The sequence below is a fragment of the Nocardioides proteolyticus genome (assembly GCF_051280635.3).
GTDB lineage: Bacteria > Actinomycetota > Actinomycetes > Propionibacteriales > Nocardioidaceae > Nocardioides.
The window spans coordinates 1-224,651 of record NZ_JBNBPO030000002.1; the positions used below are offsets into that span (position 1 = coordinate 1).

A 224,651-nucleotide genomic window follows, 5' to 3' on the forward strand; every position below is an offset into this window, starting at 1 on the left:
TGCGCCTGAACGCGGCGTGGGACGTGGAGACCACCACGACCGTCGTCGCCCTGCGGTCCCTGGCGCGCCGTGCCCGCACGCTCGCTGACGAAGCAGCCGATCACGAGAAGGCCATCCTGGCCATCGTGCGCTCCTGGCGCCCCGACCTCCTCGCCCAATCCGGCGTCGGACCGATCGTGGCCGCGACCGTGCTGTGCGCCTGGTCCCACCCCGGCCGGATCCACTCCGAGGCCGCCTTCGCCATGCTCGCCGGCGTTGCGCCGATCCCGGCCAACAGCGGTCAGGTCACCACACGTCACCGGCTCAACCGCTACGGCGACAGGCAACTCAACCGAGCGCTGCACACGATCGTGCTCTCACGTATCCGCTACGACGACGCCACTCGCCGCTACATGGCGCGCCGCACCAGCGAGGGCAAGACCAGCCGCGAGATCAAACGCTGCCTCAAGCGTTACATCGCCCGCGACCTCTACCGCCTACTCGAATCAGGACCAATCAGGGATTGACGATCCATAGGAGCGTCCGCTCCGGCAGGTCTGGCCCGGCCGGCGCCGCTGTGCCAGGGTGACTGCCATGTCGGACGCCACTGACGTAGACGTCGTCGTGATCGGCCTCGGTCCCGGCGGGGAGCACCTCGCCGCATCGCTGGCCCGGGCCGGGCTCGACGTGGTGGGCGTCGACCGGCGCCTGGTCGGCGGCGAATGCCCCTACTACGGCTGCGTGCCGACCAAGATGATGATCCGCGCCGCCGGCGCGCTGGCCGAGGCGCGGCGGGTCGGCGAGCTCGGTGGCACCGCCGACGTCCGGCCGGACTGGGCGCCGGTCGCCGACCGGATCCGCGACGAGGCCACCGACGACTGGGACGACCGGGTCGCGGTCGAGCGGCTCGAGCGGGCCGGTGCGCGGTTCGTCCGCGGCCACGGGCGGCTGCTCGGTGCGGGCCGGGTCCTGGTCGACACCGACGACGGACCCGTCGACCTCGCTGCCCGGCGAGGCGTGGTGATCAACACGGGCACCGACCCGGCGGTCCCGCCGATCGAGGGGCTCCACGGCACGCCGTTCTGGACCAACCGCGACGCGGTGCGCGTGCGCGAGCTGCCGCGGCGGCTCGTCGTGCTGGGTGGTGGCGCGATCGGCTGCGAGATGGCGCAGGCGTTCGCCCGGTTCGGGGTGGCGGTCACCGTGGTCGAGGCAGGGGAGCGGATCCTCGGCCCCGAGGAGCCGGAGGCGAGCGACGTCGTCCGGGCCGCACTCGAGGCCGACGGGATCGAGGTGCGGGCGGGGGTCGCCGCCGAGAAGGTCGCTCACGACGGTGGCTTCCGGGTCGGTCTCGCCGACGGCGAGACGCTGGAGGCCGAGTCGCTGCTGGTCGCGACCGGGCGCCGCAGCAAGATCGACGAGCTCGGGCTCGAGACCGTGGGACTGGATCCGGACGGCCGGTTCGTGGACGTCGACGAGCGGATGCGTGCCGCTGAGGGCCTGTGGGCCGTCGGTGACATCACCGGGAAGGGCGCGTTCACCCACATGTCGATGTACCAGGCCGAGGTCGCGCTCCGCGACATCACCGGCCAGGACGGTCCCTGGGCCGACTACCGCGCGGTCTCGCGGGTCACCTTCACCGACCCGGAGGTCGGCGTCGTCGGCATGACCGAGCAGCAGGCGCGGGACGCCGGCCTCTCCGTCGGCACCGGAGTGGCCAGCGTGCCCGAGTCCAGCCGCGGCTGGATCCACAAGGCCGGCAACGAGGGACTGGTCAAGGTGGTCGCCGACCTCGAGCGCGGCGTACTGGTCGGGGCGACCACGGTCGGCCCCGCAGGCGGCGAGATGATCGGCATGCTCGTCACGGCCGTGCACGCCGAGGTGCCGCTGCCGACGCTCCGAGGGATGCACTTCGCCTATCCCACCTTCCACCGCGCGGTGGAGAGCGCTCTGCACGACCTGCCCTGACAGCGGCGGCGGTCCGGCTCCAGAGCGGTTCAGTCCGGCGGCGCCGACGGGTAGGTTGACTGCCAGCTTGCTGGATGCCTATCTCGGAGGTTCACGTGAGTCACCCCCCTGCCGACCCCTCCGGACCGCCGGACCGCCGCTACACGCCCGAGGAGCTCGAGGAGTTCGCGCGCCGGCAGCTCCACGCCGCTCGCAGCGGCGCACCGGTCGACCCGCTGAGCGACCCGATCCCCGCCGGCGGCCAGCACGCGGCCCCGGCCGGCCCGGTGGCGGAGCACACGGTCGTCCGCCGCCCGGCCCACCTCCCGCCGCCACCCGCGGCGCCGCCGACCGTGCCGCTGCCGGTGGGCCCGCCGCCGCCCGCGCCGCCCGCGCCGCCATCCCCACCGGCCGAGCCGCGCCGGTTCATGACCGCCACCGACTTCCTCGACCGCCGGGACGGCGAGCAGCAGCCCGGTCCGGCGACCTGGGGCTGGCGCGGGCGGGTGCGCCGATGGACGGGCGGCGTGGTCAAGCCGCGGATGGGTGCGAAGGAGCAGGCCTACGAGGCCGACCGCCGCCAGATCCAGAAGGACTTCGACGGTCCCCGCACGATCGCGTTCGTGAACCCGAAGGGCGGCGCCGCGAAGACGACCGGGGTGCTCGCCGCAGGCTTCACCTTCGGCACCGTCCGCGGCGGCGGGGTGGTGGCCTGGGACAACAACGAGACCCGCGGCACGCTCGGCATCCGCGGCGCCCGGAGCAGCCACCGCAACACCACGCGCGAGCTGCTCGAGGACCTCGGCCGGTTCAAGGACGTCTACCACTCGCGGATCGGCGACCTCGGCGCCTTCGTGCGCTCCCAGGGCGATGCGCACTTCGACGTGCTCGCCTCCGACGAGCGGCCGGACGTCACGGGCATGATCCACGCCGACGACTTCCAGGAGGTGCACGCGCTGCTGGAGCGGTTCTACCGGATCATCCTGGTCGACACCGGCAACAACATGCGTGCGGAGAACTGGCTGGCCGCCGCGGAGGCCGCCGACCTGCTCGTGGTGACCAGCACCGTGCGGGAGGACACCGGCTACAGCGGGCTGTGGATGCTCGACGCGCTGCAGGACGCCGGCTACGCCAACCTCAAGTACAAGACGATCACCGTCCTCTCCGATCCCAGCCCCAAGGTCGACGAGCGGCTCGCGGCCGACCTCGTCTCCGTCTACGAGCAGCGCACCCGCGGCGTCCACCGCGTGCCGTACGACGCCGCGCTGGTCTCCGGGTCGGTGGTGCCCTACGCCGAGCTCTCCGAGGCGACGCAGCGCTCCTGGCTGCGGGCCTGCGCCGGCATGGCCTCGGCCCTCTGACGGCCGTCACGACCCGGTTTGCCGCGCTGACGGCGGGTACCGCCTGGGCACACCGAGAGAAGGAGTGATCCCTCCATGGGTACTGACGACAAGATGAAGAACACCGCTCAGGAGAAGCTGGGCGAGGCCAAGGAGGCCTTCGGCAAGGCCAGCGACGACAAGGACCTCGAGGCCGAGGGCAAGAGCGACCAGACCAAGGGCGGGCTCAAGCAGGCCGGCGAGAAGGTGAAGGACGCCTTCAAGTGAGCCGCTCGGCCCGCTGAGGCCGACGCCGGCGAACGCCGGTCGCACCACCCGAAGGGGCCCGCTCGCGGGCCCCTTCGCCATCGGCCCGTAGGGGACCGGCCGGTCGGGGTACCGCAGCGGGCATGACCTCCTTCGGCTACACCCTGATGACGGAGCAGAGCGGTCCCCGCGAGCTGGTCGGCTACGCCGTCGACGCAGAGCGTGCGGGGTTCGACTTCGCCGTGTCCAGCGACCACTACTCACCGTGGCTCACCAGCCAGGGGCACGCGCCGTACGCGTGGACCGTGCTCGGTGCGGTCGCCCAGGCCACGAGCCGGCTGGGCCTGATGACCTACGTCACCTGCCCGACGATGCGCTACCACCCCGCAGTCGTCGCCCAGAAGGCCGCGACGCTGGCAGTGCTGTCCGAGGACCGGTTCGCCCTCGGGGTCGGCTCCGGGGAGAGCCTCAACGAGCACGTCGTCGGAGAGGGCTGGCCAGGGGTGGAGACCAGGCACGCGATGCTCGCGGAGGCGATCGAGGTCATCCGCCGGCTGCACACCGGCGAGCTCGTCGACCACGCGGGCGAGTTCTTCCAGGTCGACTCCGCCCGGATCTGGGACCTGCCGGACCGGCCCGTCGAGATCGGCGTCGCGGTGGCCGGGGGCCGGGCGACGGCCGCGCTCGCCCCGCTCGCCGACCACCTGATCGCCGTCGAGCCGAAGGCTGAGCTCGTCGAGGAGTGGAACGGCACGGAGGGGGCGCCCAAGGTCGGCACCGAGGCCCGTGCGGTCGGCCAGATCCCGATCTGCTGGGCGCCCTCCGCCGAGGAGGCGACCGAGCTGGCGCACGAGCAGTTCCGGTGGTTCGCCGGCGGGTGGTCGGTCAACGCCGACCTGCCGACGCCGGCCGGGTTCGCCGCGGCGACGCAGTTCGTCCGGCCCGACGACGTGGCCGGCTCCATCCCCTGCGGGCCCGACCTGGACCGGATCGTGGAGGCGGTGTCGGCCTACTGGAAGGCCGGCTTCACCGACATCGCGCTGGTGCAGGTGGGTGACCGGTTCCAGCAGCAGTTCCTCGACGAGGTCGCCGAGCCGCTGCTCGACCGGCTCCGGGCCGCGTCGGCCTGAGCCGGATCGTTCGGAGATATCCGTCTCGCGCCGCCGCGCCGGTTGGTCCACGCCGCCTGCGGACCGGTAGGGTCGTCGCGAGACATCCTTTAACGAGCCGTCCCGTGAGGCGGAGAAGGAGGGTCAGCAGCCTTGCCTGCCCAGCACGCCCCTGACGGCCGCGTCGTTCTCGACGCCGGCGACATCAACCGGGCCGTCACCCGCATCTCGCACGAGATCCTCGAGCGCAACAAGGGCGCCGAGGATCTTCTGCTGCTCGGCCTCCAGACGCGGGGCGTTCCCCTCGCCGAGCGGATCGCCGCCCACATCGCCAAGGTCGAGGGCACCACGGTCGAGACCGGGTCCCTCGACGTGACGATGTATCGCGACGACCTCCGGTCGCACCCAACCCGGAGCCCGCACCGGACGTCGGTGCCGGCGGGCGGGGTGGACGGCAAGACCGTGGTGCTCGTCGACGACGTGCTCTACTCCGGCCGGACGGTCCGCGCGGCCCTCGACGCACTCTCCGACCTCGGCCGGCCCGCCGCGGTGCGGCTCGCGGTGCTGGTCGACCGCGGCCACCGGGAGCTCCCGATCCGTGCCGACCACGTCGGCAAGAACCTGCCGACGGCGCGCAGCGAGCGGGTCAGTCTCCACCTGGTCGAGACCGACGGCGAGGACGAGGTCCGCATCGTCGCCGCTGGGGACGCCGCATGAGCCGCCACCTGCTGAGCATCGACGACCTCGACGTCGCCCGGATCGAGCAGATCTTCACGACCGCGGCGGAGATGCACGACGTGCAGCGGCGCGAGGTCAAGAAGCTCCCCGCCCTGCGCGGCCGCACCGTGATCAACCTCTTCTTCGAGGACTCCACCCGCACCCGCTCCAGCTTCGAGATCGCCGGCAAGTGGCTCTCGGCCGACGTGATCAACCTGTCCGCCAAGGGCAGCAGCGCCAGCAAGGGCGAGTCGCTGCGCGACACGGTGCTGACCGTGACCGCGATGGGCGTCGACGGCCTGGTCGTCCGGCACTCGGCGAGCGGTGCGGCCGAGCAGATCAGCCGCTGGGTCGACGTCCCGGTGATCAACGCCGGCGACGGGACCCACGAGCACCCCACCCAGGCGCTGCTCGACGCCTACACCCTCACCCGGCGGCTCGGCTCGCTCGACGGCCGCCACGTCGTCCTGGTGGGCGACCTCACCCACAGCCGGGTGTTCCGCAGCAACGTCAAGAGCCTGGTGAAGCTCGGTGCCGCGGTGACCGTGGTCGCGCCGCCGACCCTGATGCCGGCCGGCGTGGGGGAGTGGTCCAAGCAGGACGGCTTCGCGACGTCGTACGACCTCGACGAGGTGCTGCCCGACGCCGACGCGGTGATGATGCTGCGCGTCCAGCGCGAGCGGATGAGCGGCGGCTTCTTCCCCACCGCCCGCGAGTACACCGTCGGCTACGGGCTGACCCGTGACCGGCTGCGGCTGCTCGCGCCCGGCACGCCGATCCTCCACCCCGGACCGATGAACCGCGGCCTGGAGATCTCCGCCGACGCCGCCGACGCCATCGACTCGGTCGTGCTCGACCAGGTCTCCGCCGGCGTCGCCGTGCGGATGTCCGTGCTCTACCACCTGCTCGCCGGAGAGCAGGAGCAGGCCGAAGGAGGCCCCGCATGAGTGTCCTGATCAAGGGCGCCTCGCTGCTCGGCGAGCAGACCGCCGACGTGTACGTCGCCGACGGGGTGGTGCGCGAGATCGGCTCGGTCACCACCGCGGCGGACCGGGTCGTCGACGCCGACGGGCTGGTGCTGCTGCCCGGCCTGGTCGACCTGCACACCCACCTCCGCGAGCCCGGGCGGGAGGACGCCGAGACGGTGCTGACCGGCTCGCGCGCCGCAGCCGTCGGCGGCTTCACCGCCGTCCTCGCGATGGCCAACACCAACCCGGTCACCGACACCGCCGAGGCCGCGGAGCGGGTGCTCGACCTGGGCCGCCAGGCGGCACTGGTCGACGTGCAGCCGGTGGGTGCGGTGACCAAGGGCCTCGCGGGCGAGGAGCTGGCCGAGCTCGGCCTGATGGCTCGGAGCCGGGCGAAGGTGCGGGTCTTCTCCGACGACGGCCGCTGCGTCGCCGACGCCCGCGTGATGCGGCGCGCCCTGGAGTACGTCAAGGCGTTCGGCGGCGTCGTCAGCCAGCACAGCCAGGATCCCGCGCTCGCAGGTCCCACCGCGTGCTGCCACGAGGGCGAGCTCTCCGGACGGCTCGGGCTGCCCGGCTGGCCCGGTGTCGCCGAGGAGGTCGTCGTCGCCCGCGACGTGATGCTGGCCCGCCACACCGGCAGCCGGGTCCACGTCGCCCACGTCTCGACCGCGGGCTCGGTGGAGGTGATCCGCTGGGCGAAGGCGCAGGGGATCGACGTCACCGCCGAGGTCACGCCGCACCACCTGCTGCTGACCACCGACCTGCTGGCCGGCTACGACCCGACCTACAAGGTGAACCCGCCGCTGCGGCCGGCCGAGGACGTCGACGCGCTGCGCACGGCGCTCGCTGACGGGACCATCGACGCCGTCGCGACCGACCACGCGCCGCACGCCCGTCACGACAAGGAGCACGCGTTCGTCGACGCCGCCTTCGGCATGCTCGGGCTCGAGACCGCGCTCCCGGTGGTGTCCACCGTGCTGGTGCAGAGCGGCCAGCTGGACTGGGCCGACGTGGCCCGGGTGATGAGCGAGCAGCCCGCCCGGATCGCCGGCCTGGCCTCGGCGCACGGCCGCCCGATCGCGGTCGGCGAGCCGGCCAACCTCACTCTCGTCGACCCGGAGGCGACCGTGGTCGTCGACCGCGCGGCCAGCGTCTCGCTGAGCCGCAACAACCCCTGGCACGACCGCAAGCTGACCGGACTCGTCGTCGCCACGCTGCTGCGCGGCACTCTCACGTTCCACGACGGGACCGTGCTGGAAGGAGACCGCGCATGACCACACCCGCACTGCTCGTCCTCGAGGACGGCCGGACCTTCCGCGGGGAGGCGTTCGGGGCCGAGGGCGAGACCTTCGGCGAGGCGGTCTTCAACACCGGGATGACCGGCTACCAGGAGACGCTGACCGACCCGTCGTACCACCGCCAGGTCGTGGTGATGACCGCGCCGCACGTCGGCAACACCGGTGTCAACGACGAGGACCCGGAGTCCCGGAGGATCTGGGTCGCCGGGTACGTCGTGCGCGACCCGGCCCGGGTGCCGAGCAACTGGCGCTCCGCGCGCAGCCTCGACGACGAGCTCCGTGAGCAGGGCGTGGTCGGCATCAGCGGCATCGACACCCGCGCGCTGACCCGCCACCTGCGGGAGCGGGGCGCGATGCGGGTCGGCATCTCGACGACCGAGACCGACCCGGACGCGCTCCTGGAGCGGGTCCGTGCGTCGGGGGAGATGGCGGGATCCGAGCTCGCCAGCGAGGTGTCCACCGACGAGCGCTACGTCGTGCCCGCCCAGGGCGAGCGGCGGTTCACCGTGGCCGCGCTCGACCTCGGCATCAAGACGATGACGCCGCAGCGGATGGCCGAGCGAGGCATCGAGGTGCACGTGCTGCCGGCGACGGCCACCCTCGACGACGTCCTCGCCGTCGAGCCGGACGGGCTGTTCTACTCCAACGGGCCCGGCGACCCGGCCGCCACCAAGGAGCAGATCGGGCTCCTCCAGGGAGCGCTGGAGCAGGGCGTGCCCTACTTCGGGATCTGCTTCGGCAACCAGCTGTTCGGCCGGGCGCTCGGGTTCGACACCTACAAGCTGAAGTACGGCCACCGGGGCATCAACCAGCCGGTGATGGACCGCACGACCGGCAAGGTCGAGGTCACCGCCCACAACCACGGCTTCGCGGTGGACGCGCCCCTGGACCGGCCCACCGAGACGCCCTACGGAGTGGCGAGCGTCAGCCACGTCTGCCTCAACGACGACGTCGTGGAGGGCCTGGAGCTGCGCTCGCCCGAGGGTGACCTCCTCAGCTTCTCCGTCCAGTACCACCCGGAGGCCGCCGCGGGCCCGCACGACGCGGCGTACCTCTTCGACCGCTTCTGCGAGCTGATGAGGTCCCGCGACGGTCGCCGCACGAACCCGACCACCTCGGCGGAGGAGAACTGATGCCCAAGCGCGAAGACATCGAGTCGGTCCTGGTGATCGGCTCCGGGCCGATCATCATCGGGCAGGCCGCCGAGTTCGACTACTCCGGCACCCAAGCCTGCCGCGTGCTCAAGGAGGAGGGGCTGCGGGTCATCCTGGTCAACTCCAACCCGGCCACGATCATGACCGACCCCGAGTTCGCCGACGCGACCTACGTCGAGCCGATCACGCCGGAGTACGTCGAGAAGGTGATCGCCAAGGAGCGGCCGGACGCGCTGCTGGCGACCCTCGGCGGCCAGACCGCGCTGAACACGGCGATCTCCCTGCACGAGAACGGCGTCCTGGAGAAGTACGACGTCGAGATCATCGGCGCCAGCATCGACGCGATCCACCGCGGTGAGAACCGCGAGATGTTCAACGCGATCGTCGAGAAGGTCGGGGGAGAGGTCTCCCGCAGCGTCATCTGCCACTCCATGGACGACTGCTTCGGCGCCGTGGAGCAGCTCGGCTACCCGATCGTGGTGCGGCCCTCGTTCACCATGGGCGGCACCGGCTCGGGCATCGCCTACGACGAGGACGACCTGCGCCGCATCGCCGGCGCCGGCCTCGCCGCCAGCCCCACCACCGAGGTGCTCCTCGAGGAGTCGATCCTCGGCTGGAAGGAGTACGAGCTGGAGGTGATGCGCGACAAGGCGGACAACGTCGTCATCGTCTGCTCGATCGAGAACTTCGACCCGATGGGCGTCCACACCGGCGACTCCATCACCGTGGCGCCCGCGATGACGCTGACCGACCGGGAGTACCAGCGGCTCCGCGACCTGGCGATCGGCATCATCCGGGAGGTCGGCGTCGACACCGGCGGCTGCAACATCCAGTACGCCGTCAACCCCGCCGACGGTCGGGTGATCGTGATCGAGATGAACCCGCGGGTGTCGCGGTCCTCGGCGCTGGCCTCGAAGGCCACCGGCTTCCCGATCGCGAAGATCGCGGCGAAGGTCGCCATCGGCTACACGCTCGACGAGATCCCCAACGACATCACCGAGGAGACCCCGGCGAGCTTCGAGCCGACCCTCGACTACGTCGTGGTGAAGGTGCCGCGGTTCGCGTTCGAGAAGTTCCCGACCGCCGACCCGCTGCTCACCACGCACATGAAGTCCGTCGGCGAGGCGATGGCGATCGGCCGCAACTTCACCGAGGCGCTGCAGAAGGCGATGCGCTCGCAGGAGTCGAAGGCGGCGCCCTTCACCTGGGCCGGTGAGCCCGGCGCGCTCGACGACCTGCTCGAGGCGTCCCGCACGCCGCACGACGGCCGCCTCCAGAAGGTGGTGCAGGCGATCCGCGCCGGCGCCACGCAGGAGCAGGTCCACGAGGCGACCAGCATCGATCCCTGGTTCGTCGACCAGCTCTTCCTCCTCGACGAGGTGGCCCAGAAGCTCGGGGCCGCGGAGGCGCTCGACGAGACGGCGCTGCGGCTGGCCAAGCGCCACGGGTTCTCCGACGCCCAGATCGCCGGGATCCGCGGCATCACCGAGGCCGAGGTCCGCAGCATCCGCCACGTGCTGGGCGTGCGACCGGTCTACAAGACCGTCGACACCTGCGCGGCGGAGTTCGCCGCGCGGACGCCGTACCACTACTCCTCCTACGAGGAGGAGACCGAGGTGCAGCCGCGCGCCGAGGGCAAGAAGGCGGTGATCATCCTCGGCTCGGGTCCCAACCGGATCGGGCAGGGCATCGAGTTCGACTACTCGTGCGTGCACGCGTCGCTGGCCCTGAGCGAGGCCGGCTACGAGACGGTCATGGTCAACTGCAACCCGGAGACCGTCTCCACCGACTACGACACCTCCGACCGGCTCTACTTCGAGCCGCTGACCCTCGAGGACGTGCTCGAGGTGTACGCCGCCGAGGTGGCCGCCGGCCCGGTCGCCGGCGTGATCTGCCAGCTGGGCGGGCAGACGCCGCTGGGACTGGCCCAGGGCCTCGAGGACGCCGGCGTGCCGATCGTCGGCACCAGCCCGGCGGCCATCGACCTGGCCGAGGAGCGTGGCGCCTTCGGCCGCGTGCTCGGTGAGGCCGGCCTGACGGCGCCGAAGCACGGCACGGCCGTCTCCTACGACGAGGCGCTTGCGATCGCCCACGAGATCGGCTACCCGGTGCTGGTGCGGCCGTCCTACGTGCTCGGCGGGCGCGGCATGCAGATCGTCTACAGCGACGAGTCGCTGCGCGGCTACATCGAGGCCGCCACCGAGATCAGCCCGGACCGCCCGGTGCTGGTCGACCGGTTCATCGACGACGCGGTCGAGATCGACGTCGACGCCCTGTACGACGGCGAGGAGCTCTTCCTCGGCGGCGTCATGGAGCACATCGAGGAGGCCGGCATCCACTCCGGCGACTCGTCCTGCGCGCTGCCGCCGATCACCCTCGGCGCCTCCGAGATCACCCGGATCCGGGAGGCGACCGAGGCGATCGCCCGTGGCGTCGGCGTGCGCGGCCTGATCAACATCCAGTTCGCGCTCGGCTCCGACGTGCTCTACGTGCTCGAGGCCAACCCGCGCGCCAGCCGCACCGCGCCCTTCGTCTCCAAGGCCACCGGCACCCCGCTGGCGAAGGCGGCGGCCCGGATCATGCTCGGGGAGTCGGTCGCGGACCTCCGCGCCGCCGGCCTGCTGCCGGCCGAGGGGGACGGCGGCACGCTGCCGGCCGACGCCCCGATCGCGGTCAAGGAGGCGGTGCTGCCGTTCAACCGGTTCCGCACCAGGGATGGACAGTTCGTCGACACCGTCCTCGGGCCCGAGATGAAGTCGACCGGCGAGGTGATGGGATTCGACGCCCACTTCGGCACCGCCTTCGCCAAGTCGCAGGCCGCCGCCTACGGGCCGCTGCCGACGTCGGGCAAGGTCTTCATCTCGATCGCCAATCGCGACAAGCGCACGATGGTCTTCCCGGCGCGGGTGCTGGTCGACTACGGCTTCGAGATCCTGGCGACCCAGGGCACCGCCGAGGTGCTGCGGCGCAACGGCATCGAGGCCACGGTGGTGCGCAAGCACTTCGAGGGCCCCGGGCCCCACGGTGAGAAGACGACCGTGCAGATGATCCTGGACGGCGAGATCGACCTGATCGTCAACACCCCCCACGGCGCCACCGGCGGCGGTGACTCCCGGGTCGACGGCTACGAGATCCGCTCCGCGGCGGTGCTCACCGGCACGCCCTGCATCACCACCGTGCAAGGGCTCGCCGCCGCGGTGCAGGGCATCGCGGCGCAGCGGGCGGGCGAGATCGGCGTGCGGTCGCTGCAGGAGTGGGCGGCCAGGTGAGGGGACCCCGCGTCTACGACCGGGTCTTCGACCACGTCCTGACCCGGGTGGACCCCGAGCGCGCCCATCACCTGACCTACGACGGGCTGCGGGTCGCGGGCGGGCTGCTCGGACGGACGCCCATCCCCGGACCGCCCGTCCGGGCGATGGGGCTGACCTTCCCCAACCGCCTGGGGCTCGCCGCCGGGTTCGACAAGACCGCCCACGTCTTCGACCGGATGGGCGCCTTCGGGTTCGGGCACGTCGAGATCGGCACGGTGACCGCCCGCGCGCAGCCGGGCAATCCGCGGCCCCGGCTGTTCCGGCTCCCCGCCGACCGGGCGATCGTGAACCGGATGGGGTTCAACAACGACGGCGCCGCGGCGGTGGCCGAGCGGCTCCGCCGGCGCCGGTCACGGGGAGGTGCGGAGCGCTCGGCCGGCGCGGTGGTGCTCGGCGTCAACATCGGCAAGTCGAAGGTGGTGCCCGACGACGACCAGCGCGCGGTGCAGGCGGACTACGAGACGTCCACCCGCCTGCTCGCCCCGCATGCCGACTACCTCGTCGTCAACGTGAGCTCCCCGAACACGCCGGGCCTGCGCAACCTCCAGGCGGTCGAGAAGCTGGCGCCCCTCCTGCGCCACGTACGTCGCGCCGCCGACGTCGCCACCGACCGAGCCGGCCGGGACCCGGTGCCGCTGCTGGTCAAGATCGCTCCCGACCTCTCCGACGACGACGTGCTGGCCGTCGCCGACATGGCGCTCGACCTGGGCCTGGCGGGGATTCTCGCGACCAACACGACGATCGGCCGCGAGGGGCTCCGTACCCCCGACGCCGAGGTCGCCGCGGTCGGCGCGGGCGGGCTGTCGGGTGCCCCGCTGCGCGAGCGGGCCGTCGAGGTCGTCGGCCTGCTCCGCAGCCGGGTCGGCGACCGGCTCACGCTGATCGGTGTCGGCGGGATCAGCACTCCTGAGGACGCCCGCGCGCGGATCGCGGCGGGCGCCGACCTCGTCCAGGCCTACACCGGTCTGGTGTACGGCGGCCCGCTGTGGCCGCGCCGCATCGTGAAGGGAATGGCGCCATGACCGAGCGGTCCTTCGGCTCCCGGTTCTGCGCGGCGGTCGCCGAGCGCGGCCAGCTCTGTGTCGGCATCGACCCGCACGCCGCGCTCCTCCGCGACTGGGGGTACGACGACGACGTGGCGGGCCTGGAGCGGTTCGCCCTCGGCGCGGTGGAGGCCGTGGCGCCGTACTGCAGCGTGGTGAAGCCGCAGTCGGCCTTCTACGAGCGGTTCGGCAGCCGCGGCGTCGCCGTGCTGGAGCGGGTGATCGACGAGTCCCGGGCCGCCGGCGCCCTGGTGCTGCTCGACGTGAAGCGGGGCGACATCGGCTCCACGTCGCAGGCCTACGCCGAGGCATACCTGGACCCGTCGTCACCGCTCGCGGCGGACGCCATCACCGTCAGCCCCTACCTGGGCTTCGGCTCGCTGCTGCCGTTCGTGGACGTGGCGCGGCGCCACCACGCCGGGCTCTTCGTGCTGGCCGCGACCTCGAACAAGGAGGGGCCGGAGGTGCAGGAGGCGGTGACCGGCGCCGACTTCGGTGGCCGGACCGTCGCCGCCGCGATGCTCGACCACCTCCGCGAGCTCAACGCCGGAGCCACGCCCCTGGGGTCGTTCGGGCCCGTCGTCGGGGCGACCATCGACGGCAGCGGTCTCGACCTCGAGCTCAACGGTCCGATCCTCGCGCCCGGCTACGGCGAGCAGGGCGGCACGACCGGCGACCTGCTCCGCATCTTCGGCACCAGCGCCCGCCACGTCCTGGCGAGCTCGTCGCGCGGGGTGCTACGGCTGGGCCCGGACCCGTCCGCGATGCGCGACTCCGTGCGCCGTGCCAACGACGAGCTCCGCGAGGCGCTGGGGTGAGCCGCCGGTGGCCCGAGCGGAGGACGCTCGTGGCGGCACTGCTCGTCGCCGTGCTGGTGGGCGCCGCGGTGGTGCTCCTGCTGCCGAGCGACGACGAGTCCGCACTGCCCGACTCCGACGTCCAGGTGGCGGAGGGCTTCGAGGACTACTGCGCCGAGGTGGTCGACCGCCGCGACGAGATCGGCGAGGCGGTCGCCGCGGGCCCCACGACGGGGCTGATCCGCGCGCTGCCCAGCTTCCGGGCGCTCGCGGAGAAGGCACCCGACGACATCCGCGACGAGTGGGCGGTCGTGATCTCCCGCGTCGAGGAGCTGGCCGAGGCGTTCGAGAAGGCCGGTGCCGACCCCGCGACGTACGACCGGGAGGACCCGCCCGACGACGTGTCGCCGGAGGACCGGCAGGCGATCGAGGCGGCCGCGGTCCGGCTCGGTTCCCGAGAGACCAGCGAGGCCCTGGCCGGTGTCGACCAGCAGGCCCGCGACGTCTGCAAGACGCCACTCTCGCTGTAGCGCCACCGCCCGGCTCCGGCCCGCATTGCCGCCTCCGAGCCGGAATGGCTAGATTGACCGGCGGCCCCCGCACCCGTTCTGACGACAGAAGGACCCCACTCGTGGCCCTGCCCCCACTGACCCCCGAACAGCGCCAGGCCGCCCTGGAGAAGGCGGCGGCGGCTCGTCGTGAGCGGGCCGAGGTCAAGAACCGGCTGAAGAACTCGGGAGCCTCGATCAGCGAGATCCTCCAGCAGGGCCAGGTCAACGAGGTCGTGGGGAAGATGAAGGTCATCGACCTGCTGCAGGCCGTCCCCGGCCTCGGCAAGGTGCGCGCGCGGCAGACGATGGAGCGGCTCGGGATCGCCGAGTCCCGGCGCGTGCGCGGGCTCGGCGCGAAGCAGATCGCCGCGCTGGAGCGCGAGTTCGCCTCCAGTGACTGAGGGCAACCGCCGGCTGGTGGTGCTGGCGGGTCCGACCGCCGTCGGCAAGGGGACGGTGGCCGCCGAGATGCGCGCGCGGCATCCCGAGGTGTGGATGTCGGTGTCCGCGACCACGCGCTCGCCCCGCCCCGGCGAGGTCGACGGTGTGCACTACCACTTCGTCGACGACGCGGCGTTCGACCGGATGGTCGCCGACGGCGAGCTGCTGGAGTGGGCGGTGGTGCACGGCGTGCACCGCTACGGCACGCCCCGCGGACCGGTGGAGGAGGCTCTCGCGGCGGGACGACCGGCGCTGCTGGAGATCGATCTCCAGGGGGCCCGGCAGGTGCGCGAGACGATGCCCGAGGCGTTGTTCGTCTTCCTCAAGCCGCCGTCGTGGGAGGAGCTGGTACGGCGCCTGGTCGGCCGCGGCACCGAGTCCGAGGCCGAGCGCGAGCGCCGCCTGGAGACGGCGCGCCGGGAGCTGGCCGCGGAGCCGGAGTTCGACGTCACGATCGTCAACCGTGAAGTTCACGCTGCGGTCGAGGAGTTGGTAGCCTTGATGGTTGATCCATCCCACCAACCGTGAGGCTGCCCCACGTGTCTGCCCCCAACATCGCCGCCGAGGGTGTCACCAACCCCCCGATCGACGACCTGCTGTCAAAGACCGACAGCAAGTACAAGCTCGTCCTCTACAGCGCCAAGCGCGCCCGGCAGATCAACGCCTACTACTCGCAGCTCGGTGAGGGCCTCCTGGAGTACGTCGGCCCGCTCGTGGACACCCACGTGCAGGAGAAGCCGCTCTCGATCGCGCTCCGCGAGATCAACGACGACCTGCTGACCTGCGAGGACATCGACCCGGCGGAGCTCGCCGCCGAGCAGGCGGCCGTTGCTGCCGCGCCGGCCGCCGAGACCCCGGCCGCCGACGCCGAGTGAGCTGACCCGTCCGGTGTCGACCCCGCGCGTGGTCCTCGGGGTCTCCGGCGGCATCGCGGCCTACAAGGCGTGCGAGCTGCTGCGGAGGTTCAAGGAGTCCGGTCACGGCGCCGACTTCGACGTGACCGTCGTGCCGACGGCGTCCGCCCTGGAGTTCGTCGGTGCGCCGACCTGGGCGGCGCTGTCGGGGAGGCCCGTCTCCAGCGAGGTCTGGACCGACGTGCACGCCGTCCCGCACGTGCACATCGGCCAGACCGCCGACCTCGTCGTCGTCGCCCCGGCCACGGCCGACCTGATGGCCAAGGCGGCCCACGGGCTCGCCGACGACCTGCTCACCAACACCCTGCTCACCGCGCGCTGCCCGGTGGTGATGGCTCCGGCCATGCACACCGAGATGTGGGAGCACCCGGCGACGGTGGCCAACGTCGCGACGCTCCGGTCCCGCGGCGTCGTCGTGATCGAGCCCGCCGAGGGCCGGCTCACCGGCGCCGACACCGGCAAGGGACGGCTCCCGGACCCCGAGGAGATCTTCGAGATCGCCCGCGACGTCCTGGCTCGCTCGGCCTCCGGCTCCGGACGCGCCGTGGCGGACCTGACCGGCCGTCACGTCGTGGTCTCGGCCGGCGGCACCCGGGAGCGGCTGGACCCGGTGCGGTTCCTCGGCAACCGGTCCTCCGGGCGCCAGGGCTACGCGCTGGCCCGGGCGGCGGCCGCGCGCGGCGCCGAGGTGACGCTGGTCGCGGCCAACGTGCAGCTGCCCGACCCGGCCGGCGCCAAGGTGGTTCGGGTGGAGACCACGGCGGAGCTGCGCGACGCGGTGCTCTCCGCGGCGGCCGCTGCCGACGCGGTGGTGATGGCTGCCGCCCCGGCCGACTTCCGGCCCGCCTCGGAGTCGGGGGTCAAGATCAAGAAGGCCGACGACGGCTCCGCGCCGACCATCGCGCTGCAGCAGAATCCCGACATCCTCAAGGAGCTGGCGGCCAACCGTCCCCGCCCCGACACCGTGGTCGTCGGCTTCGCGGCCGAGACCGGCGACGAGACCGGCTCCGTCCTCGACCTGGCCCGCGCCAAGCTCGCCCGCAAGGGGTGCGACCTGCTCGTCGTCAACGACGTCAGCGGTGGGGCGGTGTTCGGGAGCCGGGACAACGAGGCCGTCATCCTCGGCTCCGACGGTTCGGCCGTCGACGTGCCGCGCGGCTCCAAGGGCGCGCTCGCACACCTCATCTGGGACCAGGTGGTCTCCCGGATGTGAAGTCCGGTGAGACAGGTCAGCATGACCTGTCGCGCGCCGTATCGTTGGACCGCCAAACGCCCGAGAACCAGGAGTCCCCCATACCATGACCGGACGTCTCTTCACGTCGGAGTCGGTGACCGAGGGTCACCCCGACAAGATCGCCGACCAGATCAGCGACAGCATCATCGATGCGATCTTCGACCAGGACCCCGACAGCCGGGTGGCCTGCGAGACCTTCGTGACGACCGGCCTCGTCGTCGTCGGTGGTGAGATCACCACCAAGGCCCAGATCGACTTCCAGCAGGTGGTCCGTGACCGCATCCGCGAGATCGGCTACGACCACTCCGACAAGGGCTTCGACGCCACCACCTGCGCGGTGATGGTCACCCTCGACAAGCAGTCGCCCGACATCGCCCAGGGCGTCGACACCGCCGAGGAGGTCCGCGTGGCGGGCTCGGGCGACGACATCGACAAGCAGGGCGCCGGCGACCAGGGCCTGATGTTCGGCTTCGCCTGCGACGAGACGCCCGAGCTCATGCCGCTGCCGATCACCATCGCGCACCGCCTGGCCGAGCGGCTGACCGAGGTCCGCAAGAACGGCCCGCTGGAGTACCTCCGCGCCGACGGCAAGACCCAGGTCACCATCGAGTACGACGAGGACGGGACGCCGGTCCGCGTCGCCGCGATCGTCGTCTCGTCGCAGCACGAGGACGGCATCGACCTCGACGCCAAGCTGGCGCCCGAGATCAAGAAGCACGTGATCGACGAGGTCCTCGCCCAGTACGACATCGACTCCTCCGACTACGAGGTGCACATCAACCCGACCGGCAAGTTCGTGATCGGCGGCCCGATGGGCGACGCCGGCCTCACCGGTCGCAAGATCATCGTCGACACCTACGGCGGCTACGCCCGCCACGGCGGCGGCGCCTTCTCCGGCAAGGACCCGTCGAAGGTCGACCGCTCCGCCGCCTACGCGATGCGGTGGGTCGCCAAGAACATCGTCGCGGCCGGGCTCGCCAAGAAGGCCGAGGTCCAGGTGGCCTACGCGATCGGCGTCGCGAAGCCGGTCGGCTTCTACGTCGACACCTACGGCACCGAGACGGTCCCGGTGGAGAAGATCCGCGAGGCCGTGCTCGAGGTCTTCGACCTCCGCCCGGCGGCGATCGTGCGCGACCTCGACCTGAAGCGGCCGATCTACGCGCAGACGGCGGCCTACGGACACTTCGGTCGCGACGGCCTCCCGTGGGAGAGCACCGACAAGGCCGAGGCGCTGAAGGCGGCCGCCGGCGCCTGAGCCGGCTGACTGACCTGCCACGACGGGCCCTTTCCGACCACGCGGTCGAAAAGGGCCCGTCGTGTCTTTACCTGTGGGATCCTTCGGCGTCGCCCCGGGGAGGGGGCCGCAGTGAGGGAGCAGGAACGTGTCGCTGTCGCGTGGGCTGGGTGCCCTGGTCGTAGGTGTGCTCGTGGTCGGCGGACTGACGACCGCGACCCCGGAGGTGGCGCTCGCCGAGCCGCAGACAGACCCGGTCGAGGAGTACCGCGACGACGCCGGCGTCCCGCTGACGGTGCACCGCGACGGCGCCGGCCGCGTGGACTTCGTCGGCTCCCGCGCCGAGGGTGCCTTCCCCGTCGGTCGCTCGGCGCGACCCGGACGTGCCGCCCGAGCGCAGTGGGACCGCGTGGCACCGGTCTTCGAGGCCGAGCGCACCGATGTGCGCCCCGGCCCCAGCCGGCCCTCGGTCGACGGCGGCGCCGTGGTGCGGCTCGACCAGTACGTCGACGACGTACCGGTCCTCGGGGGCGAGGTGGTGCTCGGACTGGACGCGCGCGGCGCCCTCAGCTCCGCCACGGCGGACCTCTCGACGGCCTCCGCCGCCGACCCGGCGACGTACGACGTCGCGAAGGCGCGCCGCAACGCGGAGGCCGTCGTCGGCAAGGTCCATCCGGCGGCGGGGCCCCTGGCCGTGACCGACGAGGGCACCTGGCTCTACGACCCGTCGCTGCTGCCCGGGCCGGCCGTCGGCACGCGGACCGTCTACCGCTTCGAGGTGGGCGACGGCCTGTCCGTGCGCGAGCTGGTGCTGGTGGACGCCGCCACCGGCCGGGTCCTGCTGCACTTCAACCAGGTGGCGGCCATCGACCGCCGGGTCTGCGACGACGGGAACCGCTATCACTCCACTGCCTGCACTGCCGCGTCCGGGCGGGTTGCCCGGGTGGAGGGAGGCGCGCCCTCTGGACGGGCGGACGTCGACGCGGCCTACGACCTGGTGGGAGCGACGTCCGAGTTCTACGGGGCGCTCGGCGTCGACCTGACCGAGCTGCTCGGACAGGGCGACACCGCCGGGGCCGCCAAGGTGCTGCGCGCCTCGGTGCGGGTGTGCGACCACCCCGACAGCGACTTCCCGTGCCCGATGGACAACGCCTTCTGGTTCGGCGACGGGGTCTACTTCGGCGATGGCTGGGCCGGCGCCGACGACGTGACGGCCCACGAGCTGACCCACGGCGTCATCGAGAGGACGTCGAACCTCTTCTACTTCCACGAGTCCGGCGCGATCAACGAGTCGCTCGCCGACGTGATGGGCGAGATCCTCGACCATCGCCACGCGTCGGCCGACGACAGCCCGTCCGACTGGCGCCTCGGGGAGGACCTGCCGGTGGGCACGCTGCGCAGCATGTCCGACCCGGCTGCCTGGCCGTACCGGCAGCCGGACCGGGTGACCAGCCCGCTGTGGGACGCGGACGAGTCGCCCGCCAGCCTCTACAGCGACAACGGCGGCGTCCACACCAACAGCGGTGTCGGCAACAAGACCGCCCACCTGATCTCCCAGGGCGGCTCGTTCAACGGCCGCACCGTGACCGGGATCGACGCCGGGGACCCGAGCCTCACGAAGACGGCGGTGCTGCACCTGTACGCGATCCAGCACCTCTCCTCCGGCAGCCAGTACGCCGACCTCGGGCGGGTCCTCGTGCAGGGCTGTCAGGCGCTGGTCGCGGCCGACCGGGCCGGCTTCACCGCGGCGGACTGCACGGAGGTGCAGCGCGCCACCGAGGCGACCGAGCTCTCCATGCCGCCCGCGGTGGCCGGTGCCGAGCGTCCCGACGAGGTGCCGGCGGCATGTCCGGACGGCAGCCTCAAGCGGACGCTCGCCCGGCCCGCCGCCGACGAGTTCAAGCTGGGCTCGCTGTGGTCCGGAGCGCCGAACCTGCAGCTGGGCGTACCGGCCAATGCCCGGGACGCCGACGGGTCGCTGTACGCGCTGAACCCGGACCCGTTCAACTGGGGCGACCCGCCGTCGAGCAACCTCGTCATGGAGAACGGCGTGACGGTGCCCACGGGTCAGCGGACTTACCTCCACTTCAGCCACTGGCACCTCTTCGAGTGGGCACCGGGCTCGCCGGCGCACTACTTCGACGGCGGCCTCGCACGCATCCAGGTCGCCGACGGCTCCGGCTACGCGTACGCCGCCCACGATCCCGAGGCCTGGCAGAACGGGCCCTCGGACAAGCTGCTCCTCGGCAACCGGACGGCGACGGTCACCGGCTACGGCGGCGACAGCAACGGCTGGCGCTCGGCACGGGTCGACCTGTCGCGGCTGGCCGGCAACAAGGTCCGCGCCGTCTGGACGGTGGCGGGCGACAGCGACGGAGCGTTGCTCGGCTGGTTCGTCGACCAGGTCGAGGTCTACACCTGCGACCCGGCCGAGGGCGCCCCGGCGTCGCCGACCGTCACCGGCACGCCGCGGGTGGGACGGCCGCTCGCGGTCCAGCCGGGGGAGTGGGCCGACGAGGACCTGGGCTACCAGTGGTACCGGAACGGCGCGCCGATCGCCGGTGCCACCTCGGCCAGCTACACGCCGGTCGCCGCGGACCTCGGCAAGCGGCTCGGCGCGGCCGTGACCGGACGGCGGGCCGGGACGACGGAGACGCTCGTCGCGGCCGCGCGGGGCACGGTCGCCCGCGGGCTGCTCTCGTCGGCACGTCCCTCGGCGACGGGCACGCCGCGGGTGGGGAAGCGGCTCGCCGCCGCCCGCGGCTCGTGGTCGCCCAGCGGAGTCACCTTCCGGTACCGCTGGCTGCGCGACGGACGCAGCATCCGCGGCGCCACCGGACGCTCCTACCGGATCACCCGGTCCGACCGCGGTCACCGCCTGCAGGTGAAGGTCGTCGGCTCGAAGCCCGGCTACGCGACCGTGGTCCGGTCCTCGTCCCGGACCGCCCGGGTCCGCTGACCGCGCAGCGGGCCCGTAGGGCAGCGAGCCGCGTCGGGCCCCGCTGGTAGAACTGCGCCCATGACCCCGTCGGACGAGCCTGCGCTGGAGCTGCCGGGCCTCGTCCGCGACCGGGTGGCCGAGGGGCGCGCGAAGGCCGCGGCCACGCGCGCCCGCAAGGCGGCCGAGGCCGAGGTGGCGGCGGTGGACCCGGTCGCCCGGGTGGTGCTGGACCTGCCGCTGGCCCACCTCGACCGGGTCTTCGACTACGCCGTCCCGGCGGCGATGGCCGACGGTGCGGTGCCCGGGGCGCGGGTGAAGGTCCGGTTCGCCGGCCAGGACGTCGACGGGTTCGTGGTGAAGCGCACGTCGGCGACCGAGCACGAGGGGCGGCTGGTCCCGCTGCGGAGGCTGGTCAGCCCGGAGCCGGTGCTCAGCCCGGCGGTGGCCGCGCTGTGCCGCCTGGTGGCCGAGCGCTACGCGGGCGTCTCCGCCGACGTCCGGCGGCTCGCCGTGCCACCGCGGCACGCCGCCACCGAGCGCGAGGAGTCCCCGCCGGAGCCGCCGCTGCCACCGGTGCCCGGCAGCGACGAGGCGTGGACTGCCTACCCGGCGGCTGCCGCGTTCCTGGCCCACCTCCGCCGCGGAGAGGCGCCCCGAGCCGTGTGGGGTGCCGGCCCGGGAGAGGACTGGCCGCGACTCCTCGCCCAGCTCGCAGGTGCGGCCCTGGCCGCGGGACGCGGCACCATCCTGTGCCTGCCCGACCACCGCGACGTCGCCCGCGTCGACGCCGCGCTGCTCGACCTGCTGGGCGAGGGCCACCACGTCGCGCTGACCGCCGAGCCAGGGCCGGCGGCGCGCTACCGCGACTTCCTCGCCGTCAGTCGCGGCACTCGGCGGGTGGTGGTCGGCACGCGGTCCGCCGCGTTCGCACCCGTCCGGGACCTCGGTCTGGTGGTGGTCTGGGACGACGGCGACGACCTCCACGCCGAGCCGCGGGCGCCGTACCCCCACACCCGCGAGGTGCTCCTGCTGAGGGCGGAGGCAGAGGGCACGGCGGCCGTGGTGGGCGGCTTCGCCCGCTCCGTCGAGGCCGACCACTTGCTGCGGTCCGGCTGGGCGCGGGAGCTCGCCCTTCCGCGCGAGGAGCTGCGCCGCCGGGCGCGGGTGGCGGTCACCGGTGCCACCGAGCACGAGCTGCAGCGCGACCCGCACGCCGCCACGGCCCGCGTCCCGCGGGAGGCGTACGACGCGCTCCGCCGGGGCCTCGAGCACGGCCCCGTGCTCGTGCAGACGCCGCGGGCGGGCTACGCGCTCCGGCTGGCGTGCGAGCGCTGCCGCACGCCCGCCCGCTGCCGCGCCTGCACCGGACCGCTGCAGCTGAGCGCGCCGACCGCGCCACCGCGCTGCCGGTGGTGCGCCACCGAGGCGCCCGGCTGGACCTGCCCCGAGTGCGGCTCGGCCGGTCTCCGCGCCCCCGTCCTCGGCGACGCCCGCACCGCCGACGAGCTCGGCCGGGCGTTCCCGAGCACGCCCGTCGTGACCTCGTCCGGTGACCGGATCCGCGCCTCGGTGGGCGCCGAGCCGCGGATCGTGGTGGCCACGCCCGGGGCCGAGCCGGTCGCCGACGGCGGCTACGCGGTCGTCGTACTGCTCGACACGTGGTGGGCGCTGATGCGCGACAGCATGCGTGCCGCGGAGGAGGCGCTGCGCCGCTGGTGCAACGCGGTGGGCCTGGTGGCCCCGGGCGGCCGGGCCGTCGCGGTGGGGGATCCGGGCGCCCCGGCGCTGCAGGCACTGGTGCGCTGGGACCCCGGGGGCTTCGCGGCGCGGGAGGCCGACGACCGCCGCGAGGCGCGCCTGCCGCCTGCCGCCCGGGTGGCGACGCTGTCCGGCCCGCCCGGGGCGCTCGATGACCTCCGCGCCCTGCTGGACGTCCCGCAGCCGGCGGAGGTGCTCGGTCCGATCACGCTCTCCGACGACGAGGAGCGCCTCGTCGTGCGGGTGCCGCGCACCCAGGGCGTCGCGCTGGCACGCGCGCTGGCCGAGGCCCAGCGCCTCCGCTCGGCCCGCAAGCTGGAGCCGGTCCGGGTGCAGGTCGATCCGCCGGAATTGTGACCTCACTAGACTTCCCAGGTGGCCATCCGACCCATCCGACTCTTCGGCGACCCGATCCTGCGCAAGGCGGCGATCGAGGTCGTCGACTTCGACACCGAGCTGCGCCAGCTGGTCGCCGACCTGACCGACACCATGCTCGAGGCCCCCGGCGCCGGCCTCGCCGCACCGCAGATCGGCGTCGGCCTGCGGGTCTTCACCTGGAACGTCGACGGGGAGGTCGGCCACCTGGTGAACCCGCGGCTGAGCCTGTCGGACGAGGTCCAGGACGGTCCCGAGGGCTGCCTCTCGCTGCCCGAGCTCACCTACGACTGCCGGAGGGCGCTCTCCGTGGTCGCCCACGGCTTCAACATGTACGGCGACCCGGTGACCGTTGAGGGGTCGGAGCTGCTGGCCCGGGCGATCCAGCACGAGACCGACCACCTGGACGGCATCCTCTTCATCGACCGGCTCGACGACGCCGCGCGCAAGGCGGCGATGCGGGAGATCCGGGAGTCGGACTGGTTCGGGCTGGAGAAGCCGACGATCAAGGTGTCGCCGCACGCGACCGGGGGGTTCGGCCGGTGAGGGTCGTCTTCGCGGGCACGCCGGAGGCCGCCCTGCCGGCGCTCGACGCGATCGCCGACTCCGGGCACGAGCTGGTCGGTGTGGTGACCCGACCGGACGCGCCGTCGGGTCGCGGACGGCGGCTCACGCCCAGCCCGGTTGCGGCGAGGGCCGAGGAGCTGGGCGTCCCGGTGCTCAAGCCGAGGCACCCGAGGGAGCCGGAGTTCCAGGCCGCGCTGCGCGAGCTGGCGCCGGACTGCTGCCCGGTCGTCGCCTACGGAGCGCTGATCCCGCGGAGCGCGCTCGACATCCCCCGGCACGGCTGGGTCAACCTGCACTTCTCGGTGCTGCCGGCCTGGCGCGGCGCCGCTCCCGTGCAGCACGCCGTCTGGGCCGGCGACGAGGTCACTGGCGCCACCACCTTCCGGATCGTCGAGGCGCTGGACGCCGGACCCACCTTCGGCGTGATGACCGAGCGGGTGCGGCCGACCGACACCGCCGGCGACCTGCTCGCACGCCTCGCCGAGGGGGGCGCCGGCCTACTCGTCGCCACGCTCGACGGGATCGACGACGGGTCGCTCGAGGCGCGCGACCAGCCCGCCGAGGGCGTCAGCCTGGCGCCGAAGATCACCGTGGAGGACGCCCGGGTCGACTGGACGGAGCCGGCGGTGGCCGTCGACCGGCGGATCCGCGCCTGCACCCCCGCCCCGGGGGCCTGGACGACCCTCGACGGCGAGCGGGTCAAGCTCGGACCGGTCGAGCCGGTGCCCGAGGCGCCAGCGGGCCTGCGGCCCGGTGCGGTCGTGGCGGGGAAGAACCAGGTGCTGGTCGGCACGGCCACGGCGCCGGTGCGGCTCGGCAGGGTCAAGGCGTTCGGCAAGAAGGAGATGGCGGCGGCCGACTGGGCGCGCGGCGTCCGGCTGCCCGACACCGCGAGCTTCGAGTGACCGCCGCGTGAGCAGGCGACCCGACGCCGCCCGGCTGGCCGCCTTCGAGGTGCTCAAGGCCGTCCGGGTCGAGGGCGCCTACACCAACCTCGTCCTGCCGGCCGTGCTCGCGCGGCACGGTCTCAGCGGTCGCGACGCCGCGTTCGTCACCGAGCTCGCCTCGGGCACGATCCGCCGGCAGGGCACCTACGACGCCATCCTCGCCGCCTGCAGCGCGCGACCGTTGGCGAAGGTGCAGGCGAAGGTGCTCGACGTCCTGCGCCTGGGCGCACACCAGCTGCTCGCGATGCGTGTGCCGAGCCACGCGGCCATCGACACCGCGGTGCAGATCGTCCGCTCCGAGGTCGGTCCCGGGGCCTCCGGCTTCGCGAACGCGGTCCTGCGCAAGGTCGCGTCCCGGTCGCTCGAGGAGTGGCTGGGCGAGGTCGCGCCCGATGACCTGGCGGTGGCGCACAGCCATCCGGCGTGGGTCGTCACCGAGCTGCGGCGCGCCCTCCTGTCCGCAGAGGACGAGCTGCCCGCGCTGCTCGCCGCCGACAACGTGCCCCCGAGGGTGACGCTGGTGGCCCGTCCCGGGAGGGCGACCCGCGACGAGCTGCCGGGGCAGCCGACGCCGTACTCGCCCTTCGGGGTGGTGCTCAAGGGCGGCGACCCGGGAGCGGTCCCCGCCGTGGCCGAGGGCCGGGCGGGAGTGCAGGACGAGGGGTCGCAGCTGGTCGCGCTCGCCGCCGCCACCGCCGACGTCGAAGGCCGTGACGAACGGTGGCTGGACCTCTGTGCCGGACCCGGTGGCAAGGCGTCGCTGCTGGCCGCCCTCGCCGCGGAGCGAGGGGCCGGGCTGGTCGGCACCGAGATCCACCACCATCGTGCCCGGCTCGTCGCCCGCGCCGCCGGCGGAGCCGGGTCGGCCGGGCTGCTGGGGGTGCTGAACGCCGACGGCAGGCGGGCGCCCTTCGCCGACGGCAGCATCGACCGGGTCCTGCTCGACGCGCCCTGCACCGGGCTCGGCGCGCTCCGGCGCCGACCGGAGGCCCGCTGGCGACGCAGCGAGGCCGACCTCGCGGACCTCGTGGTCCTCCAGCGGGCGCTCGCGGACGAGGCCGTGCGACTGCTGCGGCCCGGGGGAGTGCTGCTGTACGCGACGTGCTCACCGGTCCTCGCCGAGACCGCCGAGGTCGTCGACGCGGTGCTGGCCGCCCACGCCGACCTGGCCGTCGACGACGTGCGGCCGCTGCTGCCGGGGGTCGCCGGCGCCGACGGCCCCCTGCCCGGCACCGCCCAGCTGTGGCCGCACCGGCACGGCACCGACGCGATGTTCCTCGCGCTGCTGCGCAGGACCGGCTGACCGCGCCTCTTAGGCGCGCGCCGGCACGTCGGCCTGCGTCTGCTCGAGGTAGCGGTGGATCGTGTCGCGGCTCTTGGTCAGGCAGGCGATCCGCGATTCCAGCCCCACCAGCTCGGCGCTGAGCAGCTCGGCGACCTCACGCGGACAGGTCGGCTGCTCCCGGGCGCAGGCCTCCTCGGCTTCGATGAGCACCTTCACCAGCCGGGTCGGGATGCCGGCCTGGACCAGGCCGGCGACCCGCTCGACCCGCTCGACGTGCTCCTCGGTGTAGGTCCGGTAGCCGTTGTCGGCACGCCGTGCGCTCAGCAGGCCCTGCTGCTCGTAGTAGCGGATCAGCCGGGCCGCGACTCCTGTGCGCCGGGCGAGCTCACCGATCTTCATGTCTGCTGCCTCACATCGACCTTGACATTGACATCAGTGTCAGACTTTACCGTCGGTGACATGACGACGACAACGACATCCGTTCCGCCGGCCGGACCGGCGGTCCCCGAAGACCTGCCCTGGCCGGCGCTGCTCGTCCTCGGCTCCGCCACCTTAGTCATGGTCACCGGCGAGATGCTGCCCACCGCCGTGCTTCCCCAGATGAGCGCCGGCCTCGACGTCGCGGAGTCCGCGGCAGGCCTGCTCGTCAGCATCTGGGCGGCCGTCGTGGTGGTGACGAGCTTTCCGCTGGTGCGGTTCACCCGTCGCATCGCGCGCCCGACCGTCGTGGCGGGCAGCCTGCTCGCCTTCGCCGCCTCCGCCGCGGTGACCGCAGTCGCGCCGTCCTACGAGGTCGCGCTGGCTGCCCGGGTGTTGGGCGCAGCGTCGGTCGGACTGCTCTGGGCCACGGTCAACGCCCACGTCGCCGACCTGGTGCCCGACCACCTCCTGGGGCGGGCCACGGCCGTGGTGCTGGGCGGCGCGACGCTCGGCATGGTGCTCGGCACACCGGTGGGGCGGTTCGTCGCCGACCTGGCTGGGTGGCGCGCGTCGTTCTGGGTCCTCGCGGTGGCGAGCCTGGCCGGCGCGGCGCTGGTCCGCTCGGTCGTCCCGGACGCGCCGGCCCGCGACCTGGTGGCCGACTCGGCCGCCGCCGCCGGCCGGCGGTCGGTCCGGCCGATGGCCGTCGTGACCGTGCTGGTCGGCGTGGTCCTGGTCGGCCACTACGGCACCTACACCTTCATCACCCGGCTGGCGGAGCGCCCGGCCGGCGTCGTGCCCGGCGGCATGGGCGGCCTGCTGCTCCTCTTCGGCCTCGCCTCCGCCGTCGGTGTGGCGATCGCCGGCCGGGTGTCCGGCCGGACCCGCGGCGCCCTGGCCCTCGCGACGCTCGCTACCGCGGGCGGCGTGCTCGCGCTGGCCGTCGCCGAGCGCAGCCCGTGGGCCGGCGTGCTCGTCGTGGTGCTCTGGGGCGCGGCCTCCGGCGCTCTGCCGCCGCTCGCCCAGACCTCGATCCTGCGGCTCGCCGGTCCCGAGCACCGGGCGCTCGCCGGCGCGCTGATCCCCGTCGTCTTCAACGGCGGCATCGCGGTGGGGGCCGCGCTCGCCTCCGGGTTGGTCGCCCGCAGCGGCGTCGACGCCCTCACCGTCCCGGCCGCCGCGCTCGTCGCCCTCGCGGCGGTCGGGCTCGTCGCCGCCGGTGGCGCCCGCCCTGCCACTAGCCTCAGAGCATGGCGAGCAAGGCTCCGGCGGTCGAGGTGGAGGTCGACGACCGGGTGATCCGGGTGAGCAACCCGGACCGGGTGTACTTCCCCGAGATCGGCGCCACCAAGCTCGACCTCGTCGACTACTACCTCTCCGTCGGCGACGGCATCGTCAACGCGCTCTGGGAGCGGCCGTGCATGCTGCACCGCTTCCCGAAGGGGCTCGCGGGGGAGAAGGTGCACCAGAAGCGGCTCCCGGCCGGCGCGCCGCCCTGGGTGGAGACCGTGGAGCTGTTCTTCCCGCGCTGGAAGCGGACCGCCGACGAGCTCTGCGTGACCGAGCTCGGCGCGGTGATCTGGGCGGTGCAGATGTCGACGGTCGAGTTCCACCCGTGGAACAGCCGCCGCGGCGCCACGGAGCAGCCGGACGAGTGGCGGATCGACCTCGATCCGGGCCCGGAGGCGTCGTACGACACCGTGCGCAAGGTGGCCCACGTCGCCCACGAGGTCCTCGACGAGCTCGGCGCCGTCGGCTATCCCAAGACCAGCGGCAGCAAGGGCCTCCACGTCTACGTGCGGATCCGCCCCGATCACGACCACAAGACCGTACGCCGCGGCGCGCTCGCCTTCGCGCTGGAGGTGGAGCGGCGCGCCCCGGAACTGGTCACCACCACGTGGTGGAAGAAGGACCGCGACCCGCACTGCGTCTTCGTCGACTACAACCAGAACGCCCGCGACCACACGATCGCCGCCGCCTACTCGGTGCGTGGGCTGCCGGACGCGCGAGTGTCCACGCCGGTCCGCTGGGACGAGATCGACGCGGCCGACCCTCGTGACTTCACGATCCGCACGGTCCCGGCGCGGTACGCCGAGCTCGGCGACCTGCACCACGACATCGACCAGCACGTCTTCGACATCGCGCCCCTCCTGGAGTGGGCCGAGCGTGACGGCCTGGAGTGACGGCCAGGAGTGACGGTCAGGCGCTGAGCGGTGCCCGGGCGATCGCGGCGCGCAGCTCCTCGGCGTGAGCGTGGAGGATGACCGCGGCGATGCCGTTGCCGCACGCGTCCTCGCGGTCGGCCTCGCGGTCCCACTGGTCGGCGAGCTGGGTCGCGCCGGCGAGCGGGTCGGACACGGTGGCTGGACGGGTGCGCTGGCCCTCGGCCCGCTTGCGCGCCTCGCTGTTCATCATCGGCATGTCGTCCCCCTTTGCGGTGCTGTCACCACGAATCGGCACTGGGGAGGCGGATCGGAGCACTTCCGTCGCTGCGTCGGCCGTCACGTCGCTGCATGCCGACCGCCGTCGGGGGTATCAGAGGCGGGTGACGTCGAGCGCCCGAGCCATTCGCGAGGTCGCCCGCGACGACTTCGGCCACCCGTCGCTGCTCCCTGGCCAGGAGGAGGCGATGCGCGCGCTGGTCGACGGCCACGACGTGCTGCTGATCTCACCCACCGGGTCGGGCAAGTCGCTGGTCTACCAGGTCGCGGGCGCCATGATCGACGGCTGCACGGTCGTGGTCTCGCCGCTGCTGGCCCTCCAGCAGGACCAGATCGACAGCATCGCGAACGGTCCGAGCGGCCTGCGGGCGGCGCGGCTGAGCTCGGCGGAGGGAGAGCGCGAGCGGTCGTCCGTGCTCGACGCAGCAGCCGCCGCGGAGGTGGACTTCCTGTTCCTCGCCCCTGAGCAGCTCGCCAACCCCGACGTCCGGCGGCGGGTCGCCGATGCGCGTCCCGGCCTGGTGGCGGTGGACGAGGCGCACTGCGTGTCGGCGTGGGGGCACGACTTCCGTCCCGACTACTTCCGGCTGGGTGAGCTGGTCGGCGAGCTGGGCGGTGAGCGCGGGGAGCCACGGATCGTGGCGATGACGGCGACCGCGGCGCCACCGGTCCGTGACGACATCGTGGACCGGCTGCGGATGCGCGACCCGCGGACCGTCGTCTCCGGGTTCGCCCGCGACAACCTCGCGCTCGGCGTCATCCGTGTCGAGAGCGAGGACGACCAGCGCGCCACGGTGCTGGAGCGGGTGGCGGAGCTGGAGGGCGCGGGGATCGTCTACTGCCGCACCCGCCCCGCAGCGGAGGAGTACGCCGACCTGCTGGGCCGGCAGGGGCGTCGTACGGCGGTCTATCACGCGGGTCTGAGCCATCGCCGGCGCGAGGCCGCGCACGAGGCGTTCATGGCCGACGAGGTCGACACGGTCGTCGCCACCTCGGCGTTCGGGATGGGCATCGACAAGCCCGACGTCCGGTTCGTCGTGCACGTCCAGGTGCCGGAGTCGCCCGACACCTACTACCAGGAGGTCGGCCGGGCCGGCCGGGACGGCGAGCCGGCCACCGGCCTGCTGGTCTACCGGCCCGAGGACCTGGCGCTCGGCCGGTTCTTCTCGGCGGGGGTGCCCCGCCAGGCCGACGTACGCCGCGTGGTGGCGGCCGTGCGCGACCTGGCGCGGGTGGAGCCGGCCGAGGTCGCGCGCGCCGCCGAGGTGGGGCGGCGCAAGGCGGGCCGGATCCTGAACCTCCTCGACCTGGTCCGCGAGGTGCACGGCAACCTCGGTGCGGAGGAGAGCGCGGACGCCGTACGTGAGCTCGCCGAGGCGCACCGCAGGCTGGAGCGCTCCCGGGTCGACATGATGCGTGCCTACGCCGAGACCGACCGTTGCCGGGCGGAGTTCCTGGTCGGCTACTTCGGGGAGCAGGTCGACCGGTGCGAGGTGTGTGACAACTGCCGGTCCGGCGTCGCGCCCGAACTCGCCGACCAGGGCGACGCGGCCTTCCCGGTGCAGGCGCACGTGGCGCACGAGGAGTTCGGGCCGGGCGTCGTGACCGACGTCGAGGACGACCGGATCACCGTCCTGTTCGAGGATGTCGGCTATCGCACACTCGCGCTGGAGGTGGTGGAGCAGGAGGGGCTGCTCCGCCGGACCGACCACTAGAGTGGCCGCCCGTGGGCCACATCCAGATCACGCCGAGCATCCTCAACGCCGACTTCGCCAGGCTCGGTGAGGAGGTCGCGCGGATCCCCGGCGCCGACTGGGTGCACGTCGACGTGATGGACAACCACTTCGTGCCCAACCTGACCTTCGGCCCGGCGATGGTGGAGGCGCTCGCGCGGGCAAGCTCGGTGCCGCTGGACGCCCACCTGATGATCGAGGACGCCGACCGCCACGCGCCCGCCTACGTCGAGGCCGGCTGCGGCTCGGTCACCTTCCACGTCGAGGCCGCCAAGGCGCCCGTCCGCCTGGCGCGCGAGATCCGCGCCGCGGGCGCCCGCGCGTCGATGGCGCTCAAGCCAGCGACGCCGATCGAGCCCTACGAGGACATGCTCGGCGAGCTCGACATGGTGCTGATCATGACGGTGGAGCCCGGGTTCGGAGGCCAGAAGTTCCTCGACCTGTGCCTCCCGAAGATCCGCCGGGCCCGCCAGCTCATGGACAAGCACGGCGTCGAGACCTGGCTCCAGGTCGACGGCGGCGTCTCCCTGGAGACCATCGAGCGGTGCGCCGAGGCAGGGGCCGACGTCTTCGTCGCCGGTTCGGCCGTCTACTCCGCCGACGATCCCGACCGGATGGTCCAGGCGCTGCGGGAGCGGGCCGCCGCCGCCCAAGGGTGACCGAAGCCGTCACGCCCCGGCGTTGAGAACCTCGCGCAGCGTGCATTCGACGTGCCACACCAGGGGCAGCTCGAGCGCGCGCCCGGGCGGGAGCCACCGGTGGTCCACGTGCTCCGCGCGCTGGAGCCGGACGGGCACGTCGTCGTCCTCCAGCAGGTCGAGCCGGTAGGTGATGGTGTGGAATACCAGGTCCCGACCCTCGGTGTCGCGGTTGCGGAACCGGGAGACCTCGTCACCCGCTGACGCGCGAAGGCCGGTCTCCTCCCGGCACTCGCGCACGGCAGCCTCGGCCGGCGCCTCGCCCGCCTTCACCGTACCGCCCGGGATGTCCCACCGCCCGCCGAGGTACCTGCCCGGTCGACGCAGCAGGAAGAGGCAGTCCCCGTCGCGCTGGACCAGGCCGTGCGCCACGTAGCGGTCCTGGGCGTCCGGCGGGTCGGTCACCGGACCGCCACTCGACCTGCGGTTGCCATGGCCCCAACCTAGGGGACGCGCTCGAAGCGGCGCCCGGCTCGCCGTGACGCACGCCCGGACATGCCTCTGGCCCCACCTGGCGGTGGGGTGTGGGGCGTGGTCCCTAGCCGGGGCAGGGTGGGCCGGTCTGGATCGGCCAAGGCCGGGAGTCATGGTCCGGCGGCGGGCCATGAACGGCCTGGTCGATGTGGACGGGTGGGTCGAGGGTCCTGGTGCCGGTGTGGTCGACGAGGAAGTGCCGCCCGTTGGGGGTGATCCACAGGTAGGTGCCGGGTTGGACGATGACGTAGCGCCAGGTGGAGAACGTCTTCGCCCGATGGTGTGCCCGACAGGCGGGGACGAGGTTGCACGGACACGTCACCCCGCCCTGGCTGTGGGGGAGGGCGTGGTCGAGGTCGCAGCGCGACGCCCTGCGGCCGCACCACGGGAACGCACAGTGGTGGTCGCGCAGCTGCACTTGTTGGCGGTGGCGGTCGGGGATCTCGTAGGAGTCCACCGGGACATGTCCGGCGAGGTCGATCACCGGCCGCACGACCACCGTCGTCCCAGAAATGCCGAGCCACTCCTTGATCTGTGCGACGGTGATGGGGCGTTGCTGGTCCTCCCACCGCCCCACCGGCGCAACCTGCTCATCCGAGCTCCCGGTGATGGCGGCATCCGAGACGTGGACGTTGAGCACGGCCTTCCGGCCGCGGGATGCGGTGGTGACCTCGCCGGTGGACTCGTCGACGGTCTCGAGGTCGAGGGTGAGGTCGTTGCGGGCGAGGTCGCCGACGGCGACCGCCCGCCGCACATCGAGCGTCCCGTCGTGGCCGAGCTTGCCCAACAACACCGCGCGGCGGTTGACGGCGGTGTCCAGGTCGGCACCATCAGCGGCGTCGAGGATCCCGTCGACGTGGACCACGCCGTCGGTGACGTGGTCGAGGTGGACGTCGAACCGCCGGGAGTCGGCGGACTCCTCACGGCGGGCCGCTGCAGCGTCGGGGTCGTAGAGGGTGATGGCTTCGTCGATGTGGTGCTCGACCTCCCGCCAGGAACAGGACCGGATGTGCGGGGCGAGCTTCCGGTCGACGTGTGCAGCGGCCTCGGGGCTGAGGTCGTGGGTGAGGTCGGTGACCCGTTCGGCCTTCCACGGCGCACAGCGGCCGGTGAGGACGGCGGCGTAGATGTGCTTGAGTCGCCACGCACATCCGATGACCCGGCCGACGTAGGCGCGGCCACCATCGGGGGTGCGTTCCAGGGTCGCGATCAGCTCCATCAGCGCGAACTCCGAGACCAGTGGTGCTCCCGGGCCGGCGATCGGGATCCCGGTGTCGACATAGTCCTCGATGAGCGTGGCGGCGCCTTCCTCGCAGTCGACGATGTTCTGGTCGGCCCAGGCCACGATGGCGACCCATTCCTGGATCATCAGCGACCGGCGAGCACGGACGCCACCGGCGATGTGGGCGAGCAGCTCCGCGGTCGAGCAGCCGTCGTACTGCCCTCCCGCGTCGGTGCCCATCCGCCGTTCCATGACACCCATCAAAGCACCAGCCACCGACACAACCCCGAGCCCGAAACCCGCCTGGGGACAGGCGATTCCCCGTCCGGCGATGTGGACGGAAAGTGGCGCGCACCGGCCCCACGGCCCGGCCATCGCGACCTACGAAACCCGCCCCGTCACCTACGCAAGGCGACCCGGCAACGCGACCCAGCCCCAACGCGAAGCCTCCCCCCGTAAAAGCTCTTACGGCCCCGGACCACCTACGAAACCGCAGCCGGCGGGCGAGTCACCCGAACGCAACCCGAGGCCACGATCTCCCGTACCCTTCCCGCGTGCCCACCCCGACGGTCGCCTCCCTCCACGTCGCGAAGGGACGGCGGCTGCCGATGCAGGCCAAGGAGTCGGTCGAGGTCGAGACGGGCAAGGGGATCGTCGGTGACCGCTACCACGGCACGAAGCACCGCCACGTCACTGTGCAGAGCCGGGAGGACCTCGACCGGGCCGCGGCGGCGTACGGCAGCGAGGTGCCGTCGCACCTCACCCGGCGCAACATCACGGTCGGCCACGGGTCGGTCCCGCGCGACCCGGGCAGCAGGATCCTGATCGGGGCGGTGCTCCTGGAGGCGGTGCGGGTCGCGGCGCCGTGCAAGCTGCTTGACGACACCATCGGCGCCGGCGCACAGGAGGCGCTGCGGCGCCGCGGGGGAACGGTGTTCCGGGTGCTCGAGGGCGGGACGGTCCGGGTCGGCGACGAGGTCCGCCCCGCCTGAGCAGACCGGAGAGCGTCAGGCGCTCTCGAGCGCTGCGTCGAGGGTGATCTCGTCGACGCCGGCGAGTGCCTTGCTGATCGGGCAGCCGGCCTTGGCCTTGTCGGCGCACTCCTTGAAGGTGGCGTCGTCGATGCCCTCCACCTCGCCGCGCACCGTGAGCTTGATGCCGGTGATCCGGTTGCCGCCGGCCGGGTCGGGGCCGAGCGTGACGTCGGCGGTGACATCGAAGGCAACGGGCGTGCCGCCGGCGTCGGCGACGATCTTCGACAGCGCCATCGAGTAGCACGAGGAGTGGGCCGCGGCGACCAGCTCCTCGGGGCTGGTCGTGCCCTCGGCCTCGTCCGCGGCACGCTTCGGGAAGGAGACGTCGAAGGTGCCGACGCCGGACGAGCTCAGCTCGACCTGGCCGGAGCCGTCCGTCAGGCCGCCGTTCCAGGCGGTGCGTGCGGTGCGTGTGGGCATGTCATTCCTCTCGTCGGGGGTGCGGACGGGACCCACGCTAGGCCGTCAGGCAAGCGTGACCACGCAGTCGGCGAGCACCGGGGAGCCGTCCCGGTCGCCGCCGTCGACGGTCGCGGTGGCGACCACCCGGCCGTCCTCCTGCCAGCCCGCGACGCGGATGGTCTCGCCGGGGAAGACCACGCCGGCGAACCGGGCCGCGAACCCACCCACCCTGGTCGCGTCGGCGCCCAGCAGTCCGTCGGCCAGCTCCCGCAGCACGATCCCGTAGGAGCACAGCCCGTGCAGGATCGGCGCCGGGAAGCCTGCCGCCTTGGCGAAGTCGGGGTCAGCGTGCAGCGGGTTGCGGTCGCCGCAGAGCCGGTAGAGCAGGGCCTGCTGCGGCGTCACCGTGTACGACGACAGGTGGTCGGGCGCGCGGTCGGGCACCGCGACGGGCTCGGCCGAGCCCCGGTCACCGCCCCAGCCGCCCTCGCCCCTGACGAAGATCGACGACCGCACCCGCCAGAGCTCCTCGCCGGACCCGTCGGTGCCGGCGGTCGCCACGCCCTCCTGCCAGATGACCGCGGCCTTGCCCTTGTCCCACACGTCGGTGAGCGTGGTGCGGATCGTCGCCGTGCCGGAGGTGGGCAGCGGCCCGCTGACGGAGATGGACTGGGAGCCGTGCACCACCTGGGCGAGGTTGATGTCGCAGCCCGGCAGGTCGAGCGGCGGCGGGTCGGTCTCGTGGAACGTCGGTGCGACGACGCCGAACGACGGCAGCACCTGGAGCCCCGGCCCGTCGAGCGTGTAGCGCAGCGCGGCGGGGGAGAGGTGGTCGCCCTCGCGGGCGCCCGCGCCGATGCCGAGGTGGTAGAGCAGCACGTCGGACTCCGACCAGCTGAACGTGCGGGCGCCGAGGTCGGCGCCGATCGCGACGGACGGGTCGATGGGCATCAGGCGGACTCCTTCTCGATGTCCTCGGCGGCGAGGTAGCCGAAGGTGAGGGCGGGACCGATGGTGGCGCCGGGGCCGGCGTAGGTGTGGCCCATCACGGCGGCGGAGGTGTTGCCGGCGGCGTACAGACCGGGGATCACCGAGCCGTCGGGACGCAGCACGCGCGCCCGGTCGTCGGTGACCAGGCCGCCCTTCGTGCCGAGGTCGCCCGGCACGATCTTGACGGCGTAGAACGGGGCCTGGTCGATGACGTGCAGCGACGGGTTCGGCTTGACCGTCGGGTCGGAGTAGTACTTGTCGTAGGCCGACTCGCCCCGGTGGAAGTCCTCGTCGACGCCCTTCGCCGCGAACCCGTTGAACCGGGCGATCGTCTCCTCCAGCGCGTCGGCAGGGACGCCGATCTCGTCAGCGAGCGCGCGGAGCGTGGGCGCCTTCTTGACCGTGCCGTTCTTGAACCAGCGGCCGGGGAAGGGCTGGCGCGGCATCAGGCCGGCGAACACGTAGCGGTTGCGGTAGCGCTGGTCGATGATCATCCAGCTCGGCACGTGGCCGACGCCGGTCGCCTCGCCCTCGTAGATGGCGTGCGTGGCCTCGACGTAGGGGAGTGCCTCGTTCATGAACCGGCGCCCCGCCTGGTTGACGATCACCGAGCCGGGCAGGTTGCGCTCCGCGAGGCAGAACCACGGACCGCTCGGCAGCGGGATCGTGGGGCCCCACCAGGCGTCGTCCATGAGCGCCACCTCGGCGCCGGCCGCGACCCCGGCCAGGATGCCGCCGCCGGTGTTGAACTGCGAGCCCGTGGTCCACTCCACCGAGGTGGGCTGCGGCTGGTACTTCTCCCGCATCTCGAGGTTGCGCTCGAACCCGCCGCTGCCGAGGACCACGCCGCGCCGAGCCCGCACCACGTGCTGGGTGCCGTCCCGCAGCACACGTACGCCGACCACCCGGCCGTTCTCGATGACCAGGTCCTCGAGCTCGGTCTCGTAGTGCACCGGTACGCCGGCGTCGATGAGGCCCTTGCGGAGGCCGATCGCGATGGCGTTGCCCATCGCGTACATCTTGCGCCCCCGCAGCATCGCGGCCATCCGCCGCACGAGGACCAGCAGCATCGTCACCGGCCCGCCGAGCGTGCGCATGCCGAGGCTGATCTTCCGGAAGTCCTTCTGCGTGACGATCATGTTCGCCGGCGCCTTGGTGTACTGCGGGTGCAGGCGCTCCAGCTCCTCGCCCAGGAACCGCGCGTCGATCGGCACCGGCTCCACGCTGCGCCCGGCGGCACGCCCGCCGGGCGCCTCCGGGTGGTAGTCGGCGTACTGCGGCACCCAGCGGAACCGCAGCGGCGTGTTGTCGCGCAGGAAGTCCATCACCTCGGGGCCGCGACGCAGGTAGGTCTCGCGGTTGGCGCGCGGCGCGCTGTCGCCGACGATCGCGTCGAGGTAGCGGAGCGCCTGGTCTGCGTCGCCGGGCTCGACCTGTCCCGCCGCCGCAAGGGCGTAGTTGCCGGGGATCCACACCCCGCCGCCGCTGCGTGCCGTGGAGCCGCCGAAGTAGGCGCTCTTCTCGATCAGCACGGTGTCGAGCCCCTTGCGACCCGCGGCGAGCGCGGCGCTCATCCCGGCGCCGCCGGCACCGACCACCACGACGTCGACCTCGGCGGGCAGGTCGGCAGGCACAGAGGAACCCGTCATGACGGCAAACTGTAACAGGTTCTACTTTGTCCCGGGCGCGCGTGCGCGGGCCCCACCACCCGTCGGCCACACTGGGCCGATGCCCCGGCTGCACGCCCTCGAGCTGGTCCCCGACGAGGCGGGCCAGGCCCTGGTCCGTCGCGACTGGCAGGCGTTGCGCGACGCCGGACTGCCCTCCCAGCTCGACCACCCCGGCTCGACCAACGCGCCGCACGTGACGGTGGTGTCGGCGCCGGAGCTGCCGTCCGAGGCGCTCGACGTCGCGCGGGCCCGCCTGGGCGCGCTGCTTCCGGTGCGCGCCCGCGCGGCCGGCCTGCTGCTCCTCGGTGGGCGGCGGCTGACCGTCGCGCGAGCCGTCGACATCGACGACGACGTGGTGCGGCGGGTGCTGGCGGTCCGCGTCCAGGTGCCCGACCGGCAGCACGCCGGGTGGCTGCCGCACGTGACGCTCGCCCGGCGGGTCGAGCGGGACGACGCCCAGCGTGCGGTCGACGCCCTCGGCCATGCCGACGTCGAGCTGGTGCTCGACCGCCTGCGGCTCTGGGACCCCGATCGCGGCACGACCCGGACCATCGCCGGGGGCGCCTGACCCCGTCGTGGCGCGAAACTGTAACAGGTTCTAGTATTGCCCCGTGACCTCTCCAGACGCCGTCGCGGCGGCGGTGGAGCGCCTGGCGCTCGCGCAGCAGACCCGGGTGCCGTGCGCCGCGGTCCGCGACCTGATCGGCACCGATGACCTCGCGGCGGCGTACGCCGTCCAGCAGGGCCTCGTGCGACGCCGGCTCGCCGCGGGCGCCAGCGTCGTCGGCCGCAAGATCGGGGCGACGTCGGAGGCCGTGCAGCGCCAGCTCGGCGTGGACCAGCCCGACTTCGGCTACCTGCTGAGCGACATGGGACGGACCGGCGCCGACGAGACGGGCGCCATCGTGATCTCCATGGCGACGCTCGTGCAGCCGCGGGTGGAGGCGGAGGTCGCCTTCGTGCTGGGCGCCGACCTCGCGCCGGCGACCGAGGACGAGCTCACCCTCGCCGCGGTGCGGGCCGCCGTCGACGTCGCGCTGCCGGCGCTCGAGATCGTCGACTCCCGCATCGCCGACTGGGACATCGGCTTCACCGACACCGTCGCCGACAACGCGTCGAGCGGCCTCTACGTCGTCGGGGACGCGGGGCGCACCCTCGACGAGGTGGAGCCGCGCGAGGTCACGATGTCCCTCACCATCAACGGCGAGGAGCGGTCCTCCGGCACCGGAGCCGCCTGCCTCGGCGACCCGCTCGAGGCGCTGCGCTGGCTGGCGGTGCAGGCGTGGCGCTTCGGCGACCCGCTCCGCGCGGGCCACCTCATCCTGTCCGGGGCCCTGGGCCCGTTCGTGCCGTTCGGTCCGGGTGACCGGGTGGAGGCGTCCATCAGCGGCTTCCCGCCGCTGGTGGCTGAGTTCGAGGAGTGAAGGCATGGACAAGCTCACCGCAGCGGTGGTCGGACCCGGCAACATCGGCACCGACCTGCTCTTCAAGCTGCTCCGCAGCGACGTCATCGAGCCGCGCTGGATGATCGGGGTCGACCCGTCCAGCGAGGGGCTCCGGATCGCCGCCGACAAGGGGCTCGAAGTCAGCCACGAGGGAGTCGACTGGCTGCTCAAGCAGGACGCGAAGCCGGACCTGCTCTTCGAGGCGACGTCGGCTTACGTGCACAAGGAGTACGCGCCCCGCTACGCCGAGGCCGGCATCCGGGCCGTGGACCTGACACCGGCGGCGGTCGGCCCGGCGGTGATCCCGCCCGTCAACGGGACCGACCACGTCGACGCGCTCAACGTCAACATGATCACCTGCGGCGGGCAGGCCACGATCCCGATGGTCAACGCGGTCTCGCGCGTCACCCCCGTCTCCTACGCCGAGATCGTCGCCTCGGTCTCCAGCGTGAGCGCCGGCCCCGGCACCCGCGCCAACATCGACGAGTTCACCCGGACCACGGCCGCCGGCGTGCAGGAGATCGGCGGCGCCGAGCGCGGCAAGGCGATCATCATCCTCAACCCCGCCGAGCCGCCGATGATCATGCGCGACACCATCTTCTGCGCCGTCGACCCCGACGCCGACACCGACGCGATCGCCGACTCGGTGCACCGGATGGAGCGGGCGGTGCAGCAGTACGTCCCGGGCTACCGGCTGCTGCAGGAGCCGCAGTTCGACGGCCCGTCGGACTTCACGAAGGGGATGCGCAGGGTCTCCATCTTCGTCGAGGTGGAGGGCGCCGGCGACTACCTGCCGCCGTACTCCGGCAACCTCGACATCATGACGGCCGCCGCCGCGCAGGTCGGCGAGAACATCGCCCGTTCGATCCTGGCTGGGAGCAACTGAGATGACCGACGTCAACGCCCTGGAGCGCACCTGGTCCGGCACCCACGGCGACGAGCCGTGGGGCGCGCTGGACCTCCGGCTCACCGACACCTGCCTGCGCGACGGCTCGCACCACAAGCGGCACCAGTTCACCGCGCAGGAGGTCGAGGACATCGTCCGTGCCCTCGACGAGTCGGGGATCCCGGTGATCGAGGTGACCCACGGCGACGGGCTCGGCGGCAGCAGCTTCAACTACGGCTTCTCCCGGACGCCGGAGCAGGAGCTGATCCGGATCGCGGCCGAGACGGCGAAGCGCGCGAAGATCGCCTTCCTGATGCTGCCCGGGGTCGGCACCAAGGACGACATCCGCGCGGCCCAGGACAACGGCGGCCAGATCTGCCGGATCGCCACCCACTGCACGGAGGCCGACGTCTCCATCCAGCACTTCGGGCTGGCCCGCGAGCTCGGGCTGGAGACCGTCGGGTTCCTGATGATGAGCCACACCCAGCCGCCCGAGGTGCTCGCCAAGCAGGCGCGGATCATGGTCGACGCCGGCTGCCAGTGCGTCTACGTCGTCGACTCCGCCGGCGCGCTGATCATGGAGCAGACCGCCGACCGGGTCTCGGCGGTCGTGGCGGAGATCGGCGGCCAGGCCGACGTGGGCTTCCACGGCCACGAGAACCTGGGGCTCGGCGTCGCCAACACGGTGATCGCGGCCCGCGCGGGCGCCACCCAGATCGACGGCTCGGTGCGCCGGTTCGGCGCCGGGGCCGGCAACACGCCGCTGGAGGCGTTCATCGGGGTCTGCGACAAGCTGGGCTGGACCACCGGCGTCGACTTCCTCAAGATCGTCGACGCCTCGGAGGACGTGATCAAGCCGGCGATGCCGGAGGAGTGCCAGCTCGACCGGATGACGCTGATGATGGGCTACGCCGGCGTCTACTCCTCCTTCCTCAAGCACGCCGGCAACGCCGCCGAGCGCTACGGGGTGTCGGGCGCGCAGATCCTGCTCGAGGCCGGGCGGCGCAAGCTGATCGGCGGCCAGGAGGACCAGCTCATCGACATCGCGCTCCAGCTGCGGGCCGAGGCGGCGCGCGAGGCGGGCGAGCCCGTCAGCGCGTAGCGCTTGCACAAACTAGAACGTGTTCTAGTATTGACCCATCACTCCCTCCGAACAGGAGCTCCGCATGAACCAGGACTTCGCCCCCGAGGTGCAGGCCGTCCTCGACGGCGTCCGTGACCTGCTCCCGACCATCCGCGAGCGGGCCGAGGAGGCCGAGCGCCTGCGGGTGATCCCGGACGCGTCGATCAAGGAGCTCGAGGAGACCGGGTTCTTCCGGCTCCTGCAGCCCCAGCGGTACGGCGGCCTCGAGGCCGACCCGGTCGCGTTCTACACCGCCGTGCGCGACATCGCCTCGGCCGACGGCTCCACCGGCTGGGTCTCCAGCGTGGTGGGCGTCCACCCGTGGCAGGTCGCGCTGTTCGCCGACGAGGCGCAGCAGGCCGTCTGGGGCGAGGACGCCAGCGTGCGGCTCTCCTCGTCGTACTCGCCGACGGGCAAGGCCACCGTCACCGACGGCGGCTTCACCCTCAACGGCAAGTGGAGCTTCTCCTCCGGCTGCGACCACTGCTCGTGGGTGCTGCTGGGCGGTCTGGTCTTCAACGAGGAGGGCCAGGTCGTCGACTTCCGGACGTTCATGGTGCCGCGGGAGAAGTACCAGATCGTCGACGTGTGGAACGTGGTCGGCCTGCGCGGCACCGGCTCCAACGACATCATCGTCGAGGACGTCTTCGTGCCCGAGGCGTTCACCCTGTCGATGGGCGAGACCGGCATGTGCCGCGGCCCCGGGCAGGCGGTCAACACCGGCGACCTCTACAAGCTGCCCTTCCACTCGATCTTCACCAGCACCATCGCGACGCCCATCATCGGGATGGCGAAGGGCGCCTACGCCGAGCACGTGGAGATGCAGCAGAAGCGGGTCCGGGCGGCCTATCTCGGCGAGAAGGCGTCGCTCGACCCGTTCGCGGCCGTGCGCATCGCCCGTGCGTCCTCCGAGATCGACGCCGCTTGGGCGCTGCTGATGAGCAACATCCGCGAGGAGCAGGCCCACGTCGCCCGCGGCGAGCAGATCCCGCTCGAGCTGCGGCTGCGGGTGCGCCGCGACCAGGTGCTCGGCAGCGTCCGGGCGATCGAGGCGATCGACTCGCTGTTCGAGGCCTCGGGCGGCCGCGCGCTCGCGGAGGGCACCTACCTCCAGCGCGCCTGGCGTGACGCCCACGCCGGGCGGGTGCACGCCGCCAACGACCCCGAGCGCGCCCTGCAGATGTACGGCGCCCAGCAGTTCGGGCACAAGATCGACCCCGGGATGTACTGACGGTGGCCGACTACTCCAAGAAGGGCACCCGCCGCTCCGTCCCGGTCAAGACCGAGGCGGCCGGCGAGATCACCCTCAACCTCTACGACAGCGCGCTGGTCGAGGACGCCGGCCGGCCGGCTCCCGACGCCGCCCGGCTGCCGCTGGTCATGCTCCACGGCGGCGGCCCGGGTGCCTCCGCCTGGTCCAACTTCGGGCCGGCGCTGCCGGGCTTCGCCGCGGAGTACCGCACGATCCTGGTCGACCAGCCCGGCTTCGGCGGCTCCGACAAGCCGCCCGTGGTGGGCAACTACTACCGCTTCTCGGCCGAGGCGGTGGTCTCCCTGCTCGACGAGCTGGGCATCGAGAAGGTGCACCTGCTCGGCAACAGCCTCGGCGGCGGCACGGCGATGCGGCTCGCGCTCAGCCATCCCGACCGGGTCGGCCGGCTGGTGCTGATGGGGCCGGGCGGCCTGTCCCTGAACCTGTTCCACGCCGACCCGACCGAGGGCGTGCAGCGGCTGATGGACTTCGGTGCCAACCCCAGCCGCGAGACGCTGCGGGCCTTCATCTCGACCATGGTCGTCGACCAGACGCTGGTGACCGACGAGCTGGTCGAGGAGCGGTTCGCCGACGCCACCGCCCCCGGCGCGCAGGACGCGATGCGGTCGATGGGCATGTCGTTCTGGAACCCCGAGACCGCCGAGGACGGCATGCTGTGGCGCGAGGCGCACCGCCTGCGCAAGCACACGCTGCTGACCTGGGGCCGCGAGGACCGGGTCAACCCGCTCGACGGCGCGTTCACCGCGCTCAAGCTCATCCCCAAGGCGCAGCTGCACGTCTTCCCCAACTGCGGTCACTGGGCCCAGATCGAGGCGGCCGAGGAGTTCCGCGACGTCACGGTCGGCTTCCTCGGCCGCCACCAGGAGCGTTCGTCATGACGATCGACATCAAGTCCATGGGCTACATCCGGGTCGCCAGCACCGACCTGGACGCCTGGCGGACCTTCGCCGGCAAGGTGCTGGGCCTGGCGGAGGGGCGGGGCCCCGACCCGACGCACCAGTACTGGCGGATCGACGAGGTCTCGGCCCGCGTCGTGGTCTTCCCTGCCGACGTCGACCAGCTCGACTGCTCCGGGTGGGAGGTCGCCGACCACCAGGCCCTGCAGGCCGCGCGCGAGCACCTCCAGAAGGCCGGCGTGGAGTTCGAGGAGGGCACCCGCGAGGAGCTCGACGAGCGCCGCGTGCAGGAGCTGGTGCGCTTCCGCGACCCGTGGGACAACGTCTTCGAGCTCTACCACGGCATCACCTACGAGGCACGGCCGCTCGTGACGCCGTACGCCGCCAGGTTCGTCACCGGCGACCAGGGCATGGGCCACATCGTGCTGCCGGTCCTCGACGACGTGGAGGCGCTGCGGTTCTACACCGAGGTCCTCGGCTTCCGGCTGCGCGACTCGATGAGCATGCCGGGGGAGTTCGTCGGCAAGGAGCCCGGCAGCAAGGTGTGGCTGCGCTTCCTCGGCGTCAACCCGCGCCACCACTCGCTGGCGTTCCTGCCGATGCCGAACCCGAGCAAGTGCGTCCACGTGATGTTCGAGGTCGACGAGCTCGACCACGTCGGCCGCGCCCTCGAGCGGGTGCGCAAGCACGGCGCGCACCTGTCCGCGACCCTCGGCAGGCACATGAACGACGAGATGATCTCCTTCTACGTCAAGTCGCCCGGCGGGTTCGACGTCGAGTTCGGCACCGAGGGGTTGACCGTCGACGACAGCAAGTGGGTCGCGCGCGAGTCCACCGCCGTCTCCTACTGGGGACACGACTTCGGCGGCGGCGCGGCCTGACCGCCGTCACCAGACAGGGGATCGCTACCGTGGGTGCTGTGCCGGCAGAGAAGGACCCCTCGCGCAGGGACGAGCTCCCGGGCGTCATCCCCGACGCGCGCGAGACCTGGCCGCACCCCACGCTGATCGAGTCCTGGCTGGGCGACGCCGACGTCGACTTCGAGTTCCGCCCGGGCGAGGAGGTCGCGGTCCACGACGACCCCGAGGCCCGGGCCGCCGCGCGCCGCTTCCGTGACGTGCTCGGCTGCTTCGCGTCGGGCATCACGGTCGTCACGACCACCGGCGTCGACGGCGAGCCGGTCGGCATGACGTGCCAGTCGTTCTCCAGCGTCTCCCTCGACCCGCCGCTGGTACTCTTCATCCCGGCCCGCAGCTCGCGGGCGTGGCCGCTGATCCAGCGGTCAGGGCGGTTCTGCGTCAACGTGCTCGCCGCCGACCAGGAGCACGTCTCGGCGCAGATGGCCACCAAGGGCGCCGACAAGTTCGCCGGCATCCCCTGGCAGCCGGCCGCCGCGACCGGGTCGCCGGTCATCGACGGCTCGCTCGCCCACCTCGACTGCACCATCCACGCCGTCTACGAGGGCGGCGACCACTACGTCGTGATCGGGCGGGTCCAGCACCTCGAGACCCACGCCGACGATGCGGCCGTCACCGAGCCGCTGCTCTACTTCAAGGGCCGCTACCGCACCACCGCCGACTGACGGGTCGGTCGCTCGTGACCTGAGGCTCCGGCCGGCGTTGACCCCGTAGTCGAGTGATGGGGGTCACGAGATGAGGTGGAGGCCGGCGTCCCGCTGGGTCGCGGTGGTCGCAGGTGGGTTGCTCGTGCTCGGTCTCCTCCTCGCGGTGCCCGTCACCGGCGGCGCGACCGCCAGCGAGCGGTCCGCCCGGGTCGTGCCGGCGCGCACGGCCACCGTCGCGACGGCCGCCGACGCCGACGAGGTCCTCGCCTACTGGACCCGGCGCCGGATGGCGGCCGCGCTGCCGCTCGGGCTGGACGCGGCGGGTGATCTGCTCGTCCCCAGGACGGGCGCGGCCCCGCGCACCAGCGCCAGAGCGACGACGTCGACCCCGCGCAGTGCGGGCAAGCTGTTCTTCACGACCCCGGGAGGGGACGCGGTGTGCTCCGCGGCGGCCGTCAACACCGCCCAGAAGAACGTGATCATCACGGCCGCCCACTGCGCGCACACCGGCCCCGGCGGACTGCTGAGCCCCTCGCGCTACTTCACCAACTTCCTCTTCGTGCCGCGCTACCGCAACGGCTCCGCCCCCGACGGCCGCTGGGTCGGCGCCCGCGCCGTGACCCACAGCCAGTGGGTCAGGAACGGCGACCTCGCCTACGACCAGGCGCTGATCGAGGTGCTGCCCCGCAACGGGCGACGCCTGGTCGACGTCGTCGGCGGCAACGGGCTGGCCTGGAACCACCCCCCGCGCCAGACCGACGTCCGGGTGTGGGGCTGGCCCGCGGAGTCGCCGTACAGCGGGGAGTACGCGCACCGCTGCGCCGGGTCGACGTCGTCGTTCGCGGGCAGCGGGGACGCCAAGATCGCGTGCGCCATGAACGGCGGAGCCAGCGGCGGCCCGTGGTACCTGGGCATGCTCTACCGCGACGTCGGCTTCATCTGGGCCATCACCTCCCGGCGCACGACGTCCGGCACGAAGTACCTGATCGCCTACCCGCTCACCGGTGCGATCCGGAACCTCCTCGCCGCGACCCGGGACAGCAGCGCCCTCGCCGCCACCCCTGCGCCGGCCCGACCGGCCATGGCCCACACCACCGGCTCCGCGCCGGCGCCGACGTCCGGGCGGCTGGCCGCGCGGGCGGGAGGCATCCGGTTCCGCGCGGTGCGCCGGCACGAGGGACGCGGCCAAGTCGTGCGCCTGCGGGCCCGCACCACGCGCGACACCAGGATCGTGCTCCGGGTGAAGCTGTCCCGGAGGGCGTCGTGGCAGGTCGTCGACGTCAAGCGGACCAACAGCGACGGGATCGTCGAGTTCCGCCACCGACCGCGCAGGGCGGGCCTGCGCTGGTACCACGTCCGCACCCAGCGGGCGTCCAGCGACCCGGTGCGGGTCCGCGTGCACTGGTGCCCGCTGCCCTACCAGCGCTCGCGCGCCGTCGTCGACGCCATCGACTGCACCAACCCGGCACGCTGAGGCCGGCTCAGAGCGGGACGGCGGCCCGGTGCCGGTGCGGTGCCCCGAACAGCTGCCCGAGGGCGTGCGCGCGCTTGAACACCAGGTGGGCGTCGTGCTCCCAGGTGATCGCGATGCCGCCGTGCAGCTGGATGCACTCGCCGGCCAGGTGCGCCGCCGCCTCGAGGGCGTACGACGCCGCCGACCGGGTCAGCAGCTCGACCTGCGAGGCGTCGGCGCCGGCGTCGGCTCGGGCGTCGGGTCCGGCCCTGCGCTCGGCGATCGCGTACGACGCGGCCCAGCTGGCGGAGCGCGCCAGCTCCGTGCGGCACAGCATCTCCGCCATCCGGTGCTTCAGCGCCTGGAACGACCCGATCGGCCGGCCGAACTGCACCCGCTCCAAGCTGTAGGCCACCGTCATCCGGAGCGCCCGGTCGCAGAGCCCGACCGCGAGCGCCGAGACGGCGGCGGCCCCGACGAGCTCGGCGCGGGCGAGGGCGGCGCGCCCGTCGCCGACCGGGGTCACGCTCGCACCGCCCAGGTCCACCCGCGCCAGGCGGATGCTCTGGTCCATCGACTCGACCCAACGCGGCTCGACCGAGTCGAGGTCGACCTCCACCAGGTCGTCGCCCTGGACGGCCAGCAGGATCGCGACGCGGTCGCCGTCGAGCACGGGCCCGGAGTCGCGCGCGAGGGTCGCGATCTCGCCCGCCGCGATGCGGGGGAGCAGACGCTGCTTCATCTCCTCGTCGCCGCCGGCGAGCAGGGCCTCGGTCGCGACGGTCGTGGCCAGCAGGGGAGAGGGCGCGAGCGAGCGGCCGAGCTCCTCCAGGACCACCGCGGTCTCGAAGAAGGTCGCGCCGACGCCGTCGTACTCCTCGGGGACGGCGAGCGCCGCGACGCCGATCTGCTCGCAGAGCGTGGCCCACAGGGACTCGTCGTGCCCGGCCGGCGAGGTGGAGGCGGCCCGCACGGCCGCCGAGTCGGCGCGCTTGTCGAGCAGGCCGCGGACCGTGGCGGCGAGCTCGGCCTGCTCCTCGCTGAGCGCGAAGTCCATCACTGCGCCCCGGTGAGCGTGTCCAGGATCCGCGCGCGGTGGAACGCGGGCGTCCCCCAGGCGCCGACCAGCGCCCGGATCTTCGTCAGCCAGATGCTGAGGTCGAACTCCTGGGTGTAGCCGATCGCGCCGTGCACCTGCAGGCCGGTGCGGGAGGACAGGTAGGCGGCGTCGGCCGCCATCACCTTCGCCGCGGACACCGCACGGGGTGTCGGGTCGAGGGCGGCGCCGAAGACCAGCGGGCGGGCGAAGTCGAGGGCGATCCGCACGTCGGCGAGCCGGTGCTTGATCGCCTGGTAGGAGCCGATCTCGCGGCCGAACTGCCGACGCTGCTTCGCGTAGCCGACCGAGTCGGCGAGCACCCGCTCGCCCGCGCCGAGGAGCTGCGCGGCCGTGGCCAGGGCCGCCATGTCGAGCGCACCGGCGAGGTCCGTCGCGGCCAGCGCCTCGCCGACCTCCGCGGTGAACAGACGCCGGGTGCGGTCGACCGACGCCCGCTGCCGCTCGCCGGCGGTCGCGGACCACAGGGTCTCCCCGTCGGCGCTGACCACCACCGAGGCGACGTCGGCGTCCAGCGCGTACGGCGCCACGGGCGCCGCTGCTGCGGTCCCGACCGCGCCCTCGGCGACCCGGCCCAGCAGGTCGGCGTCCGCCAGCGCCACGGGCAGGTAGGCCGCGCTCTCCACCCAGGGCCCGGGGACGGCGTGCCGGCCGAGCACCTCGAGCGCGACGACCAGCTCGACGGGGGTGGCGCCCATCCCGCCGGCGTCCTCGTCGACCAGGAGCGCGTTGACGCCCTGCTCGGCGATGCGCCGCCAGAGCTTCAGGCCGGGCGCGGTGTCGCCGTCGGCCCACGCGCGCGCGACGCCGACCGGGTCGCTGCCGGCGACCAACGCGTCGAGCGCCGCGGCGAAGTCGCTCTGGTCGGACGTGAGCTCGAACCTCATCGGCGCTCTCCCCTCGACTCGCGGGGAAGACCGAGGATCCGCTCCGCCACGATGTTGCGCTGGATCTCGTTGGTGCCGGCGTAGATGGGGCCCGACAGCGCGAAGGTGTAGCCGTCGAGCCACCGCGACTCCAGCTCGGCGTCGGGGCCGAGCAGGTCGAGCGCGGTCTCGTGCAGCGCGACGTCGAGCTCGCTCCACCACACCTTGTTGACCGACCCGGCCGCGCCGACGTCGCCGCCGGCCGCGAGCCGGGTCACCGTCCCCCAGGTGTAGAGCCGGTAGGCCTCGGCCTTGAGCCACGCGTCGACGACGGCGTCCGCGGCGCGGGGGTCCGGGCGCTCGCCGTACAGCGCGACGAGCCGGTCGGCCGCCGCGGTGAACCGGCCGGGGGAGCGCAGCGACAGGCCGCGCTCGTTGCCGGCGGTGCTCATCGCCACCCGCCAGCCGTCGCCGGGCGCTCCGAGCACGTCGGCATCGGGCACGAAGACCTCGTCGAAGAACACCTCGGCGAAGCCGGCCTCGCCGTCGAGCTGGGCGATCGGCCGCACGGTGACGCCGTCGGCGTCGAGCGGGAAGAGGAAGTAGGTCAGGCCGTGGTGGCGCGCCGCCTCCGGGTCCGAGCGGAACAGCCCGAAGCCCCAGTGGGCGAACGCCGCTCGCGACGACCAGGTCTTCTGGCCGTTGAGCACCCAGCCGCCGCGGTCGTCGTCGCGCCGTGCGGTCGACTTCAGGGACGCCAGGTCGGAGCCGGCCTCGGGCTCGCTCCAGCACTGCGCCCAGATCCGCTCGCCGGTGGCCATCGACGGGAGGAACCGGTCCTGCTGCTCCTTGGTGCCGTGCTCGAAGATGATCGGAGCGAGCAGGAAGATGCCGTTCTGGGACACGCGGCCCGGAGCGCCGGCGCGGTAGTACTCCTCCTCGAACACCACCCACTCCACGAGCGAGGCGTCGCGGCCGTGGTAGTCCCGCGGCCAGGACACCACCGACCAGCGGTCCGCGGCGAGCCGGGCCTCCCACTCCTGGTGGGCCGCCCAGCCCTCGGCGGTGTCCATCGACGGCAGCGGCTCGGCCGGCACGTTCGCGGACAGCCACTCCCGGGCCTCGGCCTGGAAGGCCAGCTCGGACTCACTCAGCTCCAGATCCACTACCTGTTCCTCAGCTCGTTCTTGAGCACCTTGCCCCCGAGGTTGCGGGGCAGGGCATCGACCATCTCGACCTGGCGCGGCACCTTGAAGTTCGCCAGGCGCTCCCTGGCGAACGCCACGACGTCGGCCTCGGAGAGCTCGGCGCCGGTGGCGCGGACCACGAACGCCTTCCCGACCTCGCCCATCCGCTCGTCGGGCACGCCGACGACAGCGGCGTCGACCACGCCGTCCATCCGCAGCAGGGTCTGCTCCACCTCGGCGGGATAGACGTTGAAGCCGCCGGAGATGTACATGTCCTTGAGCCGGTCGGTGATCCGCAGGTTGCCCTGGTCGTCGAGGGTGCCCACGTCGCCGGTGTGCAGCCAACCGTCCTCGTCGATCGCCTCGGCGGTGGCCTGCGGGTCGTCGAGGTACCCCTGCATCACGAAGTCGCCACGCACCAGCAGCTCGCCCGCTCCGTGCTCGTCGGGGTCCAGGATCCGGGTCTCCATCCCCGGGATCGCGCGTCCGCACGTGCTCGCGACCAGCTCGGGCGGATCGCCGTGACGAGCCATCGTCACCACGACCGCCTCGGTCATCCCGAAGGCGGTGACGACGGTGTCGAAACCGAGGTCGGCGAGCATCCGCTCCACGAGCACCACCGGGACGACGGCCGCTCCGGTGACGGCCAGCCGCAGCGACCCGAGGTCGTGGTCGGCGCGCTGGGGAGCCGCGAGGAGCGACTGGTAGATCGTCGGTGCGCCGGGGAGGACCGAGATCGCCTCGTCCTGGATGAGGCGCAGGACGCGGTCGACGTCGAAGGTGGCCACCGGGTAGAGCGTCGCGCCCGTGGTGAGGCCGGTGACGATGCCGACCTTGTAGCCGAAGGAGTGGAAGAACGGGCTGATCACCAGGTAGCGGTCGTCGGCGGTGACGCCGCCGATCTCGCCCCAGATCCGCGAGACGTTCACCGTCTGCCGGTGGGCGGTCATCGCACCCTTCGGGCGTCCGGTGGTGCCGGAGGTGAAGAGGATGTCGGCGATGTCGTCGGGGGAGACCGCGTCGGCGCGGGCCTCGACGGCGGCCTCGTCGACCGCGGCGCCACGCTCCACCAGTGCCGGCAGGTCCGCGATGTCGATGATCTCGCGGACCTGGGCCAGCGGCGAGGCGGCCCGCAGGTCCGCGACTTGGGTGCGCCCGAGGAAGCCGTCCGCGACCACGACGACCGCGGCGCCGGAGCGGTCCACGATGTCGGCGGCCTCGTGGCCGGTGTAGCGGGAGTTGAGCGGCACCAGGGTGCCGCCGGCGTACGTCGCGGCCAGGGCCGCCACCACCCAGTCCAGGCTGTTGGGAGCCCAGAGCGCCACCCGCCCGCCGGGCTCGAGCCCGGCCGCGACGTAGCCGCGGGCCGTGCGGCGCACGGCGTTCAGGAGGCCGGCGTAGCTCAGGGTGCGGCCGGCCTCGGTGTCGACGTACGCCGCCTTGTCGGCGAACCGCTCCGCGGCCTCCCGCAACGCTGCGGGGATGGTGTCGCTCACCGCGCGCTCTCCTTCTCGACGGGCCTACCAAGCATTTGCTTGGTATGGCACTGTACACCTGTCGCCGCCGACCAGGAGAGCACGCCATGACCCACCGCGTCGTCCACATCGCCACCGGCAACGTCGGCCGGATCGCCCTGGCGCAGCTGATCGAGGATCCCCGGTTCGAGCTGGTCGGGCTGGTCGTCGCCAGCCCGGACAAGGTCGGGCGGGACGCCGGTGAGCTGGCCGGCCTCGACGTGACGACCGGGGTCACGGCGACCGACGACCTCGCCGCGGCGCTGGCCGCCGGCCCGGACTGCGCGGTCTACTGCGCGCTCGCGGAGACCCGGTTCTTCGAGGCGCTGGACGACCTGCGGACGATCCTGGCCGCCGGCGTCAACGTCGTCGCGTCCTCGCCGGTGCCGATGGTCTATCCCTGGGGCCTGCTGCCCGACAGCATGATCGAGCCGTTCGAGGAGCTCTGCCGCGAGCACGGCGTGAGCCTGTTCGCCACCGGGGTGGACCCCGGGTGGGCCAACGACCTGCTGCCCTTCGCGATCGCGAGCACCTGCCAGTCCGTGGAGCAGGTGCGCTGCTACGAGATCGCCGACTACGCGACGTACGACGGCGGGCCGGTCATGTTCGACGTGATGGGCTTCGGCCGGCCGGTCGGCGACCTGCCGATGCTCTTCCAGCCCGGCATGCTGGCATCGGCCTGGGGCGTGACCATCCGGCAGCTCGCGGCCGGCTTCGGCCTCGAGCTCGACGACATCACCGAGTGGTTCGAGCAGGAGCCTGCACCCGAGGCGTTCGACGTCGCCGTCGGCACCATCCCGAAGGGCGGCGTCGCGGCGGTGCGGTTCACCATCACGGGCATGGTGGGCGACAGGCCGGTGATCGTCGTCGACCACACCACCCGGTTGCGGGGCGACCTCCGGCCGGACTGGCCGCAGCCGGCCCAGGCCGGCGGGTCCTACCGCGTCGAGATCCAGGGCGAGCCGTCGTACGTCGTCGACGTGAGCCCGTCCAGCCGCAAGGGCGACCACAACTACGCCGCGATCGCGGCCGGCGCGGGTCGCATCGTCAACGCCATCCCGGACGTGGTGGCGGCGGCGCCGGGCATCCGCACCACGCTCGACCTGCCGTTCAACACAGCGAAGGGTGTCTTCGCCACGACGCTGGGTCGGCGGGCGAACGGATAGAACGTGTTCCAGTTTTCGGATAGGTTGCGGCCATGGGACGTGTAGCAGGCAAGGTCGCGCTGGTCACCGGCGGCGCGCGGGGGATCGGCGCCGCGAGCGCCCGGATGCTCGTCGCGGAAGGGGCGCGCGTGCTGCTGGCCGACGTGCTCGACGACGACGGCAAGGCACTGGCCGACGAGCTCGGCGACGCCGCGCGCTACGTGCACCTCGACGTCACCCGCGAGGAGGAGTGGCGGGCGGCCGTCGAGGCGGCCACGACCGAGTTCGGCAGGCTCGACGTGCTCTTCAACAACGCCGGCATCGCCAACGGCGGCCAGCTGCAGCGGTTCGACATGGCGAAGTGGCAGCAGATCATCGACGTCAACCTCACCGGCCCGTTCCTCGGCATGCGGACCTGTGCCGACGCGATGATCGCCGCCGGCGGCGGGTCGATCATCAACACCTCCTCCATCGAGGGGCTGCGCGGCACACCGTGGGCCCACGGGTACGTCGCCTCCAAGTGGGGGCTGCGCGGGCTGACCAAGTCGGTCGCGATGGAGCTCGCCCCCCACAACATCCGGGTCAACTCCATCCACCCCGGGCTGATCCGCACGCCGATCACCGAGGGCATCCCCGACGACATGATCCCGATCCCGCTGGGCCGGGTGGGCCAGCCCGACGACGTCGCCTCGTTCGTGGTCTTCCTGGCCAGCGACGAGTCGTCCTTCGCCACCGGGTCGGAGTTCGTGATGGACGGCGGCACGGTCAACCAGATCCCGCACAAGGCCTAGGCTGACCTACCAAGCATTTGCTTGGTAGGCTGGCGTCGTGGACCTGACCGAGAGCGCCGAGGACCGCGCCTTCCGCGCCGAGATCCGCGAGTGGCTCGGCGACCACCTGGTCGGCGAGTGGGCCGCGCTGAAGGGCCTCGGCGGCCCCGGCCGCGAGCACGAGGCCCACGACGAGCGGCTCGCCTGGAACCGGCACCTCGCCGAGCACGGCTGGACCGCCCTCGGCTGGCCCGAGGAGCACGGGGGGCGGGGGCTGTCGCTGTGGCAGCAGGTGATCTTCCACGAGGAGTACGCGCGCGCCGACGCCCCGGCCGGCGTCAACCACCTCGGCGAGCAGCTGCTGGGCCCGACCCTGATCGCGTTCGGCACGGAAGCGCAGCAGAAGCGGTTCCTGCCGGAGATCGCGGCCGTCCGTGAGCTGTGGGCGCAGGGCTACTCCGAGCCGGGGGCCGGCTCCGACCTCGCCAACGTGCAGACCCGGGCCCGGCTCGACGAGGCGTCCGGCGAGTGGGTCGTGGACGGGCAGAAGGTGTGGACGTCGCTGGCCCACCTCTCCGACTGGTGCTTCGTCGTCGCCCGCACCGAGCCGGGCTCCCAGCGCCACCACGGCCTCTCCTTCCTCCTCGTGCCGCTGGCGCAGGAGGGCGTCGAGATCCGGCCGATCGAGCAGCTCACCAGCGGCTCGGAGTTCAACGAGGTCTTCTTCACCGGCGCCCGGACGCCCGCCGGCCTGGTGGTGGGCGAGCCCGGCCAGGGCTGGTCCGTCGCGATGGGCCTGCTCGGCTTCGAGCGCGGCGTCTCCACCCTGGGCCAGACGGTCGGGTTCGCGCGGGAGCTGGCCAGCGTGGTCGCCCGCGCGAAGGACAACGGCAGCATCGACGACCCGATCGTCCGCGACCGGCTGGCGCGGCTGAAGACCGAGCTCGCCGTGATCCGCAGCTTCGCGCTGCGCTCGCTCGCCCTCGTGGAGGGCGGGCAGGACTCCGCGGCCGGCGGGGGAGCGGGCTCGATCTTCAAGCTGGCCTGGGCGACCTGGCACCGCAGGCTCGGCGAGGTCGCGATGGACGTGGCCGGCCCCGCCGGCCTGCTCGCACGGGAGTCGTCCGCGCCGTCGTACGACCTCGACGAGCAGCAGCGGCTCTTCCTCTTCTCCCGCGCCGACACCATCTACGGCGGCAGCGACGAGATCCAGAAGAACATCCTCGCCGAGCGGGTGCTCGGCCTACCGAAGGAGCCCCGCGGATGACCGCGACCCGCCCGGAGCAGCCCACCCCCGACTACGTCCCGGGCCACGACCTGCTGGCCGGCAAGGTGGTGGTGGTGACGGCGGCCGCCGGTGCCGGCATCGGCGCCGCGGTCGTCCGCCGCGCGCTGGAGGAGGGCGCCCGGGCGGTGGTGTTCAGCGACACCCACGAGCGCCGGCTCAAGGAGGCCGAGGAGGCGCTGGCGGGGGAGTTCGGCGCCGACCGCGTGCGGCAGCTGGTCTGCGACGTGACCAAGGAGGAGCAGGTCACGGCACTGCTGGATGCCGCCGACGAGCTGGGCGGGGTCGACGTGATGGTCAACAACGCCGGGCTCGGCGGGACCGCGAGCATCCTCGAGATGACCGACGACGAGTGGGCCCGGGTCCTCGACATCACCCTCACCGGGACGTTCCGCGCCACCCGCGCCGTCGGCCGCCGGTTCGTCGAGGCGGGCAAGAAGGGTGTGATCGTCAACAACGCCTCGGTCATCGGGTGGCGGGCGCAGGAGGGCCAGGCCCACTACGCCGCGGCCAAGGCCGGCGTGATGGCCCTGACCCGGTGCGCTGCCCTCGACCTCGCGCCCCACGGCATCCGGGTCAACGCGGTGGCGCCCAGCCTCGCGATGCACCCCTTCCTCGAGAAGGTGACGTCGGCGGAGCTGCTGGCCGAGCTCAAGCAGCGCGAGGCGTTCGGCCGGGCCGCCGCCCCCTGGGAGGTCGCGAACGTGATGGTCTTCCTGGCGAGCGACTACTCGTCGTACCTCACCGGCGAGGTGATCTCCGTGAGCAGCCAGCATGCCTGACCCGGCAGCGAGCGCGACCCAGAGCGGCCCGACCACCCGACGGGAGGAGCTGCTCGCGATCGCCGCGCGCCTCTTCGCCGAGAAGGGCTTCCGCAACACCACCGTCCGCGACATCGCAGACGCGGCCGGCATCCTCTCCGGCAGCCTCTACCACCACTTCGACTCCAAGGAGTCGATGGTCGACCAGATCCTGTCCACCTTCCAGGAGGAGCTCTTCGGGCAGTACGACGAGATCCTCGCCAGCCCCGACGACGCGCGCACCAAGCTCGAGCGGGCCGTCCGGGTGTCGTTCGAGGCGATCGACAAGCACCCGCACGAGGTCGCGATCTACCAGAACGACGCCGACCACCTGGGGAGCTTCGAGCGGTTCGGCTACCTCGCCGACCGCAACGTCCAGTCGCGCCAGGTGTGGCTCACCCTGATCGAGGAGGGCATCCGCACCGGCGTGCTCCGCGCGGACCTCGACGTCACGCTCACCTACCGCTTCATCCGCGACACCGTGTGGGTCGCCGTCCGGTGGTACCGCCCCGGCGGCGGCCTCACCCACACCGACATCGCCGACCAGTACGTCCGGATCCTGCTCGACGGGATCGCCAACGAGAGGAACACCCATGCCTGAGGCCTACATCGTCGACGCGGTCCGGACCGCCGTGGGCAAGCGCGGCGGCGCGCTCGCCGGCGTGCACTCCGCCGACCTCGGCGCCCACACGCTCGCCGCCCTGGTGGAGCGCACCGGTGTCGACCCGGGCGCCGTCGACGACGTGATCCTCGGCTGCTGCGACACCATCGGCTCGCAGGCCGGCGACGTCGCGCGCACCGCCTGGCTGGTCGCCGGGCTTCCCGACCACGTCCCGGGCGTGACGATCGACCGCCAGTGCGGCTCCTCGCAGCAGGCGGTGCACTTCGCGGCCCAGGGCGTCATGTCGGGCACCCAGGACCTCGTCGTGGCCGGTGGCGTGCAGAACATGAGCGCGATCCCGATCTCCGCCGCCATGATCGTCGGCCAGCAGTACGGCTTCTCCACCCCGTTCGCCGAGTCGCCCGGCTGGCTGAAGAGGTACGGCGACCAGGAAGTCAGCCAGTTCCGGTCCGCCGAGATGATCGCGGAGAAGTGGGACATCTCCCGGCAGGACATGGAGGCCTACGCCCTGGCGTCGCACGAGCGGGCTCGCGCGGCCATCGCCGAGGGCCGGTTCGACCGCGAGATCGTGCCGATGGTGCTGGAGGACGGTTCCACCTTCGACACCGACCAGTGCCCTCGGGAGACGTCCCTGGAGAAGATGGCCGGGCTCGAGCCGCTCGCCCCCGGCGGCCGGATCACGGCCGCCGTCGCCTCCCAGATCTGCGACGCGTCCTCGGCGATGCTGATCGCCTCCGAGGCGGCGGTGGAGCGGCACCGGCTCACGCCCCGCGCCCGCGTCGTACACCTCTCGGTGCGCGGGGACGACCCGGTGTGGATGCTGACCGGCCCGATCGGCGCGACGAAGGCGGCGCTCGCGAAGACGGGCATGTCGATCGACGACATCGACCTGTTCGAGTGCAACGAGGCGTTCGCGTCGGTGGTGCTGGCCTGGATGAAGGAGACCGGGGCGCCGCACGAGAAGGTCAACGTCAACGGCGGCGGGATCGCGCTCGGGCACCCCATCGGCGCGACCGGGACCCGGCTGATGACCACGCTGCTCAACGAGCTCGAGCGGACCGGCGGGCGCTACGGGCTGCAGACGATGTGCGAGGGCGGTGGCCAGGCCAACGTCACGATCATCGAGCGACTGGGCTGACGCGACTCGATCAGCCGGCTCAGCCGGTGTGCCGGGTCCGCCGCTGGGCGGCGAACACGAACCGGCGGATCACGTCGCCGTGGACCGACGGGTCGTCGAAGGCGAGCGCGACACCGGTGCTGCCGCCGGCGAACGCGACGTGGCGGACGACGACCGCGGGGTGCGCGAGGGCGAGACCGTCGATCTTGATGGTCGAGTCGACCTCGCTGCCCACCGGCGGCAGCTGACCCCGCACGATGCCGAGGAGGCCGCCCTCGCTGAGGTCGACGACGACGCCTGGGGACTCGTGGTGCACGGGCTCGGCCGGCGCGTCCGTCGTACCGCCGTCGGGACCGGCGGTCTCGTCGGTGGCCGGCGGCTCGGCGACCCAGGCGATGCTGAGCGGCACCGACACCGGGGCGCGGAAGTAGGCGCGGTCCTGCAGGCGGGTCGCGGGACCCGCAGGGCGGACCAGCCACACCTGGCCGTAGTCGCGACGGGACGGGCGGGTCGTGACGGCGCACTCCATCCGCCCCAGCGGATAGGTCCAGGCGATCGTGGCGTCGAGGTGGTGCACCAGCGGGTCCAGGTCCGGCGGGCAGGACACCACGAGCAGCTGGGCGCCCTCGTCGGTCTCCAGGTCGAGCACCTTGGTCTCCCGCACCACGGCGTCCCCGACCGTCGGATGCAGCCTGAGCTCGACCGTCTGCAGCACCTGGGGGTGGCTCTCGGGCGCGCGTTGGTGCCGGGCGGATGCGGGCATGCCGATCTCGTCGGCAGCGCGGGCGCCGATCTGAGCGCGGCGGCTGCGTCCGATCAGAGGCAGGTCCACCAGATGCCCACGGCGCCCGGGAGCAGGCCCAGCAGCAGCCAGGGTGAGAGCGGTCGGCGGCCGTTGAGCACCAGGGTCCCCGCGATCCCGCCCACCATGAACGCGGAGGCGATCAGGTTCAGTGCCACCTTGGCGTCCAGCCGGTCGTCGTGGACGTGGTCGGCAGCGATCACGAAGCCCACCGAGAGGTGGAGGATGGTCGTGATCACCAGTGCCGAGACGATCCGGCGCTGGACCCGCTGCAGACGCTCGAGGTCCCGCGGGTCCGGCGCCTTGCGCGGGGCCGTCGGGTCCATCAGGTGCCGCCGCCGGGTGACCGCGGGAGGGTTGCTCGGAGTCGGCGGCTGGTTCACCTCTCCAGGTTAACCAGTGGCACACCGCGGCGGGGCCGCGCATCCTTGGCTGTCATGGAGATCACCCCCTTCGGCCCCGACGACGTGGCCGACCTGTCCGCTTGGGCCGAGCTGGTCAACACCATCAGCAGGCACGACTCGCCGTGGGAGCGGCTCGAGACGGCCTCGTCGGGTGCCGCACGGTTCCGGCACGGCTGGGACGGCGAGCCGGACACGCCGTACCTCGCGCGGCGGGGCGAGGACGTCGTCGGCTGGGGCGCCATCGGCACCAGCGGGCGCGACAACCTGCACCTCGCGTGGCTGCGGGTCGCCGTCCACCCCGACCACCGGCGTCAGGGGATCGGCACGGCCCTGCTCGAGACACTGCTCGAGGAGGCGCGGCGTCGCGGACGGACCAGCGTGGGAGCCGAGGGCTGGGAGTCCGACGCGGCCGACGCCTTCGCGAAGCGGCATGGCTTCGACCGCAAGCTGTCGAGCATCAACCGCCGGCAGTTCCTCTCCGACGTCGACTGGCCCGGTGTGGACGAGAGGTACGCCGCCGCCCTGCCCCACGCCGCGGACTACGCCCTCGAGCGCTGGACGGCCCCGACTCCGGACGACCGCCTCGACGACCTGGCCGAGATGGCGTCCGCGATCAACGACGCCCCGCTCGACGACCTCGAATACGAGGACGAGGTCTTCACCGCCGAGCGGATGAAGGCGTACGAGACGGCCGTGGCCGGGCACGACGAGCGCCTCTACCGCGTCGTCGCCCGCCACGTTCCCTCCGACGCGCTGGTGGCACAGTCGGTGGTGGCGGTGCGCTCCGACGACCCCACCTGGGGGGAGCAGCACGACACCTCCGTCGTGCGGGCCCACCGCGGTCACCGCCTCGGTCTCCTGGTGAAGGTCGAGATGCTCCGCTGGCTGCGCGAGGCCGAGCCCCAGCTGGCCACCGTGAACACCTGGAACGCCGAGTCCAACGACCACATGATCGGGGTGAACGAGATCCTCGGCTATCGCGTCATGGGACGCGAGTGGGCCTACCAGCGGTCGCTCTGACGCGGGGGCGGCTGTGCGGAGAGCTAGGCTGCGGTCGACTGCCGCGGGGCTGCGGTTTTCGGGCTCTTGTGACGTTTCCGTGGGTGGTTGATCGCGCCTGAACGGCCACACGCCGCTCCAGGCCTAGGTTTCTGGCTTGTCGAAGGTCAGTCACCAAAGAGCGAGGAACGGCGTGCGGTCAGCAAGCCTATGGCGCGCCCTGTTGGGCGTCGAGAACACCGTCATCGAAGAGATCGAGTTCGACGAGGAAGCCGAGATCGTCGTGGCCCATGTCCGGCCCCGGCGCGCGTCCCGGGGTCGCTGCGGGGCGTGCGGGGCTCGGGCTCCGTGGTACGACCGCGGCGAGGGTCGTCGCCGTTGGCGGGGCCTGGACCTGGGTGCGGTCGAGGTGTTCCTCGAGGCTGACGCGCCGCGGGTGAACTGCCCGGTCCACGGGCCGACGGTGCGGCAGGTGCCGTGGGCCCGGCACGCTGCCGGCCATACGCTGGCCTTCGACCAGCAGGTTGCCTGGCTGGCCACCCAGTGCTCCAAGAGCGCGATTACCGAGCTGATGCGGATCGCGTGGCGCACGGTCGGGTCGATCATCACCCGGGTGTGGGCCGATACCGGCGGCCAGGTCGACGCCTTCGCAGGGTGCGGCGGATCGGGATCGACGAGATCTCCTACAAGCGCAACTACAAGTACCTGACCATCGTGGTCGATCACGACACCGGCCGACTGGTCTGGGCCGGCGTCGGCCGCGACAAGGCCACCGTGCGGTCCTTCTTCGACGCCCTCGGCGACGAGCGCTGCGCCCAGATCACCCACGTCTCCGCTGACGGTGCGGACTGGATCGGGCAGGTCGTCGCCGAACGCTGCCCCAACGCCGTGCGATGCGCGGACCCGTTCCACGTCGTGAAGTGGGCCAGCGCGGCACTCGATGAGGTCCGCCGGCAGGCTTGGAACGCCGCCCGGGCCGACACCAGGACCCTGCGCGCCCGCAGAGCTGCCGGTCGCACGAACCGTTCCGAGGGCCATGCGAAGGCGTTGAAGAACTCCCGGTTCGCCCTGTGGAAGAACCCCGAGAACCTCACCACCCGCCAAGCCGCGAAGCTGGCGTGGATCGCGAAGGCCGAGCCGACCCTGTACCGCGCCTACCTGCTCAAGGAAGCGCTCCGGCTGGTGTTCCAGCTGCCCTACGGGGAAGCAGTCGTGGCGCTCGACGCCTGGATCGACTGGGCGCGCCGGTGCCGGATCGAACGGTTCGTGAAGCTGCAGCGCACGATCGTGACCTACCGGACCGAGATCCTCGCCTCGATCGAGCACGGCCTGTCCAACGGCCTCATCGAATCGGTCAACACCAAGATCCGACTCATCACCCGCATGGCCTTCGGCTTCGCCAGCCCCGCCGCCCTCATCGCCCTCGCGATGCTGAACCTCGGCGGCCACCGACCCGTCCTACCCGGCCGATGACCCACGGATCAGTCAGAAGGGCCGGTTTTCGTAGGTGGTGCCGGTCCGAAAGGGCTTTTTACGGCGGCAAGCTTCGCGATCCGTCGGGTTGCGTTGCCGGCCTCCGTCTCGTAGGGCGGGGTCCCCAGTTTGTGCCACTTTCCGTCCACAGCGTCGGATGGGGAATCGCCTGTCCCCAGGCGGGTTTCCGGCTCGGGGTTGTGTCGGTGGCTGGTGCTTGGATGGGTGTCATGGAGCTCGGGAACGACAGCGACGCGGAGGGGCAGTTCGACGGCTGCTCGACCGTCGAGCTGCTGGCCCACGCGGCGGGTGAGGTCCGGGCCCGACGCGCCTCGCTGATCCGGGAGTGGCAGGTGATCACCGCCTGGGCCGACCAGAACATCGTCGACTGCGAGGAAGGTGCCGCGACCCTCATCGAGGGGTACGTGGACACCGGGGTCCCGATCGCCGGCCCGGGCGCACCACTGGTGTCGGAGTTCGCGTTGATGGAGCTGATCGCCACCCTCGAGCGGACCCCGGACGGTGGCCGCGCCTACGTCGGCCGGGTCATCGGGTGTGCGTGGCGACTCAAGCGGATCTACGCCGCCGTGCTGGCCGGGCGCTGTTTGCCGTGGAAGGCCGAGCGGGTCGCCGACCTCACCCACGACCTCAGCCTCGAGGCCGCTGCGCACGTCGACCGCAAGCTCGCCCCGCACATCCGGTCCTGCTCGTGGCGGGAGGTCGAGCACCACATCGACGAAGCCATGACCCTCTACGACCCCGACGCCGCCGAGGCCCGGCGTGAGGCGTCGTCGGACTCCCGGCGGTTCGACGTCCACCTCGACCATCTCACCGACGGCGTCGTGCACGTCGACGGGATCCTCGACGCCGCGGATGGTGCCGACCTCGACACCGCCGTCAACCGCCGCGCCGTGCTGCTCGCGAAGCTCGGCCACGACGGGTCCCTCGACGTGCGGCGGGCGGTCGCGGTCGGCGACCTCGCCCGTGCGGACCTGACCCTCGACCTCGAGACCGTCGACGAGTCCACCGGCGAGATCACCACCGCATCCCGCGGCCGGAAGGCCGTCCTCAACGTGCACGTCTCGGATGCCGCCATCACCAGCGCTACTGGCGAGACTGCTGCTCCGGTGGGGCGGTGGGAGGACCAGCAACGCCCGATCTCGGTCGCGCAGATCAAGGAGTGGCTGTCCGCGGCCGGGACGACGGTGGTCGTGCGGCCGGTGATCGACCTCGCCGGGCACATCCCGGTGGACTCCTACGAGATCCCCGACCGTCACCGCCAGCAGGTCGAGCTGCGCGACCACCATTGTGCGTTCCCGTGGTGTGGCCGCCGCGCAAGTCGCTGCGACCTCGACCACGCCCTCCCGTACAACCAGGGCGGGGTGACGTGTCCGTGCAACCTCGTCCCCGCCTGCCGGGCCCATCATCGGGCGAAGACGTTCTCCACCTGGCGCTACGTGATCGTCCAGCCGGGGACCTATCTGTGGATCACTCCGAACGGGCGGCACTTCCTGGTCGACCACACCGGCACCCGCACCCTCGACCCACCCGTCGCCGTCGACCAGGCCGTGCACGGCCCACCGCCCGACCACGACGCCCGGACCTGGCCCATCCAGACCGGCCCACCCTGCCCCGGCTAGGCACCACGCCCCGCACCCCGCCCTCGGCGGGGCTGTGGGTGCGCCGGTCGAGACGGATCCGCCTCCCCGCCTGAGGTCGTACGGCGCCCGCGCTGGGACCCCCGTGGGGCGGACGCCGGTCGCGACTCCGGACGGACTCGGCAGGGCCGCGGACTTCCTAGCGTTCCGTACCATGAGCAGACTCCACCCGACCGCCCAGCGGGCTGCCCCACCGGTGCCGCCGTTCGCGCCCCCGCGTCTGCCGCATGGCGTGGTCCATGCCTCCGTGCTCGCCGCCCTGCTCGCGGTGCTCGCAGCGGTGACCTTCGTCGTACGCGAGGACGTGTTCACCGCGGCGGCCGCTGCTGCGACGGTCGTCGCTGGAGCCGGCTGTCCGCCACATAGCCGACGCGGGCGTGCTCACCCTGGTCGGCGCCGTGGTCATCGTCGCGGTCGGGTGCTGGCTCCGGGAGCGGCGCGCGTTCCACCGCCTCACAGGGGCGGGCGTCGGGGTGGTCGGTGCCTACGCGGTGAGCGAGCTGGTCAAGCTCCTGGTCCAGGAGGAGAGGCCGTGCCGGGCGCTGGACGTCTCGACGGTTCTCGCCTGCCCAGGGACAGGGGACTGGTCGTGGCCGTCCAACCACGCGACGGTGGCCGCGGCGCTGGCGGTCGCGTGCTTCTTCGCCGTACCCCGGCTCGTGTGGCTCGTGGCGCCGTTGGCTGCGTTGGTCGCTGCCGCCCGAGTCGCCGCCGGAGTCCACTACGCCCACGATGTCCTCGCCGGGCTGGCCCTCGGTGTCGTGGGGGTCACGGTCGCCGTCGTGGCCCTGCACCGGGCGCGGGGCCACGCCGGTCAGCCGTAGCGGTGGCTCTTCGCCGCGTGGCCCTTCTCGCGGGTGCAGGTCCGGCCGCCCATGTTGCGGTGACCGCAGAGCTCGTCGTCGGCGCCGGGCTCCGGCGGGGGAGCCACGGCGGGTCTCGGCTTCACCGGCTGCGCGCGGCTGGCCGGCGTCGTGGCGTTCTTCGCCGCCCGGGCCTGGTCCTGGGCGTAGCGCGCCTCGCGCATCGCGCGCAGCGCGTCCATCTTGCTCATCGGCTCTTCACCCGGCAGACCCTAGTGACGGCAGCCGACACTTCCTCGCAGGCCCGCCGCGTCACACGACGTACGACGCCGCTCGGCGGAGCTCCTCCGCGGCGCGGGTGACGATCCGGTCGACCAGCTCCTCGCAGGTGGGGAGGTCGTCGATCACGCCGACGACCTGGCCGCTCGCGAGCACGCCGGCGGACGTGTCGCCCTCGACGAGGCCGGCGCGCAGCATGGTGGGGGTGTTGGCGGCCAGCGCCATCTGGCCGAGCGTGCGTCCTTGCTGCCTCTTCATCTCGCGCCCGTCCTTGAGCATCTCGGTCCACGACATGCCGGAGGACCTCTTGAACTCGAGGGTGCGGCGCAGCGTCGGTCCCATCCGTCGGACTGCGGAGGTGTTCTCGAGCTCCTCGACGAGGTCCGTGCGAAGCATGCGGTGCGGCATGCCGTCGACCTTGGCGGTCACGACTGTGTCGGTGAGGCCGCGCTCGAGGTAGAGCTGCTTGACGGCGTCGGGGACCGCCGAGTCCTTGGTGAGCAGGAAGCGGGTGCCCATCCCGACGCCGGCGGCGCCGTACGACAGCGCGGCCGCCAGGCCGCGACCGTCGAAGAACCCGCCGGCGGCGACGACCGGGATGTCGACGGCGTCGAGCACGGTGGGCAGGAGCAGCGTGGTCGGGATCGGCCCGGTGTGGCCGCCGCCCTCGCCGCCTTGCACCATCACCGCGTCGGCGCCCCAGGACGCGACCTTCTTCGCGTGCTTCGCCGCGCCGATCGACGGCATCACGACGATGTCGTGCTCCTTGAGCTTGGCGATCAGCTCGGGCTTCGGCGCCAGCGCGAAGGACGCCAGCCTGACATCGTGGTCGATCAGCAGCTGGCAGCGGTCCGCGGCGTCGCCCGCGTCGGCCCGCATGTTGACGCCGAACGGGCGGTCGGTGCGGCTCTTCACCTCGACGATCGCCTTCTCCAGCTCGGCGAAGGTCATGGTCGCGGAGGCGAGGATCCCGAGCCCGCCGGCGTTCGCCGTCCCGGAGACCAGGCGGGGGCCGGAGACCCATCCCATCCCGGTCTGCACGACCGGGTGGCGCACGCCCACGAGGTCGGTGAGCGGCGTCCGGATCAGCTGCTCGATCACTTCGTGGCCGCCTCGGCGCCCGGCACCTCGCGGAACCGCAGGCCCTTGGGGTCGAGCATCTCCCGGATGATGATCAGCTCCTCGTAGGACGGGGTCCGCGACGTCGGCACGTCCGACGGGACGTCGAGTGCGAACCCGGTCGCCTCCACGACCTCGTCGACGGTCACACCGGGGTGCACCGAGAGGAGCCGGACCGTGTCGTCCGGCCCTCGCACGTCGAGGACGGCGAGGTTGGTGACGATCCGGTGGATGTCGTTGTACTTCGCGGCCGCGGCGCCGGCCGCCCGGGCCCGTGCTGGACCGACGCCGGAGACAATGTCGACCTGCTCGACGAAGACGCGTGGGGAGTGCTTCGGCACCCAGTACGACGTGCGGTTGTTGACCGTGTTGCCCGGCGCGCCCCGCGACCCCAGCAGCTGCCGCTTCGGCTGCGCGAAGTCGCCGATGGCGGAGATGTTCTGGTTGCCGTGGCGGTCCACCTGGGTGGCGCCCATCATCACGTGGCGCCTGCCCCAGGCGACGACGTCGAAGACCCGGCGGAAGGGGATCCAGCCCTCCACTACGTCCTTCCCGCCCAGCGGCGGCACCCCACCGAGGAAGAGCGACTCACCGTCGGAGATCACCAGGTCGGGGTTGGAGGTCAGCTTGGCGAGCCGGACGCCGAGCGTGGGCAGCAGGCCCATCGGGCTCGCGAAGATCTCACCGTCCTCGCTGAACGCGTCGGCGATCGCGGCGGCACAGACGTCCGCGCGGGTCGCTGCAGTGGTCGAGTCGCTCATCGGGCGGTCTCCTCCTGGAAGGACTTCACGGCTGCCTGGTAGGACGCCTCGTCGCCGGCGAGGAACCGGTCGTGGAAGTCCTGCCAGTCCTCGTCCGAGCCGCCGGCCGCGGCGGCGTACGCCTTCTGGAACCGCTCGTCGCGCTCGTAGTCGGGCACGCAGTTGGTGAAGTGTGCGCCGCCCGGCGCCTCGACCACGCCGTCGACCATCATCCGGCTGAGCAGGAGCCGCTGCACCGGGGTGTCGACGGTCAGTCCCGCTGTGTCCACGACCTGCTCGACGCTGACGTACGTCCGGTCCGCCGCCATGGCGAAGAGGTCGTCGAAGTAGGGATCGGGTCCGAGGTACGACGCGTTGCCGTGTGCGTCCGCACGGTTGAGGTGCACGAGCGCCACGTCGAGCTTGAGCGCCGGCACCGCGACCAGCTCCTCCTCGACCCCGTCGGCGTCGGGATAGGGGCTGGTCACGGTGCGCAGCCACGGGTTGTGGACCATCACGTCGGACCCGAGCCCGGCCCGCATCGGCAGGAACGGGAGCCGCTCGGCCGCGGCCTTCAGGCCGGTCTGGAACATGCCCTCGTCGAGCTCGACCACCTCGGGGATCGACTTCGTCTGTCGCGCCCGCTGGAAGTTGGGCTCGAGCGGGATGGTGTCGAGGGAGACGAACGCGTAGACCAGCTTGCGGATCTTGCCGGCGCGGGCGAGCAGGCCCACGTCGGCCCCGCCCCAGCTGACGACCGTGAGGTCGGTGAGGTCGGAGTTGTAGATCGCGCGGACCAGCGCCATCGGCTTGCGCCGGGGACCCCAGCCGCCGAGGCCGACGGTCATCCCGCTCTCGAGGCTGCCGACGACCTCCTCGATCGACATCCGCTTGTCCCGCGGCTTGCGGCTGCTCACTTCCGCTCCTTGCTCTTGTCGGTGCCGGCGAACTCGTCGCGCAGCTCGTCGCTCACGCCTGCCAGGTTGAGCTCGAACGTGAAGCCCTGCTCGAACCGGTAGGACCGGTTGACGTCGATCGGGTCGATCCCGTTGAGCGCCTCCTTGGCGGCGCGGATCACTCGGGTGTCCTTGGCGGCGATCTCGCCGGCGACCGCCAGGGCGGCGTCGTCGAGCCGGTCCCGTGGTACGACCTCGAGCACGGACCCGAACTGCACCAGGTCGGCGGCCTTGATGGTGCGCGCGGTGAAGTAGAGCGTGCGCATCATGTGCTGGGGGACCAGGCGCGCCATGTGGGTGGCGGCGCCGAGTGCACCCTGGTTGACCTCGGGCACGCCGAAGTAGGCGTCGTCGCTCGCCACCACGCAGTCCGCGTTGCCCACGAGCCCGACGCCGCCGCCGACGCAGAACCCGTTGACCGCGGCGACCACGGGCACGGCGCACTCGTAGACCGCCTTGAACGCCGCGTAGCAGCCCCGGTTGGCGCCGAGGAGGGCGTCGAACCCGGTCGAGTGCTGCATCTCCTTGATGTCGACGCCGGCGTTGAAGCCCTTGCCCTCCGCGCGCAGCACGACGACCTTGGTCGCCAGGTCGCGTCCGGCCTCGTCGAGCGCAGCCGCCACGTCGAACCAGCCCTGCACGGTGAGGGCGTTGACCGGGGGAGCGTTCATCGTGACGAGACGGATCCCGTCAGGTCGCAGCTCACTGGTGACCGTCATGCGCCGGAGCCTACCAAGCATTTGCTTGGTATGGTGTCGGGCATGGCTCTCGCCCTCGACCTCTCCGGCCGGATCGCGCTGGTCACCGGCGGTGCGCGCGGCATCGGCCGCGGGATCACCGAGGTGCTGCTGGAGGCGGGCGCCACCGTCGTCACCTGTGGCCGCAGCGACGCCGAGCCGCCGGCCGGTGCCGCGCACCGGGTCTGCGACGTGCGGGACCCGGCGTCGGTGGAGGCCCTGGTGGACGGCATCGTGGCCGACCACGGGCGGCTCGACGTCGTGGTCAACAACGCCGGCGGGGCGCCGTACGCGATGGCGGCCGACGCCTCGCCCCGGTTCCACGACAAGATCGTCGGGCTCAACCTGATGTCGTCGCTCCTGGTGAGCCAGGCGGCCAACCGCCGGATGCAGCAGCAGGACGGCGGGGGGTCGATCGTCAACATCTCGTCCATCTCGGCGAACCGTCCCTCGCCCGGGACCGCTGCCTACGGCGCCGCGAAGGCCGGCGTCGACGCCCTCACCACCTCGCTGGCCCAGGAGTGGGGTCCGCGGGTGCGGGTCAACGCCGTCGACGTGGGACTGGTGCGCACCGCCGACACCGCCGACCACTACGGCGGCGACGAGACCGTCGCCGAGATCGAGCGCACCATCCCCCTCGGACGGATGGCCGACGTCGCCGAGATCGGCCGGGTCGTCGCCTTCCTGGCGAGCGACCTGGCGTCGTACGTCTCCGGCGCGCGCCTCGCCTGCCACGGCGGCGGCGAGCAGCCGATCTTCCTGTACCTGGCCCAGAACGCGCAGAACGCCCAGAACGCCCAGAACCGACCCGACCAGCAACCCGAGGAGACCACGTGAGCAAGCTGTTGGAGGGTCGCGTCGCGATCGTGACCGGCGCAGGCCGCGGCATCGGACGCGCGCACGCGCTGGAGCTCGCCCGGCACGGCGCGAAGGTGGTCGTCAACGACTACGGCGTCTCGCTGGCGGGCGAGGGCACGGGGGAGACCCCCGCCGAGGCCGTGGTTGCGGAGATCGAGGCGATGGGGGGCGAGGCCGTCGTCAACGGCGCCGACGTCGCCGACTTCGCGGCGGCGGAGGCGATGGTGCGGCAGGCGATCGACACCTTCGGCGGGCTGGACATCCTGGTCAACAACGCCGGCTTCGTCCGCGACCGGATGCTGGTCAACACCTCCGAGGAGGAGTGGGACGCGGTGATCCGGGTCCACCTGAAGGGCCACTTCGCGCCGCTGCGCCACGCGGGCGCCTACTGGCGCGCCGAAGCGAAGGAGGGGCGGCAGCGCTCGGCTCGGGTGATCAACACCTCCTCGGGCGCCGGTCTGCAGGGCTCGATCGGCCAGACCACCTACTCCGCCGCCAAGGCCGGCATCGCCGGCATGACGCTGGTCGCCGCGGTCGAGCTCGGCCGGTACGGCGTCACGGTCAACGCGATCGCCCCGGTGGCGCGCACGCGGATGACCGAGGGCGCGTTCGACACCTCCGCCATGCCGCTGCCCGAGGACAACTCGCCGGTGGTCGCCTGGCTGGCGTCGGAGGAGGCGGGCGACGTCACCGGCCGGGTGATCGAGATCGAGGGCGGCAGGATCACCGTCGAGAACGGCTGGACCCACGGACCGTCCGAGGACCGCGGCGCTCGCTGGGACGCCGGCGAGGTGGGCCCCGCACTCCGCAAGCTGATCGGCCAGGCCCCGGCCCCGGAGCCGGTCTACGGCACCACCGGCTGACGGCCGCGCGCGACGCGATACGAAAGTCTTTCGTTTCCTCCCGAATGTGTGTAGCGTCGCCGTGAGTCTGTACCCGCCGTGTCCTGCCCCCGAGAGGTTCCACCGATGACGATTGCCGACGCCGACGTCCAGCTGGACGGCTTCGATCCCACCGACCCCGACATCCTGCGCGAGCGGATGCCGCACGAGGAGCTGCTGGCGCTGCGCAGGACCGCGCCGGTCTCCTGGATCGAGCAGCCCGACCCGACGGCGCGCGCCGGCTTCCTCGACACCGGCTTCTGGGCGCTGAGCAAGCACGAGCACGTGGCGGCGGTCTCGAAGAACCAGACCGACTTCTCGACGTACGAGAACGGCGTGATCATCCGGTTCGCACCGGACATGACCCGCGAGGAGCTGGAACAGACCCGGTTCCTGCTCATCAACCACGACTCGCCCGAGCACACCAAGCTCCGGCAGATCATCTCCCGTGCCTTCACCCCCCGCGGGGTGGCGTCGCTGCACGACGAGCTCAAGCGCCGCGCCGAGCGGATCGTCGACGACGCGCTGGCCAAGGAGAGCGGCGACTTCGTCGTCGACATCGCGGCCGAGCTGCCGCTCCAGGCGATCGCCGACCTGCTCGGCGTGCCGCAGGAGGACCGGGGCAAGCTCTTCGACTGGTCCAACCAGATGCTGTCCTACGACGACCCGGAGCTCGGCGGCGACCAGATGACCGCCTTCATGGAGATCCTGGCCTACTCGATGGCTCTCGCCGACGAGCGCCGGCGCAACCCGCAGGAGGACATCATCACCAAGCTGGTGACCGCCGACGTCGACGGCAACGGCCTCACCGACGACGAGTTCGGGTTCTTCATGATCCTGCTCGCGGTCGCCGGCAACGAGACGACGCGCAACGCGATCACCCACGGGATGAAGGCGTTCATCGACAACCCCGACCAGTGGGAGCTCTTCAAGCGCGAGCGTCCCGACACCGCGGTCGACGAGATCATCCGCTGGGCCACGCCGGTCACGGTGTTCCAGCGCACCGCCATCAACGACGTGGAGATCGGCGGCCAGCAGGTTCGGGCCGGCCAGCGGGTGGGCCTGCTCTACGCGAGCGCGAACTTCGACGAGGACGTCTTCGAGGACCCGTTCACCTTCAACGTGCTCCGGGACCCGAACCCCCACCAGGCCTTCGGCGGCCACGGTGCGCACTACTGCATCGGCGCCAACCTGGCCCGGCTCGAGGTCAAGCTGATCTTCAACGCCCTGGCCGACCGCGACGCCCGGATCAGCCTGCTCGGTGAGCCGACGAAGCTGCGCAGCGCCTGGATCAACGGCGTGAAGGAGATGCCCGTCTCCTACCGCTGAGCCGCGCCACAACAGAATTCGTCGTCTCTCCCGCCGGGAGGCGACGAATTCTGTTGTGGCGTGCGTCAGACCCGCTCGAGGACGGTGCCGGTGGCCATCGCGCCGCCGGCGCACATCGAGATGAGGGCGGTGGAGGCGTCCCGCCGCTCCAGCTCGTGGAGGGCGGCGGTGATCAGCCGGACCCCGGTGGCACCGACCGGGTGGCCGAGGGCGATCGCCCCGCCGTTGACGTTGACCCGGTCGATGTCGACGTTGTGGGCGCCGGCCCACGACAGTACGACGGAGGCGAACGCCTCGTTGACCTCGAACAGGTCGAAGTCGCTGATCGCCATGCCGGTGCGGTCGAGGATGCGCTGGGTGGCGTCGATCGGGCCGTCCAGGTGGTAGTAGGGGTCGGAGCCGACGAGGCAGTGCGAACGGATCCGTGCCCGCGGCGTGAGGCCCAGTGCCCGGGCCTTGTCCTCGTCCATGATCAGCACGGCGGCGGCACCGTCGGAGATCTGGGACGACGTGCCCGCGGTGTGCAGCCCTCCCTCGAGGACCGGCTTGAGGTTGGCCAGTCCCTCGCGGGTGGTGTCCCGGAGGCCCTGGTCGGCGTCGACCAGACGCGTCTCGCCGGTCGGCTTGCCCTCGTCGTCGAGGACGGGCGCCTCGATGGGAGCGATCTCGCGCTTGAAGCGGCCCTCCTCCACGGCGACCTTCGCCCTGGCTTGGGAGAGGTGGCCGAGCTCCTCGAGGTCGTCCCGAGTCAGCCCGCGGTTCCGTGCGATCCGGTCGGCGGCCTCGAACTGGTTGGGCATGTCGATGGTCCAGTCCTCAGGCCGGGGGTCGCCCAGACCGGGAGGAACGTTGCCACCGAGCGGGATGCGCGACATCGCCTCGACGCCGCAGGCGATGCCGACGTCGATCGTGCCCGCCGCGACCAGGTCGTTCACCAGGTGTGCCGCCTGCTGCCCGGAGCCGCACTGGGCGTCGAGCGTGGTGCCGCCGGTGTGCTGGGGGAGGCCCGCGTGGATCCAGGCGCGGCGCACGGTGTCGTTGGACTGCTCGCCGGCCTGCGTCACGATGCCGCCGATCACCTGCTCGACCAGCGCCGGGTCGGCCCCGGCGCGGCGGAGCACCTCGGCCTGCGCGAAGCCGAGCAGGTTCGCGGGATGGACGCCGGCGAGCCACCCCTTCCGCTTGCCGAGAGGGGTGCGGACGGCGTCGACGATCACTGGGTTGCCCATGCGGCCAATCTACCACCAGAACTAGAACAGGTTCTCGTTCCGCGAGTGAAACCCTTTCGCCGGGAGGCGATGCTTTGTAGTGTGGCCGAGTAGAACGTGTTGCAGTGTTCCCGGCGAAAGGCTCCTGCGTGTCCGACCTCCTCATCCCGAAGGGCTGGGACCCGACCGACCCCGACATCAACGCCGTCGGGCTGCCGCACGACGAGTTCCGTGCGCTGCGCGCCACCGAGCCGATCCACTGGGTCGAGCAGGTGCCGGAGGCGCGCGCCGGCTTCTTCGGCTCCGGGTACTGGGCCTGCACCCGTCACCAGGAGGTCCGGGACGTCTCCAAGGACAACGAGAACTGGTCCACCGCCGAGAACGGCGTGATCATCCGGTTCGCGCCCGACATGACCCGCGACCAGGTCGAGGTGCAGCGGGCCATGCTGATCCACCACGACCCGCCGGACCACACGAAGATGCGCGGCGTCGTCTCCCGCGGCTTCACCCCGCGAGCCATCGCCGGACTGAAGGAGGACCTCCGGGCCCGGGCGTACCGGATCGTCGAGGAGGCCGTCGCGAAGGGCTCCGGCGACTTCGTGGAGGACCTCGCCGCCGAGCTGCCGCTGCAGGCGATCGCCGACTTCCTCGGGGTGCCGCAGGAGGACCGCAAGAAGCTGTTCGAGTGGTCGAACCAGATGATGGCCTACGACGACCCGGACTTCGACATCGATCCGGCCGTCGCCTCGATGGAGATCCTGGCCTACTTCGACGCCCTGGCCAACGACCGCAGGGCCAACCCGCAGGACGACATCGTCACCAAGCTGATCAACGCGAGCCTCGACGACGAGCACGGCGCGCTCACCAACGACGAGTTCGGGTTCTTCGTCATCCTGCTGACCGTCGCCGGCAACGAGACCACCCGCAACGCGATCAGCCACGGGATGCACGCCTTCCTCCAGCATCCCGACCAGTGGGAGCTGTGGAAGGCGGAGCGTCCGGACACGATGGTCGACGAGGTCATCCGGTGGGCGACGCCGGTCACCGTCTTCCAGCGGACGGCCCGGAAGGACACCGTGCTCGCCGGCCAGGACATCAAGCAGGGCGACCGGGTCGGCCTGTTCTACGCCTCGGCGAACTTCGACGAGGCCGTCTTCGACGACCCGTTCTCGTTCAACATCGAGCGCGACCCCAATCCGCACGTGGCGTTCGGCGGGCACGGTGCCCACTACTGCATCGGGGCCAACCTGGCCCGGATGGAGATCAAGCTGATCTTCGAGGCCCTGGCCGACGTCGCGCCGGGCATCAGCCTGGCAGGCGAGCCGAAGCGGCTGCGGTCGGGCTGGCTCAACGCCATCAAGGAGATGCAGGTCAGCTACAAGTAGGCCCGCCTCGCTCGCACACCCCCCATGAGGAGAACCGGATGACCGCGCTGCTGCCCTCGGGCTTCGACTTCACCGACCCGGACGTCAACTGGTCGGCCGTGCCGCACGAGCAGTTCCGGGCGCTCCGCGCGAGCGCCCCCGTGAGCTGGGTCGAGCAGCAGCCCGGGGCGTACGACGGGATGGCGACCGAGGCCGGCACCGGCTACTGGGCGGTCACCCGGCACGCCGACGTGGCCGCGGTGTCGAAGAACAGCAAGGACTTCTCCTCGGCCGAGAACGGCGCCATCATCCGCTTCGCGCCCGGTACGACGCGTGACGACATCGAGATGCAGCGGGTGATGATCCTCAACCAGGACCCGCCCGAGCACAGCACGATGCGCCACATCGTCTCGCGTGGGTTCACGCCGCGGTCGATCCAGCAGCTCGAGGAGATCATGCGGGAGCGGGCCGCCCGGATCGTGCAGGAGGCCGTGGCCCGCGGCACCGGCAACTTCGTCGAGGAGGTCGCCGCCGAGCTGCCGCTGCAGGCGATCGCGGACCTGCTCGGCGTCCCGCAGGACGACCGCAAGCAGCTCTTCCACTGGTCGAACTCGATGCTGGCCAACGAGGACCCCGACTTCGCCGGCACCGACCCGGCCACCGCCGCGGCGGAGATGCTGGTCTACGCCATGGGGATGGCCGCCGACCGGCAGGCGAGTCCGCGCGACGACATCATCACCAAGCTGATCAACGCCGACAAGGACGGCCGAGGCCTGACCGAGGACGAGTTCGGCTACTTCGTGATCATGCTCGCCGTCGCCGGCAACGAGACGACGCGCAACGCCATCACGCACGGGATGAACGCCTTCTTCGAGCACCCCGACCAGTGGGAGCTGTGGAAGGCCGAGCGCCCCGAGACGATGATCGACGAGGTGATCCGCTGGGCGACGCCGATCACCGTCTTCCAGCGCACCGCGCTGACCGAGGTGGAGGTGGGCGGCGTCGAGGTCGCCAAGGGTCAGCGCGTCGGCCTCTTCTACGCCTCGGCCAACTTCGACGAGGAGGTCTTCGACGAACCCTTCCGGTTCGACATCACCCGCGACCCCAACCCCCACGTGGCGTTCGGCGGGCACGGCGCGCACTACTGCCTCGGGGCCAACCTGGCCAGGCAGGAGATCTGGATGATGTTCAACGCGCTCGCCGACCACGCGCCCGGCATCGAGCGGCTCGACGAGCCGAAGCGGCTGCGCCACGGCTGGGTCAACGGCATCAAGGACCTCCAGGTCCGCTACGTCTGACCGTTCGTCCGCGCCACGAGGTCGTCGACGACGGCCTCCAGCCGGCCACCACTGCGCTCGTACGCCGCCCGCTGGCGTGCGGCGCCGCCCTCGCCGAGCACCCGGCTGAGGCCGTCGCGCACCAGGTCGGCGTCACCCGCCGCCGCGAGGTGGTCACCGACCGTGCGCAGCATCAGGTCGAGCACGTCGCGGGCCGGGAGCAGGTCGCCGGTGGTCGGGTCGAGAAGACGGTCGGACAGGCCGAACCGCGCTGCACGCCACTGGGCGGCGCGGAGCAGCTCCGAGCGCCATACCCCCGTGTCGGACCCCTCGGCCGCGGCGTGCGAGACCAGGGCACGGACGAGGGCGGCGATCAGCACGGCATCGTCGGCGTCGGTGCAGACGTCACTGACCCGCACCTCGACGGTGGGATGCTCCCGCGACAGCCGGGCGTCGAAGTAGAGCATGCCGTCGTCACGGGCCGCTCCGGACTCGATCATCCGCCGGCTCACCTCCCGGTAGCGCTCCAGCGAGCCGAACCGCTCGGTGGGCCCCGCGCTGGGCCACCGCGACCACACCTGCGACCGCCACGACGCGTAGTGGGTGTCCCGCCCCTCGGCGAAGGGGGAGTTGGCGCTGATCGCCAGGAGGACCGGCAGCCAGGGGACGAGCGCGTCGATCACCGCGACCCCCTCCTCGTCGGAGTCGACGTGGGCGTGGACGTGCATGCCGCAGGTGCCCCCCGGCCGGGCGATCTCGCCGTACGTCTCGATCATGTCGAGGTAGCGGTCGTCCCGGGTCGGCTTCGGCTCTCCGCTGGGCAGCGGAAGGGTCCCCGAGGCCACCGTCCGCAGGCCGGCGCCGCCGGCCGCCTCCGCGGCGAGGCGCCGGGCCTCGACCAGGTGGTCGCGCAGCGCGGCGAGATCCGTGACGGGCGGTGTCCGGGTCTCGAGCTGATGACGGAACAGCTCGTGGTCGAGCACGTCGGTGTGGGCGGAGAGCTGGTGCTCCGCCGCGTGCTTGAGGACCTGTTGCGAGCGCGGCACGCCCTTGCGGGTCTCCGGGTCGACGAGGAGCAGCTCCTCCTCGACACCCACCGTTCGCACGTCCACCTGGGGGCACCTCTCTTCGTGTCGGGTCCCCGGGCGGTACCCCGCGGAGCGCCGTTCAGCGGACTTTCAGCCCGCCTCGGCGACAATGGCCGTTCCCACGACCGCCCGGAGGCTGCCATGCGCGTACTCGTCGTCGACGACGAGCGGCGGCTGGCGCGCTCCCTCAAGGTGGGTCTGGAGGCCGAGGGGTTCGCCGTCGACGTCGCCCACGACGGGACCGACGGCTTGTGGCTGGCGCGGGAGAACACCTACGACGCCATCGTCCTCGACCTGATGCTGCCGGGAATCAACGGCTACAAGGTCTGCGAGACGCTGCGCCGCGAGCAGGACTGGACGCCCATCCTGATGCTGACGGCGAAGGACGGCGAGTGGGACCAGGTCGAGGGCCTGGACACCGGTGCCGACGACTACCTCACCAAGCCGTTCTCGTTCCCCGTGCTCGTCGCCCGGCTCCGCGCGGTGGCGCGGCGCGGAGCGCGTGAGCGGCCGACCCGCCTGCAGGTCGGCGACCTGAGCGTGGACCCCGCCGCTCGGCGGGTCTGGCGCGGCGACGTCGAGGTGGAGCTGACCGCCCGCGAGTTCTCGCTGCTCGCCTTCCTCGCGCGGCACGCCGGCGACGTCGTCTCGAAGCGCCAGATCCTCGACGCGGTCTGGGACGCCGACTTCGACGGTGACCCCAACATCGTCGAGGTCTACGTCCGCCACCTCCGCAACAAGGTCGACCGGCCGTTCGGGAGGGGCGCCATCCAGACCCTCCGCGGCGCGGGCTACCGGCTGGCGAGCGACGGTGGCTGACGTGCGCCGGCGGAGTGCGTCGGTGCGACTGCGGACGACGGCCGCCGCGGTGCTCGTGGTCGCGGTGGTGCTGGTCGCGGGTGCGCTGACGCTCGTGGCGGTGGTCCGCGATTCCTTGGCCGACGGGCTGGAGGCCAGTGCCGACCAGCGCGCGTCCGCCCTGGCGGACGAGATCGAGGCGAGCGGGCTCCCCGACCCGCCGACCGACGACGAGCGCGACGAGCCTGACGAGGACCGCGACGACCTCGACGACCTCGACGACCCGGAGGAGCTGGTCTGGCAGATCACCGACGCCCGGGGCCGGGTCGTCCGCTCCTCGCAGCCCCTGGCCCGGGCGCTGCCGACCGACGACGCCGGCGAGGTCCGGGTCCCCGGCGCCGACCACCCCTATGTGGTGGTCGTCGACGACGCGGAGTCCGGCGACACCGAGTACGGCGTCGCGGTGGCCGTCTCGCTCGAGGGGGTCGAGGACTCCACCGATGCACTGACCATGCCGCTGGTCCTCGGGCTCCCGCTCGTCCTGGTGCTCGTCGGGGGCACGACGTGGGTGGTGGCGACCCGTGCCCTCGCGCCGGTCGAGCGGATCAGGCAGGAGGTGGACCGGATCACGGGCGACCGGCTGGACCGGCGGGTCCCCGAGCCGCCGTCGCGCGACGAGATCCACCGGCTCGCCCGGACGATGAACCGGATGCTGGCGCGGTTGGAGACCGCCAGCGGTCGTCAGCGCCAGTTCGTCTCCGACGCGTCCCACGAGCTGCGCTCGCCGCTGGCGAGCATCCGACAGACCGCCGAGGTCGCGCGCACCCATCCCGACGCGCTGCCGGAGGGCGAGCTCGCCGAGGCCGTGCTGGAGGAGTCCGCTCGGATGCAGCGCCTGGTCGACCAGCTGCTGCTCCTGACGCGGGTCGACGAGGGTGTCCTCGCCGGCCCGCCGCGGGACGTGGACCTCGACGACCTGGTCCTCACCGAGGCCGCGCGGGTTCGCCGCGCGGGGCTCTCGGTGGACACCTCCGCGGTCGGACCGGCCCGGGTGCGCGGCGACCGGACCGCGCTCGGCCAGGTCGTCCGCAACCTCGTCGACAACGCGATGCGTCATGCGAGCGCGTCGCTGCGGCTCGCCGTCGGTCAGGCGGGCCCGGTCGTGGAGCTGACGGTGGACGACGACGGCCCGGGCGTCGCCGAGGAGGACCGTGAGCGCGTGTTCGAGCGGTTCGTCCGGCTCGACGAGGCACGCGCGCGCGACGCGGGCGGCAGCGGGCTCGGCCTGGCCATCGTCCGCGAGATCGTGGCGGCCCACGGTGGGTCCGTCGCGGCCGGATCCTCCTCGCTGGGGGGCGCGCGGTTCGTCGTACGGCTGCCGGCCGGCGCGGAGCCTCCGGTCGCTCGTTCCTGAACGGGTCTTCAGGTGCGTTCAGGGAGCCTTCAGCGGTGCGGAGGCAGGCTCGTCCTCGTCCGCTGAACCCCCAACCGAAAGGTCCCACCATGAACACCGCCAAGCTCCGCCGCAAGCGGGTCCTCCTCCCCGCCGCCGCCACCCTCGCGGTCGTCGCCGTCGGCGCGACCGTGTGGACGTCCAGCGCCAGCGACGACGTGCGCGGCAGCGAGCGCGACCGGGTCGCGGCGGCCGCGACCGAGGCGGTCGGCGGCACCGCCGTCGACGTCGAGGCCAGCGACGACCGCGGGGAGGCCTTCGAGGTCGAGGTGCGCCTGGACGACGGCACCGAGGTCGACGTGGCGCTCGACGAGGATCTCGACGTGGTCGGCGAGGACCGCGACGACGACTCCGACGACCGCGACGACCGCGACGACCGCGACGACCGCGACGACCGCGACGACCGCGACGACCGTGACGACTCTGACGGCCGTGACGACTCTGACGGCCGTAGCGACTCCGACGGCCGGGCGCTGGGCTCGGCGGAGCGGTCGGCCGCCGAACGCGCCGCACTGGCGGCGGTCGACGGTGCCACGTCCGCGCACGTGGAGGCGAGCGACGACCCCGGCGTCGCCTACGAGGCGGAGGTGATCGACGCCGACCACCGGGAGTGGGACGTCGACCTGGATGCCGACCTCAAGGTCGTGCACACCTCGCTGGAGGACTGACCGGCGGCGAGGCAGGCGCAGCCGGTGCGCCCAGCCGGGCCCGCACGGCACACCCGGCGCACAGCACCACGACGAGGCCGCCCAGCACCGTCGGCACGGTCAGCTGCTCGCCCAGCAGCATCGCGGCCCACGCCAGGCTGAGCACCGGCTGCGCCAGCTGCACCTGGCTGACCCTGGCCATCGGGCCGATGGCCAGGCCGCGGTACCAGGCGAAGAACCCCAGGAACATGCTCACCAGGCCCAGGTAGCCGAACGCCGCCCACTCGACGGCGAAGCCGTTCGGCGGCTCCCTGACGAGGGTGACACCCGTCAGCAGCAGCATGACCGGTGCGCAGAGCACCAGGGCCCCAGCAGACCGTCTGCCAAGCGCCGATCTCGCGCGCGAGCAGGCCGCCCTCGGCGTAGCCGACCGCAGCCGCGGCCACCGCCCCGAGGAGCAGGAGGTCGGCCCACTGGGGCGCCGCCAGACCACCGGCATGCACGGATCCCAGCAGTACGGCGGCGGCGCCGCCCGCGGCCGCTGCGGCCCAGAAGGCCGCGGGTGGTCGCTCACGGGTGCGGAGGACCGCGACGGCCGCCGTCGCCGCGGGCAGCAGTGCGATCACGACCGCGCCGTGGCTCGCGGGCACGGTGGTCATCGCGAAGGAGGTCAGCAGCGGGAAGCCGACCACGATCCCCGCGCCGACGACGAGCAGGCGCGCCCACTGGCGACCCGTCGGTGGCCGCTGGCGGGTGAGGAGCAGGCAGAGGGCGGCGAGCGCGGCCGCCAGGACCGCGCGTCCGCTGCCGATGAAGAGAGGCGGTAGCCCGCCCACGGCGACCCGGGTGAACGGCACCGTGAACGAGAAGGCGGCGACCCCGAGGAGTCCCCAGCCCGGGCCGACGACGCGATGCCGCAGTAGCGGCGAGACGAGCGGGCGAGTAGCGCTACTGTTGGCCGACATGTCCGACGATAGCAGCGACCGGATCCTTCGAGACCTGCGCACGTGGGTCGCGGCCGCGCCGCCCGGTGCCCGGCTGCCGTCGAGCCGCCAGCTGGTGAGGGAGCACCGGGCGAGTCCGGTCACCGTGCAGCGGGCCTTGCGCAGGCTCGCCGGGCTGGGCCTGGTCGAGAGCCGGCCCGGTGTCGGTACGTTCGTGCGCGCCGTACGGACGCCCCGGGCCGCCGACTACGGCTGGCAGACGGCGGCCCTGCGGTCGCGACCACACCCGCGCGCGAGCGTGCCGGCGCCGCTGCGGGACGCGCCCAACGACGTGATGTCGCTCCACTCGGGCTATCCCGACCGCGCGCTGCTGCCCGAGCGGCTGGTCCGGGCGGCGCTCTCCCGAGCGGCGCGCAGCGATGCGGCGGTCGGTCGCCCGCCTGCGGCCGGACTGCCCGCCCTGCAGGCCTGGTTCTCCCAGCAGCTGGCCGAGCTGGCGCCGGGCGACGTGGTGCCGCCCGCGGCCAGCGACGTCCTCGTCGTGCCCGGTAGCCAGAGCGGCCTCAGCTCGATCTTCCGCTCGATGGTGGCGGCCGGGCGACCGGTCCTGGTGGAGTCCCCGACCTACTGGGGAGCGATCGCGGCCGCTCGGCACGCCGGCGTGGGGCTGGTGCCGGTCACCTCGGGACCGGCCGGGCCGGATCCCGGTGAGCTGGCGGACGCCTTCGCCGAGACCGGTGCGCGGGTCTTCTACGCTCAGCCGCACTTCGCCAACCCGACCGGTGCCGTCTGGCCCGCGGAGGTCGCGGCGGCGGTCCTGGACGTGGTGCGTGCCCACGGTGCGTTCCTCGTGGAGGACGACTGGGCCCACGACTTCGCGATCACCGGCGCCCCCACGCCGCTCGCGGCACGGGACGACGGCGGGCACGTGCTCTACCTCCGGTCCCTGACCAAGAGCGTCTCGCCGGCCTTGAGGGTGGCCGGGCTCGTGGCGCGCGGACCAGCCCGGGAGCGCCTGCTGGCCGACCGGGGCGCCGAGTCGATGTACGTCAGCGGCCTGCTCCAGGCGGCCGCCCTCGACGTCGTCACGCAGCCGGCCTGGGCCACCCACCTGCGCGGCGTGCGCCGTCAGCTCGGCGAGCGGCGGGACCTCCTGCTGGACGCCCTGCGCGAGCACGTGCCGGACGCCGTCGTGGAGCACGTGCCGGCCGGAGGCCTCAACCTGTGGCTGCGCCTGCCCGACGGCACCGACGTCGACCTGCTGGTGCGGGAGGCGGAGCAGGAGCGGCTGCTGGTCGCGGCGGGACGGGAGTGGTTCCCGGCGGAGCCGGCGGCGTCGTACGTCCGGCTCAGCTATGCGGGCCCGAACCCGGCGGCCTTCCCCGCGGCGGCGGCGGCGCTCGGCCGCGCCCTGGCGCGGGTCAGTCTCGTGCGGTGAGCACGATCGGGTCGCCGTCGGTGATCGCGACGGTGTGCTCGGCGTGCGCGCCGCGGGAGCCGTCGGCGGACCGGATCGTCCAGCCGTCGGGGTCGAACACGATCTCGTCGGTGGTGTGCAGGAACCACGGCTCGATCGCGATCACCAGGCCAGGCCGCAGCTTCAGGCCCCGGCCGGGTCGGCCGTCGTTGGGGACGTGCGGCTCGCCGTGCATGGTGCGGCCGACGCCGTGGCCGCCGAACTGCAGGTTGACCTTGAGGTTCTCGGCGTGGGCGACCGACCCGATGGCGAAGGAGATGTCGCCGAGCCGGTTGCCCGCCCGGGCGGCGTCGATGCCCGCAGCGAGCGCCCGCTGCGCGACCTCGATGAGCCACTGGTCTTTCGGGTCGGGCGTGCCGACGATGACCGACAAGGCGGAGTCTGCGACCCACCCGTCGACGGCTGCGGCGAAGTCGACCGAGAGCAGGTCGCCGTCCTGGAGCACGTAGTCGTGGGGCAGCCCGTGCAGCACCGCGTCGTTGACCGAGGTGCACAGCACCTTGCCGAACGGCGACGCGCCGAACGAGGGGTGGTAGTCGATGTAGCAGGACTCCGCACCCGCGTCCTTGATCATCCGGTGCGCGAGCTCGTCGAGCTCGAGCAGGTTCACCCCGACGTCCGCCTTCTCGGCGAGGGCCTTGATCACCGAGGCGACGAAGCGCCCGGCAGGACGCATCTGCTCGATCTGGGTCGGGGTGCGCAGCTCGATCACGGGGCAAGCGTACGGCGCCGCCACCGACCCGCGTGAGTCGGCGACGGCGCCGTCGGCCTCGGTGCGATCAGTTGGCGGGCTTGTCGGCCCCGACCACCCACATCGCGAAGAACTGCGAGCCCCCGCCGTAGGCGTGGCCGAGCGCGCGACGGGCGCCGTCGACCTGGTGCTCGCCCGCGGCGCCGCGCACCTGCAGCGCCGCCTCGCCGAAGCGGAGCATGCCGGACGCCCCGATCGGGTTGGAGGAGAGCACCCCACCCGAGCAGTTGACCGGGAGCCGACCGTCCATCGCGGTCTCGCCGGCCTCGGTGAGCTTCCAGCCCTCGCCCTCGGCGGCGAAGCCGAGGTTCTCCAGCCACATCGGCTCGAACCACGAGAACGGCACGTAGATCTCGGCGGCGTCGATCTCGTCGATCGGGTTGGTGATGCCGGCCTGCTTCCACAGCGCCGCGGCCGCCTCGCGGCCCGCCTGCGGGTTGACCTGGTCGCGCTCGGCCGCGGTGGTCGGCTCCGACCGCATCACGGTGCCGTGGATCCAGGCGGGGTTGGCCGAGGACTTCGCGACGTCCTCGTCCACGATCACCAGGGCGCAGGCCCCGTCGGAGGACGGGCAGGTCTCCTCGTAGCGGATCGGGTCCCACAGCATCTGGGAGGCGAGCACCATGTCGACGGTGCGCTCCTCCCGCAGGTGCGCGTAGGGGTTCTTGAGCGCGTTGGTCCGGTCCTTGGCCGCGACGATCGCCCCGACGTGGGTGGGGGCGCCCGAACGGCGGATGTAGGAGCGCACGTGCGGCGCGAAGTAGCCGCCCGCGCCCGCGTGCACCGGCATCACGAACGGGAGCGGGATGGACAGCGCCCACATCGCGTTGGACTCCGACTGCTTCTCGAAGGCGACGGTGAGCACCTTCTTGTGCACGCCCGCCTGCACGAGGGACGACGCCACGATGGCCGTGGAGCCGCCCACCGACCCGGCGGTGTGCACGCGCAGCAGCGGCTTGCCCGCCGCGCCGAGCGCCTCGGCGAGGTACAGCTCGGGCATCATCACGCCCTCGAACAGGTCGGGTGCCTTGCCGACGACGATGGCGTCGATCTCGTCCAGCGTCATGCCGGCGTCCTCGAGCGCCCGGTCCATCGCCTCGCGGCACAGCCCCGCCATGGAGACGTCCTCGCGCTTGGCGCGGTGGTGGGTCTGGCCCACGCCGACTACAGCGGCCGGCATCTTGCCCATCAGTTCTGCCCCTTCGATCCAGCGCCGGCTTCCGCCGACATCACGCACACCAGGTTCTGCTGGAGCGCCGGGCCGCTGGTCGCGTGCCCGAGCGCCTTGTCGGCCGTGCCGTCCCAGATCCGGCGCGCGGCCTCTCCGATCCGGATGGCGCCGCCGGTGAACATCGGGTTGCCCGCGAGGGGGCCGCCCGAGGGGTTGATCCGGACGTCGGCATCGAGCCCGAGCTCGGCGCAGAGGATCAGCTCCTGGTGGCTGAACGGCGCGTGCAGCTCGGCGAGCTCGACGCCGTCGAGGCCGCCCACGGCCGCGGCGGCCCGGGCAGCGGACTCCGCGCGGGTGAGGTCGCGGGTGCCGAAGTGCAGGCCGTCGGTGTAGTGCGCCACGCCGGTGATCCAGGCCGGCCGCTCCCGGACCTCGCGGGCCCGGTCTCCGGCGGCCAGCACGATCGCGGCCGCGCCGTCGGTGACCGGCGCGGCGTCGTGCTTGCGGAGCGGGTCGGCGAAGAGCGGCTTCGCGAGCAGGTCCTCGATCGTGGAGCCGCCCGCGCGGACGGCGTACTCGTTCTTCTCGGCGTCGGTGAGCGACCGGTTCACCACCTCCGCCATCGCCGTCTCGTCCCACATCCCGGCGTCGATGCCGAGCCGGGCCTGCAGCGCGGCGATCGACACGGTGTCGGGCCAGAGCGGGGTGAGGGTGTAGGGGTCGAGCTGGAGCGCCAGGGTGCGGCGCAGCACGCCCGCGGAGGCCTTGCCGAACCCGAAGACCAGGGCGGTGTCGACCTCCCCGGTCTGGATCTTGAGCCACGCCTCGTAGAGCGCCCAGGCGGCGTCCATCTCGACGTGGGACTCGTTCACGGGCGGCAGCACGCCGATCGCGTCGATCGCGCTCACGAACGAGAAGGACCGCCCGGCCAGGTAGTCCGAGGAGCCGGAGCACCAGAAGCCGATGTCCTTCTTGGTCCAGCCGGTCTGCTCGTAGCACTCGGCCAGGAGGGGGACCAGGAGCTCGGCGCACTGGGGCGACCCGTCGTAGTCCTGCATCTGCCGCTGGGCGAACCCGACGACGGCTACATCACGCATGTTGTGTCCTTTGGTGGGGCCTGAGGTGGGGCCTGGGTGAGAGCTGGGTGGGCGCCTGGTCAGAGGTGGTGCTTGTAGGTCTCGTAGTCGGCGTCGGGCTCGCCCGTCGGCGTGAAGTGGCTGATGTTCTCGATCGAGGTCGTCCACTCCTCGCGGGGCTTCCAGACCGCCTTGACCCGCAGCCCCATCCGGACCTCCTCGGCGGGGATGTCGAGGATCAGGTGCTGGAGGGCGATGTCGGCGCCGTCGAGCAGGATGTAGGCGGAGACGTACGGCGGCGTGATCTTCTGGCCGAGGAACGGGACGTTGACGACGCAGAAGGTCGTCACGGTCCCGGTGTCGGCCAGCTCGATCTCCTCGACGGTCGGGACCCCGTCGACCGGACATGCGGGGCGCGGCGGCACGTAGACCTTCTGGCAGGCGGGGCAGCGCTGGCCGAGGATGCGGCCCTCGGCGAGGCCGCGGAAGAACGACGACTCCTCCGGGGAGGCGGCGTAGGTGTAGTCCAGGCTGACCGGCGTCACGATGCCGCGCACCTCGTCACCGGCCGAGCCGGCCGCGGCGGAGGTCGCCCCGCCTCCGGGCACGCCCTCGGCGTCCGGCACGAACACGACGTCGGTGATCTGGCCGTCCCGCGCCTCGGCCCACCGGGCCCGCACCCTCATGCCGGTGCTGATGTCCTCGGGGCTCGCCACGTCGACGGCGTGCAGAAGCGGGGCGTCGGCGCCGTCGAGGGTCACCAGGGCGAACGCGAACGGGCGGTCGAAGGGCTGGCCGGCGACCGGCTCGCTGACCCAGGTCCAGGACGTGACCGTGCCGGTGTCCGCCAGGTCGACGAAGTCGGTGACCGCGTCGTGGCTGACCGGGTCGAACTCCGGAGGGGGTACGACGACCCGGCCGTCGGCGAGCCGGCCGCCGACGAAGCGGCCGTCGCGGAGGCCGGTCAGGAAGCGGCCCAGCACCGGGCCGACGGATCTGGTGTAGTCGAAGGACACCGTCACAGGTGCCGACAGGGTGCGGCTCATGACAGAAAGTGAAACACGTTCTAGTCTGAGGCATCAAGCACCGGTCCGACACGACGAGGAGCCACCGCGTGAAACTGGGTCTGCAGCTGGGCTACTGGGGCGCACAGCCCCCGCAGGGAGTGGGCGAGCTCGTCGCCGCGGCCGAGGAGGCCGGGTTCGACGCGGTGTTCACGGCGGAGGCCTGGGGCAGCGACGCGTTCACGCCGCTGGCCTGGTGGGGCCGGGAGACGTCGCGGGTCCGGCTGGGCACCTCCATCGTGCAGATGTCTGGACGCACGCCGACCTCGATCGCCATGCACGCGCTGACCCTCGACCACCTCACCGGCGGCCGGGTGGTCCTCGGCATGGGCGTCAGTGGCCCGCAGGTCGTGGAGGGGTGGTACGGCCAGCCCTTCTCCCGGCCGCTGGCCCGCACCCGCGAGGTCGTCGAGATCATCCGCAAGGTGCTGGCCCGCGAGGCGCCGGTGACCAACGACGGTCCCCACCACCCGCTGCCGTACTCGGGGCCCGGCGCCGTCGGGCTCGGCAAGCCCCTGAAGCCGATCGTGCACCCGCTCCGCGCCGACCTGCCGATCTGGCTGGGCGCGGAGGGGCCGAAGAACGTCGCGCAGACCGCCGAGATCGCCGACGGCTGGATCCCCATCTTCTACACGCCGAAGAGCGCCGGCATGTACCAGCCGTGGCTCGACGAGGGCTTCGCTCGGCCCGGTGCCCGTCGCTCCCGCGGCGACTTCGAGATCGCCGCGACCTGTCATCTGCAGGTGGTGGCGGACGCGGCCGAGAAGCAGCGGGTGATCGATGCGATGAAGCCGTTCGTGTCGCTCTACATGGGCGGCATGGGGGCCAAGGAGCAGAACTTCCACAAGCAGGTGTTCGAGCGGATGGGGTACGGCGAGCTGGCCGGCGAGGTGCAGGAGCTCTACCTGTCGGGTGAGAAGGACAAGGCGACCGCCCTGATCCCCGACGAGCTCGTCGACGACATGCACATCATCGGCACCGACAGCGAGGTCAAGGAACGGGTCGCGCAGTGGGAGGAGACCGGCGTGACCACGCTGCTCCTCAGCTGCCGCAGCGCCGAAGAGATCAGGCAGGTCGCCGAGCTGCTCGCCTGACGGAGGACGGCGGACTACCGTGCGGGGATGATCCGCTCACCGCACGAGAACGTGGCGACGGTCCTGGTGGACCCGAGCGCGCTCCCGGACGTCGAGCTCGAGCTCATGGAGCTCGACCTGCGGGTGTGGCCGATCGCGACGGCGCCGATCTGCGTCGACGGCCCGCGGACCGCGTTCCAGGTCCGACGCACGATGCTCCTGGCGCGCCGCGGCGCCTGGGACTGTGCCGCGACCTGGACTCCGGTGTGGATCAGCTTCGGCGAGAGCTGGTACGACGGCGCGGAGCCGCTCCCGTGGGAGGCGCACCGCACCCTGTGGCGGGTGCTCGAGGCCCACGCCGGGTGCGTGCGCTACCAGCGCCGCCTCGGCGGCGTCCGTCCGCTGGCGGTGCCGGTCGACCGGGCCGACGGAGCCTTGCCCGCAGACTAGAACAGGTTCTAATCTGCCCGGCATGGACGACACCATGCGGATCCCTGCCCACAACGGCCACCTGATGGTCGCGGCGCTCCGACGGCACGCCGACCGCCCGATCGTGCACCTGGGCGACGTCACGCTGACCGGCCGGCAGACGGCCGACCGGATCTCGCAGTACATCCAGGCCTTCGAGTCCCTCGGCGCCGGGCGGGGGACGCCCGGCGCGCTGCTCGCCCTCAACCGGCCGGAGGTGCTGTTCATCCTCGGCGCCGGCCAGACCCAGGGCTTCCAGCGCACATCGCTGCACCCACTCGGGTCCGCCGACGACCACGCCTACGTCATCAACGACGCGGGCATCACCACCCTGGTGATCGACCCCTACTTCGCGGGCCGGGCGGTCGAGCTCCTCGACAAGTGCCCGGACCTGAAGCAGGTGCTCACCATCGGACCGGTCCCGCCCGAGCTCGCCGACGTCGGCACCGACCTCACCGAGGTCGCCGCCCGGTTCGACCCGGAGCCGCTGCAGGCGGCCCTGCTGGAGCCCGACCACATCACGTCCATCACCTACACCGGCGGCACGACCGGCAAGCCCAAGGGCGTCATCGGGACCGTCCGTGCCTTCTCGACCATGGCGCAGGTGCAGATGGCGGAGTGGGAGTGGCCGGAGGAGCCGCGGTTCCTCATGTGCACGCCGTTGTCCCACGCCGGCGCCGCGTTCTTCGTGCCGGTGGTCCTCAAGGGCGGCACCCTCTTCGTCTCCGCGCGGTTCGACCCCGCGGAGGTGCTGCAGACGATCGAGGAGAAGCGGATCAACTCGCTGATGGTCGTCCCGACGATGCTCTACGCGCTGATGGACCACCCCGACTCGCGCACCCGCGACCTGTCGTCCCTCGAGACCGTCTACTACGGCGCCTCGGCGATCAACCCGGTGCGGCTCAAGGAGGCGATCGAGCGGTTCGGCCCGATCTTCGCCCAGTACTACGGGCAGTCCGAGGCGCCCATGGTGATCAGCTACTTCCCCAAGGGTGAGCACGTCGACGCGGACGGCAAGCCGATCGAGTCGCGGCTCACCTCCTGCGGGCGGCCCTCGGCCTACCTGCGCACCGCCCTCTTGGGCGAGGACGGCACCCCGGTGCCGCAGGGCGAGCCGGGGGAGATCTGCGTCGCCGGCCCGCTGCTGGCCGGCGGCTACTGGAAGCTGCCGGACGCCACGGCGGAGACCTTCCGGGACGGCTGGATGCACACCGGTGACGTGGCACGCGAGGACGAGGACGGCTTCTGGTACATCGTCGACCGCACGAAGGACATGATCGTCACCGGCGGCTTCAACGTGTTCCCCCGGGAGGTCGAGGACGTCGTCGCGGAGCACCCGTCGGTCGCGCAGGTGGGTGTGATCGGCACGCCGCACGAGAAGTTCGGCGAGGCGGTCACGGCCGTCGTCGTACTCCGCGAGGGGGAGCAGCTGACCGACGAGATGGTCGCGGAGATCCAGGCCTCGGTGAAGGAGAGGAAGGGGTCCGTGCACGTCCCGAAGCAGGTGCTGGCGGTCGACGCGCTCCCGCTGACGCCGCTCGGCAAGCCGGACAAGAAGGCGCTGCGCGCCCGCTTCTGGGAGGGCGAGGGGCGCAGCGTCGGGTAGTGCGGGCTACCGCCCCTGGAACTGCGGCTTCCGCTTCTCCAGGAAGGCGCGCGGTCCCTCCTTGGCGTCGTCGGACGAGAAGACGGCGGCGCCGACCCTGGCGTCGTCCTTCCAGCAGTCGTCCTCGTGCTTGCCCTCGGAGTCGCGCATCGTCTTGAGGATCGCCTGCACGGCGAGCGGACCGTTCGCGGCGATCATGTCGGCGAGGTCGTGGGCCTTCGCGAGCGCCTCGCCGTCCGGGACGACGTGGCCGATCAGGCCGAGCTCCTTCGCCTCGGGCGCGAGGAGCGTCCGGCCGGTCAGCAGCAGTTCGGCGGCGACCGTGTAGGGGATCTGGCGGGGGAGCCGCACGGCCGAGCCGCCCATCGGGTAGAGGCTCCACCTCGCCTCCGCGACGCCGAACTTCGCCGACTCGCCCGCGACCCGGATGTCGGTGCCCTGGAGGATCTCGGTGCCGCCGGCGATGGCCGGACCCTCCACGGCGGCGATGAGCGGCTTCGTCAGCCGGAAGCCCTTGAGCAGCCCCTTGATCACCGACGGGTCGAAGGCGCCGGACTCGAAGGACTCCGAGGGCGGCTTCTCGTTCGCAGTCTTCAGGTCCATGCCCGCGCAGAAGTAGCCGCCCGCACCGGTGAGGATGCAGACCCGGATCTCGGGGTCGTCGTTCACCCGGTCCCAGGCGTCCTCCATGATCCGGAGCATCTCGCTGGAGAGTGCGTTGCGGCGCTCTGGCCGGTTCATCGTGACGACGAGCTTGTGCCCGTCCTGCTCGACGAGGCAGTCAGGCTGCTTCTCCGCGGTGCCGCTCGGCTCGGTCGTCTCGACATCTGCGCTGGTCATGCGAACCACGCTAGCGAAAAAGTGAAACGTGTTCTAGTCTCCCGGTCGTGGCCCTGAACATCGCCGATCTCTTCGAACATGCCGTCGACGCCGTGCCGGAGAAGCCCGCCGTGCAGGTGGGCGAGCGCACGATCACCTACGCCGAGCTGGAGCGCGAGGCCAACAAGCTGGCCCATTTCCTGCAGGCGCGGGGGATCGGGGCCGGCGACCACGTCGGGCTCTACGCCAAGAACAGCATCGAGCACGTGATCGCCCTGATCGCGATCCTCAAGGTGCGTGCCGTCGCGATCAACGTCAACTACCGGTACGTCACCGGCGAGCTCGAGTACCTCTTCGACAACGCCGACCTGGCCGGCCTCGTCCACGACCGCGTCTACGCACCGCTGGTCGCCGAGGTGGCACCGAAGTTCGACCGACTGCAGACCCTCGTGGCGCTGCCCGACCCGCTCGAACCGGACGACGCGTCCGACCTCAGCGCCTTCGGGGGCGTCACGCTCGAGGAGGCCGTGTCCGGCCAGAGCGACGCGCGCGACTTCGGCGAGCGCAGCCCCGACGACCTGCACATCATCTACACCGGCGGGACGACCGGCTTCCCGAAGGGCGTGATGTGGCGCCACGAGGACTTCTGGCGCGTGCTCGGCGGCGGCGTCGACTTCATGACCGGCGAGCTTCGTGAGGAGCTCGACCAGTCCCGGCAGGCCGCCGAAGGCGGTGGCCTGGTCACGCTGCCGCTCAGCCCGCTCATGCACGGTGGCGCCCAGGCCAGCCTGCTGATGCACCTCTTCGCCGGCCAGCTGACCATCCTGGAGCCGAAGTTCGACCCGGTGCGCACCTGGGAGATCGTCGACGCCAACAAGGTGCAGATGATGTTCATGACCGGTGACGCCATGGCCCGCCCGCTCATCGAGGCCTACGAGGAGGGCGGCTTCGACGGCCAGAGCCTGTTCGCGATCGCCAGCAGCGCCGCGATCTTCTCCAAGGCGGTGAAGGAGCGGTGGATGAAGCACTTCCCCAACGCCGTCTTCACCGACTCGATCGGCTCGTCGGAGACCGGCTTCCAGGGCACCGGTCTGCAGGACGCCAGCGCGCTGTCGGCCGACGGCCCCGTCGTGTCCATCGGGCACGCGACGGTCGTGATCGACGACGACAACCGCGTTCTCGACCCCGCGAAGGACGTCGGGAAGGTCGGCCGCACCGCCAAGGCGGGCTTCGTCCCGGTCGGCTACTACAAGGACCCCGAGAAGTCCGCGAAGACCTTCGTCGAGATCGACGGCGTGCGCTACTCGATCCCCGGCGACTACGCCCGGATCGAGGAGGGCAACCGGATCACGCTCCTCGGCCGCGGCTCCAACTGCATCAACACCGGCGGGGAGAAGGTCTACCCCGAGGAGGTCGAGCAGGCGATCAAGTACCACCCCGCCGTGTACGACGTGCTGGTGGTCGGGCTGCCCGACGAGAAGTACGGGCAGACGGTCGCCGCCGTCGTACAGCCTCGGGAGGGGGAGACCGTCGAGCTCGAGGAGCTGCGGACGTTCCTCCGCACCCATCTGTCCGGCTACAAGCTGCCCCGCGCGCTGACGCTGATCGACGAGATCCCTCGCAACGCCACCGGCAAGGCGCAGTACCCCAGGGCCAAGGAGCTGGCCCTGGCTTCCCACATCACCGTAGGAGCGAACGCCTGATGCGTACCCCTCTCTGCGATGCCTTCGGCATCGACTACCCGATCTTCGCCTTCACCCCGTCCGAGCACGTCGCGGCCGCGGTGTCGCGCGCCGGCGGCCTCGGCGTCCTGGGCTGCGTCCGGTTCAACGACGCCGACGAGCTCGACAAGACGCTGGACTGGCTCGACGACAACACCGACGGCAAGCCGTACGGCGTCGACGTGGTGATGCCGATGAAGATCCCCACCGAGGGCACCAGCGTCGACCTCAAGGCGATGATCCCCGAGGAGCACATGAGCTTCGTCGAGCGGACCCTCCAGCAGCTCGGCATCCCGCCGCTGCCGGAGGACGGCCGCGACGGCGTGCTCGGCTGGCTCCACTCCGTCGCGCGGTCGCACGTCGACGTGGCGCTGCAGCACCGCCCGGTGCTGATCGCCAACGCGCTCGGCTCCCCGCCGGTCGACGTCATCGAGAAGGCCCACGAGCACGGCGTGAAGGTGGCCGCGCTCGCCGGCGCCGCGAAGCACGCGCTGTCCCACGTGGGCAACGGCGTGGACATCATCGTCGCGCAGGGCTACGAGGCCGGCGGGCACACCGGCGAGGTCGCGAGCATGGTGCTCACCCCGGACATCGTCGACGCGGTCGGCCCGGACGTCCCGGTGCTGGGCGCGGGCGGCATCGGCTCCGGCCGGCAGATCGCCGCGTCGCTCGCCCTGGGGTCGCAGGGCGTGTGGACGGGGTCGATCTGGCTCGGCACCGAGGAGTACCAGCAGCTGAACTCCCACGCCGGCTGGGTGCCTGCGTTCACTAAGGCGACCTCGTCGGACACGGTCCGCACCCGGATCTACACCGGGAAGCCGGCGCGCCTGCTGAAGTCGAAGTGGACCGAGTCGTGGAACGAGGAGGGCGCGCCGCAGCCGCTCCCGATGCCGCTGCAGAACCTGCTCGTGGCGGAGGCGCACAACCGGATCAACGCCGCGGGCGACCCGGAGGTCGTGTCCATGCCGGTGGGCCAGATCGTCGGCCGGATGAACGAGGTGCGCCCGGTGGCCGAGGTGATGGCCGACCTGGTCGCGGAGTTCGAGGCGACGGCGAAGAAGATCGGCGGGATCGCCGGCATCTGACCCGATCCCGGCGACTCAGAACGCCGAGATCGACCCGGGGGCGCGCTGCGGGCGGCTGAGGGTCCGTACGACGGCGGCCTGGCCGTGGCGTCGTACGGCCAGGGCGGAGAGCAGCGCCAGCACGTCGGCCATCAGGTCCTCCGGCAGCTCGGGGGTCTCGAGGCCGACGCTGGCAGCGAGGTCGTCGCTGTGCACGGCGATCTCCATGGCGCGGGTCACCAGGAAGTCGTGCGTGCCCAGCGACCAGCCCTGCCACGGGATGCGGACCTGGTCGGGGATCCGGTGGTGGTGGTCGTGGAGCACCTGGGGGAGCCGGTCGAGGGCCGCCGCGGCGTGCTCGAGCACCTTGCCCGGACCGGCCTCCGCGGACGTGTCGGCGGTCTCGCGGATGCTGACGTTCGCCTCGTCGTCGAGGGTGGCGGAGACCCACGCGGCCCGGGCGTAGTGCTCCAGGAGCGGGATCGGCGGCTCGGCGACCGGCTCCATCTCGAGCAGGCGGACGGTGTTGCCGGCCTGCTGGACGAGGTGGTGGGCGAGCCCACCCACGGTCATGCCGGCGCAGGCGCTCTCCTCCCGCCACGCGGCCCGCACCTCGGGGGCCGACGCCAGCTCGAGCGCGGTCTTGGCGGCGGTGAGGAAGGAGGTCTGGTCCACGCCGCACACCCTAGCCATGGCCGCGTCCTAGATTGGGGCGCATGACCCGCACCGTGATCATCGCCGGAGCCGGCCCCGGGGTGAGCGGCTCGCTCGCCCGCACCTATGCCGCCGAGGGCTGCCGCATCGCCCTGCTCGGCGTGGACCAGGACGTCCTGGCGCGGCTCGAGGACGAGGTGGCGGCCCGGGGCGGTGAGGCGGAGTCGGCGGTCGTCGACCTGACCGACGAGACGGCGACCCGGCGAGCGGTGACCCGGCTGGCCGAGAAGCTCGGCTCCGTCGACGTGGTGCACTTCAACCCCAGCGCCTACCGCGAGAAGGATCCGCTCTCGCTCAGCCCCGATGAGCTGCTGGACGACGTGCGGCTGGGGGTGGGAGCCCTGCTGACGGTGGTGCAGGCGGCTCGCCAGTTCATGATCGCCGGAGGCCGGATCACCGTGACCGGCAGCATGGCCGCGGACCAGCCGTGGTTCGGGGCCGCCTCCCTCGGCGTGCAGAAGGCCGGGGTCCGCAACCTGGTGCAGAGCATCGACGCCGCGCTGAGGGGCGACGGCATCCGCGCCGTCTCCGTCACCGTGCGCGGGACGCTCGCGAACGAGGGCCCCTTCAGTCCCGATCGGGTCGCGGCCGCGCTGCGAGCCGCCATCGACCAGGACGAGGCGAGCTGGCGGACCGAGATCCCGTACGACGGGTGAGGCGGCGGCCGCCCGCGGGACGCGGGCGCGCGACCTATCCTCGACCCGTGTCGTTCCGTCGAGCCGTCGCCGCGGTGACCGCCACGGCGCTCGCGCTGGGCGCGATCGCGGCCGTCCTCGGCGCACTGCGCTCCGGTCCCGAGTCCTCCGGCGAACCCGAGATCGAGGCGGCGGTGATCACCGCCCTCGAGGCGGACGCAGCCGCCGGCCGGCTGCCGACCTCGTTGGACGAGCGCCGCCGCGTCTGGGAGACCCGCCGCGACGACCGTGCGGCCCTCCTCGCCCTGGCGTGGGTCCCGGAGAAGGTCGAGGGAAGGCTCAACGAGCTCGACGGCGCGACGGAGGTCGTCCTCGACGACGCCGGCTACCGGGCCTACCAGGACAACCGGCTCGTGGTGATCGACTGGGAGCTCGTCGAGCGGACCTCCGACGGCGCCCGCGCGGTATTCACCGGCCAGATGGAGTACGCCGTGGACGACCGCTCGGGCTGGTCCCGTGAGCCGCTGACGCGCTACGAGGTGCTGCTGCGGGAGACCGCGCCCGGCGAGTGGCGGATGGTCGACTACTTCACCGACCAGCTCGAGAGCGCCTAGCCACCGGCCACCCCGCCACCGGTCCACGCGGCTGCATCGACTCAGCGTGGGCCCGGTGGCATGCCTTTGGCCCCACCTGGCGGTGGGGTGTGGGGCGTGGTGCCTAGCCGGGGCAGGGTGGGCCGGTCTGGATGGGCCAGGGCCGGGTGTCGTGGTCCGGTGGCGGGCCGTGCACGGTCTCGTCGACGTGGACGGGTGGGTCGAGGGTGCGGGTGCCGGTGTGGTCGACGAGGAAGTGCCGCCCGTTGGGGGTGATCCACAGGTAGGTGCCGGGTTGGACGATGACGTAGCGCCAGGTGGAGAACGTCTTCGCCCGGTGATGGGCGCGGCAGGCGGGGACGAGGTTGCACGGACACGTCACCCCGCCCTGACTGTGGGGGAGGGCGTGGTCGATGTCGCAGCGACTGGCGCGGCGGCCGCACCAGGGGAACGCACAGTGATGATCACGGAGCTGGACGTGGTGGCGGTGGCGGTCGGGGATCTCGTAGGAGTCCACCGGGATGTGTCCGGCGAGGTCGATCACCGGCCGCACGACCACCGTCGTCCCAGAAGTGGCGAGCCACTCCTTGATCTGTGCGACGGTGATGGGGCGTTGCTGGTCCTCCCACCGCCCCACCGGCGCAGCACTCTCGCCAGTAGCGCTGGTGATGGCGGTGTCGGAGACGTGGACGTTGAGGACGGCTCGCCGGCCACGGGATGCGGTGGTGATCTCGCCGGTGGACTCGTCGACGGTCTCGAGGTCGAGGGTCAGGTCCGCACGGGCCAGGTCACCGACCGCGACCGCCCGCCGGACATCGAGCGACCCGTCGTGCCCCAGCTTCCCCAGCAGCACCGCACGACGGTTGACGGCGGTGTCCAGGTCCGCGCCGTCAGCGGCGTCCAGGACCCCGTCGACCTGGACCACGCCGTCGGTGAGATGGTCGAGGTGCACGTCGAACCGCCGGGAGTCGGCGGTCTCCTCACGGCGGGCCTCGGCGGCCTCGGGGTCGTAGAGGGTGATGGCTTCGTCGATGTGGTGCTCGACCTCCCGCCACGAGCAGGACCGGATGTGCGGGGCGAGCTTGCGGTCGACGTGCGCAGCGGCCTCGGGGCTGAGGTCGTGGGTGAGGTCGGCGACCCGTTCGGCCTTCCACGGCGCACAGCGCCCGGCGAGGACGGCGGCGTAGATGTGCTTGAGTCGCCACGCACATCCGATGATCCGGCCGACGTAGGCGCGGCCACCGTCGGGGGTGCGCTCGAGGGTGGCGATGAGCTCCATCAGCGCGAACTCCGACACCAGGGGTGCACCTGGGCCGGCGATCGGGATCCCGGTGTCGACATACCCCTCGATGAGGGTGGCGGCGCCCTCCTCGCAGTCCACGACGTTGCGGTCGGCCCACGCGACGATCGCCCTCCACTCGTCGATCAGGAGGGACCTGCGAGCGCGGAGACCGCCCGCGAGGTGCTCGAGCAGCTCACGGTCCGAGCAGTGATCGAACTGCCCCTCCGCGTCGCTGTCGTTCCCGAGCTCCATGACACCCATCAAAGCACCACGCGCCGACACAACCCCGGGCCCGAAGCCCGCCTGGGGACAGGCGATTCGCCGTCCGGAGCTGTGGACGGAAAGTGGCGCGCACCAGCCCCACCGCCCGGCCATCCCGACCTACGGAACCCGCCTCGTCACCTACGCAGGGTGACCCGGCAACGCGACCCAGCCCCAACGCGAAGCCTCCCGCCGTAAAAGCCCTTACGGCCCTGCACCACCTCCGGAACCGCAGCCCCGCGGCACTGCCGCCCTACCTCTCGACTCGGTACGCCGTCCCCCGCGGATCACGCACCCAGAGCTTGTCGCCCAGCTCACCCACCTCGACCCCAGCGGCAGCGAGCTCGCGCTTGACCACCTTGTTGGTGGCGGTCCGGGGCAGCTCGGTGACGATCCGGACGTAGCGCGGCCAGGCTTTGGGGGAGAGGTCGGGCTGGGCGGCGAGGAACTCCTCCAGCTGCCCAGGAGCGAGCTCGCCGCGGAGGAGGACGGCGGCGGCGACCTGGTCGCCGACCTTCGCGTCGGGCACGGCGTAGACGGCCGCCTCGCCGATCGACGGGTGCCGGAGCAGGATCCGCTCGATCGGCGCGGTGGCGAGGTTCTCACCGTCGACCCGGAGCCAGTCGCCGGAGCGGCCGGCGAAGTAGACCCAGCCGTCGGCGTCGCGGTAGGCGAGGTCGCCGGACCAGTACATCCCGCCGCGCATCCGCTCCGCCTCGGCGGCCTCGTCGTTGTAGTAGCCGGCGAAGGCGCCCGCGCCCTCGGTGTTCACGAGCTCTCCGATCGCCTCCTCGGGGTTCTGCAGGCGACCCCCGTCGTCGAAGACCGCGTCGGGTGTCTCCTCCATCGTGTCCGGGTCGAGCACCCGGACACCCTCCAGCGGCATCCCGAGCGCACCCGGCGGCATGCCCGGTCGGCGCTGCACGATGACCGCGTTCTCCGTCGAGGAGTAGGAGTCGACGACCTCGCACCCGAACCGCCGGGCGAAGGCCGCGATGTCGCGCTCGTTGGCCTCGTTGCCGAAGGCGATCCGGAGCGGGTTGTCCGCGTCGTCGGGCTGCTCGGGCGTGGCGAGCACGTAGGTCAGGGGCTTGCCGACGTAGTTGGCGTACGTCACCCCGTGGCGGCGTACGTCGGGCAGGAAGCCGGATGCGCTGAACCGCCGCGCCAGTGCGACGGTCGAGCCGGTCGCCAGCGCCGGTGCCCACCCGGCCATCACGGCGTTGGAGTGGAACATCGGCATCGAGACGTAGGCGACGTCCTGCCGGCCGCCCGCGCTCAGCCCGAACCGCTCGCCCAGGAGCACGCCCGGTCCCGCCACCTTCCGGTGGGTCACGCGCACGGCCTTGGGGTCTCCGGACGTGCCGGACGTGAAGACCAGCATCAGCAGGTCGTCGGCGCCAACCTCCCGAGCCGGTACGGCGGCGCCGCGGTGCTCCGCGAGCAGCGACCCCCAGCGGTCGTCGTCGACGTCGATCACCTCCACGGAAAGGTCGTCGGGCAGCAGGGCGCGGTGACGCGGCTCGGTGAGCACCAGCTGCACGTCCGTGCGGGCGACGTCGGCGGCGAGCGCGGGGCCGCGCCGGGTGCTGTTGAGCCCCACGACGACCTGCCCGCCGAGCGCCGCGCCGCCCAGCAGGAAGGCGAACTCGGGCAGGTTGTCCAGGAGCACCCCCACGTGCGGCGGCCGGCGCGCGTCGAGGAGGCGGTCGAGCACGGCGGCGCGCACCGCCGACGCGCGGACCACTTCGCGCCACGACCATGCCTGCTCCTCGAAGAGCAGCCCGGGCCGGTCGTCGTCGGCGCGCGCGAGCAGCTGCTCGCGCACGGTGGTGGTCACTGCGCGAACGACCGGCCGATCGTCAGCGCCTGCTCGGTGGCCCCGCCGAACAGGAACTCGAACCGCTTGCCGGTCGTGAAGTAGCGGTGCGCCTCACCGTCGAGGTCGATGCCGACGCCGCCGTGCACGTGCACGGTGGTGTGCGCGATGCGGTGGCCGGCGTCGGCGGCCCAGAGCTTCGCGGTGGCGACCTCGGTCTCGGCAGGGAGGCCCTCGGCCAGCCGCCACACCGCCTGCCACAGCGTGAGCCGCTGGCCGAGCACGTCGATGAACCCGTCGGCCAGCCGCTGCGAGACGGCCTGGAAGGTCCCGATCGGGCGTCCGAACTGCTCCCTGGTCTTGGCGTAGTCGGAGGTCAGTCGCAGCGCGCCCTCGGTGACGCCGAGCTGCTCGGCCGCCGCGCACGCGACGAGGAGCTGGCCGAGCCGGGCGGCGGTGGACGCGTCGCCGACGGCCACGCCGGCGGCGCCGTCGAGCGTGACCAGCGCGGCGAGGTCGCCGTCACTGGTGTGCTGGGCCTCCCGGCTGACGCCGGACGCCGCCGTCTCCACGAGGTAGACGCGGGGCGACCCGGTGTCGTCGGCCGCGGTGACGAGCAGCGCGTCGGCAGCCATGCCGGCCCGGACCAGGGTCTTGGTGCCGCTGAGCCGCGCCCCGCCGTCGGCGCCGGAGGCGGTCACGGTCGGGACGGCCGGCAGGTGGGCGTGCGCCTCGGCGACGGCCGCGGCCAAGACCTTCTCGCCGGTGGCGGCCCCGGGCAGCCATGCGGCCCGGAGCTCGTCGTCGCCCGCCTCGGCGAGGAGCCGACCGGCGGCGCCATGGACGGCCAGGGGGACCGGCGCCACCCGGCGACCGACCTCGACCAGCACGCGTGCCAGCTCGACCAGCCCGAGCCCCGCGCCGCCGTACGCCTCGGGGAGGTGGAGGGAGAGCAGGCCGGCGTCGGCGAGCTCGCGCCACAGGTCGCGGTCGAAGCGGTCGCCCTCGGCCTCCACCTGCTTGAGCCGGTCGTTGGCCGTGCGGTCGGTGAGGATCCTGCCGGCGAGCTCCGCGGCCTCGTCCTGCTCGGGAGTGAAGAGGAAGTCCATGTCGTCTCCTGTAGACCTGCGGGGTGGTCAGCGCTTGGCGGCCGGGAGGCCGAGGCCGATGTAGCCGATGATGTCGCGCTGGATCTCGTTGGTGCCCCCGCCGAAGGTCATCACCAGGGACGACCGGTGGAAGCGCTCGAGGCGCCCGGCCAGCACGGCTCCGGGCGAGTCGCCGGTCACGCCGGCGTGCGGGCCCACGACCTCCATCAAGGAGCGGTAGACCTCGGTGGCCAGCTCCGAGCCGTAGATCTTGGTCGCCGACGCCTCGGCCGGGGAGAGCTGCACCCCGTGGTCGGCGTCGGCGGCCAGCTTCCAGTTGATCAGGGTGAGCGCCTCGATCCGGGCGTGGGCGCGACCGAGCGCGATCTGCACCCACTCCTGGTCGATCACCCGCCCGCCGCCTGGCACCGTCGTCTCGATCGCCCAGTCCCTCACCAGCTGCAGCGAGTGCTGCAGGGGCGCGGCGGAGGTCAGGGCGACCCGCTCGTGGTTGAGCTGGTTGGTCATCAGCGCCCACCCGCCGCCGCGCTCGCCGACGAGGTTGCCGGCGGGCACCCGGACGTCGGAGTAGTAGGTGGCGGAGGTGCCGACGCCGGCGACCGTGTGCACCGGGGTGTAGGAGACGCCCGGCGCGTCGGCCGGCACCAGGATCATCGAGAGTCCCTTGTGGCGCGGCGCGTCCGGCTCGGTGCGGCAGGCCAGCCAGATCCAGTCGGCGTACTGGATGAGCGAGGTCCACATCTTCTGGCCGTTGATCAGCCACTCGTCGCCCTCGAGCGTCGCCTTGGTCTTCAGCGAGGCGAGGTCGGTGCCCGAGCCGGGCTCGGAGTAGCCGATCGAGAAGTGCAGCTCGCCGGCGAGGATCCGGGGGAGGAAGTACTCCTTCTGCTCGTCGCTGCCGAAGCGCATGATCGTCGGCCCGACGGTGTTGAGGGTCAGGTAGGGGATCGGGACGCCCGCGATCGCCGCGACGTCGGTGAAGATCAGCTGCTCCACCATCGACCGGGCCTGGCCGCCGTACTCCTTGGGCCAGCCGATGCCCAGCCAGCCGTCCTTGCCGATCTGGCGGATGACGTCCTTGTAGACGCCCGCCTCGCCGAACTCGCCGGTCGCCGAGGCCAGCCCGGCGCGCACCTCGGGGGTGACCAGCTCGGCGAAGTACGCGCGCAGCTCCTCGCGCAGGGCGATCTGCTGCGGTTCCAGGTCGATGTGCATCGGGTCTCCTGTGCAGGGGTCCTCGGGCGGGCCGGTTGTTGTCAGCCTAACCGCAAAACTGTAACGTGTTCTACATGAGTGACACCCGACTCCTCGACCAGGGAACCGCCCCGACGCGCTTCGCCCGGGGATGGCACTGCCTGGGGCTGGCGTCGTCGTTCCGCGACGGCAAGCCGCACGCGATCGAGGGCTTCGGCACCAAGCTCGTCATCTGGCAGGACACCCGGGGTGAGCTCAACGTGCTCGACGGCTACTGCCGGCACATGGGCGGCGACCTCACCCAGGGCGAGGTGAAGGGCGACGAGATCGCCTGCCCGTTCCACGACTGGCGGTGGGGCGGCGACGGCAAGTGCAAGCAGATCCCCTACGCGCGGCGCGTCCCGCTCCGCGCGCGCACCCAGCGCTACGAGACCGCGATCCGCAACGGCCAGCTGCTGATCTGGCACGACCCGGAGGGCTCCAAGGCCGACCACGACCTCCTCCCGCCGCAGCTGCCGGGCCTCGAGGAGGGGCTCTACACCGACTGGGTGTGGGTCGCCGAGCACATCGAGGGCTCGCACTGCCGCGAGCTGATCGACAACGTCGTCGACATGGCGCACTTCTACTACGTCCACTTCGCGTTCCCGACCGGCTTCCGCAACGTGTTCGAGGGCCACATGGCGACCCAGTTCATGGAGTCCAAGGGCCGTCCCGACAAGGCCGGCGGCTACGGGTCGGCGGAGCTGTTCCTCAAGTCCGAGGCGACGTACTACGGGCCGTCGTACATGATCAACTGGCTCGACACCGACTACAAGGGCTTCCGGACCGAGGTCATCCTGATCAACTGCCACATCCCGACCGGGCCCAACTCCTTCCTCCTGCAGTACGGCATCACCGTGAAGAAGCCGGAGGGGATGGACGACGAGACGGCCAACTTCATCGGCCGCAAGTACGCCGACATGTTCGGCGACGGCTTCCTCCAGGACGTGCACATCTGGAAGAACAAGGTGCCGGTGCAGAACCCGCTGCTGTGCGAGGAGGACGGCCCGGTCTACCAGCTGCGTCGCTGGTACGAGCAGTTCTACGTCGACGCCGCCGACGTGAAGCCGGAGATGACCGACCGCTTCGAGTTCGAGGTGGACACCACCAAGGCCAACGAGTTCTGGCAGGCCGAGGTGGCCGACAACCTGGCCAAGATGGCGGCGGAGGGCGAGGAGCCGGCCGAGGCGGCCGGCGACCCGCCGATCATGTCGGGCACCTGATCGCCATGCCGTCGTTCGTCCCCAGCCGTCCCGAGACCCTCGAGGACCAGCGCCTCTACACCGAGGCGCGCCTGGTCGAGGTCTCCTGCCTCGACTGCCTCGCCAGCGTCGGGGTGAAGAAGAACAGCGAGCACCACACGTCCATCCAGTGGAGCGCGGACGCGCTGGCCGCGTGCCTGGAGTTCGGACGACGGGAGCAGTCATCCGGCAGGCGGGACGTGCACAAGGCGTGCCCGCGGATGATGGCTAGCATCGAGGCCGCCGTCCGGGCCGGAGATGTCCCGATCGGCGCGTACGACGGCTACTGACGGGCTCCCGCTCCGTCGCGCCGCCCATCCTCAGCTCAGACCCGGTAGGGGAGATCCTTGGACATCGAGTCCTTCGTGCTGGACGTCGTCGGCGTCGTCGACGAGACGGCCGACGCGAAGTCGATCAGCTTCGCCGTGCCGGAGGGCGCGGCGGAGAAGTTCGACTACAGGCCCGGCCAGTTCCTGACCGTCGCGGTCCCCAGCGACCGGACGGGCATCGCGGCGCGCTGCTACTCCCTGTCCAGCAGCCCCCACGACGGTGGCCCGCTGACTGTGACGGTCAAGCGCACCGCCGACGGCTACGCGTCGAACTGGATCTGCGACAACCTCAAGGTCGGTGACACGCTGCGGGTGCTGCCGCCATCGGGCATCTTCACGCCGGCCTCGCTCGACGCCGACCTGCTCCTCTTCGCCGGTGGCTCCGGAGTCACGCCGATCATGTCGATCACCCGCACGGCGCTCGCGCGCGGGCATGGGCGGATCGTCGTCTTCTACGCCAACCGCGACGAGCAGTCCGTCATCTTCGCCGACGAGCTCACCAGGCTGTCCGCGGAGCATCCCGACCGCCTGCAGGTCATCCACTGGCTGGAGTCCGTCCAGGGCCTACCCACGCCCGAGCAGGTCAAGGCGTTCGCGTCGCAGTACCTCTCCTACGACGCCTTCGTCTGCGGTCCCGCGCCGTACATGAAGATGGTGGTCACCGCGCTCAAGGAGCTGGAGTTCCCGCGCGACCGCCGGCACCAGGAGAAGTTCGTCTCCCTCGGCGGCAACCCGTTCGGCGACCTCGAGGAGCTCCAGGCCGCCGAGCAGGAGATCGCGCTCGCCGAGTCCGACGACGACGGCGCGGCGGCGGACGTGTTCGCCGACGCCCCCGCCGGGCCGGTGAAGCTCGAGGTGGAGCTCGACGGCGAGGAGCACACGTTCGACGACTGGGACCCGCGCACCAAGATGCTCGACCACCTGGAGAGCAAGGGCGTGAAGGCGCCGTACTCCTGCCGCGAGGGCGAGTGCTCGGCCTGCGCCGTCCGGCTCCTCGAAGGTGACGTCAAGATGCTTCACAACGACGTCCTCGACGAGGAGGACCTCGCCGACGGCATCCGGCTCGGGTGCCAGTCGGTGCCGCTCACCGACACCGTGAAGGTGACCTACAGCTGAACCGGAACCGGCCGCCGGCGGCCCGAGGGCTCGCCGACGGCCGGTGCCGTCCCGCCTGACCTGACGTCAGGCGACTGACTGACGTCAGGCGACCGGCTGCTCCGGCTGCTCCTGGGTCTCCGGAACCGACGCCAGGCACGCGTCGAGGCGCTCCTGCGCCTTCTCGACCCGCTTGACCTGCGCCTTGCTGGCCACGGCGACCCGGGACTTCTTCGCCTTGGCGACGGCGAGGTCCGCCTTGGCGGCCCGCTTCTCGCGCCGGGTGTCGGCCTTGCGGAGGTCGGTGCGAGCCTCACGCACGTCGCCGGCCTTGTCGGCGAGGCGCGTCCGAAGGGTCTCGAGCTTGGCCTCGGCGCGGTCGAGCTGGGCCTGCTGCTCGGCGCAGGGCTCCGTGGTCGGCGTCTCGTCGGCGGTGGCGGCGGCCATCGGCGCGAGTGCGGCGCTGAACGCGGCGACGGCGGCCGCGGCGGCGAACTTCTTCTTCAGGACGTTCATCGGGTTTCCCTCCCAGTTGGAAATGCACTTCCACCCCCCCTCTCGTCGCGACCGCGTCCGATCGTTACGCGCATCGTCGGAATCGGGGCCAAGGTCCCGGTCGGCCGGGCCGACCGGTCAGGCGAGGCGGGCGGCGAGCCGGGTCGCCGTCATGTGGGCGATCGACTCGATCGAGATCATCGGGTTCACCCCCGACGCCGTGGGGAAGCACGACGCGTCCGCGACGTAGAGGCCGTCGACCTCCCAGGACCGGCCGTCGGGGTCGACGGCCGACGTCTCGGCGGAGCCTCCCATCCGGGCCGTGCCCATGATGTGCAGCGCGGCGAGGGCGAGCCGCGCCGGGTCGGCGCCGGCAGCGCGGAGATCGGCCTCGAACGTGCCGATCGAGCCGCGCCGTCCCGGCTCGTAGCTGACGGTGCGGTGGTGGGTGGACCCGACCCAGCGCGCGCCGGCCGCCTCGGCGATCCGGGCGCCGCCGACCAGTCCCTGCACAAGATGGTCGGTGTCCCGTGGCGACAGCCGGTAGCGCACGACCGGCTCCCCGTCCCGCCCGATCCGGACGGTGCCGCCCGGATCCCGGTCGCGGACGATCACTGCCATGCCGGCGAGGTGCGGAGCCTCCAGCATCCTCCTGCGGAACTCGGCACCACCGCGCCAGTTGACGAAGCCGGTCGTGAAGGCCGGGGTCATCGGTGCCGTCTCGAACAGCACGCCGTAGCCGTCGCCGTCGAGGTCGGTCATCGCGTCGACGTAACGGCTCTGCATGGCGCCCTCCCATCCCTTGACGGTCTCGTCCATCCGGCCCCACACGGCTGTCGCCGGGTGCAGGCGGAGGTGCCGGCCGAGGTTGGGGTTGACCAGCCCGCTGCGCTGCAGCAGCGCGGGAGTCTGGATCGACCCGGCGGCGACCACCACGGCGCGGGCCCGGACCCGCACCCGGTGTCCCGCAGCCGTGAAGGCCTCGACGCCCGTCGCCCGGCCGAAGCTCGTGGTCACCGTGCGCACCGTGACGCCCGTACAGATCCGGGCGCCCGCCCGGTGGGCGTCCTCGAGCCACGTCTTGGTCGTCGACCGCTTGGCCCCGATCCGGCATCCCATCCCGCAGCGGCCGCACTCGACGCCCTGGTCGCAGCCCTGGACGTTGCGGGGCATCGCCGCGACGTCCCACCCGAGCGCGCGGGCCCCGCGCTCGAGGACCGCGTCGCGCGGCGCGAGCCGGTCGTGGTCGGTGTTGACGCCGAGCCGCGCGCAGACCGCGTCCATCGATGCGGCGTACTCGTCGGTGGTGAACTGGGAGGCCCCGTGGGCGGCCCACTCCTCGCGCACCCGGTCGGGCGTGCGGAAGGAGGTCGTGTAGTTGACGACCGTGCCGCCACCGAGCCCCCGGCCGGCGACGAGTGCCACCTGGCCCTCGGCCGTGGTCTGCGGCGAGAGCGCGTAGAGGTCGAGGAAGCCCGTCCGCTCGCCGCCGTCGAAGTGCCGCTCGTCGTGCAGCTGGCCGGCCTCGAGGACGACGACGTCGAGTCCGGCCTCCGCAAGGACGCCGGCCGCGGTGCCGCCGCCGGCGCCGGAGCCCACCACGACGACGTCACAGTTCAGCGCGGTCTCGTGGTCGAGCCGCAGGGGAGTGATGACCGGCGCTGGCGGGTCCTCCCGCACACCGAGGGGACCGGGGTAGCCCATCGGCTCCCAGACCTCCTTGCCGCCCACCAGGTAGTACGTGAACAGCGCGGCGGTCTTGAGCCCCTGGAAGAGGGCCCGCTTCTGCGCCACCCTGGAGTCCGACAACGAGAGCAGCACGCGCTCACGCTCGGCCTGGGAGAGCTCGGAGAACCGTCGCGCGCGGCCGGTCACCGCCACGCCGAACCCCCGCGTGTCCCAGACGTCGAGCAGTCCCCTCAGCTGGCGGACCTCGGTCGCACGCGGGTTGGCCGCCGCGATCTCCAACGCCAGCCGGTGTGAGCCGAGCTGCGTGGCCGACGGCGTGGCGGCGTCGCCGGGAGCGAACGTGTCGGCGATCAGGCCCATCGCCCTCACCTGACGGTCGGTGAACGTCATGGAGGGACTCTAGGCCTCGGCAGGCCGCAGACGACCTGGGCAGGCCGCAGAGATGGTGCTCCGCGGCAGCCGAGGTGGTAGCGTGGAGGTGTTGAAGGGGACCGCTCCGGTGGACCTCCCGCTGACCGGCGTGATGCCGGGCGTCGGTTCACTGTTGTAGCTCCACCTGGTCAATCCTCGAGGTGCGGTGCAGTTGGTTTCAGCCCGCATCGGACGCAGTGTCCTTGCGGCCTCGCAGGAAAAAGACACAGGAGTAGAGACATGGCAGTTGGCACCGTGAAGTGGTTCAACGACACCAAGGGCTTCGGCTTCATCGCCCAGGACGGCGGCGACGGCGACGTCTTCGTGCACCACACGGGCATCGCCGGCACCGGCTTCAAGAGCCTTGCCGAGGAGCAGCGCGTCGAGTTCGACGTCACCCGCGGCCCCAAGGGCCTGCAGGCGGAGAACGTCCGCGCGATCTGAGCCTCGCTCAGCCAGCAGTACGACGGCCCCGCGGCATCGCCGCGGGGCCGTTCGCCGTCTCCGGCGCTCCTGCGTCAGCTGGTCGCCGACGCGACCGCCACGCAGAACTGGTTGCCGTCGGGGTCGGTCAGGGTGGTCCACCGGAACCCGTCCAGGTCCCGGTCGTGGACGTGGCCGGCACCCGCCGCGATCAGCTCGGCCTTCGCCGCGTCGATGTCGTCGGCGGTGAAGTCGATGTGGATGCGGTTCTTGCCGGGCGTGGGGTCGGCGACCTTCTGGAAGGCCAGCTGGCGGCCGTCCGGCACGTCCACGACCACGAACCAGCCGTCGTTCTCCGCGACCACCTCGCCGCCGGTCTGCTCGGCCCACCACTGGGCGAGCGGCAGGGGGTCGGTGCTGTCGAAGGTGATCGAGTGGGGGGTGATGGGCATGGTCGGCTCCTCTCGTTGCGGTGTGGTCGGCCCGCGCGGGCGGTCAAACCGACGCTAGGGGCGGCCACCGACACCGCGCTCCAGAGGCTGTCGGCGGGGTCTGGGACGGTGTGCGCATGACCGTGCTTCCCGGCCCGGACGGGCTGCCTCGCTGTGCGTGGGCGGTGTCGGCGCCCGAGTTCCCCGCCTACCACGACACCGAGTGGGGCTTCCCCGTCGCCGACGACCGCCGGCTGTTCGAGAAGCTATGCCTGGAGGGCTTCCAGTCGGGGCTCAGCTGGCGCACCATCCTGGTGAAGCGGCCGGCGTTCCGTGCCGCCTTCGCCGACTTCGACATCGCGGCCGTCGCGGCGTACGACGAGCGCGACGTCGAGCGGATGCTGGCCGACGCCGGCATCGTGCGTCACCGCGGCAAGATCGAGGCCGCGATCAACAACGCGGGCCGCGCGCTCGAGCTCGTCGAGAGCGAGGGCTCCCTGGCGTCGTACGTCTGGCGGTTCGAGCCGGATCCCGCCGAGCTCGGCGCACCCCAGTCGCTGACGACCTCCCCGGCCTCGGTGGCGATGTCGAAGGACCTGAAGAGGCGCGGCTGGCGCTTCGTCGGGCCGACCACGGTGTTCGCCTTCATGCAGGCCATGGGCCTGGTCAACGACCACGCGGTCGGCTGCGTGACCCGCGACGAGGTCGCGGCGGCGCGGGCGGGCTTCAGACCACCGACACGCTGACCTACCAGCCCCGTTCGCGCCACTCCGGCAGCGAGGCGCGCTCGGCGCCGAGGGTGGAGTCGTTGCCGTGGCCGGGATAGAACCAGGTGTCGTCGGGCAGCACGCCGAAGAGCTTGGTCTCCACGTCGTCGATGAGGGTCGCGAACGCCTGGTCGTCGCCGAAGGTGTTGCCGACGCCGCCGGGGAACAGCGAGTCGCCGGTCCACAGGTGCGGGTGGCCGTCCGGGTCGCGGTAGAGCAGGCAGATCGAGCCGGGGGTGTGGCCGGTGACGCGAATGACCTCGAGCGTGCAGTCGCCGACCTGCACGGTGTCGCCGTCGCCGACGCGGCGGTCGACCGTCACGCCGGTCTGCTCGGTGATCGCGTCGGCGTCGGGCTCGCCGGCGACGGTGGTCGCCTCCGTGACCCGCACGAGGTCGGCCAGGGCGCGGTGGTGGTCCCAGTGCTGGTGGGTGGTCACGATCGTCGAGACGGCCCCGTCGGCCAGCTGCACGAGGGTCTCCGGCTGGTCGGCCGCGTCGATCAGGAGGTTCTCACCGGTGCGGCGGCAGGTCAGCAGGTAGCAGTTGTTGGACATCTGCTGGTCGACCGCGACCTTGGTGATCGTCAGCGCCTCCAGCTCTCGGACGTCCGGCGGCCCTCCGGGGGTCACCTCTCCGGTGTAGCTCATCGGCCCTCCATCGTCGGCAGTCTCCCGGTCGTGGACGACACTACGGGGCCGAGCTCGCGTCCCGTCGCCCACCAGGCCAGCGCCGCGACCGGGCCGCGGACGACCGGCGCGGCTGGCCCGGGGTCGCCGAAGAGCCAGCGCAGGTCGGCGTCGGTGGCCAGGGCCGTGAACGCCTCGCCCTCGTGGCGTCCGGCGTCGGCGTCGAGGAACGCCGCCGCCGTCGTGACGGGCCAGTCGGCGTAGGAGTAGCCCACGGCCAGGTCGGCGTGGTGGATCTCGACCTCCCGCAGCCGGAGCGCCGGCACCACGCTCACCGGGAGCACCCTGCCGCCGGGCGTCCGCTCGAAGGTCGCGCCGTCCGGCACCGAGCCCAGCACGGTGAGCGCGTCGTCGAAGGCGTCGGTCGCGGCCAGCAGGCGCTCGCGGACGAGGGCAGGGGGCTCACCGGAGAGCGCGGCGATGTCGGCGTCGCGGGCGTCGCCCGCGGCGTACATCGGCACGGCCCGACCCTCAGCGGCCCCGCGCACGACGCCGGCCAGCGCCTCCGCGTTGAGCGCGAGATGGGCGACCACGTGGGCACGGCTCCACCCGCGACACAGGCTCTCCCCGCCCCAGAGCCGCTCGGCCATCGCGCCGACGTCGTCGAGCAGGCGCTGGTCGGCGCGCCGCAGGGTGTCGTCCACGGGTCCATTCTGCCGCCCGGCGCGCCACCCCGTCCTGCGACGCCGGCCCGGCGTCCCGCGGCCACTGTCGGCGGCGGGTGAGAGTGTGGGATCACACGCGCGTCGGTTTGGCCGCGCGCCGTACGATCGCGAACACTTGTTCGACCCCGCTCCGCCCCGTTCCACCCACCGACCCGAGGACCCTGTGGCCGACCAGCTGATCATCCGCGGTGCTCGCGAGCACAACCTCAAGGACGTCTCGCTCGACCTGCCCCGCGACTCGCTCATCGTCTTCACGGGCCTCTCCGGCTCCGGCAAGTCCAGCCTCGCGTTCGACACCATCTTCGCGGAGGGGCAGCGCCGCTACGTCGAGTCGCTGTCGGCGTACGCCCGGCAGTTCCTCGGGCAGATGGACAAGCCCGACGTCGACTTCATCGAGGGGCTCTCGCCCGCGGTCTCGATCGACCAGAAGTCGACCTCGAAGAACCCCCGGTCCACCGTCGGCACGATCACCGAGGTCTACGACTACCTGCGCCTGCTCTACGCGCGGGCCGGCCGGGCGCACTGCCCGACCTGCGGTGCGCCGATCGAGCGGCAGACGCCGCAGCAGATCGTCGACCGGATGATGGCGCTCGAGGAGGGCACCCGCTTCCAGGTCCTCGCCCCGGTCGTCCGCGGCCGCAAGGGCGAGTACGTCGATCTCTTCAAGGAGCTGCAGGCGCAGGGCTTCTCCCGGGCCCGCGTCGACGGCGAGACCCATGCTCTCGACGACCCGCCGGTGCTCGACAAGAAGATCAAGCACAACATCGAGGTCGTCGTCGACCGCCTCGCCGTCAAGGCGACCGCCAAGCGCCGGCTGACCGACTCGGTGGAGACCGCCCTCGGCCTCGCCGGGGGCCTCGTCGTGTTCGACATGGTCGACGCGGGGGAGGAGCTGCGGTTCTCCGAGAAGATGGCGTGCCCCAACGAGCACCCCATCGAGACCGACGACCTCGAGCCCCGGTCGTTCTCGTTCAACTCGCCGTTCGGTGCCTGCCAGGCCTGCGTCGGCCTCGGCACCCGGATGGAGGTCGACCCCGAGCTGGTGGTGCCGGACCCGACCGCCACCCTCGCCGAGGGTGCGCTCCAGCCGTGGAGCCACGCGCACGTGGCCGACTACTTCGGCCGGCTGCTCGTCGCGCTCGGCGAGGAGCTCGGCTTCGACGTCGACACGCCGTGGGAGCAGCTCCCGGCCAAGGCGCAGCGCGCGATCCTCGAGGGCCACAGCACCAAGGTGCACGTCGTCACCCGCAACCGCTACGGTCGGCAGCGCTCCTACTACGCCGAGTTCGAGGGCGTGAAGAAGTACGTCGAGCGGCGGCACCGCGAGGCGGAGAGCGACACCAGCCGCGAGCGGTTCGAGGGCTTCATGCGCGAGGTCCCCTGCCCCGTCTGCGCGGGCAGCCGGCTCAAGCCGGTGTCCATGGCCGTCACCCTCGGCGCGAAGGACCGCGGCGGCAAGAACATCGCCGAGGTCTGTGCGCTGCCGATCAACGAGGCGGCCGACTACCTCGACAACCTCGACCTCAGCTCCCGGGAGCGCCAGATCGGCGCGCGCGTGCTCAAGGAGATCCAGGAGCGGCTGCGCTTCCTGCTCGACGTCGGGCTCGACTACCTCTCGCTCGACCGGCCGTCCGGCTCGCTGTCGGGCGGCGAGGCGCAGCGCATCCGGCTCGCCACCCAGATCGGAGCCGGCCTCGTCGGCGTCCTCTACGTCCTCGACGAGCCCTCGATCGGGCTCCACCAGCGCGACAACCAGAAGCTCATCGAGACCCTGGTCCGGCTCAAGGAGCTCGGCAACACCCTGATCGTGGTGGAGCACGACGAGGACACCATCCGGGTCGCCGACTGGATCGTCGACATCGGCCCCGGCGCCGGCGAGCACGGCGGCCAGGTCGTGCACTCCGGGCCGGTGAAGGAGCTCCTCGAGCATCCCGACTCGATGACCGGGCAGTACCTCTCGGGCCGGCGCGAGATCCCGGTGCCCGCCGTACGGCGCCCGCGGACCGCCGGCCGCGAGCTCAAGGTGATCGGCGCGCGCGAGCACAACCTCAAGAACGTCGACGTCGCCTTCCCGCTGGGGGTCTTCTGCGCCGTCACCGGCGTCTCGGGGTCGGGCAAGTCCACGCTGGTCAACGACATCCTCTACACCTCGCTGGCCAAGCAGATCTACAACGCGCGCACCATCCCCGGGCGGCACCAGAAGATCACCGGCCTCGAGCACGTCGACAAGGTGATCCACGTCGACCAGGGGCCGATCGGGCGCACGCCACGGTCCAACCCGGCCACCTACACCGGAGTGTTCGACCACATCCGCAAGCTCTTCGCGCAGACGCCCGAGGCGAAGATGCGTGGCTACCAGCAAGGTCGCTTCTCCTTCAACGTCAAGGGCGGCCGGTGCGAGGCGTGCACGGGCGACGGCACGATCAAGATCGAGATGAACTTCCTCCCGGACGTCTACGTCCCGTGCGAGGTCTGCCACGGCGCGCGCTACAACCGCGAGACCCTCGAGGTGCACTACAAGGGCAAGACCATCGCCGAGGTCCTCGACATGCCGATCGAGGAGGCGCTCGACTTCTTCGCCGCTGTCCCGGCCATCGCGCGGCACATGAAGACGCTGGTGGAGGTGGGGCTCGGCTACGTGCGGCTCGGCCAGCCGGCGACGACCCTCTCCGGCGGCGAGGCCCAGCGGGTGAAGCTCTCGACCGAGCTGCAGAAGCGGTCGACCGGTCGCACCGTCTACGTCCTCGACGAGCCGACCACGGGTCTGCACTTCGAGGACATCCGCAAGCTGCTCGGCGTGCTCTCGAGCCTGGTCGACAAGGGCAACACCGTCCTGGTGATCGAGCACAACCTCGACGTCATCAAGACCGCTGACTGGATCGTCGACATGGGCCCCGAGGGCGGGTCGCGCGGCGGCACGGTGGTTGCCGAGGGCACCCCCGAGCAGATCGCGGCCGTGCCGGAGAGCCACACCGGGAAGTTCCTCCGGCCGCTGCTCGAGGGTCGGGCCGCGGCGCAGCCGGCAGCGCCCAAGCGGTCGCGGGCGGCGGCGTCCAGCAAGCCGGCCGCAGCCAAGAAGACCGCGGCGCGGACCGCGCGGACCAAGGCGCGCGCGGACGCCTGAGCGGGTCACAGCCTTCTCACAGGATCCGGCCCTAGCCTGACGGTCATGACCGCTCCCCTCAGCAGGCGACGCGCCCTCTCGGGTGCCGCGACCGTCGGTGTCGGCCTCCCGCTCCTCGCCGCGTGCGGCGAGGACGGCGACTCCACCGCAGCGGATCCCGCCACCTCCGACTCCCCGGCATCCAGCACTCCCGCCTCGCCTACAGCGGCCGAGACCACGAGCGAGGCGCCCGCCGGCGGTGGCTCCGGGCTGGTCGCCACGGGCGACGTGCCGGTCGGGGGCGGAGTCGTGGTCAACGAGGAGGAGCTCGTGGTCACCCAGCCCACGGCCGGGGAGTTCAAGGCGTTCACCGCGATCTGCACCCACCAGGGCTGCCTGGTCGGCTCGGTGGCCGACGGCCGGATCGTCTGCCCGTGCCACAACAGCACGTTCTCGGTCGCCGACGGCTCCGTCACCGGCGGGCCCGCGAGCGCGCCGCTGGACGAGATCCCCGTGACGGTGACCGGCGACCGGGTCGTCCGGGCATGACCCTGTCGCAGTCCTGGGTGGCAGGGCCGCGGACCAGCCGCCGGATCATCTTCTCCGGGCTGGGGGCGCTGGGCGTGGCCGCGGCGCTGGCCGGGTGCGCCGGCGACGGCGGCGACGACGACGCTGCGGCCGAGCCCGGCACGGAGCTTGCCGCGACGTCCGAGGTCCCGGTCGGAGGCGGGGTCGTGCTCACCGACCAGAAGGTCGTGCTCACCCAGCCGAGCGAGGGGCAGTTCAAGGCCTTCACGGCCGTGTGCACGCACCAGCAGCTCACCGTGACGAGCGTCGCGGACGGCGAGATCAGGTGCGCCAACCACGGCTCGTCGTTCTCGGCGGAGACCGGAGAGGTGCAGGGTGGACCGGCGCCCTCAGCGCTGGAAGAGGTGGCGATCGAGGTCCGGGACGGCCGGATCGTCCGGGCCTGAGCGCGCCGGGGATCCGCCCGACCGCCTCGCACCTCGCGGACCCGATGTCCGTGGTCGTCCGTAGGCTGGAGGCGTGTCACCAGCCCTGAGCTACCGGCCCGAGCCCGGGTCGATCCCGACGCAGCCCGGGGTCTACCGCTTCCGCGACCGGCAGCGCCGGGTCATCTACGTCGGCAAGGCGAAGAACCTGCGCGCCCGGCTGTCGTCGTACTTCCAGGACGTCCGCAACCTCCACCAGCGGACGGCCACCATGGTGACCACGGCAGCGTCGGTGGAGTGGACGGTGGTGAAGACCGAGGTCGAGGCGCTCCAGCTGGAGTACTCCTGGATCAAGGAGTTCGACCCGCGGTTCAACGTGAAGTACCGCGACGACAAGTCCTACCCGTGGCTGGCCGTCACCGTGGGCGAGGAGTTCCCCCGGGTGATGGTGGGCCGCGGCGCGAAGCGCAAGGGCACCCGCTACTTCGGTCCCTACAGCCACGCCTGGGCGATCCGCGAGACCGTCGACATCCTGCTGCGCGTCTTCCCGATGCGGTCGTGCAGCAACGGGGTCTTCAAGCGGTCGGCCCAGATCGGCCGGCCGTGCCTGCTGGGCTACATCGACAAGTGCGCGGCGCCGTGCGTCGGCAACGTGAGCCCCGAGGAGCACCGGGCGATCGTCGACGACTTCTGCGACTTCATGGCCGGCCGCACGAAGCCGTTCATCAAGCGCATCGAGCAGCAGATGTACGCCGCCTCGGACGCCCTCGACTTCGAGAAGGCCGCCCGGCTCCGCGACGACCTCGGCGCGATGCAGAAGGCGCTGGAGAAGCAGGCCGTGGTGTTCGGCGACGGTTCCGACGCCGACGTGATCGCTCTCGCGGAGGACCCGCTGGAGGTCGCGGTGCAGGTCTTCTACGTCCGCGGCGGCCGGATCCGGGGCCAGCGCGGCTGGGTGGCCGACCGCACCGACGAGGGGGACACCTCCACCCTGGTCGAGCACTTCCTGCTGCAGCTCTACGCCGGCGTGGCGCCGGAGGACGCCCGTGACGCCGTCCCGCGCGAGATCCTGGTGCCGGAGCTGCCCCCGGAGCACGAGACGTTCGAGCAGCTCCTCAGCGACCTCCGCGGCGCGCGGGTCGAGGTCCGCGTCCCGCAGCGCGGTGACAAGCGGGCGCTCCAGGAGACCGTCGCCCGCAACGCCAAGGAGTCGCTCGCGCTGCACAAGACCAAGCGCGCCAGCGACCTGACCACCCGCAACCGGGCGCTGGGCGAGATCGCCGAGGCCCTGGAGCTCGACGAGGCCCCGCTGCGGATCGAGTGCTACGACGTCTCGCACACGCAGGGCGCCGAGATCGTCGCGTCGATGGTGGTCTTCGAGGATGGCTTGGCGCGGAAGGGGGAGTACCGCCGGTTCGTGATCAGGGACCAGGACGGCTCCGACGACGTCAAGGCGATGCACGAGGTGATCACCCGGCGGTTCCGCCGGCTGCTCGACGAGCAGGCGCGCTCGGAGCTGAAGCCGGGTGACGGCGAGACCGGACCGATGCTGGTCGACCCCGACACCGGCCGGCCGAGGAAGTTCGCCTACGCGCCCGGCCTCGTGGTGGTCGACGGCGGCCTGCCCCAGGTGGCGGCGGCGCAGCGGGCGCTCGACGAGCTGGGCATCGACGACATCCCCGTGTGCGGGCTGGCCAAGCGGCTGGAGGAGGTGTGGCTGCCGGGCCAGGAGGACCCGGTGATCCTCCCGCGTACCTCCGAGGGGCTCTACCTGCTCCAGCGGGTGCGCGACGAGGCCCACCGGTTCGCGATCTCCCACCACCGCAACCGGCGGTCGAAGTCGATGGTCGAGAGCCTGCTCGACGACGTGCCTGGCCTGGGGGAGGTGCGCCGCCGCACGCTGCTGCGCCACTTCGGGTCGCTGCGCAAGCTGCGGGCCGCCTCCGTCGAGGAGATCGCGGTCGTGCCGGGCATCGGCCCGCGCACCGCGGCCGCGATCAAGCAGGCGCTCGTCGGCGAGGATGAGGCACGGAGGGCGTGACGCCCGGGACAATGGCCCCATGACTGAGAGCACGCCCGGCCAGCTCGTCGTGGTCACCGGGATGACCGGAGCCGGCCGGAGCACGGCGGCCAAGGAGCTGGAGGACCTCGGCTTCTACGTCGTCGACAACCTCCCGCCGAGCCTGGTGCCCGACGTCGTGCGGCTGGTCGACGACAGCCACGGCCGCGCCCAGCCGGTGGCGGTCGTGGTCGACGTGCGGTCCGGCTCCTTCTTCCACGGGCTGCGCAGCACCCTCGCGCACGGCGTGACCGGTCGGGACACCACGCTGGTGTTCCTCGACGCCATCGACGAGGTGCTCGTCCGCCGGCAGGAGGCCGCTCGGCGCCCGCACCCGCTGCAGCAGGGTGGTCGCCTGCTCGACGGGCTCCAGCGGGAGCGGGTCGTGCTCGGCGACCTGCGGGCCGACGCGGATCTCGTCATCGACACCAGCAACCTCAACGTCCACCAGCTGACCGACCGCATCGCCGAGGCGTTCGGGACGGCCGAGACCACGCGGCTGCGGGTCACCGTGATCAGCTTCGGCTTCAAGTACGGCATCCCGGTCGACGCCGACTACCTGGCCGACATGCGGTTCCTGCCCAACCCGCACTGGGTGCCGGAGCTGCGGCCGCACACCGGGCAGGACGCCGACGTGGCCGAGTACGTCCTCGGCCGGCAGGGGGCCGCGGAGTTCCTGGACGCCTACGTCCCCCTGCTCGCCGGCGTGGCGGAGGGCTACATCCGGGAGGGGAAGCGGTTCATGCGGGTCGCCATCGGCTGCACCGGCGGCAAGCACCGCAGCGTGGCGATGAGCACCGAGATCGCGCGCCGCCTCTCCGAGCGGGGGTACGTCGCCCGGGCGATCCACCGCGACCTCGGTCGGGAATGATCGCCCGGTGACCTCCGACCTCGCCCGCCCGTCGCAGCGCGCCCAGGCAGTGGTCGCCCTCGGTGGCGGGCACGGACTGCACGCGTCCCTCAGTGCGCTGCGCATCCTGCACGACGACCTGACCGTCGACTCGCTGACCGCCGTGGTGACCGTGGCCGACAACGGCGGCTCCTCCGGCCGGCTGCGCGGCGAGTTCGGTGTGCTCCCGCCCGGGGACCTGCGGATGGCGCTCGCGGCCCTGTGCGGCGACGACGACTGGGGCGTCACCTGGGCCGGCGTGCTGCAGCACCGGTTCGCGGGCGAGGGCGAGATGCGCGGACACGTCGTGGGCAACCTGCTGATCGTCGGGCTCTGGGAGCTGCTCGGCGACCACGTCGAGGCCCTCGACCGGGTGGGCCAGCTGCTCGGCGCGAAGGGCCGGGTCCTCCCGATGGCGCTGACCCCGATGGACATCACCGCCGAGGTGCGCGGCCTGGTGCCCGACGACCCCGACGCGCTCACCACCGTGCGCGGGCAGGTCGAGGTGGCGACGACGGACGGCGTGATCACCTCGATCGCGCTCGACCCGCCGGCACCCGAGGTGAGCCCCGAGGTGGTCAGCTCGATCGGCGAGGCCGACTGGGTCGTGCTCGGCCCCGGTTCGTGGTTCACGTCGGTCCTGCCGCACCTGCTGGTCCCACGCCTGCGGGACGCGCTGGTCAGCACCGACGCCCGGCTGCTCGTCGTACTCAACCTGGCGGAGCAGGCGGGGGAGACCGGCGGGTTCGGCCCGGCCGACCACCTCGCCGTCCTGGCCGAGCACGCCCCCGACCTCGCGATCCACACCGTCCTCGCCGACCGCGAGTCCGTGGGGGACGACCTCGCCGACCTCGAGGAGACCGCGTCGGCGCTCGGCGCCCGACTCGTCGTCGACGACGTCGCGATGGGCGACGGCACGCCGCGGCACGACCCCGCCAAGCTGGCCGCGGCGTACGGCCGGATCCTGGCCACCGGCTGAGCGGTCCCGGTGCCCGTGGACGGGCCGACGACTGGGCCGACGACTGGGCCGACGACTGGGCGCGAGGGTTGTTGACCAGCGTGGGAGGATCCTCCTCATGGCGATGACTGCTCAGGTCAAGGCGGAGCTGTCCAGCACACCCGTCACCAAGGTGTGCTGCCGCAAGGCGGAGGTCGCCTCGACGCTCCGCTTCGCCGGGGGCCTGCACATCGTCGGTGGCCGGATCGTGGTGGAGGCCGAGCTCGACACGGGCGCGGCCGCACGCCGGCTCCGCAAGGACGTCGCCGAGATCTACGGTCAGAGCTCCGACGTGGTCATGGTGCAGGGCAACGGGATCCGCAAGGGCAGTCGCTACATCGTGCGCGTGGTCAAGGACGGCGAGGCCCTGGCCCGCCAGACCGGGCTGCTCGACCAGCGCGGCCGCCCGGTCCGCGGACTGCCGCCGGCCGTCGTCTCCGGTGGAGCGTGCGACGCGGTCGCCGCCTGGCGGGGGGCGTTCCTCGCGCACGGATCCCTCACCGAGCCCGGCCGGTCCTCGTCCCTGGAGGTGACCTGCCCCGGCTCGGAGGCGGCGCTGGCGCTCGTCGGCGTGGCCAGGCGGCTCGGCATCCAGGCCAAGGCCCGGGAGGTGCGCGGCGTCGACCGGGTGGTGATCCGCGACGGCGACGCGATCGGCCAGCTGCTCACCCGCCTCGGCGCCCACGAGACGCTGATGGCGTGGGAGGAGCGGCGGATGCGCCGGGAGGTCCGCGCCACCGCCAACCGGCTCGCGAACTTCGACGACGCCAACCTGCGCCGCTCGGCGCGGGCCGCCGTCACCGCCGGCGCACGCGTCGAGCGGGCGATGGAGATCCTCGGCGACGAGGTGCCCGACCACCTGCGGATGGCGGGCGAGCTCCGGCTGCAGCACAAGCAGGCGTCGCTCGAGGAGCTGGGGCAGCTGCACGACCCCGTGTTGACCAAGGACGCGATCGCCGGCCGGATCCGGCGCCTGCTCGCCATGGCCGACAAGCGCGCCGAGGACCTGGGCATCCCCGACACGGAGGCGTCGCTGACTCCGGAGATGCTGGCCGGCGACAGCTGACCGCGAGCGCCCTGCTCCGACGGCCGGGCTGTGACCGGGGTCACCCCCGGAGCCGTCGCCGCACAGCGGGCCGGTAGGGTCGGAATCCCGTAGGTTCCGCTCTCCCAGGAGGCTTGCTGTGACCGTTCGTGTAGGGATCAACGGCTTCGGCCGTATCGGCCGCAACTTCTTCCGCGCCGTGCGCGCGAGTGGGGCCGACATCGAGATCGTCGGCGTCAACGACCTCACGGACAACGCCACGCTGGCGCACCTGCTGAAGTACGACTCGATCCTCGGCCCCCTCGACGCCGAGGTCAGCTCGTCGGAGGACGCGATCGTCGTCGGCGGCAGCGAGATCCGCGCCTTCGCCGAGCGTGACCCCGCCGCCCTCAAGTGGGGCGACCTGGGCGTCGACGTGGTCGTCGAGTCGACCGGCTTCTTCACCGACGCGACGCAGGCCCGCGCGCACGTCGACGGCGGGAGAGCCAAGAAGGTGATCATCTCCGCGCCCGCCAAGAACGAGGACATCACGGTCGTGATGGGCGTCAACCACGAGCTCTACGACCCCGCGGCGCACACCGTCATCTCCAACGCCTCGTGCACCACCAACTGCCTGGCGCCGATGGCCAAGGCGCTCAACGACGGCCTGGGCATCGTCAAGGGCCTGATGACGACGGTGCACGCCTACACAGCCGACCAGAACCTGCAGGACAACATCCACAAGGACCTGCGCCGGGCGCGGGCCGCCGCGCTCAACATCGTGCCGACCTCCACCGGCGCGGCGAAGGCGATCGGCCTCGTGCTCCCCGAGATGAAGGGCAAGCTCGACGGCTACGCCCTGCGCGTGCCGACGCCGACCGGATCGCTGACCGACCTGTCGTTCGAGGCGTCCCGCGAGACGTCGGTCGACGAGGTCAACGAGATCGTCAAGGCAGCTGCCGACGGGCGCTTCCTGGTCTACTCCACCGACCCGATCGTGTCGTCCGACATCGTCACCCACCCCGCGTCGTGCATCTTCGACGCGCCGCTGACGAAGGTCATCGGCAACCAGGTCAAGGTCGCCGGGTGGTACGACAACGAGTGGGGCTACTCCAACCGCCTGGCCGATCTCATCGTGCACGTCGGCGCTACGCTCTGACACTCGTGAGCGACTACACCGGACTCGACCAGGACTTCCTCCGGAGCAGCAGCGGCAAGCGGGTCCTCGTCCGCTCGGACCTCAACGTCCCTCTCGAGGACGGGCGGATCACCGACGACGGGCGGATCCGGGCCAGCGTGCCCACGATCAAGGCGCTGGCCGACGCGGGGGCGCGGGTCGTGGTGGTCGCGCACCTCGGTCGGCCGAAGGGCGCCCCGGACCCGCAGTACTCGCTCGCGCCGGTCGCCGAGCGCCTCGGTGAGCTGCTCGGCGCCGACGTCGCGTTCGCCAACGACACGGTGGGCGAGTCGGCGCGCTCGGTGGTCGGGTCGCTGGGCGACGGCCAGGTCGCCGTGCTCGAGAACGTCCGCTTCAACGCCGGCGAGACCAGCAAGGACGACGCCGAGCGTGGCGCGTTCGCCGACCAGCTCGCCGGCCTGGCCGACGCCTTCGTCTCCGACGGGTTCGGCGTCGTGCACCGCAAGCAGGCCAGTGTGTACGACGTCGCGCAGCGGCTCCCGCACGCGATGGGCGGGCTGGTCGCGGCCGAGGTCGACGTGCTCCGGCGGCTGACCGTCGACCCGGAGCGCCCCTACGTCGTGGTGCTCGGCGGCTCCAAGGTCTCCGACAAGCTCGGCGTGATCGACAACCTGCTCGGCAAGGCCGACAAGCTGCTGATCGGCGGCGGGATGGTGTTCACCTTCCTCCGGGCCCAGGGCTTGGAGGTCGGCAAGAGCCTTCTCGAGGAGGACCAGCTCGACACGGTCCGCCGCTACCAGGAGCGGGCCGCCGAGCTCGGCGTCGAGATCGTCCTGCCGACCGACATCGTGGTCGCCGACAGCTTCGGCGACGAGGCGTCCGCCCGCGTCGTACCCGCCGACGCGATCCCCGCTGACACGCTCGGCCTGGACATCGGTCCCGAGTCCGGCAAGGTGTTCGCCGCCGCGCTCGCCGACGCCCGGACCGTGTTCTGGAACGGTCCGATGGGCGTCTTCGAGCAACCGGCGTTTGCCGAGGGCACCCGCGCGGTCGCCGACGCGCTCACCCGTGTGGAGGGCCTCTCGGTCGTCGGCGGCGGGGACTCGGCGGCGGCGGTGCGCAGGCTCGGCTTCGACGAGCAGTCGTTCGGGCACATCTCGACCGGTGGTGGCGCCAGCCTCGAGTACCTCGAGGGCAAGGAACTCCCCGGCATCACGGTTCTGGAGGACTGACATGGTCGCGCACGGCACCCGCACCCCGCTGATGGCGGGCAACTGGAAGATGAACCTCAACCACGCCGAGGCGGTGGTCCTGGTCCAGAAGCTGGCGTGGACGCTGTCGGACAAGCGGCACGACTTCGCGAAGGTGGAGGTGGCCGTGCTGCCGCCGTTCACCGACATCCGATCCGTGCAGACGCTCGTGGACGGCGACCGGCTGCAGATCCGGTACGGCGCGCAGGACGTCTCGATGCACGCCGGCGGCGCCTACACCGGGGAGATCTCCGCGGCGATGCTCGCGAAGCTGGGGTGCTCCTACGTCGCGGTCGGCCACTCCGAGCGCCGCCAGCACCACGGGGAGACCGACGAGGTCGTCAACAAGAAGGCGAAGGCGGCGCTGGGGGAGAAGATCACGCCGATCGTCTGCGTCGGGGAGGGCCTCGACGTCCGCCAGGCCGGTGAGCACGTGCCGCACACGATGGCGCAGGTCGACGGCTCGCTCGCCGGCCTCAGCAAGAAGCAGGTCGCCGGGCTGGTGATCGCCTACGAGCCGGTGTGGGCGATCGGCACCGGCGAGGTGGCGACCCCCGAGGACGCCCAGGAGGTGTGCGCGGCCATCCGCGGGCAGGTGCGGGAGTCGTTCGGCGACGAGGCCGCCGACGCGGTGCGCATCCTCTACGGCGGGTCCGTCAAGGCCGCCAACGTGGCAGGCATCATGGCGCAGCCCGACGTCGACGGAGCCCTCGTGGGCGGCGCCAGCCTCGAGGCGGACGAGTTCGGCGGGATCTGCCGGTACTACGACATGCCGGTGCTGTCCTGACCGGACCCCTGACGTAGGATTCCAGCCGTGTCGACGCTCCTCACTGTCCTGCTCGTGATCACGAGCCTGCTGCTCATCCTCCTGGTGTTGCTGCACAAGGGACGGGGCGGCGGGCTCTCGGACATGTTCGGCGGCGGCGTGTCGAGCTCGCTCGGCGGGTCGTCGGTCGCCGAGCGCAACCTCGACCGGTTCACGGTCGGGGTCGGCGTGATCTGGTTCGCGTGCGTCATCGCACTCGGCCTGCTGCTGGCTTATCAGAGCTGAACAACTGCGACCGGCCCTCGTGGGTCGACTGAGCTGAGGAGAGTCCGTTGGCTGGTGGTGGGAACGCGATCCGCGGTAGCCGTGTGGGTGCCGGGCCGATGGGGGAGGCCGAGCGCGGCGAGGCTGCCCCCCGGCAGGCGGTGACGTACTTCTGCGCGCACGGGCACCGCTCCGTGATCACCTTCTCCGTCGAGGCGTCGGTGCCGGACTCCTGGGACTGCCCGAAGTGCGGCCTGCCGGCCGGCCTGGACTCGGAGAACGCGCCGCCGGCGCCGAAGATCGAGCCCTACAAGACGCACCTGGCCTACGTGAAGGAGCGTCGCTCCGACAAGGAGGCCGAGGTCATCCTGGACGAGGCCATCCAGCTGCTGCGATCGCGCCGCAAGTCCGGCGAGATCATCTTCTGAGCCCCGGGCGGGTCAGCCTGACGCACTCGAGGACCTCGCTGCCCTCGACCGCCGCGACCAGCTACCCCGCGGGAACCAGTAGTGCGTCGACGCCGGCCACAGGTCGACGTCGAAGCCGGTGAACCCGCCGTCGGGGTCGGCGGTCGACAGCCACCGGAGATCCTCGGCGGCGTCCTGCACGCGGCGCAGGGTCAAGGCTTGCAGGCCGCTCGGGATCAGAGGTCGCGGTGGACGTCGTCCGGTGGCAGCTCGTGCTGGTTGAGTCGCACGATCGCCACCACGAGGCCACCCCACAGGATGGCCATCGCGACCAGCATCAGGATCACCGCATCGGCGCTCATCGCAGCTCCTCCGTCCGGTCGTAGGGTTCCTCGAGCGGTGTCTCGGGCCGCCAGCGCACCAGGCTGGCCAGCACTGCGAAGACGATCACGGCGACGGCGCTGCCCCAGCCCAGCACGTTGAGCATCCAGCCCGGATAGCCGCCGTACGGCTCGTCGAGGTCGGTGATGAGCGCGTCGACGAGCACGTAGCCGAGGGCGACCGGGGCGATCAGCCCGACCAGCGCGTACCAGACGGGGCCCAGCTTCAGCGAGCCGTGGATGTTGAGGTGGGCGGCCAGCCCCGGCAGCGCCCGGATCAGCCAGGCCACCACGACCATGCTGACCACGGCGACCAGGAGGATGCCGAACTGGTTCATGAAGTGGTCCACGATGTCGAGGACGTGGAGGCCGCTGGTGGTGCTGAAGAGCACCAGGCTGATCAGCGCAGCGGGGACACCCACCACCATCGAGGCGCCGACCCGGGTCATCTCGAACTTGTCGCGGACGGCGGAGATGACGACCTCGATCACGCTGACGAGCGAGGTCAGCCCGGCGATCACCAGCGACCCGAAGAACAGCACGCCGATCAGCGCTCCCGCCGGCGCCTCGCTGATCAGTGCGGGGAAGACGATGAACGCGAGACCGATGCCGCCCTGCACCACCTCGTCGACCGCCACGCCCTGGGCCTGCGCCATGAAGCCGAGCGCGGCGAAGACGCCGATGCCCGCGAGCAGCTCGAACCCGGAGTTCGCGAAGCCGACGACCAGCCCGGAGCCCGGCATGTCGGTGCGCCGGTCGACGTACGACGCGTAGGTGATCATGATGCCGAAGCCGATCGACAGCGAGAAGAAGATCTGGCCGAACGCCGCTGACCACACCCCGGGCTCGGCGAGAGCCTCCCAGCTGGGGGAGAAGAAGGCGTCCAGACCCATGGTCGAGCCGTCGAGCGTCACCGCGCGGATCACCAGCGCGACGAAGGCGAGGACGAGGACCGGGATGAAGAACAGCGACAGCCGGCCGATGCCCTTCTGCACCCCCAGCGCCATCACGGCGAGCACGGCGAGCCACACGAGAGCGAGCGGCACCAGCACGCCGACCACGATGTCGGCGGTGATGCCCGGGTCGCTCACCTCGAGGAACTCGCCGGCGAAGAACGCCTCCGGCTCGTCGCCCCAGGCCTCGGTCACCGAGAACACGGTGTAGCGCAGCGCCCACGCGATCACCGCGGCGTAGTACACCGCGATCAGGAAGCAGATCGCGACCTGCCACCAGCCCAGGAACTCGGTGCCCCTGCGGAGCCGTGCGAACGAGAGCGGGGCGGAGCCGCGGTGACGGTGCCCGAGCGCGTAGTCCATGAAGAGGAACGGCAGGCCTGCCGTCAGCAGGGCGACGAGGTACGGGATGAGGAAGGCGCCGCCGCCGTTCTCGTAGGCGACGTAGGGGAAGCGCCAGATGTTCCCGAGCCCCACGGCAGACCCGATGGCTGCCAGGATGAAGACCGTCCGGGTGTTGAACGCGCCGCGTCGTTGGGCGTGGTCGACTGTCGTGGTCATCCTGACATCGTGGTGGGTTCGGCCGTCCGGGGCAAGGACCGCGTCACGCGCGCGAGGCGGCCGCCGAGTCCAGGAACCACGTGGTCTCGTGCGCGCCGCGCACACCGCGGGCCGGTGTCTCCTCGATGCTGCCCTCGTCGGCCAGCGCGCGGGCGACCGCTTCGGCCTTGCCCTCGCCGCTCACGACGAACCACACCGCGCCGGCCCGGTTGAGCACGGGGAAGGTCAGCGAGACGCGCTCGGGGGGTGGCTTGGGCGAGTCGGTGACCCCGACGGCGGCGTCGTCGGTCATCGAGAGGTGCGGAAGACCGGGGAACAGCGAGGCGACGTGGCCGTCGGGACCGACGCCCAGCATCATCACCAGGAAGTCCTCGCCGCGGCTCAGCAGCAGCCGGTCCACCTCCGCGGCGTAGGCGCGGGCCGAGTCGGCCACGGAGCCGACCTCGTCGGCCGGCGGGGCGGTGTGGACGCGGTGGTCGGGCACGCCGAGCTCGTCGAGGAAGGCCGCGCGGGCCTGGGCGACGTTGCGGTCGGGGGAGTCGGCCGGGACGAACCGCTCGTCGCCGAACCAGAACTCCACCGCGCCCCAGTCCACGCCGGCGCCCGGCGCGTGGTGGGTGACGGCTCGGTGGATCGCCTCGGCGATCGAGCCACCGGTGAGGCAGACGTGCGGCACGGTGCCGGCGGCCTGGGCGTCGGCGATCCGGTTGAGGAGCTCACCGGCGACCGCCGTCGCCAGCGCGTCGGGGTCGTCGTGGACCTCGACGAGCGGAGGTACGTCGTTCATCGCAGCAGCTCCGTGACAGCCTGCATCGCACCCGGCTCGGTCAGGTGCAGGCGCAGGACGGGGCGTCCCTTGTCCGCCAGCACCTGCCCGTCGCCGACCGCCTGGGAGAGCAGGAACTCGTGGAAGGTGAACGGGCGGCCGGGGATGTCCAAGTCCTGCACAGCGTCCCCGGTGATCTGCAGGTAGACGCCGGTCGAGGGGCCGCCCTTGTGGTACTGCCCGGTCGAGTGGAGGAAGCGCGGACCCCAGCCGAAGGTCACCGCCCGGCCGGTGCGCGCGGCGAGGGTGCCGCGGACCGAGGCCAGGGGCGCGTCGCGCAGCCGGTCGAGATAGGCCTGGACTGCCAGGTAGCCCCGGTCGGGATCGAGCCGGGCGAGGAGCGCCTCGACGGCGGCGGCCGCGGTCGTCGTACCGTCGGGAAGCCAGCCGGGCGACGCGAAGACGGTGATGGCCCCGTCGGTGAAGGTCGGGGTCGGCGGCTCGCCACCGCCCTCGAGCATGGCGCGGGCGGCCGCCTTGGCCGACTCCACGTCGGGCTGGTCGAACGGGTTGATCCCGATCACCCGGCCCGCGACGGCCGTGGCGTGCTCCCACAGCAGCAGCTGGGCGCCGAGCGGGCCGTCGACCGCCGCACTCCAGCCGGAGGCGGGGGTCACGTCGTCGAAGGGGAACCGCGGTCCCACGGCGGCGAGCAGCTCGTCGGGCCGGCTGGGATCGAAGTCCGGCGCGGCCACCGACTCCACCACGACGGGCAGGATCCCCTTGCCGTCCTTGCCGGTGGACTCGGCGACCAGCTGCTCGGCCCAGTCGCCGAAGCCGGGATGGGCGGAGCCGGCGTCGGCGAGGACCAGCTTGTCCACGCCGGCCAGGTTGGCGGCGCCGAGGAGCGCGCCCAGCCGGAGTCCGGGGTTCGTGGGGTCGTCGGCCTCGAGGGCGGGCCGGGCCGACTCGGCCTCGTCGAGGAGCCGGGCGATGTCGGCACCGGCCAGTCCGCTCGGCACCAGACCGAAGGCGGTCAGCGCGGAGTAGCGACCACCGACGTCGGGATCGGCGTGGAAGACGCGATATCCGGCCTCGGTCGCCGACTTCGACAGGGGCGAGCCGGGGTCGGTGACGACCACGATGCGCTCGGCAGGATCGATGCCCGCGTCGCGGAACGCCTGCTCGTAGGCCCGCCGCTGGCTGTCGGTCTCGACGGTGCCGCCGGACTTGCTGGAGACGACGACGAGGGTCCGCTCGAGGCGGTCGGCGAGGGCCGAGCGCACCATGTCGGGGTCCGAGGAGTCGAGCACCGTCAGCTCGACGCCGGCGGCTTCGCAGATCACCTCGGGAGCCAGGGACGAGCCGCCCATGCCGCAGAGCACGACCCGGTCGAGACCGGCCCGCAGCCTCTCCTCGCGGAGCGCGGCGATCTCGTCGACGAGCGGGCGCGAGGTGGCCGGCAGCGCGACCCAGGCCAGCCGCACGGCCGCCTCGGCCTCGGCGGCGTGCCCCCACAGGGTGGGGTCCTGTGCCGCCAGGCGCGAGGCGACGCGGTCGGCGACCAGCCCGTCGAGCGTGGCGGCGAGCTCCGCCTCGTCGGGACATCCGAGCCGCAGCTCCACCCCTGTCTCCGCGGCCGTCCCGCCAGAGGTCATCGGGTGACCGCCTCCATCTGGCCCTCGACCGTCTCGACGAGCTCCGTCCACGACGCCTTGAACTTGTCCACGCCCTCGCTCTCCAGGGCGAGGAACACGTCGTCGAGGTCGACGCCGACCGCGCTGATCCGGTCGAACACCTCCTGGGCCTCCTCGGCCCGGCCCGACACCTGGTCGCCCTTGACCTCGCCGTGGTCGGCGAACGCCATCAGGGTCTTCTCCGGCATCGTGTTGACGGTGTCGGCGACGACGAGGTCGGTGACGTAGAGGGTGTCGGGGTAGTCGGGGTTCTTCACACCGGTGGACGCCCACAGCGGACGCTGGGGGTGCGCGCCGTCGGCGGCGAGCGCCTGCCAGCGCTCGGAGGAGCACACCTCCTCGAAGGCGGCGTAGGCGAGCTGGGCGTTGGCCACGGCGGCCTTGCCGCGCAGCCCGAGGGCTTCGTCGCCACCGATCTTCTCGAGCCGCTTGTCGATCTCGCTGTCGACCCGCGACACGAAGAACGAGGCCACCGAGCGGATGGTCGCCAGGTCCACGCCGGCGGCCTTCGCCTTCTCCAGGCCGGCGAGGTAGGCGTCCATCACGGCGCGGTAGCGCTCCACGGAGAAGATCAGCGTCACGTTGACGCTGATCCCCGCGGCGATGACCTCGGTGATGGCGGGGAGCCCCTCCAGGGTGGCGGGGATCTTGATCAGGGCGTTGGGACGGTCCACCGCGGCCCAGAGGGCCTTCGCCGACGCGATCGTGCCGTCGGTGTCGTTGGCCAGCAGCGGCTCGACCTCGATCGACACCCGGCCGTCGTCGCTGGTCGACCCGGCGACCGGAGCCAGCACGTCGCAGGCGTTGCGCACGTCGTCGGTGGTCAGGGCGAAGATCACCTCGTCCACCGACCTGTCGTCGGCGACGAGAGAGCGCACCTGCTCGTCGTACCGCTCGCCGTCGGCGATCGCGCTCGCGAAGATGGTCGGGTTCGTCGTCACGCCGACGACGGACTTCTCCTTCACGAGCTGCTCGAGGTTGCCGGTCTCGATCCGCTCCCGGGAGAGGTCGTCGAGCCAGATGGACACCCCCGCGTCAGCGAGGGCCTTCAGTCGATCACTCATGAATCCTCCTCGTAGTGCTCCTGCGGGGGTGGTACGGCGGCTCAGGCCTTGCCGGCCGCCTCGATGCTGTCCCGCGCCGCCTGGGCGACGGCCTCGGGGGTGAAGCCCAGCTCGGTGAAGATCCGGGCCCCGTCGGCGGACGCGCCGAAGTGCTCGAGGCTGACCATCCGGCCGGCGTCGCCGACGTACTCGCGCCAACCCAGCCGGAGGCCGGCCTCGACGCTGACGCGGGCCTTCACCGTCGGTGGCAGGACCTCGTCGCGGTAGGCCTGGGTCTGCTGCTCGAACCACTCGATGGACGGCATCGAAACCACCCGGGCGCCGACGCCCTCGGCGGCGAGCAGCTCGCGGGCCCGGACGGCGAGCTGCACCTCCGAGCCGGTGCCGATCAGGATCACGTCGGGCTCGCCGCCCTCGGCGTCGAGGAGGACGTAGCCGCCCTTGGCGACACCCTCGGTCGTCGCGAAGCCCTGCTCGCCGCGGGGAAACGTCGGGACGGCCTGGCGGCTGAGGATCAGGCCGGCCGGACGGTCGGTGTTGCGCAGGACCTGGAGCCAGGCGGCCGCGGTCTCGTTGGCGTCGGCCGGCCGGACCACGTCGAGGCCCGGGATCGCGCGGAGCGCCCAGAGGTGCTCGACCGGCTGGTGGGTCGGGCCGTCCTCGCCGAGGCCGATCGAGTCGTGCGTCCAGACGTAGACGACCGGCACCTGCATCAGCGCGGCCACCCGGACGGCGCCGCGCATGTAGTCGGAGAAGGTCAGGAAGGTGCCGCCGAAGACGCGAGTTCCGCCGTGGACGGCGATGCCGTTCATGATCGCGCCCATGCCGTGCTCGCGGACGCCGAAGTGGATCACCCGACCCTGGTGCGGGTCGCCCTGCCACTCCTCGACGGACCGGTCACGCGGCAGGAACGACGGCGCGTCCTTGATCGTGGTGTTGTTGGAGCCGGCCAGGTCGGCCGAGCCTCCCCACAGCTCGGGAAGGACGGGCGCGATCGCGTTGATCACCTTGCCGGACGCGGCACGGGTGGCGACGCCCTTGGCGTCGGCCTCGAAGGCCGGCAGCGCCGCCTCGATCCCGTCGGGCAGGGCGCGCGCTCGCATCCGTCGCAGCAGCGCGGCGCCCTCGGGGTGGGCGGCCGCCCAGGCGTCGTACTGCTCCTGCCACTGCGCCGCCCAGGCCTTGCCGCGCTCGACGAGCGAACGGGTGTGGGTGAGCACGTCGTCGGGGACCTCGAAATCCTTCTCGGGGTCGAAGCCGAGGATCTGCTTGGTGGCGGCCACCTCCTCGGCCCCGAGCGCGGAGCCGTGCGCCGCCTCGGTGTTCTGGGCGTTCGGCGCCGGCCACGCGATGACCGTCTTGAGCACGATCAGCGAGGGCCGGTCGGTGACCGCGTCGGCGGTCCGCAGCGCCTCGTGGAGGGCCGGCACGTCCTCCTCGTAGTTGGCCAGGTCGGAGTGGTCGGTGCCGGTCCAGTCGACGGTCTGCACGTGCCAGCCGTAGGCCTCGTAGCGCTGGGCGACGTCCTCGTTGAGGGCGATCCGGGTGTCGCCCTCGATCGAGATCCGGTTGGCGTCGTAGATGACGGTGAGGTTGCCGAGCTGCTGCGTGCCGGCGATCGACGACGCCTCGCTGCTCACGCCCTCCTCGAGGTCACCGTCGGAGGCGATGACGTAGATGCTGTGGTCGAACACGGACTCGCCGTCGCCGGCATCCGGATCGAGCAGGCCGCGCTCACGCCGCGACGCCATCGCCATGCCCACGGCGTTGGCGAGGCCCTGGCCGAGCGGGCCGGTGGTGACCTCCACCCCGGCGGTGTGGCCGTACTCCGGGTGCCCGGGTGTCTTGCTGCCCCAGGTCCGCAGGCTCTGCAGGTCGGACAGCTCGAGGCCGAAGCCACCGAGGAAGAGCTGGGTGTAGAGGGTGATCGAGCTGTGGCCCGCGCTCAGCACGAACCGGTCACGGGCGATCCAGTTCGGGTCGGCGGGGTCGTGCCGCATCACCTTCTGGAACAGCAGGTAGGCGGCCGGCGCGAGGCTCATGGCGGTGCCGGGGTGGCCGTTGCCCACCTTCTGCACGGCGTCCATCGCCAGCACCCGTGCGGTGTCGACGGCCCTCCGGTCCAGATCGGTCCACTCCAGATCCGCAATCATGGTGTCGAGCCTACTCAGCGCAGTGGCATGGCCGACACCGGCTGGGTGCAGGCGGATCCGGCCGCTCGGGCTACACTCGGACCGCTTCTATCCCGGCCCCGAGGACTGTTGTGACCTACGTCGACCCGACGAGCCCGGAGCTGCTGTCCGTCGACGAGCCGCAGCCCAAGGCCACCTTCCGCGACGTCGTCATGGCCTACGTCGGCCTCACCAAGCCCCGGGTCATCGAGCTGCTGCTGCTGACGACGGTCCCGGTCATGTTCTTCGCGGCCCGCGGCGTGCCCCCGCTGGGCCTGGTGCTCGCGACCGTGGCCGGCGGCACGCTCTCGGCCGGCTCGGCGTCGGTCTTCAACTGCGTCTACGACCGCGACATCGACGAGCAGATGCGCCGCACGCGGCGCCGGGCGCTGCCTCGGCACATCGTGACGCCGGCCGCCGCGCTCGTGTTCGGCGTGGTGCTCGGGGTGCTGTCGACGGTGATCCTCGCCGTCTGGGTGAACCCGCTCTCGGCGGCGCTCTCCGTGGGGGCCAACGCCTTCTACGTGTTCGTTTACACGATGCTGCTCAAGCGTCGTACGACCCAGAACATCGTGTGGGGCGGGATCGCCGGCTGCTTCCCGGCCCTGATCGGCTGGACGGCCGTGACCGGCGAGCTCTCCTGGGTGCCGATCGTGCTGTTCGCGGTGGTGTTCTTCTGGACCCCGCCGCACACCTGGGCGCTCGCGCTCCGCTACCGCGACGACTACGCCCAGGTCGACGTGCCGATGCTGCCGGTCGTCAAGCCCGCCCGCACCGTCGCGCTGCAGATCGTCCTGTACAGCTGGGTCATGGTCGCGACGTCGCTGCTGCTGTGGCCCGTCGCCGGCACCGGCCCGCTGTACCCCGTCGCCGCCGTGGTGCTCGGCGCCATGTTCCTCGCCCAGGCCCACGGCCTCCACCGCCGCGCCCGCACCACCGAGGACCTCAGCGTCCTCCAGCCGATGCGCCTGTTCCACTCATCGAACCTCTACCTCTCCCTCCTCTTCGTCGCTGTCGCGATCGACCCCCTCCTCAAGTAGCCGAGTTGGGGCTTGCGCCCCGCGAGCTGGGGCTTCGGGCCGTCGAGTCGGGCGTTCGGTCCCGCCGAGCCGGGGCTTGTGAGTCAGGAGCGGGGGTGGGTGGCGAGGACGAGCCAGGTCAGCGCGGCGGAGGTGACCGCGGCGCCGAGCATGTGGACGCCGACCAGGAGCTCGGGCAGGTCGGTGAAGTACTGCCAGAACCCGACGGCGCCCTGGGCCAGCTCGACGCAGAGGAGGCCGACCGCGGCGCGGAAGGCGACGGACCGGCCGCCACGCCACGCCACGACCACGGCCGCCAGGGTGACGGCGACGAGCGCGTAGACCGCCCACGCGTGCACGTGGGAGAACAGCTGCGGGTCGAGGTCGTTGCGCGGAGCCTGGGCGTCCCCGGCGTGCGGGCCGGAGCCGGTGACGACGGTTCCGAGGTAGAGCACCACCCAGCCGACGGCGAGCGCCAGCCAGGCGAGGCCCCGGAGCGCCGGGGGCGAGGCGGGCCGGCGGACGACGACCACGCTGTCGAGCAGCACCACGCACACGGCGACCATCGCCATGGACACCAGCATGTGGAGCGCGACGACCCACGGGTTGAGGTCGGTGAGCACGGTGACGCCGCCGATCAGCGCCTGCGCGGGGATGCCGAGCGCGATGATGGTCGCCCACGTCGTGGGAGCCGGGTCGCGGTCTCGCCGCGCCCGGGCCGCGCACCAGCAGGCGACGGCGATGGCGATGAGGACGTAGGTGAGCAGCCGGTTGCCGAACTCGATCACGCCGTGGAGGCCCAGCTCGGGATGGGCGGTCCACCGCTCCGACGTGCACTGCGGCCAGGTCGGACAACCGAGCCCGGACGCGGTCAGCCGTACGGCGCCGCCGGTCACCACGATGACCACGTTGGCCACCAGGTTGGCCCACGCGAGCGGCACCAGCCGGGGCCCGAGCACGCGCTCGACCCGCTCGACGACCGCGCCGACGCCGGACCGCACGCTCACTCCCATCGGAACGTCCGTGCGGTGAGGACCGAGCCGAGCACGGCCCAGCCGAGGAGGACCAGCAGGTCGCGGACGGCGGCCCCGCCGTCGCAGGCGGCCCGGACGGCCTCGCCGAGCGCGCCGGAGGGCAGCCACTGCACGACGTCGCCGAGGCCGCCGTACGCACTCACCGGCAGTACGACGGCGCCGCCCGCGAGCAGCAGGAGGTAGACCAGGTTGGCGGCCGCCAGCGTCGCCTCCGCCCGCAGCGACCCGGCGAGGAGCATGCCGAGCGACGCGAACGCCGCCGTGCCGAGGAGCGCGGCCAGCACCAGGGACAGCACGGCGACGCCGTCCGGACCGCGCCAGCCGAGGGCCAGCCCGACGCCGCCGATCACCAGGAACTGGAGCAGCTCGACCGCCAGGAGCGCGGCCACCTTGCCGCCGAGCAGCGTGGCGCGGGAGAGCGGCGCGGTGCCGAGCCGCTTGAGCACCCCGTAGCGCCGCTCGAAGCCGGTCGCGATGGCCAGCGAGGTGAAGGCGGTCGACATCACTGCCAGAGCGAGCACCCCGGGCGTCAGCACGTCCACGGGCTCGCCGTCGAGGTCCAGACCGATCCGGTCCGCGCCCTGGACGGCGCCCACGAGCACGATCACCGGGATCACGACCGCGAGCAGCAGCTGCTCGCCGTTGCGCAGCATCAGCCGCGCCTCCATGCCGGCCTGCGTCGCGAGCTGGCGCAGGACGGGCGCGGCGCCGGGGGCGGGGGCGAACACGCCGGAGGAGCCGGGGGTGGACATCAGAGCTCCTCCCGGCCGGTCAGCTCGAGGAAGACGTCCTCGAGGTTGCGCTGGCCCAGAGCCAGCGACTCGGGCAGCACGTCGTGGTCGGCGCACCACTGGGACACCTTCGCCAGGGTGCTGCCGTCGGCCGGGCCGGACACCTGCAGGCTGAGCGGGTCGAGCACCGTGAGCTCGGTCCCGGCGCCCAGCGCGGCGGCGAGCGCGTCGGGGGAGCCCGGCGGGAAGGGCTGCGTGACGACCAGGCGGATGGTGGCGACCGTGCCGCCACGGGTCAGCTCGAGCGGCGACCCGCTGGCGACCAGCCGGCCGCGGTCGAGGATGTGGACCCGGTCGGCGAGCCTCTCGGCCTCCTCCAGGTAGTGGGTCGTGAGCACGACGGTCACCCCGTCGGCGCGCAGCTCCTCGAGCAGCTCCCACACGGCGCGCCGGATCTGCGGGTCGAGCCCGGCTGTCGGCTCGTCGACGAAGACCAGCTCGGGGCGCCCGACCAGGGCGAGCGCCAGGCCCAGTCGCTGCTGCTGCCCGCCCGAGAGCCGGCGGTACGGCGTCCGCCCGCACTCGTGCAGCGCGAGCCGCTCCATCAGCAGGCCGGTGTCGAGCGGGTGGGCGTGCAGGCGCGCGAAGTGCCGCAGCATCTCCTCGGCGCGCGCCCCGCTCCACGCGCCGCCGGACTGCAGCATCACGCCGATGCGGGGGAGCAGCTCGTGGCGGTCGCGGAGCGGGTCCAGCCCCAGCACGCGCACGGTCCCCGCCTGGGCCCGCCGGTAGCCCTCGCAGGTCTCGAGCGTGGTCGTCTTCCCCGCACCGTTCGGGCCGAGCACCGCGGTGATGGTGTGGGGCTCCACGTCGAGCGAGAGCCCGTCGACGGCGGTGCGCTCGCCGTACCGCATCACCAGGCCGTCGACCCGCACAGCAGGGTCGGCGGGGAGAGTCGCAGGCACCCGGGGAGTGTAGGGCGCCGGTCGCAGCCCTACGCTGGCGGCCGTGAGTCCCTGGCTGCACGGCGTGATCCTCGCCATCTGTGCCGTTGCGGCCGTGCTGCTGGTGGTCGACCTCGTGCGCGACCGGGCGGCCCAGGACAGCCACTACCTCGCGCTCGCGGTGCTGGAGGTCGCGCTGCTCGGGCAGCTGGTCTGGGCGCTGGTCGCCCTGGCGGGGACCTCCCGCGACCTCGACGGCCCCACCTTCGTCGCCTACCTCGTCACCACCGTGGTCGCCCCGGTGGCCGGCGCGTTCTTCTCCCTGGCGGAGCGGAGCCGGGTCGGCACCACGATCCTGCTCCTCGCGGTGGCGACGGTGGCGGGGCTGCAGGCGCGGCTCTGGCAGCTGTGGGGAGGCGCGGGTGGCTGAGGCGCCGCGCGGGCAGGAGCTCTCGTCGGGCTGGGGCCGGGCGCTGGTCTTCGTGTACGGCGTCTTCGCGGTGGCGGCCACCGGGCGGTCGGCCGTCCAGCTCGGCATGGACGCCGACCGGGCCCCGCTCGCCTACGCGCTGTCGCTGGCGGCCGCCGTGATCTATCTGGTCGCGACCAGCAGCCTGCTGCTGGGCGGTCGCACGGGCTGGCGGGTCGCCGCTGCCGCCGTCGTGGTGGAGCTGGTGGGCGTGCTCGCCGTCGGCACGCTCAGCTATGTCGCGACCGACCTGTTCCCTGACCGGACGGTGTGGTCGCACTTCGGCCAGGGCTACGCGTTCCTGCCGCTGGTGCTGCCGTTCGCGGGCCTGGCCTGGCTGCGGCACACGGCGCCCCGCTGAGGCGCACGTCACTAAGGCACGCCTTCCTTGAAGGCCCGGAATCAATATCGGCACACTGGTGTTGTGGAAATCGTGACCGACCTCGACCAGCCGACGCGCCAGCGCGTCGCGCGGTCGATCCTGGTCAACGGTCCCTCGACGGCTGCCGCGCTGGCCGAGCGGCTGGCCCTGACGCCCGCCGCCGTCCGCCGCCACCTCGACCAGCTGGTCGCCGAGGGCGCGGTCGAGGCCCGCGACCCGCGGCCGGTCGGCGCCCGCGGCCGGGGTCGCCCGGCGAAGGTGTTCGCCCTCACCGAGCGCGGCCGCGACGGCTTCGACCAGCGGTACGACGACCTGGCGGCCGAGGCGCTGCGCTTCCTGCGCGAGACCGCCGGCGAGGACGCCGTCCGGGCCTTCGCGGAGCGGCGCGCGGCGTTCATCGAGCAGCGCTTCCCCGTCGTACGGGACGCCCACCCCGACGCGTCGCCGGCCGAGGTGCTGGCGAAGGTGTTCAGCGACGAGGGCTACGCCGCGGCCGTCCACGACATCCCCGTGGGGGAGGAGCTGTGCCAGCAGCACTGTCCCGTCTCCCACGTCGCCCACGAGTTCCCGCAGCTGTGCGAGGCGGAGACCGCGGCCATCAGCCGCGTCCTCGGCACCCACGTGCAGCGGCTGGCGACCATCGCCCACGGCGACGGCGTGTGCACCACGTGCATCCCCGACGTCCACCAGATCGAACGGGTCACCCCACGCTCGACCGACCAAGAGAAGGAGCAGGTCACCTCATGACCTCCATCGAAGAGCTGAACCCCGAGCTCAAGGGCATCGGACGCTACGAGTTCGGCTGGGCCGACCCCGACGTCGCCGGCGCGGCCGCGCAGCGAGGGCTCAACGAGGCCGTCGTGCGCGACATCTCGGCGAAGAAGGGCGAGCCGCAGTGGATGCTCGACCTGCGGCTGAAGGGCCTCAAGCTCTTCCACCGCAAGCCGATGCCGACCTGGGGCTCGGACCTCTCCGCGATCGACTTCGACAACATCAAGTACTTCGTGCGGTCGAGCGAGAAGCAGGCGACCTCGTGGGAGGACCTCCCCGAGGACATCAAGAACACCTACGACAAGCTCGGCATCCCGGAGGCGGAGAAGCAGCGCCTCGTCGCCGGCGTCGCGGCGCAGTACGAGTCCGAGGTCGTCTACCACTCCATCCGCGAGGACCTCGAGGCCCAGGGCGTGCTCTTCCTCGACACCGACACCGCGCTGAAGGAGCACCCCGAGCTCTTCCAGGAGTACTTCGGCACGGTGATCCCGGTGGGCGACAACAAGTTCGCCGCGCTGAACACCTCGGTGTGGTCCGGCGGCTCGTTCATCTACGTGCCCAAGGGCGTCCACGTGGACATCCCGCTCCAGGCCTACTTCCGGATCAACACCGAGAACATGGGCCAGTTCGAGCGCACGCTGATCATCGTCGACGAGGACGCCTACGTCCACTACGTCGAGGGCTGCACGGCGCCGATCTACTCCTCCGACTCGCTGCACTCCGCGGTGGTCGAGATCATCGTCAAGAAGGGCGGCCGCTGCCGCTACACGACCATCCAGAACTGGTCGAACAACGTCTACAACCTGGTCACCAAGCGCGCCGTCTGCGAGGCCGGCGCGACCATGGAGTGGGTCGACGGCAACATCGGCTCCAAGGTGACGATGAAGTACCCCGCCGTCTACCTGATGGGCGAGCACGCCAAGGGCGAGACGCTGTCGATCGCGTTCGCCGGCGAGGGCCAGCACCAGGACGCCGGCGCCAAGATGGTGCACGCCGCCCCGCACACCTCCAGCTCCATCCTGAGCAAGTCCGTCGCCCGCGGCGGCGGCCGTACGTCGTACCGCGGGCTGATCCAGGTCAACGAGGGCGCCCACGGCTCGAAGTCCAACGTGCTGTGCGACGCGCTCCTGGTCGACCAGATCAGTCGTTCCGACACCTACCCCTACGTCGACATCCGTGAGGACGACGTGTCGATGGGGCACGAGGCCAGCGTCTCGAAGGTCTCCGACGACCAGCTCTTCTACCTCATGTCGCGTGGCATGGAGGAGGACGAGGCGATGGCGATGATCGTCCGCGGCTTCGTCGAGCCGATCGCCAAGGAGCTCCCGATGGAGTACGCCCTCGAGCTCAACCGCCTGATCGAGCTGCAGATGGAAGGAGCCGTCGGGTGACGGTGCTTGACCACGTGGAGTCCCACCTCCACCCCGAGCCGACGTACGACGTCGCGGCGCACCCCGTCCCCACCGGGCGCGAGGAGATCTGGCGGTTCACCCCGCTCAAGCGCCTGCGCGGGATGCTCGACGGGGCGGCCTCGGACGGCCACCTGGAGCAGAAGCTCGAGCTGCCGGCCGGCGTCACGCTGACCGAGATCTCGCTCGACGAGGCGGCCGCGCTGGGCGGCACCGCTCCGTTCGACCGGCTGGGGGCGCTGGCGGCCAGCAACGCGGGCGGCGCGCTGCTGCTCGACATCCCCGCCGACAGCGACCTGTCCGAGCCCGTGCGGGTGCAGCTCCACGGCACGGCCCTCGACGACCTGGTCTGGGCGCGCATCGTCGTGCGGGTCGGCACCCACGCCCGCGCCGTGGTGCTGGTCGAGCACTCCGGCAGCACCACCTACGACGCCTTCACCACGGTCCTCGTCGGCGACGGGGCCCAGCTCGACCTGGTCCACGTCAACGACTGGGCCGACGACGCGGTGCACGCCGAGCAGATCAACGCCCGGGTGGGCCGCGACGCGACGCTGCGCCAGTTCGAGTTCACGCTCGGCGGCGACCTGGTGCGCACCAGCACCAACGTCGACTACGCCGGCCCCGGCGGGACGGCCGAGCTGTTCGGCCTGTACTTCGCCGACGCGGGTCAGCACTTCGAGCACCGGCTCTTCGTCGACCACAACGCCCCCAAGACGGCGTCCAACGTCGTCTACAAGGGTGCGCTGCAGGGCGAGAACGCGCACACCGTCTGGATCGGCAACGTGCTCATCCGCAAGGTCGCCGAGGGCATCGAGACCTACGAGGAGAACCGCAACCTCGTGCTCACCGACGGCTGCCAGGCCGACTCGGTGCCGAACCTGGAGATCGAGACCGGCGAGATCGAGGGCGCGGGCCACGCGTCCGCGGTCGGCAGGTTCGACGACCAGCAGCTGTTCTACCTGCGCTCGCGCGGGATCCCCGAGGCCGAGGCGCGCAAGCTCGTGGTCCGCGGGTTCTTCGACGACCTCATCCGCCGCGTGAAGGTCCCCGAGCTGGCCGAGAAGCTCAGCGCGCAGGTCGAGGAGGAGCTGCAGCGCCACGTCCTGAAGGAGCTCGGATGACCTTCCAACGTGCCTGCGCCCTCGCCGACATCCCGCTGGACGAGGCGGTCAAGGCGACGGTCGACCGCTACGACGTCGCCCTCGCCCGGCACGGCGACGAGGTCTTCGCCCTGCAGGACCAGTGCTCGCACGCCGCCGTGGCGCTCAGCGAGGGCGAGGTCGAGGACTGCACCGTCGAGTGCTGGCTGCACGGCTCGCGGTTCGACCTCCGCACGGGCAAGCCGACCGGGCTCCCGGCCACCGAGCCGGTCGCCACCTTCCCCGTGGAGGTGCGCGACGGCGAGGACGGGCCCGAGATCTGGGTCGACACCACCCGCACGCTCAACGGCGTGAACCCCACCTGACTTCGAGTAGAGAGACGAGAGATGACCACCCTGGAGATCAAGGACCTCAAGGTCCAGGTCCAGACCGAGGACGGCCCGAAGGAGATCCTGAAGGGCGTCACGCTGACCATCGGCGACGGCGAGACCCACGCGATCATGGGTCCCAACGGCTCCGGCAAGTCCACGCTGGCCTACTCCATCGCCGGCCACCCGCGCTACGAGATCACCGGCGGCTCGGTGACCCTCGACGGTGAGGACGTCCTCGAGATGTCGGTCGACGAGCGGGCCCGCGCGGGGCTGTTCCTCGCCATGCAGTACCCCGTCGAGGTCCCCGGCGTCTCCGTGGCCAACTTCCTGCGCACCGCCAAGACCGCGATCGACGGCGAGGCGCCGAAGCTGCGCACCTGGGTGAAGGACGTCAACGGCGCCCTCGAGCAGCTCAACCTCGACGCCTCGTTCTCGCAGCGCTCGGTCAACGAGGGCTTCTCCGGTGGCGAGAAGAAGCGCCACGAGATCGCCCAGCTCGAGCTGCTCGACCCCAAGGTCGCCGTCCTCGACGAGACCGACTCCGGCCTCGACATCGACGCGCTGAAGGTGGTCTCCGACGGCGTCAACCGGTTCCGCGAGCGTCCCGGCAAGGGCGTCCTGCTGATCACCCACTACACGCGGATCCTGCGCTACATCAAGCCCGACCACGTGCACGTGTTCGTGGCCGGCAGGGTCGCCGAGTCCGGCGGGCCGGAGCTCGCCGAGGAGCTCGAGGCCAACGGCTACGACCGCTTCCTCAAGGCAGCGGCGGTCTGACCATGGTCGCCACAGGCCCCGCCAGCCGGTCGGCCGCCCTGCCCGGCCTGCTGCCGGAGCTGGCGGTCATCCGGAACGACTTCCCGATCCTCGAGCGCACGCTCGCGGGCGGGCAGCCCCTGGTCTACCTCGACTCCGCGAACACCTCGCAGAAGCCGCAGGTCGTCATCGACACGATGGTCGACCACCTCGAGCGGCACAACGCGAACATCGCGCGGGCGATGCACCAGCTGGGCGCGGAGTCGACCGAGGCCTTCGAGGGTGCCCGCACCCGGGTGGCGCAGTTCATCGGCGCGCCCGACCGGGCCGAGGTGATCTTCACCAAGAACGCCTCCGAGGCGATCAACCTCGTGGCCAACACCCTCGCGTGGCCGGGGGAGCGGCAGGTCGGCGAGGGCGATCGCGTCGTCATCACCGAGATGGAGCACCACTCCAACATCGTGCCCTGGCAGCTGCTCACCCAGCGCACCGGCGCGAGCCTGCGGTGGTTCGGCCTCACCGACGACGGGCGGCTCGACCTCTCCAACATCGACGAGCTGATCGACGAGCACACCAAGGTCGTCTCGCTCACCTGGGTGTCCAACATGCTGGGCACGATCAACCCGGTCGCCGAGATCGCCCGTCGGGCCCACGAGGTCGGCGCCCTGGTCGTGGTCGACGCCGCCCAGGCGGCGCCGCAGCTGCCGATCGACCTCGCCGGGATGGCCGACGACGAGCGGCCCGACCTGATCGCGTTCACCGGCCACAAGGTCGTCGGCCCCACCGGCATCGGCGTGCTCTGGGGCCGCCGGGCCGTCCTGGAGGCGCTCCCGCCGTTCCTCGGTGGCGGCGAGATGATCGAGACCGTGCGGATGGAGGGCTCCACGTACGCCGGCCTTCCGCACCGGTTCGAGGCGGGCACGCCGCCCATCGTCGAGGCGGTCGGGCTCGGCGCCGCGGTGGACTACCTCGCTCACGTCGGGATGGAGGCCGTCCACGCCCACGAGCAGGCGATCACCGCCTACGCGCTCGAGGGGCTGCAGGCGGTGCCGGGGCTCACCGTGCTCGGACCGCTCGACGCGGCCGCCCGGGGTGGCGCGATCGCGTTCGAGCTCGAGGGCGTCCACCCCCACGACATCGCCCAGGTGCTCGACTCGCGAGGGATCGCCGTACGCGCCGGGCACCACTGCGCGAAGCCGGCCCACGCCCGGTTCGGCGTGCAGAGCTCGACGCGGATGTCGTCGTACCTCTACACCCAGCCGCAGGAGATCGACGCCCTGGTCGAGGGGCTGGAGTACACCCGTTCCTACTTCAAGCTGGCCTAGGAGGTGCAGCGGATGAGCGCGATCGACGACCGGGGCCAGGACCTGGACGCCCTCTACCAGGAGATCATCCTCGACCACTACAAGAACCCGCACGGCAAGGGCCTGCGGGGCGAGGCGGACGCCGCCGGCACGGCGGAGGTGCACCACGTCAACCCCACGTGCGGTGACGAGGTGACCCTGCGCGTCCACGTCAGCGACGGCATCGTCGACGACGTCTCCTACGACGCGCTGGGCTGCTCCATCTCGCAGGCCTCGGCCTCGGTGCTCCACGACCTGGTGGTGGGCAAGCCGGTCGAGCAGGCGCTGGAGATCCACGGCTCGTTCCAGGAGCTCATGCAGGGCAAGGGTCAGGTGGAGCCCGACGAGGACGTCCTCGAGGACGGCATCGCCTTCGCCGGGGTGGCGAAGTTCCCGGCTCGGGTGAAGTGCGCGCTGCTGTCGTGGATGGCATGGAAGGACGCGACCGCCCAGGTGGCGGGAGCCGGCGACCGAACAGACGGAGGCAACCGATGAGTGCAGACCACAGCGACCTGCCGGAGGTCCCGGAGGCCACCGGAGGCGTCTCGACCACGACCGTGGGGGACATCGAGGAGGCCATGAAGGACGTCGTCGACCCCGAGCTCGGGATCAACGTCGTCGACCTCGGCCTCGTCTACGACATCCACGTCGACGAGAAGTCCAATGTCGTGCTCGACATGACGCTCACCTCGGCGGCGTGCCCGCTCACCGACGTGATCACCGACCAGACCAACTCCGCGCTGGAGGGCCTGGTCAACGACGTCGCGATCAACTGGGTGTGGATGCCGCCGTGGGGCCCCGACAAGATCACCGAGGACGGCCGCGAGCAGCTGCGCGCCCTCGGGTTCAACGTCTGAGCCGGCGATGACCGCCGACGCCGAGGAGGCGACCGCCCCCGACGGCGGGGTCGCCGCGTTCTGGGAGGTGGCCAAGCGCCACGCCCGCCTCTCCAGCCTCCCGGGCTACTTCGGCCCGTCCGCCCTGGAGTCGCTGATGCCGCCCGCGTGGTCGTTCGGCGCGACCCCCGAGCAGGCCGACGCGCTCGCACAGCTCGTCGTGGAGGGCACGAAGATCGCGACTTCGTCGGCTCTGCGGGACTACGAGGCGGCCGGTGAGCCGCTGCCCGAGCGGGGCGCCCTGGGCATCGTGCTCGACGGCGCGGGCCGCCCGCGGGCGCTGGTGGTGACCACCGACGTGCGGATCGTGCCGTTCGACCAGGTGGACGCGGAGCACGCGCGGCTCGAGGGGGAGGGCGACCTGACGCTCGACCACTGGCGCGCGGTGCACGAGCGCTTCTTCGCCGAGCACGCCGAGCACGACCGCGGGTTCAGCCGCGACATGCCGGTCGTGCTCGAGCGCTTCCGCGTCCTCCACGAAGGCTGAGGGGAGCCCGGCCGGTGGGCCTCGTCGCCGTGCCCGTCGAGCGGTGGCCGCGCTGGCTGGACAACTTCGAGCGGTCGCACGGCGAGACTGCGTTGGCGGTCGACGGCGGTGCCCTCTGCGGCAGCGCGGCGGACGGATCCACGTTCACCGCCCGCCTGCCCTTCTCCCGCCGGTACGACGGCCGCGCCGACGCCGCGCTGTTCGCGACCGCCGCGGCACCGCCCTCCGTGTGGGGAGTCCTGCTCGTCCGCAAGGGCGGGTTCGCGGTGGCGCAGGTCACGGGTGCGGCGATCGCCGACGCCAAGGTGGGCCGGCGTCACGTGCAGGGCCGCACCAAGGCGGGCGGCCAGTCCCAGCAGCGGTTCTCCCGCCGGCGCGACAACCAGGCGCGGGTGGCCTATGCGGCCGCGGCCGACCATGCCGCGCGCGTGCTCGCCGGCGCGAAGCTGGTGGTGGCCGGCGGTGACCGCACGGCGGTCCGCGAGGTGCTCGGCGACCCGCGCCTCGCCGTGCTGACGCTGGTCGGTCCGTGGCTCGCGGTGCCGGACCCGCGCCGGGCGGTGCTGGAGCGCGCGGTGGCCGACGCGACCGCTCTCCAGGTCGAGGTCGTCAACGCCGGCGCCGGAGCCGACCGCACCGTCAGAGCGCCCGGCTCATGAACGTGCTGTGCGGGTCGGGGCGGTAGTCGCCGAACGGCCCGCACTCGGCGAACCCCCGGGACGCGTAGAGCGCCCGGGCGGGAGCGAAGAAGTCCTGGCTCCCGGTCTCGAGGCTGACCTGCCGGATCCCGCGCGAACGAGCCTCGGCCAGCACGTGGTCGAGCAGGCGTCCCGCCACTCCACGGCGACGGGCGGCCGCGGCCGTGCGCATGGACTTGATCTCGGCGTGGCGCGGGTCGAGGACCTTGAGCGCGGCGCAGCCCAGCAGCACGCCCGCTTCCCTGAGGCTCCAGAAGGACAGGCCCGGGCCGGTCAGCGCCTCGGGCTCCAGCGCGTGCACGCTCTCGGGCGGCGAGGTCGCGCGCATGTCCGCGAGGTGCTCCTGGAGCAGGGCGACCACGTCGGCTCGGCGCGGGTCGTCGGGCTCGATCTCCACGGCCGACGGTGTCACCGGTCCAGGCCGAGCTCGCGCATCCGGGTCTGCCAGCGGGCGTCGAGCGTGGACATCTCGGCGACGATGAAGGCGAGGAACTCGCGAGACAGGCGGAGCCGCCTGCGCGCGGGGTCCTCGGGATCGAGCTCGCCCAACGCCCGGTCGAGGGCGGCGAGCATCGGGGCGTAGAACTGCTCGGCACGGTTCATCGTCCCGTGCCAGGCGTCGTCCTCGACGACGAAGACGTCGCGCCTGGTGCCGCGCTCGCGCTCCCGCCGGATCATGCCCAGACCCTCCAGGTGCCGGACAGCTCCGGAGACGGAGGCCGCACTGAGACCGAGGCCGGCGGCGAGCTCGGCGGCCGTCATCCGCCCGTCGGCGTCGACGAGGAGGGCGGCGAAGACCCGGGCGGGGCCGGGCGGGAAGCCGGCGGTCGCCAACGCCGACCCCATGCGAGCGACGAAGCTCGCCCGGCCGTCCCCCTGCGACATGGAGCCACCTTAGCCGGATTCAGAAACTTCTGAAAATGACGTACGGTCGAACCATGACGTCCTCCGCCCCCGTGATCGAGATCGACGGCCTGGTGAAGCGGTTCGGCAGCTTCCGGGCACTGGACGGCCTCGACCTCGTCGCCGAGCCCGGGGAAGTGCACGGCTTCCTGGGTCCCAACGGAGCCGGCAAGTCCACCACGATCCGCGTCCTGCTCGGGCTGCTGCGCAAGGACGGCGGCTCGGTCCGCCTGCTCGGCGGCGATCCCTGGGCCGACGCCGCCGCCCTGCACCGCCGGCTCGCCTACGTGCCCGGTGACGTCAGTCTGTGGCCCAACCTGACCGGCGGTGAGGCGATCGACCTGCTCGGCCGCCTCCGCGGCGGCCTGGACCCGGAGCGCCGGACAGCCCTGCTCGAACGGTTCGAGCTCGACCCGACCAAGCGGGGCCGCAGCTACTCCAAGGGCAACCGGCAGAAGGTCGCCCTCGTCGCGGCCCTCGCCTCCGACGTGGAGCTGCTCCTCCTCGATGAGCCGACCTCCGGCCTGGATCCGTTGATGGAGGAGCACTTCACCGCAGAGATCGACTCCTTCCGCGCCCGGGGCGGCACCGTCCTGCTGTCGAGCCACATCCTCGCCGAGGTCGAGCGCCTGTGCGACCGGGTGAGCATCATCCGCAACGGCAAGGTCGTCGAGGCCGGAACGCTGTCCGAGCTCCGGCACCTCACCCGCACCTCGGTGGACGCCGAGCTGGCCGGCGCCCCCGACGGCCTGGCCGAGATGAGCGGGGTCCACGACCTCGCCGTCGACGGCCGTCGCGTCCGGTTCCAGGTCGAGACCGCCGCCGTGGACGAGGCGATCGGTGCGCTGCACCGGGTGGGCATCCGCACCCTGGTCGCCCACCCCCCGACCCTCGAGGAGCTCTTCCTCCGCCACTACGGCGACGTCCTCGCCGAGGAGCAGGAGGCCGAGCCGGCATGACCGGGTGGTCCGTGCTCCTGCGGAGCCACCTGCGGCGAGATCGATGGCTGCTCCTGTGGTGGTCGGCCGCGGTGGTCCTCCTGTTCTGGAGCCAGGGCGTGAGCGTTCTCGGCCTCTACGACACGCAGGAGGAGTTCGAGCGCGCGGCAGCCGTCGCCGACGACAACCCGGCGTTCATCGCGATGGCCGGGCCCGCCCGGGCGCTGGACACCGTCGGCGGCCAGGTCTTCTGGCAGGCCGCGGCGCTCGGCGCCGTCCTCGTCGGGCTGATGAGCATGTTCCTCGTCGGACGCCACACGCGTACCGAGGAGGAGTCCGGTCGCGACGAGCTGGTCCGCAGTGCCGCCATCGGCCGGCACGCCCCCGCGACCGCCGCCCTGGTCCTTGCGCTGCTCGCCAACCTCCTCGTGGGCGTCCTGGTCGCGCTGAGCCTGCTGACCGTCCGCGGCGGTGGTTCGCCGCTCGTCGGGGTGCCGCTCGCCCTGCCCGACACGGTCGCCACCGGCGCCGGGCTCGCCGCCTGCGGGTGGATGTTCTCGGCGACCGCGCTCGTGGCGGCGCAGCTCACGCAGAGCACCCGCGGCATGTACGGCATCGCCGGAGCCGTCGTCGGCGTGGCGTACGCGCTGCGGGCGGTGGGCGACGTGGGCAGCGGGGTCCTGAGCTGGCTGTCGCCGATCGGGTGGTACCAGGCGATGGCGGCCTATGCCGACCTCCGGTGGTGGCCGCTCGGCCTGCTGCTGGTCGCGGCAGGGGTGGTCGCCGCGACGGCGTACCTGCTGCTCGACCGGCGCGACGCCGGCTCCGGGCTCTGGGCCGCGCGCCCGGGGCCGGCCGGGGCGGGGACCGGGCTGAGGTCCGCCCTGGGTCTCGCCTGGCGCCTGCACCGCGGGGCGCTGCTCGGCTGGACCGTGGGCCTGCTGGTGACGGGGCTCGCCTACGGCTCGATCGGCGACAGCGTGGCCGACCTCATCGGCGACGGCGACATCGCCGAGCTGATGGGCGGTGGGGTGACCACCGACCTGGTCGACGGCTTCTACGCGACCTCGGCGGTGACGCTCGGGCTGCTGGCGGCGGGGTTCGCCATCGCCTCGACCCTCCGCCCGCGGGCGGAGGAGGACGCCGGCCACGTCGAGGCCCTCCTCGCCACCGGACTGTCGCGCTGGACGTGGCTCGGCGGCCACGTGCTGGTCACGGTCGTCGGCACGGTCGTCGTGGTAGCGGCCGCGGGCCTCGGGATGGGCGCCGGGTACGCGGCGACCACCGGCGACGGCGACGCCGTGCTGCGCCTGGCCCTGCCGACCCTCGCCCAGGTCGCTCCGGTGCTCGTGCTGGCGGCCGTCGGCCGGCTGCTGTACGGCGCCGCGCCGCGGCTCCTCGTCCTCGCCTGGGTGCCGCTGGCACTGTCGGTCGTCGTGCTGATGTTCTCCGAGCCGCTGCAGATCCCGGAGGCCGTCCAGGCGCTGTCGCCCTTCGAGCACCTGGCCTTCGCGCCGGCCGAGGACTTCCGGTGGGCGCCGGTCCTGGTGCTGCTGGCGCTGGCCGCCACGCTGTCGCTCGGCGGCCAGGTCGCCTTCCGGCGGCGCGACATCGGCTAGTTTCGCCACCATGTGGCAGCCCGAGCCCGACTGGGTGGCTCTCCCCGGCGGCACCGGGACGTCCACCGTCGGCGTGTGGCGCACGGCGCTGGGCGGCCGGCCCGTGGTGGTGAAGCGCCTCGCGGCCCCCGACGCCGGCCACGGCGACGACGGCGCGCCGGTCGTCGATCCGGCCCACGTCGGCTACTGGCGGCGCGAGGCAGACGTGCTGCTGACCGGTCTCACCGCGGCCACCCCGGGACTGCGGAGCGCCGCAGCCTCCGTGGAGGAGGACGCCGACGGGATCACGATCGTCCGCGACTGGGTCGAGGACGCCGCATCGAGCGGGCTCTTCCTGGCGTTGTCGCTGGGCCGCTTCGCCGGTGCGGAGCTCGGACGGCCCCGGTTCCTCGCCCAGCAACTGATGCGCGACCGGCTCGACCGCGTCGGGCGGCGGGGTGGGTGGCCCACGCTGGCCCGGACCACCGTGGCCGACGTCGCCGACCACCTGTGGACCCGCCGCGAGACGATGCTGGACCTGCTCGACGGCCTGCCGCAGGTCGCCCAGCACGGCGACCCGACGGCGCTGAACATCCCGGGGCGCGACGGCGACGACGCGCTGGCCATCGACTGGGGCACGCTCGGGGTCGGTCCGGTGGGGGGCGACCTCGGCTATCTCTCGCTCTCGTCGCGGGAGGAGTTCGAGCCGCTGCTCGACGCCTACCTCCTCGGCCTGCCGGCAGCGGTGGCCGACCGGGACGCCGTGCTGCTCGGTGCCCGCGTGGTGGCCGTCTACACCGCCATGAGTCGCGCGGAGTGGGCGCTGGCGCGGGTCGCGGGTGGTGAGGGGGCGCTCGCGTCCAAGTTCCGCCACCCCTCCGTCGCGCCGCACCTGCGGACCCTGCAGCGCACGTTCGGGCACATGGAGGCGCTGCTCGGCATCTAGCCCGGCACAGGCGTCAGGCCCGGCCGAGCACCTCGGCCTCCGACGCGTCGAAGGTGTTGCAGTCAGCCACGTCGCCGCCCTCGAATCCCACGCGGAACCAGTGCATCCGCTGTGCGGAGGAGCCGTGGTTCCACGTCTCGGGGTTGGTCTGGCCCTGGGTCTTGCGCTGGATGTGGTCGTCCCCGACGGCCGCGGCGGCCTGGAGCGCGTTGCGGATGTCCTCGTCGGTAAGTGCCTCCAGCAGGACCTCGCCGTGGGCGTCCTCGGTGGTCGTCGCGTGCTGTGCCCACAGTCCGGCGTAGCAGTCGGCCTGGAGCTCCAGCCTGGTCGCGTCGCTGGTCGGCCCCTGCTGGGTGCGGACCCTGCCCATGAAGCCCTGGAGGTTGGAGATGTGGTGGCCGTACTCGTGCGCCAGCACGTAGAACTCGACGAACGGCTCGTCGGGGGCGCCGAGCTCCGGCTCCAGCGTGGTGTCGAAGAAGGTGGTGTCCAGGTAGATGCCCAGGTCGGCCGGGCAGTAGAACGGCCCGACCGCCGAGGTGGCGTTGCCGCAGCCGGTCGAGACGCTGCCGCTGAACGTGGTCAGGGCCGAGATCGGCTGCCACCGCTCGATCGGCTGGTCGGACCAGAAGTCGGTGAGGGAGTTCTCGATGGCGACGCGGGCGCAGTCCTGGCTGGCGTTCGCGTCCGCCCCGGTCCGGCAGGCGTCGTAGCGGCCGTCGTCGGACGCGTCGCTCATCCGGGCGGGGGAGTAGCCACTCGTGCCCAGGCCGCCCCCGCCGCCACCGGCGACGCACTGGACGAGGACGTAGACGAGCACCACGAGGATGATCCCCGCGATGCCGCCCACCCCGCCGCGCCCTCCGGGCACCGGGAGCCGGGCGCCCCGGCCCCGTCCACCGAGGCCGCCGCTGAACCCGCCGCGCCCGGAGCGCATGCGGGAGGTGTCGAGCCGAGCCTTCGGGTTGAAACGGACCACGTTCGCAGCCTAGGCGAGCCGTGGGTGCCCCGGCGTTGCGCGGCTCCGGCCACGGGCGTGGGAGACTGAGACACGTCATGATCACGGTGCACCAGCTCGAGGTTCGCGTCGGTGCGCGTCTCCTCATGGACAACGTCAGCTTCCGCGTCGGCCCCGGCGACAAGGTCGGTCTCGTCGGCCGCAACGGCGCGGGCAAGACCACGCTGACCAAGGTCCTCGCCGGCGACGTGCTGCCGGCGTCGGGCTCGGTCGCCAACAGCGGCGAGCTCGGCTACCTGCCGCAGGACCCGAGGGTCGGCGATCCCGAGATCATCGTGCGCGACCGGATCCTCTCCGCGCGCGGCCTGGACGACGCCGTACGCCGGATGCGCGCGGCCGAGGTGGCGATGGGATCCGACGACCCGCAGGAGCGGGAGCGCGCGATGCGGCGCTTCCAGCGTGCCCAGGACGAGCTCGACGCCGGCGGCGGGTACGCCGCGGAGACCGAGGCGCTGCAGATCGCCCAGAGCCTCGGCATCCCGGACCGGCTCATGGAGCAGCCCCTCGGGACGCTCTCCGGCGGCCAGCGCCGCCGGGTGGAGCTGGCCCGGATCCTGTTCTCGAGCGCCGAGGTGCTGATCCTCGACGAGCCGACCAACCACCTCGACGCCGACTCGATCCTCTGGCTCCGGGACTGGATGAAGTCCTACCGGGGCGGCTTCATCGTGATCTCGCACGACAACGAGCTGCTCGAGGAGACCGTCAACAAGGTCTTCCACCTCGACGCCAACCGCGCGGTCATCGACGTCTACAACATGGGGTGGAAGCACTACCTGACCCAGCGGGAGACCGACGAGGCGCGGCGCAAGCGCGAGCTGATGAACGCGCAGAACAAGGCGAGGACGCTCACCGACCAGGCCAACAAGATGCGGGCCAAGGCGACCAAGGCGAGCGCCGCCCAGCAGATGCTCAAGCGCGCCGAACGCCTGCTCGAGGGGGTCGAGGGCGAGCGACAGGCCGACAAGGTGGCGGCGATCAAGTTCCCGACGCCCGCACCCTGCGGCCGGACGCCGCTCACCGCGCGCGACCTCTCGAAGTCCTACGGCGCCCTCGAGGTCTTCACGGCCGTCGACCTCGCCATCGACAAGGGGTCCCGCGTCGTGATCCTCGGTCTCAACGGCGCAGGGAAGACCACGATGCTGCGCATCCTCGCCGGCGTCGACCAGCCCGACACCGGGATGGTCGTCCCGGGCCACGGGCTCAAGGTCGGCTACTACGCCCAGGAGCACGAGACCCTGGACGTGTCGCGCACGGTGCTGGAGAACATGCAGTCGGCCGCGCCCGACCTGACCGACACCGAGGCGCGGTCGGTGCTCGGATCCTTCCTGTTCACCGGGGACGACGTGCACAAGCCGGCGGGCGTGCTCTCCGGAGGCGAGAAGACCCGCCTGGCGCTGGCCTCGCTGGTCGTCTCGGCCGCCAACGTGCTGCTCCTGGACGAGCCGACCAACAACCTCGACCCCGCGTCGCGGGAGGAGGTGCTCAACGCGATCCGGCGCTACGAGGGCGCGATCGTGCTGGTCACCCACGACGAGGGCGCCGTGCACGCCCTGGAGCCGGACCGGGTGCTGATCCTGCCGGACGGCGTCGAGGACCTCTGGAACAGCGAGTACGCCGACCTGGTGGCGCTCGCCTGAGCCGCGGGCCCCGCCGTCGCCGGGGTCACTCGGTGGCGATGGCGGCCAGCACGTTGAGCCGGGACGCCCGGATCGCGGGGACCACTGCGGCCAGCACGCCCACGACCACCGCGACGACGAGGAACAGCGCCAGCTGGGCCAGCGGAAGGCCAAGGCTGGTGAGGTCGTTGGAGAGCGACTGCCGCAGCAGCACGCCGATCAGCAGGCCCAGAGCCATGCCGAGGACGGCGCCGAGCACGGCGATGGCCACGGACTCCAGGGTAATCATCCGCCGCAGCCGCGAGCGGCTCATCCCCACCGCGCGCAGCAGGCCGATCTCGCGGGTGCGCTCGATCACGCTCAGCCCGAGCGTGTTGACGATGCCGATCACCGCGATCACGATCGCGAGCGCGAGCAGTCCGTAGATCATGTAGAGCAGCTGGTTGACCTGCTCGCGGATCTGGTCGCTGAACTCCTCCTTGTCATAGACCGCGACGATCGGCACCGAGGCCGCCGCCGCGTCGACCCGGTCGTGCACCGTCGCCGGGTCCGCGCCCGGCTCGAGCAGGATGCTGAGCGCGGTGTCCTGGCGGAGGATCCCGGCCTCCGCCAGGCGGTCCAGGGGCACGCTGACCTGGCCGGTCGCCTCGGAGCCCTCCACGATGCCGACGACCTCGAGGTCGAGGCGCTTGCCGCCGGTGAACCGGAGGTCCAGCCGGTCGCCCACCGCCAGACCGCGTTCGCGGGCGAGGTCCTCCACGACGACCGCCTCGTCGCCCGTGGGGACGGCGCGCCCCTCGACCACGTCGAGCTGGTAGACGTCGTCGAAGCGGTCGTCGTTGCCGACCACGCTCACGTCGTCGTCGCCGAGCCGAGCGCTGCTCCACTGCTGGCGGCTCATCACCGCCACCCCCTCGACGTCGGCGATCTCGTCGCCCACCTCGGTGGAGAACGGCAGGTAGTTGGTGCTCTGTACCAACAGGTCGGCGGTGAACTGCTCGTCGACCACGTCGTCGACCGACGCGTTGAGCGAGGCGGCGAGCACCCCGATCGTGGAGACGAGCGCCAGCCCGATCATCAGCGCGGACGCGGTGGCGCCGGTGCGGCGGGGGTCGCGGAGGGCGTTCTCGCCCGCGAGCCGACCGGAGGTGCCGAACAGCCGTGCGAAGAGGGCGCGGCAGGCCAGGAGGACCGGCTTGCCCACCACGGAGCTGATCGCGGCCACGGTGAGGATCCAGAGCACGGCGCCGACCCCGATCCAGGCGGCGTCCGAGCCAGGCGCGCCGAGCACACCTGCGACGGCGAGTCCGGCACCGATGGCGAGGAAGACCGCCGCGATCGCCGTACGCCGGCGCAGCGTGCCGCGTGCGGGGCTGAGGTCGGCGCGCATGGCCGCGACCGGCGCCACCTTGCCTGCTCGACGGGCCGGGAGGTAGGCGGCGAGCATGGTGACCACGACGCCGACGGCGTAGCTGACCAGGACCGCTCCGGCCGTCAGGTCCAGGGCGTTGCCCGCGACGTCGAGCCCCACCGACCGGAACAGTGCGGCGAGCCCGCGGGCCAGCAGCAGCCCGAGACCGATGCCGACGGTGGAGGCGAGCACCGAGAGCACCAGCGCCTCCACGAGGACCGACCGGCTCACCTGGGCCCGGGCGGCGCCCATCGCGCGGAGCAGCGCGAGCTCGCGGGTCCGCTGGGCGACCAGGATCGAGAAGGTGTTGACGATGATGAACCCGCCCACGATCACGGCGATGATCGCGAACACCAGGAGGAAGACCTCGATCACGCCGAGGAAGGACCCGACGGCGTCCTGCGACTCCTCGGCGACCTGGTCGCCGGTGACCGCCTCGAAGCCCGCCGGGACGACACCGGCCGCGGCGTCGACCAGCTGCTGCTGGCTGACGCCCTCCGCGGCGGTCAGGCTGATCCGGTTGAAGACGTCCTCGCCGCCCAGGAAGAGCGCCTGCGCGCCCTCGGTGGAGAAGATCAGCAGGGTGGCACCGGCGGTGCCGCCGCCGTTGAACTCGGCGGTGCCCACGAGGGTGGCGGTGCGCTCGACCTCCCCGAACGGTGCGAGCAGCGTGACGTCGTCGCCCAGCTCGTAGTCACCGGCCTCCATCGCTCCCTCGTCGAGGGCGATCTCGTCGGGCGCGGTCGGCCAGCGGCCGGCCTCGAGCTGGAGGATCGATCCCCCGGCCATGTTGGGCGCGTCGTGGTAGTTGAACGCCAGGGTGGGGGCGCCCGTGCCGCCGACGAGCGTGCCGTCCTCGGCCAGCAGGCTCATGCCGAAGCCGACGACGTCGCCGTCGGCCCGGGCGACCTCCGGCAGGTCCGCCAGACGCTCCACCACGGCGGGGGAGAGCACCTGACCGGTCTGGCCCGTGAAGCCGCCCTCGAACTCGTTGGTGTCCTGCGGCCGCACGGCCCCGTCGGGCGTGGATCCGTAGATGATCCCGTCGAAGGTGGTGGACAGCCCGTTGCTGAACACGAGCACCCCGGACAGGAACGCCACCCCGAGCACGATGGCCAGACCGCTCATCAGCAGCCGGACCTTGCGGGCGAACAGGTTGCGCAGGGTGAGGCGCAGCATCTCAGGCCGTCCCGGCCACGGCGGCAGCCTGGAGCGCGGTCATGTGCTCGAGGATCTGCTCGCGGTCGGGCCGGGCGATCTCGTCGACGACCCGCCCGTCGGCGAGGAACACGACGCGGTCGCAGAAGGACGCCGCGACGGCGTCGTGGGTCACCATCACCACCGTCTGGCCGAACTCGTCGACGCTGCGCCGCAGGAACGAGAGCACCTCGGCACCAGAGGTGCTGTCGAGGTTGCCGGTCGGCTCGTCGGCGAAGACGATCGACGGCTTGCTCACCAAGGCCCGTGCACACGCCACCCGCTGCTGCTGGCCCCCGGACATCTCCGCCGGCCGATGGCCCAGCCGGGGGCGCAGGCCGATGGTGTCCACCACCGTGTCGAACCACTCGGGGTCCGGCTTGCGGCCGGCGAGGCTGAGCGGCAGCACGATGTTCTCGCGGGCCGTCAGCGTGGGGATCAGGTTGAACGCCTGGAACACGAAGCCGATCCGCTCGCGCCGCAACCGCGTCAGCGCCTTGTCGGAGAGGCCGGAGAGCTCGACGTCACCCACCACCACCTCACCGGAGGTCGGGGTGTCCAGCGCGGCCAGGCAGTGCATCAACGTCGACTTGCCGGAGCCGGACGGTCCCATGATCGCGGTGAAGCGGCCGGCACTCAGGTCGAGTGAGACGCCGTCGAGCGCGCGCACCTCGGAGTCGCCCGAGCCGTAGGTCTTGCGGAGGTCGATCGCTCGGGCGGCCACCGCGGAGCCGCTAGGGGACGGGGGGACGTGGGGGGCGTCGGCGGTCATGGCACCAGCCTGCCGCACGCCGCCGACGCTCCGCATCGGGAATCCCCCTGAGCACCCCCAGGTCCGGTCACCGGCCTCGCGGCAGCAGGAGGCAGGAGTCGCCGAACTCGTGCCAGAGGTAGCCCTCCTCCGTCGCCGCCCGGTAGGCCGCCTGGGCCAGCTCGACGCCGGCCACCGCCTCGACCAGGAGCAGGTGGGAGGCCTCGGGGTCGTGCCAGCCGGTGACCAGGCCGTCGACGACCCGTGGTGGGTCCCCGGGCGTGACCACCCTGGTGGTCCACCCGCGCCGCGGCACCACCGTGCCGGCTGCCGTCCCGAGGGCGGTCGTGTCCACGGCCGACTCCAGGGCGCGGGTGACCGTGGTGCCCACGGCCACCACCCGGCCTCCACCCGCGCGTGCGGCGTTCACGACCCTGGCGGTGGTCGCGGGCACCTCGAACCACTCGGCCTGGGGCGCCTCCCCGGCCTCCTGCGACGAGACCCCGGTGTGCAGGGTCACCGGCGCCACCACCACGCCTCGCGCGACGAGGCGGGTGACCACCTCCTCGGTGAACGGCCGCCCGGCGGACGGCATCTCCGCGCTGCCGGGCCGGTGGCCGAACACCGTCTGGTAGTCCGACAGCGGGTACCGGTCGGCCAGGTAGCCGTAGCTGATGGGCCGGCCGTAGCGTCGCGCGACGGCGCGCAGGTCGCCCTGCCCCTCGGCGACCGTCGCCCTCCAGAGCCGGTTGCCGAGGCCCGTCGGCGAGGAGCCCGCCTCGGGGTACGGCTCCACGAGCTGAAGGGTGGTGGTGCCGGCGGCGACCGAGAGGAGGTCACCCGCCTGCGCGTCGAGCACGGAGCGGTCGGCATCCGGCGCGCGTCGTACCTCGACGACGAAGGCGCCGTCACCGAGCACCGTCGCGAGGTGTACGACGACGGGCCCGTGCCGGCTCGACACCGCATCGAGCTGGCCCGGGACGGTGGCGGAGTCGTTCACCACCACCACGTCGCCCGCGCGGAGGTGGTCGGGCAAGGTGCTGAAGGTGGTGTGGGCGAGCCCGCGCTCGCCGTCGGCGACGAGGAGCCGGACCTGGTCGCGCCGCAGCCCGCGCCGCTCGGCGGGCGCCGGCGCGAAGGCCTCCCTGGGTGCGTGGAACGCGATGGCTGGACGCTCGTCGATCAGCGTCATCAGGCCACCTCCTTCACGGGTGGCGGGGCGACCGGAAGCTCGGCGGCGCGGTAGCGGCCGGACGGGGGGCGCCGCTCGAGCAGCCCGAGCAGGTGCGGCACGACGGTCTCGGGCAGCGGCCGGTCGGAGATGTCCTCGTCCGGGAACCAGGCCTGGTGCATCTCGGTGCGCATGTCGCCCGGGTCCACCGCGTAGGCCGCGATCTCCGGGTTCTCGGCCGCGAACGTCAGGGTGACGTGGTCGAGGGCCGCCTTCGACGCGCTGTAGAGCCCCCAGCCGGGGTAGTGCTCGACCGCGGCGTCGGAGGAGATCGACAGCAGGGTGCCGCGGGCCGCGGCGAGCGCGGGCAGGAGCAGGCCGGTCAGCACCATCGGCGCGCCGACGTTGTGGCGCCACACGTGCTGCAGGTCCTCCGGCGTCACGTCGGCCAGCAGCCGATGCCGCGTCTGCCCGCTGGCCGGGCCGAGGACGCTCGCGTTGTGGACCAGCAGGTCCAGGCGACCGAGCCGCTCGACCGCGGCGGCCAGGTCGGCGCGGTGGTCGGCGTCGGTCACGTCGCCGGGCACGGGCGTGATCCGGTCGCTGTGAGGCAGCTCGCGGAGCGTGTCGAGGCGAGCGGTGCTGCGGCCGTCGGTGACCACCGACCAGCCGCGCTCGGTGAGGCCGGCGACGAGAGCGCGACCGAGGCCGGCGCTGCCGCCGGTGACCAGTGCGACGGGGGTCATGGGGACTCCTTCCAGTTCGGGAAACTGGAACCATCGTGAAACCTCCAGTTAAGTTGAGGTCAAGGGCGACGGGACGTCGATGTGCCAGAGTTGGCGCATGGCTGCGCAGTCTGGGTTCGTGGGGGCCGTCGACCAGGGCACCACCAGCACCCGGTTCATGGTGTTCGACCACAGCGGGACCGAGGTCGCCCGCCACCAGCTGGAGCACGAGCAGGTGCTCCCGCGAGCCGGCTGGGTCGAGCACAACCCCGTGGAGATCTGGGAGCGCACCTCGGCGGTCGTCCGGACGGCGCTCGGCAAGGCCGGCCTGGACGCCGGCGACCTGGCGGCGGTCGGCATCACCAACCAGCGGGAGACCACCATCGTGTGGGACCGGCGGACCGGCCGACCGCTCTACAACGCGATCGTGTGGCAGGACACCCGCACCGACGGCATCGCCGCGGCGCTCGACCGCGACGGCCGCGGAGACGTGATCCGGCATCGCGCCGGCCTGCCGCCGGCGACGTACTTCGCGGGCGGCAAGCTGCAGTGGATCCTGGAGCAGGTCCCGGGGGTCCGGGAGGCGGCCGAGCGCGGCGACGCGCTCTTCGGCACCACCGACACCTGGCTGCTGTGGAACCTCACCGGCGGGGTCGACGGCGGCGTGCACGTCACCGACGTGACCAACGCCAGCCGGACGATGCTGATGGACCTCGAGACCCTCGACTGGGACGACGAGCTGCTCGGCTTCTTCGGCGTCCCGCGCGGGATGCTGCCCGAGATCCGGGAGTCGTCGGCGACCACGCCGTACGGGACGACCCGCAGCAGCGGACCCTTCGGCGGCGAGGTCCCGATCACGGGCATCCTGGGCGACCAGCAGGCCGCGACCGTCGGGCAGGTCTGCTTCGCGCCCGGCGAGGCGAAGAACACCTACGGCACCGGCAACTTCATGCTGCTCAACACCGGCACCGAGATCGTGCGGTCCGAGGCGGGACTGCTGACCACCCCGGCCTACCGGTTCGGCGACGAGCCGTGCGTCTACGCCCTCGAGGGCTCGATCGCGGTCACCGGATCGGCCGTGCAGTGGCTGCGCGACCAGCTCGGCATCATCAGCGGTGCCTCCGAGTCCGAGGCCCTCGCGCGGCAGGTCGAGGACAACGGGGGCGTGTACTTCGTGCCCGCGTTCTCCGGGCTGTTCGCACCGCACTGGCGCTCCGACGCCCGGGGCGCGATCGTCGGGCTCTCGCGCTACAACACGAACGCGCATCTCGCCCGGGCCACGCTCGAGGCGATCTGCTACCAGTCCCGCGACGTCGTCGAGGCGATGTGCTCGGACTCCGGCGTGGAGCTCGAGGTGCTCAAGGTCGACGGCGGGGTGACCCTCAACAGCCTCTGCATGCAGATCCAGGCCGACGTGCTCGGCGTACCGGTGAGCCGGCCCGTGGTCCCCGAGACCACCGCCCTCGGTGCGGCGTACGCCGCCGGGCTCTCCGTCGGCTACTGGGCCGACACCGACGAGCTCCGGCAGAACTGGCGGGAGGACACCCGCTGGGAGCCGCAGTGGAGCGACGACCAGCGCGCGGAGGGATACGCGAGCTGGACCAAGGCGGTCCAGCGCACCCTCGACTGGGTGGACGTCTGAGCACCGCGACCGACGAGCCGGAGGAGACCCGATGAACCCCGCGCCCCTGTCGCCAGCAGCCCGCGCCGCAGCGCTCGAGCAGCTCGCCGGCCGGCCGCTCGACGTGCTGGTCATCGGCGGCGGCGTCGTCGGAGCGGGTGCCGCCCTCGACGCCGCCACGCGCGGGCTGTCCGTGGGGCTGGTGGAGGCGCGGGACTTCGCGTCCGGGACGTCGAGCCGCAGCTCCAAGCTCGTGCACGGCGGGCTGCGCTACCTGGAGATGCTCGACTTCCGGCTGGTCGCCGAGGCGCTCAAGGAGCGCGGGCTGCTGATGCAGCGGCTGGCACCCCACCTCGTCCAGCCGGTGCCGTTCCTCTACCCGCTCGACGGGCGCGGCTGGGAGCGCTGGTACGCCGGCGCGGGCGTCGCCCTCTACGACGCGATGTCGCGGGCCAGCGGCTACGGCGACGGCATGCCGCTCCACCGGCACCTGACCCGGCACGGCGCTCGCAAGGCGTTCCCCTCGCTGCGCAAGGACGCGCTCGTCGGTGCGATCCGCTACTACGACGCCCAGGTCGACGACGCCCGGCACACCATGTTCCTGGCCCGTACCGCCGCCACCTACGGGGCCGCCGTCGCCTCCCGGACCCGGGTCGTCGGACTGCTCAAGGAGAGCGAGCGGGTCGTCGGGGCCGAGGTGGTCGACCTCGAGACGGGCGCCCGCTTCGAGGTGCGGGCGTCCCAGGTGGTCAACGCGACGGGGGTCTGGACCGACGAGACCCAGTCGATGGCCCGCGAGCGCGGCCAGTTCCGGGTGCGGGCGAGCAAGGGCATCCACCTCGTCGTGCCGCGCGACCGGATCCGCGGCGAGACCGGCCTGATCCTGCGCACCGAGAAGTCGGTGCTCTTCGTGATCCCGTGGAAGCGGCACTGGATGATCGGCACGACCGACACCGACTGGGAGCTGTCGAAGGACCACCCGGCCGCGAGCTCGCGCGACATCGACTACCTGCTCGAGCGGGTCAACCGCGTGCTCGAGGTGCCCCTGACCAGGGACGACGTCGAGGGCGTCTTCGCCGGGCTGCGGCCCCTGCTGGCCGGTGAGGACGCGGCGACCTCCAAGCTCTCCCGCGAGCACGCCGTGGCCCACTCGGTGCCGGGCCTGGTGGTGGTCGCCGGCGGCAAGTACACGACCTACCGCGTGATGGCCGCCGACGCGGTCGACGAGGCGGTGCACGGCCTGGAGTCGGTGGTCGGCCGGAAGGTGGGGGAGTGCGTGACCGAGCGGATCCCCCTGGTCGGTGCCGACGGCTACCACGCCCTGTGGAACCAGCGCCGCGGCCTCGCCGCCCGCTCCGGGCTCGCGGTCAACCGGGTCGAGCACCTCCTGGAGCGGTACGGCTCGCTGGTGCTGGAGCTCCTCGAGCTGGTCGAGGCGGAGCCCGGCCTCGCCGAGCCGCTGCCCGGCGCTGAGGACTACCTGCAGGTCGAGGCCGTCTACGCCGTCACCCACGAGGGAGCCCGCCACCTCGACGACATCCTGACCCGGCGGATGCGGATCTCGATCGAGACGTTCGACCGCGGGGTCGCGGCGGCGCCGTACGTCGCCGACCTGGTGCGCGGGCACCTGCGCTGGGACGACGAGCAGCGCGACCGCGAGGTCGACCACTACCTCAAGCGGGTCGAGGCCGAGCGCGAGAGCCAGCGGCAGCCCGACGACCACACCGCCGACGCCGCGCGCAAGGGAGCGCCCGACGTGGTGCCGGTCTCCCACGTCGCGGAGACCCTGCCCGGGACTCCGTAGGCTCGGGCCATGGACCTGCAGCTGCGCGACCGGGTGTACGTCGTCACGGGCGGCACGCGCGGCCTCGGGCGGGCGACCGCGGAGGCGTTGGTGGCCGACGGCGCCCGGGTCGTGGTGTCGGGACGCCGACCGGGCTCGGTGGACGAGGCGGTCACGGCGCTCGGCCGCCTCGGTGGGCCCGAGGCGGCCATCGGGGTCGTGGCCGACAACGCCGACGCGCAGACCCCGAACCGGCTGATCGAGGCGGCCCTGCAGCGGTGGGGCCGCCTGGACGGCGCCCTTGTGAGCGTGGGCGGCCCGCCGGCCGGTCCGGTCGGCGGGACCACGGACGAGCAGTGGACCGCCGCCTTCGAGAGCGTGTTCCTCGGCACCGTGCGGCTGGCGCGCGAGGTCGGCGCCGTGCTGGGCGAGGGAGGCGCTCTCGCGTTCGTGCTGTCGACGAGTGTCCGCCAGCCGGTCCCCGGCCTGTCGGTCTCCAACGGGCTCCGCCCGGGGCTCGCCATGATCGCCAAGGACCTCGCCGAGGAGCTCGGTCCCCGCGGCGTGCGCGTCAACGGGCTCCTGCCTGGCCGGGTCGGCACCGAGCGGGTCGCCGAGCTCGACGCGGCGTCCGGCGACGCGGAGGCCACCCGGCAGCGGTGGGAGGAGCAGATCCCGCTGCGCCGCTACGGCGCGCCCGAGGAGTTCGGCCGGGTCGCGGCGTTCCTGCTCTCGCCCGCCGCCTCCTTCGTGTCCGGCGCGATGGTGCCGGTCGACGGCGGCATGACCCGGGCGCTCTGAGCCGCGCGGGCGCGGCCGAAGGGTCCGCCCGACCGCTGTCGCCTCGCGCGCCGGCGGTCGCCCCGCGGCCCGTTCCTCCGCTCGTCCCACGCGAGGTAGAGGAAGCCGCCCAGCGCCAGGATGCCGAAGAACCACCACTGGAGGCCGTAGAAGAAGTGCGGCCCCTCGTCGAGCTCGGGCAGCTGCACCGGCTCCAGCTCCTCCGCCGGAGCCGGATCCTCGGACCGGAGCGCCACGAAGCCGGTGTAGACCTCCCGGCCGACCGCCTCGCCGATCTCCTCGCTGTTGATGGCGCGGGTCGACCCGTCGGTGACCGCAGTGCTGTCGCCGGTGCCGTTGGCGCGCACCCAGCCGGTGATCGTCACCTCGCCCTCCGGCGGGGCGGGGAGGTCCTGCGGGTCGAAGCCGGGGTCGTCGGTCGGGTGCCACCCTCGGTCGACCACGAGGGCGGTGCCGTCGGCGGTCACCAGCGGTACGACGGCCTCCACCCCCGGCATCCCGTCGCGCGTGCGGTAGCGGACCACGACGGTGTCCTCGGCGTCGTACTCGCCGGTGGCGCTGACCAGCCGCCACTCCTCGTCGGGCGCGACCGGCTCCCCGGGCGCCAGCACCTGGTCGACCGGCACCGGAGTGCGGTCCTCGTTGGCCCGGACGGCCGCGTTGCGGTCGCGGCGGTCCTCCAACCGGCCGAACTGCCACTCGCCCAGCCACCAGGTCCCGTAGCCGACCGCGAGCACCGCGAGGAAGAAGAGCAACCAGCGTCGGCTCACCAGGAACCGCCACGACGCCAGCCAGTCACGCACGTGACCACCGTATGACCAGCCTTCGACCAACCATGCCCCGGCCTATGCTGGACGGGTGCAGCAGCTCCTCGACCGTCACGGACGGGTCGCGACCGACCTCCGGGTGTCGCTGACCGACCGGTGCAACCTGCGCTGCACCTACTGCATGCCGCCCGAGGGCCTCGACTGGCTGCCCGGCGAGGAGCAGCTCACCGACGACGAGGTGGTCCGGCTGATCACGGTCGCCACGCAGCGCCTCGGGGTGCGGGAGGTGCGGTTCACCGGCGGCGAGCCGCTGGTGCGGCGCGGCCTGGTCGACATCGTGCGCCGGGTGCGCGAGGTCGACGCCGCGGTCGAGATGTCGATCACCACCAACGCGCTCGGGCTGGCGCGGACGGCCGGCGCCCTGGCGGAGGCGGGCCTCGACCGGGTCAACGTGAGCCTGGACTCGGTGCGTCGCGACACCTTCCGCGAGATCACCCGCCGCGACCGGCTCGACGACGTCGTCGACGGCCTGGCTGCGGCAGAGGCGGCCGGGCTCGGCCCCGTGAAGGTCAACGCGGTGCTGCTGCGCGGCGTCAACGACGACCAGGCCCCGGAGCTGCTCCAGTGGTGCCTGGACCGCGGCTACCAGCTGCGGTTCATCGAGCAGATGCCGCTCGACGCCCAGCACGGCTGGGACCGCGACGCGATGGTGACCGCCGACGAGATCTTCGCGTCGCTGGCGACGCGGTTCGCGCTGTCGCCGGCGGTCGAGCCCCGCGGGAGCGCGCCGGCGGAGCTGTTCCTGGTCGACGGCGGGCCCGCGACCGTGGGCGTCATCGCCTCGGTGACCCGGCCGTTCTGCGGCGACTGTGACCGCGTGCGGCTCACGGCCGACGGTCAGGTCCGCAACTGCCTGTTCGCCCGCTCCGAGTCCGACCTCCGCCTGGCCCTGCGCGCCGGCGCCTCCGACGAGGACCTCGCCGACCGCTGGCGTGCCGCGATGTGGGGCAAGGCCGCCGGCCACGGCATCGACGACCCCACCTTCCTCCAGCCCGACCGCCCGATGTCCGCCATCGGCGGCTGATCCGCCGAGTTGGGGTTTCCGCCCCGCGAGTTGGGGTTTCCGCCCCGCGAGTTGGGGTTTCCGCCCCGCCAGTTGTCGGTTCGGTCACCATCGCCGCGTCGAGTACGACGGCCGCAGCGCCTCCCGCAGCTCGCCGAGCCAGCGGTCCAGGGCCGCGCCGGTGAAGTCACCGCGACGCACGACGATCACCACCCAGCCCTCCTCGCGGAGCCACGCGCGGCGGCGCTCGTCGTACTCCCGTTGGCCGGGGGTGCGGTCGTGCGCGTCGAACCCGTCGTACTCCACGCCCACGCGCGCGTGCCGGTAGGCGAAGTCCAGGCGGAAGGCGGGCTCGCCGTCGATCTCCACCCACACCTGGGGCTCCGGCATCGGGAGTCCCGCGTCGTGGATGGCCAGCCAGGTCCATGCCTCGCGCGCCGACTCGATGCGCGCATCGACCAGCGGCACGAGCTGCCGCAGCTGGACCACGCCGCGACGACCGCGGAAGCGGGGGAGCTCGCGACGCAGCTCGGCGACCCCGAAGCCGTGGAGACGGGCGAGATCGATCATGGCGGCGAGGGCCTCCCGTCGCCGGAGGTGACAGCCCAGGTCGAGGGCGGTCCGGAGCGGCGTCGTCACGCGCAGCCCGTCGATCACCACCACGTCGGTGGCAGCCAGGTCGCGCGTGCGGCCATCGGCCTCGGCGCGGCGCGTGGGGTTGTGACCGCGCAGGGCACAGGTCTCGACCGGGACCGAGATGTCGTGCTCCGCCCAGCCGAACGCGTCCGCACCGTGGATCCAGGCCGCGGTGCGGTCGGTGACGACGTGGTGCGGCGCCAGACCGGGCCGGATCGCTCGCGCACGGTCGGCGGGCGTGCCGGTCAGTGCGGCCGGGGCGTAGACCCCTCGCGCGCACCGGACGATCTGGCCGCTGTCGAGCGCCCGCTCGATCTGCTTGCGAGTGAGCCCCCAGCTCTGGGCGTCGGCGGTCGTGAAGGGCTGCTCCGGAAGGTCGTTAGCGCTCATGCGTACGACGATCGCCCGGTCCCGCGCCGACCGCCGCGCCCGAGCACTGGCCTGTGGATGAGCCGGTCGCACTCCCAGGGTGGGGACCACAACTGGCCTGCTCCGAAACGGATGGGGCAGGCGAGCCGCGCTCTCCGGGCAGGGCCCGACGCGTCGGGTCAGGGGGAGTGGGGAACGGTGTCCTTGAGGAAGCCGCGCGCGCCGAGGAAGGTCTCCAGCGACTCACGGTGCTCGTCGCACGCCAGCCAGGTCTTGCGCCGGTCGGCGGTGTGGATCCGCGGGTTGTTCCACTTGAGCTGCCAGGCCGCCGCCCGCCGGCACCCCTTCGCCGAGCAGAGATCAGGCTCCACCCGCACCCCCGTCGGTCCCGGTCGTCCGGCCGGCACCGAGCTGGCGCTGGGCGTCGCCGCCGCCCGTGAGCGGAAGGTCGGTGGCGCGGCTGTCGTTCGCGTTGGCCATCACCACCGCGACGTACGGCAGCACCACGGCTGCGAGGATCAGGAACGGCCACAGCCAGTGCAGGCCGGCCGCCCCGGCAACCGCCGCGCCGATGAAGCTGAGCGACCGGATCGTCATCGCGATGACGTAACGGCGCTGACGGCGACGCAAGTCGGCCTGCGGGTCGGCGCCGGCGGTGGTGATCCGGATCGTCGCCTGGTCGCGCTGGCGCGCCGGCCGCGTGGTGGGCATGGATCCAGCCTACGTCGCGGGCCCTGGGCAGTACGCTGCGGACATGTCCAACCGCACCTACCGTGTGACCGAGATCGTCGGCACCTCGCCCGACGGCGTCGACCAGGCGATCCGCAACGCCATCGACCGCGCCAGCCAGACTCTCCGCCACCTCGACTGGTTCGAGGTCACCCAGGTGCGGGGGCAGATCAAGGACGGCCAGGTCGAGCACTTCCAGGTCGGCATGAAGGTCGGCTTCCGCCTCGAGGACGACGAGTAGCCCGAGCCCGAACCCGCCGCCCGGCTCGCGGCGGGCAATTCCCGGCTCGCGGGGCGGAAACCCCGGCTCGCGGGGCGGAAACCCCAACTCGGGCGGCGGAAACCCCAACTCGGGCGGCGGAAACCCCAACTCGGCGTTGTAGGACCTCCACAAGGATCGTGGGGGATCTTGGTGCGCGCGGGGGGCGAAGGGGGAGCGGGGTCGCCACTAGCGTCACGAAGCGTGAACCAACCACGCTCCGTCCTCGTCACCGGCGGCAACCGCGGCATCGGCCGCGCCATCGCGGAGGCGTTCGTCGCCCAGGGCGACCAGGTGGCGGTGACCACCCGCAGCGGCGGTGCTCCCGCCGGCGTGCTCGAGCTGAAGGCCGACGTGACCGACCTGGCGTCGGTGGAGGCGGCGTTCGCCGAGGCCGAGCAGGCGCACGGCCCGGTGGAGGTGCTGGTCGCCAACGCGGGGATCACGGCCGACACGCTGCTGCTGCGGATGTCGGACGCCGACTGGGACGCGGTGCTCGACACCAACCTGACCGGCTCCTTCCGCCTCGCCCGCCGCGCCGCCAAGGGCATGCTCCGGCTCAAGCGCGGCCGGATCATCTTCATCTCCAGCGTCGTCGGCCTCCTGGGCTCGCCGGGCCAGGTCAACTACGCCGCGTCCAAGGCCGGCCTCGTCGGCATGGCGCGGTCGCTGGCCCGCGAGCTCGGGCCGCGGTCGATCACCGCCAACGTGGTCGCGCCCGGCTACGTCGACACCGACATGACGGCGGTGCTCAGCGACCAGCAGAAGGAGGCGATCCGAGGCCAGGTCCCGCTCGGGCGGTACGCCGACCCGGCCGAGGTGGCGGGAGCGGTGACCTGGCTCGCGAGCCCCTCAGCGGCCTACGTGACCGGCGCCGTGATCCCGGTGGACGGCGGACTCGGGATGGGGCACTGAGATGGCGGCACAGACCTCCGGCATCCTCGCCGGCAAGAACGTCCTGGTCGCGGGTGTCACCCTCGACACCTCCATCGGCTTCGCGGTCGCGCGGTTCGCCCAGGAGCAGGGCGCGACCGTGCTGATCTCCAACTTCGGGCAGGCGCTGCGGATCACCCGCCGGATCGCACGTCGGCTGCCGACCGAGCCGCCGGTGCTGGAGCTGGACGTGACCGACCCCGAGCACCTCGCCGGCCTGGCCGACGCCGTACGCGGCCATCTTGGGGAGGACGCCGTGCTCCACGGTGTCGTCCACTCGATCGCCTACGGCAATCCGGAGACGCTCCTGGGCGGCAAGTTCCTCGAGGGTCCCTGGAAGGACGTCGCGCAGGCGCTGGAGGTCTCGGCGTACTCCCTGAAGTCGCTGGCCGTGGCCTGCCGGCCGCTGATGGCCGAGGGCGGCTCGATCGTCGGGCTGACCTTCGACGCCAGCTCGGCGTGGCCGGTCTACGACTGGATGGGCGTCGCCAAGGCGGGTCTCGAGTCGTGCTCGCGCTACCTGGCCCGCGACCTCGGCCCCGACGGCATTCGGGTCAACCTGGTCTCGGCCGGCCCGCTGCGCACCCTGGCGGCGAAGGCGATCCCCGGCTTCGGCGAGCTGGAGTCGATGTGGACGACCCGGGCACCGCTGGGCTGGGACAACACCGACCAGGAGCCGACCGCACGCGCCGTCTGCGCCCTCCTGTCGGACCTCTTCCCCGCGACCACCGGCGAGATCGTCCACGTCGACGGCGGCTTCCACGCCATGGGTGCCTAGCGGCCCCAGGGGATCGCGGCCGCCATGACGAAGATCACCGGCACCGGCACCCTCGTGTGGCCATCGGGCATCACCGGCCGGGCATGAGCCCTACCATTCAGCCGTGAACAGCAACCGGCGCCTCGTCGTCGTACGGCACGCCCAGGCCGAGTCCTTCGCTGACAAGGACGTCGAGCGGGTGCTCACCGACCGCGGCCGGACGGACGCGCGGGCGCTGGGAGCCTGGCTCCGCGACCAGGGGATCGGCGCCGACGCCGCCTACGTGTCCTATGCGGCCCGCACCACGGAGACCTGGGCACTGGTCGCCGAGGCCGCCGGGTGGACCATCGAGCCACAGGTCGACGGCACCCTCTACAGCACCGATGAGGAGGGCGTCCTCGACATCGTCCGGGACGCCGAGCCGGGCGCCCGCGAGCTGGTGGTCGTCGGTCACAACCCCACCATCGGGATGGTCGCCCAGCTGCTCGACGACGGCGAGGGGACGGCCGGCGACCTCACCGGCTTCCCGACCGCCGCGGCGGCCGTGTTCGAGCTGGACTGCGACTGGCCTGCGGTGGAGCGGATGTGTGCTCGGCTCGCGGCCTTCCACGTCGGCCGCGGCTGAGCCGCCGTCCGGGGCAGGACCGGGCCGGGCCGGGCGAGCCTCCCTACGGCAGGAGCGGCGGTGCAGGCGTGGTGAAGCCGGCCTCGGCGTCGGCCGCCTCGATCTCCTCGCGGGTGATGCCCAGGAGGTACATGATCGTGTCGAGGTACGGCACGCTGAGCGCGGTGTCCGCCGCCTCCCGGACCACCGGACGGGCGTTGTAGGCGATGCCCAGGCCGGCGGCGGCCAGCATGTCCAGGTCGTTGGCGCCGTCGCCGATCGCGATCGTCGCCGCCTCCGGCACGCCGAGCTCGGCGGCGAACTCCCGCAGCGCCGCGGCCTTGCCGGCTCGATCCACGACCGGACCCACCACCTCGCCGGTGAGCCGGCCGTCGACGATCTCGAGCTTGTTGGCGCGCGCACGGTGGATGCCGAGGTCGTCGGCCAGCCGGTCGGTGATCTGGCTGAACCCGCCCGACACGATGGCGAAGCGGTAGCCGAGACGGCGCAGGGTCCGCACCAGCGTCCGGGCGCCGGGATTGATCACGATGGCGTCGTACACCTGGTCGAGGACCGATGCGTCGAGGCCGGCGAGCAGCTTGACGCGGGCGCGGAGGGACTGCTCGAAGTCCAGCTCGCCGCGCATCGCCCGCTCGGTCACCTCCGCCACCTCGGCGCCGTAGCCGGCGTGGTCGGCGAGCATCTCGATGACCTCCCCCTCGATGAGGGTGGAGTCGACGTCCATCACGATCAGCCGCATGCCGTGGCGCAGGAGGTTGGCCGGCTGCACGGCCACGTCGATGTCGTGCGCGGCCGCCTCGACCGCCAGGAGCCGGCGCAGGCCGTCCGGCGGCGCACCGGACACGTCCAACTCGATCGCCGTCACCGGATAGCGCGCCATCCGCTCGATCCGGTCGATGTTGCCGCCGCAGTCGGCGATCCTGCCGGCGATCGCGGCCATCGCCGAGGCCTTGAGCGGAGCGCCGATCACCGTCACGTGCGCGCGTCCCTCGGCGCGGGACCGGTTGTCGCCGGACCCGCGCTCGATCTCCACCTGCATGCCGAGCGCCTCCACCGTCGCGGTGACCGCCGAGCGCAGCCTCCTGGCGTCACGGGGCGCGGAGACCAGGACGCCCAGCACCAGCCGCCCCCGCATCACGATCTGCTCGAGGTCGACGACGCTGACACCCGACTGGGCGAGCGTCTCGAGCACGGCGGAGGTGACGCCCGGCCGGTCGGTGCCGGTGACCGTGATCAGGAGGGTGTCGGCTGAAGGGTGGTGGCTCATCGCGGCTGCAGGCTATCGGTGCGGCCAGCCGTCAGGGGAGCAGGCGGCGGTGAGGGCGTGCCGTACGGCGCGGGCGAGCGGGTTGATCGCGGCCCGCCGGGCGCCGGCCTCGGTGGCGGTCACCGCCCCTCCGTCGTCCTCCAGAGCCAGCTCGACGACCGCGTGGAGGTGCAGCGCGCGGCCAGCGAGGTCGACCGCGAGGTGGGGCGTCGTGGACGGGGCCCGCACGGGCGCGGGCCGCTGCATCAGTTCGTCGGCGACCTCGGGCCGCCAGTGCGCCACGTCGAGCTCCGCTAGCCGCCCCGCCGCCTCCAGCAGTGCCGACCGCAGCCCGCGGTCGGCCTCGCCGAGGTCCGGTGGCGGCCGCCGGTCCACCGCGTACGACGTCCACTCCACCGCGCGCCCGACCTGGTGCGGGACCAGGCCGGTGCCCGCGCCGAGCAGCAGCACCGCCTCGCCCGCGTCGACGGCCGCGCCGGTGAAGGGCCGCGGCCCGCGAAGCCCGACCGGGTCGCCGGCGGCGGGGAAGGCCGCGCCGACGGCCTCCGCCCCCGCGTTGCGCGCCGCCGCGAGCTCGAGCAGCAGCGGCTCGGGCCCGGCCGGCCCGATCACGACGTGCGCCGTGTCGCGCTCGGGATCCGTGGGGTCAGCGCCCCCCAGCACGCCGTCCAGGAGCTCGTCGGGACCGATCCGCCCGCGGAGCCAGGCGGTGCCCCACCAGGCGAGCCGGGCGGACGCGGGCAGGTAGCTCACGGCGGCCGACGCTACGTCACCCGCCCGAGCCCGCCGAGCCCCGGGTTCGCGTCTCCGGGCCACCGGGGCGTCGCTAGGGTGGCCGACATGTCCGCCGTGCTCGAGCTCGCCGACGTCACCGTGCGCCGCGGCCAGGCGACGCTCCTGGACCGGGTGACCTGGGTGGTCAAGGACGGGCAGCGCTGGGTGGTGCTCGGCGCCAACGGTGCCGGCAAGACGACGCTGCTGCAGGTCGCGGGCGCCCAGCTGCACCCGACGTCGGGGGCGGTCGGCATCCTCGGCGAGCTGCTCGGCACGGTCGACGTGTTCGACCTGCGGCCCCGGATCGGCGTCACCAGTGCCGCCGTCGCCGAGCGGATCCCGCGCAACGAGGTCGTCCGCGACGTGGTGGTCTCGGCGTCGTACGCCGTGCTCGGCCGCTGGCGCGAGCAGTACGACGACGTCGACCACGGCCGCGCCGACGACCTGCTCCGGGAGGTCGGCGTGATGCGGCTGGCCGACCGCACCTTCGGCACCCTGAGCGAGGGCGAGCGCAAGCGGGTGCAGATCGCCCGGGCGCTGATGACCGACCCGGAGCTGCTCCTGCTCGACGAGCCCGCCGCGGGCCTCGACCTCGGCGGGCGGGAGGACCTGGTGTCGACGCTCTCGGTCCTCGCCTACGACCCGTCCTCGCCGGCGACCGTGCTGGTCTCGCACCACGTGGAGGAGATCCCTCCGGGCTTCACCCACGTGCTCATGCTCCGGGACGGGGCCGTCGTCGCCCAGGGCCCGATCGAGACCACCCTCACCGCGGAGGCGCTGTCGGCCACCTTCGGCATGCCGCTGGTGCTCGAGGAGCACGACGGCCGCTACGCGGCGCGGCGCAAGCACCACCACCGCGGCTGAGGCGTCGCACGCGCCGGCCCGGCGGCAGGTCGGCGCGGTGACCTAGAGTGCCGGTATGGACTGGCTCCGTGAGCACCTATGGGAGACGTGGCTCGGCGTCGCCATCGTGCTGGGTGTCGCCGAGATGCTGAGCATGGACCTCTTCCTGCTCATGCTCGCCGGCGGCGCGCTCGCCGGGATGGGCACGGCCCTGGTGACCGACAGCGTCGTGGCCCAGGTCCTGGTCGCCTCGGCGGCCGCCGTGCTGCTCATCGCAGGCGTCCGACCGCCCCTGGTCAAGCGTCTGCACGGCGGCCCCGAGCTCGCGCTCGGACCCGCGGGCCTGGTCGGTGCCCGCGGCCTCGTGACCGAGTCCATCGCGGCGCACAACCCGGGCCGCGTGAAGATCGGTGGCGAGAGCTGGCTGGCCGTGTCGCCCGGCGCGGAGTCCGACATCGAGGCCGGACGGACCGTCGAGGTCATCGAGATCGTGGGTGCCACGGCGCACGTCCGGCCGGTCTTCGACACCCCCCACTGAAGGAGTTCCCATGGTCGTCCTGATCCTGCTCGGGCTGCTGCTGCTGTTCGTGATCGTCGTGGTCGCGAAGGCGGTGAGGGTGGTGCCGCAGGCCTATGCCGGCGTCGTGGAGCGGTTCGGCAAGTACAAGGAGACCCTGCCGGCCGGACTCAACTTCGTCGTGCCCTTCATCGACAAGGTCCACTACATGATCGACCTGCGTGAACAGGTGGTCAGCTTCCCGCCCCAGGGGGCGATCACCGAGGACAACCTCACCGTCGACATCGACACCGTGATCTTCTTCCAGGTGACCGACCCGATCGCAGCGACCTACGAGATCTCCAACTACATCCAGGCGATCGAGCAGCTCACCATGACCACGCTGCGCAACGTGGTCGGCGGCATGGACCTCGAGCAGACCCTGACCAGCCGCGAGACCATCAACAACGGCCTCTCGGCCGTCCTCGACGAGACCACCGGGCGCTGGGGCATCAAGGTCAAGCGCGTGGAGATCAAGGGCATCGAGCCGCCCCCGTCGATCAAGGACGCGATGGAGAAGCAGATGCGCGCCGACCGCGACAAGCGCGCCTTCATCCTGACCGCCGAGGGACAGCGCCAGTCGGCGATCCTGACGGCGGAGGGCAACAAGCAGGCAGCGATCCTCAACGCCGAGGGTGAGCGCGAGGCGCAGATCCTGCGCGCCGAGGCCGAGCGCGAGGCGCAGATCCTGCGCGCCCAGGGCGAGGGGCAGGCGATCCAGACCGTCTTCCAGGCGATCCACGACGGCCGGCCCGACCAGGCGCTGCTGGCCTACCAGTACCTCCAGATGATGCCCCGGATCGCCGAGGGCGACGCCAACAAGGTCTGGGTGATCCCGTCCGAGATCACCAAGGCGCTCGAAGGGCTCGGGTCGTCCATCCACGAGGTCGCCGGCATCCCGCGGCAGACCGACGGCCCCGCCACCCGGGTCGACATGGGCGAGAGCGAGCCGAGGAGCGCGTCCGGCGAGCAGGGCGGCGCCAACCAGGCGGTCCAGGAGGCGATCGCCGAGGCCGAGAGCGCCGCTCGCCCGGGACGGCAGGACCGGCCGGCGGCCACCGACGACGCCGGGGCTGAGTGACGCTGCTCGAGACCGCCGCACTCCTCTTCGCGGGGGTGTGGGCCGGGGTGATCAACACGATCGTCGGCTCCGGCACGCTGGTCACCTTCCCGACCCTGCTCGCGCTGGGCGTGCCGCCGGTCACCGCGAACATGTCCAACAGCATCGGGCTGGTGCCGGGCTCGGTCGCCGGTGCCATCGGCTACCGCCGGGAGCTGGCGGGGCAGCGAGCCCGCATCCTGCGGCTCTCCAGCGCCGTGCTCCTCGGCGGTGTGGCGGGCGCGGTGCTGCTGCTCGTCCTGCCGCCCGGCGCCTTCGAGGCGATCGTGCCGGTGCTGATCCTGGCCGGCGTGGTGCTCGTGCTGCTCCAGCCGCGGCTCGCCCGCCGGGTGCGCGAGCGCGTGGCGGCAACCGGGGTCACCGACGCGCCGGACGCCGCGTGGGTCTGGCCGGCGATGCTGACCACCGGCGCGTACGGCGGCTACTTCGGCGCCGCCTTCGGCGTGATCAGCATGGGCGTGCTCGGCTCGGGCGTGCACGACACCCTGCAGCGGCTCAACGCGGTGAAGAACGTGCTGGCCGCGAGCGTCAACGCCGTCGCGTCGCTGGTGTTCGTCGTCGTCGTCCAGCTCGGCCTCGTCACCGGGATCGACATCGACTGGACGGCGGCCGGGGTGATCGCCACCGGCGCGATCGCCGGCGGCCTCCTCGGCGCCTCGGTCGGCAGGCGGCTACCGGCGGCCCTGCTCCGGGCGGTGATCGTCGTCGTCGGCGTCGTCGCCGTCGTCGCGATGGTCGCCGGCTGACCAGGAGGCCAGGGGCCGCCGTGGCCCCTGGTTGGTGGAGAGCGTCAGCCCCGGGCGGAGACCAGCGCCGCGGCACCGGCACCCACGGCGCCGAGCGCGCCGGCCATCAGCATCAGCCCCGCCGACCGCGGCACCCGGTGCGCCGCCATCTCGAGTGCTCCCGACGCGGCGTCGGCGCCGTCCACGGCGAGCCCCACCATGGTGAGGTTGCGCCGCAGCGCGCCCTTGGACATCAGGGTCACCGCGCCGAGCGCGATCTCCCGGGCGCCGAACATCCGGCCGAAGTAGCCCAGCTGGGGGTTCGCCGCCGGGTCGAGCCCGAAGGTCTTCGCCGCGGTGGTGGGGGCTGCGAGCGCGCCGACGCCGATGGCGATGCGGCCCAGGGAGAGTCCGGTCACGGGGTCCATGCCCCGAAGGCTAGCGGCCCGTGGCCGTCCCCGGTTCCGGACGCGCGGCGCACGCAGCCGCGGCTAGGCGACGTACGACGCCAGCCACCGCTCGAGCTCGAGGTACGCCCGACGCCGCGCCTCGCCGCGCGAGAGCACCACGTCGTGGACGGCGCCGGGAACCGCGACGTAGGTGACGTGCTTGCCGATCGCGGTCGCCCAGCGGCGGATCTGACGGACGTCCAGGACGATGTCGGTGCAGCCGACGTCGTCGCACATCTCGGTCGGCGCGCTGCTGCGGTCGGAGGAGAGCACCAGCACGGGGGCGGGCACGTCGAGCCCCGCCTGCAGCCGGCGGTGCCCGATCCGGATCGCGCGCAGCCAGCCGAAGCGCACCGGGAAGGAGCCGACCGGCTTCCACGCCAGGTCGAACTCCCACTCGCCCTCGTGCTCGCGGTGCAGGCTGCGCGTGTAGAAGCCGTGCACCTCCCGCGGGAGCTCCCGCATCGGCTGGCGGCGCCCGACCCGGTCGATCACGGCGGTCGCCGCGGGCGACCGCATCCAGGCCTTGCCCTGGAGGTCGAGCCAGGGGGAGTTCAGCACCAGCCCGGCCAGCTCTGCGGGCTTCCGCGCGTCGGCCCACAGGGAGACGATCAGCCCGCCGGTGGAGTGCGCGGAGACCACCACCTTGCGGTGCCCGTCGCGCCGGGTGATCCGCTCCCACGCCTCGTCGAGCTCCGCGAAGTACTCGTCGAGGTCGGCGACGTAGGTGGCCGACTGGTGCGGCCGGATCGAGCGGCCGTACTTGCGCAGGTCCAGCGCGTACATGTCGTGGCCGTGCTCGACCCACCACTCGCCGTACTCGGCCTGGAAGAAGTAGTCGGAGAACCCGTGGACGTGGAGCGTGGCCCGCTCGCTGGGCGCGTCGGTAACGCGGCTCACCAGCGTCGCGACGACCTCGCCCTCGAAGTCCGGCTCCAGGGCGATGGTCTCGGCCAGCCACGGCTCGCCCAGGACGTCGGTGACGACCTCGCCGGTGGCCGCGTCGGGGCGGGTCTGCCGCTGCGTGGACTGATCGCTCACGGGGGGAGTCTGCCACCGCGCCCCACACATGGGCGGACCCGGTCCGGCCAAGGGGGGTTGACCGGACCGGGCCCTGCACACAGGGTACCTGCGTAGGCTGACCAGGTGGACCGGTATCCCCAGGAACAGCCCACCGACCATCCGGTCGGCGGCCAGGCGGACCGGACCGGCGACGCACTGCTCGCCCACATGCGCGACCGGCTGCAGGAGCGCGGCAAGGTGCCGGCACTCCCCGCCGGCTGGCACCAGCAGTCGGCGATGCTCTCCGCCGAGGGGTTCAACTACGGCGGCGACTTCATCGTCGCCGAGCTCGACTCGGAGGTCCTCCAGATGGTGCTGGTCGACGTCTGCGGCAGCGGCGCGACGGCCGTCCCGGCCGCTCTGCAGTTCGCCGGCGCCCTCGAGAGCCTGATCGTCGCGGTCCCGGCCGAGCGGCTGCTGGCGGGCGCCAACGACTACCTGCTGCGCCAGCCGTCCGACGAGAGCTTCGCGACCGCCGTCCAGGTGGTGGTCGACCTGGCCACGGGGGAGTACCTGATCCGCAGCGCCGGTCACCCGCCGGCGCTGCGGTGGGACCGGGCGCGGGCCTCGTGGGACGTCGACAACGCGCGCGGGACGGCGCTGGGCGTGAGCGAGACGCCCGCCTTCGAGGAGAGCCGCGGTGTGCTCGACCAGGGCCAGGCGCTGCTCTTCTACACCGACGGCGTGGTGGAGTCGCGGGGGCAGGACATCGACGACGGCATCAACTGGCTGCGGCGCACGGCGCAGGCGGCGGTGACCGACGGCTGGCCGGGGGCGGCCAAGCGGATCATCGACCTGGTCCCGCGCGGGGACGACGACCGTGCGGTGCTGATCCTCGGGCGGTCGACCGGAATATAGTTGACATGTCACCCGTTTTCCCGGTGACAGGAAGCGCACCCCATACGGACGCACAGGAGCGGACATGCAGATCGGCATCTTCACCGTCGGCGACGTCACGCCGGACCCGACCACGGGACGGACGCCGACCGAGCACGAGCGGATCAAGGCGACCGTGGCCATCGCTCGCAAGGCGGAGGAGATCGGCCTCGACGTCTTCGCGACAGGCGAGCACCACAACCCGCCGTTCATCGCCTCCAACCCCACGGCCACCCTGGCCTACATCGGTGCGCAGACCGAGCGGATCATCCTCTCCACGGCGACCACGCTGATCACGACGACCGACCCGGTGCTCATCGCCGAGGACTACGCCAAGATCCAGCACCTCACCGACGGCCGCGTCGACCTGATGATGGGGCGCGGCAACACCGGACCGGTCTACCCCTGGTTCGGCAAGGACATCCGCCAAGGGATCAACCTCGCCATCGAGAACTACGCCCTCCTCCGCCGGCTCTGGACCGAGGACGTCGTGAACTGGGAGGGCCGCTTCCGCACGCCGCTGCAGGGCTACACGTCCACGCCGCGGCCGCTGGACGGCGTGCCTCCCTTCGTCTGGCACGGCTCGATCCGCAGCCCGGAGATCGCCGAGCAGGCGGCGTACTACGGCGACGGCTTCTTCCACAACCACATCTTCTGGCCGGCGTCCCACACCGCGCAGATGGTGCGGCTGTACCGCCAGCGGTTCGAGCACTACGGCCACGGCTCCGCCGACGAGGCGATCGTCGGGCTCGGCGGACAGTTCTTCATGCGGCCCAACAGCCAGGACGCGTGGCGCGAGTTCCGGCCCTACTTCGACAACGCCCCGGTCTACGGCCACGGCCCCTCGCTGGAGGACTTCACCGAGCAGACGCCGCTGACCGTCGGGTCGCCGCAGCAGGTGCTGGAGCGCACCCTGTCGTTCCGGGAGTACGCCGGGCACTACCAGCGTCAGCTCTTCCTGGTCGACCACGCCGGGCTGCCGCTCAAGACCGTGCTCGAGCAGCTCGACCTGCTCGGCGAGATCCTCCCCGACCTGCGGAAGGGCTTCGCGGAGGGTCGTCCGGCGCACGTCCCCGACGCGCCGACGCACGCGTCCCTCGTCGCCGCGGCGGGCGGCGCGAAGGACTCCACCGTCTACGTCGGTGGCGACTCGGCCACCGGCACCACCGACCGCGACCTCGACGACCCCGAGGTCGCCCGCGTCCTCGAGGGAGAGCTGTGACCAGGACCCGCTCGATCGTCGTCATCTCCGCGGGGCTGTCGGTCCCGTCGTCGACCCGGCTGCTCGCCGACGTGCTCGGCGAGGCCGTCGAGCGAGCGGTCTCCGCCCGCGGCGAGGAGGTGGCGGTCGACTACGTCGAGCTCCGGCCGCTGGCGCACGCCCTGGCCGACAACCTGCTGACCGGGTTCCCTGCGGGCGACCTGGCCGAGGCGATCGACCGCGTCTCGAGTGCCGACGCGCTGGTCGTGGTGACGCCCGTCTTCTCCGGCTCCTACTCCGGGCTGTTCAAGACGTTCTTCGACGTCCTCCAGCTCGGCGCGCTGGAGGGGAAGCCGGTGCTCGTCGGGGCCACGGCGGGCACCGCCCGGCACAGCTTGGTCCTCGACCACGCCCTCCGGCCGCTGTTCTCCTACCTGCGCGCGCTCGTCGTCCCGACCGGGATCTTCGCCGCGAGCGAGGACTTCGGCGGTGGCGGTGTCGACGGCGGGCTCCGGAAGCGAGCCGACCGCGCCGCCACCGAGCTCGCCGCCCTGCTGGGCTGCTCCGGTCAGCCGGCGGTGGCCCGGCCCGCCCGACAGCGGTCCGCCGACGAGGAGCTCGCCCAGCCCACGCCGTTCGAGCAGCTGCTGCGGGAGGCCGGCGGCGACTCCGTCCGCTGAGCCACCGCCCCTCCGCCCGGCTCAGTGCTGGTAGGTGCCGCTCAGGATCGCGCGGCCCAGCGTCTTGAACGCCAGGTTGAAGCCGACGACAGCCGGCGTCGCCGACGCATCCACGCCCAGCGTGGGCTCCTTGACCGCGTGCACCACGAAGAAGTAGCGGTGCACCTGGTCGCCCTCCGGCGGTGCGGCACCGGCGTAGGCGCGCTCGCCGAAGTCGTTGCGGACGTGGAAGGCACCCTGGGGGAGGTTCTCGTCCGACGCGCCCGCGCCCGCGGGCAGCGACGTCACGTCCGCCGGGACGTCCACCACGACCCAGTGCCAGAAGCCGCTGACCACCGGCGCGTCGGGGTCGAAGCAGGTGACGACGTAGCTCTGGGTGCCCTCGGGGCCGGGCTCCCAGCTGAGCTCGGGCGAGGTGTTGCCCTTGTCGTAGACCTGGTCGTCCTTCAGGGCGGACCCGTCGGTGACGTCGCTGCTGGTGACGCGGAACGACGCGGCGGCGGGGAGCAGGGGATAGGGGTCCGGGGTGACGGGGCGATCGAGACTCATGCCACGAAGTTAGTCCGCCCCCTGAACCCATGTCACCGGCCGTCGCGGCGGTCCCGGGAGAATGGCGCCCGTGAGTGACTTCCCGCCGTACCCCTCCGGCCTCAGGCTCGCCGGGCGCCGTGTCCTCGTCGTCGGCGGCGGGCACGTCGCGCAGCGGCGGGTGCCGCACCTGATCGCCGTCGGCGCCGACGTGCACGTGGTTTCCCCGGAGGTGTCGCCGGCGATCGAGGGGCTCGTCGGGTCAGGGGAGATCACCTGGCACCGGAGGGCGTTCGAGGACGGCGACCTCGACGGCGCCTGGTACGTCGTCGCGGTGACCGACGACCGCGCGGTCAACGATCACGTCAGCGCCCTTTGCGAGGACCAGCGGATCTTCTGCGTGCGCTCCGACGACGGCACCGTCGGGACCGCCTGGACACCGGCCGTGGGTCGCCACGCGGGCCTGACCGTCGCGGTGCTCGGCAACCGGGACCCGCAGCGCTCGGCCCAGGTCCGCGACGAGATCGTCGAGGCGCTCCGCGAGGGCACCATCGCCGCCCCCCACCACCGCGACCGGGTGCCCGGCGTCGTGCTGGTGGGCGGTGGCCCGGGCGACCCCGAGCTGATCTCGATCGCCGGTCGCAAGGCCCTGGCGGAGGCCGACGTCGTGGTCGCCGACCGGCTCGCGCCGCGGGAGCTCCTCAGCGAGCTGTCCCACGACGTCGAGCTCGTCGACGTCGCCAAGCTGCCCCGCGGCCGGTCCGCGCAGCAGGAGGAGATCAACCGGGTGATCGTCGACCGGGCCCTCGCCGGGAAGCGGGTGGTCCGGTTCAAGGGCGGCGACAACTTCGTCTTCGGGCGGGGCTACGAGGAGGTCATCGCCTGCCGGGAGGCAGGCGTCGCGGTCACCGTGATCCCGGGTCTCACGTCTCCGGTGTCGGTTCCCGCGGTCGCCGGCATCCCGGTCACCCACCGCGGCGTGGCCCACGAGTTCAGCGTGGTCTCCGGCCACCTGCCCCCGGGGCACCCGGAGTCGCTGACCGACTACGACGCGCTGGCCCGGCTCCGCGGCACGGTCGTGGTGATGATGGGGGTCGAGAACGCCCCGAGCATCGCCGACGCGCTCGTGGCCGGCGGGAGGCCGGAGGACACGCCGGTCGCCGTGGTGTGCGACGGGACGATGCCGACGCAGCGCACCGTGCTCGCCACGCTCGGCACGCTCGCGGGCCGCCTGCACGAGGAGGGCGTCAAGCCGCCGGCCATCATCGTGATCGGCGAGGTCGTGCGCGTCGCCCACCCCGAGGCCTACCCGCCGATGGAGGGCTGATCGTGGCGGAGCTGGTCGAGGTCCACTCCGCCACCGACCCGCGGCTGGCCGACTACCGCGACCTCCGCGACGTCGAGCTGCGCAAGCACCTCGAGGCCGAGCACGGCCTGTTCCTCGCCGAGGGCGAGAAGGTGGTGCGCCGCGCGGTGGAGGGCGGCTACGCCCCGCGGTCGTTCCTGATGGCGCCTCGGTGGCTCGCCGGCCTCTCCGACGTGCTCGAGCGCTCCGACGCGCCCTGCTTCGTGGTGTCCGAGGCCCTCGCCGAGGAGGTGACCGGCTTCCACGTCCACCGCGGCGCGCTGGCCTCCCTCCGACGCCGGCCGCTGCCGTCGGTCGACGAGGTCCTCGCCGGCGCGCGGTCGGTCCTGGTGCTCGAGGACATCGTCGACCACACCAACGTGGGTGCCATCTTCCGCTCGGGCGCGGCCCTGGGCTTCGACGCCGTGCTGCTCGCTCCACGCTGCGCGGACCCGCTCTACCGGCGCTCCATCAAGGTGGCCATGGGCGCGGTCTTCAACCTGCCGTGGACCCGCCTGCCCGACTGGTGCGGCGCCCTTCCGGCGCTCACCGCGGCGGGCTTCACCACGGTGGCGCTGACCCTGGCCGACGACGCCGTGCCGATCGACGACGCGGTCGGCGGCCTCGACAAGGTCGCGCTCGTGCTCGGCTCCGAGGGCCACGGGCTCTCGGAGCGCTGGGAGCAGGCGGCCGACGTGCGGGCCGTCATCCCGATGACCGCGGGGATCGACTCGCTCAACGTCGCCGCCGCCACGGCCGTCGCCTGCTACGTCACCGCGCGCCGCTGAGCCGGCAGCCGGTCAAGCGCGTCAGGCCGGTCAGGCGTGTCAGGTCGGCCAGTCGGGCGGGTACTCGTCGGCCGCGGCCTCGTGCTGCTTGCGCAGCTTCTTCATCGCCTTCGCCGAGATCCGGTCGCCGAACACGGTGCCCATGGTGTGGTCGGTCTCGTGCTGCAGGCACTTGGCGAGCATCCCGTCGCCCTCGAAGCGGACCGGCTCGCCGTCGAGGCCCTGGCCGTGGACCACCGCGTAGTCGGGGCGAGCGCAGTCGACGAAGGCGCCGGGGAAGGAGAGACAGCCCTCGGGGCTGTCGTCGAGCTGACGGTCCCGGCCCTCGGGCAGGGAGAGGGTCGGATTGCACACCACGCCGACCACCCTGCGGCCGGCGGCGTCGGGGCAGTCGAAGACGAACATCGCGACGTCCTCGCCGATCTGGCACGCGGCCAGGCCGACCCCGTCGGCGGCGTACATCGTGGCGACCATGTCCGCGGCGAGCTCGCGCAGCGCCTCGTCGAAGACGGTGACCGGCTGCTGCGGGCGGTGCATGACCGGCGTTCCCCACCGGGTCATCGGCCGCACGCGGCCGCCGCGCGGGAGCGGACCGTGGGGGGCGACGACGTCCTCGGGGTCCTGGTTGCCGCTGGCCATGGCGGTGAGCATAGGCCGCCGGATGTGACGTGCCGCACCCGGCCCCGCAAATCCGGACGCACCTGTAGCGCGATGTGTAACTCGCAGTTACATTTGGCCCATGTCCCTGATCAGCAACCTCAAGCCGGGCGGCAAGCACGGGGTCCCGAGCACCGAGAGCCGCGATCCCATCGGCTACCTCGTCGCCGGGCTCAACCGGCTCGCCCAGAGCGACCTCCTCGACAAGGTCGGGCTGCGCAAGCAGACCGAGCAGGTCGTCTTCAACGTGACCCGCACCGGGTTCAAGACGATGACCAACGCCAGCCGGACCTTCGCCAAGGCCGGCAAGAAGGGGCAGCCGGGCGCCCGGCCGGCCAAGGCTCCCGCGAGCAACGTCTTCGACCTGACGCCGACCGAGGACGAGCAGATGCTCGTCGACGTCGTCACGGACTTCGCCACGGAGGTCGTGCGGCCCGCCGCGGCCGCGGCGGACACCGCGTGTGCCGCTCCTGACGACGTGCTCAAGTCCAGCCTCGAGATCGGCCTGCCGATCCTGGGCCTGCCCGAGTCCCTCGGCGGCATCTCCGAGGAGCGCTCCGCGATGGCCGGCACCCTCGTGGCCGAGGCGCTCGCCAAGGGCGACATGGGGCTCGCCGTCGCGACGCTCGCGCCCGGGTCGGTGGCCACCGCGATCGGTCTCTGGGGCACCGACCAGCAGCAGCAGACCTACCTCCCCGCCTTCACCGGCGACGAGGTCCCTGCCGCCGCGCTGGCGCTCAACGAGCCGACCGTCCTCTTCGACGTGCTCGAGCCGTCCACCACGGCCACCCGGAGCGGGGACGGCTACGTGCTCAACGGCGTCAAGAGCCTGGTCGCGCGCGGCGACACCGCGGAGCTGTTCGTGGTCGGCGCCCAGCTCGACGGCCAGCCGGTCCTGTTCCTCGTCGAGTCCTCCACCGAGGGGCTCAGCATCGAGGGCGACCCCGCGATGGGGGTCCGGGCGGCGTCGATGACCCGGCTGCTCCTCGAGGACGTCACCGTGCCTGCCGAGGCGGTGCTGGGGGAGACCGACGGCACCACCTACCGCGAGTGCGTCCGCCTGTCGCGGCTGGCGTGGTGCGCGCTGTCGCTCGGCACGGCCCAGGCCGTCCTCGACTACGTGACGCCGTACGTCAAGGAGCGGGAGGCGTTCGGCGAGCCGATCGCCCACCGCCAGTCGGTCGCCTTCATGGTGGCCAACATCGCCATCGAGCTGCAGGCGATGCGCCTGGTCACCTACCGTGCCGCGGCACGTGCGGCGGCGGGCAAGGACTTCTCCAAGCAGGTCGCCCTCGCCCGGAAGATCTGCGCCGAGAAGGGGATGCAGATCGGCAACGACGGCGTCCAGCTGCTCGGTGGCCACGGCTTCGTCAAGGAGCACCCCGTCGAACGGTGGTACCGCGACCTGCGCGCCATCGGCATCATGGAAGGGACGGTGCTGGTCTGATGGCCATCAACCTCGAGATTCCCAAGAAGCACCGGACACTCATCGACCAGGCCCACCAGGTCGCGATGAACATGCTCCGGCCGATCTCCCGCAAGTACGACGTCGCGGAGCACGAGTACCCCGAAGAGCTCGACATGCTCGCCGCGATGATCGACGGCCTCGCCGAGTCGGGTGCGAGCGAGGGAGCCGGCGCCGCCGGCGTCCGCCGCGACACCCGGGAGGACGACGGGTCGGTCAAGAACGGCGCCAACATGGCCTCGGTGACCTCGATCGCCGAGATGTGCTGGGGCGACGTCGGCCTCCTGCTCTCGATGCCGCGGCAGGGTCTCGGCAACTCCGCCATCGCCTCGGTCGCCAACGACGAGCAGCTGGCGCGGTTCAACGGGCGGTGGGCGTCGATGGCGATCACCGAGCCCGGGTTCGGCTCGGACTCGGCGGCGGTGTCCACCACGGCCGTGCTCGACGGCGACCACTACGTCATCAACGGGGAGAAGATCTTCGTCACCGCGGGCGAGCGCTCCGACTGCGTCGTCGTGTGGGCGACGCTGGACAAGTCGCTCGGCCGCGCGGCGATCAAGTCGTTCGTGGTCGAGAAGGGCACGCCGGGCATGAAGGTCGAGCGGCTGGAGGAGAAGCTCGGCATCCGGGCCTCCGACACCGCGGTGATCACGTTCACCGACTGCCGGGTGCCCAAGGAGAACCTGCTCGGGTCGCCGGAGGTCAACGTCGAGCAGGGCTTCGCCGGAGCCATGGCGACCTTCGACAACACCCGCCCGCTCGTCGCGGCGATGGCCATCGGCTGCGCCCGCGCGTCGCTGGACCTGACCCGCGACCTGCTCAAGCAGGCCGGCGTGGAGATCGACTACGACCGCCCGGCCTACCTGCAGCACGCCGCGGCGGCGAAGTTCCTCCAGCTCGAGGCCGACTGGGAGGGCGCCCGGCTGCTCACCCTCCAGGCGGCGTGGATGGCCGACAACCGCAAGCCCAACTCGCTCGAGGCCTCCATGGCGAAGGCGAAGGCCGGTCGCGTGGGCTCCGACGTGACGCTGTCCTGCGTCGAGCTGTGCGCCTCCGTCGGCTACTCCGAGAGCGAGCTGGTGGAGAAGTGGGCCCGCGACTCGAAGATCCTGGACATCTTCGAGGGCACCCAGCAGATCCAGCAGCTGATCGTGGCGCGCCGGGTGCTGAACCTCACCAGCGCCGAGCTGAAGTAGCGACGCCGGCACCGCGAGCGGCCCGTCACCTCTAGGTGGCGGGCCGCTCCGCGTCCGCGCCTCGCTAGGTTGTGGCCGTGCCGCGCCACCTGATCGTCGCCGCCACCGCGGCCGAAGCCGCCCACGTGCCCGACCACCTCGAGGTGCTGGTCACCGGCATCGGCAAGACCGCCGCGGCCACCGCGCTGGCGCGCCGCCTGGCGTCGTACGACGGGCTCGAGGGGCTGGTCGTCGTCAACCTCGGCACCGCCGGAGCGCTGCGCACCGGCGTCGAGGGGCTCCACGAGGTGGGCACCGTGCTCAACCACGACATCAGCGCCACGGCGCTCCGGGCGCTCGGCTACGACCCCAGGGACGAGCTCACGGTGGGCGGCGGGCCGACGGTCCTCGCCAGCGGCGACGTGTTCGTCACCGACCCGGCGGTCCGGGCGCGGCTCGCCGAGCGGGCCGCGCTGGTCGACATGGAGGGCTACGCGGTGGCCTACGTCGCGGCGGAGTTCGGCGTGCCGTGCCGGCTGGTCAAGCACGTCTCCGACAACGCCGACGAAGGCGCCCTGCAGTGGGTGGACCTGGTCGACCGGAGCGCGCGGGTGCTGGGGGAGTGGGCCGGCGCCGAGCTGAGCTGACCGGTCAGCGACTGCTCCGCGCCCGGCGGCCGCGCACCACGCCCACGAAGTCCTGGTGCACCGGGCTGTCCGCGTCGCGCAGCCAGATCAGGGCGACCGTCGTGGGCGGCAGGTCGACCGGGCGCTGGACGACGTCCTTGCGGTGGTGGAGCCGGGCGACCGCCATCGGCACGATGACGATCCCGGCACCCGACGCGGCGACCTCGATGGCCTCCTTCTCCGACATCGGCGGGAAGTCGAGCTGGTCGGTCGAGGGCCGCCACCCGGAGCGCTCGGGCAGCACCAGCTGCTCGTCGGCGAGGTCGTCGACGGACAACGGGTGGTCGGGGTCCGCTGCCGCCACGAAGTGGTCGACCGCCGCGACCACGACCGGCACCTCGTCGTACAGCCGGACGCAGTGCAGCGGTGCCGGCACCTCCAGGTCCACAGGCAGCCGGGCGAGCGCCATGTCGGCGCCGCCGCGGTCGAGGACCTCCCGCTGCTGCCGCTCGTCGACGGGCCGCAGGTCCAGCCGCGTCTGCGGGTTGCGCTCGCGCCACACGCGCGCCCACTTGTCGGGCGTCACACCGGGCACGAAGGCAACCCGCAGCTGCTGCATGCGACCAGCCTCCCAGAACCGCTACGAGGCCCCGTTCTCGTCTCTCTCGACCGAGATCACGAAGTCGTCGCCGTGCTGCGTCACGCCGGCGATCACCGCCTGCTCGACGGCCTCCTTGGCGTAGATGCCGCGGACCACGAGCGGGTCGCGCCGCAGGTCGCGCGTGAGGGCGACGGCGAGCGCGATCATGACCAGCACGAACGGCAACGCCGCCACGATGGTGATGTTCTGCAGGCCGCTGAGCGCGTCGTCACCGCCGACGAGCAGCATCACCGCTGCCACCGAGCCGGTCGCCACACCCCAGAACACCACGGTGGTGCGCCGCGGGTCGGTGCTCCCTCGCTCGGAGAGGGTGCTCATCACGATCGACGCCGCGTCGGCCCCGGAGACGAAGAAGATCGCGACCAGCAGCATCACGATGACGCTCGCGATCGTCGCCAGGGGCAGTTGCTCCAGGACACCGAACAGCTGCGCCTCGGCACCGCCCGCCTCGTAGACCTCGGCGCCGTCGCGCTGCTGGTCGATCGCGGTGCTGCCGAAGACGGCGAACCAGACCAGGCTCACCACGCTCGGCACCAGCAGCACGCCCGCCACGAACTGGCGGATCGTGCGGCCGCGCGAGATGCGGGCGATGAACATGCCGACGAACGGCGTCCACGAGATCCACCATGCCCAGTAGAAGACGGTCCAGCTCTGCAGCCAGGTGCTGACCGCCGCGCCCTCGGCGCCCGTGCGCGCCGCCATCTCGGGCAGCTCGGCGACATAGCTGCCGACGGCCGTCGGGATCATGTTCAGGATCAGCACGGTGGGGCCGACCACGAAGACGAAGGCAGCGAGGACCACGGCGAGCACCATGTTGATGTTGGACAGCCACTGGATGCCGCGAGCGACGCCCGAGACAGCCGAGACGACGAACGCAGCGGTGAGCAGCGCGATGATGCCGACGAGGACACCGTTGCCGACCTCACCGATCCCGCCGACGATCTCCAGGCCGCTGGTGATCTGGAGCGCGCCGAGACCCAGCGACGCGGCGGAGCCGAACAGCGTGGCGAAGATCGCCAGCATGTCGATGACATGGCCGGCCGGCCCGTGGGCGTGCCGACCGAGGATCGACTCGAACGCCGCCGAGATCAGCTGGACCCGCCCCTTGCGGTAGACGCCGTAGGCGATGGTCAGGCCGACCACGGCGTAGATCGCCCACGGGTGCAGCGTCCAGTGGAACAGCGTGGTGGCCAACGCCGTCTGGGCGGCAGCCTCGTTGCCGGCCTCGCCGGTGCCCGGCGGCGGCTCCACGAAGAACGCGAGCGGCTCGGCCACCCCGTAGAACATGAGGCCGATGCCCATGCCGGCGCTGAACATCATCGCGACCCACGAGGCGGTCCGGAACTCCGGCTCCTCGTCGTCGCGGCCGAGCGGGATGGCGCCGTACCGGCTGACGGCCAGCCAGATGACGAACACCACGAAGCCGCTGGAGGTCAGCACGAACAACCAGCCGGTGTTCTGCATCACCCAGGTCAGCGCCTCGCTGGACGCAGTGCCGAGGCTGTCCGTGCTGATCACGCCCCAGGCGACGAACGCGATCGCGAACAGTGCCGGCACCCCGAACACCCAGGGGTTGAGGCCCGCTCGGCTCGGCGGCACCTTCTCGAGCGCCTCGTCGAGCGCCGGGTGGGGTACGACGTCGCGGGTGTGGCGGGCCTCGCGGGCTTGCTCGGGAGTTGCGGTGGGTTGTCGGTCCGAGGTCATGCCGATCAGGCCTATCGGACCGGGACCCCCTCCCGCAAACCCGCGCGGGCCGGGGTGAGATCGCTCACCCCGGCCCGCGGCGGATCTGGCTAGGCCTGCGCGAGCAGGCCGAACTGCAGGTTGCCGGAGTCGTCGACGCCGGCGTCGCGGACCATCGCGTCCACCAGCTCGGCGGCCCCCGAGTCGATGTAGACGGTCGCGCCGTCCTGCTCGACCACCTGGTCGCCGGCCTCGGGCTGGGGCGAGGCGCTGAGGCTGAAGCCGTCGGGGGCGCCGCTGATGCGCAGGCCCGCCGACTCCGGCGCGTCGGGCGCGTCGGTGATCTGCTTGACGATGGTGCAGGCGTTCTCGGTCAGGGTGAGCATGGGATGCCTTCCCATTGATGACAGGACCCCTCCCACAGAACCAGCCGCCCACAGCGGGTTCAAGCCGGCCGGCGCGCCGGTCGCGCGGGAGGGCGTCCCGATGCGGGCCCCGGACGCGTCCTTTGCTAACGTTTCCCCGCACTCGTCCGGGTGGCGGAATTGGCAGACGCGCTAGCTTGAGGTGCTAGTGCCCGTATTAGGGCGTGGGGGTTCAAGTCCCCCCTCGGACACCAGGAACATGGGGCAGGGTTCCTCCAGGTCAGTGACCTGTAGATCGGTCCTTCGAAGCACAGACGAGCCCTCCTCAAGTCACGCTGAGGAGGGCCTTGTTGTATCTCGCTCACGATTGCAGCGTTCAGGGAGCCGACGCCACCCTCCTCAAGGCGTGACCGAGGGCAGCGCCCGCCAGTTCCACGTCGTCCTCGCGCGCGAAGAGGTAGACCGCGAGGTGTACGGCGAGAGTGTGACCGAGGAACGCCGCCGCCCGCACCGGTGGTACCGCCGCATCGTGCATGAGGTAGGTGACGGTGTGCCGCGTGGAGTGCAGGCTTATAACCCTGACTCCGGCTGCGCGAGCAACACGGCAAAGCGCTCGGAGCACCACTGCGGCTTCGCCGGCTCACCGGGCTCGTCAACGACGACGAGATCTTCAGGGTTGGCCCGGTGGTCGGTGACCGAGGCCAACTTTCGTTTCGCAGAGCGGCCGTCGTGCCGGGCTACACCAGGTCGGGCTTGATCGTTCTTCTGGACGCCGCTGACTTGGGCGGTCCGAGCATCCACCGCCGTACGTCAGTCGAGCGACTCACCGCGACCCGTGACTAGCGAACCGTGACGCTACCTGCCTCGAGTCCACATCGGCCCAGGCGAGATCGAGGACCTCCTCAGCGGCTATGGGCGACTGCTGCACGGATAGCTGACATCTGATCTGTGGTGCCGAAGGGTGCCGCTGGAAAGATGTGCACTGTGCCGAAGCCGTACGCCAAGTAGTCCCGCGTCGACGGTCTTCGTGTTGCGAGGAACCGTGAGCCGGGCGTCCAACTCGAGCGGTCCGCTGCCGACTTCGACATCAGCGAGTCGTGCCTGACGAACTGGTTCAAGGCCGCCGACGTCGGGGACGGCGTGAGACCCGGGACGACGGCGGCTGAGAACACCGAGAATCGCGGGTTGAAAACGCGCATCCGGCTCCCTAAGCCAGAACGAGGTTTTGCGCCGGGCGGCCGACTATTTGTCGCAGGCCAACCTCCCGGAAAACGATGTACCCGCGCATCCGCGAGCTGGCCGTCGACGAGATCCCCGTCACGGTGGCTCACCGGATGCTGAAGATCGCTCGCCAGCCCTGCTACCGCTGGCTGCAGTCGCCGGTCAGCGCCGCCGAGCTCAAGCAGCGTTACCGTGACAACGCGCTGTTCGACGCCTACCGCGACGATCCGGCGTTCGGCTACCGGTTCTTTACCGACGAGGCCCGTGAAGCCGGTGAGTCGGTGGCCGAGCGGACCGCGTGGCAGACCTGCTCGGACCTAAGCTGGTGGAGCGCTTCGGCAAGCCCAACAAGGGCACGGCGAAGAAGCCCGCGCCGCCCGTTCACGACGACCTGTGCGCCGTGGTGGACGAGAAGGGCCGGTTGCGGCACGAGTTCAACGCCGACGGTGCGAACGAGCTGTGGCTGACCGACATCACCGAGCACTGGACCGGTGAGGGGCAAGCTCTACGTCTGCGCGGTCAAGGATGTCAACCGCAACCGGATCGTGGGCTACTCCATCAGCGACCGGGTGACTTCCCAACTCGCGGTCGTGACCTGGAACGAGAGGACCTACCACCGACGTCGTCGAAGGGCCGCTCTCGGGCGGTTGACCCGGACGGCTGACATGGCGCGCGTCGTGGGCGACAGGTCGATTGCTCTCCCACTTTCCTGGTCGTTCGCCACAGTCAGCGCACACCGCCGAAGACCTCAAACGGATCGCCGACACCCTCAACAAGAGACCCCGACCTACCCTTGACCTGCACACCCCAGCCCAACGGCTGAACCAGCTGCCGAACCCAGCAGCCTGAACCCGTTGTTTAGACCGTCTGACCTCGCAGTCACTCGGCGCGCTCGAAGGCCCGCAAGATCGCGCGAAATCCGCTCAAAAGTCGCGTGTCGTGCCTACGCTCTTCGTCATGGAAGATGAAAGGGAAAAACCTCAACGCTCGGAGCGGTCGCAAAAGGCGATGGACGCGTACTTGGCCGCCAATCCAGAGAAAAAATCTAGGCAAACGACTCCTCACCCCAATGCTTCTCGCAACGAGCGCGCGCCGAGTGGTGGATCCCTAGTCTCGGGTAGTGAGACACCGTCGAGCAGAACGTCGGACAGCGCGCAAAGTGGTTTCAAGGCGCCCCGTACAGCCGCTGCCATCGTACTCGTCTTCATTGCGCTCGGGCTTTTCTTCGGCATGGGCCCCTCGGACTACGACCGTATGCGGGAGCAGATAGAGGACCGCGATGACCGGAACAACTCGGAGACCTCCGGCGCGCCACAGCAGCAGGTGGTGAACGGTTGGACCACCAACGAGTACCTCGAGCTTCTCTCCGTCCAAGCGGAGGAGAGCAACGCGCGTCGTGACGCACTTCTGCTGCTCGGCCTCATTGGTGCGGGCACAGTTCTCTTTCTCCCCGCCCAGCGATCTCACTGAGGAGACTGGGACAGGATCGGGCCGAAGGTCGCCCCAACCCTTGAATCGAATGGTGCCGGGCGTCCGGGCCAGCCGGATTGGTTATCCGGTCATCTGGCGCGGCACACGTCGTGACTGAATCGCCCCGGGTCTGATGGAAGCTCTCAACCCATGGAGGACGAGAGTCGTGGCGGCACCCAGGAAGTACCTCGACGAGCTGCGTGAGCGGGCCACTCGGATGGCAGTGGAGCTCCGGCAGGACCCGGCGACGAAGCAGGGCGCGTCGCTCGGGTTGCCGAGCAGCTCGGAATGCATCCGGAGACGTTGCGCAACTGGGTTCGGCAGGCTGAGATCGACGGCGGGGTCCGGGCACTACGACCAGCGACGCGCAGCGACTGGCTGAGCTTGAGCGCGAGGTCCGCGAGCTGCGGCGGGCCAACCACATCTTGAAGACCTCGGCGGCTTTCTTCGCGGCGGAGCTCGACCGCCCCACCAGCAAGTAGTGGCCTACATCGACGATCATGGCCCCGACGTGGTCGATGGGCGCGAGGTTGGGGTCGAGCCGATCTGCGCTGTGCTGAAGGACGCCGGCGTGCAGATCGCCCCGAGCAGCTACTACGCCGCCAGGACCAGACCTCTTCGGCACGCGCGATCCGCGACGCCGAACTGGTCGAGGACATCAAGACAGCCCACAAGACCAATCTCGGCGTCTAAGGCGCGAGGAAGGTCCACTCCGAGCTCAACCGCCAAGGCGTCAGGGTCGCCGGTGCACCGTGGAGCGGCTGATGCGCGCCGAGGGCCTACGCGGGATCCCTCGGGAGAAGACCGGCAAGACCACCATCGGTGACGGCGCAGAGACCGAGCGGCCCGAAGACTTGGTGAAGCGCAAGTTCGTCGCGACCGCGCCGAACCAGCTGTGGGTCGCCGATCTGACCTACGTCAGAACACACGCCGGGCGGATCTACGTCGCGTTGGTCCTGAACGTCTACTCGAGGACGATCGTGGGCTGGCAGGTGTCCACGTCACTGCGCACCGATCTGGCGTTGGATGCCCTCGACATGGGCCTGTGGACTCGCCAGCGAGCCGGCCAAGATGTCACCGGTCTGACGCATCACTCGGATCGTTGAGTTCAGCCAGTATCGAGCGATTCGCTACACCGAGCGGCTCGCCGAGGCCGAGGCCGTCGCGTCCGTCGGTTCCAGGGCGATTCCTACGACAACGCGATGGCCGAAGTGCTCAACTCGCTCTTAAGGCAGAGTGCATCCGCAACCCCGTCATGCGACCCAATGGCGGCTGGAAGTCGGTAACCGATGTCGAGATGGCCGTCGTCGAGTACGTCGACTGGTTCAACCACAGTCGCCTTCATGGCGAGATCGGTCTCGTCCAGCCCGCCGAGTTCGAGGCCAGCCACTGGGCCACGAACAACATCACCGACTACGTTGAAACGCCCGTCCCGACCCGAGCGGGGCTGGTTCCAAGTAACCGAGCCTCCACGAAACCCGGGGTGATTCAGTCAGCGGAAGGCAGGCTCTTCCCACCGCAGAGATCCCGGGCGTTTCGAGCTCCGCTGCGGCACGGAACGAAGGTTGTCAACGCCCGCTGGTCCTCCTCGTGCCGCTCTGCATCGCGACCGTGAGCCGACCGGTGAACCGGCTGACAGCGGCCCGCCCGAATGGTAGGCCCTATGCGCCGCGCGGACCGGAGGACATATTTCCAGTGCGCTTTCCTTAGCGCGACCTTGTTTCGATAGGGCGGAGGTAGAAGAGGCAGGTGTCCGGATCGTATTCGCCCACCTCAGCGGTGAAGGAGTACCTCTGTCCGGGCTCAACGTAGTCGGAAACGTCACCGGACAGGTTTAGGTCGAGCACACTTACGTCCGCGAACTTGAAGGCAGGGCCAACGCTCGTCATCGGTCCCTTGTTGCCGGGGCCGACCAGGATGTCGAAGCGGGTGTCGTGGCCATCGACGGGGAGCATGTTGACTATCGAACCGTTGAACTCGACCGCCCGGCCCGCATTGGCGTCGGCGAAGCGGGCAATCGCTTTGTCGCAATAGTCGCCCTTCAACAACGCCGCGAAATCTGGGTTGTTTCGCGGCGTGATCGCCTGGTCAGGGTTGTCTTCGGGCGCCTCAGATGGGCTCGGGGTCCCTGACGACGGAGCGGCCGTGGTTGGTTCCTCAGTGGATTCAGTCTCTGCGTCCCGCTCGACTTGGCTCGTGGCGTCGCCAGCCGTCGTTGGCGACGACGAGCTCGGATCGTCCTCACTCCCCGCCAGCGCGGCCACGGCGAATCCGCCGACGATCACGACAGCGAAGAAGGCGGCGATCACCGCGAGCAGTCGTCTGTCGCCGAACGATATCGGCTTCTTCACGCGCCGGAACCGCAACTCTCGGCGCAAAGAGATGCCCTCGCTCTGAGAGAACAACTCCCACCCCTGAGCTTGCATCTCGGCGATCTTATGCGCCTCGCGCCCGCGAACGACCTTCACGGTCAGCGTCTCGAAGTTCGCCCGCGTTGCGGGCGGAGATGGCGGGGACGGGGCAGGTGGAGGTGACGCCGAAGAAGACGGCGGAGGACCTGGGGGTGGAGGCGGAGGATCTCGCTGAGCGTCAGACGCGGACCCGAAGTCATCACCCGAGGACATGGCGCGAAGGTAGCAGCGAAACCCGGGAGGCTATGCAGAAACGGTCTGTTGCGTCGAGGATGTCGACCTGTGGCGAGGACCGCTCTTCGGGGCTGGTCGGTTGATGCTACGGCCCATCTCCACGACCAGTTGCGTCTTGGTACGCCACGAGCGGGCGAGAGTCCCCCCGTCACCAAGGTGGCCACACTTTCGGGCACATATTCTCGAGAACTACAAGTCACAATGGGCTACGTCACGGACTCCGGGAGCGCTCGTAGCGTTCTTGAAGCCACTGACGGCCACGTAGGGAGAACCACGAGGCTGCATTGAGGTGCTAGTGCCCGTATCAGGGCGTGGGGGTTCAAGTCCCCCCTCGGACACCAGTAGGTAGGACAGCGTTGTGCCCAGGGCGGCTGCCTAGGGCACCTCCACGGCCCACTTGGTGGCCGGGTCCTGCAGCGGCTCGACGGCCGTCCGGGACTCCCGCTTGCGAAAGCCGCTACGACGAGATCGCCTGCTCCAAGGCGGCGGTGCAGAAGGCGGTGAACGCCGCCACCGTGGCCTCGACGTCTGCTCCGAGGTCGTCCACCTGCGCCTCACAGGCCGCCCCGGAGTCCTGTCCTGGCTCGGGTGCCCAACGAAGCACCATATGCAGGTCATCGCTGGCGTCCACGAAGCCCCACGAGTAGCCCGCTGCCTCAAGGTCGGTCAGTGCAGCCAGTCTCGCCTCGACGTCAGCTCTCTCATCAGGTAGCGCGTTGTCCAGGACATCCGCCTCGTACGCCTCGCGCGAGTCCCAGTAGAAGTCAACACCGTTGGTCGCGTCAGCGACCTCGAAGCTGATCCCATCGTTTCCGCTCCAGCCACAGCTCTGCTTGGACTCGAACGTGTAGGGGTCGGGGCCTACGAAGAGCTCCTCATCCGCCGCGCGTGCGATCTCGTCAGCGAGTGGATCGAGGGCCTCGCAGTCGAGAGTTGTGAAGACCGGGGGCCCGGGCGCCGCTTCCGCCCCGGGCGCGGTGGCGGCGGTGGAAGGAACGCCGCTCGTCTTGTCCTGGCTGTTCCCGTCCGCCCCGTCCGAGCCGCCGCTGCCGCAGGCTCCCAGCAGCAGCACCGCAGCAACGGCGGGCGGGGCGAGCAGCGTCGCTCTGAGGTTGGGGCACGACATCGGGGAGTCTCCTTGGTCGGGGCCAGGTCACCGCATAGTTGGTGCGCCGACGAGGCAGGTAGGCGTCGCAGGGCCGACCGCCGGGTGGCGGATCGAGCGCGGTGAGCCGCGTGCAAGCTCGATTCTGTATGCGCCCGAGGCACCGAGGCGGCTGATACGAGACACTCGGGACGAACGTCCTGGTGGCCTTCTCGAGCAAGGGCATGAACTCCCACAGCCGACACCGGGCTATCGCAAGGGAGACCGACGATCCGTCAGCGCCGGTGCGTCCAGAGGCGGTGGGCGTGCAGGGCGACGAGCACGGCCCAGAAGATGGTGATCACGTAGTCGTAGGTGCTGCGGTCGGTGTCGGCGATCCGCACGCCGATCAGCAGCAGCCCGATGGCGACCACGGCGATGGAGACCCAGCGAGCCGCAGGGGACAGCTCCCGCCGGTCGCGACCCTCCCGACCCGGTTGCGTCACGTCGAGTCCTCTCCTCGGGCCTCCGATCGTGCCACCGGGCGGGCCGGTCACCGGCAGTGGGGTCCGGCGAGGAGGGCGGTCGCGGCTCAGCAGCCGGACCGGATCTCCGCCTGGCACCGGTCTGCGCCTGGCCCGCCCTCGGCACGGTCACGGCCGGAGTCACCGGCGAGGCGGTCGTCTCCGGCGCGTCCGACGATTCGGTCGTTGCCGGCGTTGCCACTGAGCTGATTGGCCGCCGCGTCGCCAGCGAGCACGTCGGCGTACCGGGTGCCGGTCGCCCGGCCGACGAGGAGCATCGTGATCCGGCTGTCGCCCCACGCTGCGAAGCCGTGGTCGAGGTACGCCTTCACGCTGGTGCCGACGTGGGCGAGGTTGACCCGATTGGTGCCGGAGCCGCCGTGCACGTCACCGCGAAGCCCGTCGTCGCCGGGAATCCAGGAGGGGTAGAAGGTGTCGTTGCCGCTGCCGCCGCGAACGGTGACTTCCGACGCGAAGTAGATCCGGTCGTGGCCGGTGCCGAGCTCAACCTCCGGATCACCGTCCACGCCTGGTTCCGCAGCTGCGCGGGCAACGGTGACCTCGTCGTTCCCCTCGCCCATGTCGATCTCGTGTGGACCGTCGGCCTCGATCCGGAGCCGGTCGTCACCGCCGCCCATATCCGCTGTGCTGCCGGGCCCGTGGACGTAGAGGAACTCTGGCCCGGGCCCGCCGACGAACTCGCTGTCGCGCTCGACGAGGAAGGAGCGGAAGTCCCCGACCCAGCGGATGTCGGTGCCGACCCCGGTGATGGTGCGGTTCGGCACGGAGATCCGGACGGGCGATGGGGCGTGACTCGCCGACTCGCGCTGCTGCCAGACGGAGTTCTCGCCGCCCACGTCCCGCAACGTGTCGACGCCTCCAGACGAGTCGGGGTAGTGGTCGAATCGCTCGTAGCCGGCGCTGCCGACGAGCGTGTCACTGCCAGGGCCGCCCTCGAGTACGAAGGTCACCGGGTAGAACGCCGGGTCCGTGTCGTCGCCCGGCACCGGAGCCACGTCGCTCGAACAGATGGTGTCGTCGCCGGCCCGGCCAGTGACGCGGATGTCTCCGAACCCGCCCTGGTCGCTGCCCGCCCGGCTGACCTCCGAGACGATGACGTCGTCCCCATCGGTGCCGTCGACCTGCCAGCCCGATGACCGGTCGTCCCAATAGGTGTCGATGTTGGCGTTGGTGAGCACGATGGTGGCGGGCTTTCCGTCACACGTCGGGGGCGCGGCAGCCGTGCGGCCCACCGATGGGGGTACGGCGAGAGCGGTCAGCCCGATCGCCGCAGCGGCGGTCAGGGGGATGCGCGCGTGCCACTTCTGCGTCCTGTCCACCTTCCTCGTCCCTCTTCCTCGTCGAGGCTACCTCTGCCCGCGGGTCGAACCGGGGGAATGGCTGTCGCCAGCGTCGAGTCGGCGGGGCAGGCGGTGCTCGACCCGGGCGCCGGCTTTCCTTGTGGGTCGTTCGCTCAGAATGCGTGCACGCGGGGCCGCGTGGGTGCACGATGGGGCCATGGACGAGTGGACAGACCTCGACTGGGCTTACTCCGGGATCTTCGGCGAGGACCCCGACCTCAGCCCCTCCGACGACCTGGCGGTGCTCCTGGACTACCACGAGGGAAGCGCCGACCGCTGATGCTCGCGTGAGCACCCGTGTCCTGGTCGTCGGCCTGGGCACCATCGCCCGCACCCATCTGACGGTGCTCGCCGGACGCCACGACACCGTCGTCGTGGGCGGCGTCGAGCCGCGCGGCGGAGCGGATCACCCGTTCCCCGTCTGGCCGTCGTACGACGCCGCGCTGGCCGCGCGCGTCGAGCACGACCTCGTGGTGGTGGCCACCCCGACCGACACGCACCCGGGCCTGGTCCGTGAGGTCCTGGCCGGCAGCGAGGCGCGCGTGCTGTGCGAGAAGCCGCTCGCCCGGGACCTGACCGCGATCCGAGCCCTGGAGGACGCCGATCCCACGCTCCGGCGGCGGCTGTCGGTCGCGCACCACTTCGCCTTCTCGCCCGAGGTGACCTGGGCGCGCGACCAGGCGGCCGCCCGCCCTGACTGGGGGCCGCCGGAGCGGATCCTCTCGGTGTTCAACGACCCCTACGCCGGGAAGGACCCCGGCCAGCTCGCCAGCTATGTCTCGCCCTGGGTCGACTCCGGGCCCAACCAGCTGAGCCTGCTCGCCGGGTTCACGGTGGGATGGGAGGTGGTCGACGCGTCACACGAGCCGTTCCGCTCGCTCACCACCCTCGCCCACGACGGCGGGACGAGCCTGCTCGTGGCCAACTGGCTGGCCGGCGACAGCAGCAAGCAGACGGTGCTGGACTTCCGCGGCGGGCGGGTGCAGTTGCGGATGGACCACACCTCCATGACCGGGCTGCTGGTCGAGGACGGCCGGGTGCGGGCGCACGCGGGCTACACCGGCACCCTCAGCCGCAAGGACGCCCACTACGCCGGGCTCTACGACGTGCTGCTGACCGACCCTGCCGACCCGCGGCTCGGGATCGACCTCGCCGCCGACATCGCCCGGCTGCTCGCCGTCGCGACCGACCTCGGCGCAGCCGGAGCCGGCGCGGGGGCGGAGCCGGCCGTCTCGTGGCGCGACGTCAGCGACGGGCCGCTCGCGGCGTCCGGCCGGTCCACCGGCGGTGGGCGACCGTGAAGCTCGTCGCCTCTGCGTAGCCGAGCCGGCGGGCGACCTCCTCGACCGGCAGGGCCGGATCGGCCAGGAGGTCCTCGGCGATCGTGCTGCGGACGTCGTCCAGGAGCGCGCGGTAGCTGGTGCGCGCCTCGCCGAGACGGCGGCGCAGCGAGCGCTCGCTCAGGCCGAGCGCGGTCGCGACCTCCGACATCGGTGCACCGTCCTCCAGCCGCTGGGCGATCAGCACCCGGGTCTGCTGCGCGATGCCGCCGCGGTGCCGCCGTGGCGAGACGACGTCGCGGCACAGCTCCTCGGCCATGGCGCAGGCGTGCGGGTTGGCCTGGGGGAGGGGCTCCCGCAACCACGCCGCGTCGAAGCGCAGCACCGCGCCGTGACCGCCCTCCTCCCAGACGGGGACGGCGCCGAACGCGGCGCGGTAGTCCGCCGGCGGCGCGGGGGAGAAGGGCAGCGCCACCGACCGCAGGCGCGGCCGACCTCCGGCGATCTCGCGGAGCACCGTCCAGATCGCGGCGAGGTCCCGCTCGACCAGGAATCGCCGGACGTCCGACGGCACCCCGCGGTCGTCCACACCGACGACCACCTCGTCGCCCTCGACGCGGGCGGAGGGGATGGTGAAGGTGAAGCTCAGGTCGATGAACCGGAGTGCGAGGTTGGCGGCGTCGCCCAGGGTGGGGCTGCTGAGCAGCGCGAAGCCCAGCGGCCCGAAGGTGGAGGCGTGGTAGCGGGCTCCGACCCGCACCCCGGTCGCGCCCGGCGTAGCCGCCAGGAGGTTGCGGATCACCCGGAGCTCCTGCTCCGCCGTGACCTCCCGCTGGTGGGCGGCGAGGTCGCGCGCGGTGAGCCCGGAGCCGGCGAGCAGCCGCGCCGCCGGGACGCCGCGCTCCTCGCCCTCGGCCACGAGCAGGGCGGTGCCCGCGACGCTGCGCGGGAAGGTCCAGGTCCGGGTCGCCGGCGGCTCGAACGACAGCATGGCCGGAATTATGGATCGCCTGTCCGCCCGTCGCTGGATCCTGGGGCACTGCGGTCCCTAGCGTGGCGCCATGACGGACGACAGGTTGCCCTCGGTCATCGTGGTCGGCGCCGGGTTCGGTGGCCTGGGCGTGGCCCACCACCTCCGCGAGGCCGGCATCACCGACATCACCATCCTCGAGCGCGCCGAGGACGTGGGCGGCGTGTGGCGCGACAACGTCTACCCCGGCGCGGCGTGCGACGTGCCGTCCTCCCTCTACTCGTGGTCGTTCGCCGCCAAGCACGACTGGTCGCACCGCTACGCGCGCCAGCCGGAGATCCTCGACTACATCCGCTCCGAGGCGCAGCGGCAGGGGCTGCGCGACCTGGTCCGCACCGGTGCAGAGGTCGAGCGGGCCGACTGGGACGGCGACACCCTGCAGTGGCGGGTGCGGCTGACCACGGGCGAGGAGCTCGTCGGCGACGTCCTGGTGTCCGCGGTCGGCCAGCTGTCGCGGCCCTCGGTGCCCGCGATCCCGGGTCTCGCGTCGTTCGCCGGCCCGAGCTTCCACTCCGCGACCTGGGACCACGACGTGGACCTGCGCGGCCGGCGGGTCGGCGTGATCGGGACCGGCGCGAGCGCCATCCAGTTCGTGCCGGCGATCGTCGACGACGTGGCTGCCCTCAGCGTGTTCCAGCGCTCGGCGCCGTACGTCGTGCCGAAGGCCGACCGGACCTACGCCGACTGGCAGAAGCGGCTCTTCGAGCGGGTCCCGCGCATCCACGGCGTCGTCCGTCGCGGTGTGTTCCAGCTGACCGAGCAGCTCAACAAGGCCCTGGACTCCGACGGCCGGCTGACCGATGTCCTCCACCGGGCCTGGCGACTGCACCTCCGCCACCAGGTCAAGGACGCCTCGCTCCGGGAGAAGCTGGTGCCTGACTACCCGATCGGGTGCAAGCGCCTGCTCTTCTCCAACGACTGGTACCCGGCACTGACCCGTGACCACGTCGACGTGGTCACCGACCGGATCGCCGCCGTCGAGCCCGGTGGCGTCCGTACCGCCGACGGCCGGCTGCACGAGCTCGACGTGCTGATCCTCGGCACCGGCTTCGCGGCGACCGAGTTCCTCGCCCCGATGCAGGTCCATGGCACGGACGGCCGGTCGCTCGGCGAAGCCTGGCACGACGGCGCCCGAGCCCACCTCGGCATCAGCGTGCCGGGCTTCCCCAACTTCTTCATCGTCTACGGCCCCAACACCAACCTGGGCGGCTCCTCGATCATCGGGATGCTGGAGGCACAGGCCGGCTACATCGTCGGGGCCGTCACCGAGATGGGGGCGCGGCGTGCGCCGCTCGACCTGCGCGAGGAGGTGCTCGACGCCTTCGACCGCGAGGTGCAGGACCGGTTGGCCCACAGCGTCTGGAACGGCTGCTCCAGCTGGTACCGCGAGCCGAGCGGCCGGATCACCACGAACTGGCCCGGGACGGTGACGGAGTACCAGCAGCGGACCGCGCGGTTCGACGGCCGTGACTACCGCGCAGTGCCTGCCGTCACCATCTCGTCCCCTCCGGACTGACGACCCGTCCCGGGACCAAGGTCACCAGTCCCGGCCGCCCGCTACGGCCCGCGGCGCCGGTGCCGATGCGCCCGGTGGGACGAAGGGCCCAGCGAGGGCCCAGGGAATGGGAGTGACCATGCGTGCGTCGTCGATCAGACCGACCGGGGTCGAGAAGACCTTCCGGCCGGACCAGATCATCGTGTCGAAGACCGACCTCCAGGGACGGCTGACCTACGTCAACAGCCTGTTCGTGGAGATCAGCGGCTATGCCGAGGAGGATCTGCTCGGTCAGCCGCACAACGTGATCCGGCACCCGGACATGCCACGGTCGGTCTTCCGGCTGCTGTGGGACCGCATCTCCGCCGGTCGCGAGATCTTCGCCTACGTCGTGAACCTCAGCGCCGACGGCGGCCACTACTGGGTGCTCGCCCACGTCACACCCACCTTCGACGCGACCGGCGCCATCGTGGGCTACCACTCGAACCGTCGTACGGCGGACCGCGCGTCGGTCGCCTCGATCCGGAGCCTCTACGCGCGGCTGAGCGCCGAGGAGCGTCGCCACCCCGGCGCGCGCGAGGCGACCGCCGCCGGGGCGGCCCTGCTGGAGCGGGAGCTCGCCGAGGCCGGCACGACCTACGACGAGTTCGTCTGGGCGCTGTCGCAGGAGGTGGCCGCATGACCGCCGTGATCGACGCCCGGGTCCTCGAGCCGGCGCCGGAGGACGACGTCCACGCGGAGCTGGCGCGCTACCGCGCGGCGCTGCGCGCCGTCACCGAGCTGTGCCGGGCGGCCGGTGCCGGGGACCTCGAGCCGCGGCTGCCCGTCGTGGGGGACGACCCGGACCTCGTCGCGGTCCGAGAGGCGCTCAACGGCTTGCTCGACCGCACGGACGCCTACGTGCGCGAGTCCTCGGCGTCGCTCGAGTTCGCCAGCGAGGCCAAGTTCTACCGCCGGTTCCTCGTCCGCGGGATGCTCGGCTCCTTCCGGGCAGGCGCCCGGACCATCAACTCCGCCATCGGCGCGATGGCCGAGACCCACGAGCAGCTCGCCGAGCAGGAGACGCGCCGCAAGGAGCTCGCCGACGCCTTCGAGACAGCCGTGCTCGGGCTCTCCGACCAGGTGGCTGCCGCGTCGGCGGAGATGGAGGCGTCCTCGCGCAGCCTCGCCGCGACGGCCGAGGGCACCGCCGACCGCACCGCGCAGGTCACCGACAACGCGCAGACCGCGTCGCAGGCCGTCACGGTCGCCGCGGCCGCCGTGGAGCAGCTGGTGAGCACGGTGCGGTCGATCGAGGAGCAGACCGACCAGTCCAATCAGGCGGGCATGCGGGCGGTGCAGGAGGCCGACGAGGTGCGGTCGACCGTGCAGAGCCTCGCGTCGGCGTCGCAGGAGATCGGCGAGGTCGTCGGCATGATCAGTCAGGTCGCCAGCCAGACCCGCCTGCTCGCGCTGAACGCGACGATCGAGGCTGCTCGGGCCGGGGAGTCCGGCAAGGGCTTCGCGGTGGTCGCGTCCGAGGTGAAGACCCTCGCGTCCGAGACCGCCGACGCGACCAGCCGCATCGAGCAGCAGGTCAACGCCATCCAGGCCGCGACGGGCGCCGCGGTCGACGCGATCGAGACGATCGCCGCCGCGGTCCGCGGGATGGGGGAGAACGTCGGGGCCATCGCCGGCGCCGTCGGCGAGCAGCGGCAGGCCGCGGCGGAGCTCAGCCGCACGACCACCGAGGCGGCGAGCGCGGTCGCCGGCGTCACCGGCGACATGGGCGCCATCGGCGACTCGACGGCAGCCACCAGCACCGGTGCCACCGAGATGACCGGCGCCTCGCTGGAGCTCTCGCGGCTCTCCGCCGACCTCCGGGTCCACGTCGCCGGCTTCCTGGAGCAGATCCGCTGACGACCACCCGGTGACGCGCCCGGCCGCCGGTGTGGCCGGGCGTGCGACCATGGCCGCATGGACGCTCAGCCGCAGCCAGGCGCCCCCGACGTGGCGGGCGAGGTCGTCGAGATCTGCCGCGAGCTGATCCGGATCGACACCTCCAACTACGGCAACGACGACGGGCCGGGGGAGCGCAAGGCGGCCGAGTACGTCGCCGGGCTGCTCGACGAGGTCGGCATCGCCGCCGAGGTGGTGGAGACGGCGCCCGGGCGAGCGAACGTGCTCGCCCGCTGGGGCGGAGCCGGCTCCGGCCCGTCCGGCCCGCGGAGCGACGCGCTGCTGCTGCACGGCCACCTCGACGTCGTACCCGCCGCTGCCGAGGACTGGCAGGTGCACCCGTTCAGCGGCGAGGTCCAGGACGGCTACGTCTGGGGGCGAGGGGCGGTCGACATGAAGGACTTCGACGCGATGCTGCTGTCGACCGTCCGTGCCCGGCAGCGGGAGGGCCGGGTCCCCGAGCGCCCGGTGGTGCTCTGCTTCACCGCCGACGAGGAGGCCGGCGGGCACCAGGGGGCCGAGGTCCTGATGCGCGACCACCGGGAGTGGTTCGACGGGTGCACCGAGGCGGTCGGCGAGGTCGGCGGCTTCAGCACCACGATCCGCGGCCGGCGGCTGTACCTCATCGAGGCCGCCGAGAAGGGCATGGCCTGGATGCGCCTGACCGCGCGCGGCCGCGCCGGCCACGGCTCCATGGTCAACGACGACAACGCCGTGACCCGGCTCGCCGCCGCCGTCGCCCGGATCGGCGCCCACGAGTGGCCGGTGCGGCTGACCCCGACGATGCGGACCCTGCTGGCCGCCGTCGGCGACCTCGCCGGGACCGAGCCGACCCCGGACAACGCCCTCGACCTGGTGCAGGAGTTCGGCGGCGCCGCGCGGATGCTGGGCGCGGTGCTGCGCAACTCGACGAACCCGACGATGCTCGACGCCGGCTACAAGGTCAACGTCGTGCCCACCGAGGCCTCCGCCCACGTCGACGGCCGCTTCCTGCCCGGCTACGAGGACGAGTTCTTCCAGACCCTCGCCGAGCTCACCGGCGAGGGCATCGACATCGACTTCGTCTCCAACCAGCCGCCCTGGGAGACGCCGTACGACGGTCCGCTGGTCGACGCGATGACCAGGAGCCTGCTGGCGGAGGATCCCGACGCCGTCGTGGCGCCGTACCTGATGAGCGGCGGCACCGACGCCAAGCACTTCAACAGGCTGGGGCTCCGGGCCTACGGGTTCGCCCCGCTGCGGCTGCCGGAGGACCTCGACTTCACCGCGCTCTTCCACGGCGTCGACGAGCGGGTGCCGGTCGACGCGCTGCAGTTCGGCACGCGCGTGCTCGACCGGTTCCTCGACCAGGTCTGAGAGCCCTCAGGCCGTCCGCACGACCCGGATGATCTTGCGGCGCAGCACCACGCGGCGCTTGCCGTCCGGACCGATCCGCACCCGGTCGAGCTCCCAGCCGCCGTGCTCGGCCCGCTCGACGAGGAGCTTGGTCACCATGTTGCGGGAGAACTCGCGCTCGAAGGTGACCTGGTCGAACTCCCACTCCACGCCGCGGCCCAGGCCCCGCATCAGCCCGGGGCGCAGGTGCGACCTGCTCATCGGACACCGCCGGAGACGTCGTCGAGCGCGGCCCGGATCTCCGCGGGCAGCTCCTTGGCGTCCAGCCCGAGGACGGCCTTGAGCTGCGCGGTCGTGCGCGCGCCCACGATGGGCGCCGTGACGCCCGGACTGTCGCGCACCCACGCGAGCGCCACCTCGGTCGGCGTCCAGCCGAGACCGTCGGCCGCCCGGACCACCGCCTCCACGACGCCCCGGCTGCGGTCGTCGAGGTAGGCCTCCACCGTGGCCGACCGCTCCGACGCGCCGCGGGAGTCCGACGGGATGCCGTTGCGGTACTTGCCGGTCAGCACCCCCTTGCCGAGCGGGGAGTAGGCCAATACCCCCACGCCGCACGCCTGCGCCGCGGGGAGCACCTCCTCCTCGATGTCCCGGTTGACCAGGGAGTACTCCACCTGGGTGCTCGCGATCGTCGCCCGGCCCGGCACGGCCCGCTGCCACGTCGCCGCCTGGGCGGTCTGCCACCCGGCGTAGTTCGAGATGCCGACGTAGGCCGCGCGCCCGCTGCTGACGGCCACGTCGAGGGCCGAGAGGGTCTCCTCGAGCGGCGTGGCGTCGTCCCACACGTGCACCTGCCAGAGGTCGACGTGGTCCACGCCGAGACGCCGGAGCGAGCGGTCGAGGCTGGCGAGGAGGTTGCCGCGCGAGGCGTCGTACGACCAGCTGCCGCGGCGCTCGCCGAAGCCCGCCTTCGTCGCCAGCACCACGTCGTCGCGCCGGACGACGTCGCCGAGGAGCCGGCCGAGCAGCTCCTCCGATGCCCCACCGCCGTAGGCGTGGGCGGTGTCGAGCAGGGTGCCTCCCGCGTCGACGAACGCGACGAGCTGGTCGCGGGCCTCGTGCTCGTCGGTCGTGGCGCCCCACGTCATCAGTCCGAGGCCGAGGCGCGACACCTTCAGCCCTGAGGCACCGACCGACCGCTCCTGCATGCGCCACAAGGTATCCGGCCGCCGACGGGTCGCGTGCCCGGGCACGCCGGGGCGGCCCTAGGATCCACCCTCGTGGCGGACTTCCTGCAGGCCGTGTTCCTCGGCATCCTCCAGGGGCTCACCGAGTTCCTGCCGATCTCGAGCAGCGCCCACCTGCGGATCTTCCCCGAGCTGTTCGGCTGGGGCGACCCCGGCGCGGCGTTCACCGCCGTGATCCAGATCGGCACCGAGCTCGCCGTGCTGCTCTACTTCCGCAAGGACATCTGGCGGATCGCCTCCACCTGGACCCGCTCCCTGGTGAAGCCGGAGTACCGCGGCCACGTCGACGCCCGGCTCGGCTGGTACGTCATCGTGGGCTCGCTGCCCATCGTGATCCTCGGCGTCCTGCTCAAGGACGTCATCGAGAGCGACTTCCGCAACCTGTGGATCATCGGTGTGACCCTGATCGTGCTCGGCGTCGTGCTCGGGATCGCCGACCGGCGCGGGCGCAACGACCGCCAGATCAAGCAGCTGACCCTGCGGCACGCGCTCCTCATGGGCGGCGCCCAGGCGATGGCGCTGGTCCCCGGCGTCTCCCGCTCCGGCGCCACCCTCTCGATGGGCCGGATCCTGGGCTACGACCGGGAGGCCGCCACCCGGTTCGCGTTCCTGCTCGCCATCCCCGCCGTGGTCGGGGCCGGGATCTTCGAGCTGCAGGAGATACCGCACGGCGGCAACGACTACGGGTGGGGCCCGACGATCACGGCCACCGTGGTCTCGTTCGTCGTCGGGTACGCCGCCATCGCGTGGCTGCTGCGCTACGTGACCACGCACTCCTACGCGCCGTTCGTCATCTACCGGGTGCTGCTCGGCTCCGGGGTCTTGGTGCTGCTGGGCCTCGGCGTCCTGAGCTCGTGACCGGCTCTGATCGGCTCTCGGCCGGTCGCGGCTAGAGCCAGCCGGAGCGCTTGAAGAACCAGAGCAGGGCACCGCAGCTGGCGAGCATCAGCAGCATCGCGAACGGGTAGCCGAGGGTCCAGTGCAGCTCGGGCATGTGGTCGAAGTTCATGCCGTAGATCCCGGCGACCAGGGTGGGCACCGCCGCGAGCCCGATCCCGGCGGAGATCTTCCGCATGTCGTCGTTCTGCTGGACGGCCACCCGTGCCAGGTGCGCCTCGAAGGCGGTCGACAGCAGGCCGTCGAGCGAGTCGATCTCCTCCGCGGCCTGCTGGAGGTGGTCGCTGACGTCGCGGAAGAAGGGGGCCGACTCCTCCGCCACGAGGTGCACCACCCCGACGGCGAAGCGACGCATCGGGTCACGCAGCGGCAGCACCGCCCGGCGGACCTCCGCGAGCTCGCGCTTCAGGGTGTAGATCCGGTCGGCGTCGTTGGTCCGCTGGTCGGAGAAGACCGAGGTCTCGACCTCGTCGACGTCGACCTGGAGCTCGGCCACGACCGCGGTGTAGCCGTCCACCACGGCGTCGCAGACGGCGTACACCACCGCCGACGGCCCGTGGTCGAGCACGGCCTGCTGGCCCTCCAGTGCGTGGCGGGCGTCCCGCAGCGACGACCCCTGGCCGTGGCGGACGGTGATGACGAAGTCGGGACCGATGAACAGGTTGATCTCGCCGGTCTCGACGGCGTCCTCCGCGTCGACGTACCAGAGGGTCTTGAGGACGAGGAACAGGCTGTCGTCGTACTGCTCCAGCTTGGGGCGCTGGTGCGCGACCACCGCGTCCTCGACCGCGAGCGGGTGCAGCCCGAACGCCGCCGCGACCTCGTCGAGCTCCGCCTGGTCGGGCTCGTGGAGCCCCACCCAGACGAAGTCGTTGCCGTGGCTGGCCGCCTCCCGCATCGCGACGAAGTCATGGTCGCGGTGCCCTCCGGGGAGCCGGCGGCCGTCGCGGTACACCGCGCTGTCGACGATCACGGCCCGACGGTAGATCGGCGGCAGCCGTCCGCCCACTAGGCTCGCCGCCATGGCCACCCTGCTCCTGCTCCGGCACGGTCGCACCACGGCCAACGCCTCGGGCATCCTCGCCGGACGGCTCGCCGGCGTGCGGCTCGACGAGCGGGGCACGGAGCAGGCCGACCGGGCGGGGGCGCGGATCGCCGCGGTCCCGATCGCAGCCCTGGTGACCAGCCCGCAGGAGCGCTGCCGGCAGACGGCCAGGGCGGTGGGACGTGCACAGCAGGCCGCGGGCCACCCGGTGACCACCGCGACCGCGGACAAGGCGCTGGCCGAGTGCGACTACGGCGAATGGCAGGGGCGCCCCATCCGGGAGCTGGCCAAGGAGAAGCTGTGGCGAGTGGTGCAGCAGCAGCCCTCCGCGGCCGCCTTCCCGGGCGGCGAGTCGCTCGTCGCCATGCAGCACCGCGCCGTCGCCGCCGTCCGGCGCCTGGATGCAGGCGTCGAGGCCGAGCACGGCCCGGACGCGGTCTGGGTGGCCGTCAGCCACGGCGACATCATCAAGTCACTCCTGGCCGACGCTCTCGGGCTGCACCTCGACCTGTTCCAGAGGATCCACGTCGACCCGGCCTCCATCTCCGTGGTCCGCTACGCCCCGGACCGGCCCTACGTGCTGGCCAGCAACACCCACGACGGGGACCTGTCGTGGCTGGCGCCCCGGCCCGGGAAGCGGTCGCGGCGACGTACGTCCGGCGCGGTGGTCGGCGGTGGCGCCGGTCCCGGTGGTGCCGCCTCCTAGGCTGTGGTCATGCCCATCGTGCACGGATTCGACCCGCCCGAGCGCTTCGTCGCCGGCACCGTCGGCGAGCCGGGCGACCGCACCTTCTTCCTCCAGGCCCGCGACGGCGCACGCGTGGTGTCGGTGGCGCTGGAGAAGCAACAGGTCGCCGCGCTCGCCCAGCGGATCGACGAGCTGCTCGACGAGGTGATGGCCGACGGGTCGACGGAGGCGGTGGTGCCGGCCGTGGCGCCACTCGACCTGCAGGACGACGAACCGCTCGACCAGCCGATCGAGGAGGAGTTCCGGGCGGGCACCATGACGCTGTCCTGGGACCCCGAGGACGAGCGGGTCGTGATCGAGGTCTTCCCCGTGGGGGAGGAGCCGGTCGAGCTCGGTGCGGAGGAGGAGCCGGCGGAGGTGCTCCTCGTGCGGCTCGAGCCCGGCTACGCCCGTTCCTTCGTGCAGCGGTCGGAGTCGGTCATCGGCGCCGGTCGCCCGCCGTGCCCGTTCTGCGGCCAGCCGATCGACCCCGAGGGCCACCTCTGCGTTCGGGCCAACGGCTTCCGGCGTCGCGACCCGTGAGCGGGGCGGCGGGGGACCCGTGGCCGCGCTGACCCTGAAGGGCCGGATCATGCCGGCCTCCAACGCCACCTTCCTCGGCGAGCTCGAGGGCCGCGAGGTGGTCTACAAGCCGGTCGCCGGTGAGCGCCCGCTGTGGGACTTCCCGGACGGCACGCTCGCCGACCGGGAGGTGGCGGCCTACCTGGTCGCGGTGGCCACCGGGTGGGACCTGGTCCCGCGCACCTGGTGGGGTGAGGGGCCGCACGGCCCCGGCATGCTCCAGGAGTGGCAGCAGGTCGACCCCGACCAGGACGCCGTGACCCTGCTGCCCGCCGGCACCTCGCCGGAGGGCTGGCTCGAGGTGGTGGAGGGCATCGACGACCGGGACCGTCCCGTGGTCCTGGTGCACGAGGACACTCGGGAGCTCCGCCGGCTCGCGGTCTACGACGTCCTCGTCAACAACGCCGACCGCAAGGGCGGGCACGTCCTCGCCATGCCGGGCGGGCACCGGTACGGCGTCGACCACGGCGTCACCCTGCACCACGAGCCCAAGCTGCGCACCGTGCTCTGGGGCTGGGCCGGCACGCCGCTGACGTCAGAGGAGACCGCGGTGGTGGGTTCGGTGCTGGCCGACCTGCGGGGCGAGCTCGGCGACCAGCTGACGGTGCACCTCACCGACCTCGAGGTCGGCGCGCTCGAGCGCCGTGCGGAGCGGCTGCTCGAGGCGGGACGGCTCCCGGGCCCCAGCGGTGACTGGCCGCCCATTCCCTGGCCGCCGTTCTGATCCCGCCGCCGCGAGCAGCCCCGCGGACCGCCGCGAGGGACGGCTCGGGCCAGGAACTACGATCGGCCCATGCGCGCATGGAACGCACCGGACGTCCCGGTGCTGCCGGTCACCGGCCCGCCCGTCGTCCTCCACGACACCGCCTCCGGCGGCACGACCCAGACGCGCCCCGACGGCCCGGCACGGCTCTACGTCTGCGGCATCACGCCGTACGACGCGACGCACATCGGCCACGCCAACACCTACCTGGCGTTCGACCTCCTGGTCCGCGCCTGGCGCTCGGCGGGCCACGACGTCCGCTACGTGCAGAACGTCACCGACGTCGACGACCCGCTGCTCGAGCGGGCGACCAAGGTCGGCGTCGACTGGGTCGAGCTGGCCGAGCGGGAGACCGAGCTGTTCCGCAAGGACATGGAGGCGCTGCGCGTGCTGCCGCCCGCCGAGCTGGTCGGCGCGGTCGAGTCGATCCCGCTGGTGATCGCGCTGATCGAGGAGCTGGAGGCCACCGGCTCCCTCTACCGGGTCGAGGACGACCTCTACTTCTCGGTGACCGCGGACCCGGCGTTCGGCCGCGAGTCCGGCTACGACCGGGAGACGATGCTCCGGCTGTTCGCCGAGCGCGGCGGCGATCCCGACCGGCCCGGCAAGAAGGATCCGCTCGACTGCGTCGTCTGGCGCGGTGAGCGCGACGGCGAGCCGTCGTGGGAGAGCCCCTTCGGCCGGGGCCGACCCGGGTGGCACATCGAGTGCGCCGCGATCGCGCGCAGCCACCTCGGCACCCCCTTCGACGTGCAGGGCGGCGGCAGCGACCTGGTGTTCCCGCACCACGAGATGTGCGCCGGTCACGTCCAGGTCGCCACGGGGGAGCCGTTCGCCCGCAGCTACACGCACGCCGGGATGGTGGCCTACGACGGCGAGAAGATGTCGAAGTCCCTGGGCAACCTGGTCTTCGTCTCCGCGCTGCGCAACAGCGACATCGACCCGATGGCCATCCGCCTCGCCCTGCTCCGCCACCACTATCGGGCCGACTGGGAGTGGACCGACACCCAGCTGTGGCAGGCCGTCGACGACCTGGCCGACTGGAGGCGCGCCCTCGCGCTCGGGGCAGGCGCCCCGTCCGGGCCCGTCGTCGACGAGGTCCTCGCCGCACTGGCCGACGACCTCGACGCGCCGCGCGCCACCGCCGCGGTCGACGCCTGGGTGCGAGCGACCCTCGGCACCGAGGGGCTGGCCGACACCAGTGACCCGGACGCCGCGGCGACGCTGCTCCCCGTGCTGGACTCCGCGCTCGGGCTCGCCGTCTAGGTGTGCTGTCCGGGGACGGTCACCCGTCCTCGTTGCGGCGCTTGAGATAGCGCTCGAACTCGCGGGCGATCGCTTCGCCCGACGCCTCGGGCAGCTCGGTCGTGTCGCGCGACTCCTCCAGCTCCCGGACGTACTCGGCGATGTCCTCGTCCTCGGCGGCGAGCTCGTCGACCCCGCGCTCCCACGCCCGCGCCTCCTCGGGCAGGTCGCCGAGCGGCAGCGCCGACTCGAGCAGCTCCTCCAGGCGGCCGAGGAGCGCGAGGGTGGCCTTCGGGCACGGCGGCTGTGCCACGTAGTGCGGCACGGCCGCCCAGTAGGACACCGCCGGCATGTCGAGCTTCACGCAGGCGTCCTGCAGGACGCCCACGATGCCCGTGGGGCCCTCGTAGGTCGACTGCTCCAGGGACAGGCGCTCGAGGAGCTCGGGCTCGGTGGCCGATCCCGAGACCGGGATCGGCCGGGTGTGCGGGCTGTCGGACAGCAGCGCCCCCAGCGTCACGAGGAGCTCTCCGCCCAGGTCGTCGACGGTCGCCAGCAGCTCGGCGGTGAACTGCCGCCAGCGCATGTTGGGCTCGATGCCACGGATCAGGATCACGTCGCGGTCGAGCTCCGGGGGAGCGGCCACGGCCACGTGCGTGCTGGGCCAGGTCAGCTTGCGGAAGCCGTGGTCGTCGATGCCGACGCTGGGCCGGTTGACCTGGAAGTCGTAGAAGTCCTCGGGATCCATCGCGGCGACGACCTTGGCGTCCCAGGCCTTCATCAGGTGGTCGATCACGGCGGTCGCCGACTCCGCGGCGTCGTTCCAGCCCTCGAACGCGGCGAGCACCACGGGCCGGACCAGCTCGGGGACCGTCTCGATCTCCATCACGATGCTGAGCCTAGTGGCCTGGTCCGAGTAGGATCGGTCGCAGCCGAGAGGCGTTGCAACGGAGGAGCCCAGAGGGGGCCCTCCGCCACGCTCGGCCGGACCACCAAGGGCGCCTTCCGTGACGGAAGGATGTGACATGGCTCAGGACAAGCCCGACACCAGGCACTGGCAGCCCGACGCCACCGAGGAGCTCACGGCGCTCCTGCGCGAGCGGATCGTCATCCTCGACGGCGCCATGGGCACCGCCATCCAGCGCGACCGGCCCGACGAGGCCGGCTACCGCGGCGAGCGCTTCGCCGACTGGCCCTCGGAGCTGCAGGGCAACAACGACCTGCTCTCCATCACCCAGCCGGGGATCATCGCGGGCATCCACCGCGAGTACCTCGAGGCCGGCGCCGACGTCATCGAGACCAACACGTTCAACTCCAACGCCATCTCGCTCGCCGACTACGGCATGGAGGAGCTCTCCTACGAGCTCAACGTCGAGTCGGCCCGGCTGGCCCGCCGGGTCGTCGACGAGGTCAGCGCCGCCTCCGGCCGCAAGCGCTACGTCGCGGGCGCGCTCGGCCCCACCACCCGCACCGCGTCGATCAGCCCCGACGTCAACGACCCCGCCGCGCGCAACGTCTCCTACGACGACCTCGTCGACGCCTACCTCACCGCAGCCCGTGGCCTGGTCGACGGCGGCAGCGACCTGCTCTTCATCGAGACCATCTTCGACACGCTCAACGCCAAGGCCGCGATCTTCGCGGTCCAGTGCCTGTTCGAGGAGGCGGGCCGTCGCTGGCCCGTCGTGATCTCCGGAACCATCACCGACGCGTCCGGCCGGACGCTGTCCGGCCAGGTGACCGAGGCGTTCTGGGACTCCGTCCGGCACGCCGAGCCGCTGGCCGTGGGCCTCAACTGCGCCCTCGGTGCCAAGGAGATGCGGCCCTACATCGCCGAGCTCTCCCGGCTCGCCGACTCCTTCGTCTCCGCCTATCCCAACGCCGGACTCCCCAACGCCTTCGGCGAGTACGACGAGGCGCCCGCCGACACCGCCGCGGTGCTCGTGGAGTTCGCCGAGTCGGGCTACGTCAACATGGTCGGCGGCTGCTGCGGCACCACGCCCGACCACATCGGCGAGATCGCCCGGGTGATGGAGGGACGCGCCGGGCGCGAGCCCGTCGACGTACGGCCGGCGCTGCGGCTCTCCGGGCTGGAGCCGTTCACCGTCACCGACGACAGCCTCTTCGTCAACGTCGGCGAGCGCACCAACATCACCGGGTCGGCCAGGTTCCGCAACCTGATCAAGGACGGCGACTACGACACCGCCCTCTCGGTGGCCGCTCAGCAGGTCGAGGCCGGCGCGCAGGTGATCGACGTCAACATGGACGAGGGCATGATCGACGGCGTCGCCGCGATGGACCGGTTCCTCAAGCTGGTCGCCAGCGAGCCGGACATCAGCCGGGTGCCGCTGATGATCGACTCCTCCAAGTGGGAGGTGATCGAGGCCGGTCTGAAGAACGTCCAGGGCAAGCCGATCGTCAACTCCATCTCCCTCAAGGAGGGCGAGGAGAAATTCCTCGAGCAGGCCCGGCTGTGCAAGAAGTACGGCGCCGCCGCGGTCGTGATGGCGTTCGACGAGGACGGACAGGCCGACAACCTCGAGCGCCGCAAGGCAATCTGCGAGCGGGCCTACCGGATCCTGGTCGACCAGGTCGGCTTCCCGCCCGAGGACATCATCTTCGACCCCAACGTCTTCGCCGTGGCCACCGGCATCGAGGAGCACGCCGGCTACGGCGTCGACTTCATCGAGGCGACCCGCTGGATCAAGCAAAACCTGCCGGGCGCGAAGGTCTCCGGCGGGATCTCGAACGTCTCGTTCAGCTTCCGCGGCAACAACGCGGTCCGCGAGGCGATCCACGCCGTGTTCCTGTACCACGCGATCGAGGCCGGGCTCGACATGGGCATCGTCAACGCCGGCGCGCTCGTCCCCTACGACACCATCGACGCCGAGCTCCGCGACGCGATCGAGGACGTGGTGCTCAACCGCACCGACGACTCGATCGCGGCCACCGAGCGCCTACTCGAGATCGCCGAGCGCTACCGCGGCACCGGCGAGAAGGCGGAGGCCGAGGCGGAGGAGTGGCGCTCCCTGCCCGTCGGCGAGCGGATCACCCACGCCCTGGTGAAGGGGCTGGACGCCCACGTCGAGGCCGACACCGAGGAGCTGCGGCAGGAGATCGCCGCGCGCGGGGGCCGGCCGATCGAGGTGATCGAGGGTCCGCTGATGGACGGCATGAACGTCGTCGGCGACCTGTTCGGCGCCGGCAAGATGTTCCTGCCGCAGGTGGTGAAGTCGGCGCGGGTGATGAAGAAGGCGGTCGCCTACCTGATCCCGTTCATCGAGCAGGAGAAGCTCGACAACCCCGAGCTGGCGACGGCCAAGGACACCAACGGCACGATCGTGCTCGCCACGGTCAAGGGCGACGTGCACGACATCGGGAAGAACATCGTCGGCGTGGTCCTCTCGTGCAACAACTACGAGGTGATCGACCTCGGCGTGATGGTCCCGGCGCAGAAGATCCTCGACACGGCGAAGGAGGTCGGGGCCGACATCATCGGACTCTCCGGCCTGATCACCCCGAGCCTCGACGAGATGGTCGGCTTCGCCACCGAGATGCAGCGCCTCGGCATGGAGATCCCGCTCCTCATCGGCGGCGCGACCACCTCTCGCGCCCACACCGCCGTCAAGGTCGACCCCAAGTACGACGGCCCCGTGGTCTGGGTCAAGGACGCCTCGCGCTCCGTGCCGACCGCGGCCGCCCTGCTCGACGACCGCCAGCGTCCAGCGCTCCTGGAGGCGACCAAGGCCGACTACGACTCGCTGCGCACCCGCCACGCCGGCAAGTCGGAGCGCAAGCTCCTGTCGTTCGAGGCGGCCACCGCCAATCGCAGCCCGATCGACTGGACCGGCTACGACGCGCCGGCGCCACGCGAGACGGGCGTGCACGTCCTCCACGACTACGACCTGGCGGAGTTGCGCGAGTACATCGACTGGCAGCCGTTCTTCAACGCCTGGGAGATGAAGGGCAAGTTCCCCGACATCCTCAACTCACCGGTCACCGGCGACGCGGCCCGCAAGCTGTTCGACGATGCCCGGGCAATGCTCGACCAGATGATCGCCGAGAAGTGGGTGACCGCCAACGGCGTCTACGGGCTGTTCCCGGCCGCGAGCACCGGCGAGGACGTCCTCGTCTACGACGACGACACGCGCGGCGACGTACGGGCGACGCTTCACCAGCTCCGCCAGCAGGGCGAGCACCGAGGCGGCATCCCCAACCGCTCGCTGGCCGACTACGTCGCGCCGGTCGAGTCGGGCGTCCGCGACCACGTCGGCGCCTTCGCGGTGACCGCGGGCATCGGTCTCGACGAGCGGGTCAAGGCCTTCCGCGACCAGCTCGACGACTACTCGGCGATCATGGTGGAGGCGCTTGCCGACCGCCTGGCCGAGGCCTTCGCCGAGCGGCTCCACCAGCGGGTCCGCACCGAGTTCTGGGGCTACTCCGACGAGCAGCTGAGCAACGACGACCTGATCGCGGAGCGCTATCGCGGCATCCGTCCGGCGCCGGGCTACCCCGCATGCCCCGACCACACCGAGAAGGAGACCATCTGGTCCCTGCTCGACGTGGAGCAGAACGCCGGGATCAAGCTCACCGAGTCGATGGCGATGTGGCCGGGCGCGGCCGTCTCCGGCATCTACTACAGCCACCCGGAGTCGCAGTACTTCGTGGTGGGCCGGCTCGGCCGCGACCAGATCGAGGACTACGCGGCTCGGAAGGGCTGGAGCGTCACCGAGACGGAGAAGTGGCTCTCGCCCAACCTCGGCTACGACCCCGACGACTGATGCGCCGGCGGCCGTCCTCTGGGACGTGGGTTGCCCACCGGTTGCACTGACGCACTTCCAGGTGTGTTGAAGAACCTTACGTTGGCGCAGATCAGAAGACCGGCGGCTCGACTGAATGCGCATCTGGCGACTTCTGGATCCGTTGCGATTCCTGGCGGATAGTCGCATGGATCGCCGCATAGAACCGGAGGCCTCGGGAGGCAGCCGAGCCGCCCGAATCAGTCGGTGCCGACGGTCATGGTCGACCTCCCATGCCGGTGCACGCGTTCGCCGACGAGACCAAGGTTCGGGGTCTGCTCGTGTTAGCGGCGATTCTCGAGCCGCGAGAGCTTGCGCGCGCGCGAACAGCGATGCGCAGCCTGCTGTTGCCCAGGCAGTCGCGACTTCACTTCGCGAAGGAACGGGATTCACGCAAAGGGCGAGTTCTGTCCACCGTGACCGCATTGCTGATCCGGGTCGATGTGTTACGACGCGAGCGCGGTGTCCGACGCGCGGGTAGCGCGTGGACGCTGCTTGGAGCAGATCGTGCATGACCTCGCACAGCTCGATGGGCACCGACTGGTGTTCGAGCAGGACGACTCGCTGGTCCGCAGCGACCAGGAGACGTTGTTCCGCGCAGTCCGTGCGGATCGTGCCGCCGGCACACTGGTCATGACAACCGTGGCCACGCTGTAGGAAGCGCGAAGCCCGGCTCAGCCACCGTCCGGAGGCCTGCCGTGTCAACGACGGTCGAAAACTTTCAGGCGCCGCCGACAAGCCTTGCCTCGAATACTGTCGGGCATCGCGCCTTCCCGACGTCCCCAGCGACAAGCATCAGTCGCATCGCGTAGCCATTCGACGACTATGTGAAGCTCAGCGGGGCTGCCATCAAGACGGATCCCTATAGCTGGAACCGCTTAGGCTAGAGACCCAATCCCTTGGGTCTCATCCAACCGGGTTACCGTGCCCCGCAGATGCATCTGGCGACGCGATGGCGCTGACCGAATCCGATGCCTAGTCGTTCCTGGCATTGGTGCCCAGCGACATCGCCATCAGGACGTCGTCGACGCGTCGGCCCTCGAGTTCGTACTCCCCGTTGCGAACACCTTCGACTTTGAACCCGCAGGATGCGTATAGGCGTCGGGCGGTCGCGTTAGTGCCCAATACGTGCAAGGTGAGGCGAGCGGCGCCCCGGCGCCGAGCTTCTTGGGTAGCCGCTAGGACTAGGTGTCGCCCGACGCCGCGGCCCTGGTGCGCTGGGTCCACTGCCAGACCCCCAATCTGCAAGACGTGGCTGTTGGCGAGCAGTGCGGTCGGCCTGCGCAGCTTGACGTAGCCGACGGCATCTCCTCCATCGACAGCGACGAGGACGTCTTGGGGTGCGTCCTTTGCGAAGAAGTTGACCTCTTCGCCCCACAGCGGCACAGGAGCCACGCTCGGTGACCAAGTCATGCGGTCTATTGCGGCGAGCCGCCGCTCGTCCTCGAGGTCAGCGGCGCGGATCTCCACGCATTTCAGCATGACCCCGAACGACGGAGTCAGGCGCTCAGTAGTCCCGCACGCCGAACCTCGTTCGGCGCCCTGCGACACCGGCCGCCGCCGATCGCCGGTCACCGCTTTGGAATCCTGTTGTCGCGCAGCGGGGAGGTCGCGTCGCTGCGCGACGTGTAGGACGGCGCCCCAGCCGCGGCGGAGCAGCCCGTCCGCTCGCTCACCCAATCGTCGCCGGATTTCCGAGTACAAGCGCCGCCGCTGCCACGGCTCCATCGCGATATGGCCCGAGAAGGTGTCGAGTAGCCCGATGTAGCCGTCAGCGTCGTAAGTGACCTCCCAGTCGAAGTGGCGCACAGAGACCGGCTCGAAGAGTCCGCTGGCCTCGATGTCCTCGCGCTGGTCGGGCAGCTCGCCCGGTCGGGGGTACGTCGCCCCCTCGGGCAGGCCTTCGCCGATTTCGTCGTAGATTTCCTGCAGGTCGGCGAAGAACCTGTCCCCGCCCTCCGGAAAGACGTGTGTGGCGGCCCAGAACGCCAGGTGGCCTCCGGGCCGCAGCAACTCCCACGTGCGCCGGTAACGAACCGCTGGATCGAGCCAGTGCCAGGCGGTGGCCGCGAACACCAGATCGAACGGTTCGTGCGCCGAGGGGTCGATGTCCTCGAACGTGCTCTGGACAACCCGGACGTCGGGGAAGCTGGCCAGGTTGCGGCGCGCTGCGGTGGTCAGCGCCGGGCCAGGCTCGACGCAAGTGATGCGAAAGCCTCGGCGAGCCAGCGGCAACGTCGCCTTGCCGGAGGCGCAACCGATCTCCAACAGCCGGTCACCCCGAACGAGCCGGGCGGCGGCGATCATCGCCTCGAACAGCTGCTCGGGGTAGTCGGGCCGGGCTTGCTGGTAGAGATCAGCAGCCGAGTCGAAGGTCATCCCCAGCCCGCGCTGATCAGTCATGCCACGATCATCCCCGCCCTCCTCGACGCTGGTCAGCGATCCCGTTGCGCCACGCTCCGCCGATCCCGTTGTGGTCAGCCCGCAGCGTCAGGGGGCGTGAGGGCGGCGAGCACGGAGGTCGCGATGAGTTCGCAGGCCTCGTCGGCTGTGTGGTCACCGCGGTACACCGCGGACGAGGTGCCGTGCAAGATGCACTGGATCATCGTGATCTGCCAGGCCAAGGGCATGTCCTGGCGGAAGCACCCGGCTCGGCGGCCTCGTTGCAGGAGAGCGCGCATGCGGGTGAGGGGCTCTTCGTGCGCTGCGTGGATCTGTGCCGGCTCGAGGCTCTTCTCGGCGGCCTGCACGAGGGCGCCGTGGCGGTGCGTGAGCCACCAGGAGGCCACCAAAAGCCGTTGCATCGCGTCGACTGGGTCCCCGGTCAGGTCGACCTTCTCCAACTCGCTCTCAGAGTGGGCCATGGCGGCGTCGACCACGTGAGCGATCAGGGTCGAGCGCGAGTCGAAGTGGCCGTAGAGCGTGACTCGGCCTACTCCTGCCTCGCGGGCGATGTCGGCGAGGCTGGCGTCTGGGTCGCGTGCCAGACAACGGGTAGCAGAGTCGAGGATCGCTGCGATGTTCATCCGCGCGTCCGCTCGCTTCGTATGCAAATCCTTATCGGTCACGGCGCCCATCGTGCCGCAGTCCATCCCCCTTCTCAAACGGCAATGTCTGAGTTACGATCGCTGATCTCAAACAATAGAGTACGAGTTACGGGGACGGCATGGACACCACGATGAGGTCGCGCGGAGCAGTTCGATCCCTCGCGCGGCACTACGTCGAGATGGTGGTGGCGATGGTGGTCGGCATGGCCACCCTCTACCCCGTGTGGGCAGCTGCGGTCGGGAGGCTGGACGCAGCTTGGCTGGTGCGCACCGAGGTCGAGGCGATTGCGATGGCCACGGCGATGGCAGTGCCTATGGCGGGGTGGATGGCCCTGCGTGGTCACGGAATCGCTGTAGTCGCGGAGATGTGTCTGGCGATGTACGCCGGTTTCATTGCGCTCTTCCCGTTTCTATGGGCAGGTTTCATCGGTCAGGCGGCCCTGCTCGGCGTCGGTCACGTGACGATGCTCCTGCTGATGGCGCTAGTCATGGTCCACCGACCCGAGGAGTACACCCATCGGCATTGACCGACTGCGCGCCACCGACACCCGCGCTCATCACCCACATCACGTACACGACTGCCGCGAAGGAAGGCACATGCAGCAACCTCTCACCGCTGAGGACCAAGGTCCCGCGGAACCTGTCGGCCGCGGACGCTCGTTTCTAGCCTGGTGGCCGATCGCCACCGGTCTCGTCGTGGGCGTGTTCTCGGTCGCCACCGACGATCCGGGCAGCATCGACGGGGTCCTCCTCACCTTGTTGATCCCGACCTGTGCCTATGCGCTGATCGCACTGGGTGGGAACAGTTCGTGGACCTGGCCCCTCACTGGGCTGGTCGTGGTGACCTATCTCGCGGGAGAAGCGCTCTCCCTTCCGGGTGCCGTCATCCTGCTCGGGATCACCGTCGCCACCGTGGTGGGTGGCACCGCGGCCGGACGATGGCGCCCGCCGCCAGCCGAGATGCGTTGGCAGCCCTGGGGCGCGCTGGTCTTCCTTACGGGTGTCATCACGGCGATGCTGCTCGACGTGACGGCCGCGAAGGTCGTCCTCGCTGTGGGCCTGCTGCTCCACGGTGCCTGGGACATCGTCCACTGGCGACGCCGCGCGGTGGTCTCCCGCTCGCTCGCGGAATGGTGCGCCGCGCTCGACATCTCCCTGGGGGTCGGGGTGCTGGCACTCGTGGTCTTCACATGAGAGCGCTCGACCTGCCTGTCAGGACCGAGCGTTTGGTGCTGCGGGCACACCGCACGGACGATCTGCCGGCGCTGATGTCCTACTACTCCGACCCGGAGGTGACCCGGTATCTGCCCTGGGCGCCCTGGACACGACAGGACGCTGAGCTGGCGTTGGCCAAGCGGATCTCCCGCGTCGCGATCGACACACCGGACTCGGCGCTGGGCCTGGTGGTCGATCGGGATGACCAGGTGATCGGCGACGTGGTGCTGTGGCCGGCCGATGACACGCTGCTCCTGGGCGAGCTCGGGTGGGCGTTGCACCCCTCCGCCCGCGGTTGTGGGTACGCCCGGGAGGCGGTGTCTGCGCTGATAAGTCTGGCCTTCGGGCACTACGGGATGCATCGGGTCCGCGCGTGTCTCGATCCTCGCAATGTCGCCTCGGCCGCGCTGTGCCGCTCGCTCGGCATGAAGCTGGAAGGGCATCTGCGCGAGGACCGCCGGTACAAGGACGAGTGGGTCGACAGCCTCGTGTTCGGTCTGCTGAGCCACGAGTGGCAGTACACGGACGAGATCACCGAGCCGATTGAGCCAGGAGGGTGATCCGGGGACGGGTACCGGCTGCTCCGGCCACATTTGCGATGGCGGCTGTCGCCTGGGCAGCGACCGGGTCCTGGATGGCGCCCGCAGCGGCGGCGATCACGCTGGCCGCGGTTGGGGTACTGGTCGAGCGGGCCAGCCTCCGAGGAGTCCGGGACATCACTTTCGCGCGCCATGATGCCGCGCAACGCGGGCGAGCAGGTTCGCTGGTCGGGGAGCAGATGACGACCCCGGTGTGCCTGGGCATCGGATCCTGCGCGATCCTGGCGCGGATGCAGTACGACGGCGCCGCCGTCGAGGTGACCGCCTTCGCCACCGGGTCGGCCATCGGAGTCGGCCTCTGCGTCTTTCTCGACGCTGTCCCGCGCTCCTTCGCGCTGTCGGCGCGGCACCGAGGCGATGCGACAGCCGTCGACATTGCAGCGATCACAGCCCTGACTGCGGCAACGGCACTGGCCGCAGCGTGGACCGGAAGATGGCAGCCGGTCGCGTCCACTCTAGGCCTGGCCCTTCTACTCGGTGTCCATGCGGGTTCACGGCGCACCGCCGCAACGCTGCCGAGCCCGAGCGCGTAGTAAGTCAACGAGCCGACCAAACAGTTCACGTCTTGCCCGCCCGGGCGAACTTCTTGCAGACCCGAAATGGAGTACAGCATGCGCACACTGATCGCGATCGAGTTCCTCTCCGTCGATGGAGTGATGCAGGGGCTCGGATCGCCCGAGGAGGACCGCGAGGGCGGTTTCAAGCACGGAGGCTGGGGAGCACCGTTCGCAGAGGCCATCCACGCCTCCAGCGGGTCCAGCGCCCTGGGTGGCACTACCGCATACCTCTTCGGCCGCAAGACCTACGAAAAGATGGCGACCTACTGGCCGTACCAGCCCAGCTCCAATCCCATCGCAGCGCACATGAACACGACGCCCAAGCACGTCGTGAGCAACACGCTGACGACGGTGACCTGGGAGAACACAAACTTGCTCGCCGGCGAGGCCCGCGACGCCGTCTCCGAGCTGAAGCACAGCGGCGACGGCAGCATCGCGATCCTCGGCAGCGGCGTACTCGTCCGCGACGCCAGTAGACGACCGACTGGACCCGGACCAACTGGCGCACATCGCGGCCACCGTCAGTGAGCAAGCGGGGTTCGTTCGCGGCCTCTGGGGACAGGCCCCGGATGACGTCACCGCCGCCCACGCGATCATCGTCCTCGACGAGGAGAAAAGTGCTCATGCGATGGCCAGAGATGTTCAATCGTCGATACCAGCCGCATCCCTTCGCGTCATCAGAATCCTGGCTGAGGCTTAGGCGGCTTGCTCGACTTCGCCGCCTATCCCCGAATGGCGAACCCACAACGGTGAAGGACGCAGGCCGGCACACACGCCGCTACTCATGCGTCCCGGATGCCCCGCCCGGAGAGGTTCTCGGTGACGGCTGCCCATTCGGGGCGCGGCACGCTCCCCAACGCACTCTCCGAACCTGAGTGCGCCTGTCGCGCGTCAGACTTCGTGGCAGAGGAGTTAGTTGATCCTCTGAGCATGGAAGCGAGACAAGAGCACGTGCTTCCGCCCACGTCGTGATCGGGGCAGCGATCGTGTGGTTGCTCATGCACCTGAGGTGCGAGCGCCGTACCACGTGAAGGGCCCCAACCGACCCAGATGTCAGTCGTTCACCGGGATGCCCGCCAATGGGGCCAGGCGCGCACCTAGGGTGCATAGTCGCATCGATAGTCGCATGGAGCTTGTTGGAGGGCATTCTGAACACCGCGTCTTCTCGTGAACCTGCAGGTCAGCACGAGGAAGTTGGTCAGAGGCTGCCCGCTGCCGTCCTCTGGGACATGGACGGCACCCTCGTCGACACCGAGCCCTACTGGATGGCGACCGAGACGGCGATCGCGGAGGCGCACGGGGGGACGTGGACCCACGAGGACGCGATGGCACTGGTCGGCAACGACCTGATCGTGTCGGGGCAGTACATGAAGGAGAGGCTCGACCTTCCCCAGTCGCCGGAGGAGGTCGTGGAGATGCTGCTCGACGGTGTGGTGGAGCAGGTCCGCCACGCCGTGCCCTGGTGCGCCGGAGCGCGGGAGCTGTTGCTGCACCTGCGCGAGGCGGACGTCCCGTGCGGCCTGGTGACGATGTCCTACGAGCGGTTCGTGGCGCCGATCCTCGAGCACCTCCCGCCGGAGACGTTCCGGGTGATCGTCACGGGCGACCAGGTGACGAGCGGCAAGCCGCACCCCGAGGCGTACCTCACGGCCGCTGCGGCGCTCGGCTTCGACCCCGCCGAGTGCGTCGCGATCGAGGACTCGCCGACCGGCGCCACCTCGGCCGAGGCGGCCGGCTGCCGGGTGCTGGTCGTGCCCAACCACGTGCCGGTGCCGCCCGGGCCGCGTCGGGTGTTTCGCGAGTCCCTGGTCGACGTGTCAGTCGGCGAGCTCGGCGACCTGCTCTGACGGGTCCTCCGCCGCCGCTGCGGCGGGGTACGGCGGGGGAGTGCCGCCGTAGGCGGGACACAGCGCCTGGTGGGCGCACCAGCCGCACAGGGCGCCGGGGCGCGGCTGGAACTCCTGACGCTCGGTGGCCAGCCGGATGGCCTGCCACACGGCCTCCACCTTGCGCTCGGTGGCGAGCAGGTCGGCCTCGTCGGGCTCGTAGCTGAGCACCTCGCCGTTGCCGAGGTAGACCAGCTGCAGGACGCGGGGGACGACGCCGCGGGTGCGCCAGATCACCAGCGCGTAGAACCGCAGCTGGAACAGCGCCTTGGCCTCGAACCTCTCCGCGGGCGACGGGGCGGTCTTGTAGTCCACGACCCGGATCGCTCCGTCGGGCGCGACGTCGACCCGGTCGACCACGCCGCGCAGCAGCAGCCTGGACTCGGTGAGGGTCTCGACGTAGAGCTCGCGCTCCGCCGGCTCGAGCCGCCGCGGGTCCTCGAGCGTGAAGTAGCGGGCGAGCGTCTCGCGACAGCTCAGCAACCAGGCCGCGATCTCCGCGCCGTCCTCGGGGAACATGCCGGCGAGCGCCGGCTCCTGCTCCTTCAGCTCCTCCCAGGCCGGTTCGACCATGGTCGCGGCCGTCGCGGGCGTGCGGTCGCCGGCGGGCAGGTCGAAGAGCTGCTCGAGGACCCGGTGCACGAGGGTGCCGCGCGCGGCGGCGGGGGAGGGCGGCTCGGGCAGCCGGTCGATGCTCCGGAACCGGTAGAGCAGCGGACAGGCCAGGAAGTCGCCGACTCTCGACGGGCTCAGCGCTCCGACCACCTCGACGCCGTCGACGACGCGGCCCCGCGTCTCCGCGGGATCGGCCGGCTGGACCCCTGCCGGCGCTGTCGTCGAGGTCGTCATGCCACGACCCTAGGTCAGGCCGCCGACACAGCCGGTGGGGGACGCCCCGATAGCCTCGACGCGTGTCCGGTCCAACACCCCAGCGCGCACCCCGCGAGCAGGTGCCGCGCGGGATGATCCGGATCGGCCGGATCGCGGGCACCGATGTGCTCGTGTCGAGCTCCTGGTTCCTGGTCGCCGCGCTCATCGCGTTCCTGATGGGTCCTCGGGTCGACCAGGTCCAACCCGGCCTCGGCGGCTGGCGGTACGTCGTCGGGCTGGCCTTCGCCGTCGCTCTCTACCTGGCGGTGCTGCTCCACGAGGCGTCCCATGCCGTGATGGCGAAGCGCTACGGCTTCCGGGTGCACTCCATCACGCTGCACTTCCTCGGCGGCGCGACCGCGATCGAGGGGGAGGCCCGGCGTCCCCGCCAGGAGTTCTGGATCGCCGTGGTCGGGCCGATCACCTCGATCGGAGTGGGCGTGGCCGCCCTCGGCCTGCTGTTCGTGACGCCGGACGGGTTGCTCCAGCTGGTGGTGGAGGGTCTCGCCGGCGCCAACATCGTGATCGGCGTGCTCAACCTGGTGCCGGGCCTGCCACTCGACGGCGGACGCGTCCTGAAGGCCGGCGTCTGGGCGGCGACCGGCAGGGTCCACACCGCGACCGTGGTGGCGGCGTGGGGCGGTCGGGTGACCGCGGCCCTCGTGGTGGTGTGGGCCCTGCTGAGCGCCGCGGCCGGCGGCCTCGCCAGCCCGCTCCTGCTCGCGGTGGTGGCGATCTTCCTGTGGACCGGTGCGTCGAGCGCGCTGCAGGCGGCACAGGTCACCCACCGGCTCGCCGGGGTGGTCGCGCGCGACCTCGCGCGTCGTACCCTCGCCGTGCCCGACGACCTGCCCCTGGCCGAGGCGGTGCGACGCGCCCAGGACGCCCAGGCCGGGAGCATCGTCACCGTCACCTCCGCCGGCCGGCCGGTCGGCGTGGTGGACGAGCAGGCGGTCCGGGCGATGCCCGACGACCGGAAGCCGTGGGTGGCCGTCTCCACGGTGGCGCGCAACCTCGACGACGGCCTCACGCTGCCCGCCGCGATCACCGGCAGCGACCTGCTCGAGGTCCTCCGGCGCGTGCCCGCGTCCGAGTACGTGCTCGTCGACGACGACGGCAGCGTGTACGGCGTGCTCGCGACGGCCGACGTCGTGAAGGCGGTCCGGCAGGGCGGCTGAGGGCCGCGGCCGATAGATTCCTCCGGTGACCGACTCGACCCCCGATGTGCCCCGGGACGCCTGGTCGGGCGTCCACCGGGGTCCGCTGCGTGCCGGTGAGTGGGTGCGGCTCGTCGACGGCAAGGGCCGCCGCCACAACTTCGCGCTCGAGGCCGGCAAGCGCTTCTTCTCCAACAAGGGCCACCTCGACCACGACGAGCTGATCGGCCGTGAGGAGGGCTTCACCGTCACGTCCTCGGCCGGTGGGGAGTACCTCGTGTTCCGGCCGCTGCTCTCGGAGTACGTCGTGTCCATGCCCCGGGGCGCCGCCGTGGTCTATCCCAAGGACTCCGCCCAGATCGTGGCGATGGCCGACATCTTCCCCGGCGCCCACGTCGTCGAGGCGGGCGTCGGCTCCGGCGCCCTGACGTGCTCGCTGCTGCGTGCGGTGGGCCCGCACGGCCGGGTGTCTAGCTTCGAGCGGCGTGAGGAGTTCGCCGACGTCGCCCGGCGCAACGTCACCCAGTTCTTCGGCGGCGACCACCCTGCGTGGCGGCTGACCCTGGGCGACCTCGCCGAGGAGCTCCCCGCGTCGGGCGAGCGCTGCGACCGCATCATCCTCGACATGCTGGCGCCGTGGGACTGCCTGGACGCGGTGGCCGGGTCGCTGCTGCCCGGCGGCATCGTCTGCGCCTACGTCGCCACGACGACCCAGCTCTCCCGGTTCGTGGAGGCGGTGCGGGTCCACGGCGGGTTCACCGAGCCCGCAGCGTGGGAGTCGCTCGTCCGCGACTGGCACGTGGAGGGCCTGGCCGTCCGACCCGGGCACAAGATGATCGGCCACACCGCGTTCCTCGTCACCGCCCGCCGGATGGCGCCGGGGGAGCGGGCGCCGCTGAAGAAGCGCCGGCCGGCACCCGGTGCCTACGGCCCCGACTACGCCGGCCCGCGGCCGCCCGGTGTGCCGGAGACCCCCGCCGACGACTGACCGGCGGCTGGCCGACCACTGGCCGACGACTGGCCGGCGACACGGCGGACACGGCGGCGAAACCGAAACGTTGCCTGCCCCGCGCGGCGATCCCCTTTGCCTCCACACCCTGCCGAGTAGTGTCGGTCTCCGAGGAGGTGGTTGCCGATGACGAGCATGGGTGAAGGCACTGCTGGAGGTCACCGGTCCCCGAGCCGCGAGGAGCTCGAGGAGCAGGTCCGTTACCTCGAGGGCGAGGTCCACGACCTGCGCCGCCGGCTGATCGACGCGCCCGGAGGCGGTTCGCGCGCGCTGGAGGTCCGGCTCGCGGACGCGCAGCGCTCGCTGGCGGCCGTCACGGCGCAGAACGAGCGGCTCGCCGGCACCCTCCGCGAGGCCCGCGACCAGATCATGAAGCTGAAGGAGGAGGTCGACCGGCTGGCCCAGCCGCCCGCCGGGTTCGGCACCTTCCTGCAGCGCAACGACGACGACTCGGTCGACGTGTTCACCGGCGGGCGCAAGCTCCGCGTCAGCGTGAGCCCCGCCGTGGACGTCGAGTCGCTGCGGCGTGGCCAGGAGGTCATGCTCAACGAGGCGCTCAACGTCGTCGCCGCGCTCGACTACGAGACGGTGGGCGAGGTGGTGATGTTCAAGGAGGTCCTCGCCGACGGCGACCGGGCCCTGGTCATCGCCAACGCCGACGAGGAGAAGGTGGTGCGCCTCGCCGAGCCGCTGCGCGGCCAGACGCTGCGCGCCGGAGACTCCCTGCTGCTCGACTCCCGGGCGGGCTACGTCTACGAGCGGGTGCCGAAGTCGGAGGTCGAGGAGCTGGTCCTCGAGGAGGTCCCCGACATCACCTACGAGACCATCGGCGGTCTGGGCAACCAGATCGAGATGATCCAGGACGCCGTCGAGCTCCCCTACCTCTATCCCGAGCTCTTCGCCGAGCACGAGCTCAAGCCGCCCAAGGGCATTCTGCTCTACGGGCCTCCCGGCTGCGGCAAGACGCTGATCGCCAAGGCGGTGGCCAACTCGCTCGCCAAGAAGGTCGCCGCGCGGACGGGCGCCGAGGGGAAGTCGTACTTCCTCAACATCAAGGGCCCCGAGCTGCTCAACAAGTACGTCGGCGAGACCGAGCGGCACATCCGGCTCGTCTTCCAGCGGGCTCGTGAGAAGGCCAGCACCGGCACGCCCGTGATCGTGTTCTTCGACGAGATGGACTCGCTGTTCCGCACCCGCGGCTCCGGCGTGTCCTCCGACGTCGAGAACACCATCGTCCCGCAGCTGCTGAGCGAGATCGACGGCGTCGAGCTCCTCGAGAACGTCCTGGTGATCGGGGCGTCCAACCGCGAGGACATGATCGACCCGGCCATCCTGCGCCCCGGCCGGCTCGACGTGAAGATCAAGATCGAGCGGCCCGACGCCGAGTCCGCGCGCGACATCTTCAGCAAGTACCTCACCCCGACGCTGCCGCTGCACGCCGACGACCTGGCGGAGTTCGGCGGCGACCGGGCGGCGACGGTCCAGGGCATGATCCGCGCCACGGTCGAGCGGATGTACGCCGAGACGGAGGAGAACCGCTTCCTCGAGGTCACCTACGCCAACGGCGACAAGGAGGTCCTCTACTTCAAGGACTTCAACTCCGGCGCGATGATCCAGAACATCGTCGACCGCGCCAAGAAGATGGCCATCAAGGACTTCCTCGAGCACGAGCAGAAGGGCCTCCGGGTCTCCCACCTGCTCCAGGCCTGCGTCGACGAGTTCAAGGAGAACGAGGACCTCCCCAACACCACCAACCCCGACGACTGGGCGCGGATCTCCGGCAAGAAGGGCGAGCGGATCGTCTTCATCCGCACGCTGATCACCGGCAAGCAGGGGACCGAGCCCGGCCGCTCGATCGACACGGTGTCCGACACCGGCCAGTACCTCTAGGCACTTGGCCCGAGGAGCGCTGCTGCTCGGGCTGGCGGTCCTGCTCTCGGCCTGCGGTGACGGATCGGCGGAGAGCGGCGGCGGCCGGCTCGACGTCCGCCCGGTCTCGGAGTGCCCGCGCGGCTTCGACGGGACGTTCGAGCTCGTCGGCACCTTCCCGGTGCAGGTGCCGGGCGTCCCGTTCGCGATCACCGGCGACCGGGTGGCCCTCGCCGAGCCCGCCGGCCCGGCGTCGTACGACGTCCGGCTGGTGGGGCTGGCAGGCGCCTCCAACCCCAACCTGGACGCGCTCCTCCTCGACGACGTGAACGCGCTGCCCGTCTCCGGAGAGGCGGCTGACGACCACGCGCCGCTGCAGCTGGCGGCGGCCGCCGACGGCGTGGTCACCGCGCACGGCGACGGCGGCGACGTGGTGGTCACCCGCTTCGACCGGGCGGGCCACGAGGTCTGGCGGACCGTGATCCCGACGGGCGACTACGCCGGCGAGGTCTACGACCTGGCCGTGGTGGACGACCGCGTGCACCTGCGATCGGCGGACGTCGCGACGTATCCCGGCAGGTACGGCGTCCGCGAGCTCGGCTACTCGTCCGGCGAGCTGCGGGGCGACCTGGTGGAGGCCGCCGACCTGGCGACCCTGGACCGGCGGCTGGACCTGCTGCCCGAGCAACCCGCCTACGCCGACTTCGGCGTGCCGGGCGGGCCGGCGGTCGCCGTACCCGCCGAGCTCGAGGGTCTTCGGGTCAACGACACCACGGAGCCACCGGAGGGCCTGGTGCGGTGCGGCACCGTCGACTACTGGGTCCGCGGCGTCGACCTCTGGGTGCTGCCGGGCGACGGGGCGGTCGACGGGGCCGTCGACCCGGGGTCGCTGGGCGACCCGGTGCGGGTCGACACCGTCGCCGAGGTGACGCGGCACGCGCGGAAGGGCGACGGCGCCGTCATGGGCGTCACGCCGGACGCCGTGTGGGTGGGGTGGGGCGATGCCTCGACCGGCGCCGGCGCGATGTTCGCGCTTCGGCCCTGAGGTCCCGCACCTGCCACGGCGGCCCTGCCAGGATGGACGCTCGACCGTCAACCGACACAGGAGATCACCGTGAAGAAGATGCTCGTCATCGCCCTCGTCGCCGCCGGCCTCGGTGCCGTCGCCCTCAAGGCGAGCAAGGGCCGCTGATCCCGGCCGCGGGTCGTGACGCCGGCGTCGAGCGGGCACCGGGTCACGACCCGCGCAGGTACCACCCGCGCGCCACGTGGAAGGCGCCGTAGCACGCGAGTCCCGCCGCGACGACCAGCATCACCCACGGGCCGTAGGGCTCGTCGCGGAACCGCACGATCGCCTGGTCGAGCCCGCCCGACTTGTCCGGGTCGTGCGTGATCCCCGCCCAGGCGAAGAGACCGCCGATCACCAGGAACGCCACGCACCGGCTGAGGTACCCGGCACGCGCCAGCCCGGCGATGACCGTACCGATCCGGCCCGTCTTGCCCTCCACCTCGAGGTCCTTGCGCCACCCGTCCGTGACGGCGCGGTGCCCGCTGGCGATGCCGAAGCCCATCACGCCGAGGCCGACCGCGATCACGAGCGCCGGGCCGAAGGGCAGGTCCATCAACGTCCGTCCCGCGCTGGCACCGCCACTGCCACCGCCACTGGAGTCACCGGTGGCGGTGCGCACCGCGAGCACGGCCAGCGCGCAGAAGACCACGCTGCGACCGGCGGAGGCCGCCCGGCCGGCCCAGCGGCGCAGGCCCTCCTGGGACCGGTGGCCGCCGACGGCCTGGCAGGCCTCCCAGACGGCGAGCCCGGCGAATCCGACGGCGGCGAGCCACAGCAGGAAGGTGCCGAGCGGCTTCTGGGCCAGCTCCTGCAGGGCACCCTCACCCGAGGCCGAGCCGGCCGGGTCGCCGAGCGCCAGCTGTCCGGCGAGCCACGCAACGACCAGGTAGACCACGCCGTAGGCCGCCATGCCCGCCCGCGCCGGCCAGTCGAGGGCGGGATGGTCGCGGGCCTCCCGAGCAGTCGCCTGTGCCGAGTCGCCCGTGGATGCGTCCTGCGTGGTCATGGTCCCCCCTCCTGGAAGCCCAATACCCCGCCGCTGACGCGGCATCCGGACGGGCGCGGTCCCACGCCGTAGGGTGGAGGCATGAGCGTGCGCCGGGTGATGGGCACCGAGGTCGAGTACGGCATCTCGGTGCAGGGTCAGCCGACCGCGAACCCGATGGTGGCCTCCTCGCAGGTGGTCAACGCCTATGCGTCGGCGACCGTCCGTGCCCGGCGGGCCCGCTGGGACTTCGAGGAGGAGTCGCCCCTGCGCGACGCGCGCGGCTTCGACATGTCGCGGCAGATCGCCGACCCCAGCCAGCTCACCGACGAGGACCTCGGCCTGGCGAACGTGATCCTCACCAACGGGGCCCGGCTCTACGTCGACCACGCCCATCCGGAGTACTCCACACCGGAGGTGGTCACGCCGCTCGACGTCGTGCGGTGGGACAAGGCCGGCGAGCTTGTCATGCTGGACGCCTCCCGCCTGGCCCAGCAGCTGCCGGGCAACCCGTCGATCGTGCTGTACAAGAACAACACCGACAACAAGGGCGCGTCGTACGGCGCCCACGAGAACTACCTGATGCGGCGGTCCACGCCGTTCGCCGACATCGTCCGCCACCTCACCCCGTTCTTCGTGAGCCGGCAGGTGTTCGCCGGCGCCGGGCGCGTCGGCCGGGGCCAGGACGGCCGCGACAAGGGCTTCCAGATCAGCCAGCGGGCCGACTTCTTCGAGGTGGAGGTCGGGCTCGAGACCACCCTCAAGCGGCCGATCATCAACACCCGCGACGAGCCGCACGCCGACCCCGAGAAGTACCGGCGCCTGCACGTCATCATCGGCGACGCCAACCTGGCCGAGGTGGCGACGTACCTCAAGGTCGGCACGACCTCGCTGGTGCTGGCGATGATCGAGGACCGGTTCCTCACCCGCGACCTCACCGTCGACACGCCGGTCGCCGCGCTCCGGGCCGTGTCGCACGACCCCACCCTGCAGCAGACGGTCACCCTGGCCGACGGCCGCAGGCTGACCGGGGTGCAGCTCCAGCTGGAGTACCTCGACCTCGCCAAGAAGTACGTCGAGGACCGCTTCGGGTCCGACGCCGATCCCCAGACCGTCGACGTGCTGGCCCGCTGGGAGGACGTGCTCACCCGGCTCGAGGCGGACCCGATGTCGCTGGCCGACCAGCTCGACTGGGTGGCCAAGCTGCGCCTGCTCGAGCAGTACCGCAGCCGCGACGGCCTGGCCTGGGACGACGCCAAGCTGCAGCTGATCGACTACCAGTACTCCGACATCCGGCCGGAGAAGGGCCTCTACCACCGGCTCGTGCGGGCCGGGCGCATCCAGCGCCTGCTCGGCGACGACGAGGTCGAGGCCGCGATGACGAACCCGCCGGCGGAGACCCGGGCCTACTTCCGCGGGCGCTGCCTGGAGAAGTACGCCGCCGACGTGGCCGCCGCCTCGTGGGACTCCGTCATCTTCGACCTGCCCGGCCGCGAGTCGCTCCAGCGGGTGCCCACCATCGACCCGCTGCGGGGGAGCAGGGCCCATGTCGGCGAGCTGATCGACGGGTGCGACACCGCCGAGGCATTGGTCCGCGCCCTCAGCCGGTGAGTGGCTAGGCTCTGGGCATGGCCCAGGAGCAGAAGCAGCCGCGCAAGTCCGGGGAGGCCGAGGAGACCACCGAGGTCGCTCCGGAGTCCGACGTCGCCGAGCGGAAGGAAGCGCTCGACGACGACGTCGACGCCATCCTCGACGAGATCGACGACGTCCTCGAGTCCAACGCCGAGGACTTCGTGAAGTCGTTCATCCAGAAGGGCGGCGAGTGACCGACGCGCGCATCCCGGCCGCCTTCCTGCGCCCGGGCACATCGTCCTTCAGCGACTTCATCGCCGAGAACGCCCCCGACCTGCTGCCGGCGCGCCGCTCGCTCCCGGCGGGCAGCGCGGCCGAGCTGGCCCCGCACGGCACGACGATCGTGGCCGCCACGTTCCCCGGCGGCCTGGTGATGGCCGGCGACCGCCGCGCCACCATGGGCAACGTCATCGCCCAGCGCGACATCGAGAAGGTGTTCCCGGCCGACGAGTACTCCGTGGTGGGCATCGCCGGCACAGCAGGCCTGGCGGTCGAGATGGTCCGCCTGTTCCAGGTCGAGCTCGAGCACTACGAGAAGATCGAGGGCTCGATCCTCTCCCTCGACGGCAAGGCCAACCGGCTCTCGGCGCTGATTAGGGCCAACCTCGGCATGGCCATGCAGGGTCTCGCCGTGGTCCCCATGTTCGCCGGGTACGACCTCGAGCGCGGCGTCGGCAGGATCTTCGGCTACGACGTCACCGGCGGCCGCCACGAGGAGAGCTCGTTCTTCACCGTCGGCTCGGGCTCCCTCTTCGCCCGCGGCGCGCTGAAGAAGCTCTACCGCGAGGACCTCTCCCAGGACGACGCCGTGCGCGTCTGCCTCCAGGCGCTGTACGACGCCGCCGACGACGACTCGGCCACCGGCGGCCCCGACCTGACCCGCCGGATCTTCCCGGTGGTGTGGGTGGTGACTGCCGACGGCGCCGTACGCCTCGACGAGCAGACGATCGGCGGGCTCGCCGAGCGGCTGGTCGGCCACCGGATGGTGCGACCCGACGGACCGCTGGCCGAGCTGCCCGGCAACGACGCGGGAGAGGAGGCCTGACATGAGCATGCCGTTCTACGTCTCGCCCGAGCAGCTGATGAAGGACCGGGCCGACTTCGCCCGCAAGGGCATCGCCCGCGGACGGTCCCTCGCCGCAGTTCAGTACGCCGACGGCGTGCTCCTCGTGACCGAGAACCCCTCCCAGGCGCTGCACAAGGTCTCCGAGCTCTACGACCGCCTCGCGTTCGCCGCCGTGGGTCGCTACAACGAGTTCGAGAACCTGCGCATCGCGGGAGTGCGGCTCGCCGACATGCGTGGCTACTCCTACGACCGGCGCGACGTCACCGGACGAGGGCTTGCCAACGCCTACGCCCAGACGCTCGGCACCATCTTCTCCTCCGGTGGTGAGAAGCCCTACGAGGTCGAGATCTTCGTCGCGGAGATCGGCGACCGTCCCGAGGACGACCAGATCTACCGC

Annotated in this window: 224 protein-coding genes, 1 tRNA gene and 5 pseudogenes (1 of these 230 running past the window's edge); 150 read left to right on the forward strand and 80 right to left on the reverse strand. The window is 72.0% G+C overall.

Annotated elements, in window-relative coordinates; translation table 11 throughout:
• From ACPOLA_RS01135 to ACPOLA_RS01245, 23 genes are all read left to right on the forward strand, one after another.
• The coding region (locus ACPOLA_RS01135) for a transposase (RefSeq protein ID WP_435768514.1) at positions 1-506 on the forward strand (506 nt) is incomplete at its 5' end.
• A 67-nt stretch (positions 507-573) separates the two neighbouring features.
• Positions 574-1,947, forward strand: coding sequence for a dihydrolipoyl dehydrogenase family protein (locus ACPOLA_RS01140; RefSeq protein WP_435768515.1), 1,374 nt, complete (start codon positions 574-576; stop codon positions 1,945-1,947).
• Between the two features lie 95 nt (positions 1,948-2,042).
• The gene (locus tag ACPOLA_RS01145; protein WP_435768516.1) at positions 2,043-3,287 is read left to right on the forward strand and encodes a MinD/ParA family ATP-binding protein; all 1,245 of its coding nucleotides are present in this window, start codon (positions 2,043-2,045) and stop codon (positions 3,285-3,287) included.
• A gap of 75 nt (positions 3,288-3,362) precedes the next feature.
• Complete coding sequence (locus ACPOLA_RS01150; protein WP_435768517.1) at positions 3,363-3,533, forward strand: CsbD family protein; 171 nt, start codon at positions 3,363-3,365, stop codon at positions 3,531-3,533.
• Between the two features lie 122 nt (positions 3,534-3,655).
• Positions 3,656-4,642: a TIGR03557 family F420-dependent LLM class oxidoreductase gene (locus ACPOLA_RS01155; RefSeq protein WP_435768518.1), complete on the forward strand. Its 987-nt coding sequence runs from the start codon at positions 3,656-3,658 to the stop codon at positions 4,640-4,642.
• Between the two features lie 132 nt (positions 4,643-4,774).
• Positions 4,775-5,338 (forward strand): bifunctional pyr operon transcriptional regulator/uracil phosphoribosyltransferase PyrR, encoded by a 564-nt coding sequence (gene pyrR / locus ACPOLA_RS01160; protein WP_435768519.1) that lies wholly within the window; start codon positions 4,775-4,777, stop codon positions 5,336-5,338.
• Positions 5,335-6,285 carry an aspartate carbamoyltransferase catalytic subunit gene (locus ACPOLA_RS01165; RefSeq protein WP_435768520.1) on the forward strand — a complete coding sequence of 317 codons (951 nt, stop codon included), beginning with the start codon at positions 5,335-5,337 and terminating at the stop codon, positions 6,283-6,285. Before pyrR ends, ACPOLA_RS01165 begins: the two co-directional genes overlap by 4 nt.
• Positions 6,282-7,583: a dihydroorotase gene (locus ACPOLA_RS01170; RefSeq protein ID WP_435768521.1), complete on the forward strand. Its 1,302-nt coding sequence runs from the start codon at positions 6,282-6,284 to the stop codon at positions 7,581-7,583. The genes ACPOLA_RS01165 and ACPOLA_RS01170 overlap by 4 nt, the downstream gene beginning before the upstream one ends.
• Positions 7,580-8,740, forward strand: a complete 1,161-nt coding sequence (gene carA / locus ACPOLA_RS01175; protein ID WP_435768522.1) for a glutamine-hydrolyzing carbamoyl-phosphate synthase small subunit — start codon at positions 7,580-7,582, stop codon at positions 8,738-8,740. Before ACPOLA_RS01170 ends, carA begins: the two co-directional genes overlap by 4 nt.
• A complete protein-coding gene (gene carB, locus ACPOLA_RS01180) occupies positions 8,740-12,030 on the forward strand; it encodes a carbamoyl-phosphate synthase large subunit (RefSeq protein ID WP_435768523.1) in 3,291 nt (1,096 codons plus the stop codon). Before carA ends, carB begins: the two co-directional genes overlap by 1 nt.
• Positions 12,027-13,094 (forward strand): quinone-dependent dihydroorotate dehydrogenase, encoded by a 1,068-nt coding sequence (locus tag ACPOLA_RS01185; protein WP_435768524.1) that lies wholly within the window; start codon positions 12,027-12,029, stop codon positions 13,092-13,094. The genes carB and ACPOLA_RS01185 overlap by 4 nt, the downstream gene beginning before the upstream one ends.
• Complete coding sequence (pyrF, locus tag ACPOLA_RS01190) at positions 13,091-13,933, forward strand: orotidine-5'-phosphate decarboxylase (RefSeq protein WP_435768525.1); 843 nt, start codon at positions 13,091-13,093, stop codon at positions 13,931-13,933. The genes ACPOLA_RS01185 and pyrF overlap by 4 nt, the downstream gene beginning before the upstream one ends.
• On the forward strand, positions 13,930-14,442 hold the full coding sequence (locus ACPOLA_RS01195) for a hypothetical protein (RefSeq protein WP_435768526.1): 513 nt from the start codon (positions 13,930-13,932) through the stop codon (positions 14,440-14,442). Before pyrF ends, ACPOLA_RS01195 begins: the two co-directional genes overlap by 4 nt.
• A gap of 101 nt (positions 14,443-14,543) precedes the next feature.
• On the forward strand, positions 14,544-14,864 hold the full coding sequence (gene mihF / locus ACPOLA_RS01200) for an integration host factor, actinobacterial type (protein WP_435768527.1): 321 nt from the start codon (positions 14,544-14,546) through the stop codon (positions 14,862-14,864).
• Positions 14,857-15,432 carry a guanylate kinase gene (gene gmk, locus ACPOLA_RS01205; protein ID WP_435768528.1) on the forward strand — a complete coding sequence of 192 codons (576 nt, stop codon included), beginning with the start codon at positions 14,857-14,859 and terminating at the stop codon, positions 15,430-15,432. The genes mihF and gmk overlap by 8 nt, the downstream gene beginning before the upstream one ends.
• Positions 15,433-15,443: 11 nt before the next feature.
• Positions 15,444-15,779 (forward strand): DNA-directed RNA polymerase subunit omega, encoded by a 336-nt coding sequence (gene rpoZ, locus ACPOLA_RS01210; protein ID WP_435768529.1) that lies wholly within the window; start codon positions 15,444-15,446, stop codon positions 15,777-15,779.
• Positions 15,780-15,792: 13 nt separating this feature from the next.
• On the forward strand, positions 15,793-17,031 hold the full coding sequence (gene coaBC / locus ACPOLA_RS01215; RefSeq protein WP_435768530.1) for a bifunctional phosphopantothenoylcysteine decarboxylase/phosphopantothenate--cysteine ligase CoaBC: 1,239 nt from the start codon (positions 15,793-15,795) through the stop codon (positions 17,029-17,031).
• An 85-nt stretch (positions 17,032-17,116) separates the two neighbouring features.
• A complete protein-coding gene (metK, locus tag ACPOLA_RS01220; RefSeq protein WP_435768531.1) occupies positions 17,117-18,307 on the forward strand; it encodes a methionine adenosyltransferase in 1,191 nt (396 codons plus the stop codon).
• Between the two features lie 127 nt (positions 18,308-18,434).
• A complete protein-coding gene (locus ACPOLA_RS01225; RefSeq protein ID WP_435768532.1) occupies positions 18,435-21,245 on the forward strand; it encodes a M4 family metallopeptidase in 2,811 nt (936 codons plus the stop codon).
• Between the two features lie 60 nt (positions 21,246-21,305).
• Entirely contained in the window at positions 21,306-23,342 is a 2,037-nt protein-coding gene (locus ACPOLA_RS01230; protein WP_435768533.1) for a primosomal protein N', read from the forward strand.
• An 18-nt stretch (positions 23,343-23,360) separates the two neighbouring features.
• The gene (gene def / locus ACPOLA_RS01235) at positions 23,361-23,906 is read left to right on the forward strand and encodes a peptide deformylase (RefSeq protein ID WP_435768534.1); all 546 of its coding nucleotides are present in this window, start codon (positions 23,361-23,363) and stop codon (positions 23,904-23,906) included.
• Positions 23,903-24,832, forward strand: coding sequence for a methionyl-tRNA formyltransferase (fmt, locus tag ACPOLA_RS01240; RefSeq protein WP_435768535.1), 930 nt, complete (start codon positions 23,903-23,905; stop codon positions 24,830-24,832). Before def (ACPOLA_RS01235) ends, fmt begins: the two co-directional genes overlap by 4 nt.
• A 7-nt stretch (positions 24,833-24,839) precedes the next feature.
• Entirely contained in the window at positions 24,840-26,177 is a 1,338-nt protein-coding gene (locus tag ACPOLA_RS01245) for an RsmB/NOP family class I SAM-dependent RNA methyltransferase (protein ID WP_435768536.1), read from the forward strand.
• A 9-nt stretch (positions 26,178-26,186) separates the two neighbouring features.
• On the opposite strand, the gene ACPOLA_RS01250 is transcribed toward ACPOLA_RS01245, so the two are convergent.
• On the reverse strand, positions 26,187-26,558 hold the full coding sequence (locus tag ACPOLA_RS01250; protein WP_435768537.1) for a MerR family transcriptional regulator: 372 nt from the start codon (positions 26,556-26,558) through the stop codon (positions 26,187-26,189).
• Positions 26,559-26,618: 60 nt separating this feature from the next.
• Between ACPOLA_RS01250 and ACPOLA_RS01255 the strand changes: the two genes are divergently transcribed.
• Positions 26,619-27,878 (forward strand): MFS transporter, encoded by a 1,260-nt coding sequence (locus ACPOLA_RS01255; RefSeq protein ID WP_435768538.1) that lies wholly within the window; start codon positions 26,619-26,621, stop codon positions 27,876-27,878.
• Positions 27,830-28,762, forward strand: a complete 933-nt coding sequence (gene ligD / locus ACPOLA_RS01260; RefSeq protein ID WP_435768539.1) for a non-homologous end-joining DNA ligase — start codon at positions 27,830-27,832, stop codon at positions 28,760-28,762. The genes ACPOLA_RS01255 and ligD overlap by 49 nt, the downstream gene beginning before the upstream one ends.
• A gap of 16 nt (positions 28,763-28,778) precedes the next feature.
• On the opposite strand, the gene ACPOLA_RS01265 is transcribed toward ligD, so the two are convergent.
• Positions 28,779-29,000 (reverse strand): hypothetical protein, encoded by a 222-nt coding sequence (locus ACPOLA_RS01265; protein WP_435768540.1) that lies wholly within the window; start codon positions 28,998-29,000, stop codon positions 28,779-28,781.
• A gap of 124 nt (positions 29,001-29,124) precedes the next feature.
• Between ACPOLA_RS01265 and ACPOLA_RS01270 the strand changes: the two genes are divergently transcribed.
• The gene (locus tag ACPOLA_RS01270; RefSeq protein ID WP_435768541.1) at positions 29,125-30,735 is read left to right on the forward strand and encodes a RecQ family ATP-dependent DNA helicase; all 1,611 of its coding nucleotides are present in this window, start codon (positions 29,125-29,127) and stop codon (positions 30,733-30,735) included.
• Positions 30,736-30,746: 11 nt separating this feature from the next.
• Entirely contained in the window at positions 30,747-31,412 is a 666-nt protein-coding gene (gene rpe, locus ACPOLA_RS01275) for a ribulose-phosphate 3-epimerase (RefSeq protein WP_435768542.1), read from the forward strand.
• Between the two features lie 9 nt (positions 31,413-31,421).
• On the opposite strand, the gene ACPOLA_RS01280 is transcribed toward rpe, so the two are convergent.
• Positions 31,422-31,856: an NUDIX hydrolase gene (locus ACPOLA_RS01280; protein WP_435768543.1), complete on the reverse strand. Its 435-nt coding sequence runs from the start codon at positions 31,854-31,856 to the stop codon at positions 31,422-31,424.
• 133 nt (positions 31,857-31,989) lie between these two features.
• A complete protein-coding gene (locus tag ACPOLA_RS01285) occupies positions 31,990-33,399 on the reverse strand; it encodes an HNH endonuclease (protein ID WP_435768544.1) in 1,410 nt (469 codons plus the stop codon).
• Positions 33,400-33,701: 302 nt separating this feature from the next.
• Here ACPOLA_RS01285 and ACPOLA_RS01290 point away from each other — a divergent pair, with 302 nt between their 5' ends.
• Positions 33,702-34,139 carry an MOSC domain-containing protein gene (locus ACPOLA_RS01290; RefSeq protein WP_435768545.1) on the forward strand — a complete coding sequence of 146 codons (438 nt, stop codon included), beginning with the start codon at positions 33,702-33,704 and terminating at the stop codon, positions 34,137-34,139.
• A gap of 15 nt (positions 34,140-34,154) precedes the next feature.
• Here the strand turns inward: ACPOLA_RS01290 and ACPOLA_RS01295 are convergent, their stop codons facing one another.
• From ACPOLA_RS01295 to kstD, 3 genes are read right to left on the reverse strand one after another with little or no spacing between them, the layout of a single operon-like run.
• Positions 34,155-34,601, reverse strand: coding sequence for an OsmC family peroxiredoxin (locus ACPOLA_RS01295; RefSeq protein ID WP_435768546.1), 447 nt, complete (start codon positions 34,599-34,601; stop codon positions 34,155-34,157).
• Between the two features lie 45 nt (positions 34,602-34,646).
• Complete coding sequence (locus ACPOLA_RS01300; protein ID WP_435768547.1) at positions 34,647-35,534, reverse strand: enoyl-CoA hydratase ChsH3; 888 nt, start codon at positions 35,532-35,534, stop codon at positions 34,647-34,649.
• A complete protein-coding gene (gene kstD / locus ACPOLA_RS01305) occupies positions 35,534-37,222 on the reverse strand; it encodes a 3-oxosteroid 1-dehydrogenase (RefSeq protein ID WP_435768548.1) in 1,689 nt (562 codons plus the stop codon). The genes ACPOLA_RS01300 and kstD overlap by 1 nt, the downstream gene beginning before the upstream one ends.
• Before the next feature lie 79 nt (positions 37,223-37,301).
• On the opposite strand from kstD, the gene ACPOLA_RS01310 reads away from it, so the two are divergent.
• The 9 genes from ACPOLA_RS01310 (at position 37,302) to ACPOLA_RS01350 (ending at position 45,904) form a co-directional block, all read left to right on the forward strand.
• Positions 37,302-37,811 carry a 2'-5' RNA ligase family protein gene (locus ACPOLA_RS01310; protein ID WP_435768549.1) on the forward strand — a complete coding sequence of 170 codons (510 nt, stop codon included), beginning with the start codon at positions 37,302-37,304 and terminating at the stop codon, positions 37,809-37,811.
• 43 nt (positions 37,812-37,854) lie between these two features.
• The gene (locus tag ACPOLA_RS01315; RefSeq protein WP_435768550.1) at positions 37,855-38,667 is read left to right on the forward strand and encodes a 2-keto-4-pentenoate hydratase; all 813 of its coding nucleotides are present in this window, start codon (positions 37,855-37,857) and stop codon (positions 38,665-38,667) included.
• 4 nt (positions 38,668-38,671) lie between these two features.
• Positions 38,672-39,574 carry an acetaldehyde dehydrogenase (acetylating) gene (locus tag ACPOLA_RS01320; RefSeq protein ID WP_435768551.1) on the forward strand — a complete coding sequence of 301 codons (903 nt, stop codon included), beginning with the start codon at positions 38,672-38,674 and terminating at the stop codon, positions 39,572-39,574.
• A gap of 1 nt (position 39,575) precedes the next feature.
• Positions 39,576-40,676: a 4-hydroxy-2-oxovalerate aldolase gene (gene dmpG / locus ACPOLA_RS01325; protein WP_435768552.1), complete on the forward strand. Its 1,101-nt coding sequence runs from the start codon at positions 39,576-39,578 to the stop codon at positions 40,674-40,676.
• Positions 40,677-40,740: 64 nt separating this feature from the next.
• Positions 40,741-41,928 carry a 3-hydroxy-9,10-secoandrosta-1,3,5(10)-triene-9,17-dione monooxygenase oxygenase subunit gene (gene hsaA / locus ACPOLA_RS01330; protein WP_435768553.1) on the forward strand — a complete coding sequence of 396 codons (1,188 nt, stop codon included), beginning with the start codon at positions 40,741-40,743 and terminating at the stop codon, positions 41,926-41,928.
• Positions 41,929-41,930: 2 nt separating this feature from the next.
• A complete protein-coding gene (gene hsaD / locus ACPOLA_RS01335) occupies positions 41,931-42,848 on the forward strand; it encodes a 4,5:9,10-diseco-3-hydroxy-5,9,17-trioxoandrosta-1(10),2-diene-4-oate hydrolase (RefSeq protein WP_435768554.1) in 918 nt (305 codons plus the stop codon).
• On the forward strand, positions 42,845-43,747 hold the full coding sequence (hsaC, locus tag ACPOLA_RS01340) for an iron-dependent extradiol dioxygenase HsaC (RefSeq protein ID WP_435768555.1): 903 nt from the start codon (positions 42,845-42,847) through the stop codon (positions 43,745-43,747). The genes hsaD and hsaC overlap by 4 nt, the downstream gene beginning before the upstream one ends.
• Positions 43,748-43,785: 38 nt before the next feature.
• Positions 43,786-44,448 (forward strand): flavin reductase family protein, encoded by a 663-nt coding sequence (locus ACPOLA_RS01345; RefSeq protein WP_435768556.1) that lies wholly within the window; start codon positions 43,786-43,788, stop codon positions 44,446-44,448.
• Between the two features lie 70 nt (positions 44,449-44,518).
• Positions 44,519-45,904 (forward strand): trypsin-like serine peptidase, encoded by a 1,386-nt coding sequence (locus ACPOLA_RS01350; RefSeq protein WP_435768557.1) that lies wholly within the window; start codon positions 44,519-44,521, stop codon positions 45,902-45,904.
• A gap of 7 nt (positions 45,905-45,911) precedes the next feature.
• Here ACPOLA_RS01350 and ACPOLA_RS01355 read toward each other — a convergent pair whose 3' ends face one another.
• The 4 genes from ACPOLA_RS01355 to ACPOLA_RS01370 are packed head-to-tail and all read right to left on the reverse strand — an operon-like array spanning position 45,912 to position 50,549.
• On the reverse strand, positions 45,912-46,940 hold the full coding sequence (locus tag ACPOLA_RS01355; RefSeq protein ID WP_435768558.1) for an acyl-CoA dehydrogenase family protein: 1,029 nt from the start codon (positions 46,938-46,940) through the stop codon (positions 45,912-45,914).
• Positions 46,940-47,887, reverse strand: coding sequence for an acyl-CoA dehydrogenase family protein (locus ACPOLA_RS01360; RefSeq protein ID WP_435768559.1), 948 nt, complete (start codon positions 47,885-47,887; stop codon positions 46,940-46,942). The genes ACPOLA_RS01355 and ACPOLA_RS01360 overlap by 1 nt, the downstream gene beginning before the upstream one ends.
• Entirely contained in the window at positions 47,884-49,032 is a 1,149-nt protein-coding gene (locus ACPOLA_RS01365; RefSeq protein WP_435768560.1) for an acyl-CoA dehydrogenase family protein, read from the reverse strand. Before ACPOLA_RS01365 ends, ACPOLA_RS01360 begins: the two co-directional genes overlap by 4 nt.
• The gene (locus tag ACPOLA_RS01370) at positions 49,032-50,549 is read right to left on the reverse strand and encodes a FadD3 family acyl-CoA ligase (RefSeq protein WP_435768561.1); all 1,518 of its coding nucleotides are present in this window, start codon (positions 50,547-50,549) and stop codon (positions 49,032-49,034) included. The genes ACPOLA_RS01365 and ACPOLA_RS01370 overlap by 1 nt, the downstream gene beginning before the upstream one ends.
• An 86-nt stretch (positions 50,550-50,635) precedes the next feature.
• Here ACPOLA_RS01370 and ACPOLA_RS01375 point away from each other — a divergent pair, with 86 nt between their 5' ends.
• Genes ACPOLA_RS01375 through ACPOLA_RS01400 form a run of 6 tightly spaced genes read left to right on the forward strand, consistent with a single transcriptional unit; the run spans position 50,636 to position 56,327 of the window.
• The gene (locus ACPOLA_RS01375) at positions 50,636-51,733 is read left to right on the forward strand and encodes an NAD(P)H-dependent amine dehydrogenase family protein (protein ID WP_435768562.1); all 1,098 of its coding nucleotides are present in this window, start codon (positions 50,636-50,638) and stop codon (positions 51,731-51,733) included.
• A 32-nt stretch (positions 51,734-51,765) separates the two neighbouring features.
• A complete protein-coding gene (locus tag ACPOLA_RS01380) occupies positions 51,766-52,503 on the forward strand; it encodes a glucose 1-dehydrogenase (RefSeq protein ID WP_435768563.1) in 738 nt (245 codons plus the stop codon).
• A 37-nt stretch (positions 52,504-52,540) separates the two neighbouring features.
• Complete coding sequence (locus ACPOLA_RS01385) at positions 52,541-53,749, forward strand: acyl-CoA dehydrogenase family protein (RefSeq protein WP_435768564.1); 1,209 nt, start codon at positions 52,541-52,543, stop codon at positions 53,747-53,749.
• Positions 53,746-54,549 (forward strand): SDR family oxidoreductase, encoded by an 804-nt coding sequence (locus ACPOLA_RS01390; RefSeq protein ID WP_435768565.1) that lies wholly within the window; start codon positions 53,746-53,748, stop codon positions 54,547-54,549. Before ACPOLA_RS01385 ends, ACPOLA_RS01390 begins: the two co-directional genes overlap by 4 nt.
• Positions 54,542-55,168 (forward strand): TetR/AcrR family transcriptional regulator, encoded by a 627-nt coding sequence (locus tag ACPOLA_RS01395; protein ID WP_435768566.1) that lies wholly within the window; start codon positions 54,542-54,544, stop codon positions 55,166-55,168. Before ACPOLA_RS01390 ends, ACPOLA_RS01395 begins: the two co-directional genes overlap by 8 nt.
• Positions 55,161-56,327, forward strand: coding sequence for an acetyl-CoA C-acetyltransferase (locus ACPOLA_RS01400; protein WP_435768567.1), 1,167 nt, complete (start codon positions 55,161-55,163; stop codon positions 56,325-56,327). Before ACPOLA_RS01395 ends, ACPOLA_RS01400 begins: the two co-directional genes overlap by 8 nt.
• A 19-nt stretch (positions 56,328-56,346) precedes the next feature.
• On the opposite strand, the gene ACPOLA_RS01405 is transcribed toward ACPOLA_RS01400, so the two are convergent.
• Both ACPOLA_RS01405 and ACPOLA_RS01410 read right to left on the reverse strand, forming a co-directional pair.
• A complete protein-coding gene (locus ACPOLA_RS01405; protein WP_435768568.1) occupies positions 56,347-57,069 on the reverse strand; it encodes a PilZ domain-containing protein in 723 nt (240 codons plus the stop codon).
• Positions 57,070-57,122: 53 nt separating this feature from the next.
• Entirely contained in the window at positions 57,123-57,491 is a 369-nt protein-coding gene (locus ACPOLA_RS01410; protein ID WP_435768569.1) for a hypothetical protein, read from the reverse strand.
• Positions 57,492-57,545: 54 nt separating this feature from the next.
• Between ACPOLA_RS01410 and ACPOLA_RS01415 the strand changes: the two genes are divergently transcribed.
• The 4 genes and pseudogenes from ACPOLA_RS01415 (at position 57,546) to ACPOLA_RS01430 (ending at position 62,466) form a co-directional block, all read left to right on the forward strand.
• Complete coding sequence (locus ACPOLA_RS01415) at positions 57,546-58,532, forward strand: GNAT family N-acetyltransferase (RefSeq protein ID WP_435768570.1); 987 nt, start codon at positions 57,546-57,548, stop codon at positions 58,530-58,532.
• Between the two features lie 172 nt (positions 58,533-58,704).
• Positions 58,705-59,984: pseudogene (locus tag ACPOLA_RS01420) on the forward strand (ISL3 family transposase).
• A 230-nt stretch (positions 59,985-60,214) separates the two neighbouring features.
• Complete coding sequence (locus ACPOLA_RS01425) at positions 60,215-61,624, forward strand: HNH endonuclease signature motif containing protein (RefSeq protein WP_435768571.1); 1,410 nt, start codon at positions 60,215-60,217, stop codon at positions 61,622-61,624.
• 395 nt (positions 61,625-62,019) lie between these two features.
• Entirely contained in the window at positions 62,020-62,466 is a 447-nt protein-coding gene (locus tag ACPOLA_RS01430) for a phosphatase PAP2 family protein (protein WP_435768572.1), read from the forward strand.
• Here the strand turns inward: ACPOLA_RS01430 and ACPOLA_RS01435 are convergent.
• From ACPOLA_RS01435 to ACPOLA_RS01455, 5 genes are all read right to left on the reverse strand, one after another.
• Complete coding sequence (locus ACPOLA_RS01435) at positions 62,457-62,696, reverse strand: hypothetical protein (RefSeq protein WP_435768573.1); 240 nt, start codon at positions 62,694-62,696, stop codon at positions 62,457-62,459. The genes ACPOLA_RS01430 and ACPOLA_RS01435 overlap by 10 nt on opposite strands.
• 61 nt (positions 62,697-62,757) lie before the next feature.
• Entirely contained in the window at positions 62,758-63,825 is a 1,068-nt protein-coding gene (locus ACPOLA_RS01440) for an NAD(P)H-dependent flavin oxidoreductase (RefSeq protein WP_435768574.1), read from the reverse strand.
• On the reverse strand, positions 63,822-64,604 hold the full coding sequence (locus tag ACPOLA_RS01445) for a CoA-transferase subunit beta (RefSeq protein WP_435768575.1): 783 nt from the start codon (positions 64,602-64,604) through the stop codon (positions 63,822-63,824). Before ACPOLA_RS01445 ends, ACPOLA_RS01440 begins: the two co-directional genes overlap by 4 nt.
• Positions 64,601-65,500 (reverse strand): CoA transferase subunit A, encoded by a 900-nt coding sequence (locus tag ACPOLA_RS01450; protein ID WP_435768576.1) that lies wholly within the window; start codon positions 65,498-65,500, stop codon positions 64,601-64,603. Before ACPOLA_RS01450 ends, ACPOLA_RS01445 begins: the two co-directional genes overlap by 4 nt.
• Positions 65,497-66,258 carry an enoyl-CoA hydratase family protein gene (locus tag ACPOLA_RS01455; protein WP_435768577.1) on the reverse strand — a complete coding sequence of 254 codons (762 nt, stop codon included), beginning with the start codon at positions 66,256-66,258 and terminating at the stop codon, positions 65,497-65,499. The genes ACPOLA_RS01450 and ACPOLA_RS01455 overlap by 4 nt, the downstream gene beginning before the upstream one ends.
• Positions 66,259-66,300: 42 nt before the next feature.
• Here ACPOLA_RS01455 and ACPOLA_RS01460 point away from each other — a divergent pair, with 42 nt between their 5' ends.
• The 3 genes from ACPOLA_RS01460 to ACPOLA_RS01470 all read left to right on the forward strand — a co-directional run bounded on the left by ACPOLA_RS01460 (position 66,301) and on the right by ACPOLA_RS01470 (position 69,344).
• Positions 66,301-67,113 (forward strand): SDR family oxidoreductase, encoded by an 813-nt coding sequence (locus ACPOLA_RS01460; protein WP_435768578.1) that lies wholly within the window; start codon positions 66,301-66,303, stop codon positions 67,111-67,113.
• The gene (locus ACPOLA_RS01465) at positions 67,110-67,997 is read left to right on the forward strand and encodes an SDR family oxidoreductase (RefSeq protein ID WP_435768579.1); all 888 of its coding nucleotides are present in this window, start codon (positions 67,110-67,112) and stop codon (positions 67,995-67,997) included. Before ACPOLA_RS01460 ends, ACPOLA_RS01465 begins: the two co-directional genes overlap by 4 nt.
• A 105-nt stretch (positions 67,998-68,102) precedes the next feature.
• Complete coding sequence (locus tag ACPOLA_RS01470) at positions 68,103-69,344, forward strand: cytochrome P450 (protein WP_435768580.1); 1,242 nt, start codon at positions 68,103-68,105, stop codon at positions 69,342-69,344.
• A gap of 65 nt (positions 69,345-69,409) precedes the next feature.
• Here ACPOLA_RS01470 and ACPOLA_RS01475 read toward each other — a convergent pair whose 3' ends face one another.
• Entirely contained in the window at positions 69,410-70,573 is a 1,164-nt protein-coding gene (locus ACPOLA_RS01475) for a steroid 3-ketoacyl-CoA thiolase (protein ID WP_435768581.1), read from the reverse strand.
• Between the two features lie 128 nt (positions 70,574-70,701).
• On the opposite strand from ACPOLA_RS01475, the gene ACPOLA_RS01480 reads away from it, so the two are divergent.
• Positions 70,702-71,937, forward strand: coding sequence for a cytochrome P450 (locus tag ACPOLA_RS01480; RefSeq protein WP_435768582.1), 1,236 nt, complete (start codon positions 70,702-70,704; stop codon positions 71,935-71,937).
• Between the two features lie 38 nt (positions 71,938-71,975).
• Positions 71,976-73,214 carry a cytochrome P450 gene (locus ACPOLA_RS01485; protein WP_435768583.1) on the forward strand — a complete coding sequence of 413 codons (1,239 nt, stop codon included), beginning with the start codon at positions 71,976-71,978 and terminating at the stop codon, positions 73,212-73,214.
• Here the strand turns inward: ACPOLA_RS01485 and ACPOLA_RS01490 are convergent.
• On the reverse strand, positions 73,205-74,305 hold the full coding sequence (locus ACPOLA_RS01490) for a carboxylate-amine ligase (protein ID WP_435768584.1): 1,101 nt from the start codon (positions 74,303-74,305) through the stop codon (positions 73,205-73,207). The genes ACPOLA_RS01485 and ACPOLA_RS01490 overlap by 10 nt on opposite strands.
• A gap of 117 nt (positions 74,306-74,422) precedes the next feature.
• Between ACPOLA_RS01490 and ACPOLA_RS01495 the strand changes: the two genes are divergently transcribed.
• From ACPOLA_RS01495 to ACPOLA_RS01505, 3 genes are all read left to right on the forward strand, one after another.
• Complete coding sequence (locus ACPOLA_RS01495; protein WP_435768585.1) at positions 74,423-75,100, forward strand: response regulator transcription factor; 678 nt, start codon at positions 74,423-74,425, stop codon at positions 75,098-75,100.
• Position 75,101: 1 nt separating this feature from the next.
• Positions 75,102-76,493 carry a sensor histidine kinase gene (locus ACPOLA_RS01500; RefSeq protein ID WP_435768586.1) on the forward strand — a complete coding sequence of 464 codons (1,392 nt, stop codon included), beginning with the start codon at positions 75,102-75,104 and terminating at the stop codon, positions 76,491-76,493.
• An 89-nt stretch (positions 76,494-76,582) separates the two neighbouring features.
• A complete protein-coding gene (locus ACPOLA_RS01505; RefSeq protein ID WP_435768587.1) occupies positions 76,583-77,200 on the forward strand; it encodes a PepSY domain-containing protein in 618 nt (205 codons plus the stop codon).
• Here ACPOLA_RS01505 and ACPOLA_RS01510 read toward each other — a convergent pair.
• Both ACPOLA_RS01510 and ACPOLA_RS01515 read right to left on the reverse strand, forming a co-directional pair.
• On the reverse strand, positions 77,169-77,522 hold the full coding sequence (locus tag ACPOLA_RS01510; RefSeq protein WP_435768588.1) for an EamA family transporter: 354 nt from the start codon (positions 77,520-77,522) through the stop codon (positions 77,169-77,171). The two genes, ACPOLA_RS01505 and ACPOLA_RS01510, sit on opposite strands and share 32 nt — an antisense overlap.
• Before the next feature lie 226 nt (positions 77,523-77,748).
• A pseudogene (locus ACPOLA_RS01515) lies at positions 77,749-78,144 on the reverse strand (EamA family transporter); the annotation flags it as partial.
• On the opposite strand from ACPOLA_RS01515, the gene ACPOLA_RS01520 reads away from it, so the two are divergent.
• On the forward strand, positions 78,143-79,561 hold the full coding sequence (locus tag ACPOLA_RS01520) for an aminotransferase-like domain-containing protein (RefSeq protein WP_435768589.1): 1,419 nt from the start codon (positions 78,143-78,145) through the stop codon (positions 79,559-79,561). The pseudogene ACPOLA_RS01515 and the gene ACPOLA_RS01520 sit on opposite strands and share 2 nt — an antisense overlap.
• Here ACPOLA_RS01520 and map read toward each other — a convergent pair.
• The 4 genes from map to ACPOLA_RS01540 all read right to left on the reverse strand — a co-directional run bounded on the left by map (position 79,545) and on the right by ACPOLA_RS01540 (position 83,644).
• A complete protein-coding gene (map, locus tag ACPOLA_RS01525) occupies positions 79,545-80,312 on the reverse strand; it encodes a type I methionyl aminopeptidase (protein ID WP_435768590.1) in 768 nt (255 codons plus the stop codon). The genes ACPOLA_RS01520 and map overlap by 17 nt on opposite strands.
• 67 nt (positions 80,313-80,379) lie before the next feature.
• A complete protein-coding gene (locus ACPOLA_RS01530) occupies positions 80,380-81,540 on the reverse strand; it encodes a thiolase family protein (RefSeq protein WP_435768591.1) in 1,161 nt (386 codons plus the stop codon).
• Complete coding sequence (locus tag ACPOLA_RS01535; protein WP_435768592.1) at positions 81,540-82,619, reverse strand: thiolase family protein; 1,080 nt, start codon at positions 82,617-82,619, stop codon at positions 81,540-81,542. Before ACPOLA_RS01535 ends, ACPOLA_RS01530 begins: the two co-directional genes overlap by 1 nt.
• Positions 82,620-82,678: 59 nt before the next feature.
• Complete coding sequence (locus ACPOLA_RS01540) at positions 82,679-83,644, reverse strand: Zn-ribbon domain-containing OB-fold protein (RefSeq protein ID WP_435768593.1); 966 nt, start codon at positions 83,642-83,644, stop codon at positions 82,679-82,681.
• Between the two features lie 68 nt (positions 83,645-83,712).
• Between ACPOLA_RS01540 and ACPOLA_RS01545 the strand changes: the two genes are divergently transcribed.
• From ACPOLA_RS01545 to fadD8, 3 genes are read left to right on the forward strand one after another with little or no spacing between them, the layout of a single operon-like run.
• Positions 83,713-84,756 carry an LLM class F420-dependent oxidoreductase gene (locus ACPOLA_RS01545; RefSeq protein WP_435768594.1) on the forward strand — a complete coding sequence of 348 codons (1,044 nt, stop codon included), beginning with the start codon at positions 83,713-83,715 and terminating at the stop codon, positions 84,754-84,756.
• A 27-nt stretch (positions 84,757-84,783) separates the two neighbouring features.
• Positions 84,784-85,185: a hypothetical protein gene (locus tag ACPOLA_RS01550; protein ID WP_435768595.1), complete on the forward strand. Its 402-nt coding sequence runs from the start codon at positions 84,784-84,786 to the stop codon at positions 85,183-85,185.
• A gap of 22 nt (positions 85,186-85,207) precedes the next feature.
• On the forward strand, positions 85,208-86,809 hold the full coding sequence (fadD8, locus tag ACPOLA_RS01555; protein WP_435768596.1) for a fatty-acid--CoA ligase FadD8: 1,602 nt from the start codon (positions 85,208-85,210) through the stop codon (positions 86,807-86,809).
• A 6-nt stretch (positions 86,810-86,815) separates the two neighbouring features.
• Here fadD8 and ACPOLA_RS01560 read toward each other — a convergent pair whose 3' ends face one another.
• Positions 86,816-87,649 (reverse strand): crotonase/enoyl-CoA hydratase family protein, encoded by an 834-nt coding sequence (locus ACPOLA_RS01560; protein WP_435768597.1) that lies wholly within the window; start codon positions 87,647-87,649, stop codon positions 86,816-86,818.
• A gap of 47 nt (positions 87,650-87,696) precedes the next feature.
• Here ACPOLA_RS01560 and ACPOLA_RS01565 point away from each other — a divergent pair, with 47 nt between their 5' ends.
• Both ACPOLA_RS01565 and ACPOLA_RS01570 read left to right on the forward strand, forming a co-directional pair.
• Positions 87,697-89,331 carry an acyl-CoA synthetase gene (locus ACPOLA_RS01565; protein WP_435768598.1) on the forward strand — a complete coding sequence of 545 codons (1,635 nt, stop codon included), beginning with the start codon at positions 87,697-87,699 and terminating at the stop codon, positions 89,329-89,331.
• Positions 89,331-90,434 (forward strand): NAD(P)H-dependent flavin oxidoreductase, encoded by a 1,104-nt coding sequence (locus ACPOLA_RS01570; protein ID WP_435768599.1) that lies wholly within the window; start codon positions 89,331-89,333, stop codon positions 90,432-90,434. Before ACPOLA_RS01565 ends, ACPOLA_RS01570 begins: the two co-directional genes overlap by 1 nt.
• Positions 90,435-90,449: 15 nt before the next feature.
• Here ACPOLA_RS01570 and ACPOLA_RS01575 read toward each other — a convergent pair whose 3' ends face one another.
• The gene (locus tag ACPOLA_RS01575) at positions 90,450-91,088 is read right to left on the reverse strand and encodes a maleylpyruvate isomerase N-terminal domain-containing protein (protein WP_435768600.1); all 639 of its coding nucleotides are present in this window, start codon (positions 91,086-91,088) and stop codon (positions 90,450-90,452) included.
• Between the two features lie 41 nt (positions 91,089-91,129).
• Here ACPOLA_RS01575 and ACPOLA_RS01580 point away from each other — a divergent pair, with 41 nt between their 5' ends.
• Together ACPOLA_RS01580 and ACPOLA_RS01585 are read left to right on the forward strand one after the other, a co-directional pair.
• Positions 91,130-91,783 (forward strand): SDR family oxidoreductase, encoded by a 654-nt coding sequence (locus ACPOLA_RS01580; protein ID WP_435768601.1) that lies wholly within the window; start codon positions 91,130-91,132, stop codon positions 91,781-91,783.
• A 47-nt stretch (positions 91,784-91,830) separates the two neighbouring features.
• Positions 91,831-92,376 (forward strand): hypothetical protein, encoded by a 546-nt coding sequence (locus ACPOLA_RS01585; protein WP_435768602.1) that lies wholly within the window; start codon positions 91,831-91,833, stop codon positions 92,374-92,376.
• A 103-nt stretch (positions 92,377-92,479) separates the two neighbouring features.
• Here ACPOLA_RS01585 and ACPOLA_RS01590 read toward each other — a convergent pair whose 3' ends face one another.
• The 4 genes from ACPOLA_RS01590 to ACPOLA_RS01605 all read right to left on the reverse strand — a co-directional run bounded on the left by ACPOLA_RS01590 (position 92,480) and on the right by ACPOLA_RS01605 (position 98,041).
• Entirely contained in the window at positions 92,480-93,889 is a 1,410-nt protein-coding gene (locus ACPOLA_RS01590) for an HNH endonuclease (RefSeq protein WP_435768603.1), read from the reverse strand.
• Positions 93,890-94,151: 262 nt separating this feature from the next.
• Positions 94,152-95,738, reverse strand: coding sequence for a long-chain-fatty-acid--CoA ligase (locus ACPOLA_RS01595; RefSeq protein ID WP_435768604.1), 1,587 nt, complete (start codon positions 95,736-95,738; stop codon positions 94,152-94,154).
• Complete coding sequence (locus ACPOLA_RS01600; RefSeq protein WP_435768605.1) at positions 95,735-96,826, reverse strand: acyl-CoA dehydrogenase family protein; 1,092 nt, start codon at positions 96,824-96,826, stop codon at positions 95,735-95,737. The genes ACPOLA_RS01595 and ACPOLA_RS01600 overlap by 4 nt, the downstream gene beginning before the upstream one ends.
• 27 nt (positions 96,827-96,853) lie before the next feature.
• A complete protein-coding gene (locus ACPOLA_RS01605) occupies positions 96,854-98,041 on the reverse strand; it encodes an acyl-CoA dehydrogenase family protein (protein ID WP_435768606.1) in 1,188 nt (395 codons plus the stop codon).
• A gap of 74 nt (positions 98,042-98,115) precedes the next feature.
• On the opposite strand from ACPOLA_RS01605, the gene ACPOLA_RS01610 reads away from it, so the two are divergent.
• The 3 genes from ACPOLA_RS01610 to ACPOLA_RS01620 are packed head-to-tail and all read left to right on the forward strand — an operon-like array spanning position 98,116 to position 100,745.
• Positions 98,116-99,282: a 3-ketosteroid-9-alpha-monooxygenase, oxygenase component gene (locus tag ACPOLA_RS01610; protein ID WP_435768607.1), complete on the forward strand. Its 1,167-nt coding sequence runs from the start codon at positions 98,116-98,118 to the stop codon at positions 99,280-99,282.
• A gap of 5 nt (positions 99,283-99,287) precedes the next feature.
• On the forward strand, positions 99,288-99,590 hold the full coding sequence (locus ACPOLA_RS01615) for a hypothetical protein (protein WP_435768608.1): 303 nt from the start codon (positions 99,288-99,290) through the stop codon (positions 99,588-99,590).
• Between the two features lie 57 nt (positions 99,591-99,647).
• The gene (locus tag ACPOLA_RS01620; protein ID WP_435768609.1) at positions 99,648-100,745 is read left to right on the forward strand and encodes a 2Fe-2S iron-sulfur cluster-binding protein; all 1,098 of its coding nucleotides are present in this window, start codon (positions 99,648-99,650) and stop codon (positions 100,743-100,745) included.
• Between the two features lie 84 nt (positions 100,746-100,829).
• On the opposite strand, the gene ACPOLA_RS01625 is transcribed toward ACPOLA_RS01620, so the two are convergent.
• Together ACPOLA_RS01625 and ACPOLA_RS01630 are read right to left on the reverse strand one after the other, a co-directional pair.
• Entirely contained in the window at positions 100,830-101,240 is a 411-nt protein-coding gene (locus tag ACPOLA_RS01625; protein ID WP_435768610.1) for a hypothetical protein, read from the reverse strand.
• A 117-nt stretch (positions 101,241-101,357) separates the two neighbouring features.
• Complete coding sequence (locus tag ACPOLA_RS01630; protein WP_435768611.1) at positions 101,358-103,298, reverse strand: GMC family oxidoreductase N-terminal domain-containing protein; 1,941 nt, start codon at positions 103,296-103,298, stop codon at positions 101,358-101,360.
• Positions 103,299-103,559: 261 nt separating this feature from the next.
• On the opposite strand from ACPOLA_RS01630, the gene ACPOLA_RS01635 reads away from it, so the two are divergent.
• Positions 103,560-103,763: a cold-shock protein gene (locus tag ACPOLA_RS01635; protein WP_435768612.1), complete on the forward strand. Its 204-nt coding sequence runs from the start codon at positions 103,560-103,562 to the stop codon at positions 103,761-103,763.
• Positions 103,764-103,837: 74 nt separating this feature from the next.
• Here ACPOLA_RS01635 and ACPOLA_RS01640 read toward each other — a convergent pair whose 3' ends face one another.
• On the reverse strand, positions 103,838-104,194 hold the full coding sequence (locus ACPOLA_RS01640) for a VOC family protein (protein ID WP_435768613.1): 357 nt from the start codon (positions 104,192-104,194) through the stop codon (positions 103,838-103,840).
• Between the two features lie 116 nt (positions 104,195-104,310).
• Between ACPOLA_RS01640 and ACPOLA_RS01645 the strand changes: the two genes are divergently transcribed.
• On the forward strand, positions 104,311-104,919 hold the full coding sequence (locus ACPOLA_RS01645; RefSeq protein WP_435768614.1) for a DNA-3-methyladenine glycosylase I: 609 nt from the start codon (positions 104,311-104,313) through the stop codon (positions 104,917-104,919).
• A gap of 1 nt (position 104,920) precedes the next feature.
• Here ACPOLA_RS01645 and ACPOLA_RS01650 read toward each other — a convergent pair whose 3' ends face one another.
• Both ACPOLA_RS01650 and ACPOLA_RS01655 read right to left on the reverse strand, forming a co-directional pair.
• Positions 104,921-105,589 (reverse strand): MBL fold metallo-hydrolase, encoded by a 669-nt coding sequence (locus ACPOLA_RS01650; protein WP_435768615.1) that lies wholly within the window; start codon positions 105,587-105,589, stop codon positions 104,921-104,923.
• A complete protein-coding gene (locus ACPOLA_RS01655) occupies positions 105,586-106,272 on the reverse strand; it encodes a maleylpyruvate isomerase family mycothiol-dependent enzyme (protein WP_435768616.1) in 687 nt (228 codons plus the stop codon). The genes ACPOLA_RS01650 and ACPOLA_RS01655 overlap by 4 nt, the downstream gene beginning before the upstream one ends.
• A 184-nt stretch (positions 106,273-106,456) precedes the next feature.
• On the opposite strand from ACPOLA_RS01655, the gene uvrA reads away from it, so the two are divergent.
• The 12 genes from uvrA to ACPOLA_RS01715 all read left to right on the forward strand — a co-directional run bounded on the left by uvrA (position 106,457) and on the right by ACPOLA_RS01715 (position 119,164).
• A complete protein-coding gene (uvrA, locus tag ACPOLA_RS01660; RefSeq protein WP_435768617.1) occupies positions 106,457-109,417 on the forward strand; it encodes an excinuclease ABC subunit UvrA in 2,961 nt (986 codons plus the stop codon).
• A 45-nt stretch (positions 109,418-109,462) separates the two neighbouring features.
• Positions 109,463-109,945 carry a Rieske (2Fe-2S) protein gene (locus ACPOLA_RS01665; RefSeq protein WP_435768618.1) on the forward strand — a complete coding sequence of 161 codons (483 nt, stop codon included), beginning with the start codon at positions 109,463-109,465 and terminating at the stop codon, positions 109,943-109,945.
• On the forward strand, positions 109,942-110,370 hold the full coding sequence (locus tag ACPOLA_RS01670; protein WP_435768619.1) for a Rieske (2Fe-2S) protein: 429 nt from the start codon (positions 109,942-109,944) through the stop codon (positions 110,368-110,370). Before ACPOLA_RS01665 ends, ACPOLA_RS01670 begins: the two co-directional genes overlap by 4 nt.
• A gap of 73 nt (positions 110,371-110,443) precedes the next feature.
• Positions 110,444-112,390, forward strand: a complete 1,947-nt coding sequence (uvrC, locus tag ACPOLA_RS01675; RefSeq protein WP_435768620.1) for an excinuclease ABC subunit UvrC — start codon at positions 110,444-110,446, stop codon at positions 112,388-112,390.
• Between the two features lie 19 nt (positions 112,391-112,409).
• Positions 112,410-113,279, forward strand: a complete 870-nt coding sequence (rapZ, locus tag ACPOLA_RS01680; protein ID WP_435768621.1) for an RNase adapter RapZ — start codon at positions 112,410-112,412, stop codon at positions 113,277-113,279.
• Positions 113,280-113,286: 7 nt separating this feature from the next.
• Complete coding sequence (locus tag ACPOLA_RS01685; protein WP_435768622.1) at positions 113,287-114,276, forward strand: gluconeogenesis factor YvcK family protein; 990 nt, start codon at positions 113,287-113,289, stop codon at positions 114,274-114,276.
• 97 nt (positions 114,277-114,373) lie between these two features.
• Positions 114,374-115,360 (forward strand): DNA-binding protein WhiA, encoded by a 987-nt coding sequence (gene whiA, locus ACPOLA_RS01690; protein WP_435768623.1) that lies wholly within the window; start codon positions 114,374-114,376, stop codon positions 115,358-115,360.
• A gap of 118 nt (positions 115,361-115,478) precedes the next feature.
• Positions 115,479-116,477, forward strand: coding sequence for a type I glyceraldehyde-3-phosphate dehydrogenase (gene gap / locus ACPOLA_RS01695; protein WP_435768624.1), 999 nt, complete (start codon positions 115,479-115,481; stop codon positions 116,475-116,477).
• A gap of 5 nt (positions 116,478-116,482) precedes the next feature.
• Positions 116,483-117,688, forward strand: a complete 1,206-nt coding sequence (locus tag ACPOLA_RS01700) for a phosphoglycerate kinase (RefSeq protein ID WP_435768625.1) — start codon at positions 116,483-116,485, stop codon at positions 117,686-117,688.
• 1 nt (position 117,689) lies between these two features.
• The gene (gene tpiA / locus ACPOLA_RS01705; protein ID WP_435768626.1) at positions 117,690-118,493 is read left to right on the forward strand and encodes a triose-phosphate isomerase; all 804 of its coding nucleotides are present in this window, start codon (positions 117,690-117,692) and stop codon (positions 118,491-118,493) included.
• Between the two features lie 27 nt (positions 118,494-118,520).
• Positions 118,521-118,757: a preprotein translocase subunit SecG gene (gene secG, locus ACPOLA_RS01710; protein ID WP_435768627.1), complete on the forward strand. Its 237-nt coding sequence runs from the start codon at positions 118,521-118,523 to the stop codon at positions 118,755-118,757.
• A 47-nt stretch (positions 118,758-118,804) separates the two neighbouring features.
• Positions 118,805-119,164 (forward strand): RNA polymerase-binding protein RbpA, encoded by a 360-nt coding sequence (locus ACPOLA_RS01715; protein ID WP_435768628.1) that lies wholly within the window; start codon positions 118,805-118,807, stop codon positions 119,162-119,164.
• A gap of 12 nt (positions 119,165-119,176) precedes the next feature.
• Here ACPOLA_RS01715 and ACPOLA_RS01720 read toward each other — a convergent pair whose 3' ends face one another.
• From ACPOLA_RS01720 to tkt, 7 genes are read right to left on the reverse strand one after another with little or no spacing between them, the layout of a single operon-like run.
• A complete protein-coding gene (locus tag ACPOLA_RS01720) occupies positions 119,177-119,359 on the reverse strand; it encodes a hypothetical protein (protein WP_435768629.1) in 183 nt (60 codons plus the stop codon).
• 20 nt (positions 119,360-119,379) lie between these two features.
• Positions 119,380-119,505, reverse strand: a complete 126-nt coding sequence (locus ACPOLA_RS01725; RefSeq protein WP_435768630.1) for a methionine/alanine import family NSS transporter small subunit — start codon at positions 119,503-119,505, stop codon at positions 119,380-119,382.
• Positions 119,502-121,037 (reverse strand): sodium-dependent transporter, encoded by a 1,536-nt coding sequence (locus tag ACPOLA_RS01730; RefSeq protein WP_435768631.1) that lies wholly within the window; start codon positions 121,035-121,037, stop codon positions 119,502-119,504. Before ACPOLA_RS01730 ends, ACPOLA_RS01725 begins: the two co-directional genes overlap by 4 nt.
• A 43-nt stretch (positions 121,038-121,080) precedes the next feature.
• Entirely contained in the window at positions 121,081-121,824 is a 744-nt protein-coding gene (pgl, locus tag ACPOLA_RS01735) for a 6-phosphogluconolactonase (protein ID WP_435768632.1), read from the reverse strand.
• Positions 121,821-123,461 (reverse strand): phosphoglucose isomerase-related protein, encoded by a 1,641-nt coding sequence (locus ACPOLA_RS01740; protein ID WP_435768633.1) that lies wholly within the window; start codon positions 123,459-123,461, stop codon positions 121,821-121,823. The genes pgl and ACPOLA_RS01740 overlap by 4 nt, the downstream gene beginning before the upstream one ends.
• On the reverse strand, positions 123,458-124,564 hold the full coding sequence (gene tal, locus ACPOLA_RS01745; RefSeq protein ID WP_435768635.1) for a transaldolase: 1,107 nt from the start codon (positions 124,562-124,564) through the stop codon (positions 123,458-123,460). Before tal ends, ACPOLA_RS01740 begins: the two co-directional genes overlap by 4 nt.
• 41 nt (positions 124,565-124,605) lie before the next feature.
• Positions 124,606-126,717, reverse strand: a complete 2,112-nt coding sequence (gene tkt / locus ACPOLA_RS01750) for a transketolase (protein WP_435768637.1) — start codon at positions 126,715-126,717, stop codon at positions 124,606-124,608.
• 110 nt (positions 126,718-126,827) lie between these two features.
• On the opposite strand from tkt, the gene ACPOLA_RS01755 reads away from it, so the two are divergent.
• Complete coding sequence (locus ACPOLA_RS01755; RefSeq protein WP_435768638.1) at positions 126,828-127,775, forward strand: heme o synthase; 948 nt, start codon at positions 126,828-126,830, stop codon at positions 127,773-127,775.
• Positions 127,776-127,858: 83 nt separating this feature from the next.
• On the opposite strand, the gene ACPOLA_RS01760 is transcribed toward ACPOLA_RS01755, so the two are convergent.
• The 3 genes from ACPOLA_RS01760 to ACPOLA_RS01770 are packed head-to-tail and all read right to left on the reverse strand — an operon-like array spanning position 127,859 to position 130,484.
• Complete coding sequence (locus tag ACPOLA_RS01760; protein WP_435768640.1) at positions 127,859-128,767, reverse strand: COX15/CtaA family protein; 909 nt, start codon at positions 128,765-128,767, stop codon at positions 127,859-127,861.
• On the reverse strand, positions 128,758-129,540 hold the full coding sequence (locus tag ACPOLA_RS01765) for an ABC transporter permease (protein ID WP_435768641.1): 783 nt from the start codon (positions 129,538-129,540) through the stop codon (positions 128,758-128,760). Before ACPOLA_RS01765 ends, ACPOLA_RS01760 begins: the two co-directional genes overlap by 10 nt.
• Positions 129,540-130,484: an ABC transporter ATP-binding protein gene (locus ACPOLA_RS01770; RefSeq protein ID WP_435768642.1), complete on the reverse strand. Its 945-nt coding sequence runs from the start codon at positions 130,482-130,484 to the stop codon at positions 129,540-129,542. The genes ACPOLA_RS01765 and ACPOLA_RS01770 overlap by 1 nt, the downstream gene beginning before the upstream one ends.
• 43 nt (positions 130,485-130,527) lie before the next feature.
• Here ACPOLA_RS01770 and ACPOLA_RS01775 point away from each other — a divergent pair, with 43 nt between their 5' ends.
• From ACPOLA_RS01775 to ACPOLA_RS01830, 12 genes are all read left to right on the forward strand, one after another.
• The gene (locus tag ACPOLA_RS01775) at positions 130,528-130,893 is read left to right on the forward strand and encodes a hypothetical protein (protein WP_435768644.1); all 366 of its coding nucleotides are present in this window, start codon (positions 130,528-130,530) and stop codon (positions 130,891-130,893) included.
• On the forward strand, positions 130,886-131,293 hold the full coding sequence (locus ACPOLA_RS01780; protein ID WP_435768645.1) for a hypothetical protein: 408 nt from the start codon (positions 130,886-130,888) through the stop codon (positions 131,291-131,293). The genes ACPOLA_RS01775 and ACPOLA_RS01780 overlap by 8 nt, the downstream gene beginning before the upstream one ends.
• A gap of 63 nt (positions 131,294-131,356) precedes the next feature.
• Positions 131,357-132,061: a helix-turn-helix transcriptional regulator gene (locus tag ACPOLA_RS01785; protein WP_435768646.1), complete on the forward strand. Its 705-nt coding sequence runs from the start codon at positions 131,357-131,359 to the stop codon at positions 132,059-132,061.
• Positions 132,058-133,476: a Fe-S cluster assembly protein SufB gene (gene sufB / locus ACPOLA_RS01790; protein WP_435768647.1), complete on the forward strand. Its 1,419-nt coding sequence runs from the start codon at positions 132,058-132,060 to the stop codon at positions 133,474-133,476. The genes ACPOLA_RS01785 and sufB overlap by 4 nt, the downstream gene beginning before the upstream one ends.
• A complete protein-coding gene (sufD, locus tag ACPOLA_RS01795) occupies positions 133,473-134,615 on the forward strand; it encodes a Fe-S cluster assembly protein SufD (RefSeq protein WP_435768649.1) in 1,143 nt (380 codons plus the stop codon). Before sufB ends, sufD begins: the two co-directional genes overlap by 4 nt.
• On the forward strand, positions 134,612-134,959 hold the full coding sequence (locus ACPOLA_RS01800) for a non-heme iron oxygenase ferredoxin subunit (RefSeq protein WP_435768651.1): 348 nt from the start codon (positions 134,612-134,614) through the stop codon (positions 134,957-134,959). The genes sufD and ACPOLA_RS01800 overlap by 4 nt, the downstream gene beginning before the upstream one ends.
• A 21-nt stretch (positions 134,960-134,980) precedes the next feature.
• Positions 134,981-135,742: a Fe-S cluster assembly ATPase SufC gene (sufC, locus tag ACPOLA_RS01805; protein WP_435768652.1), complete on the forward strand. Its 762-nt coding sequence runs from the start codon at positions 134,981-134,983 to the stop codon at positions 135,740-135,742.
• A gap of 2 nt (positions 135,743-135,744) precedes the next feature.
• Positions 135,745-137,046, forward strand: a complete 1,302-nt coding sequence (locus ACPOLA_RS01810) for a cysteine desulfurase (RefSeq protein ID WP_435768653.1) — start codon at positions 135,745-135,747, stop codon at positions 137,044-137,046.
• A gap of 12 nt (positions 137,047-137,058) precedes the next feature.
• Complete coding sequence (gene sufU, locus ACPOLA_RS01815; RefSeq protein WP_435768655.1) at positions 137,059-137,559, forward strand: Fe-S cluster assembly sulfur transfer protein SufU; 501 nt, start codon at positions 137,059-137,061, stop codon at positions 137,557-137,559.
• Positions 137,556-137,921: a metal-sulfur cluster assembly factor gene (locus ACPOLA_RS01820; RefSeq protein WP_435768656.1), complete on the forward strand. Its 366-nt coding sequence runs from the start codon at positions 137,556-137,558 to the stop codon at positions 137,919-137,921. The genes sufU and ACPOLA_RS01820 overlap by 4 nt, the downstream gene beginning before the upstream one ends.
• Positions 137,922-137,928: 7 nt before the next feature.
• Positions 137,929-138,447, forward strand: coding sequence for an ASCH domain-containing protein (locus ACPOLA_RS01825; RefSeq protein ID WP_435768657.1), 519 nt, complete (start codon positions 137,929-137,931; stop codon positions 138,445-138,447).
• 14 nt (positions 138,448-138,461) lie between these two features.
• Positions 138,462-139,106 carry an acVLRF1 family peptidyl-tRNA hydrolase gene (locus ACPOLA_RS01830; RefSeq protein ID WP_435768659.1) on the forward strand — a complete coding sequence of 215 codons (645 nt, stop codon included), beginning with the start codon at positions 138,462-138,464 and terminating at the stop codon, positions 139,104-139,106.
• Here the strand turns inward: ACPOLA_RS01830 and ACPOLA_RS01835 are convergent.
• On the reverse strand, positions 139,087-139,542 hold the full coding sequence (locus ACPOLA_RS01835; RefSeq protein WP_435768661.1) for a GNAT family N-acetyltransferase: 456 nt from the start codon (positions 139,540-139,542) through the stop codon (positions 139,087-139,089). The genes ACPOLA_RS01830 and ACPOLA_RS01835 overlap by 20 nt on opposite strands.
• An 11-nt stretch (positions 139,543-139,553) precedes the next feature.
• Positions 139,554-140,030: a GbsR/MarR family transcriptional regulator gene (locus tag ACPOLA_RS01840; protein WP_435768662.1), complete on the reverse strand. Its 477-nt coding sequence runs from the start codon at positions 140,028-140,030 to the stop codon at positions 139,554-139,556.
• A 53-nt stretch (positions 140,031-140,083) separates the two neighbouring features.
• Here ACPOLA_RS01840 and ACPOLA_RS01845 point away from each other — a divergent pair, with 53 nt between their 5' ends.
• Genes ACPOLA_RS01845 through ACPOLA_RS01855 form a run of 3 tightly spaced genes read left to right on the forward strand, consistent with a single transcriptional unit; the run spans position 140,084 to position 143,530 of the window.
• On the forward strand, positions 140,084-141,007 hold the full coding sequence (locus ACPOLA_RS01845) for an ABC transporter ATP-binding protein (protein WP_435768663.1): 924 nt from the start codon (positions 140,084-140,086) through the stop codon (positions 141,005-141,007).
• A complete protein-coding gene (locus tag ACPOLA_RS01850) occupies positions 141,004-142,605 on the forward strand; it encodes an ABC transporter permease (RefSeq protein ID WP_435768665.1) in 1,602 nt (533 codons plus the stop codon). Before ACPOLA_RS01845 ends, ACPOLA_RS01850 begins: the two co-directional genes overlap by 4 nt.
• Positions 142,606-142,615: 10 nt before the next feature.
• Positions 142,616-143,530 (forward strand): phosphotransferase, encoded by a 915-nt coding sequence (locus tag ACPOLA_RS01855; protein WP_435768666.1) that lies wholly within the window; start codon positions 142,616-142,618, stop codon positions 143,528-143,530.
• A 13-nt stretch (positions 143,531-143,543) separates the two neighbouring features.
• Here the strand turns inward: ACPOLA_RS01855 and ypfJ are convergent, their stop codons facing one another.
• Positions 143,544-144,509, reverse strand: a complete 966-nt coding sequence (gene ypfJ / locus ACPOLA_RS01860; RefSeq protein WP_435768668.1) for a KPN_02809 family neutral zinc metallopeptidase — start codon at positions 144,507-144,509, stop codon at positions 143,544-143,546.
• 77 nt (positions 144,510-144,586) lie between these two features.
• On the opposite strand from ypfJ, the gene abc-f reads away from it, so the two are divergent.
• On the forward strand, positions 144,587-146,185 hold the full coding sequence (gene abc-f, locus ACPOLA_RS01865) for a ribosomal protection-like ABC-F family protein (protein WP_435768670.1): 1,599 nt from the start codon (positions 144,587-144,589) through the stop codon (positions 146,183-146,185).
• Between the two features lie 25 nt (positions 146,186-146,210).
• On the opposite strand, the gene ACPOLA_RS01870 is transcribed toward abc-f, so the two are convergent.
• The 4 genes from ACPOLA_RS01870 to ACPOLA_RS01885 form a co-directional block, all read right to left on the reverse strand.
• On the reverse strand, positions 146,211-148,754 hold the full coding sequence (locus ACPOLA_RS01870) for an ABC transporter permease (protein ID WP_435768671.1): 2,544 nt from the start codon (positions 148,752-148,754) through the stop codon (positions 146,211-146,213).
• Between the two features lies 1 nt (position 148,755).
• A complete protein-coding gene (locus tag ACPOLA_RS01875) occupies positions 148,756-149,544 on the reverse strand; it encodes an ABC transporter ATP-binding protein (protein ID WP_435768673.1) in 789 nt (262 codons plus the stop codon).
• 67 nt (positions 149,545-149,611) lie between these two features.
• Complete coding sequence (locus ACPOLA_RS01880; protein ID WP_435768674.1) at positions 149,612-150,715, reverse strand: S-adenosylmethionine:tRNA ribosyltransferase-isomerase; 1,104 nt, start codon at positions 150,713-150,715, stop codon at positions 149,612-149,614.
• Complete coding sequence (locus ACPOLA_RS01885; RefSeq protein ID WP_435768675.1) at positions 150,715-151,440, reverse strand: SDR family NAD(P)-dependent oxidoreductase; 726 nt, start codon at positions 151,438-151,440, stop codon at positions 150,715-150,717. Before ACPOLA_RS01885 ends, ACPOLA_RS01880 begins: the two co-directional genes overlap by 1 nt.
• 97 nt (positions 151,441-151,537) lie before the next feature.
• On the opposite strand from ACPOLA_RS01885, the gene glpK reads away from it, so the two are divergent.
• From glpK to ACPOLA_RS01900, 3 genes are read left to right on the forward strand one after another with little or no spacing between them, the layout of a single operon-like run.
• Positions 151,538-153,061 (forward strand): glycerol kinase GlpK, encoded by a 1,524-nt coding sequence (gene glpK / locus ACPOLA_RS01890; RefSeq protein ID WP_435768676.1) that lies wholly within the window; start codon positions 151,538-151,540, stop codon positions 153,059-153,061.
• A gap of 31 nt (positions 153,062-153,092) precedes the next feature.
• Positions 153,093-154,844 carry a glycerol-3-phosphate dehydrogenase/oxidase gene (locus ACPOLA_RS01895; protein WP_435768677.1) on the forward strand — a complete coding sequence of 584 codons (1,752 nt, stop codon included), beginning with the start codon at positions 153,093-153,095 and terminating at the stop codon, positions 154,842-154,844.
• A gap of 9 nt (positions 154,845-154,853) precedes the next feature.
• Complete coding sequence (locus ACPOLA_RS01900) at positions 154,854-155,624, forward strand: SDR family oxidoreductase (RefSeq protein WP_435768679.1); 771 nt, start codon at positions 154,854-154,856, stop codon at positions 155,622-155,624.
• Here ACPOLA_RS01900 and ACPOLA_RS01905 read toward each other — a convergent pair.
• On the reverse strand, positions 155,510-156,427 hold the full coding sequence (locus tag ACPOLA_RS01905) for an SURF1 family cytochrome oxidase biogenesis protein (protein WP_435768680.1): 918 nt from the start codon (positions 156,425-156,427) through the stop codon (positions 155,510-155,512). The two genes, ACPOLA_RS01900 and ACPOLA_RS01905, sit on opposite strands and share 115 nt — an antisense overlap.
• A 55-nt stretch (positions 156,428-156,482) precedes the next feature.
• Here ACPOLA_RS01905 and moaA point away from each other — a divergent pair, with 55 nt between their 5' ends.
• Positions 156,483-157,475, forward strand: coding sequence for a GTP 3',8-cyclase MoaA (gene moaA, locus ACPOLA_RS01910; RefSeq protein ID WP_435768682.1), 993 nt, complete (start codon positions 156,483-156,485; stop codon positions 157,473-157,475).
• An 84-nt stretch (positions 157,476-157,559) separates the two neighbouring features.
• On the opposite strand, the gene ACPOLA_RS01915 is transcribed toward moaA, so the two are convergent.
• The 3 genes from ACPOLA_RS01915 to ACPOLA_RS01925 all read right to left on the reverse strand — a co-directional run bounded on the left by ACPOLA_RS01915 (position 157,560) and on the right by ACPOLA_RS01925 (position 159,170).
• Positions 157,560-158,480, reverse strand: a complete 921-nt coding sequence (locus ACPOLA_RS01915; protein WP_435768684.1) for a type IV toxin-antitoxin system AbiEi family antitoxin — start codon at positions 158,478-158,480, stop codon at positions 157,560-157,562.
• A 158-nt stretch (positions 158,481-158,638) separates the two neighbouring features.
• Positions 158,639-158,830, reverse strand: a complete 192-nt coding sequence (locus ACPOLA_RS01920) for an acetone carboxylase (RefSeq protein WP_435768686.1) — start codon at positions 158,828-158,830, stop codon at positions 158,639-158,641.
• Positions 158,820-159,170, reverse strand: a complete 351-nt coding sequence (locus ACPOLA_RS01925) for a DUF3099 domain-containing protein (RefSeq protein WP_435768687.1) — start codon at positions 159,168-159,170, stop codon at positions 158,820-158,822. The genes ACPOLA_RS01920 and ACPOLA_RS01925 overlap by 11 nt, the downstream gene beginning before the upstream one ends.
• A 43-nt stretch (positions 159,171-159,213) precedes the next feature.
• On the opposite strand from ACPOLA_RS01925, the gene ACPOLA_RS01930 reads away from it, so the two are divergent.
• From ACPOLA_RS01930 to ACPOLA_RS01945, 4 genes are all read left to right on the forward strand, one after another.
• Positions 159,214-159,429, forward strand: a complete 216-nt coding sequence (locus ACPOLA_RS01930) for a dodecin (RefSeq protein ID WP_435768689.1) — start codon at positions 159,214-159,216, stop codon at positions 159,427-159,429.
• A 222-nt stretch (positions 159,430-159,651) separates the two neighbouring features.
• The gene (gene fabG, locus ACPOLA_RS01935; RefSeq protein ID WP_435768691.1) at positions 159,652-160,362 is read left to right on the forward strand and encodes a 3-oxoacyl-ACP reductase FabG; all 711 of its coding nucleotides are present in this window, start codon (positions 159,652-159,654) and stop codon (positions 160,360-160,362) included.
• Between the two features lies 1 nt (position 160,363).
• Positions 160,364-161,158, forward strand: a complete 795-nt coding sequence (fabI, locus tag ACPOLA_RS01940) for an enoyl-ACP reductase FabI (RefSeq protein ID WP_435768692.1) — start codon at positions 160,364-160,366, stop codon at positions 161,156-161,158.
• Positions 161,159-161,261: 103 nt separating this feature from the next.
• Positions 161,262-161,762 (forward strand): SixA phosphatase family protein, encoded by a 501-nt coding sequence (locus ACPOLA_RS01945; protein WP_435768693.1) that lies wholly within the window; start codon positions 161,262-161,264, stop codon positions 161,760-161,762.
• A 43-nt stretch (positions 161,763-161,805) separates the two neighbouring features.
• On the opposite strand, the gene serB is transcribed toward ACPOLA_RS01945, so the two are convergent.
• Entirely contained in the window at positions 161,806-163,029 is a 1,224-nt protein-coding gene (gene serB / locus ACPOLA_RS01950) for a phosphoserine phosphatase SerB (protein WP_435768694.1), read from the reverse strand.
• A 12-nt stretch (positions 163,030-163,041) separates the two neighbouring features.
• On the reverse strand, positions 163,042-163,782 hold the full coding sequence (locus ACPOLA_RS01955) for an Rv1486c family protein (protein WP_435768695.1): 741 nt from the start codon (positions 163,780-163,782) through the stop codon (positions 163,042-163,044).
• A gap of 87 nt (positions 163,783-163,869) precedes the next feature.
• On the opposite strand from ACPOLA_RS01955, the gene ACPOLA_RS01960 reads away from it, so the two are divergent.
• From ACPOLA_RS01960 to ACPOLA_RS01975, 4 genes are read left to right on the forward strand one after another with little or no spacing between them, the layout of a single operon-like run.
• A complete protein-coding gene (locus tag ACPOLA_RS01960; RefSeq protein WP_435768696.1) occupies positions 163,870-164,667 on the forward strand; it encodes an ABC transporter ATP-binding protein in 798 nt (265 codons plus the stop codon).
• Between the two features lie 55 nt (positions 164,668-164,722).
• Entirely contained in the window at positions 164,723-165,184 is a 462-nt protein-coding gene (locus ACPOLA_RS01965; RefSeq protein WP_435768698.1) for an NfeD family protein, read from the forward strand.
• A 10-nt stretch (positions 165,185-165,194) separates the two neighbouring features.
• On the forward strand, positions 165,195-166,283 hold the full coding sequence (locus ACPOLA_RS01970) for an SPFH domain-containing protein (protein WP_435768700.1): 1,089 nt from the start codon (positions 165,195-165,197) through the stop codon (positions 166,281-166,283).
• The gene (locus ACPOLA_RS01975) at positions 166,280-167,068 is read left to right on the forward strand and encodes a sulfite exporter TauE/SafE family protein (protein WP_435768702.1); all 789 of its coding nucleotides are present in this window, start codon (positions 166,280-166,282) and stop codon (positions 167,066-167,068) included. The genes ACPOLA_RS01970 and ACPOLA_RS01975 overlap by 4 nt, the downstream gene beginning before the upstream one ends.
• A 44-nt stretch (positions 167,069-167,112) precedes the next feature.
• On the opposite strand, the gene ACPOLA_RS01980 is transcribed toward ACPOLA_RS01975, so the two are convergent.
• Positions 167,113-167,475 (reverse strand): hypothetical protein, encoded by a 363-nt coding sequence (locus tag ACPOLA_RS01980; RefSeq protein WP_435768704.1) that lies wholly within the window; start codon positions 167,473-167,475, stop codon positions 167,113-167,115.
• A gap of 63 nt (positions 167,476-167,538) precedes the next feature.
• Complete coding sequence (locus ACPOLA_RS01985) at positions 167,539-168,537, reverse strand: alpha/beta hydrolase (protein WP_435768705.1); 999 nt, start codon at positions 168,535-168,537, stop codon at positions 167,539-167,541.
• Between the two features lie 105 nt (positions 168,538-168,642).
• Between ACPOLA_RS01985 and ACPOLA_RS01990 the strand changes: the two genes are divergently transcribed.
• The 3 genes from ACPOLA_RS01990 (at position 168,643) to ACPOLA_RS02000 (ending at position 171,315) form a co-directional block, all read left to right on the forward strand.
• Positions 168,643-169,416 (forward strand): PP2C family protein-serine/threonine phosphatase, encoded by a 774-nt coding sequence (locus ACPOLA_RS01990; protein ID WP_435768707.1) that lies wholly within the window; start codon positions 168,643-168,645, stop codon positions 169,414-169,416.
• 64 nt (positions 169,417-169,480) lie between these two features.
• Positions 169,481-170,656: an LLM class flavin-dependent oxidoreductase gene (locus ACPOLA_RS01995; RefSeq protein ID WP_435768708.1), complete on the forward strand. Its 1,176-nt coding sequence runs from the start codon at positions 169,481-169,483 to the stop codon at positions 170,654-170,656.
• Positions 170,653-171,315, forward strand: coding sequence for an FMN reductase (locus ACPOLA_RS02000; protein ID WP_435768710.1), 663 nt, complete (start codon positions 170,653-170,655; stop codon positions 171,313-171,315). The genes ACPOLA_RS01995 and ACPOLA_RS02000 overlap by 4 nt, the downstream gene beginning before the upstream one ends.
• 21 nt (positions 171,316-171,336) lie before the next feature.
• On the opposite strand, the gene ACPOLA_RS02005 is transcribed toward ACPOLA_RS02000, so the two are convergent.
• Positions 171,337-171,864 carry a YbhB/YbcL family Raf kinase inhibitor-like protein gene (locus ACPOLA_RS02005; RefSeq protein WP_435768711.1) on the reverse strand — a complete coding sequence of 176 codons (528 nt, stop codon included), beginning with the start codon at positions 171,862-171,864 and terminating at the stop codon, positions 171,337-171,339.
• A 70-nt stretch (positions 171,865-171,934) separates the two neighbouring features.
• Here ACPOLA_RS02005 and cobA point away from each other — a divergent pair, with 70 nt between their 5' ends.
• Positions 171,935-173,170: a uroporphyrinogen-III C-methyltransferase gene (cobA, locus tag ACPOLA_RS02010; protein ID WP_435768713.1), complete on the forward strand. Its 1,236-nt coding sequence runs from the start codon at positions 171,935-171,937 to the stop codon at positions 173,168-173,170.
• A gap of 2 nt (positions 173,171-173,172) precedes the next feature.
• Positions 173,173-173,976, forward strand: a complete 804-nt coding sequence (locus tag ACPOLA_RS02015; RefSeq protein WP_435768715.1) for a TrmH family RNA methyltransferase — start codon at positions 173,173-173,175, stop codon at positions 173,974-173,976.
• Positions 173,977-174,015: 39 nt separating this feature from the next.
• Here the strand turns inward: ACPOLA_RS02015 and def (ACPOLA_RS02020) are convergent, their stop codons facing one another.
• Positions 174,016-174,615 carry a peptide deformylase gene (gene def, locus ACPOLA_RS02020; RefSeq protein WP_435768716.1) on the reverse strand — a complete coding sequence of 200 codons (600 nt, stop codon included), beginning with the start codon at positions 174,613-174,615 and terminating at the stop codon, positions 174,016-174,018.
• Positions 174,616-174,715: 100 nt separating this feature from the next.
• Here def (ACPOLA_RS02020) and ACPOLA_RS02025 point away from each other — a divergent pair, with 100 nt between their 5' ends.
• The 3 genes from ACPOLA_RS02025 to ACPOLA_RS02035 all read left to right on the forward strand — a co-directional run bounded on the left by ACPOLA_RS02025 (position 174,716) and on the right by ACPOLA_RS02035 (position 177,920).
• Positions 174,716-176,080 (forward strand): acyl-CoA dehydrogenase family protein, encoded by a 1,365-nt coding sequence (locus tag ACPOLA_RS02025; protein WP_435768718.1) that lies wholly within the window; start codon positions 174,716-174,718, stop codon positions 176,078-176,080.
• The gene (locus tag ACPOLA_RS02030; protein ID WP_435768719.1) at positions 176,080-177,294 is read left to right on the forward strand and encodes an acyl-CoA dehydrogenase family protein; all 1,215 of its coding nucleotides are present in this window, start codon (positions 176,080-176,082) and stop codon (positions 177,292-177,294) included. Before ACPOLA_RS02025 ends, ACPOLA_RS02030 begins: the two co-directional genes overlap by 1 nt.
• A gap of 77 nt (positions 177,295-177,371) precedes the next feature.
• Positions 177,372-177,920, forward strand: coding sequence for a nucleosidase (locus ACPOLA_RS02035; RefSeq protein WP_435768721.1), 549 nt, complete (start codon positions 177,372-177,374; stop codon positions 177,918-177,920).
• A gap of 4 nt (positions 177,921-177,924) precedes the next feature.
• Here ACPOLA_RS02035 and ACPOLA_RS02040 read toward each other — a convergent pair whose 3' ends face one another.
• From ACPOLA_RS02040 to ACPOLA_RS02050, 3 genes are all read right to left on the reverse strand, one after another.
• Positions 177,925-178,518: a LysR substrate-binding domain-containing protein gene (locus ACPOLA_RS02040; RefSeq protein WP_435768723.1), complete on the reverse strand. Its 594-nt coding sequence runs from the start codon at positions 178,516-178,518 to the stop codon at positions 177,925-177,927.
• 21 nt (positions 178,519-178,539) lie between these two features.
• Positions 178,540-180,264, reverse strand: coding sequence for a BCCT family transporter (locus tag ACPOLA_RS02045; protein WP_435768724.1), 1,725 nt, complete (start codon positions 180,262-180,264; stop codon positions 178,540-178,542).
• Positions 180,265-180,353: 89 nt separating this feature from the next.
• Entirely contained in the window at positions 180,354-180,629 is a 276-nt protein-coding gene (locus tag ACPOLA_RS02050) for a Fe-S cluster assembly protein HesB (protein WP_435768725.1), read from the reverse strand.
• 144 nt (positions 180,630-180,773) lie between these two features.
• On the opposite strand from ACPOLA_RS02050, the gene ACPOLA_RS02055 reads away from it, so the two are divergent.
• From ACPOLA_RS02055 to ACPOLA_RS02080, 6 genes and pseudogenes are all read left to right on the forward strand, one after another.
• Positions 180,774-180,862 (forward strand) — tRNA-Leu (locus ACPOLA_RS02055).
• A gap of 1,020 nt (positions 180,863-181,882) precedes the next feature.
• Positions 181,883-182,296: a hypothetical protein gene (locus ACPOLA_RS02060; protein WP_435768767.1), complete on the forward strand. Its 414-nt coding sequence runs from the start codon at positions 181,883-181,885 to the stop codon at positions 182,294-182,296.
• Positions 182,182-182,482 (forward strand): annotated as a pseudogene (locus tag ACPOLA_RS02065) (hypothetical protein); the annotation flags it as partial. The gene ACPOLA_RS02060 and the pseudogene ACPOLA_RS02065, both read left to right, overlap by 115 nt.
• 31 nt (positions 182,483-182,513) lie before the next feature.
• Positions 182,514-182,678: pseudogene (locus ACPOLA_RS02070) on the forward strand (IS30 family transposase); the annotation flags it as partial.
• Between the two features lie 90 nt (positions 182,679-182,768).
• Positions 182,769-183,299, forward strand: coding sequence for a hypothetical protein (locus ACPOLA_RS02075; protein WP_435768726.1), 531 nt, complete (start codon positions 182,769-182,771; stop codon positions 183,297-183,299).
• Between the two features lie 133 nt (positions 183,300-183,432).
• Positions 183,433-184,692: pseudogene (locus tag ACPOLA_RS02080) on the forward strand (IS3 family transposase); the annotation flags it as partial.
• Positions 184,693-185,005: 313 nt separating this feature from the next.
• Here ACPOLA_RS02080 and ACPOLA_RS02085 read toward each other — a convergent pair.
• From ACPOLA_RS02085 to ACPOLA_RS02100, 4 genes are all read right to left on the reverse strand, one after another.
• Entirely contained in the window at positions 185,006-185,767 is a 762-nt protein-coding gene (locus ACPOLA_RS02085; RefSeq protein ID WP_435768727.1) for a DUF4839 domain-containing protein, read from the reverse strand.
• A gap of 634 nt (positions 185,768-186,401) precedes the next feature.
• Complete coding sequence (locus ACPOLA_RS02090; RefSeq protein WP_435768728.1) at positions 186,402-187,070, reverse strand: hypothetical protein; 669 nt, start codon at positions 187,068-187,070, stop codon at positions 186,402-186,404.
• Between the two features lie 254 nt (positions 187,071-187,324).
• Complete coding sequence (locus ACPOLA_RS02095; RefSeq protein WP_435768729.1) at positions 187,325-187,534, reverse strand: hypothetical protein; 210 nt, start codon at positions 187,532-187,534, stop codon at positions 187,325-187,327.
• An 86-nt stretch (positions 187,535-187,620) separates the two neighbouring features.
• Positions 187,621-188,892: a hypothetical protein gene (locus ACPOLA_RS02100; RefSeq protein WP_435768730.1), complete on the reverse strand. Its 1,272-nt coding sequence runs from the start codon at positions 188,890-188,892 to the stop codon at positions 187,621-187,623.
• 178 nt (positions 188,893-189,070) lie between these two features.
• Between ACPOLA_RS02100 and ACPOLA_RS02105 the strand changes: the two genes are divergently transcribed.
• Complete coding sequence (locus ACPOLA_RS02105) at positions 189,071-189,193, forward strand: hypothetical protein (RefSeq protein WP_435768731.1); 123 nt, start codon at positions 189,071-189,073, stop codon at positions 189,191-189,193.
• A gap of 7 nt (positions 189,194-189,200) precedes the next feature.
• Positions 189,201-190,214, forward strand: coding sequence for a Gfo/Idh/MocA family protein (locus ACPOLA_RS02110; protein ID WP_435768732.1), 1,014 nt, complete (start codon positions 189,201-189,203; stop codon positions 190,212-190,214).
• On the opposite strand, the gene ACPOLA_RS02115 is transcribed toward ACPOLA_RS02110, so the two are convergent.
• On the reverse strand, positions 190,159-191,184 hold the full coding sequence (locus ACPOLA_RS02115) for an AraC family transcriptional regulator (RefSeq protein ID WP_435768733.1): 1,026 nt from the start codon (positions 191,182-191,184) through the stop codon (positions 190,159-190,161). The two genes, ACPOLA_RS02110 and ACPOLA_RS02115, sit on opposite strands and share 56 nt — an antisense overlap.
• Before the next feature lie 70 nt (positions 191,185-191,254).
• Here ACPOLA_RS02115 and ACPOLA_RS02120 point away from each other — a divergent pair, with 70 nt between their 5' ends.
• The 4 genes from ACPOLA_RS02120 to ACPOLA_RS02135 all read left to right on the forward strand — a co-directional run bounded on the left by ACPOLA_RS02120 (position 191,255) and on the right by ACPOLA_RS02135 (position 196,012).
• Positions 191,255-192,739 carry a flavin-containing monooxygenase gene (locus ACPOLA_RS02120; protein ID WP_435768734.1) on the forward strand — a complete coding sequence of 495 codons (1,485 nt, stop codon included), beginning with the start codon at positions 191,255-191,257 and terminating at the stop codon, positions 192,737-192,739.
• Between the two features lie 106 nt (positions 192,740-192,845).
• Positions 192,846-193,400, forward strand: a complete 555-nt coding sequence (locus ACPOLA_RS02125; RefSeq protein ID WP_435768735.1) for a PAS domain-containing protein — start codon at positions 192,846-192,848, stop codon at positions 193,398-193,400.
• A complete protein-coding gene (locus ACPOLA_RS02130) occupies positions 193,397-194,617 on the forward strand; it encodes a methyl-accepting chemotaxis protein (RefSeq protein WP_435768736.1) in 1,221 nt (406 codons plus the stop codon). The genes ACPOLA_RS02125 and ACPOLA_RS02130 overlap by 4 nt, the downstream gene beginning before the upstream one ends.
• A 57-nt stretch (positions 194,618-194,674) precedes the next feature.
• Positions 194,675-196,012: a M20/M25/M40 family metallo-hydrolase gene (locus ACPOLA_RS02135; protein WP_435768737.1), complete on the forward strand. Its 1,338-nt coding sequence runs from the start codon at positions 194,675-194,677 to the stop codon at positions 196,010-196,012.
• Positions 196,013-196,018: 6 nt separating this feature from the next.
• Here ACPOLA_RS02135 and ACPOLA_RS02140 read toward each other — a convergent pair whose 3' ends face one another.
• Together ACPOLA_RS02140 and ACPOLA_RS02145 are read right to left on the reverse strand one after the other, a co-directional pair.
• Positions 196,019-196,252 (reverse strand): DUF5703 family protein, encoded by a 234-nt coding sequence (locus ACPOLA_RS02140; protein ID WP_435768738.1) that lies wholly within the window; start codon positions 196,250-196,252, stop codon positions 196,019-196,021.
• Positions 196,249-197,199, reverse strand: a complete 951-nt coding sequence (locus ACPOLA_RS02145; RefSeq protein WP_435768739.1) for an aldo/keto reductase — start codon at positions 197,197-197,199, stop codon at positions 196,249-196,251. The genes ACPOLA_RS02140 and ACPOLA_RS02145 overlap by 4 nt, the downstream gene beginning before the upstream one ends.
• A gap of 72 nt (positions 197,200-197,271) precedes the next feature.
• Here ACPOLA_RS02145 and ACPOLA_RS02150 point away from each other — a divergent pair, with 72 nt between their 5' ends.
• The gene (locus tag ACPOLA_RS02150; RefSeq protein ID WP_435768740.1) at positions 197,272-198,096 is read left to right on the forward strand and encodes an undecaprenyl-diphosphate phosphatase; all 825 of its coding nucleotides are present in this window, start codon (positions 197,272-197,274) and stop codon (positions 198,094-198,096) included.
• Between the two features lie 31 nt (positions 198,097-198,127).
• Here the strand turns inward: ACPOLA_RS02150 and corA are convergent, their stop codons facing one another.
• Positions 198,128-199,108, reverse strand: coding sequence for a magnesium/cobalt transporter CorA (gene corA / locus ACPOLA_RS02155; protein ID WP_435768741.1), 981 nt, complete (start codon positions 199,106-199,108; stop codon positions 198,128-198,130).
• 49 nt (positions 199,109-199,157) lie between these two features.
• On the opposite strand from corA, the gene ACPOLA_RS02160 reads away from it, so the two are divergent.
• From ACPOLA_RS02160 to mshC, 4 genes are all read left to right on the forward strand, one after another.
• On the forward strand, positions 199,158-199,886 hold the full coding sequence (locus ACPOLA_RS02160) for an MSMEG_4193 family putative phosphomutase (RefSeq protein WP_435768742.1): 729 nt from the start codon (positions 199,158-199,160) through the stop codon (positions 199,884-199,886).
• 9 nt (positions 199,887-199,895) lie between these two features.
• Positions 199,896-200,450, forward strand: coding sequence for a DUF3090 domain-containing protein (locus tag ACPOLA_RS02165; RefSeq protein WP_435768743.1), 555 nt, complete (start codon positions 199,896-199,898; stop codon positions 200,448-200,450).
• 19 nt (positions 200,451-200,469) lie between these two features.
• A complete protein-coding gene (locus ACPOLA_RS02170) occupies positions 200,470-201,213 on the forward strand; it encodes an SCO1664 family protein (RefSeq protein ID WP_435768744.1) in 744 nt (247 codons plus the stop codon).
• Between the two features lie 69 nt (positions 201,214-201,282).
• Positions 201,283-202,518, forward strand: a complete 1,236-nt coding sequence (gene mshC, locus ACPOLA_RS02175) for a cysteine--1-D-myo-inosityl 2-amino-2-deoxy-alpha-D-glucopyranoside ligase (protein ID WP_435768745.1) — start codon at positions 201,283-201,285, stop codon at positions 202,516-202,518.
• Between the two features lie 19 nt (positions 202,519-202,537).
• Here the strand turns inward: mshC and ACPOLA_RS02180 are convergent, their stop codons facing one another.
• Positions 202,538-203,383, reverse strand: coding sequence for a PAC2 family protein (locus ACPOLA_RS02180; RefSeq protein ID WP_435768765.1), 846 nt, complete (start codon positions 203,381-203,383; stop codon positions 202,538-202,540).
• 139 nt (positions 203,384-203,522) lie between these two features.
• Between ACPOLA_RS02180 and metH the strand changes: the two genes are divergently transcribed.
• Both metH and ACPOLA_RS02190 read left to right on the forward strand, forming a co-directional pair.
• Positions 203,523-207,275 carry a methionine synthase gene (gene metH, locus ACPOLA_RS02185; RefSeq protein WP_435768746.1) on the forward strand — a complete coding sequence of 1,251 codons (3,753 nt, stop codon included), beginning with the start codon at positions 203,523-203,525 and terminating at the stop codon, positions 207,273-207,275.
• 513 nt (positions 207,276-207,788) lie between these two features.
• Positions 207,789-207,950: a hypothetical protein gene (locus tag ACPOLA_RS02190; RefSeq protein ID WP_435768747.1), complete on the forward strand. Its 162-nt coding sequence runs from the start codon at positions 207,789-207,791 to the stop codon at positions 207,948-207,950.
• 318 nt (positions 207,951-208,268) lie between these two features.
• On the opposite strand, the gene ACPOLA_RS02195 is transcribed toward ACPOLA_RS02190, so the two are convergent.
• Positions 208,269-209,696, reverse strand: coding sequence for a GNAT family N-acetyltransferase (locus ACPOLA_RS02195; protein ID WP_435768748.1), 1,428 nt, complete (start codon positions 209,694-209,696; stop codon positions 208,269-208,271).
• A gap of 74 nt (positions 209,697-209,770) precedes the next feature.
• A complete protein-coding gene (locus ACPOLA_RS02200) occupies positions 209,771-210,361 on the reverse strand; it encodes a TetR/AcrR family transcriptional regulator (RefSeq protein WP_435768749.1) in 591 nt (196 codons plus the stop codon).
• Between the two features lie 98 nt (positions 210,362-210,459).
• On the opposite strand from ACPOLA_RS02200, the gene ACPOLA_RS02205 reads away from it, so the two are divergent.
• The 6 genes from ACPOLA_RS02205 to ACPOLA_RS02230 all read left to right on the forward strand — a co-directional run bounded on the left by ACPOLA_RS02205 (position 210,460) and on the right by ACPOLA_RS02230 (position 214,558).
• Positions 210,460-210,867 carry a hypothetical protein gene (locus ACPOLA_RS02205; protein WP_435768750.1) on the forward strand — a complete coding sequence of 136 codons (408 nt, stop codon included), beginning with the start codon at positions 210,460-210,462 and terminating at the stop codon, positions 210,865-210,867.
• A 70-nt stretch (positions 210,868-210,937) separates the two neighbouring features.
• Complete coding sequence (locus ACPOLA_RS02210; RefSeq protein WP_435768751.1) at positions 210,938-211,534, forward strand: hypothetical protein; 597 nt, start codon at positions 210,938-210,940, stop codon at positions 211,532-211,534.
• Entirely contained in the window at positions 211,531-212,115 is a 585-nt protein-coding gene (locus ACPOLA_RS02215) for a GNAT family N-acetyltransferase (RefSeq protein WP_435768752.1), read from the forward strand. Before ACPOLA_RS02210 ends, ACPOLA_RS02215 begins: the two co-directional genes overlap by 4 nt.
• 74 nt (positions 212,116-212,189) lie before the next feature.
• Positions 212,190-212,687 (forward strand): hypothetical protein, encoded by a 498-nt coding sequence (locus ACPOLA_RS02220; RefSeq protein WP_435768753.1) that lies wholly within the window; start codon positions 212,190-212,192, stop codon positions 212,685-212,687.
• 78 nt (positions 212,688-212,765) lie between these two features.
• Positions 212,766-213,239: a dihydrofolate reductase family protein gene (locus ACPOLA_RS02225; RefSeq protein WP_435768754.1), complete on the forward strand. Its 474-nt coding sequence runs from the start codon at positions 212,766-212,768 to the stop codon at positions 213,237-213,239.
• A 677-nt stretch (positions 213,240-213,916) separates the two neighbouring features.
• Positions 213,917-214,558 carry an HAD family hydrolase gene (locus tag ACPOLA_RS02230; RefSeq protein ID WP_435768766.1) on the forward strand — a complete coding sequence of 214 codons (642 nt, stop codon included), beginning with the start codon at positions 213,917-213,919 and terminating at the stop codon, positions 214,556-214,558.
• On the opposite strand, the gene ACPOLA_RS02235 is transcribed toward ACPOLA_RS02230, so the two are convergent.
• On the reverse strand, positions 214,529-215,446 hold the full coding sequence (locus ACPOLA_RS02235) for a RecB family exonuclease (RefSeq protein ID WP_435768755.1): 918 nt from the start codon (positions 215,444-215,446) through the stop codon (positions 214,529-214,531). The two genes, ACPOLA_RS02230 and ACPOLA_RS02235, sit on opposite strands and share 30 nt — an antisense overlap.
• A gap of 62 nt (positions 215,447-215,508) precedes the next feature.
• On the opposite strand from ACPOLA_RS02235, the gene ACPOLA_RS02240 reads away from it, so the two are divergent.
• The 4 genes from ACPOLA_RS02240 (at position 215,509) to ACPOLA_RS02255 (ending at position 220,547) form a co-directional block, all read left to right on the forward strand.
• Positions 215,509-216,645, forward strand: a complete 1,137-nt coding sequence (locus ACPOLA_RS02240) for a M50 family metallopeptidase (protein ID WP_435768756.1) — start codon at positions 215,509-215,511, stop codon at positions 216,643-216,645.
• A gap of 25 nt (positions 216,646-216,670) precedes the next feature.
• Complete coding sequence (locus tag ACPOLA_RS02245) at positions 216,671-217,612, forward strand: tRNA (adenine-N1)-methyltransferase (protein WP_435768757.1); 942 nt, start codon at positions 216,671-216,673, stop codon at positions 217,610-217,612.
• A 147-nt stretch (positions 217,613-217,759) separates the two neighbouring features.
• Positions 217,760-219,523: a proteasome ATPase gene (gene arc / locus ACPOLA_RS02250; protein ID WP_435768758.1), complete on the forward strand. Its 1,764-nt coding sequence runs from the start codon at positions 217,760-217,762 to the stop codon at positions 219,521-219,523.
• A 4-nt stretch (positions 219,524-219,527) separates the two neighbouring features.
• Positions 219,528-220,547: a hypothetical protein gene (locus ACPOLA_RS02255; RefSeq protein ID WP_435768759.1), complete on the forward strand. Its 1,020-nt coding sequence runs from the start codon at positions 219,528-219,530 to the stop codon at positions 220,545-220,547.
• Between the two features lie 190 nt (positions 220,548-220,737).
• On the opposite strand, the gene ACPOLA_RS02260 is transcribed toward ACPOLA_RS02255, so the two are convergent.
• The gene (locus tag ACPOLA_RS02260) at positions 220,738-221,577 is read right to left on the reverse strand and encodes a DUF1206 domain-containing protein (protein ID WP_435768760.1); all 840 of its coding nucleotides are present in this window, start codon (positions 221,575-221,577) and stop codon (positions 220,738-220,740) included.
• An 81-nt stretch (positions 221,578-221,658) separates the two neighbouring features.
• On the opposite strand from ACPOLA_RS02260, the gene dop reads away from it, so the two are divergent.
• The 4 genes in view from dop to prcA are tightly spaced (at most 17 nt apart) and all read left to right on the forward strand, a layout consistent with a single transcriptional unit that may run on beyond the window.
• The gene (dop, locus tag ACPOLA_RS02265) at positions 221,659-223,167 is read left to right on the forward strand and encodes a depupylase/deamidase Dop (protein ID WP_435768761.1); all 1,509 of its coding nucleotides are present in this window, start codon (positions 221,659-221,661) and stop codon (positions 223,165-223,167) included.
• Between the two features lie 17 nt (positions 223,168-223,184).
• Positions 223,185-223,382, forward strand: coding sequence for a ubiquitin-like protein Pup (locus ACPOLA_RS02270; RefSeq protein WP_435768762.1), 198 nt, complete (start codon positions 223,185-223,187; stop codon positions 223,380-223,382).
• Positions 223,379-224,233, forward strand: a complete 855-nt coding sequence (gene prcB / locus ACPOLA_RS02275; protein ID WP_435768763.1) for a proteasome subunit beta — start codon at positions 223,379-223,381, stop codon at positions 224,231-224,233. The genes ACPOLA_RS02270 and prcB overlap by 4 nt, the downstream gene beginning before the upstream one ends.
• A gap of 1 nt (position 224,234) precedes the next feature.
• Positions 224,235-224,651 carry the 5' portion of a proteasome subunit alpha gene (gene prcA, locus ACPOLA_RS02280; protein WP_435768764.1) on the forward strand. 465 nt of this gene lie beyond the right edge of the window, so the window shows 417 of its 882 coding nt (coding positions 1-417); its start codon is at positions 224,235-224,237; its stop codon lies beyond the right edge, outside the window.

Coding starts and splice junctions, on each gene's coding strand:
- ACPOLA_RS01140 (WP_435768515.1), top strand. CDS start 574: ATGTCGGACGCCACTGACGTAGACGTCGTCGTGATCGGCCTCGGTCCC.
- ACPOLA_RS01150 (WP_435768517.1), top strand. CDS start 3,363: ATGGGTACTGACGACAAGATGAAGAACACCGCTCAGGAGAAGCTGGGC.
- ACPOLA_RS01155 (WP_435768518.1), top strand. CDS start 3,656: ATGACCTCCTTCGGCTACACCCTGATGACGGAGCAGAGCGGTCCCCGC.
- ACPOLA_RS01165 (WP_435768520.1), top strand. CDS start 5,335: ATGAGCCGCCACCTGCTGAGCATCGACGACCTCGACGTCGCCCGGATC.
- ACPOLA_RS01170 (WP_435768521.1), top strand. CDS start 6,282: ATGAGTGTCCTGATCAAGGGCGCCTCGCTGCTCGGCGAGCAGACCGCC.
- carA (WP_435768522.1), top strand. CDS start 7,580: ATGACCACACCCGCACTGCTCGTCCTCGAGGACGGCCGGACCTTCCGC.
- carB (WP_435768523.1), top strand. CDS start 8,740: ATGCCCAAGCGCGAAGACATCGAGTCGGTCCTGGTGATCGGCTCCGGG.
- pyrF (WP_435768525.1), top strand. CDS start 13,091: ATGACCGAGCGGTCCTTCGGCTCCCGGTTCTGCGCGGCGGTCGCCGAG.
- metK (WP_435768531.1), top strand. CDS start 17,117: ATGACCGGACGTCTCTTCACGTCGGAGTCGGTGACCGAGGGTCACCCC.
- ACPOLA_RS01230 (WP_435768533.1), top strand. CDS start 21,306: ATGACCCCGTCGGACGAGCCTGCGCTGGAGCTGCCGGGCCTCGTCCGC.
- ACPOLA_RS01250 (WP_435768537.1), bottom strand. CDS start 26,558: ATGAAGATCGGTGAGCTCGCCCGGCGCACAGGAGTCGCGGCCCGGCTG.
- ACPOLA_RS01255 (WP_435768538.1), top strand. CDS start 26,619: ATGACGACGACAACGACATCCGTTCCGCCGGCCGGACCGGCGGTCCCC.
- ligD (WP_435768539.1), top strand. CDS start 27,830: ATGGCGAGCAAGGCTCCGGCGGTCGAGGTGGAGGTCGACGACCGGGTG.
- ACPOLA_RS01265 (WP_435768540.1), bottom strand. CDS start 29,000: ATGCCGATGATGAACAGCGAGGCGCGCAAGCGGGCCGAGGGCCAGCGC.
- ACPOLA_RS01285 (WP_435768544.1), bottom strand. CDS start 33,399: ATGGAACGGCGGATGGGCACCGACGCGGGAGGGCAGTACGACGGCTGC.
- ACPOLA_RS01295 (WP_435768546.1), bottom strand. CDS start 34,601: ATGCCCACACGCACCGCACGCACCGCCTGGAACGGCGGCCTGACGGAC.
- ACPOLA_RS01300 (WP_435768547.1), bottom strand. CDS start 35,534: ATGCCCATCGACCCGTCCGTCGCGATCGGCGCCGACCTCGGCGCCCGC.
- kstD (WP_435768548.1), bottom strand. CDS start 37,222: ATGACGGGTTCCTCTGTGCCTGCCGACCTGCCCGCCGAGGTCGACGTC.
- ACPOLA_RS01310 (WP_435768549.1), top strand. CDS start 37,302: ATGCCCCGGCTGCACGCCCTCGAGCTGGTCCCCGACGAGGCGGGCCAG.
- ACPOLA_RS01320 (WP_435768551.1), top strand. CDS start 38,672: ATGGACAAGCTCACCGCAGCGGTGGTCGGACCCGGCAACATCGGCACC.
- dmpG (WP_435768552.1), top strand. CDS start 39,576: ATGACCGACGTCAACGCCCTGGAGCGCACCTGGTCCGGCACCCACGGC.
- hsaA (WP_435768553.1), top strand. CDS start 40,741: ATGAACCAGGACTTCGCCCCCGAGGTGCAGGCCGTCCTCGACGGCGTC.
- hsaC (WP_435768555.1), top strand. CDS start 42,845: ATGACGATCGACATCAAGTCCATGGGCTACATCCGGGTCGCCAGCACC.
- ACPOLA_RS01350 (WP_435768557.1), top strand. CDS start 44,519: ATGAGGTGGAGGCCGGCGTCCCGCTGGGTCGCGGTGGTCGCAGGTGGG.
- ACPOLA_RS01355 (WP_435768558.1), bottom strand. CDS start 46,940: ATGGACTTCGCGCTCAGCGAGGAGCAGGCCGAGCTCGCCGCCACGGTC.
- ACPOLA_RS01360 (WP_435768559.1), bottom strand. CDS start 47,887: ATGAGGTTCGAGCTCACGTCCGACCAGAGCGACTTCGCCGCGGCGCTC.
- ACPOLA_RS01375 (WP_435768562.1), top strand. CDS start 50,636: ATGACCCACCGCGTCGTCCACATCGCCACCGGCAACGTCGGCCGGATC.
- ACPOLA_RS01380 (WP_435768563.1), top strand. CDS start 51,766: ATGGGACGTGTAGCAGGCAAGGTCGCGCTGGTCACCGGCGGCGCGCGG.
- ACPOLA_RS01390 (WP_435768565.1), top strand. CDS start 53,746: ATGACCGCGACCCGCCCGGAGCAGCCCACCCCCGACTACGTCCCGGGC.
- ACPOLA_RS01395 (WP_435768566.1), top strand. CDS start 54,542: ATGCCTGACCCGGCAGCGAGCGCGACCCAGAGCGGCCCGACCACCCGA.
- ACPOLA_RS01400 (WP_435768567.1), top strand. CDS start 55,161: ATGCCTGAGGCCTACATCGTCGACGCGGTCCGGACCGCCGTGGGCAAG.
- ACPOLA_RS01405 (WP_435768568.1), bottom strand. CDS start 57,069: ATGCCCGCATCCGCCCGGCACCAACGCGCGCCCGAGAGCCACCCCCAG.
- ACPOLA_RS01415 (WP_435768570.1), top strand. CDS start 57,546: ATGGAGATCACCCCCTTCGGCCCCGACGACGTGGCCGACCTGTCCGCT.
- ACPOLA_RS01425 (WP_435768571.1), top strand. CDS start 60,215: ATGGAGCTCGGGAACGACAGCGACGCGGAGGGGCAGTTCGACGGCTGC.
- ACPOLA_RS01435 (WP_435768573.1), bottom strand. CDS start 62,696: ATGAGCAAGATGGACGCGCTGCGCGCGATGCGCGAGGCGCGCTACGCC.
- ACPOLA_RS01445 (WP_435768575.1), bottom strand. CDS start 64,604: ATGAGCGACTCGACCACTGCAGCGACCCGCGCGGACGTCTGTGCCGCC.
- ACPOLA_RS01455 (WP_435768577.1), bottom strand. CDS start 66,258: ATGACGGTCACCAGTGAGCTGCGACCTGACGGGATCCGTCTCGTCACG.
- ACPOLA_RS01460 (WP_435768578.1), top strand. CDS start 66,301: ATGGCTCTCGCCCTCGACCTCTCCGGCCGGATCGCGCTGGTCACCGGC.
- ACPOLA_RS01470 (WP_435768580.1), top strand. CDS start 68,103: ATGACGATTGCCGACGCCGACGTCCAGCTGGACGGCTTCGATCCCACC.
- ACPOLA_RS01475 (WP_435768581.1), bottom strand. CDS start 70,573: ATGGGCAACCCAGTGATCGTCGACGCCGTCCGCACCCCTCTCGGCAAG.
- ACPOLA_RS01485 (WP_435768583.1), top strand. CDS start 71,976: ATGACCGCGCTGCTGCCCTCGGGCTTCGACTTCACCGACCCGGACGTC.
- ACPOLA_RS01495 (WP_435768585.1), top strand. CDS start 74,423: ATGCGCGTACTCGTCGTCGACGACGAGCGGCGGCTGGCGCGCTCCCTC.
- ACPOLA_RS01505 (WP_435768587.1), top strand. CDS start 76,583: ATGAACACCGCCAAGCTCCGCCGCAAGCGGGTCCTCCTCCCCGCCGCC.
- ACPOLA_RS01510 (WP_435768588.1), bottom strand. CDS start 77,522: ATGCTGCTGCTGACGGGTGTCACCCTCGTCAGGGAGCCGCCGAACGGC.
- ACPOLA_RS01520 (WP_435768589.1), top strand. CDS start 78,143: ATGTCCGACGATAGCAGCGACCGGATCCTTCGAGACCTGCGCACGTGG.
- ACPOLA_RS01530 (WP_435768591.1), bottom strand. CDS start 81,540: ATGGGCAAGATGCCGGCCGCTGTAGTCGGCGTGGGCCAGACCCACCAC.
- ACPOLA_RS01535 (WP_435768592.1), bottom strand. CDS start 82,619: ATGCGTGATGTAGCCGTCGTCGGGTTCGCCCAGCGGCAGATGCAGGAC.
- ACPOLA_RS01540 (WP_435768593.1), bottom strand. CDS start 83,644: ATGAGCCGCACCCTGTCGGCACCTGTGACGGTGTCCTTCGACTACACC.
- ACPOLA_RS01550 (WP_435768595.1), top strand. CDS start 84,784: ATGATCCGCTCACCGCACGAGAACGTGGCGACGGTCCTGGTGGACCCG.
- fadD8 (WP_435768596.1), top strand. CDS start 85,208: ATGGACGACACCATGCGGATCCCTGCCCACAACGGCCACCTGATGGTC.
- ACPOLA_RS01560 (WP_435768597.1), bottom strand. CDS start 87,649: ATGACCAGCGCAGATGTCGAGACGACCGAGCCGAGCGGCACCGCGGAG.
- ACPOLA_RS01570 (WP_435768599.1), top strand. CDS start 89,331: ATGCGTACCCCTCTCTGCGATGCCTTCGGCATCGACTACCCGATCTTC.
- ACPOLA_RS01580 (WP_435768601.1), top strand. CDS start 91,130: ATGACCCGCACCGTGATCATCGCCGGAGCCGGCCCCGGGGTGAGCGGC.
- ACPOLA_RS01590 (WP_435768603.1), bottom strand. CDS start 93,889: ATGGAGCTCGGGAACGACAGCGACGCGGAGGGGCAGTTCGATCACTGC.
- ACPOLA_RS01600 (WP_435768605.1), bottom strand. CDS start 96,826: ATGGACTTCCTCTTCACTCCCGAGCAGGACGAGGCCGCGGAGCTCGCC.
- ACPOLA_RS01605 (WP_435768606.1), bottom strand. CDS start 98,041: ATGCACATCGACCTGGAACCGCAGCAGATCGCCCTGCGCGAGGAGCTG.
- ACPOLA_RS01610 (WP_435768607.1), top strand. CDS start 98,116: ATGAGTGACACCCGACTCCTCGACCAGGGAACCGCCCCGACGCGCTTC.
- ACPOLA_RS01615 (WP_435768608.1), top strand. CDS start 99,288: ATGCCGTCGTTCGTCCCCAGCCGTCCCGAGACCCTCGAGGACCAGCGC.
- ACPOLA_RS01625 (WP_435768610.1), bottom strand. CDS start 101,240: ATGAACGTCCTGAAGAAGAAGTTCGCCGCCGCGGCCGCCGTCGCCGCG.
- ACPOLA_RS01630 (WP_435768611.1), bottom strand. CDS start 103,298: ATGACGTTCACCGACCGTCAGGTGAGGGCGATGGGCCTGATCGCCGAC.
- ACPOLA_RS01635 (WP_435768612.1), top strand. CDS start 103,560: ATGGCAGTTGGCACCGTGAAGTGGTTCAACGACACCAAGGGCTTCGGC.
- ACPOLA_RS01640 (WP_435768613.1), bottom strand. CDS start 104,194: ATGCCCATCACCCCCCACTCGATCACCTTCGACAGCACCGACCCCCTG.
- ACPOLA_RS01645 (WP_435768614.1), top strand. CDS start 104,311: ATGACCGTGCTTCCCGGCCCGGACGGGCTGCCTCGCTGTGCGTGGGCG.
- ACPOLA_RS01650 (WP_435768615.1), bottom strand. CDS start 105,589: ATGAGCTACACCGGAGAGGTGACCCCCGGAGGGCCGCCGGACGTCCGA.
- ACPOLA_RS01665 (WP_435768618.1), top strand. CDS start 109,463: ATGACCGCTCCCCTCAGCAGGCGACGCGCCCTCTCGGGTGCCGCGACC.
- ACPOLA_RS01670 (WP_435768619.1), top strand. CDS start 109,942: ATGACCCTGTCGCAGTCCTGGGTGGCAGGGCCGCGGACCAGCCGCCGG.
- rapZ (WP_435768621.1), top strand. CDS start 112,410: ATGACTGAGAGCACGCCCGGCCAGCTCGTCGTGGTCACCGGGATGACC.
- whiA (WP_435768623.1), top strand. CDS start 114,374: ATGGCGATGACTGCTCAGGTCAAGGCGGAGCTGTCCAGCACACCCGTC.
- tpiA (WP_435768626.1), top strand. CDS start 117,690: ATGGTCGCGCACGGCACCCGCACCCCGCTGATGGCGGGCAACTGGAAG.
- ACPOLA_RS01725 (WP_435768630.1), bottom strand. CDS start 119,505: ATGAGCGCCGATGCGGTGATCCTGATGCTGGTCGCGATGGCCATCCTG.
- ACPOLA_RS01730 (WP_435768631.1), bottom strand. CDS start 121,037: ATGACCACGACAGTCGACCACGCCCAACGACGCGGCGCGTTCAACACC.
- pgl (WP_435768632.1), bottom strand. CDS start 121,824: ATGAACGACGTACCTCCGCTCGTCGAGGTCCACGACGACCCCGACGCG.
- ACPOLA_RS01740 (WP_435768633.1), bottom strand. CDS start 123,461: ATGACCTCTGGCGGGACGGCCGCGGAGACAGGGGTGGAGCTGCGGCTC.
- tal (WP_435768635.1), bottom strand. CDS start 124,564: ATGAGTGATCGACTGAAGGCCCTCGCTGACGCGGGGGTGTCCATCTGG.
- tkt (WP_435768637.1), bottom strand. CDS start 126,717: ATGATTGCGGATCTGGAGTGGACCGATCTGGACCGGAGGGCCGTCGAC.
- ACPOLA_RS01760 (WP_435768640.1), bottom strand. CDS start 128,767: ATGGGAGTGAGCGTGCGGTCCGGCGTCGGCGCGGTCGTCGAGCGGGTC.
- ACPOLA_RS01765 (WP_435768641.1), bottom strand. CDS start 129,540: ATGTCCACCCCCGGCTCCTCCGGCGTGTTCGCCCCCGCCCCCGGCGCC.
- sufB (WP_435768647.1), top strand. CDS start 132,058: ATGACCTCCATCGAAGAGCTGAACCCCGAGCTCAAGGGCATCGGACGC.
- ACPOLA_RS01800 (WP_435768651.1), top strand. CDS start 134,612: ATGACCTTCCAACGTGCCTGCGCCCTCGCCGACATCCCGCTGGACGAG.
- sufC (WP_435768652.1), top strand. CDS start 134,981: ATGACCACCCTGGAGATCAAGGACCTCAAGGTCCAGGTCCAGACCGAG.
- ACPOLA_RS01810 (WP_435768653.1), top strand. CDS start 135,745: ATGGTCGCCACAGGCCCCGCCAGCCGGTCGGCCGCCCTGCCCGGCCTG.
- sufU (WP_435768655.1), top strand. CDS start 137,059: ATGAGCGCGATCGACGACCGGGGCCAGGACCTGGACGCCCTCTACCAG.
- ACPOLA_RS01820 (WP_435768656.1), top strand. CDS start 137,556: ATGAGTGCAGACCACAGCGACCTGCCGGAGGTCCCGGAGGCCACCGGA.
- ACPOLA_RS01825 (WP_435768657.1), top strand. CDS start 137,929: ATGACCGCCGACGCCGAGGAGGCGACCGCCCCCGACGGCGGGGTCGCC.
- ACPOLA_RS01840 (WP_435768662.1), bottom strand. CDS start 140,030: ATGTCGCAGGGGGACGGCCGGGCGAGCTTCGTCGCTCGCATGGGGTCG.
- ACPOLA_RS01845 (WP_435768663.1), top strand. CDS start 140,084: ATGACGTCCTCCGCCCCCGTGATCGAGATCGACGGCCTGGTGAAGCGG.
- ACPOLA_RS01850 (WP_435768665.1), top strand. CDS start 141,004: ATGACCGGGTGGTCCGTGCTCCTGCGGAGCCACCTGCGGCGAGATCGA.
- ACPOLA_RS01855 (WP_435768666.1), top strand. CDS start 142,616: ATGTGGCAGCCCGAGCCCGACTGGGTGGCTCTCCCCGGCGGCACCGGG.
- abc-f (WP_435768670.1), top strand. CDS start 144,587: ATGATCACGGTGCACCAGCTCGAGGTTCGCGTCGGTGCGCGTCTCCTC.
- ACPOLA_RS01870 (WP_435768671.1), bottom strand. CDS start 148,754: ATGCTGCGCCTCACCCTGCGCAACCTGTTCGCCCGCAAGGTCCGGCTG.
- ACPOLA_RS01875 (WP_435768673.1), bottom strand. CDS start 149,544: ATGACCGCCGACGCCCCCCACGTCCCCCCGTCCCCTAGCGGCTCCGCG.
- ACPOLA_RS01880 (WP_435768674.1), bottom strand. CDS start 150,715: ATGACGCTGATCGACGAGCGTCCAGCCATCGCGTTCCACGCACCCAGG.
- ACPOLA_RS01885 (WP_435768675.1), bottom strand. CDS start 151,440: ATGACCCCCGTCGCACTGGTCACCGGCGGCAGCGCCGGCCTCGGTCGC.
- glpK (WP_435768676.1), top strand. CDS start 151,538: ATGGCTGCGCAGTCTGGGTTCGTGGGGGCCGTCGACCAGGGCACCACC.
- ACPOLA_RS01895 (WP_435768677.1), top strand. CDS start 153,093: ATGAACCCCGCGCCCCTGTCGCCAGCAGCCCGCGCCGCAGCGCTCGAG.
- ACPOLA_RS01900 (WP_435768679.1), top strand. CDS start 154,854: ATGGACCTGCAGCTGCGCGACCGGGTGTACGTCGTCACGGGCGGCACG.
- ACPOLA_RS01915 (WP_435768684.1), bottom strand. CDS start 158,480: ATGAGCGCTAACGACCTTCCGGAGCAGCCCTTCACGACCGCCGACGCC.
- ACPOLA_RS01925 (WP_435768687.1), bottom strand. CDS start 159,170: ATGCCCACCACGCGGCCGGCGCGCCAGCGCGACCAGGCGACGATCCGG.
- ACPOLA_RS01930 (WP_435768689.1), top strand. CDS start 159,214: ATGTCCAACCGCACCTACCGTGTGACCGAGATCGTCGGCACCTCGCCC.
- fabI (WP_435768692.1), top strand. CDS start 160,364: ATGGCGGCACAGACCTCCGGCATCCTCGCCGGCAAGAACGTCCTGGTC.
- serB (WP_435768694.1), bottom strand. CDS start 163,029: ATGAGCCACCACCCTTCAGCCGACACCCTCCTGATCACGGTCACCGGC.
- ACPOLA_RS01960 (WP_435768696.1), top strand. CDS start 163,870: ATGTCCGCCGTGCTCGAGCTCGCCGACGTCACCGTGCGCCGCGGCCAG.
- ACPOLA_RS01965 (WP_435768698.1), top strand. CDS start 164,723: ATGGACTGGCTCCGTGAGCACCTATGGGAGACGTGGCTCGGCGTCGCC.
- ACPOLA_RS01970 (WP_435768700.1), top strand. CDS start 165,195: ATGGTCGTCCTGATCCTGCTCGGGCTGCTGCTGCTGTTCGTGATCGTC.
- ACPOLA_RS01980 (WP_435768704.1), bottom strand. CDS start 167,475: ATGGACCCCGTGACCGGACTCTCCCTGGGCCGCATCGCCATCGGCGTC.
- ACPOLA_RS01995 (WP_435768708.1), top strand. CDS start 169,481: ATGCAGATCGGCATCTTCACCGTCGGCGACGTCACGCCGGACCCGACC.
- ACPOLA_RS02005 (WP_435768711.1), bottom strand. CDS start 171,864: ATGAGTCTCGATCGCCCCGTCACCCCGGACCCCTATCCCCTGCTCCCC.
- def (WP_435768716.1), bottom strand. CDS start 174,615: ATGGCCAGCGGCAACCAGGACCCCGAGGACGTCGTCGCCCCCCACGGT.
- ACPOLA_RS02025 (WP_435768718.1), top strand. CDS start 174,716: ATGTCCCTGATCAGCAACCTCAAGCCGGGCGGCAAGCACGGGGTCCCG.
- ACPOLA_RS02030 (WP_435768719.1), top strand. CDS start 176,080: ATGGCCATCAACCTCGAGATTCCCAAGAAGCACCGGACACTCATCGAC.
- ACPOLA_RS02040 (WP_435768723.1), bottom strand. CDS start 178,518: ATGCAGCAGCTGCGGGTTGCCTTCGTGCCCGGTGTGACGCCCGACAAG.
- ACPOLA_RS02045 (WP_435768724.1), bottom strand. CDS start 180,264: ATGACCTCGGACCGACAACCCACCGCAACTCCCGAGCAAGCCCGCGAG.
- ACPOLA_RS02050 (WP_435768725.1), bottom strand. CDS start 180,629: ATGCTCACCCTGACCGAGAACGCCTGCACCATCGTCAAGCAGATCACC.
- ACPOLA_RS02060 (WP_435768767.1), top strand. CDS start 181,883: ATGTACCCGCGCATCCGCGAGCTGGCCGTCGACGAGATCCCCGTCACG.
- ACPOLA_RS02090 (WP_435768728.1), bottom strand. CDS start 187,070: ATGTCGTGCCCCAACCTCAGAGCGACGCTGCTCGCCCCGCCCGCCGTT.
- ACPOLA_RS02105 (WP_435768731.1), top strand. CDS start 189,071: ATGGACGAGTGGACAGACCTCGACTGGGCTTACTCCGGGATCTTCGGC.
- ACPOLA_RS02115 (WP_435768733.1), bottom strand. CDS start 191,184: ATGCTGTCGTTCGAGCCGCCGGCGACCCGGACCTGGACCTTCCCGCGC.
- ACPOLA_RS02120 (WP_435768734.1), top strand. CDS start 191,255: ATGACGGACGACAGGTTGCCCTCGGTCATCGTGGTCGGCGCCGGGTTC.
- ACPOLA_RS02125 (WP_435768735.1), top strand. CDS start 192,846: ATGGGAGTGACCATGCGTGCGTCGTCGATCAGACCGACCGGGGTCGAG.
- ACPOLA_RS02130 (WP_435768736.1), top strand. CDS start 193,397: ATGACCGCCGTGATCGACGCCCGGGTCCTCGAGCCGGCGCCGGAGGAC.
- ACPOLA_RS02135 (WP_435768737.1), top strand. CDS start 194,675: ATGGACGCTCAGCCGCAGCCAGGCGCCCCCGACGTGGCGGGCGAGGTC.
- ACPOLA_RS02140 (WP_435768738.1), bottom strand. CDS start 196,252: ATGAGCAGGTCGCACCTGCGCCCCGGGCTGATGCGGGGCCTGGGCCGC.
- ACPOLA_RS02145 (WP_435768739.1), bottom strand. CDS start 197,199: ATGCAGGAGCGGTCGGTCGGTGCCTCAGGGCTGAAGGTGTCGCGCCTC.
- ACPOLA_RS02160 (WP_435768742.1), top strand. CDS start 199,158: ATGGCCACCCTGCTCCTGCTCCGGCACGGTCGCACCACGGCCAACGCC.
- ACPOLA_RS02165 (WP_435768743.1), top strand. CDS start 199,896: ATGCCCATCGTGCACGGATTCGACCCGCCCGAGCGCTTCGTCGCCGGC.
- mshC (WP_435768745.1), top strand. CDS start 201,283: ATGCGCGCATGGAACGCACCGGACGTCCCGGTGCTGCCGGTCACCGGC.
- ACPOLA_RS02180 (WP_435768765.1), bottom strand. CDS start 203,383: ATGGAGATCGAGACGGTCCCCGAGCTGGTCCGGCCCGTGGTGCTCGCC.
- metH (WP_435768746.1), top strand. CDS start 203,523: ATGGCTCAGGACAAGCCCGACACCAGGCACTGGCAGCCCGACGCCACC.
- ACPOLA_RS02195 (WP_435768748.1), bottom strand. CDS start 209,696: ATGACTGATCAGCGCGGGCTGGGGATGACCTTCGACTCGGCTGCTGAT.
- ACPOLA_RS02205 (WP_435768750.1), top strand. CDS start 210,460: ATGGACACCACGATGAGGTCGCGCGGAGCAGTTCGATCCCTCGCGCGG.
- ACPOLA_RS02210 (WP_435768751.1), top strand. CDS start 210,938: ATGCAGCAACCTCTCACCGCTGAGGACCAAGGTCCCGCGGAACCTGTC.
- ACPOLA_RS02215 (WP_435768752.1), top strand. CDS start 211,531: ATGAGAGCGCTCGACCTGCCTGTCAGGACCGAGCGTTTGGTGCTGCGG.
- ACPOLA_RS02220 (WP_435768753.1), top strand. CDS start 212,190: ATGGCGCCCGCAGCGGCGGCGATCACGCTGGCCGCGGTTGGGGTACTG.
- ACPOLA_RS02225 (WP_435768754.1), top strand. CDS start 212,766: ATGCGCACACTGATCGCGATCGAGTTCCTCTCCGTCGATGGAGTGATG.
- ACPOLA_RS02235 (WP_435768755.1), bottom strand. CDS start 215,446: ATGACGACCTCGACGACAGCGCCGGCAGGGGTCCAGCCGGCCGATCCC.
- arc (WP_435768758.1), top strand. CDS start 217,760: ATGACGAGCATGGGTGAAGGCACTGCTGGAGGTCACCGGTCCCCGAGC.
- ACPOLA_RS02260 (WP_435768760.1), bottom strand. CDS start 221,577: ATGACCACGCAGGACGCATCCACGGGCGACTCGGCACAGGCGACTGCT.
- dop (WP_435768761.1), top strand. CDS start 221,659: ATGAGCGTGCGCCGGGTGATGGGCACCGAGGTCGAGTACGGCATCTCG.
- ACPOLA_RS02270 (WP_435768762.1), top strand. CDS start 223,185: ATGGCCCAGGAGCAGAAGCAGCCGCGCAAGTCCGGGGAGGCCGAGGAG.